Below are 230,686 nucleotides of genomic sequence, written 5' to 3' on the forward strand. Positions count from 1 at the left end.
CAGGCGGCGATGGCAATAGTTACGTGCGCATCGGTGACGATCATTATCAGGTGAGTTACGACAAGCAATGGCAGGGCTGGAAGGCCGTCGATCCTAACCGGCCCAGCGACCTCAGCAAGGGTGTACCGGTCAAGCTGGATGGCAAGGGAAGTGCGCAAGCGTTGCCCAAGCCGGGGCTCAAAGGTGGCATGGATGATGGTCAGCGTCCGGGGCCATCACAGTCGTCGAAGGGGGGCGGCCTTGATTCGGTCGTTGCCAAGCTTAGAGCACAGGGTGAAATCAAGCTGCGGGATGCGGCCAGACAATCAAAACTGAGATATGAAAAAGCCTCTCAAACGGCTGAGAACGCGAATCTAGAACGTCAGCAATCCTATGATCAGTATAAAAAAACCAAGGATAATTTCAGCAGCGTAGAGAAAGAGCAGGATCAATTAATAGCAATGCGTAATAATGAAAGCGATCCTTCAAAAAAGGCTGAATTCCAAAAGAAGGTAAAAAATATAACAAATAAAAAATCAGTAATTAATAATAAACTTAAAGAATACCATCAAGATTACATATCCAAAGGACGTAAACTTAATTCAGCAGCAAAAGCAATGGACGATGCATATAATGACTATTTCAAAGATAGACAATCTTACCTTGATACGTACCAATCCAATAAGCAGCAAGGCATAGCATCCACTAATCCTGACGAGTTCCCCAGGCCTGAAAAAAATATTATTCTATGGATCTTAGTTTATGAATAAATCACCACTTGCCTCCTCATTGGCGTCGAGTATCAGTCAGGCCATTCACTTTACTTCCGTCGCCAGGATGGCGTGAACGAACGGCTTAAAATCGACACCGTAGGTGATTATCTATTAAAAACATCCTTATATCATTAATCACATCTATCGACTTTATTCCATGTATTAAATAAGGACTTCGATTATGCCAAGTATGCATGGTTTATCCCATTCGTTTGCTCATTCAAGCGAGCACGGCATCCATTATGATGATCCGTCTCATTCATCCGAGACGAAGCCCAGCGGCGGAGGTGAAGGCGGACACATTCCGCTGAAGGTCACGCCGGAGCAAAACCCGTTCACGTCCGCCGCCAGTGGACTTCCCACCGACAGCACGCCGAAGAAGTCCATGCTGCAAAAGGTCACCTCGCCAACGAAACAGGGGGATTACGTCGTCGATACGAAAGCCCCCGCGGATGCGAACGGGAGCCGGCCGGTCTACCGGCGTGAGAACGACGACATCGGTACGCTCAAACCCACCCAGGAACGCGCCATCCCCGATGGGAAGGGCGGCTGGAAGATGGTGAGCGACGCGGATGCCGCCAAGCCAGCGAACGCTCCCGCCCTGCCGCCAGCGGCCAAGATCGATCCCAAGCAACTGGGGCCGCTCAACGACAAGGGGGTTTATCCAGGCGGCGATGGCAATAGTTACGTGCGTGTCGGTGACGATCATTATCGGGTGAGTTACGACCAGTCATTGAAGAGTTGGATGGTTGTCGATCCCAGCCGGCCCCACGACTTCAGCAGGAGCGTGCCGGTCAAGCTGGATGGCAAGGGGGGTGTTGAGAAGGTCTTGCCCAAGGCGGGGCTCAAAGGTGGCATGGATGATGGTCAGCGTCCGGGGTCATCAAAACAATCAAGCAGCCAGGGCTATCGGATGACACCGCACGACGAGCGGGACAAGGAGCATGTTGAGGTTCATGTCAACTGGGGAAGGCATGACCCGAGAGGTCCGGTTCCGGTCAGTGCCCGCGAGGTAAGAATTCCCGACCCCAATTTCGAAAATAAATGGCAAGACAGCACGGGTATCAAGCCGGGGAAGAGCTGGGTTAAATCTGGACAACATGGTCTTGAACCTTACACCCCTAAGCCGGGTGAGCGCCCGAAGTGGGACATCTTGGTGGATACCAAGGATCCACAGGGCAAGGTGACGACGGAATGGAAGTACTACCATGGTTCGCTTGGAAGTGATGACAAAAAAGGCGGCAGCTCTACATGAAACGCCGGCCAGCTGCCGTTTGGCAGGCTCGAGTTGCAAGTAAACACCACGCCATTGGCCCTTGTGGCCAATGGCCGAGGTTCAGCGTTTCAGGGCATGAGCGCTCGCGCTACGACAACTGCAGGATGTTTTCGAGAATGTCGTTGAGGCGGCTGTCATAGACGAGTACCACGCTTGGCGGGGGTTATTTCCCTAGGCTAAGGCCTTTCGCAGGATTATTGATATAAAAATATCTTTGTTATTAACAATATAATTTTTTATTTATCACATCCATCGACTTTATTCCATGTATTAAATAAGGACTTCGATTATGCCAGGTTTCCATTTTTCCTCTCATTCGGCCACTCATCCGATGGGTCATGGCATACATTATGACGAGCCGTCTCATCTATCCGGGGCGAAGTCCGAGCCCCCAGGGGAAGGCGGACACATTCCGCGGGAGGTCAAATCGGAGTCAAACCCGTTCACGGCCGCCACCAGCGGACTTTTCACCGAAAGCACGCCGAGGAAGTCCACGCTGCAAAAGGTCATCTCGCCAACTAAACAGGGAGATTACGTCGTCAATACGAAGGACCCCGCGGATGCGAACGGGACCCGGCCGGTCTACCTGCGTGATGACGACGACATCGCTACGCCCCAACCCACCCAGGAACGCGCCATCGCTGATGGGAAGGGAGGTTGGAAGATGGTGAGCGACGCGGATGCCGCCAAGCCAGCAAGCCATCCCGCCCTGTCGCCGGCGGCCAAGATCGATCCCAAGCGGCTGGGGTCACTCAACGACAAGGGGGTTTATCCAGGCGGAGATGGCAATAGTTATGTGCGCGTTGGTGACGATCATTATCAGGTGAGTTACGACCGCTCATTGAAGAGTTGGATGGTCGTCGATCCCAACCGGCCCCACGACTTCAGCAGGAGCGTGCCGGTCAAGCTGGATGGCAAAGGGAGTGCGGAAGCGTTGCCCAAGGCGGGACTGAAAGGGGGGAGCCTCCCCAAGACAAAAGCAGAGCGAATAGCTGAGGCTCAGGCAGCGGTGAATCAAACACAGGCCAAGAAGCAAACAGCTTATGCCGCCAAGCAAGAGGCCCTTCATAAGCACCAACAGATAGCGTCGGAGCAACTCGATACCAGTAGGCGAGCACAAGAGGCTGCAAGAACACGTGATGATCTGATTAGGCAAAAGAAGCAATGGCAACAATCTCTTCGCCGTGAAGGAGATCCTGTGCAACGTGAGGACCTCCAAGGGCGCCTGGCCCAGGCCCGACTACAGATAGCCTCCGTAAAACAGGAGATTGCAGTTTTCGATGACAAGCTGAGGTCTATCGATGAGCGACTTTCAGACGCCGCTGCGGATCGGTTGATAACTTCCGCCACTTACGCGCAGGCGTGGGAAGATCACTTTCGTGCTGAGCGGAGACTTACCCAGGCTTACCAAGCAGCACCTCGGCTCGGTAACTTAATAAACCTTGGTTAGATTCAGATCATTAAGCAGAAAACATGGGAAAACCTCAGCATCAGCGCTCGCCATATCGACGGGTGGCCACATCCATATCGCGCTGACTAAAACGCCCCATCATCCGGATATATGCATCATGGAATCATCCGCCATATCGTCTTCAAACACGCAATCTTCCCCGGTCACGTCGGAGCATCAGTCTTTCAAGCCCGCTGCGCAGGAAGCAAACCCTGCGATCACTTCAGGCAATCCGTCGTCATCCTTCGCCAAGGCATCCGGCAATACAACGCTATACAAGAACCAACAGTCCCAAGATGCAGCCAAGCCTTCCCCCTCGAATCAGCCCGCGCCTGAAAGCCAGGACGATCTGGTGCCCTTTGCCACGCCGGAGGATGAACGACGTTATCGAGAGCTCGCCACGCGGATCAACAACCATCCCCTTCCCAATGCACGCCAAGTGGCAAAGGAGTTCATCAAGGAAAGGCTGGGCGTCGATGGCGACACGATTTCGCTGGCACACTTTCCCAATGACGAAGCACGCGCGCAGGGCAAACCCGATTCGGTGCAGCTGCTGACCGATGCCGTCATGGATGCCTTCACGGGCCTGCAGGACCACGGCTCGCTCCCTGCGGCGGCGACCGTAGCTGGGGGTGTATTTCCCTCGCCAGGGCGCATCTTTGACGCTCTAATTCATGGCAACTTCTCTGCCACCTCTAAAGAATTTAGCAAATTCGGGAACCCTTTCAATGTGGATCTCGTAGGCAGCAGTATAAACATGTACATCGCCACGCACGGCGCCAAGGAAAACCTCAGGGATGTAGACGAAGCTTACGGCTTGTTTAAAAACAACGGAAAGGGGTATGTCAAGGAAAACAGCTACGAACTAAAACCTTCAGAGGTATACGACAAATTTCGTGCCGTCACCAACACTAGAGAGCTCCCTTATATCAAGGCATTGAACAAAAACATTTCCAACTACTGGAAGGATGAGAGAAAAGACTGGCCCACAGCCGCACGGATGGCTTGTGTTGCGGAGGCGCGCAATATGCTCAATGAGAGAATGCTGAGTCGAGAAGACTACAAGCTGTTCATGGAAGGCATGGCGCCGGGCGTGCCATTAAAAGCGAATGCTCCGGTGACTTTCGAGCAAATCAGCACGCCTATGCCACCGGACCCATCCGTTACCGTCCAGCGTTTGGATATCAACGGCTATCAAGCCACCAATATCTATCGCGTCAAGCGCGCGGACGGAAGCGGAGTGATGTATGCCCCGGGAAGTAAGCCGCCGATCGTGCCATTTCGCCATAAAGACGATGAACTCAACTGGATCAAGACCCAGGCCAACGATCCGGCCATGAAGACCGACAAGGCCAAGAAGGCCAAGAAGGAGGCTTTGCTCGGCTATTTTTCCCGCTATGACCGCATGGATGGCACATTCCACTCCGGTGTGGAAACGGGGCTCGATAAGCTGGTCAATGGCTCATGGGCGCCGGCTTATCTCAATTACAATGACCACACCGGCAAGAACGACGTCAAAAGCGATGTATTCGAAGATATGGCCACGCGAACGGAAAACAGGTTGGCTAAGGATGCATACATGGAAACAAACAATGCTTGGGACGGATGGAAAAAAACGATAAATAATGCCGCTTTAGTGTTTGGTCCGCTTGGCGGCCCCGTGCAAATGGGCCTCGGGATAGACACCGTCTCGCATCCCAAGAATGCTGATGACCTTAAAGAAGGCGTGATTAATATTGTTGATGGCGCCATCTTCACTGCCATGGACCTTGGCGAGCGCGTCGGAGGCGCCAAACCTGGAGGCAGCGGCCACTACGACATCCACAAGGCGGAGAAGTCGAACGCAACGGGCGGCGATGCCCAGGGCTCGGTGGCCAGCGATGCGCCATCGCCCGTCTCGCCCACCAGTTACCAAAGCCGCAAAAGCTAGCACTGCCATGAAACACCGAGCACGGTGCACTTCTATCCATCACGCCCGGTGCAAGCGAACTCGCTTACGTTGACCGCACCACCAAGGTCGTCGCCATCATCTGCGATTGCACTACCTGCCCATGAATCATCGCCAGCACCTTGCGCGCCAACAGCACGCCGCCTTCCTGCCAGTTCTGCCGCATGCTGCTCAGCGGCGGCAGGAAAGTCGCGCCCAATGGGGTGTCGTCGTAACCGATCACGGAAACGTCATTCGGCACTGACTGTCCAAGCTCGACCAGTGCACGGATTGCGCCCATCGCCAGCAAGTCGCTGCAGGCGAAGATCGCATCGAAACGCACCTTGCGCGCCGCCAGCGAACGCACGGCGTCGACGCCCGACTCCAGGGTGAAATCATCTCTGCGCAAGAGCAGTGGCTTGATGCCATGACGGGCCAGTTCATCGACGAAGCCGAACAGGCGCTGTGCCATTTCCGGATGGTCGGGGTTGCCGATGAAAACCGGATGCCGCCGTCCGATGGAAAGGAAACGCTCGGCCGCCATGATGCCGCCCTGGTGATTGTCGCTGCCGACGACAGTATGGTTGTCCCCGCCCTCCCCGGCCGCGCCCCATACCACCATCGGCAGGCCGAGCTTGTCGTAGAGATGCACCGCATCCTGGCGCACGCCCTGACCCAGCAGAATCAAACCATCCGCCGCCTGCACCGCGGCGTGGGAGGCTCCCTGCCGGGTGGTCAGCAGCACGCTGTAGCCGGCCGATGTGAGCTCCTGCGAGATACCGCCGAGCAATGACAGGGGATAGGGATCCCACATGGTGCGCTCGGATGACGGCGTCATCTCCACGATGACCGCCACCGTGTGGCTGCGCCGCAAACGCAGGTTGCGTGCACTTACATTTAACTTGTAGCCATGTTTGCGTGCCAGCGCCTGGACCCGCTCCCGGGTTTCCGGATTGACCAGCGGGCTTTCGCTCAGGGCTCGCGACACGGTGATCTTGGATACCCCTGCCAATTTGGCCAAGTCCGCCATGGTGGGGCTGGGACGTTGCGCAAGAGGTTGTTTTTTCTTGGCCTTCGTCAAGCGGCGACCCTCTTCCTTTCATCGACTGGAGTGCACGCTGGTGCCGTGCACGGCAAGTGTGCCGGAGGGGCGCCCATTCCTCCAAGGTGGCCCTCCCCTGCGACGACGTTTTCGACACGCCGGCAGGCGCATCATGCTGCGACGCAGCGATGATATCGATATCTTGATATCGATATCATTCACTTTGTATGCTCGCGCCCCATGGCCGAGCCCGGCCGCTGACAAGACCAATCAAAAAGAGATGCCAAGGGGAGAATGCGTGCACAGCAACGATGCACAAGCGATAGCCATGGAGCCGGCGCACCAGGCATCTCCTGATCCCTGGCGGGTCGTGCATGCGCGGCGCCCCCTGGCCTACGAGCTGGCCAAGCTGGAAAGCCTGTATGCACTCGCCAACGGCACGCTCGGCGTGCGTGGCGGGTTGGAAGAAGACCGCAGCCCCACCCAAGGCAGCTTTCTGACCGGCGTATGGGAACGCACGCCGATCGAGTACCACGAGCGCTTCCCGGGCTTTGCCCGCAGCACCGATACCCGCATCCCCGTACCCGATGGCACCCGCATCGGCTTGCGCCTGGGCGATGTACCGGTCCATCTGCGCGAAGGCGAATGGCTGGCCTTTGAGCAGGCGCTGGATCTACGCGCCGGCAGCCTGGAACGAAGCCTGCGCTGGCGCTCCCCCAGCGGCTCTACCATCGAGATCCATGCCGAGCGCATCGTCCCCCTGCAGACGCCGAATCTGCTGTGCATCCGCTACCGGGTCACCTCCGTCGACTACACCGGTCCGCTCACGCTGGAGTCGGCGATCGTCGCCAGCATCAACGCCGCCGAACAAGGCGATGACCCGCGTATCGGTACGCGCATCAAAGGCGGCCTGAGCGTCACCGCCTCAGACGCCGACCGCACCCTGGCTTCGATCTGCCAGCGCACGCAGAACAGCCACATCCGCCTGGCCTGCGGCCAGCGGCACCGCGTGACGCAAAGCAACCTGGCCTTCGCCCGCGCCATCATCGAAGACAGCGAAGGCGTGCAGCAGCACTACGTGGCGGACCTGCGCCCCGGCGACAGCGTGGTGCTGGAAAAATTCGTGGCCTACGCGTGCAGCCGCCCCGAAGGCGGCGATACCGAAGCGTCCCTGCTCGACAGCGTCGCCACGGCGCTTGAGCGCGCGCTAACCGTGGACTTCGATACCCATCGCGCAGAACAGGCGCGCGCCTGCGCCGCGTTCTGGCAGGACGCGGACCTGGACATTCACGGCGACTCCGCCGTCGAGCAGGCGCTGCGCTTCAATCTGTTCCACCTGATGCAATCCACGCCGCGTGACGGCAGCGGCAGCGCTGCCGCGAAAGGCCTCACCGGCGAAGGTTACGAAGGGCATTATTTCTGGGATGCGGAAGCCTTCATCTTGCCGGTGCTGGCATTCACCACCCCCGAGCACGCGCGCAGCATGCTCGAGTACCGCATCAACACGCTTGATCGCGCACGCAATCACGCACGCGAAATGAATCACCCGACCGGTGCGCTGTACGCGTGGCGCACCATCAGCGGCGATGAATGTTCCGCCTATTTCCCGTCCGGCTCCGCGCAATACCACATCAATGCCGCGATCGCCTTCGCGATCCGCCTATATGTGGAAGCCACGGGCGATATCGATTTCCTGGTGCGCGGCGGTGCCGAAGTGCTATTCGAAACCGCGCGCCTGTGGCATCACGTGGGCAACTTCAATCCGCGCCGCGGGAATGCTTTCTGCATCTGTCAGGTGACCGGCCCGGACGAATACACCGCGCTGGTCGACAACAACTACTACACCAACCACATGGCGCAGCAACATTTGCGCTATGCCGCCTCGGTGGCGTCACTGCTTGGCCGCGAACGGCCGCAGGATTACACGCGTATCGCCGCACAGCTTGAACTGTCCGATAAGGAAATCGCCGCATGGCTGGCGGCGGCGGACGCGATGTACCTGCCGGTCGATGCAGAGTTGGGCATCTTTCCGCAGGACGACGACTTCCTCAACAAGCCGCGCCTGCCGATCGCACGCCCGACCGAACACGGCCACCGTCCGCTGTTGCTGCAGTTGCATCCGCTGACGATCTATCGCCATCAAGTTTGCAAGCAAGCCGACGTACTGCAAGCCTTCGTACTCGCCGGCAACACCATCAACGTCGAAAGCAAGCGCCGCAATTTCGATTACTACGAAAGCGTCACCGTGCACGACTCCACCCTATCGGCATCCACGTTCAGCATCGTTGCCGCCGAAGTGGGTTATGCGCAGAAGGCATACGGCTATTTTCTCGACACGCTGCGCGTGGATCTGGACAACCTGCACGGCAACACCTCGCACGGCGTGCACATGGCGGCGATGGCGGGTAGCTGGCTGGCATTGACCTGGGGCTTCGGCGGCATGCGCGTCGTCGATGGACGCCCAGCCTTCGCTCCCACCCTGCCCGCAGCGTGGGGCAGCTATCGCTTCGGCGTGCGCTGGCGCGATCACCATATTCGCGTCGCCGTTAAAAAAGATCGCGTGGAATACACGCTTACCCAAGGCGTGCAGCTCGACATTCTCCACCGCGGCAAGACGGTGGTGCTGCACGCCGGCCATACCGTCAATCTTCCCCTGCATGCATCAGCGCGCCCTGAAGTGAAGGGCGTCATCTTCGATCTGGACGGCGTGATTGCCGACACCGCAATCGTTCACCACGCCGCATGGAAACGCCTTGCACTAGAAATCGGCGTCGCCTTCGACGATGCCATCGGCGAGCGTATCAAGGGCGTCGATCGCCGCGGTTCGCTGGACATTCTGCTGGAGCGCGCACCGCACGCGTATTCGGAAGACGAAAAAGAAGCGCTCGCCTCGCGCAAGAACGAATACTACAAGCAGCAGATCGAAACATTCGGCCCTCAAAACTTGTTGCCTGGCGCGCGCCACGCTGTCGAATCGGTGCGCCGCACGGGCCTGAAAACCGCGCTGGCTTCCGCCAGCCGCAACGCACCTCTTTTGCTGGAAAGGCTCGGCATCGCGGAATTGTTCGACTACGTGGTGGATGCCAACCACATCAGTCGCGCCAAACCCGATCCCGAGATTTTCCTGGCCGCCGCGCGCGGCCTCGGCTTGGAGCCGAGCGAATGTATCGGCGTGGAGGACGCCGCGGCAGGGATCGCCAGCATTCACGCTGCGGGAATGAAGGCGGTAGGAGTAGGCCAGGCACAGGCATTGGCCGAGGCGGATCTGCTGTTGGCGGACGTTGCCGCGTTCGACATCAGTCTGTTCACAACATAAGCGGCTAACAGACGCAGTAACGCCGCGCCATCACAAACAAAACAGTTGGGGAGAACGTTCGATGAAGACCAAGCCACTCACACGCGTTGCGTTATCGGCGGCGATCACGGCCACGCTGATGTCCGGCGCGGCCTATGCGCAAGATAACGCTCAAACGCAAGCCACTTCGACAACCCCGTCCACGACGGCCCCTGCGCAAAACAGCAATTCGCAGCGGTCCAACAACGGCAACAACAAGAACGTATCGACACTGCAACAGGTCGTGGTCACCGGCACGGCCACCTTCGGCGGTATCAAGAAGATCGACGCCGCTTACTCGATCACCTCGATGAGCGCACAGCAGATCAAGCAAGCCAACCCTGTCAGCGCGGCCGATCTGCTGAAATCATCCCCTGGCGTGTATCCCGAATCGTCGGGCGGCCAGACCGGCGCGAACATCGAAGTGGCCGGCTTCCCGGGCGGCGGCGACGCACCCTATGCCACCTTCCAGCTCAACGGCAGTCCGCTGTATCCGCAGTCGAATCTGTCGTTCATGGATCAATCCACCATGTTCCGCCTCGATGACACCATCGACCGCGCCGAAATCGTGCAAGGCGGCCCATCGGTGCTGTACGGCAACGGCCAGCCTGGCGTCACGGCCAACTTCCTCTTGAAGGAAGGCACCGACGTTCCCTCCGGTGATATCGGCTTTACCTACGGCACCGATAACACACAGCGTATCGATGGCTTCATCGGCTTCAAGATTGCCGACGGCTGGTACGGCAGCGTGGGTGGCTTCTGGCGTCGCGACAACATCCGCGATCCGCAATTCGCCGCCGACAAAGGTGGCCAGCTAACCGCCACGTTGTCGCGCGACTGGGATAACGGCTCGTTGATGTTCTATGCGCGTGCGCTGAAAGACCACAACCAGTTCGTGACCGACACGCCGATTCTCAATTCGGGCAAGGGTCAGTTTTCCGATTATCCAGGCTTCAGCCCGCTGACCGGCACGTTCGGCAGCAAGGCCGACCAGTACGAATTCATTGGGACTACACCTTGCGGCACGCCCGGGTGCACACCCGGTGGCGAAAACGTCAATCTGGCCAAGGGCCGCGGCGCCGACTTGCGTACGTTTGGCGCGAATTTCGACTGGGATTTCGGCAACGGCTGGTCGCTGTCCGACAAACTGGGCTTCACCGCCGGTGAGTTGAACACCATCTCGTTCTTCAGCACGGGTTCGAACCCCACCTCGTTGGCTTCCTACATCGCCAGCCAGGTGGCCTCGGACGTCACCTCGGGCCAGTTGCCTGCTGGCACGTACACCGCCACAGCCAACTACACCAACGGCCAGGCGGCCGACATGAACCAGAACGTCACCCAGCAAGGCCTGTGGTACGTACGCAAAAACCTCGAATCGTTCAGCAACGAATTCCATGTCAGCGATGAATTGTTCGAAGGCAATACGCTGACGCTGGGCAACTGGACGGCCGTCTATCAGGATCACGACACCTGGTTCCTTGGCAACAACATGTTGCTGCAGGCGATTACCAATCCCAATCCCATCGTGGTGACGCTCAACAACGGTGTGAACACCTACGATCTGACCGACCCGCAAGGTTTTGTCAGTGGCGTTTCCACGGCCGTCAAACAACGCTGGCACGGCTTCAATACCGCGTTTTTTGCGACGGATACCTGGAAGATCGGCGACAACTGGCTGATCGACGGCGGCCTTCGTGTGGAGCGCCAGACGTCCAACGGCGCCATCGCCAACACCGCCTCATACGACCTGGATAACAATCCGCTCACCCTCTACAACAACAGCTCCCAGTACTTCGCGCCTGGGAACAAATACATCAACTACGAGAAGACGGAGAAATCCTGGACGCTGGGCGCCAACTATGAGTTCAATCCCAACATGAGCGCCTATGTACGCGCGAATCTGGGCGTGCACTTCCCCGATTTCGACGACCTGCGCGGCCTGCCCACCACACCGGTGCAGAAGATCAGGAACTACGAAATCGGCTTCAAATACCAGGCCGACTGGATTTACGCCGACCTCTCTGCGTATCGCCGTCTGTTCTATAACGTGCCGTACACCATTACCACGGACACCGGCCAGAACACCTACGTATACGGTGCGCAGAGCAAGGGTGTGAACTTCACCACCACGGTGAAACCCTTCGAGCATGCGTCGATCCTCTTCTCCGGCGACTACATGGACGGCCATTACTACCGTTACATCGGTTGCATCACCTATGCGACGCAGAGCGGTGGCACCGCCTGCACCAGCATCAACGGCATGCAGTTGCAGCGTCAGCCGAAGTTCCAGTTCCGCCTGACACCGTCGTACGACATCCCCACCAGCTTCGGCGATATCAAGGCGTGGATCACCTATGAATACGTCGGCAACCGCTACGGCGATCTGATCCAGCAGCAGCCACTGGGCAATTACTACGACCTCGCCTTCGGCGTGCAAGCGAACGTCGGCCAGCACTGGGTCTATAGCGTGCAGGGCACCAACATCACCAACCAGATCGGCATTACCGAGGGCAATGCTCGCCTGTTCGGCTTCGCCAGTTCCGGCGGCGTGATTCTGGCCCGCTCGATCTGGGGCCGGCAGATCTCGGGGCAGATCAAGTACAACTTCTGATGTGCTTTCCTTCCTCTCCCTCGTTGTTAATCAACGAGGGAGAGGGAGTTTGATGTGTTGTTAGCCGCCCTCCCCTCCTTTGGGCAACCATGGCTGGAACCCGTGTCCGGCCATGGACTTTCCCTCCATAAGTCGTTGTAGAGTCGTGTAGGTTGGGGTGCAAACCCCAACACTGCCATGTCGACCAAGATCGCGATGTTGGGGTTTGCACCCCAGCCTACGATCTGTGAGGGGGTTGTTTCGCCATGCATTTCGTCACCAGGCAGGTCGCCATGAACCGATTCCGCATGATCGCCGCGCTCGCCCTGATCTACATGGTCTTTGCGATTTTGCTCAACAGCGTCGGCACGGTCATCCTGCAATCGATCTATACCTTCGGCGTCGACAAGCCGCAGGCGAGCCTGCTGGAGCTGTTCAAGGACCTGCCGGTCGCGGTCACCTCTTTCCTGGTTGCTTCGTTTCTTCCCCTGCTTGGCTATCGGCGCGCGATGATGATCGCGCTGGGCATCGTTGCCTGCGCCTGCGTGCTGATGCCGTTGTATCCGAGCTTCCACACCACGGAGCTATTGTTCACTTGCGTTGGCGTGTCGTTCGCGCTGACCAAGGTGGCGGTGTATTCCTCGATCGGGCTGCTCACCAATGATCGCAGCGAGCACGGCCGGCTTACCAATACGGTCGAAGGCTTGTTCATGATCGGCGTGCTGATCGCCGGCTGGCTGTTCAGTGCCTTCGTCGATCATGGGAAGCCGGCGAATCCATCCTGGCTGAATGTCTACTGGGTGCTGGCCGTGATCTGCGTGCTGGTCATCGCGCTGCTGGCTACATCGCGCCTGGACGAGTCGGCTGCTCGCACCGAAGAAACCAAATCCATGCACGGCTCGCTGCTGGAGATGCTACATCTGTTCCTGCGCCCGCTGGTCTATGTGTTCCTGGCATCGGCATTTCTGTACGTGCTGATCGAACAGAGCTTCAGCACCTGGCTGCCGACCTTCAACAACGAAATCCTCAAGCTGCCCAATGCCATGAGCATCCAGATGGCGACCATTCTGGCCGGCGCCTCGGCAGTTGGCCGCCTCGTCGCAGGCCAACTCTTGCGGCGCATGCGGTGGTACGCCTTGCTAAACATCTGCGTGCTCGGCATGGGTCTGCTGGTCATGCTGACCTTGCCGTTGGCGCACGGCGTCGTAGCGCGTGCAGATATCGGTTGGTTGAACGCGCCGACGGCGGCTTATCTGATCCCGCTGATTGGCGTGCTGATGGCGCCGATCTATCCGGTGATCAATTCGGTGGCACTCAGCTCGCTGCCCAAGCCAGCCCACGCGGCGATGACGGGCCTGATCGTCATCTTCTCCGCGCTTGGCGGAACCTTGGGCTCGCGCATCACCGCCATCGTCTTTTCACGTTTCGACGGTATCCACGCGTTCTACTTTTCGCTGGTGCCGATGTTGCTGATCCTGGTCACGCTATTCTTCTTCAAGCGTGAAACCGATCGCGCCGGCACCACCACGGTCAGCATCACGCTGGCCGGCAAATAGCGCTTTCTGGAGCGAAGCGCATCACGCACTATCGCTGGAGTTCTCATGAGCTTTCGTTACCTTGGCCTGTCTGGCCTGCTTTTCGCCGCACTTGCTGCAACGTCCGCCTGCTTCGCGGCCACGGATCCAAGCTTCGTGCTCACTGGTACGTCGGATAACTTCGGCAGCTACTTCCCCAGCTATCTCGCCAACGGCTACTTCTCCACCATGACCTCGCCGCGCGGCACCGAGCCTACGCGCGCTTACATGGTCGCGTTCATGGATTACGATAAAAGCGATATCTCGCGTCCCGCCGCCATTCCCGGCTGGAGCGAGGTCGACTACAACCCAGGCGGTGGCTGGATCAATTCAACACGCCTGGACCAGAAGATTTTTGCGAACTACACGCAAACGCTCGACATGTACGACGGCACGCTCACCACGCGCTACCGCTTCGACTACGCCAACAAATCGACCGACGTGAAGGTCACCACCTTCGTCAGCCAGGCCGATACGCATCTTGCGGCCACCCAGTTCACCATCACGCCGCATTTCGATGGCAGCGTGGAGCTAACCTTTCCTATTCGCTTGTGGTCCGAGCATCAACCGCGCTTTCCGATCGGCAGCATGACCGGCGACCAGATGATCGCGGCCGTCATTGCCAGCGGCCAGAATCTGGACAACAAGCCGGTGCCGACGCCTGATCGTGCAGCCGTGTGGTATCCGGGTTATACGGAAGTGCTCAACCATGATGGTGATACCAGGACGTTGACGCTGTGGCTAAACGGCCGCGCCAAGCAAGGGTTGAGCATGGCGGAAGCGGCAGCCATTGAGCTGCCGACATCGCTGGACATCCAGAGCGTGAAACTCGACAAGACGTCCGACCTGTTGTCGCTGCACATCACCGCCAAGGTGAAACAAGGCACCACGTATACCTTCACCAAATACCTTGCTGCCTCCCGCCAGGATTGGGGCGGCGACGCCAAGGCCGATGTGGCGCTTGCCGAAAAGGCCCGCTCCACCGGCTTCGACACCTTGCTCGCCAGGCACCAGGCGGCATGGCATGAACTGTGGAAATCGGACATCGTGGTGGATGGCGATCCGGCCGTGCAGAAAGCCGTGCACTCCGATCTGTATTACTTGCTCGCCAACACCACGGTGGGCACTGCGTGGCCGATGGGCGCTTGCGCGCTGACACCGAACTACGCGGGCCACGCGTTCTGGGACAGCGATTCGTGGGTATTTCCCGCGCTGCTGCTGTTGCATCCGGAGCGCGCCAAACCGATCGTGATGTTCCGCCATCGCACCATGCAGCCGGCGCGCGAGCGCGCCATCCAATACGGCGCGAAAGGCACCATGTATCCGTGGGAAGCCGACCCGCAGACCGGCGTGGACAACACGCCGCATTTTGCCTACGGCGTGTACCGCGAAATCCACGTCAATGCGGACATCGCGATAGCGCAATGGCAGTACTACCTTGCCAGCGACGACAAGGAGTGGCTGAAGCAGGACGGCTGGCCGGTGATCCGCGAGATCGCCCAGTTCTGGGCCAGCCGCGTCACCTACGACAAGGCGACGGATCGCTACGAAATCATGCACGTCACGTCGCCTGACGAAGCCTACGATGACGTACCGAACGACTCCTTCACCAACGCCGCCGCGCGCAAAGCGTTGCGGATTGCGATCGAAGCGGCCAAGACGGTCGGCGAGCCGGCCGATCCGCAGTGGTCGCAGATTGCCGACAAGATGTACATCCCGTTCCTGGACAAGGAACAGCGGCATCTGGATTTCGACCAGTCGGTGCCGCACGACAAGATCACCTGGATGGGTTCCTCGCTCGCGTGGCTGATGTATCCCAACCTCGACCTGCCGATGTCGGAGACCGTGCGCCGCAACGATTTCGACTTCCAGCTGCATGAGCTGAAAGTGCATGGCGACGATCCCAACGAGATGATGATGGTGATGCTCGCCGTGGGCGCCTCCGAACTGGGCGATGCCAAAACCGCCGGCGATTGGATTCAACGCAACCTGGCCGGCTTCCTGAAACCGCCGTTCAACGTGCGCACGGAAACGGTGGCGAACAACGCCGGCTATATTCTCGCGACCTCGTCCGGTTTTTTGCAGAGCATGATCTACGGTCTGACTGGCTTGCGCATCGACGACAAAGGCCTTGATGCGGCCTATGCGCCGGTGCTGCCGCCGAACTGGACGTCGCTGAAGCTTCAGCGCGTCAGTTTCCGCGGCAAGCAGTACGACATAACCATCACACGCAATGCGGAAGGCAAGGCGGAGTTGACCCGCACGGCCCTGTAACAACCATGTCCACGCTATCGCCCTCACTTCGTGAAGCCATGCAACAGGTCGGCAAGCTGTTGCAGGCCGGGGATTTCCGCGCGGCGCATGATCAACTTCAGTCGGTGGTCGAACAGCACCCCGACTATGCGGAAGCTTTGCGCCTGCTCGGCGGCGTGCGACAGGCACTGGGCGATACCGAAGGTGCGGAAGCGCTGTTGCGCAAGGCCATGGCCGCCGATCCTGGCTGGGCGCCTACCTGGTCGTCGCTCGGCGAGCTGTTGTTGAACAGCGGACGCGCAGAGGAGGCGGTGCCGCTGCTGCAACGCGTCGCGTCGCGTCTACCGCACGCGGCCCTGCTGCTTGCACGCTACTACAACGACCAGCAGCGTCCGGCTGATGCGCTGGCCATCGTTGCGCCATTGTGCGGCTCCACCCAGGCACCGGCCGAGCTCATCGCACAGCATGTCGCAGCGCTTGCGGCGCTCGGGCGCCAGGAAGAAGCCGTCAGCTTTTATGGTCGACGAGCAGAAGCGTTGCCTAACGATCCTGCTGCTGCTCACGCCGCAGCCATGGCCTTGGCGGCAGCGTCCAAGTACGCCGAAGCCGAACGAGCCACCAACCACACCCTCGCGCAGGGGCATAGAACGGCTGCCGTTTATTTCACCCATGCAAGCAGCCTGATCGCGCTCGGCAAATTGGAAGCTGCAGAAGCCGCCTTGCGCGACTGTCTGCGGCAGGAGCCGCGCCACATCGAAGCACACGATCATCTTGCGCGGCTGGTGTGGATGCGCACGGGCGACAGCGCACAGACCACCGCGATGCTCGACCAGGCTCTGCAAAGGTTTCAAGACGACGAAGCACTACTCGCCACAAAAGCGGCGATTCTGCAAGGCGCTGGCGATGCGCATGGCGCCTACCAATGTCTGGCGGCATCCGCAGCGCATGCGCAAGCCACACCTTCCCTGCTGGTACGTGCCGGACTCGCTGCCTTGGAATTCGAGCCGGTCGTCGCCTTGGCCTTGGCAGAGCGTGCACTGCAGCGATCACCTTCTGCCAGCGCACCACGAAACCTGCTGGCCGCCGCGTTGTTAGGCACCGGTGATCCGCAAGCTGCACTGCGCCACTGCGAAGCGCTACTCGCCAACGCACGGGACGATCAATACCTGATCGCTTTGCAGACCACCGCATGGCGTCTGCTCGGCGACGAGCGCTACGACGCGTTTTGCGATTACACCGATCTGGTGCGTCCGCAAACCTTGCAGGCACCGGCGCAATGGCCAGATCTTCCCCACTTTCTCGCTGACGTGAAGCGCAGCCTGGAGCGCCTGCACAACCCGCATGGCCATCCGTTGCTGTTCCAATCGCTGCGCCATGGCACGGAAACCACCGGCGACCTGACGCGCCATGCCGATCCTGTCATCCAGGCGCTGTTCCGGGCATTCGAGGCGCCGATCCGCGATTACCTCGCCCATATCGGCAACGGTTCTGATCCATTACGCCGCCGCAACCACGGGACTTACCGCTACAACGGCGGATGGTCGGTACGACTGCGCAGCGCGGGCTATCACACCAGTCACGTGCATCCTCGCGGCTGGATTTCCTCGGCGTTTTATGTGGACCTGCCTGACGGCATGGCGAACGCTTCCACGCCGGATGGATGCCTCGCGTTCGGACAGCCAAGCATCCTGACCACACCTCCCTTGCATGCCCAACATGTCGTACGGCCCGAAGCAGGCAGGCTGGTGTTGTTTCCTTCGTATGTGTGGCATGGCACCGTGCCCTTCCACAGCGAGCAGACCCGGCTTACGGTAGCCTTCGACGTTGCGCCGGGGGAAACGACATGACACGGCGGCGCATGCTGCTCGCCTGCCTCGTGCTGGTGACCAGCAGCGTTGACGCCGCGACCGATCCCAGTTTCCTGCTGACCGCCACGATGCAGGACCTTGGCGCTTATTTTCCGGGCCAGTTGGGTAACGGCTACGTTTCTACCATGACCGCGCCGCGCGGCACGGAAGGCAATCTCGCTTACCTGGTTGCCTTCATGGATCACGCCAAAGATGACGTATCGCGCCCTGCCGCGGTTCCAGGCTGGACGGAAATCAACTATCGCGCCGGTTCATCCTGGCTCAACCAGGTCGACGTGACACCCACGCGGTTTCAGAACTATCGCCAAGTGCTGGATATGTACGACGGCACGCTGACCACCAGCTATCGCTACATCGACGGATCGAAGGCCACCGACATCAAGGTGACCACACTGGTCAGCCAGGCATCGCCGCATCTTGCCGCAACGCAACTTTCGATCACGCCGGATTTCGACGGTAACGTCAAGCTGTCCTTCGCCTTCAACCTGTGGGCACCGCACCAGCCGCGCTTCGCGCTCGCCAAACTCGACGGCGATCAGCTGATGGAAGCGCTTGCCGCCAACAACCTGTCGCTGGAACCGACACCACCAGCCACCGCCGATCGTGCGGCGCTGTGGTACCACGGCGATACGCATGTGCTGTCCAGCGGCAACGACAGCGGAACGCTGACGTTGTGGCTGGATGGCCAGGCGGAACAAGGCGCGAAGATGGCCGAAGCCGCAGCGATCGCCTTGCCGAAAGACGTACAAGCCAGCGAGGTCAAGCTCCATCAGGATGATTACCGGCTCGCCTTCCATGTGCGCGTCACGGTACATAAGGGCCAGACATACATCTTCACCAAATATGTCGCGATCTCGCGCGATGCCTGGGGTGGCGATGCGAAGCAGGATCTGGCACTCGCCACGCATGCACGCACGCAGGGCTTCGATGCATTGCTGCAACATCAAGCCGATGCCTGGCATGCGTTGTGGCAGTCGGACATCGTCATCGACGGCGATGCCAAGGCGCAGCAGATCGTGCATTCCGATCTGTATTACCTGCTATCCAACGCGACACCGGATACCAACTGGCCGGTGGGTGCCTGCGGCATGACACCGGGCTACACCGAACACGTATTCTGGGACAGCGATTCGTGGGTCTTCCCTGCCCTGCTGCTGTTACATCCCGCGCGTGCGAAATCCATGGTGATGTTCCGCGATGCAACACTGGCGGCGGCGGAGCAGCGTGCACACGAACGCGGCCTGCGTGGCGCGATGTATCCCTGGGAGGCCGATCCGGATAACGGCAGCTCGCAGACGCCACATTCGGCGCACGTGCTGGACGACAGCGAAATCCACGTCAATGCCGACATCGCGATGGCGCAATGGCAGTACTACCTGGCCACGCAGGATCGCAGCTGGCTCAAACAACATGGCTGGCCGGTCATTCGCGCTGTTGCCGACTTCTGGGCCAGCCGCGCCAGCTACGTGGCTGACAAGCATCGCTACGAGATCCTGCACGTCACCTCGGTCTCCGAACCACACAACGATATCCCCAACGATACGTTCACCAATGCATCGGCACGCAAGGCGCTTGACATCGCCACCAGCGCAGCAGCCATCGTGGGAGTGGCGCCCGATCCGCATTGGGCGGAAGTCGCAAAAGGTTTGTATCTGCCCTTCGATGCGCAGGAAGGCCACTACCTCAACTTCGATCCCTCCGTGCCGTTCGACGCGCAAAAGGAAGGCGGTCCGTTGCCGTTGTTGTCGTATCCATCGCTGGATATGCCGATGAGCGCACAAGTGCGCCGCAGCGATTACCAGTACGCCACGCAGGCGCTCGAACATGCGCAGCACATGAATAGCATGGGCTTCGAGCCGCTATCCATCGCTGCAGCCACCGCCGGCAACCAAGCCGAGGCCAGCAAATGGTTCGAGGCCAACTTGACGCTCAACGTGATCAAGCCGCCTTTCAACGTGCGCACCGAAACGCCCACCAACAACACCGGGTATTTCATGACCGCCAGCGGCGGGCTATTGCAGAACATCCTCTACGGCTTTACTGGCTTGCGCATCGAGGAACAAGGTTTGATGCAGGCTTATCCGCCGATGCTGCCGCCACACTGGAAACGCCTGACGCTCAAGCACCTCACTTTCCGCGGCCAGCCGATGGACATCACCCTGCAGCGGGATGCTGGTGGAAACGTCACGATCACGCGCCATACTTTTTGATTGACACACGCGATCGGCAGCCCGCATGGCCCCGATCGCACTGGATGGGGAATACGCATGAAAAGCACACATCGCCATAGCTTCACCACGTCACGCGTTCTCACGTTGCTGTTGTCGGCAGCACTGGTCGCTACGGCCTCCGCCGCCCAGCCGGATCCTGCCAAAACGCGCGCTTACATCGACAAGGCCTGGACCACGCTCACGCGCTCGCAGGACGAGTGCAAATCGCTGATCGATCCGAAGATCAAGACGCGCCCAGTGCTCTACGTGCCAGCGCAATTCACCGTGCCGCAAGACCTGGTGCAGGTGGAGAAGCGTTGCAACGTCGACGTGCATACGCTACCCAGGCCGATCGAACAACTTGGCGATGTGGATGCGACGACGTTGCCAGTGCAAGGCCTGCTCTATCTGCCGCATCCCTACGTGGTGCCCGGCGGCTTCTTCAACGAGATGTACGGCTGGGACAGCTATTTCATCATGCTTGGACTGGTGGCCGATCACCGCACCGAGCTGGCGCGTGACATGGTCGACAACGCGCTGTTCGAAGTGAAGTACTACGGTGGCGTGCTGAATGCGAACCGCACTTACTATCTCAGCCGTTCGCAGCCACCCTTTCTGACCCAGATGATGGTGTCCCTGCTCAACGATCCGGCCAGCTTCCGCAGTGCGGACGAGAAGCACGCGTGGCTGGAGAAGGCCTATCCCTTGGCCGTGCGCAATCACGACATCTGGACGCGCCAGGAGCATCTCGCAGGCGACACCGGCCTGGCACGCTACTACGACTTCGGCAGCGGCCCGGTGCTCGAGGCGCAGGACAGCGGGTTCTACAACGGCGTGATCAAATGGTTGATCGCACATCCCAACGACAATCCGGGATATCTGCTGAAGGCTTCGAAGAGCCCGGATGCTGCCGAAACCGAGCGCTTGAAAACCGAAAGTTGCGACGTCACCGCCTCCAAGGTTTGTGCCGGTGACTGGTATGGCGGTTATCGCTTGACGGCCGACTACTACCACGGCGATCGCGCGATGCGTGAATCGGGCTTCGACACCAATTTCCACTACGGTCCGTTCGGCGGCTCCACGCACCACTACGCCGACGTGAGCTTGAACAGCCTGCTCTATCGCTACGAACTGGATCTGCGCGACTTCGCGCGGCAACTTGGCAAGACCGCTGATGCACAGCGCTGGGCGCAAGCCGCCGCCGCACGCAAGGAAGCGATGAACAAGTACCTGTGGCGCCCCGAGTTCGGCATGTACCGCGACTACGACGCTATCGCCGGCAAACCAAGCGATGCGCCGTACCTCACCACGTTCTATCCGCTCTGGGCCGGTGCCGCATCGCCCGAACAGGCGGCCTCGGTGCGCAGCAAGCTGTCCCTTTTCGAATTGCCCGGCGGCCTGGCGATGGACAACCGGCCCAGCGGTACGCAGTGGAATGCGCCGTTCGGCTGGGCGCCCACCAACTGGCTCGCCGTGGACGGTCTCGACGCCTATGGCTTCCATGACGATGCGCGTCGTATTGCCGGCAAATTCAACGCAACCATCGACCGCAGCTTTGCCGCCGACGGCACCATCCGCGAGAAATACAACATGGCCAGCGGCAATGCGGATGTGAAAGTCAGCGCCGGCTACACCACCAATGTGATCGGCTTTGGCTGGACCAATGCCGTGTATTTGAAGATGGAAGAAATCCTGAGCGGTGCAAAGGCGAAGGCTGCTGTCGCGCCATGACGTAGGTTGGGGTGCGAACCCCAACATCACGCTCCATCAGGCATGGCAATGTTGGGGTTCACACCCCAACCTACGATGCGAATCGGAGGAACCATGGGTACGTTACGTCTCTTATGCCTCGCGGCAGCCACGCTGATCAGCGTGGCTGCATTTGCGCAAGACGCCTCTCCCAGCGTCAAACCCGACGGCACGGTCACCTCGCCCGCCCTCAGCATTCCGTATTCGAGCTTCGCCTGGCCGCAGGCGCGCGAGTTCTTCCCCAAGATGCTCGCCGAAGGCAGCAAGGCGCCACCGATCACCGCGCCGATCGAACAGAGCCGCGCTTTCTACGATCGCCTCAATAGCGACCGCGTGACGCGCATGCAGAAGATGTATGCGGTCACGATTCACCGCGAAACGATTGCCGGCGTCGGCGCGGACGTGGTGCTGCCAGCACAGGGCGTGTCGGCGGAGAATCAACATCGCGTGCTGATCAACCTGCATGGCGGCGCGTTCCTGTGGGGCGCACGCAGCGGCGGCCTGGTGGAAGCGATACCGGTGGCCAGCGTCGGTCGCATCAAGGTGATCACCGTGGATTACCGGCAAGGGCCCGAGCACACCTTCCCGGCGGCAAGCGACGATGTCGAAGCGGTCTATCGCGCCTTGCTCAAGCAATACAAGCCACAGGAGATCGGCATCTATGGCTGCTCGGCCGGCGGCATCCTCACCGGTGAATCCGTTGCGCGCCTGATCGCTGACAAGCTTCCCGTACCGGGCGCCATCGGCACCTTCTGCGGGTCCGTGCTGGATGTCGACGGCGATTCCTCCTACGTGGCCCCTGTGCTGAACGGCCAGGGCGTGCCGGCGCATCGCCTCATGTTGGCCGATCTGCCTTACTTTCACGGCGCGAACCCGCGCGATCCACTCGTGCAGCCGGGCCTATCGCCGGGGTTGCTGGCCAAGTTTCCGCCTACCCTGCTGATCACCGGCACGCGCGACATGACGATGAGTTCGGTACTCGCCAGCCAGGAAGCGCTCGATAGAGCGGGCGTGCAGACCGAGCTGCGTGTATGGGATGGCATGTGGCACTCGTTCTTCTCGGATCCGGAGCTGCCCGAATCGCAGGATGCCTATCGCGTGATGGCGAGGTTTTTCCTCAATCATCTCGCTCGTTGACATACTCATCGACTGAGAGCCTGCTGAAGCCTCCACGCAGCCCGCATTGCGCCTGAGCGGCCATCATGCGGCGGCGCGCGGCTTGACCAGACAGCCAGTCTGGCGCTGCGCCACGCACCACCACCTGACGACCGCTCAGGCGCAATGCGAGCTACGTGAAAGCATCAAACAGGCTCTATAGACACGCCGCGCTTTGCCACTTGCGGGTGCGGCGAGTATCCTGAATGGAACCCATCCCTCGCCTCCGGATCATGAGCCAACAGACCGTCCTGGTCATTGATGACGAACGCGATATTCGCGAACTGCTGACGATCACGCTCGGCCGCATGGACCTGAAGGTCGATGCCGTCGGCACGGTTGCTGAAGCGCGCCAGGCGCTTTCCGAGCGCAGTTACGACCTGTGTTTCACCGACATGCGGCTGCCGGACGGCAGCGGTCAGGAGATCATCGAGCTGATCGCGGCCGAATACGACGAAACCCCGGTGGCGATGATCACCGCCTACGGCAACGTTGACGCGGCCGTCACGGCGCTGAAGGCCGGCGCGTTCGACTTCGTGTCCAAGCCCGTGGACATCCAGATGCTGCGCCGGCTGGTGCGCACGGCGCTGAAGCTGGCCGAAGAAAAGCGCACAGGCGGTGGTGTCGGCCATGCCGCGGGCGGTTCCAGCGAACGGCTGATCGGCGACTCGTCCGCGATGCAGCAGGTGCGCAACACCATTACCAAGCTGGCCCGCAACCAGGCACCGGTGTACATCGCCGGCGAGTCGGGCGTGGGCAAGGAACTGGTGGCACGCCTGATTCACGAACAGGGTCCGCGCGCCAGCGGTCCGTTCGTGCCGGTGAACTGCGGCGCGATTCCTTCCGAGCTGATGGAAAGCGAGTTCTTCGGCCACCGCAAGGGCAGCTTCACCGGTGCAGTCGCCGACAAGGAAGGCCTGTTCCAGGCCGCGCATGGCGGCACGCTATTCCTCGATGAAGTAGCCGAACTGCCGCTGCACATGCAGGTGAAGCTGTTGCGTGCCATCCAGGAAAAGGCCGTGCGCCCGATCGGTGCGCGCGAGGAAATTGCCGTGGACGTGCGCATTCTCTCGGCCACGCACAAGAACCTGGCCGCGCTGGTCGATCAGGGCCAGTTCCGCCAGGATCTTTTCTATCGCATCAACGTGATCGAGCTGCGCGTACCGCCCCTGCGCGAGCGCCGCGGCGACGTGCCGCTGCTGGCCGAATTCGTGCTGCGCCAGCTGGCTGCCAAGAGCGGTGGCGGCACGCCGGTACGCTTGCTGCCCGAAGCGCGTCAGGCGCTGGAGGATTACGACTTCCCCGGCAACGTGCGCGAGCTGGAAAACATCCTGGAACGCGCCGTCGCCATGTGCGACGGCGACCGCGTCGACGCCAGCGACCTGATGCTGCCGCAACGCCCGCCGCGCCATGGCGCGGAAGCCGGCACACCCGCGCACGGCGGCGGCCATCACGCGCAGCCCGCCTATCCACCCACGCATGCACCAACCACCACGCCGGTTGCACAGACGCCATCCAGCGAATTGCCGCTGGACGACTACATCAGCAATCTCGAACGCACCGCGATCATGAAGGCGCTGGAAGAGTCGCGCTACAACAAGACCGCGGCGGCGCGGAAGCTGGGCATCACGTTCCGTGCGTTGCGCTACAAGCTGAAGAAGCTTGGCATTGATTGATGCGCTTCCCGTAGGTTGGGGTGCAAACCCCAACATCGCGATCCTGATCGACATGGCCATGTTGGGGTTTGCACCCCAACCTGTGGGCTAATGCCGGGACTTTTCCTTGCCCTCACGCAAGGCTTCGCGCACCGCATGCAGCAGGGCCCGCGTTCCCACCGGCTTGTTCAAGCGGCGCACGCGATTGCCATCAGGCATGGTCAGTTTCGCCGAACCCGATGAAGCATCGGCGCGGCTCAGCACCAGCACGCCGCGACGGTAGCCGTACTGGCTCAACGCAGCCAGCGTGCGCTCGCTGGTGAAGAGGCTCATGTCGCTATCCATCACCACCAGGTCGGGCAGGCCACAGGCTTCGATCCACTGCAACGCGGCGGTGCCGCTCTGGCTGCCATGCACCTCATAGCCCCAGGCATCGAGCGTGTCACTGAGCAGCGTGAGCTGGCCGGCTTCCTCCACCACCAACAGCACGTGCTCGGCATTGCCGTGCAGGCTGGCGTCGTTTTCGACCAGGTCGAAGTCGGCGGTATCGCTGGTCGCACGCACCAACGGTATGTATAGATCGAAACAGCTGCCTTCATCGACGATGCTGTCCATGCGCATCACGCCGCCGTGGCTGTAGACGATGCGGCGGCACGACAGCAGCCCCAAACCCGTACCGCCTTCCTTGGTGGTGAAGAACGGTTCGAACAGCCGCTTGCGTACTTCATCGGTCATGCCGATACCGGTGTCGCTGACCGACAGGCACACGTAGTCGCCGGGTTGCGCGTCTTCCTGCTCCAGGAAAAAGCGCTGATCCAGTTTCGACTTGCTGGTGGTGACGCGCAAAACGCCACCGTTGGGCATGGCCTGGATCGCGTTAAGGCAGAGGTTGAGCAGGCATTGCTGCAGTTCGGTGTGATTGCCTTCGAACGTGAGCTGCGGATCAGCCACGTCGATGTCGAGCGTCACCGTGCGCGGCACGCTACCCTGCAAAAGCAGCGACAGCGCGTCGATCAGCGCCTGCACTTTGACCTGCTCGGCGCGGCGTGCACCGCGCGCGAACGACAGCATGGACTGCACCATTTCCAGCCCACGCCGTCCGCAGTCGCGTACCAGCGAGCCGAGCCGGGCGAGGCGTGGATCATCCTGGTAGTCCTGCAGGCTGTCGCCAGCCAGCAACAAAGGCTGCAACAGATTGCGCAGATCGTGGCTCAGGCCGCCGGCCAGCATGGCCAGGCTTTCGAAGCGCTGGATGCGGATCAGCTCCGCCTCTGCCCGTGCGCGTGCGCGTTGTTCTTCCGCCTCACGCAACGCGCGCCGCACGGCGCTCGCCAGGCGCGCGGGGTTCTGCTTGAGGATGTAATCGGTGGCGCCTTCACGCAGTGCCGCGATGGCCGCTTCTTCGCCCAGCGTGGCCGATACGTAGATGAAGGGAATGTCTTCGCTGTGGTCGCGCAGCAGCTCCAGCGCACGCTGCCCCGAGAAGCCGGGCATGCTGAGATCGGACAGCACGATATTCGGCTTGAAATCCCTCAGCGTCCGCACATAGGCGGGCTCATCGTCGACCAGGCGCACATCGTATTCAATGCCGTCGGCCTGCAGCTCGGTGAGCACCAGCTCGGCATCGAGCGTGCTGTCCTCGACCTGCAGCACCCTTATGCGGGGCAACGAACGTTGTTGGCTGGACTTGTCCGGCATTCGTAGGCTTTCCAAGTGACCCGTTCATCATATTTCAATCGGGAACAGGGGATGAGACATGGCAAAAAGGACATAGCGAGGGCGGCTCCGGCAGACTTGCCGGCGGCCGCTTGTGACTATCTACGCGTCCCCGCGCCTATTCCCTACCTTCGGGCGCCTGGTTCAGCACGGCCCAAAACTGGCCGAGCGTGCGCACCGCCTGGAAGAACTGCCCCACGTCCACGGGTTTTATGACGTAGGCATTCACTCCCAGGTCCCAGCTGCGCGCCAGATCGCTTTCCTCGCGCGAGGAGGACAGGATGACCACTGGCGTGTAGCGAAACTGTTCGTCCGCCCGCATTTGCGTAAGCACGTCCAGCCCGTTCATGCGCGGCATCTTGATATCCAGCAGCACCACGACGGGTTCGTCCTCCGGGCGGCCGGCAAAGGCGCCGCGCGCGTACAGCCAATCCAGGCAATCGACGCCATCCTCCACATGGACCACCGGATTGGCCAGATGCGCCTGGCGCAACGCGTCGAGCGTCATCTCGGCATCGACGGGGCTGTCTTCGACCAGCAGGATGGGGCGTAGTGCGGCATGTTTCATGTGGACGGCGATGGGGGCTCGATGGCTGACAGCGTGAAGTGAAAGCGGGCACCGCGCTCGGGCTCTCCTTCGGCCCAGACGCGGCCTCCGTGGCGCATCACGATGCGCCGCACATTGGCCAGCCCGATACCGTTGCCTGGAAACTCGCTAGCCTTGTGCAGCCGCTGAAATACACCAAAAAGTTTGTCGACGTAGCGCATATCGAAACCGGCGCCGTCGTCGGCGACGGTGAATTCGTAATCGCTGCCGTCGTCTTGCCGCACGGAAACATCAATGTGTGCAATCTCGCGCTGGCCGGTGTATTTCACCGCGTTGCCGATCAGGTTCTGCCACACCGTACGCAGCATGTTCTCGTCGCCCACCACCGTCGGCAGCGGATCGACCCGCCAGACGATGCGCCGGCCCGGCGCCTCCGATTCGGCCAGCGTGCATGTCTCGCTTACCAGTGCCTGCATGTCCACGGCCTGCAAGCGCAACGCACCGCGCCCCAGGCGTGAGAACACCAGCAAGTCTTCGATCAGCTGCGCCATGCGATGCGACGCATCGCGCACCACGCCCAGGTAATGGCGGCTGGTCTGATCGACCTGCTCGCCCAGATGATCTTCCAGTTTCTGCGCGAAGGCCGTGATGTGCCGCAGCGGCGCACGCAGATCGTGAGAGACGGAATAGCTGAACGCCTCCAGCTCGCGGTTGACGTCGGAGATCTGCGCCACCTTGTTTTCGAGCTGGTGGTTGAGCTCCTTCACTTGTTGCTCGACCAAGGCACGCGCGGTGACGTCGCTGACGGTCAGCAGCAACACAGGGCTGTCGCTGTCTTGCTGCTGCAAACGGCGTGCATTGATCACCACGTGCCGCTCGACGCCGTCGACGGTGCGCTGGGTGAGTTCGAAATCCCACAGCTCGCGGTCGCGCAGCAGCACGTCGCGCAGGCGCTGCAGCAGCACTTCATCGGCCCAGGCGCCTTGGCCGATGTCTTCCAGGTATTCGGTGCGGCTTTCTTCGGATACACCGTACAATTCGCTGAAGGCCGCGTTCACCAGCAGACTGCGCAGGTTGTGGTCAAGCAGCGCGATAGGTTCGCGCACGGCCTGCAGGATCATCTGAGAACGCTGCACGGCCTGCCGCTCGCGCACTTCGGCCTGCAGGCGGCGGCCGATCTGCCGTTCGGAAACGATCACCACGATGGTCAACATCAACAGTTGCGCGGCAGCGGTCAGCGCGAGCACCAGGCTGCTGTTGTCGGATTGCTTGCGGGCCGCTTCACGACGCAGCTGCAAGGTCTGCTCGGCGTCGGCAACGATCTTGTCGGCAATGACATCGACATGGAACAACGCATCGGCATCGCGCAGGGCCTGTTCCGCACCGGCACGGTCGTTGTGCTGAAAACGCTGCACAGCCTGATGCAACAACGCCAGGCGACCGTTCTCCACGGCGCCCAACTGCTCAACCAGGTGTTCCTGCCCGGCACTGTCGGCGGTGATGTGGCGCAACTCGTCCAGCAGGCCGGGAATCTCGTTTTCGACGCCCGACGCTACCGCTTCGGCGCGGCTGGAAGGATCGTCCGCCAGCAGATGTTGGATGGCCGATTCGGCGTAATGGGTGCGGTCGGCAATGCGATAGACCAGGGCCTGGACTTCTGCCGAGCGGGTGACCCGTTCACCGGCCTGGAAGGATTCCTTGGAACTGCCGCGCGTAATCATGTACGGCAACGCGACGATCACGAGCACGGCAAGCAGCAGGCCGCCGGTGCGCCAAGGCATCGCTACTTGTCGCACTCCCCCCAGGATCATCGACTGCCCTTGGTCCTTCGCATCGGCATGATGTATGCATTCTGCGCACGTTTTGCGGCCACTGACTAGTACGAACGCACTTCACTTACACGTAGATGAATCGTGCAGGTCTGGACTCGCTTTTCAAAGGGCTAACAGCGTTCTCCATCCCAGCATGACGCGAATCCCCAATCAAAGAACCAGACGGACAAACATCCGCAAACCCCACCCGCTAGTCGTACTTAGCGAGTGAGGAAGCGTATTTCGCACAAATCAGTGGTACGGACTCATCGACGCTGGCCGTGCCGACATGGCTTTGCCCCAATCCTTGTTCGGCTGCGCCTGCATCGTGAAATGCAGTTCGCCGCCGGCCAGGATGTCCGCGTGCTTCAGATACACGCGATCCAGCGGTTTGCCGTTGAGGGTGATCTGGCCGACGTAAGGATGCGCGTCGTCAAACGGCGCGGCGCTGATCGTGAAGGTGCGGCCATTGCTCAAATGAATCGCCGCACGCGGCACGAACGGGCGGCCGATGGCGTATTCGTCACTGGCCGGCGTGACCGGATAGAAGCCCAGCGCGGTGAAGATGTACCAGGCAGACATCTGGCCCAGGTCATCGTTGCCGATCAACCCTGCCGGACCGGGGCCGTATTCGTTGTCCATGATCTGCTTCAACCGCTGCTGCGTCTTCCACGGCTCGCCAGCGTAGTCATACAGGTAGGCAATGTGGTGGCTGGGCTCGTTGCCATGCGCATACCAGCCGATCAAGCCGGTGATGTCTTCCACGTTTTTGAAGATGGAAGGATCGACCTTGGCGTCAAATAGCTCATCCAGCTTGTGCGTGAAAGCCTGATCGCCGCCCATCGCCGTGATCAGCCCGGCCACGTCCTGCGGCACGTACCAGGAATACTGCCAGGCGTTGGCTTCGGTATAGTCGTCGCCATAGCCGGCGCTGGTCGGGTCGAAGGGTTCGCGGAACTTCCCATTGGTGAGGCGTGCGCGCATGAAGCCGGTCTTCGGGTCCCACACGTTGCGCCAGTTGGTGGCGCGTTTTTCGAAGCTGTCGTAGATGTCATGCTTGCCCATGGCCTTGGCCATTTGCGCGATGGCCCAGTCGTCGTAAGCGTATTCCTGGGTCTTGGAGCCGCCTTCCACTTCCTTGTCGATGGGTACGTAGCCGAGCTTCATGTAATCGGCGAGATCACCGTAATCGCCGTAGGTCGCGGTGGAGACCATCGCCTTCATCGCCTTGTCGGCGTCGTAGCCGCGAATACCCTTGATATAGGCATCGGCGATGATCGCCACGGCGTGATAGCCGGTCATGCACCAGGTTTCCAAGCCCTGATATGCCCATACCGGCAACATGTGGAACGGGCTGGCCTGCTGTGCGACAAGCAGTGAACGCACGAAGTCCACGGTGCGATCCGGATGCAGCAGGATCAATAGCGGCTGCTGTGCGCGATACACATCCCACATCGACCAGCTCGAATAGAAATCGAAGCCATCGGCATGATGCACCTGGTAATCAGGCCCGCGGTATTCGCCATTCACATCCATGGCGAGGTTGGGTGCGATCAGTGCGTGATACAGCGCGGTATAGAACTGCGTGCGCAGGGTTTTCGAACCATCCACGTCGATCGGCGCAAGCGCCTTGTTCCAGGCTTCCGACGCATCATGACGATGTGCATCGAAATCCCAGCCCTTGCCATCTTGATCGAGGTTGGCGATGGCGTTGGCTTCGCTTACCGACGACACCGCCACCTTCACCTGCAGCGGTTGCTTGAGTTCACCGAAATCGAATACGCCCTCGAGCGCACGGCCGTTCTGCGCATTCTGGTCTTGCGGCTGATAGCCCGGTCCCTTGAAACCCTTGTAGACCAGGTCGGTTTCGCGGTTATAGAGCTCATGCGAAGCCATCGGCTGGTTGAAGCGCATGGCGAAACACAGCTCGCGTCCCGGCGCCCAGCCGCGCGTGGTGCGGCAACCGGTGATGGTGCCATCTGCGCGCACCTGCAAGTTCGACCACAGCACCTTGCCCGGGTAGTCGTAGATGCTGGGGCGAAGATCGAGCAGCAGGTGCGCCGGCTTGCCGGCCGGGAAGGTGTAGCGATGCCAACCCACGCGGCGGGTGGCGGTGAGTTCGGCACGCACACCGTAATCGGCCAGGGTGACCGCGTAGTAGCCGGGCTGCTCCACTTCGGTGGCATGGTCGAAACGCGAGCGATAACCGCTGCCCGGCACTTTCTCGTCACCTGGATCGAGCTTCACGTCGCCGACGATCGGCATCACCAGCACATCGCCCAGGTCCGAATGGCCGGAACCGGAGAAATGCGTGTGGGAGAAGCCCATGATGGTGGGGTCGTTGTACTGATAACCCGCCGCCCACTTATAGGCGTGCTTGAAGTCCGGCATCGCGGTATCCGGCGACAGCTGGATCATGCCGAACGGCACCGTGGCGCCCGGGAACAGATGGCCATCGCCACCGGTGCCGATGCGGGGATCGACCTCGCCCGCGCGCGGCTCAGCGGCCTGGGCGACGGGTACGGCCGCCAGCGCGGTGAAGATCAACAGGGAAAGTCCAGAACAAAGCAGGCGATGGTTCATTGAAAGGGGGCCTGTTAATGTGTTTGGTTAAGGATGCGCTGATTCATTCAGCGTGGGTGTCACCGGTCCTGTCTGTTCGCAGGCCACAGGGCCGACGGCGAAGGCAGACTGGCTGTCTGTCGAGTCGGCGGACCGAAGGCATGCGGACAGACAGGGGCGGTGATATCTGCGCGGAATGAATCAGAGCATCCTTAGCAGGCTTGGGAGTCTGCAAAACCCCAATCCTGCGGCTTTTGTCCCTATCGGGACAGGGTCAAAGGTGGGGGTTGACGCTTTGGATCGTTCTAAAACGTGGGACGCTAGCATTGGGGCGGAGGCTTGGCATGCTGCATTGCAGGATTACGAATTCGCGGGTTCGGGTACATTTGGATCGTTACAAAGGCGAGGTTCTGGCATAAATGGGGAACACACCGCCGGTCGGCCGTAAGGTCACCCTGAGCGATATTGCCGCGGGCTGCGACGTCTCCCGCGCTACCGTTTCGCTTGTCCTGCGGGGTAGCCCGCTGGTCAATAAACACACGCGCGCCCGCGTCGAGGAAGAACTGCGACGGCAGGGTTACGTGTACAACCGCGCCGCCGCGAATCTGCGACGGCGCACGTCATCGAGCATCGCACTGGTCCTCAACGACCTGGCCAACCCGTTCTTCGCGGAATTCGCCGCGGGCGTGGATGAAGTGCTGGGCGATACCGGCTACGTGACCCTTTTGGGTAGCACTGGCGAGTCCACCGAGCGCGAACTGGCGGTGCTCGGCTCGCTGATGGAACACGGACCGGCCGGCATCATCCTGTCGCCTGCCGAGGGCAGCGATGCGCAACAGATTCTTTCCGCCGTGGGAGGGGTGACGCCGCTGTTGCTGTTCAACCGCGAAGTCAGTGGCGATGTCGCCGCGTGCGATCACTGGGATCGCCTGTTCCTGGACAACCAGCGCGGCGCACGCTTGGCCACCGAACACCTGATCGGACAGGGGCACCAACACATCGCGTTCTACGGCGGCCATCTGGGCTCCAGTTCCTGCCGCCAGCGTCGCGCCGGCTATATGGAAGCGATGAAAGCAGCAGGCCTGACGGTGGAGCCGAGCTGGATGGTGGAATGCATTCCCAATCGCCTGGATGCGGTGGCGCAAAGCGAACAGCTGTTCAAGGGCAAGACCGCACCCACCGCTGCTGTCTGCTACAACGATGCCGTGGCGCTGGGCCTGATGCTGGGACTGCATCAACGTGGCCTGCAGCCGGGCCGCGATTTCGCCCTTACCGGCTTCGACGACATCGCCGAAGCCGCGGTCAGTGCACCGCCGCTGACCACGCTGGCGGTAACGCCACGCGATCGCGGCAGGCAAGCCGCGGAACTGATCCTTCAGCGCGTCAAGGATCCCTCTCCTCCTCCACGTCAAACCATTGCTCCCGTGCAATTGCTGGTACGCGCAAGCAGTTGCCCGCCACAAGAGCCTGCTTAATGTCCCAGCGCAGCCCTCCTAACCGCTGAGTAGCCGTTAGGCGGCCGCGCGCGGCTTGACCAGACAGCCAGTCTGGCACTACGCCACGCACGACCACCTAACGACTACTCAGCAGTTAGGCGAACCACGCCGAGACACCAAACAGGCTCTGATCACACGGATTCCATCATGGCTTTTACTGCAGTAACACCGCCGTCCTCTGGATCGTCGACGGCCTCCAGCGACAACCGCTACACGTACTACCCCATGGCACTCACCGTCATCACGACGGTGTTCTTCATGTGGGGCTTTCTCACCTGCCTCAACGACATTCTGATTCCGCATCTGAAAGCGGTATTCGAATTGAACTATGCGCAGGCGATGCTGGTGCAATTCACCTTCTTCGGCGCGTATTTCCTGATGTCGTTGCCGGCAGGCTGGGTCGTCGGACGGCTTGGCTACAAAAAGAGCATCGTCGCCGGCCTGGTGATCGCCGGCATCGGCGCAGTGGGCTTCTGGCCCGCGGCGGGTTTGCGCTGGTATCCGGCGTTTCTTGGCGCCTTGTTCGTGCTCGCCACGGGTATCACGCTGTTGCAAGTCGCCGCCAATCCGTACGTAGCACTGCTCGGGCCTGAAAAAACCAGTTCCAGCCGGCTTACGCTCGCACAGGCACTGAACTCGTTCGGCACCACCATCGCGCCGGTATTCGGCAGCCTGTTGATTCTTTCCACGCAGGTGAAGAGCTCGGCGGAAATCGCCGGTCTTTCGGCGAGCGAGCAGTTGCTCTACCGCACGCAGGAAGCACAGTCGGTGCAGATGCCTTATCTCGGCCTGGCCATCGTGCTGGTATTGCTGGCGTTGTTCGTCTGGCTATTCCGCCTGCCGGCACTGGAAGAAAGCACGGTCAAGGCCGACACCGGCCACCACACCCTGCTCGATGCACTGCGCTATCCGCACGTGCTGTTCGGTGTGCTGGGCATTTTCTTCTACGTGGGTGCGGAAGTATCGATCGGCAGCTTCCTGGTCAATTACATCTCCGAACCGGACATCGGCCACATGAGCGAGCAGGATGCCGCGCACTATGTCTCGCTCTATTGGGGTGGCGCGATGGTCGGCCGTTTCATCGGCTCCGTCCTGCTGGCCAAGCTGTCGCCGCGCAAGCTGCTGACCGTGTTCGCTGCCATCAATGTGTTGTTGTTGATCGTCACCATGACCACCAGCGGCAGCACCGCGATGTACAGCATCGTGGCGATCGGCCTGTTCAACTCGATCATGTTCCCGACCATCTTCTCGCTCGGCATCGAACGCATGGGACCGCTCACCGGCAAGGCATCAAGCCTGCTGATCATGGCGATCGTCGGTGGTGCGCTGGTGCCGTTCCTGCAAGGCACGCTGGCGGACAGCATCGGCATCCAGCATGCCTTCGTGCTGCCGGCGTTGTGCTACGCATACATCGTGTTCTACGGGTTGAGAGGTTCGGCCATTCGCAGCGCGCCTGTTGCAGCCACTTCCCAATGATGCGCCTCCTCCTCCTCCTCTGCTTGCAGGGGAGGCTTGAGGCGGAATGAATCCTTGGAAACAAGCATTCATTCCCTCTCAGCCCCTGCAAGCAGGAGAGAAAAAAGATTCGGATACAAGCATCCTTTTTCAAACATCGCGCATCCTTACTCATTGCAGATTTGCATTCCACCTTGGGGTCCTTTGATGAAACGTTCCATCCTCTGCTTCGGCGAGGCTTTGATCGATATGCACGGCGAAGGCAGTGATGGCCATGGCTTTGCGCGCCACTTCATTCCCTTCGCCGGCGGCGCTCCCGCCAACGTCGCGGTGGCCGTGGCCAAGCTCGGCGCCCATGCGCGCTTTGCCGGCATGCTGGGCATGGACCGCTTCGGTGATTTCCTGCTGCATAGCCTGCAACAGACCGGCGTGGACACTGCAGACGTCATGCGCACGGGCGAAGCCAACACCGCGCTGGCCTTCGTGACGCTGGACGGCCGTGGCGAGCGCAGCTTCGCGTTCTATCGTCCGCCCTCGGCCGATTTGTTGTTTCGCATCGAGCACTTCCGCCCGCAGACGTTCAACGACACCGCCGTGTTCCATGTCTGCTCCAACAGCATGACCGATCCGGATCTCGCGGACGTCACCCTCACCGGCATGCGGCGCGCACGTCAGGCTGGCGCATTGGTGAGTTTCGATCTCAATCTGCGCCCCGCGCTGTGGGCGCACAACGTCGAACCACGCCCGCATGTGTGGCCCGCGCTGCTGCTGGCCGACGTCGTGAAGCTCAGCGCCGAGGAATTCGACTGGCTGGCAGTCGATGGTGAAGAGGCCATGCTTGATCGCCTGTGGACGGGCAACGCGCGCCTGCTGATCGTTACCGACGGCTCCAATCCGCTGCGCTGGTTCCATCCGGATGCAGAAGGTGAGCTGCCCTGCTACGACGTACCAATGGTCGACAGCACCGGTGCCGGCGACGCCTTTGTCGGCGGCCTGCTGTACCAGTTCGCCGACATGAACCTCTCGGCCGCCAATCTTGATGCCTGGGTGGCGACGCTGCCGCGCCTGCATGCCGCACTGCGCTTCGCCAGCGCCTGCGGCGCCGTGGCAGTGACACGGCATGGTTCCTTCGCCGCCATGCCGCACGCCACCGAGGTCGAACAATTCATGGAGACTTACGCATGACCACGCCGGCACAACCGGATTTCCGTTCCGAAGCCTTCCTGCGCGAACACATCGCGCAAACCATGGCGTTCTATCATCCGCGCGCGATTGATCCGAACGGCGGCTTCTTTCACTACTTCCGCGACGACGGCACCGTCTACGACGCCGGCCATCGTCATCTGGTGAGCAGCACGCGCTTCGTCTTCAACTACGCGATGGCGGCGATCGAATTCGGCAAGCCGGAATACCTCGACGCCGTGCATCATGGCCTGCGCTATCTGCGCGACGTGCATCGCGATGCCAGCACCGGCGGCTACGCCTGGACCATCCGCGACGGCAAGCCCGAAGACCGCACCAACCACTGCTATGGCGTCGCCTTCGTGCTGCTCGCCTACTCCACCGCATTGAAAGCCGGCGTCAAGGAAGTTACCGCGTGGATGGACGAAACCTGGCAGTTGCTGGAAAAGCACTTCTGGGATGCGCAAGCAAACCTCTATCGCGATGAAGCCGATCCCCACTGGCAATTCAGCACTTACCGCGGCCAGAACGCCAACATGCACATGTGCGAAGCGATGCTTGCCGCGTATCAGGCCAGCAAAGAATCGCGTTACCTCGATCGCGCACTCACGCTTGCGCGCACCATGACGCAACGCCAGGCCAGGCTCGCCGACGGCCTTATCTGGGAGCACTACCACCAGGACTGGAGCATTGACTGGGACTACCATCGCGACGATCCCAAGCATCTGTTCCGTCCGTGGGGTTTCCAGCCCGGTCACCAGACCGAATGGGCGAAGCTGCTGATGATCATGGAACCGCTGCTGCAAGAACGCGGCGAAAACGAAGCGTGGCTACTGCCCACCGCACGACACCTGTTCGACACGGCACTCGCACGAGCATGGGATCCGGTGCACGGCGGCATTTGCTACGGTTTCGCACCGGACGGCAGCATTTGCGATGGCGACAAATACTTCTGGGTGCAAGCCGAATCACTGGCCGCCACCGCACTGCTGCACGCACGCACGGGCGACAAGCAATACGACACGTGGTACATGAAGTTGTGGGCGTACTCGTGGGAGCACTTCATCGATCACCAGTACGGTGCGTGGTATCGCATCCTCACGCAGGACAACAAGAAATACAGCGATGAGAAGAGCCCCGCCGGCAAGGTGGATTACCACACGATGGGGGCGTGCTACGAAGTGATGGCATTGATTCGCCATGGCGGTACACCCTAAAGGGTAAAGCCTGTCATGTCCCCTTTCTTGGGGCTGGCGCCAAAAAAGCCCGCGAAAACGCGGGCTTTTTTATTGCGCCAGGAAATGTTGCGGCGCAGCTTGTCCCACCTCATTCAATCTTATTATCTTAAAATACGACAAATGAAATCGGTCCGATGCACGACTTGGTTTTCGGGGATTTGTTTTGCACCAAGCTTGCTTCGCACCGTAACTGGCGAACATCGAAGGGGTGGCTTTAAAGCCATGGTGTTTTCCAGTTTGGGATGAGTGCGACGTCGACATGAAACATGCCGACGTAAGGGAAGCACTGTGTCACGCGACATCGCATTCGTTATTCGTGGTTGGCAACGCAGTTCCAACGGGAGGGGTAATCGATGCAACGCAATCCAATGGCGCTTTCGGTGCGCTTGGCGCTGGCGGCGATGGGTATCGCCGGTCTGGCCGGCTATAACGTACAAGCACATGCGCAAACCAGCGCACCGGCAGCATCCACCGCCGCACCGTCCGGCGTAGGCAGCAGCGATGACGGTAGCAGTACGAAGAAGACCGACGACAAGAAAAAAACCACCAGTCTCACCGCGATCACGGTCACCGGCCAGCTCGCTGCCATCCAGCGCGCCCAGTCGATCAAACAGAACGCCGTCAACGTCGTTGACTCGATTTCCGCAGAAGAGAATGGGAAATTTCCCGACCCGAATGTCGCCGACGCCTTGCAGCGCGTGCCCGGCGTATCGGTCAATCGAAGCGGCGGCGAATCCAGCCAGATCGCCATCCGTGGCTTTGGCCCCGATTTCGTGGCCGTGACGATCAACGGCCGCCAGATGGCAACAGCCTCCGGTTCGCGCGCGTTCGATTTCGACGTGCTTCCGTCCGACATCATCAGCGTCGCCCAGGTCAACAAGACCTCGTCAGCGGATATCCCCGAGGTCGATATCGGCGGTGTCGTGGACGTTCAAACCGCACGCCCGCTGGACTTCCACGGCTTTCATGCGACGGGTTCCGCCGCTGGCGTCAACAGCAACCTCACCGGCACCTGGGCCGGCAAGACCACGCCCAAGGTATCGGGCATGGCGGGCTGGACCAACTCGGACCATACCTTCGGCTTTCTGGCCTCCGTGCAGTACTACAAGCGCGATGACACGCAGATCAACACGCAGGCCAATTCCTGGTACGCCAACCAGAATATTTCCCAGCTTTCTGGGTTGAGCAATCCCAATTACACGCATGTCGCCATCCCTGAAACGCTGGCCAACAACGTGGTCAATGAGGAGCGCACCCGCAAGAGCTTCAGCGGCGCCATCGACTGGATTCCGATCGATCAATTGACCGTCAAGTTCGACACGTTGTACGCGGGCTATCGCATCGATCCGCTGGAACACGAATTCGGCGAATACGGCAACGCCAGCGACATCCAGTCGCTCACCACCGATGCCAACAACACCGTGTTGAGCTACGTGCGAAAGCCCGCCGGCGTGATGTCGAACGACTACGTGGTCGCCTACAACCCAAGCGACGAAATCATGTTGCAGAACGGGTTGAACCTGGCTTTCAACGTCGACCCGTCGAGCACCATCAGCCTGGATGTCTCCAACTCCAAGGCCTGGAACAAGCAAAGCCCCTACGGCTACTTCTCGGTGATCGGCACGCGGAATGTCGGCGTCAATCCGACCTGGACCAACAATGGCGACAACGAGCCGCCGAGCTACACCAACATCCTTTCCACCACCAACCTCAACGACCTGTATGCACACTGCTGCAACGCGGGCGGCCAGTCGAACAACGTCACCGAAGGCATTACGCAGTATCAGCTGAATTTCTCCAAGAGTTTTGACAGCGGCATCCTGTCCAACCTTGAATTCGGCGTGCAGGAAAACCGGGATTACAACAAATCGGTGTCGGTATCCACGCCGAACGGCATCCTGTGCAACGCGTACTGCGGTTATGCCGTGCAGGTACCGGCCAACGCCGTCGGTGCGTACATTTACACCCCCCCGGCGCCGATCAGCGGTGTTTCACAGCCGGGACTGCCGACGCAATGGATTCAGTACAACGTACCCGCGTATTTTCAGTGGCTGACGACGCCCGCGGCCTACAATCAATTGACGGCCGACAAGCGCGCAGCCCTGCTCGCCGCACTCGCCCAGTACCACAGTTTCGGGCCACAGGTGAATCCCGGCAGCTTCAACGAGGTGCGGGAAACCGAGAAGGCGGCGTTCGCCAAAGCCGTGTTCGAAGGCACGATGTGGGAAAAGCCCTGGACGCTGGACGTCGGCGTGCGTTACCTGCATGTGGGCTCGGAGTCCCAGGCGATTTTCCAGGAACCCATCAGCTACTACGTGGATCCGAATGACACCAGCGCGAGCCAGGTGGCGTATGGACCGTTGCAACCGCAGTCCGCGACGGGCAGCTATCACAAATGGCTGCCTGCGGTGAACTTCAAGCTCAATCTGCTCGACAATTTGATCTATCGCTTCTCCGTTTCCAAGACCCTGACGCCGCCCCAGCTGAGCAATCTCTATTACAACCAGAGCTTCGGTACGCGCCCGGAATCGTTGACGATCAGCCAGGGCAATCCCAATCTCCAGCCTTATACGTCGACCAACTTCGACACCGGCCTGGAGTGGTACATCGACGACGCCAGCTATCTGGCCCTCGAGACCTTCTACAAACATGTCAGCAACTTCAGCACCACCGTCAGCACACCGGTGGAGTTCCTGGGCCAGACGTGGTCGCTGAGCGAGCCGATCAACTTGAATTCGGCGCGGATCTACGGCGAAGAACTGACCTTCAACTATCAGTTCACGCATGTGCTGCCGGCACCGTTTGACGGCCTGGGCATGGCCTTCAACTACACCCACGTTCAAAGCAGCGCCAACCTGAGTCCCGGCACGATCGCCGCGTCCGGCAAGTTCGCGGTCCCGGGCATTGGCGATTCGGCCAACCTCAGCGGTTACTACGAAAAGGGACGCTGGCAGGTACGCCTCGCTTATAACTGGCGTGGAAAATACCTGGAAAGCATTTCCTACGGATCAGGTGCGCAACCGGCCACCCGCACGGACTACGGCGAACTGGATCTGAGCGCCAGCTACAAGCTCAGCAATCACGTCTCGCTGTTCGTGTCCGGCACCAACCTGACGCAATCGCATCTCTACGATTACTCCGTGTATCCCAATCGCTTCCTCTACGCGGAAGCGGATGGCACCGTGTATACCGTGGGCGTACGCGGCACTTTCTAAGGCAAGCGCATCGGCTGCGCAACGCAAGGGGTTTCAATGAAGGTATTGAAAAGTGTGTCGATGGGTATCGGGCTTGGTCTGCTTCTGTCCGGCCATGTGTTTGCAGCACCGGTTGATGCCGCACATGGCCTGACCATCCAGCAAGGCCAGTTCATGCTCAACGGCAAGCCGTTCCGCATCATCGCCGGGGACATGCACTACACGCGCGTTCCACGTGAGTATTGGCGCGCGCGCCTGAAAATGGCCAAGGCGATGGGCTTGAACACGATCACCACCTATGTGTTCTGGAACGCCCACGAGACCGTGCCTGGCCACTACGATTTCAGTGGCCAGAACGATGTCGCCGAGTTCATCCGTGAAGCACAACAGGAAGGCCTGTACGTGATCCTGCGGCCCGGCCCCTATGTGTGTTCGGAATGGGATCTCGGTGGACTCCCCGCATGGCTGTTGAAGGATCGCGATACGCGCATCCGCAGCACCGACCCGACGTTCATGCAGCCAGCGCAACGCTGGCTGCATCGGTTGGGCCAGGAATTGGCACCACTGCAATACAACCGCGGCGGCAACATCATTGCGGTACAAGTGGAGAACGAATACGGCAGCTTCGGCAAGGACAACGACGCCTATCTGCAGCAGATCCGCAAGGACATCGTCGACAGTGGCTTTGATGCTTCGCTGCTATACACCTCCGACAGCGCACCACAATACGGATCGCTGCCCGACCTGCCCAAGGTGATCAACTTCGGCGTCGGCCATGCACCGGAAAAGCTCGCCAAACTGCATACCTGGCAACCCGGCGGCCCCTACATGGTCGGCGAATACTGGGTGGGCTGGTTCGATCACTGGGGCGGTCCGCACTATGTGATCGACGCCGCCAAAGTGGCGAACGAATTGAACGGCATGTTGAAACAAGGTTATTCGGTAAGCCTGTACATGTTCCACGGCGGCACCTCGTTCGGCTGGATGAGCGGCGCCAACTGGGACGACGACAGCTATCAGCCGGATGTCACCAGCTACGACTACGACAGCCCGCTGGATGAAAGCGGCCGGCCCACACCGAAGTATTACGCACTGCGCAAGGTGATCGCCGAAGCCACCGGCAACACACCGCCAGCAGTGCCGGCAACGCCTGCGACACAAGCCATCAACAACATCAAACTGGACGAATCGCAATCGCTGTGGGATGCGCTGCCCGCGCCGACGGCATCGCATGAGCTGAAGACCATGGAGGAACTCGGCGAATCCTACGGCGACATTCTCTATCGCAAACGCATCGACGCCGCTGTATCCGGCACGCTGCATATCGACGGCCTGCACGACTATGCATTGGTCTATGTCAACGGCAAGCGGATCGGCACACTCGATCGCCGCCTGAAGCAGGATTCGCTCAGCGTAAAACTCGCCAAAGACGACACCCTTGACCTGCTGGTGCAAAACGACGGCCGCATCAACTTCGGCGAGAAGATGGTCGACGAACGCAAAGGCATTCTCGGCGCGGTGACGCTGCAAGGACAAACGCTGCTCGATTGGCAGATCTATGCCCTGCCCTTTGCCGAAAACGAGAGCGTGAAGGTCACACAGGGCGCATGCCATCACGCGCCGTGCATCTATCACGCAACGTTCAATGCGCCGGCATCCGGCGACGCCAACGCCGATACCTTCCTGGATACCAAGGGCCTGGGCAAAGGAATGGTCTGGCTCAACGGCCATCCACTCGGCCGCTTCTGGAACATCGGGCCGCAGCGTACGCTGTACGTACCCGGTGCATGGCTGAAGGCCAGCGGCAATCAGCTGGTGGTGTTGGATCTCTTGATCGAAGGCCAGCCCACGCTGCATACGTTGAAGCAACCGATGCTGGGCACACCCAAGCAAGCAAAATAAACTCCAAGCGTTTGATCCCGTTTCCCAAGTGGTGGAGAAAAATCGATGATGGCTTCCCCTGCATCCCTGCGGCGCACTGCCGCTTCCCTCGCTTTCGTTATCACCGTCGCCGCCAGTGCGGCACCTGCACCCGATACGCAGGCACAGCCGCCGCAGATGGGTTTCAACAACTGGAATTCCACCCATTGCCGCGATGAATTCAACGAGAAAATGATCCGCGGCATTGCCGACAAGTTCATCAGCCTGGGGCTGCGCGACGCCGGCTATCGCTACGTCAATATCGACGATTGCTGGGCCAACTGGCAGCGCGACAAGAACGGCAATTTGGAACCCAATCCCAAGCGCTTCCCCAGCGGCATCAAAGCGCTAGCTGAGTACATCCACCAGCACGGCCTGAAGTTCGGCCTGTACTCCAGCGCCGGTACCTCCACCTGCGAACCGCTGCAGGAAAACCGCGGCTTTCCGGGCGGCCTTGGCCATGAAAAGCAGGACGCTGCGACCATCGCATCGTGGGGTGTGGATTACCTGAAATACGACAACTGCAACAACCAGAAGGTCGATGCCCTCAAGCGCTACACCGCGATGGCCGAAGCGTTGCGCGCCACCGGCCGGCCGATCTTCTTCAGCGTGTGCGAATGGGGTGAGAACAAGCCCTGGCTGTGGGCCGGCAAGCCGCCGGTCGATGCCGGTTCGTGGCGTACCACCGGCGACATCAGTGACAGCTACGCCTCGATGCTGAAGAACTTCAAGCAGAACGTGGTGCTGGACGGCTATGCCACGCCCGGCCACTACAACGACCCGGACATGCTCGAAGTCGGCAACGGCGGCATGACCGATGTCGAATACCAGAGCCACTTCAGTCTCTGGTCGATCATGGCTGCACCGCTGCTGATCGGCACCGACCTGCGTACGATCAAGCCGGATGCACTGAAGATCCTGCTCAACAAGGAAGTGATCGCGGTGGATCAAGACCCGCTTGGCATACAAGGCAAGCAAGTGCGCGATGCCGACGGCATCCACGTGATCGTCAAGCCGCTCAAGGATGGCAGCCGTGCGGTGGCGGTGTTCAACGAAACTGATACGCCGCACGACGTCACGGTTCCTGCCACGGAGATCGGCCTGAACAGCGGCGCCAGCTACAACGTGCGCGATCTGTGGGCGCACTCGCAGGTGAAAGGCGATGGTTCACTGAAGGTATCGTTGCAGCCACACGCAACCGCCATCTATCGCATAAGCAGTCTCTGACCCTCAGACACCGCCCTCCAAACACCGTGTTCCCCAACCGCATGAGCACGAAAATCCGCATCGGGTTTTTCGTGCTCATGCTTTTTTTATGGCTCCGGTGGCGTGCGAATCGCGCGCGAGAAATCATCGTCCGGACCCGTCGCGCGTGCGCGCGCCGTGATATCGCCTTGGGCAGTCAACTCGCTTAGCGGATAGCGGCGATCCAGTGCCCCTATTTTGTAGAGATAGCTCGGCAGATAAGCCGTCAGCAGCAAGCGATAGTCATAGGGGAGACCAGGGTCGATCTGCTTGGCCATGCCGTAAACGATGGTCACGCAGTTGGACGTCACCGTGTTGTAGAACGCCGGCTTCACTGCCAGTTGATTGGCTTGGTGCACGTACGACAGAAACAAGGCATGCATGGCCGGCTTGCTCATCTGCAAGCGAAACAGATGGTCGGTTTCACCCCGCACATTGGTGCGCACGCGGATCACATCCCGCTCATCGGCTGCGACAATGGTGCGCTCGAAGTACTTGAAGAATCCGCCGATCGACGAAAACGATTGATTGCGCCGACGCCGCACCTCGACCGAAAACACCAGGTGCGAACCATCATCGAAACCGAACGATACCAGCGCATGCACAATGCCAGGCATGCCCCATGACGAAAGAATCACGTCGGCGCCGTCCAGATGATCGAGACCATAACGGCGCGTTTCCCAGCGCACGTCGTAGTCGCCGTCGGAGCGCCAGTTGAAGTTGCGCACGTTGTACAACGTAACGACCTGGCCATCGACGCTGCCGGTCAGTGAACGCGATACGTCATCGGCCCAATCGCGATGGTTGGACGGCATGATCGTGCTCCACCACAGCAGGAGCGCTGCAAATGCCGCCGCGTATAGGGCGAACGCCGGAGCGCTCCGACGCCATCCACCGAAGACAAGCAGCACCAACACGAATACCACCCACGCAGCACTGGCCAACCAGCGGAACGCGGCCCCGGGCACCTGATACCACAATGCCAGTGCGCCCCAGGCGCCGGACAACAGGACCGCCGTCACAAGCAGTCCGCGTAACGCCCACGGTATGGACATCGCCATCTCCTCTTCGACACTGGCCCATGGATAATAGAACGGCAACGACCACTCATCCCGCCTCCACCCCATAGGGGACTCGATGCAAGGCCGCACGCCACGCTGGATTCTGCACATTCTCGTCATGACGGCCCTGCTACTGACCGGCGGCTGTGCCATGGTGGGTGTGCACCATATCGCCCAGAAGGATTACACCGCGCAACGCCGCAGCGATGTGTTGAACACACGCACGCTCAGCGATAGCACGCTGCAGTCGCTCAACGTGGTGGCATTGAGCCGCGACGAATGCGCCGCCAATTTCACCCGCTGCACCAATACCCTGCTTTACTCCGACGGCCTGGACAACGAGCGGCGTCTGTCCGCCTTGGCGGAGTTGTGGCTGGCGCTTGCCATGCAATCCGAGCGAGACAGTCCGGATGGCAGTGTCAGCGACAAGGCTTTGAATGCCTATCTGCAGTCGGCGCGGTACGCCTACGCCTATCTGTTCTACACGGCACGCCACCCTGGCGAACGCGCCTTCGAAACACGCCAGTCGCAGGTGCTGGCTTTCTACAATTACGCCACGCAACGGGCCGTGATGCGTTTTTTCCAAATGCTGCCCACGCTTGGCACGGACTGGAGCCGCGCGCCTATAGCAGGCTGGGATCTGCTGAAACCCGATTCGGATGTCTATCTGGGCTCAGGCGACCGTATTCCGCGCGAACTGATACCCGCCGAAGGTCTGCGCTTCAGCGGTTTGCGCAACATCTATCGCCGCGACGGTTTCGGCTCGGAATTCGTGGCCATTGGCGCCACGCCAGCCTTCAGCGGCCCATGGCGCGAATCCAACTATGTGCCGTTGACCGCGGTACTCGAATTCCCGGGCGACACGCTGCAAAGCGTGCTCGATACGCACGACGTGCGCGTCTACGCCAAGAACCCCTATCTGGACAGCAGCATCCCGCTGGACGGGCAGAGCATTCCGTTGGCGGGCAATTTCACCGCCCCCTACGGCGTTTGGCTGGCGCAATCCGGCTTTGCAGGCGAATCGCTGCGCGCGTTGTTCGGCCGCGGCGGCTTGAGTAAACCGGAAGTATGGCTGATGCAGCCCTACGATCCGAACCGGCTCACCGTGATCATGCTGCATGGCCTGGCCAGTAGTCCGGAAGCATGGATCAACGTCGTCAACGAGGTGATGGGTGACGAACAGCTGCGTCGCACTTACCAGGTATGGGAGGTCTACTATCCCACCAACGTGCCGGTGGCCGTGAACCTGGCGCAGATCCGCCAGGCGCTTGACAACACCTTGCATCACTTCGATCCATCCGGTACAGCGCCCGCATCCCATAACATCGTATTGATCGGTCACAGCATGGGCGGCGTGATTGCACGCCTGCTGGTCTCATCCAGCGACGATAAATTGTGGAGCATCGTTACCGAACGTCCTGGCCTTTCCACGGCCGACAAGCAGAAGCTGCGGCAGCGCCTAGCTCCCTATTTGCAATTTTCACCCATGCCGCAAGTGACTCGCGCCGTCTTCCTCGCCGCGCCACATCGCGGCACGCCTGTCGCGCGCTGGAAACTGGCACGCTGGATTGCCGGCCTGATCCGCCTTCCACTGACGCTGCTTGAGGAAGGCAAGAACATCACCGATGCAATGCAAGGCAAAAACGCTTCCTCGACATCCGTGCGGGTGCCCAACAGCATCGACAACCTCAGCGATAGCGATCCTTTCATCAAGGCCGCCAGCACGCTGCCGATATCACCCACCGTGCATTACCACACCATCGTCGGCGTGTATAAATCGAACGCACCGCTTACTGAGACCGATGATGGCGTAGTGCCTTATGCCAGTGCACATCTGGACGGTGCAGATTCCGAGCTGGCCGTGCCGTCCTGGCACAACGTCCAGGACGCCCCTCAAGCCATCATCGAATTGCGCCGCATTCTCCGCCTGCACGCTGCCGCACTCCATTGCACGCCGCCGGAAAACGGCGAGCCGCTTGCCTGCGCTACGCCGTCGTCAACCTCGCATTGAGCGAAGCGCCTGCAGTTTTTCGCGGCAGGTTTCCGCGGCGCACTATCCGCGCTTGAGCGAGCGCGGCGCCGTGGATCCCCGCACCACCAGATCCGCCGACAACACGCGCTTGCGCGGCGGCACGGCAACATCATTGAGCAATTCGATCAGCATGGTCGTGGCTTCCCGACCCAGTGCATTCTTCGGCTGGGCGATGGTCGTCAACGCCGGCCATGTATAACGCGCGAAACGAATGTCATCGAAGCCGACCACCGACACGTCCTCCGGCACACACAAGCCATGCGAACTCAGGGCGCGCATGGCGCCGATGGCCATTTCATCGTTGGAGCAGAACACCGCACTAAACGGTTGCCCGCGTGAAAGCAGCAACTCGATCGCGCGCTCTCCGGCTTCGATCGAAAAATCGCCTACCGCGGCCAGCGCGGGATCAGCGGCAATACCCGCCCGTTGCAGGGCACGCTGATAACCCAGCTCGCGATCGACACAGATCGGGCTCGACGGCGGACCGGCAATGAAGGCGATATCGCGATGCCCCAGTGTCACCAGATAGTCGACTGCAGTGTCTGCCGCCGCGACGTTGTCGACATAGACACTGGATATCTGGCTGTCCTTGACGTACTCGCATGCGTTGACCACCGGCAGGCGGCCCTGGATCGGAATGGCCGGCACGCGCGGGGACATGGTGATGATGCCGTCGGCTTGGCGCGCTGCCACCATGTCGGCGTAGGCCTGCTCACGCACCAGGCTGCTTTGTGTTTCACCCAGCAATACCGAATAGCCACTCTCGTGCGCCACCTGTTCGATGCCGCGAATGACTTCGGAGAAAAACGGATTGGCGATGTCGGGCAGCAAGGCAACGATCAGTCGCGTGCGCGCCGTGCGCAAGTTGCGCGCTTGTGCATTGGGCGTGTAACCCAGGCGCTTGACGACTTCGTGGATGTGCTGGCGTGTCGTCTCGCTGACAATCTCGGGCCGCTGCAAGGCGCGCGATACGGTCGCCACGGAAACGTTCGCCGCGGCGGCGATCTCCTTCACCGTCTTGCCACGGGCAGGTGTTCCGGCGGCCGGATGATCGCCTTTGCCGCGCTGCCGCTTGCGTTTGGATCCGTCCGCACTCACTCGCTCAACCTCGCTGATCGCCTTTGCATTCAGGACGATACCACCCGTCTTTCGGGCGGCAAGCACCTGAAGAGCGCGCCGTCCAGGTGCTCAGTCTAGCTTATCTTTGTGCAGTGCAATGTAATGGATTACATAAAATCGTTGCATCCGCCTGTGCGTATCTGGTACATGTTTCGTCGATTTTTAGCGTGCCTTTACGCAGTAAGCCGAGCAACTCTTCGTCTTGATCGGAAAATCGCATCCTCATAAATGTAATCGAATACATTTTCACGGGATGCGCGGCACCGGGAGGGGAAATGGCAGGATCTGGATCAACCGGCAGTCCATCAGCACCAAGCACGGCGCCTGCGCTTCGCGTTCCTTTTCCCTTCCGGGAGATGTCTCGATGAAGAAACTCGGCATGGGCCTGGTTGGCCCGGGTTTCATCGCTGCGCATCACCTGGATGCCGTACGTCGGCTGGGCGACGTGGAGATCATCGGCATTGCCGGCTCCAGCCTCGACTCCGCCAAAAAACGTGCGCGCGAGCTGGGCGTTGCGCGCGCTTATGCGAACTATCAGGCCTTGCTGGCCGACCCTGCTGTGCAGGTGGTGCACAACACCACACCCAATCATTTGCACAAAGAGATCTCGCTGGCGGCATTGCATGCCGGTAAACACGTGATCTCGGACAAGCCGCTCGCAAGCAGCGTGCAGGAAAGCCGCGCGCTGTTCGACGCTGCGCGCGACGCCGGCGTGGCCAACGTCGTCACCTTCAACTATCGCGGGCACGCGCTCGTGCAGCAGGCACGCGCGATGATTGCCAAGGGCAAGCTCGGCGCTCCGGTGCTGGTGCATGGCTGTTATCTGCAGGACTGGCTAACCGACGAGCGAACCTATACCTGGCGCCTCGATCCCAAGTTGGGTGGCGTCAGTTCCGCGCTCGGCGACATCGGCTCGCATTGGTGCGATCTTGCCGAACACGTGACTGGCGCGCGAATCACCAAGGTATTGGCTGATTTGCATACAGCCGTCCCCGTACGCCAGGCAGCGGTCACCTCAGCCAAAGCCTTCGCCAACCAAACCAAGTCCGCACCGCGTCGCAACGTCGCGATCACCAGCGAAGACATCGCCAGCGTATTGCTGCGCTTCGACAATGGCGCGCGCGGCAGCCTCATCGTTGGCCAGGTGCTGCCTGGCCACAAGAACGATCTACGTCTGGAAGTGAATGGCCGGCTCGCCTCGCTGGCATGGCAACAGGAAAAGCCCAACGAACTGTGGATGGGCCATCACGCACAAGCCAATACCTTGCTGATGAGAGATCCGGCCCTGCTGGATGCATCGGCACGCCGTTACGCGCACTTGCCTGCAGGCCATCCGGAAGCGTGGGCCGATGCCTTCCGCAATCTGATCGCTGATGCCTATGCGTGGATTCGCCAAGGCGGCAAGCCGGAGACCAAGCCTGCCGCACTGCCGAGCTTCACCGATGGCTATCGCAACAGCCTCGTGATCGACGCCATGCTCCGTAGCCACGCGGCAGGCGGTGTTTGGCAAGACGTCGATGAGCATCGCGAACCACGACAAAAACAGGGGAAACGCGGATGAAATGGCGCCTGCGCTTGATGATGCTGTTCGAGTATGCGATCTGGGGCGCGTGGTACGTCACCGTCGGCACCTGGCTCGGCAAGACGCTGCATTTCAGCGGCGAGCAAATTGGCGCCGTCGCCGGCACGACGGCGATCGGTGCGATGATCTCGCCCTTGTTCGTCGGCCTGCTCGCCGATCGCCTGTTCGATACTCGCCGCGTCTTGGCGGTACTGCATGTCATCGGCACGGTGTTGCTTGTCGCTGCCGCAAGGCAAAGTTCTTTCCCTGCGCTGTACGCCATCCTGCTCGCCTACAGCCTTTGCTACATGCCGACCTTGGCCTTGACCACGTCGCTGGCGATGCGACACATCAATGATCCCGGCGAGGAATTCGGTGCGATCCGCGTGTTCGGCACCATCGGCTGGATCGTCGTGGGCCTGATCGTTGGCGCATGGGGTGTGGAAGCCACGGCATCGCCCTTGTACCTGGCCGCGGTGCTGTCGCTGATGATGGCATGCTACTGCCTCACGCTTCCGGCAACACCGCCACTTGCCCATCATCAGCGTTTCGAACTGCGTCACGCGTTTCCCTTCGAATCGCTCGAGTTGCTGCGTGGCCGCTCGATGGCGATATTCGCACTCGCTTCGTTCCTGATCTGCATTCCACTGCAGTTCTACTACGCGTTCACCAACCTCTTCCTCAACGACATTGGCGTCGTCAACGCCGCCGGCAAGATGACCGGCGGGCAGATGTCGGAACTCTTCTGCATGCTGCTCATCCCCTGGTTCTTCCGGCACCTTGGCGTGAAATACATGCTCGCCGTCGGCATGCTGGCCTGGGTGCTGCGCTACGCCATGTTCGCCTTCGGCGCGCCAGGCGATCTGATGTGGATGCTGTGGATCGGCATCGTATTGCACGGCATTTGCTTCGACTTCTTCTTCGTGGTCGGCCAGATCTATATCGATCGCGAAGCACCACCCGTCCTGCGTGCAGCCACGCAAGGCCTGATCACTTTCCTGACTTACGGCCTGGGCATGTTCGTCGGTTCCTGGGTCTCCGGGTTGGTGGTCGATGCCCATACCACAGGCGCCGCGCGCGATTGGCGCCCCATCTGGCTATTCGCCGGCACCTGCGCTGCGTTCGTGTTGGTGCTGTTCGCGCTGCTGTTCAAGGATCGCAAGAGCAACGTCGGAAGCGCGGCTACGGTTGTCAACTGACGCCCCCTATCGCCCGAGAGAAACCAACATGATGATGACTCGCAGGCAGTTCCTATCTCGATCCGTGCTTTGCGGTACCGCCGCGTGGCTGGCCGGCAGCATGCCCGGCAAACTGCTGGCAGGCACTACGCAAGGCAAGCCGCTTGGCATCCAGCTCTACATGGTGCTTCAGGCGTATCAAAGCGATCCGATGAGCACGCTCAAGACGCTCAAGGCGATCGGCTACGGCGAGATCGAAGCGATCGTGACCAGTACCGCCAGGACCTTGCGCGATCAGTTGAACGACGCCGGCCTCGGTTGCCCCAGCCTGCACTTCGACAGCCTCGGCATCGAACCCGGCATCGAAGCTGCGCACGTGCTCGGCACGCAGTACATCGTCAGCAGCATGCTGCCCGCCTTCATGCAGAAGATGAATGGCAACGACAAAGGGCAACCGACGTATTCCCGCGATGACGCCAAGCGCACCGCCGCGTTCGCCAATCAGATCGGCGAGAAGGCTAAAAAGGCGGGATTGCAGTACGCCTATCACAACCACTATCGCGAATTTACCGACGTCGGCCAGGGCCAGACCTTCTACGACGTGCTGCTCAAGGACACCGATCCGAACCTGGTGAAGTTCGAACTCGATTGCGGCTGGGTGCACGTCGGCGGCAAGAATCCCATCGACCTTTTCAAGGCAAACCCTGGCCGCATTCCGCTTATGCACGCCAAGGATTTCCTTCCCACCCATGCGCCCGACGAACATCCAGGTACCGAACTTGGGCGCGGCACGCTCGACTACAAGCCAATTCTTGCCGCGGCCCATCAAGCCGGCCTGAAGCATTGCTTCGTCGAACAGGAAGGTCCGTATACCCGCATGAGCCAGCTCGACGCCGCACGCGTCGACTACGCCTATCTGCGCCCGCTGCGCTGAACCGCGCGGCCTCGATCGAGAAAGGGAAGCACATGGATAAGAATACGTACGACGCCATCGTCGTCGGCACCGGCGTCAGCGGTGGCTGGGCTGCCAAGGAATTGACCGAGAAAGGTCTTAAAACCCTGGTGCTGGAGCGTGGCCCCATGGTGCAGCACGGCGACTATCCCACCGCCATGAAAGCACCGTGGGAACTGCCTTATGCCGATCAGCCCACGCGCGAGGACATTGCGCGCCATCCGGTTCACACGCGCCCGTCGTTCTACGGCATCAAGCAATCCACCAAGCACTGGTTCGTCGACGACATCGACAATCCCTATGAGGAAACCAAGCCGTTCGACTGGTTTCGCGGCTATCACGTCGGCGGCCGCTCGCTGATGTGGGGACGGCAGAGTTATCGCTTCAGCGAGATGGATTTCGAAGCGAATGGGAAGGAAGGCATTGGTGTCGACTGGCCGATCCGTTACGACGACCTGGCACCGTGGTACGACTATGTCGAGGAGTTCATCGGCGTCAGCGGCTCGATCGAACATCTGCCGCAACTCCCGGATGGGCAATTCCTGCCGCCGATGGAACTCACCTGCGTCGAGAAGGATTTCCGCGACAAGCTGTCCGGCAAGTTCGGCCGCAAGCTCATCATCGGCCGTACGGCCAATCTATCCGCGCCACTCAAGCACGACAAAAGTCCGCAACGCGCACCTTGCCAGTACCGCAACCTGTGCATGCGCGGCTGCCCCTTCGGCGCTTACTTCAGCAGCAATTCCTCCACCCTCCCCGCAGCGGAAAAGACCGGCAACATGACGCTGGTGCCCAATGCGGTCGTGCATGAGCTGATCTACGACAATACCAAGGGCAAGGCGACCGGCGTGCGCGTGCTGGATGCCGAAACCGGCCACCAGACCGATTACTTCGCACGCGTGATTTTCCTGTGCGCATCCACGTTTGGCACTGCGCAAATCCTGCTGAACTCGACGTCCAGCCGCTTCCCTACCGGCTTCGGCAACGACAGCGGCGAAGTGGGCCATAACATCATGGATCACATCTTCGGCAGTGGCGCGCGGGCACTGGCCGACGGTTATGAGGATCGCTACTACAGCGGCCGCCGACCCAACGGCTTCTACATTCCGCGCTACCGCAACATCGGCAAAGACAAGCGCCAATATCTGCGCGGCTTCGGCTACCAAGGCGGCGCCAGCCGCGACGACTGGACACGGCTGGTGGATACGCCAGCGATCGGTGACGAGCTCAAGCATGCCGCCGAAACACCCGGTCCCTGGATGGTGTCGATGATGGGCTTCGGCGAAATGCTGCCCTCGCATCGCAACCACGTCACGCTGGACCGAAACCGCAAGGACAAGTACGGCCTGCCGCTGCTCAACTTCGATGCCGCGCACCAGGAGAACGAGATATTGATGAACAAGGAGATCATCAGCGACGCAATGGAGATGCTCAGCGCCGCCGGTTATCGCGACGTGCATTCGTTCCAGGTCCCCGCCAACGTCGGCGCCGGCATCCATGAAATGGGCACCGCACGTATGGGCCGCGACCCCAAAACATCGGTGCTCAATGCCTGGAACCAGATGCACGCCTGCAACAACGTGTTCATCACCGATGGTTCCTGCATGGCGTCGTCCGCTTGCCAGAATCCGTCGCTCACCTACATGGCACTGACGGCACGCGCGGCCAGCCGTGCCGTGGACGAACTCAAGCGCGGCAATATCTGAGGAGAAGAATCATGAACCGTCGCGAATGGTTGAAATGCATGTCCATGCTGGCCGTCGGCGCCGTGGCTGCACCGTCGCTGCTGGCGGTGTTCGATGCGCATGCTGCTGCGCAAAGCAGCGATGCGGGCATCCCGTTCTTCAGCAAGCAGCAGAGCGACCTGATGTCTGCCGTCGTCGACATCATCATGCCCCGCTCCGATACGCCAGGCGCACTCGACGCGGGCGTGCCGCGCTTCATCGATTCGATGTTCAGGGACGTCTACACCAAGGAGGAACAGCAGAACTACGTGCGTGCGCTTGCAGTCTTTGAAGAAAAGAGCGGCAAGCCGTTTCTGCAATTGGATGCCGCGCAGCGCAAGGCACTGATAACAAAATTCCACCAGGAGGCGCTCGCCAACAACAAAGAACTCGATCCGGTCTCGGCACCTGCATTCGTGCTGACGACCAAGAAGCTGACCATGCTGGGCTTCTTCATGTCACAACCGGGATGCACGCAGGTGCTGCAATATGTCGCTGTGCCGGGCGCGTACCACGCTGACATTCCGCTGTCGCAAGCGGGCAATGGCAGGGCCTGGGCTGTCGAGACGGAATTGACGATATGACGTATGCGTCGAATGGTGCTTGCGTGACTAAGGCGCGCACCTTGATCACGGCGAGGAACCGTACCCTCCCCTACTATCGTAGGGGAGGGAGCGCATTCCCGCTCAAGTAAACGCCATTCATCCATGAGCCCACGACACCTATCGAGTAATCACACATGAAGACACTCAAGGGCCCAGGTATTTTCCTCGCCCAGTACGCCGGCAATGCACCGCCCTTCAACACGCTCCCCGATATCGCCCGCTGGGCTGCATCGCTAGGCTTTGTCGGCGTGCAAATTCCCTCGAACGATCAGCGCCTGTTCGATCTTGCGCAAGCGGCGACGAGCAAGACGTATTGCGACGACATGGCCGGCATGCTGGCGGAACATGGGCTCGCCGTCACCGAGCTGTCCACGCATCTGCAAGGCCAATTGGTGGCCTCGCATCCGGCTTACGATCACCTGTTCGATGGCTTCGCGCCACCGGCACTACGAGGCAATGTGCAGGCACGCCAGACGTGGGCCGTGGAACAGCTCAAGCTGGCGGCCAAGGCAAGCCGGCATTTCGGATTATCTGCGCACGCGACGTTTTCCGGCGCGCTGGCATGGCACTTGTTCTATCCCTGGCCGCAACGCCCCGCCGGTCTGATCGACGAAGCCTTCGCCGAACTGGGCAGGCGCTGGCGGCCGATCCTGGATGCTTTTGACGACGCCGGTGTCGACGTCTGCTACGAACTGCATCCCGGTGAAGACCTGCACGACGGTGTGACGTTCGAGCGCTTCCTCGATGCCGTCGGCCATCATCCGCGCGCAAACATTCTGTACGACCCCAGCCATATGGTGCTGCAACAGCTGGACTATCTCGCGTTCATCGACATCTATCACGAGCGCATTCGCGCCTTCCACGTGAAAGATGCCGAGTTTCGTCCCAACGGACGCGCCGGTGTCTACGGCGGTTACCAGAACTGGATCGATCGTCCCGGACGCTTCCGCTCGCTGGGTGATGGGCAGATCGATTTCCGCGCCGTCTTCAGCAAGTTGGCGCAATACGACTATCCCGGCTGGGCCGTACTCGAATGGGAGTGCTGCCTGAAAGATCCCCAGCAAGGCGCCAAGGAAGGCGCAGCCTTTATCCGGGACCACATCATCAAAGTCACTGGTCGCGCATTCGACGATTTTGCCGCGACCGGCGCCGACCGCACTTTCAATCGCCACGTATTGGGGCTCGAATAAGCATGTCCGCCGATTCGCAAGGCATGACCCGCCGCGAGGCCCTTGGCAAAATCGCCACCGTAGCGGCGTTCGGCGCCACCGCAACGCTGGCATCGGCGCAAAGCGTGTCCGCTGCCCCGTCTGTCGAGAAAACCGTACCCGGGCGCTTGAAGCAATCGCTAAGCCGCTGGACCTCGAAAGCGCCGCTTCCGGAACTGTGCAAGCGTCTCAAGGCCATCGGGTTCGTGGCCGTGGATCTGCTGTATGCGGATGAATGGGCGGTGGTCAACGACAGCGGCTTGAAGGTTTCCATGGGTTATCCCGCTCGCCGCGATAATTTCATCACGATGGGCTTCAACGATCCGGCCAATCACGCGACGTTATGGAAAGAGCTGGAGATGACCATCCCGCTTGCCAAACAAGCAGGTTTGACGAACGTGATTACGATGTTCGGCAATCGGAAGCCGGGCATCGACGATCATCAAGCTATCGACAACTGCGTCGCAGGCCTCTCGAAGATTGCGCCCCTTGCGGCCGAAAACGGCATCACGCTGTGTGTGGAGCTGCTGAACAGCAAGGTCGATCATCACGGCTATCAAGGCGACCACACCGCGTTCGGCGTTGCCGTGATGAAAGGCATCAACTCACCCAACGTGAAACTGCTCTACGACATCTATCACATGCAGATCATGGAAGGTGACGTGATCCGCACGATCCGCGACAACATGCCATGGATCGGCCATTTCCATACCGGCGGCGTGCCGGGCCGCCACGAGATCGATGGTACGCAGGAACTCAACTATCACGCCATTGCCAAGGCGATTGCGGACCTCAATTTCCAGGGCTACATCGCGCACGAATTCATGCCGGCGCAAGCCGATCCGTTCGCCTCGTTCGCCGAGGCATTCAAGCTATGCACGGTTTGATTCTTTCCACGAGGTAGTCATGAAACAGCGAATCGCGGTTATTCCTGCCCTGCTCATGCTCGCAATCATGAGCCCATCGCTAGCCTTCGCGCAGACTGCCACGCAAACGCCCGAAGCCACCGAGCAATGGCAGCCGGTGCCAAAGATCGTCACGCCCGGCAAGCAGGACAGCGCACCACCTTCCGATGCCATCGTCCTGTTCGACGGACACGATCTCAGCCAATGGGAAACATCTAAAGATCACTCACCTGCGCGCTGGAAAGTCCACGATGGCGTGGTCACGGTCGACAAGCCCAGCGGCAACATCCAGACCAAGCAGAAGTTCAAGAACTACCAGTTGCACCTGGAGTGGTACGTGCCCACCAACATCACCGGCGAAGGCCAGAAACGCGGCAACAGCGGCGTGTTCCTGGCATCGACCGGACCCGGCGACGAAGGCTATGAAATCCAGGTCCTGGATTCCTTCAACAACAAAACCTACGTCAACGGACAAGCCGCCAGCATTTATAAGCAGACACCTCCGCTGGTCAATGCGATGCGTCCACCGGGTCAGTGGCAAACCTACGACATCGTCTGGACGGCGCCCGTATTTACGGCCGATGGAACACTCAAGTCACCCGCCTTCGTCACGGTATTCCACAACGGCGTGCTCGTGCAGAACCACACCGAGCTTGCCGGCGAAACGTTCTATATCGGCAAACCGAAATACAAGCCCTACGACACGGCGCCGATCAAGCTGCAGGCACACGGCGATCCCTCACCGCCCATCAGCTTCCGCCATATCTGGGTACGCCCATTGGATTGATTCCCGATAATGTGCCGACGCTCGTGCCTGCGATAGAGGCGACCAAAACGTCCTCGTAGCACATAGGCGAGCATTATGTTTTCTACCAGACGTATTTGTTAAAGCACAAAGTTTGGCCGTCTTTCACTTCTTGCGTGTCTAGCTTTATGCAATCTTCGGCGCGGTCATGTGGCTCAGCGTGAATGAGCCATCGCAAAAGCGCCAGACACGTCAGCGGGAGAGAAAGATGCGGATCGCGCACAGGGTGGATGTTCGGAATAACTCCGGCCGTATGGCGCGTGCGCGGCATAGCAGCATGCGGAGGTTGATGACTTACGCACTTGGCGCGCTACTGCTGGCGGCGTCATTGAGCGGCGTGGCAATAGCGCAGAATGTCCCGCTTGTACTGCAACGGAATGGAAGAACCATTTCACTCGAACCTTATGCCCCGAATATCCTGCGGGTGACGATAAGTATCGACCGCGCGGCTGCCGCGGCTGCGCCCGGATACGGATTCGTGGCGAAGCCATCGGAGCAAGGATGGTCGTACACGCGCGACGCAATGGGCGGCGAGATTTTTCGTTCGGCAAAAATGGTGGTGCGCGTGGCTCCGGGGGAACTCGCGAACGATCAAATTCCGAAGCGTATGCCGCTGGACGCACTAAACAACCAGTTGCGCGAAACGTACTTCGGAGGCCCCCATGAGGAGGGAGGCCCTCACGATGATGCATTGCAGGTCACCACGGCTGACGGCAGGACGCTGCTGCATATGCGCACGTGGACCATGGCGCCGGAGCGGCCGGACGTTGCACAAGCGGACGCGGGCGCAAAGGGTTACCGCGTTGCAGCCACGTTCGACTCGCCCGTAAACGAGCATTACTACGGGCTCGGGCAGCAGCAGAAGGGGTGGATGGATTTACGCGATCACGAGATTCGCTGCTGGCACGATTACGGCGCGCTGGGCGGCGAGAACGTCTGTGTGCCTTTCATGGTATCGAGCCTCGGCTACGGCCTGGTCTGGGACAATCCATCGAAAACGACGATCGACCTCGGTTTCAACGGCCAGAACGTGTGGTCATCGGAGGTCGGCAACCGCATCTCCTATTTCATCATTGCGGGAGATAGCACGGACGAGATTTACCAAGGCTACCGTCTGCTGACGGGCGTGACGCACATGCTGCCCAAGACGGTCTATGGCTATATCCAAAGCAAGGCGATCTATCCGACACAGGCCCAGGTGTTGGCGGTTGCCAACGAGTATCGGCAAAAAAATCTGCCACTGGGCGTGATGGTGGTGGATTTTCTCAACATGACCAAGCAAGGAAATCTGGATCTGGATCCAGCACGCTGGCCGGATCCTGCCGCGATGAATCGCCAACTCCATGCGATGGGTGTGGACACGCTGCTGAGCGTGTGGCCGCACTTCTCGAAAGGAACGCTGTTCTACGACATGCTGGCGAGCAAAGGCTGGCTGGTGCATACGCGGGATGGCCAACCAGACTCAGGGGGCTTCAAGGCGGTCATCGGGCCGAATATCGACACGACCAATCCGGAAGCAGCGAAGTGGTTCTGGGAAAAAATCCGCGACCGCTACATCAAGCCCTACGGCTTCGATTATCTATGGCTGGATGAAACGGAGCCGGATATCGATCCGGCCAAGGATGTGTTCTGGATCGGCTCCGGCATACGCTTCTATAACGTATACCCGCTGTTCCACACCGCTTCGGTATACGAAGGATTTCGGCGCGATTTTGGCGACAGCCGCAGGGTCATGATCCTGGCGCGCGCAGCATATCTTGGAGCCCAACGCAACGGCACCGTGTTCTGGTCGAGCGACGTCGTATCGACCTGGGACATGCTCAAGCGCTCGATTCCTGCCGGCCTCAATTTCACGGCAACAGGGTTGCCGTATTGGGATACCGATATCGCCGGATTCTTTTCGCCAGTTATTCCTCCCGACTACCATGCAGCGCACACGCCCATGGTCGACGGGTCCGACGTACGCGGCACGATCGGCAACTATGAGGATTACCCCGAACTCTTCGTACGGTGGTTTGAATGGGGCGTCTTTCAACCGGTCATGCGCGTGCACGGTGAAAGAAATCACAATGAAATGTGGTCGTACGGCAAGCAGGCCGAACCGATCCTGGCGAAATACCTGAAGCTTCGCTATCAGCTTCTGCCATACACCTACTCAGTGGCCTATCGCAGCTACCAGACCGGGGCGCCGTACATGCGAGCGCTGTTCATGGATTTCCCGGCCGATCCGATGGTGGCGAATATCCCCGACGAATACATGTATGGGCCGGCGTTCCTGGTGGCGCCGGTCACGGAGCAAGGCGCCACCCATCGGAGCGTCTATCTGCCAGCAGGTTGCGACTGGTACAACTACTGGACCCATCAGCGACTGCACGGTGGACAGACGATCGAGGTGAATGCACCCATCGATACTCTGCCGCTGTTTGTCAAAGCAGGAAGCATCGTGCCGTTGGGACCGGACGACGGGAGCGCCGGGCAAATGCAGAAAATCGTCTCCGTAAAGGTGTATCCGGGAGCAGATGGCAACTTTTCTCTCTTCCAGGATGACGGGAAGACCTACGCTTACGAGCAAGGCAAATATTCGCTCACCAAATTGATATGGGATGACGCTGCTCACCGGCTGACGCATGAGGGTGCACCGGCCTGGCATGGGCCTGATGCGTCTGTCGTGACCGTCATCGGCGGCTCTGTGGGCGTTCCATGATTTGTGATGCGTGCTTCTAGCGGGTTCTCGCTATCGGATGACTCACCAGCACGAGTATAAAGCAGGTATTTAATTTCAACGAGCGCCAAAGAAACTGGCAACAAGCAACCTGATCGTTTCGTCTCGCCGATCAAACGAGTGCCTTTACATCAATGCTAAATCCCCACGTTTCAGCGGCTGCCACAGCGTAAATCGCTTGCCGATTTCCCCCAACGCCCACGCAATCTTCGCGCCCACTGAGCTGATGTATAAATTTTCTCGTCGTTCGCACCATCCTTCAAAAGAGGGCTTCGTTCAATGGCAACAACCCAGTATTGAGGTAAACCCAAGTAAATTGAAAAACCGAAAAGGTAGCCTGTGGAGAGCCGGGCTATGCAATATGGCCTAGCTTCTTTTATTTGCACCCTCTACTCGAGCGTTTCGATTTTCCTCAGCCAACCATCAAAATGTGGGCAAGCTGCACGCATCGCGTCCAGACCGATATCGCAAGCGATCAAAGGTCCATGAGCAGTCTTCTGATAGCCAGGCCAAGCTGCAAGGATGCGCTTGGATGGTGCGGTTTGCGGACAGTCATTGATGTCTTCCGGCGCAACTCTCGCCCGTACCTCACGCAAGGGAACCAAGTTGCGATCGTCATCCGTCCATGCTTCGAAGGACTCGATCCGTACGAACAGTAAAGCCTCGAACTCGTGAACGAGAAGATTCGGAATGAAATTGCGCTGCCCAATGTCTTGCGCGAGTGCCATCTCCAAAAACGCGGCTTTGTGCTGTCCGTTGAGCATTCCCTGGTAGGCCGGATCGTCTTTGCCTGGAAAGTTGCCCGGTAGCGCATAAAGATCAAACAGGGTAGTGACATGGGCACCCGGGTCCTGCTTGCACAACCTTTCGATCTGGGGTTTGATCTTGGCATAGCTAACAACACCGCCACGATGATGAGGACTGGTGCTGACGATGATGGGTGTGAAATAGACACCCTGCCGAGCGTAATAAGGCATCACAAGTTCATTGACGAAGGCCTCTTCTGTTTGGCCTTCTACCAGCACGTAAACACGACTCAACGCCCAGGTCTCCCACCCAAAAGATTCTTCTTCCATAGATCGCCGAGGCTGTACTCGGCCAACCATTCGGACAGCGTCTGGGTATCCGGCCGCTTGAACGTCGAGGCACCACCGCGCTTGTCGACGACGATCAGATCTTCCGCATCGAATTCATTGACCAGCTCCACCGACTGCGTGGAGACGATCAATTGATGTTCCTGCGACGCAGACTTCATCAAACCTGCGAGTACGCTGATGGCAAATGGATGCAGGCCAAGTTCCGGCTCATCAATCAGGATGGCCGCCGGCACGAATTCTTCAGGCTGTAGCAGTACGGTTGCCAGACAAATAAAGCGCAGCGTGCCATCGGACAAGGCGCTGGTGGTAAAGGGCTCATCCTGCCCCTGCTCGGTCCATTCGAGTTGAATCTTCTCTTTGTTATCAACCGTGGGACGTAGGTGGAAATCACCGAAGAAAGGCGCCACTAGGCGAATGGTCTTGACGATGCGCTGATAGTTCTCGTCGTGATGATTTTTCAAGCGCAGCAAAAAGGCCGCCAGGTTGCGAGCGTCATCGCGCAAATACTCGTTATCATTGATATTGTGAATTTGTTTGACCAACGCACTCGCACTAGTATCGTGAAAATGATAGAGACGCCAGCTGCGCATGGCGGGAACGACATATTCCCAGATTGACCCGTGCCTACCTTTCTCTTTGTAGGTTGTCTCGAAATGACCTGACGCAGGATGCCACTCACCTTTCATGTTCCACCATAGCGCTTCATGCGCAAGCATCATCCGATTGTCCTGAGTGGGCTTCAGCGTAAAGCGATAGCCGTTATTGCCGAAACGCAGATCAGCAAATAACTCTTCCGTTTTCTTGCGGCCAAAGTGCAACAGCGCATCCGGACCGCCAGCCAACCCGACAGCCGTTTGCAATTGCTGATCCAGGATTCGGTTTATCAACCGGAAGAAACCGATGAAGTTCGACTTGCCCGCGCCATTGGCGCCGATCAATACATTGAGTCGCCCCATCTCCAAATCGCATTCGGCGATGGACTTGTAGCCTCGCAAGATAAGCCGCGAAATTTGGTCGGAATCATCGACATGCTTGATCATGGCCTATGTTTTTCACCCTTTGCTCACCGCTTTTTAAAAATCGACCGCCACAGCGGACTGCGGCAGCCCAGCCTCCCTTAAGGCTATAACACGCTAAAAAGCCCGCGTTGCGCGGGCTTTTTGGGTCAGAACGGGATGTCATCATCATCGAACTGATTGCCCCCGCCCATCTCCGGCGGCGGTGCCGACTGGCGCTGCGGTGCACTGCCGTAGTCGTCGCGGCTCTGCTGACGCTGGCCACCGCCACCGCCTTGCGAGCGTTCGCGATAGCCACCGCCACTACCCATGCCGCCGCCTTCACCGCCGCCCATGCCGCCGAGCATCTGCAGGTCGCTGGCGATGATGTCGGTGGAGTAGCGTTCCACTCCTTGCTTGTCGGTGTATTTGTCGGTGCGCAGAGAGCCTTCGACGTACACCTGTCGACCTTTCTTGAGGTATTCGCCGGCGATCTCGGCGAGGCGGCCGAACAGCTTCACGCGGTGCCATTCGGTGCGTTCCTGCTTCTGGCCGCTCTGCTTGTCGGTCCACTGCTCGGAAGTGGCGATGCTGAGGCTGGCGATGGCCGTGCCGCCAGCGGTGTAGCGGACTTCAGGGTCCGCGCCGAGGTTGCCGACCAGAATGACTTTGTTGATGCCGCGTGCCATGTATGACCTCGAAAAACTGAATCGGGATAAGGGCTTTCCATTTCGCCCGGGGAGCTTAGGACGGATGCTCGATGCGCATCCAGCGCCCGCAGGAGCCATCAAGCATAGGCTCATGGCCCGCCATGATACACGCCCGCCCCTCTTCCCATGTCCGGGATGGGGCCTCCGATCGATCAGAAGCTCCCTAGAACTTGGCCACCGCCCGCAGGCCCCAGACGGTGGCGTCGTGGTTGGCGCTGGTGCCGCCGGGGTGGCGGATGTACTGCACGTTGGGCATCAGCGCCAGGCCGTGCCAGAGCTGGAACTGGTAGTTGAGCTCGGTGATGTATTCGTAGCCTTGCACAGGTACCGGCCCCAGCCCGGCATCGTTAACCAAGCGCTCGGCGTTGGCGGCGCGGCGGCTGACGCGATCGCGGCCGACGGCAAAGCCCAGGCGGTCATCCGGCCGTGATGCGAACGGCCCGTCGTACAACAGGCCGACCGAGATCATCTGGTCGACAAGGTCGGTATACGGATCAGCTTGCACGACGTTGCCGAACACGCTCAGGCCACCGCCCGTGGCGTTGCGAGTGAGTTGCTGCTGACCCATGAAGTAACTGTCGGATACGCTGCTCTGCAACGCAGCGGTATCACTACTCATTAGCGCTTGTGCCCCATCGACACTCAGGGATACGTCCTGGTAGCGCGCCGTATTGCGCCAGCCACCGACACGCCATGTACCTGGCAAGGCATTCTGCCCACCGCCAAGGTTCGTATGCCAATCCAGTTCGGCCAGCATCAGGGTGCCGATGTTTGGTCCGGACGGCGACAGCTTCAAGCCTTGCGACTTGGCGGCATTGTTTGGATTGACCTGGAAACCACCGAACTTGACGGTCCAGGCAGGTGAAGGATGGATGGCGATCACGCCGCCGGTCTGCGCCAGCGGCCACGCATCCAAGCCTTTGGAAATCCAGCCCGGCAAGGCACCGCAGAAGTTGAGGTTCTGGAAATCGCACGCAAACGGAAAGAAATCAACACCGATATCCATGCGGCCGAATTTCAGGTCGACCAGATCATTCCACAGCGATTGCTCCAGATAGAAGCGCGTGATGCGCGTGATATTGCCGCCGCCGTAGATTTCCTGTGATTCCAGCAAGGTGCCGAGCCGCGCTTTCGCGTCGATCTGGCTGCCGTTGCGATCGTTGACGTCGATATGCAGTGAGCCACCCGTCCATCCCCACAGCTTCTGGAAATCGAACGCGGCATGGAGATGTATCTGATCGGCATAGGCATCTGTTTGCCGAATACCGCCACTGCTGTTGTGGGCGAATTCGCCGAGGTAGTCGACACCGAAGTCGATGCCTTGGTCGTAGAGTCGCTGGCGTGCACCATCCCAATCGCCCGTGAGCGTGGTGTCGGCGTAGTCCTGATCGGCGGCAAATGCATGTCCGCCAGCGACCATGGCGCACCCGGCCATCGCCATGAAGCCAATGATTTTTTGTTGCATGCGGATTCTCCTTGAACGTCGGAACAACGAACGACATACGCGCTGACGACAGGCATGAGGGGGCCATGCAGGCACATGCGTGCCCGCCCGTTTACGTTGTCGGGTCAGCGGTAAATGAGGCTTGCTCGAGCGTTGACGCTAGGGAGAGGTTGCCCGAGCTTGCTGCACAACATGAATTCGCGGCGAGGTTGCTTCACCCCACCCCAGCCCGCCCCTACTACATGTAGGAGCGGGAGTTATCTCTGGCGTAACTGAGTACAACGAGTAAATCCAATCCAGATAAGCAATCAGTACTTCAAATCCTGAAACCCATCGTCGCCTCCACGGCCTGTTTCCAGCCCGCGTACAGTGTTTCGCGTTGTGCTTCCGGCATCTGCGGTTCAAAGCGGCGATCAATCGCCCAGTGACGCGCAATGTCTTCGCGATTGGGCCAAAAACCTGTCGCCAGACCGGCGAGATATGCCGCGCCCAGCGCGGTCGTTTCGGCCACTTTTGGCCGCAGCACGGGAACATTGAGCATGTCGCTTTGGAACTGCCCAAGAAATCCATTGGCAATGGCGCCACCATCCGCGCGCAGTTCTTTCAACTTGATGCCGGCGTCACTTTCCATCGCGGCAAGCACGTCGCGTGTTTGATACGCCATCGATTCCACGGCAGCGCGAACGAAATGTTCCTTGCTGGTGCCGCGCGACAAACCAAATACCGCACCACGCACATCGCTGCGCCAATACGGCGCGCCCAAGCCGACGAACGCCGGCACCATGTACACGCCTTCGTTGGTTTTGGCGCGCTCGGCGTATTCCTCCGAATCGCTCGCACGGCCCAGCATGCGCAAACCATCGCGCAACCACTGGATCACCGAACCCGCCACGAAGATGGCGCCTTCCAGCGCGTACTCCACTTTGCCATCCACACCCCAGGCGATGGTGGTGAGCAGGCCGTTGTTGGAAGCAACCGCCTTGTCGCCTGTGTTCATCAGCATGAAGCAGCCGGTGCCATAAGTGTTCTTGGCCATGCCAGGCTCGAAGCAGGCCTGACCAAACAGAGCGGCTTGTTGATCGCCCGCCACGCCGGCAATCGGCACTTCCTGCCCGAAGAAATGCTGGCCGAGCGTTTTGCCGTAAATCTCGCTGCATGAGCGTACTTCCGGCAGCATGGCGCGCGGCACATCGAGCATCGCCAGCAGCTCATCATCCCAGCGCAGCTCATGAATGTTGTACATCAGCGTGCGCGAGGCATTGGTGTAATCAGTGACGTGTGCCTTGCCACCGGTGAGATTCCAGATCAGCCAGGTATCGATGGTGCCGAACAGCAGTTCGCCGCGTTTGGCGCGTTCGCGTGCACCGTCGACGCGATCGAGAATCCACTTCACTTTCGTGCCGGAAAAATAGGCGTCGATCAACAGGCCAGTCTTGGCTCGCACCTTATCGTTGTGGCCCGCGGCAATCAGCTGATCGCAGATCTCGCGCGTCTGGCGCGACTGCCACACGATGGCGTTGTAGATCGGCTGGCCGGTGGCCTTGTCCCACACCACCGCCGTTTCGCGCTGGTTGGTGATGCCGATGCCGATCACCGATCGTGGATCGACCTGCGCGTTGTTCATCACCTCGGTAATGGTGGTGAGCACGCTGGTCATGATCTCGCGCGGGTTGTGTTCCACCCAGCCCGGTTGCGGAAAGATCTGCCCGAATTCGCGCTGCGCCATGCCGACGATACCGCCGGCACGATCGAACAGGATCGCACGCGAACTGGTGGTGCCCTGGTCGATGGCCAGAATGTAAGTCTTGTCCATGGAACGGCTCCTGTTCAACGAGTTGGGTCGGTCACGACGCGATTCGCGCCACTGGCCTCTTGCGGCGATTGCAGCGCGCGCAAGCGCGCCGGCAAGAACGGATACACCAGCCACTGGTACGCAGCACCGCCCATGACGCCACCGATCAGCGGGCCGACGATGGGAATCCACCAATAGTTGTCCGGCGCCGGCAACGCAGAAGAACCCCAGCCGGCGAAATAGGCGAACAGGCGTGGACCGAAGTCACGCGCCGGATTGATCGCCCAGGCCTCGAGGTAGCCCATCGAGGCGCCAATGGTGGCCACCAGCAAGCCGATCATCAGCGCACCGGAATTGGCACCTGGCGCCATCTCGTTGTACTGCTCGGTGATGGCGAAGATGCCGAACAACAGAAAGGCGGTGAGGATGACTTGATCGAGCAGCGCATGCATCGGCGTGATGGCCAGGCCGGGATGCGTAAAGAAAACACCCGCCGCGCCACCCGCCTCACGGGTGAGCTGGTGCGCTTGAAGGTAGTGATCAATCACTGGGGAGAACAACACGTACACGATGGCTGCGCCGAGAAACGCGCCGACCACTTGCGCGATGCTGTACGGAATCACTTTCTTCCACGGGAAACCGCGGAATACCGCAAGCGCCAGCGTTACGGCCGGGTTCGCATGCGTGCCGGACACCGCGCCGGTCACGTAGATCGCGAGCGTCACCGCCAGGCCCCAGGCGATGCATACGCCCCAATAAGCATTCGCATAAGGGCTTGGGTCATACAGCACGTACATGCAGGCGACCGAATCGCCAAGACCGATGATGATGAAGGTGGCGATGGCTTCGGAAATCAGCTCGCCGATGCTTTGGCGGTTCATGACCGCACCTCTGGCGTATATGTAGTGGTGGAAAAGTGGTTAATGCAGTTCGACATGTGTTCCTCCCTTGACGACTCGCTCTACGGTCGTCATTCCCGCGAAAGCGGGAATGACGACCAGGCGAGGTGGCGTTTCATGACAAATGTGCAGAATTTACCTGTAAGAAAATCAAGTGAACGAAGCACTCCGTGGCGGCGCATCAGCGAGATAAGCCGTAAGACGCGCCACCTGTTGCGGATTAAGGCGCAAGCCAAGCTTGCTGCGGCGCCAGAGCACATCGTTCGCATCGGTGGCCCATTCCAGGGCGCGCAGATAATCCACCTCGGCCTGATAAAGATCGGCGCCGAAGTGCTCGCCCAAATCTGCCAGCGCACGCGCTTGACCGAGAATGCGCGTGGTACGCGTGCCGTAGCTATGCACCAGGCGCCACGCCATCGGTGCCGGCAGCCACGGGTGTGCAGCTTGCAGTTCACTCAGCAAGACATTCACGTCGCGTCGCTCACCGCCGGGAAGCGGATGCCCTTGGGACGTCCATGCTTCCGATGCATGTGGAAACAAGGGCGCCAGTCGGTCCATGGCTTCCTCTGCCAGCTTGCGATAGGTGGTCAGCTTGCCGCCGAAGACGTTGAGCAGCGGTGCGCTGTGTTGATCCAGCTCCAGCAGATAATCGCGTGTAACTTCCGACGCGTTGCCGGATTCGTCATCGAGCAACGGGCGTACGCCGCTGTAACTCCACACCACGTCGGCGGGCGTGATGCTGCGTTTGAAGTAGCGGTTTGCCGCATCGCAGAGATAGCGCGTTTCTTCCTCGCTGATGCGAGGAGCAGAAGGGTCGTCGCGATAATCCAAATCAGTGGTACCGATCAAGGTGAAGTCGGCTTCGTAGGGAATGGCAAACACGATACGGCGATCGGGTTGCTGGAAGATGTATGCGTAGGGATGCTCGAACAGGCGTGGCACGACGATGTGGCTGCCCTTGACCAGGCGCAACGCGTGATCATGGCCGACCTTGGCAACGTCATCGAGAAACTGCACCGCCCAAGGACCGGTGGCATTGACCAGTGCTTTCGCGCGAACCGTGAAGGGCTCGCCCTGTGCAGACTGCAATTGGGCACTCCAGCCTTGCTGGTCGCGCTCGGCGCTCACGCAGCGCGTGCGCGTAAAGATCGTGGCGCCGCGTTCCATCGCGTCCATCGCGTTGAGCACTACCAGTCGTGCGTCCTGCACCCAGGCATCGGAGTACACGAAGCCGATATGGAACTCATCGCGCAGTGGCAGTCCCGACTTATGGCGCTGCAGGGATACACGCCGGGATTTCGGCAACGTGCGACGGCCGCGGCCCAGGTTGTCGTATAGGAGCAAGCCCAACCGGATCATCCAGGCCGGTCGCAGATGCGACTGGTGTGGCAGCACGAAGCGCAGTGGCCAGATGATGTGCGGCGCGGCGCGGAGCAGCACTTCGCGCTCGGCCAGGGCCTTGCCGACCAAGGCGAACTCGTACTGCTCCAGGTAACGCAGGCCGCCATGGATCAGTTTGGTGCTGGAGCTGGAGGTGTGCGCCGCCAGGTCGTCGCGCTCGCACAGGCATACCGAGAGTCCGCGCCCAGCCGCATCTCGCGCGATGCCGACGCCGTTGATACCGCCACCTACTACCAGTAGATCGAACTGCTCGGTCATGAGTCGTCCTGTGGACTGCTTTCGAAACCAAAATGTTCGATTTCGATCATATGAAGATCAAAAGCGCGTTAACGAACATCATTCCATAAAAATATGTGCGATATCGCTCACATCATGAGCGTATTCGAACATTTCCGAAGATTGCACGCTGCAATGCAGCGATACCTCAAGCATTCGCAACGTGCACTTGCGTGCCGGCCTCGGCCAGCGCCACCGCCAGTTCCGACGGCGGGGCGCTATCGGTAAACCACGCATTGACCAGGGAAATCGGCCCTAAACGAACCAGCGCATTGCGCCCCACCTTGCTGTGGTCCGCGGCCAGAAACACCTGCCGGGAGTGCTCGATGAGAGCTTGTGCCACGCGCACTTCGTTCAAATCGAAATCAAGCAGCGTGCCGTCGAGGTCGATGCCGGAAATGCCGATCACCCCAAAATCCACCTTGAATTGGCGGACCAGTTCGATGGCCGGCTGACCGGTCACCCCATGGTCGCGCCCGCGCACAATGCCGCCGGCCACGATCACTTCGAAGCTGGGGTTTTCACTGAGCATGATCGCCACGTTGAGGTTGTTGGTGATCACGCGCAGGCCCTTGTGGTTCATCAGCGCGCGCGCCACGTCCTCGTTGGTGGTGCCCAGGTTGATGAACAGCGAGGCATCGTCGGGAATGTGCTGGGCCAGCAAGGCAGCAATGCGGGTCTTTTCTTCATGCAACAGATGTTGCCGCTTGGCATAAGCAAGGTTTTCGACGCTGGATGGCAGGCTGACGCCACCGTGGTAGCGGCGCAAAAGGCCTGCATCGCACAGTGCGACCAGGTCGCGGCGAATGGTCTGCTGGGTGACGTCGAAGTGCCCGGCCAGATCTTCCACGGTGGCAAAGCCCTCCTCGCGCACACGCGCCATGAGCTGCTCCTGCCTGCGGTTGAGTACCAGATCGCCCATCTATCGCTTCCATCGGCACAATGGAGCCATGGTAGCGTGAGCACGTAGCGGCTTGATGCTGCCCAAAACCTCAAGCGTGCCTCATCCCATGGGGAAAGCTGGGAGAACTTTCAGGCCAGATCACACGTAACGAGGCCTCCGCCTCTATAATCGAAGTTCTATGTCCAGCCCCAGCCGCATGAACACCTCCGTTCTCCAGACCATCGACCCCGCTCGTGATTTTGCCGGGGTGCGCGCCCTCGCCGAAGGTGACATGCAGCGCATCGATGCCCTGGTCCGGCAACGACTGGCCTCCGATGTGGTGCTGATCAACCAGATCGCCGACCACATCATCGCCGGCGGCGGCAAGCGCCTGCGCCCGATGCTGCATGCGCTGGCTGCCCGCACGGCTGGCTACAACGGCGACAAGCACATCAAGCTGGCGGCGGTGATCGAGTTCATCCACACCTCCACCCTGCTGCACGACGACGTGGTGGACGAATCGGACCTGCGCCGCGGCCGCAAGACAGCCAATGCGCTGTGGGGCAATGCAGCCAGCGTGCTGGTGGGTGATTTCCTGTATTCCCGCTCGTTCCAGCTGATGGTGGAACTGGATGACATGCGCATCATGCGCATTCTCGCCGATACCACCAACACCATCGCCGAGGGCGAGGTATTGCAGCTGCTCAACATCGGCAATGCCGACGTGGACGAGGCGGCTTACCTGGCCGTGATCGAACGCAAGACCGCAGTGCTGTTTGCTGCTGCCACGCAGCTTGGCGGTCTATTGGGAGGCTTGCCGGAAGCACAGGTTGCCGCGTTGCGCCGCTACGGCATGCAGCTTGGTTATGCCTTCCAGATCGCCGATGACCTGCTCGACTACATCAGCGACACCCGCACGCTTGGCAAGAACATTGGCGATGACCTGGCTGAGGGCAAGCCGACGTTGCCGCTGATCTACGCCTTGCAGCGCGTGGGTGCAGAGCAAGCAAAGGAGATGCGCCATGCGATCGAGCATGGCGGATTGGGCTCGCTGGATCACATCATCACGGCCATTCGCGAATCGGGCGCGCTGGAGCGCACTCGCGAGTGTGCATTGAGGCACGCGCGTGCAGCACGCGAAGCCTTGGCGTTGTTGCCGGCTTCTTCGTATCGGGATGCACTGGCTACGCTGGCGGATTATTCGGTGCAGCGCACGTTCTGAGCGCTATGCGGAGTAACGCCACTACGGCGTTTCGCTTTTTTTCATCGCCAAGAACTAAAGTCCCGCGCATGCGCGGGACTTTAGCGAACCGTCAACCATCACTGGCTTTCGGTATGTTCAGACGATACTCGATGCGCCTCACGATGTGCGTCTTGACGGCTACCAGCAGGTAGTCGTTTTCTTCGCCATGCACCCACTCGTAGCCGTCGACCGGCTTGTCCAAGTGGTAGTGGTGGTAGTTGTGAATGACATTGGCGTCCGCCAGATATTTATCCGAGATGGGACGACCGGTGTGATACAGAAGCTCGCCGCCATGGCGGGCCATTTCCGGGAAAGACTGGGCAGCGCCAACAAAAGAACTCAGGATCAGGCAGCCCAGCAGGGCCTTGGAACACGTCTTCATACATGAATCTCCTTATTTCACGGCATGACGGTTCACGGCACGGCGGAGAGTCCCGTGGAAATGAGCCACAAGTTCATTGAAGACTCGGCCAATCCCCCACTCCCAGGCCGCACACGTGCTGGCCCAAGATTGGGGCCAGCGATCAGGGTACGCCGTTGAAGGCTGCGTGCAACCAGTCATGCATCAGCCGATAGCTGCGCGCCGCGGCCCGTGCGTCGTACTTACAGCCGGGCGAGTTCTCTTCCGTTTCCGTAAAGCAGTGCACGGCATTGCCGAGCACCACGAACTGCCAGTCGGCCGAGCTGCCGCGCATTTCGTCCATGAACTTGTCGGCATCGGGCATGGTGCCCTTGTCGTCCGCACCGTTCATCACCAGTACGCGCGCCTTGATGTTCTTGGCGAGCGCAGGATCGTCCGTGGTAAGGCCGCCATGGAATGACACGATGGCAGCAATATCGGCACCGCTGCGTGCAAGATCCAACACGGCGGTACCGCCGAAGCAGAAGCCGATCGCTGCCAGCTTGCTGGTATCGATGGGTGCGTTAGCCGCCTGTGCCTTCAACTGCGCCAGTGCTTCATCGATGCGTTTGCGCATCAGCGCACGGTCCTTGTACAGCGGCCCGGTGGCGGCCTTTGCCTGATCGGCGTGGCCGGGTTCGGGGCGCACGTTTTCGCCGTACATGTCGGTGAGCAGGATGACGTAATCCTTGCCGGCGATCATTTCCGCTTTCTTGATGGCCGTGTCATTGATGCCGTACCAGTTAGGCACCATCACCAGGCCCGGACGCTTGGCATGGCTGGCGTCGTCGTAGACCAGCACGCTTTTGAAGTGCGTGCCATCCAGCGTCCATTCCACCGGACGCTGCACCATCTTGGCCTGCGCGGCGAAGCTCAAGCTGGCCAGTAACGCGAGACAGACTGCTCGAACGAGACGCATACGTGATTCCTTTGTCAGAGGGAGAGTTCGTAGGTTGGGGTGCAAACCCCAACCTACAGCCCTGCTGCGTGCGATGCCAAGCGTCGCTTCAACGGCAGCAGACGATCGACGAGACGGACGCCCAATCCGCGTGCCGCCACCCACGGCGCGCCTTGCCATGCATAAATGCGCGCGAGCGCATCGAAGCCATAGGCATCGAGCGTGTCTGCGCTGCGGCGGCGACGTGCATAACGGCGCAGTACCTCGGACGAGGCGAAGTCCCGCCCCGCGTCGCGGGCAGCAGCCAACACATCACGCAGTTCAGCAACGTCGCGTAAGCCGAGGTTGACGCCCTGCCCGGCCAACGGGTGCACCACATGTGCCGCATCGCCGAGCAGCACGAAGCGCTCGGCCTGGTAGCGGCGGGCCAATTGCAGCTTCAGCGGAAAAGCGGCGCGCGGCGTTGTACCCATGATGCGTCCGAGGCGGAAATCGCTGGCAACGCCAAGCTCCTTCATGAAAGCCTCGTCATCCAGCGACTGTACGCGTCGTGCTTCGCTTTCCGGCAGCGACCAGACGATAGAACTGCGGCCATCAGCAAGCGGCAGCAAGGCAAGCGGTCCGGTTGGAAGAAAACGCTGCCAACAGGCATGTGCATGCGGGTGTTCGGTAGTCACGTGTGCCACGACCGCGCGCTGGGAATAATCCCGGCCGCGCGTGGCGATGCCAGCCCGTTCGCGCAAAGGCGAGTTGCCGCCATCGGCGGCGACCAGCAGGCGCACTGATACGCTTTCGCCGTCGGCCAGTTCCAGCGCCACACGATCAGCGCGCGTTTCAAAATCTTTGACGGTGGCGGGACACAGACGCTGCACGCCGGCGCTATCCAGCGCCTGCCACAGCTTCCACTGCACCAGGTTGTTCTCGACGATGTAGCCGAGCTGATCACGGCCTTCGTTGGCGGCATCGAAATCGATCGCCGCTCCGTTCTCCGCATCCCAGATGTGCATATGCGCGTAAGGACAAGTACGCGCATCACGTATGGACGTCCAGACGGCCAGCTCGTCCAGCAGCTTGATCGACGACGGCGCCAGGCCGACTACGCGTAAATCCACGTCATCGTGCACATGCCACGCGGCCGGCTCGCGCGCTTCCAGCAAAGCCGTGCTGAAGCCGGCGCGACTCAATGCAAGTGCCGCGGCAGCACCCACCATCCCACCGCCGACCACGGCAATATCCAGCGCGGGCGCACGGCGTTGCGTTGCGGGAATCGTTCTCATGGCACACGCTCCAGCACCGCACGTGGCGGCTGGCCGCGGAAACCCATCCCACGCCTGGCCAGCAGTTGTTGCAGCGGTGGCACGCGGTCATAAGCGAGCAAGGCTAGCGAACGGAACGGTGCCAGCCATGGCTCCGGCATGCACGCGAAACGCACCAGATCGTGGCTCATGGCCATGGTGCCTTCGCGATCGGGCGCGCGGCGCGCGGCATAGCGTTCCAGCAGCTCTTGCGATCCGGGGTCGGCGGCTTCTGCAACCAGCTCGGCCAGAGTTAGCGCATCGCGCAGACCGAGGTTGAACCCTTGCGCTCCGATCGGATGGACGGTTTGCGCGGCGTTGCCCACCAACACGGCGCGTGGTGCGATCAGGTTGCGGGCAGCGACGCGTTTGATGGCATAAGGATGGCGTTTGCCGGGGCGGCTCAACCGTCCCAAACGCCAACCGAAACGGCGCTGAGCCAGCGTGATGAAATCCGCATCGTTCAAAGCCGTCACGCCGGCTGCCACGTCCGCAGAAACGGTAAGCACCAGGCCACAGCGACGCTCCGCCAATGGCAATACGGCGATGGGGCCTTCATCGGAAAAACGCTCCCAGGCGCGATGCGCCGGATCGTGCTCCGGTGTCACCGTGCATACGAACAGGGTCTGCTTGTAATCGTGCACATCGGCGCCGATCCCAAGCTGCGCGCGCACGAACGACTCCGTGCCGTCCGCACCGACCAGCAAGGCGGCGTCGATATGTTGAACGCCATTGGGTGTTTTGATCTCTGCACGCCAACCATCCGCAAACCGGGTCAGGCCGGTAAGGCTCGCCGGCGCCAAACGCACCAGCCGCTGACAGGCATCCAGTCGACGCAACAAGGCAGCGCCGAGTTCACGCGCTGGCAACGTCCAGCCCAGCGCATCAACGCCGTGCTTGGCGGCATCCAGTCGCGCGCTGCCGAATTCACCCGCGCGGCTGACGTGGATGTGACGGATCGGCGTCGCCTGCGCCGCGGCGAGCGGCCATACGCCGATCGCGTCCAGCCCGTTTACGGTGGCGCGGGCCAGTGCAAGATTGCGTTCGTCATAGCTGGGCTGCGCGTCCGCGCGCGGCGCGGCAGCCTCGACCAGGGTGACGCGGCATCCGGCTGCATCCAGTGCGATCGCCAGGCTGGCGCCGACGAGGCCGCCACCGACCACCAGCACATTACCTTCGGGGGCAAAGAGGGGAGAGATAGTCATGCGCGGATGATACGCGCTGCATGACTGGCTTCGCATTGGGCTAAACTCCTACGTCTTCACACCATCCATCTATGGGCCGTCTGCTTTCCTGGGAGTTCTTCATGGCTACGACATCCACCCAGCGCCTTGGCATTTTCGCTGCGCTCGCCTTGGTCATGGCGGCGACCCGCGTACATTTGTCGCTGTTCCATCACGATGTTTGGGACGCGTCGTGGGGCGTGTTCTTCCTGGCCGGCTTCTGGCTACGCGGCACCGGCCGCTGGGCCTTTCCGCTGTTGATGGCCGAGGCCGTGCTGGTCGATTACGTGGTCATCACACGGATGGGCATCAGTTTCTGGGACCACTACTGTGTATCGGCCGGCTATTGGTTCCTGATTCCCGCCTATGGCGCACTGTGGATTGGCGGTAGCTGGCTGGCCAAGCATCAACGTGGCGTTACGCTTTCTACGCTGGGCATGGCTGTGGCTGCGCTGCTGGTAAGCGAAAACGCGTGCTATGTGATCTCCAATGGCAGCTTCTACTGGCTGAGCGCCCACGTGCCGGCACCGAAGAGCTTTGCGGCCTGGTTCGAAAACCTGGGTGATTGGTACTTGCCGTTCCTGCAGACCACCGCGGTATATGTGGCGCTCGGCGCCGTGCTGCACGTACTTGCCGTGCAGCTTGCCCGCGTATCGCAGCACAGTGGCCAGGCGCAGCACTAAACGTGGGCAATCGGCTTTCGAAAATCTATACGCGTACCGGTGACGATGGCAGCACCGGTCTTGGTGACGGCTCACGCGTTCCTAAGGATTCCGCACGCGTCAACGCGTACGGCACGGTGGACGAACTCAACAGCACCATCGGCATGGTGCTGGCCTGCGAAGGCCTCGATGCCGAGGTGCGCGAAACGCTCACCCAGGTGCAGCACGAGCTGTTCGATCTCGGCGGCGAACTCTGCATTCCAGGCATGGCGATGATCGAAGACGTCGACATCGATCGCCTGGAGCAGGTGCTGGACCGCCTCAACGATCCGCTGCCGCCGCTGAAGGATTTCATCCTGCCGGGCGGTGGCATGGCGGCTTCCTGCTGCCATCTGGCACGCACGGTATGCCGTCGCGCCGAGCGCGAAGTGATTGCATTAGGGCGAGTCGAGACCGTACGGCCGCAGGCGCAGCGCTATCTGAACCGGCTGTCCGATCTGTTGTTCGTGCTGTGCCGCGTGCTGGCCCGTGGCAGCGGCCATGGCGAAGTGCTTTGGCAACACGAGCGCCGCCGCAAGCCGGTGGGCTGAATTCCGCATGCTGCAGCTCTTCACCCACACCGTTTGCCTGCAGCACGACCCTGGTCCTGGCCATCCGGAATCCCCGGCCCGCCTCCGCGCGGTGCTGGAGGCGCTGGACCAGGATCGTTTCGCTGCCGTAGACCGTGTCGAAGCGCCGCGAGCTACCCGCGAGCAGTTGCTGCGCGTGCACACCCCGGCCCATGTGGAGCGGATTCTGGCGATCACGCCCGATGCAGACACGGTGCGCCTGGATGAGGACACCCTGATGTCGTCGTCCTCGGCCGAGGCTGGATTGCGCGCGGCCGGCGCGCTGGTGGCCGCCGTGGATGCCGTGATGACGGGAGCCGCCACGCGCGCCTTCTGCGCGGTGCGGCCACCCGGCCATCACGCCACGCCGGATACTGCGATGGGCTTCTGCCTGTTCAACAACGTGGCCGTCGGCGCTGCGCATGCATTGACCGCACATGGCTTGAAGCGCGTGGCGATCGCCGACTTCGACGTGCACCACGGCAACGGCACGCAAGATATTTTCCAGCGCGAACCGCGCGTGCTGTTCATCTCTTCACATCAGCAGCCACTTTATCCCGGTACTGGCAGTCCGGACGAACAAGGCGTGGGCAATATCGTCAATGCGCCTTTGTCATCCGGCGAGGGGACTTACGAATTCCGCGAGCTGTGGAATGACATGCTGATGCCGAAACTCCATGCCTTCAAGCCGCAACTCGTGCTGGTATCGGCAGGCTTCGACGCGCATCAGCGCGATCCGCTGGCAAATCTGCAGTTGCAGACCGAGGACTACGCCTGGATCACCGAGCGACTGGTCGATCTCGCCCGCGCACATGCGGGTGGGCGACTGGTTTCCACGCTGGAGGGTGGATATGACCTGCAGGCGCTGGCAGCCAGTGTGAGTGCACATGTAAGCGCACTACTCGACTAGCTGCGCTGACCCAACTTTCCTAAGGGGAAAGGGAATGGGCATCGGGCTCAAAACCCAGCGCCACCGAGTTGATGCAATAACGCATGCCTGTGGGCTTTGGCCCATCCGGAAAAACATGCCCTAGGTGAGAGTCGCACGACGCGCAGCGTACTTCCGTGCGGTGCATGCCATGGCTCTCGTCCGGCACGAGGTTGACCGAAGCGCGTTTGATCGGCTGGAAGAAGCTCGGCCAGCCGGAACCGGAGTCGTACTTGGCCTCGGAAGCGAACAAGTGCGCATGACATGCCACGCAGGTGTAGGTTCCTGCCTCCTTATGCTTGTACCACTTGCCGCTAAAGGGCGGCTCGGTGGCTGAGCAGCGGCATACCGCGTACTGCTCCGGATTCAGGCTTTTGCGCCATTGTTCGTCCGTCTTGTAAGGCTTGGGCTGATTCATGCGTTCTCCCACTCATGACGTATGCCGTACGAAGGGCCTTTTCTGTTAGCTTAACGCCCCTTCGTCGCCGATTGATCGCCTCCGTGAAGCCCAAGAGCCTGTCGCCCTCGCGTTCTCTGCCTCCACGCCGCCTGCTAGCAATCGCTGCTGCCACTGCCCTGTTCAGCAGTCAGGGCGCGCATGCTTCGCAACAGACCAAACATCCCAAGGCCACGCTTACCGGTACGGAGGTGGTCTGCCCGCTGGGCACCTTCATCTGCCCGCCCCGCCCGGACAATTTCGCATTGTGCCGGCCCAACGGCATGCTGGAGTTCTACGACCCGTTCCTGAGCAAGGATTCGGCGCTACGCGCCACCGCCAACACCAATGTGTGGGCCGACCACGTGGAAAGCCCCGATCAGGTCATCTATCACCTGAGCGGCCATGTAAAGACTATCCGGGCCGACCAGGAACTGCACGCCGACTTCGCCGACTACAACAGCGACACCACGGATTACGACGCGCGTGGCAAGGTGCATTACCAAGAGGCCTCGCAGCTGGTATCGGCCGATCACATCACCGGCAACACCGACAACAGCACGGGTGTGGCCACCGGCAACGTGCGTTATCAGATGTTGGATTCGCACGGCAACGGCACCGCCGTGCGTGGTGAAATGCTGGACGCGGACCGCAACCGCTACACCAAGACCACCTATTCCACCTGCGATATCGGGCGGCACATCTGGGAAATCCGCGCCAAGCAGATCGACACTGACCAGACCACCGGCCGCGGCATCGCGCGCGACGCCACGATGACCATGTACGGGGTGCCGTTTTTCTATTTCCCGTGGATGACCTTCCCGCTCAACAACGATCGCCAGAGCGGCTTCCTGTTTCCGTATTTCGAGCACACCGGTAACGCCGGCTACCAGTTCCGCATCCCGTACTACTTCAACCTGGCGCCCAACTACGATGCCACGCTGACGCCGCGCTACTACAGCCTGCGCGGCGCAATGCTGTCGGGTGAAGTGCGTTACATGTTTCCGAGGACCACCGGTGAGTTTCAGATCGAGTTTCTGCCGCACGACAACTACAACGACCAGAAGCTCACTTCCACCTCGATCGACACGCAAGGTCAGCAGCGCTACCTGTATCGCTTCGTCAACAGCACCAGTCTCTGGCCGGGCTGGTCGCTCAACACCAACATCATGCGCGCGTCCGACCAGAACTATTTGCGCGACTTCGGCAATGACCTATTCACCATTTCCACGGCGCTGCTGTATTCCAGCGTCTACCTCAATGGTGGCGGCAACTGGTGGAATGCCTCGATCGGCGGCGATATGTGGCAGAACGTGGATCCGTCCGAAGCGAACAGCGTGGAGCCCTACAAACGCTTGCCGCGGGCTACGTTCAACATGGATATCCCGTTCGCACGCTGGTACGACTTCGGCCTGAACAGCGAAGCGGTGAAGTTCAGCAAGTTCAATCAGGTGGAAGGCGCGCGTCTGGACATGACGCCGTACGTCGACGCGGATTTCCAGGGCTCCGCCTGGTTCTTCCGCCCCAAGCTGGCTTACCGCTACACGAGTTACTCGCTCGATTCCGGCTATCAGAGGTACAACTATTACGGACAGGTCGGGACAGCCGGCACATCGCCGTTCACCGAAAGCAATCCCAGCCGCTCGCTGCCCATCGTCAGCCTGGATCAAGGCCTGATCTTCGAGCGCAGCACGTCGATGTTCGGCAGCAACTACACGCAAACGCTGGAGCCACGGCTGTATTACCTGTACGTGCCATACCGCAACCAGAACAACCTACCGCTGTTCGACACAGGGCTCATGGCGTTCGATGACTGGATGCTGTTCGCGCCAAACCAGTTCTCCGGCGCAGACCGCCAGATGAACGCGAACAACCTCACCGCGGCCGTCACCACCCGTTTCCTTGACGATGGCGGTGTGGAGCGTGTGTCGGCGACGTTTGGGCAGATCCATTACTTCACGCCGCAAAGGGTGCAGACACCCTGCACCCTCACCAACACCACGACCAGCAACGTCAACGGCTGCGCTGCCGCCACCAACTGGAGCGGCTCCGATTACGTGGCTGAGCTCAACACCCAGCTCAACGATCAGTGGACGGCCAGCACCGAGTATCTGTGGAACCCGAACACGCGCCTGACCGACCTGGGCACGTTCACGCTGCAGCGCCGCCTTGGCTTCGATGGCATCCTCAACTTTTCCTACCGGTTCCGTCGTGGCCTGGTGGAACAATACGACGTCTCGGCGGTCTACCCGCTGTCGGAGCGCTGGCGCCTGATTGGCGAGTGGACTTACTCGGAACTGGACAAGCGCACTGTGGAAGCCCTTGCCGGCGTGCAGTACGAAGGATGTTGCGTAAAGGTGAGCGTGGTGGCCCGCCGCTACGTCACCGGCTACTACGGCGTGGTCACCGCGCTGCCGCCAGGCCAGACTGCACCGGGGAGCGACACGGCCGTCATGTTCCAGTTGGAATTCAAGGGCATGGGGACCTTCAGCGGCCAGACGGAGAGCGTGCTGCGGCGTGATATCCTTGGCTATCAATAAGCGCGCCCAGGCAGGCTCGGGCGCCCTCGAAAAAGCGGCGATACCAAACCGTTTATTGGGCCGTTTTTTGAGCAACACCGTTACCAATCCTTCGCCACCGGCGACAGAAGGCTGTTCACTGATGAAGCAGATTTTTGCGTTCCTCCTGCTGACGATCGTCACAGCGATCCCGTCACTGGCCCAGGCTCAGCTCCTGGCGCCACAGGACTCGAGCAGCGGGCCCGTCGACCGCATCGTCGCCGTTGTCGAAGACGAGGTGATCCTGCAGAGCGAGCTGAACGATGCCGTCGCCGCCATCCAGCAGCAGTACGCCAACCAGCCGGGACAGCTGCCGCCCATCGACGTGCTGCGCCGGCAGGTACTCGACCGCCTGGTCCTGATGAAGCTGCAATTGCAACGCGCCGATGATCAGGGCATTCGCGTGTCGGACTCGGACGTCGACCAGGCCGTGCAGGCCGTAGCCGAGCAAAACAAGATGACGCCTGACCAGTTGCGCGCCGCCGTCGAGCAGACCGGCATGAGCTACGCGGCTTACCGCCAGCAGCTGCATGACCAGCTGGTGGTGCAGAAGCTGCACGAGAACGTCGTACACAGCTCGGTGTCGGTGACCGATAGCGAGATCAACAACCTGCTCAACAGCCCGAACTACAAGGCCGGCGAAGTGCATCTGGCCCACATCCAGGTCAGCATCCCCGGCGGCGCTTCTGCTGCTGACATCCAGACTGCGCAAACCAAGGCCGAGCAGGCGCTCGCCGCAGTCAAGGGCGGCATGCCCTTCAAGGCTGCGGCCATCCGCTTCTCCGACGCGCCCGATGCGCTGGACGGTGGCGACCTCGGCTGGCGCCGTTTGGACGAAGTACCTCCGGCCTTCGTCGACACCATCAACGGCCTCAAGCCGGGCCAGGTCAGCGGGATCCTGCACGGCCCTACCGGCTTCCATATCATTCAGTTGGTGGATCAGCGCTCACAAGCCAAACAGATGGTGACCGAGTTCCACGCACGCCAGATCCTGATCCGCCCCAGCGAGCTGCTGTCGCCGACACAGGCCCAGCAGAAAGCGCAGGATATTTACAACCGCATCGTCAACAAGCACGAGGACTTCGCCAAGCTGGCGAAGGACAACTCCAATGACGACACCACGGCCAACGCCGGTGGCGATATGGGCTGGTTCCAGCAGGGCGATTGGGGCACGCTGATCGGCCAGAAGGTGGCTGACATGAAGGACAGCGAGGTCTCAGAGCCGTTCCAGAGCGAAGCGGGTTGGCACATCCTGCAACGCCTCGGTACGCGCAACAGCGACATGACGAGCGAGATCGCACGCAACCAGGCACGCCAGGCGATCGGCAACCGCAAGGCTGATCAGGCCTATGACGACTTCCTGCGCGATCTGCGCTCCAGCTCGTACGTGAAGATTCTCGTGCCAGAGCTGGAAGAACCCGCAACGGACAACGGCAAGGCGTCGTCGTAATGGCGACACTGCGCGGGTAAGCCGTGAACAGTCTCGCACTGCCGCGGCTCGCCCTTACTGCCGGGGAGCCGGCCGGTGTCGGGCCCGAGTTGCTGATCCGATTGGCCGCCACTCCTCTGGCGGCCAATTTCATTGCCATCACCGATCGCGGCCTGCTTGAGCGCGCTGCCGAACGTTGCGGTGTCGACGTCCGATTACTGGACGACGACGGCGCCGATATCCAGCAACGCCCATCAGGCACGCTACGCGTGAGGCATGTTGCGCTGGACGTGCCCGAGCTGCCTGGCCAACCCGACCCGCGCAACGCCCACCACGTATTGGCCACATTGCGCGAAGCCGCGGATGGATGCCTGAGTGGCCGCTATGCTGCGGTCGTCACGGCGCCACTGCAGAAATCCTCAATCAACGATGCCGGCATTCCTTTCAGTGGACATACCGAATTCTTTGCCGAGCACAGCCATGCCGACGTGGTGATGATGCTGGCTAGCCCGGAACTGCGCGTGGCCTTGGCCACGACGCACTTGCCGTTGCGGGCCGTGTCTGCTGCTATCGATGCGCCGTCACTAGAACGCACGCTACGCATCGTGCATCAAGCATTGCGCTCAAAATTCGGGTTAGCCCAGCCACGCATCGCCCTACTTGGCCTCAATCCGCATGCTGGCGAAAGTGGGCACATCGGACACGAGGAAATCGACACGATCATTCCGGTCATGGACACGCTGCGTCGTGAAGGTATGCAGTTGCTCGGTCCCATGCCGGCCGATACAGCCTTCGTGCCTGCACAGCGCGAACATTACGATGCCGTGCTGGCGATGTATCACGATCAGGCTTTGCCGGTGCTCAAGAGCGAAGCCTTCGATCGCACCGTCAACATCACGCTCGGCCTGCCCTTCATTCGCACGTCCGTCGATCATGGTACCGCGCTCGATCTTGCCGGCACCGGCAAAGCCGATCCCTCCAGCCTGATCGCTGCGGCACGCATGGCGCTGGATCTCGTCGCACGCAGCAAATCATCATGAACGCCCCCGCCCGTCCCAAAAAAAGCTTTGGCCAGCACTTTCTGCACGAGCGCCGGTACATCGAACGCATCGTTGCCGCCATCTCGCCACGTTCGGATGATTTTCTGGTGGAAATCGGCCCCGGCGAAGGCGCACTGACATTTCCGTTACTGACTGTCGCTGGCAAACTCACTGCAATCGAACTGGATACCGACTTGATCCCGCGCCTTCAGCAACAAGCTGCCGGCATCGGAGAACTGTCGATCGTGCATGCCGATGTACTCAAGGTGGATTTCACTGCTTTGGCGCAGCGTGCGGGGGTGACACGGTTGCGTATCGCCGGCAATCTGCCCTATTACATTTCCAGTCCCATCCTGTTCCATTGCATCGATCATGCGGCGGCGATCACCGACATGCATTTCATGCTGCAGAAGGAAGTGGTCGATCGCATGGCCGCGGAGCCTGGCAGCAAGGTGTATGGGCGGCTATCCGTGATGTTGCAGGTCGCCTGCCGGGTCGTGCCTTTGTTTGACGTGCCGCCCGGCGCATTCCGTCCGCCGCCCAAAGTTGACTCATCGGTCGTGCGCCTCGTGCCGATCCCTCCGGAAGAACGCCACGATGCCGACCCGGCGCGTCTGCATGCCATTGTAAAAGCGGCTTTCGCGCAACGCCGCAAGACACTCTCCAACGCATTGCGGCAACTGATGGATGCTGAAGCCATCCGGGCGGCAGGGATCGATCCCAAGGTGCGGGCGGAGATGTTGGCTCCCATGGATTTTGTGGCGCTGGCCAAGGGGCGTGAATCGTAAGAGCAGGGTCAGCGAGCCCCTGGTTGGTTACGATCGAGGATTCCCGCGCCCCTGGGCGAGTCCCGCTACAATGCGCCTCATGAAAGACAAACTCCCCTACACGATCGACGTGCAGGTGCAAACCCGTTTTGTCCCTGACCAGTCCGCCCCCAACGAAAACCGTTACGTCTTTGCCTACACGATCAAGCTGCACAATGCAGGGATCCAGCCGGCACGCCTGCTCACCCGCCACTGGGTGATCACGGATGCCAATGGCAAGGTAGAGGAAGTGTTCGGTGAAGGCGTGGTGGGTGAACAGCCGTGGATGCGTCCGGGTGATGACTACGAATACACCTCCGGTGCAGTGCTGGAAACGGCTGTCGGTACGATGCAGGGCAGCTATCAAATGATGGCCGACGACGGCACGCGTTTCGAGGCACCGATTCCGACCTTCACGCTATCCATTCCCCGCACGTTGCATTGATCGAGGAGCCGTTCATGATACGTGCGTGGCAGACCTCAAAGGCAGTGCGCTGATGGCCATCTACGCAATCGGCGACGTGCAAGGCTGCTATCCGGAACTGCAGCGGCTGCTGGAGAAGCTGCGCTTCGATCCAGCGGTAGACAAGCTGTGGTTTTGTGGCGACCTGGTCAATCGCGGCGGGCAGTCATTGGATACGCTCCGCCTTGTGCACTCGTTGCGTGACAACGTGGTGGTCACGCTCGGCAATCATGATCTCAGCCTGCTCGCCATCGCACAGCGCAAGCAGGATGCACAGGCGCGAGTGAATCCAGAACTGCGCGAAGTGCTGTTCGCCGAGGATGCGCCGATCCTGCTCGACTGGCTACGCGTTCAGAAGCTGCTACATCACGACGAAACCATCGGCTGGACGATGGTGCATGCCGGCCTTGCACCGAGCTGGACATTAAAACAGGCGCAGCGTTGCGCGCTGGAAGTCGAGCGCGAACTGGCCAGTCCTCGCCATCCGCGTCTGCTCAAGAATCTATTCGGCAATCGGCCGGCGGCATGGGTCAGTCGCTTGCAAGGGATCGAGCGCATGCGCGCCTCCATCAACACATTGACCCGCATGCGCTTTTGCGATGTGAATGGCCGTATCGACTTCGAAGGCAAAGGCGCCCCCGGCACGCAAAAGCCGGGCATGTATCCCTGGTTCGAAGTGCCCGGCATGCGTAAGCGTGACGCACGCATCGTGTGTGGGCACTGGTCGGCGCTAGGCCGCTTTGCCGGTATGGGCGTTTATGGCATTGATACCGGCTGCGTGTGGGGCGGCAAGCTCACCGCGTTGCGGCTGGATGGTGAGGAGCCGCAGTACATCACGGTGGATGCCGAGCCGCATCGCAAACGGCTACCTGGCGAAGATTAGCGAACGCCGTATGGATTACCCCGGATCAAGTCCGAGGTAATCATGTCTACAAAGGTCGCTGCTAATTCAACTGCCCGTGGCAGTGCTTGTACTTCTTGCCCGAACCACACGGGCACGGATCGTTGCGACCCACTTTCGGCCCTGTGACCACTGGCTCCAAAGTAGCCGCAGCCTGCTGTGATGCCGGCGCATCCATACCAAGTGCTCCACCCGCTGGCGCACCGCCGCCGGTGGCCTGCATTTGGCGCGCCAAGCGCTCGGCCATGCGCTGTTGCTCAGCTTCCATCGCGGCGACTTCTTCCTCGCTACGTATGCGGATGCGCGCAAGCATCTGGGTCACTTCGGTCTTGATGCGCGCCAGCATCTGCGAGAACAACTGGAAGGATTCGCTCTTGAATGCCTGCTTGGGATCCTGCTGCGCATAGCCTCGCAGGTAGATGCCCTGGCGCATGTAGTCCATGCTGGAAAGGTGTTCCTTCCAGGCGTTGTCCAGCACGCTCAGCATGATGTGCTTTTCGAGCTGGCGCATGGTTTCCGGACCGACCTGCTGTTCCTTGGCCTGGAACATGGCATTGATCAGATCGCGCACATGCTCCAGCACGACGTTGGCGTCGGCTTCCGATTGCTGCTCCAGCCACTGCTTGAGCTGTGCCGAGATGCCGAAGTCGCTTTCCAGTTCGCGCTCAAGGCCAGCGATATCCCATTGCTCGTCGATGCTGTCAGCTGGCACATGACGGCGTACCAGATCGCTGACCACGTCCTCGCGGACGTCGGTGATGGTGGCGGAAACGTCTTCTTCCTCCAGCAACTCGTCGCGCTGGCGATAGATCACCTTGCGCTGGTCGTTGGCGACGTCGTCGTATTCGAGCAGATTCTTGCGGATGTCGAAGTTGTGCTGTTCGACTTTGCGCTGTGCCTTTTCGATCTGCCGGCTGATCATGCGATCTTCCAGCGCCTCATCTTCCTTCATGCCGAAGCGCTTCATCCAGCGGACGAGGCCTTCACCACCGAAGATGCGCAACAGATTGTCCTGCAGTGACAGATAGAAGCGCGAGGAACCCGGATCACCTTGACGACCGGAACGACCACGCAGCTGGTTGTCGATACGGCGGGATTCGTGACGCTCCGTGCCGACGATATGCAGACCGCCGGCATTGATGACTTGTTCGTGGCGCTTCTGCCATTCCGACTTGACGCGCGCACGGTCCATGTCGCTGGCATCCTCGCCCAGCGTGTGCAGTGCCGCTTCCAGGCTGCCGCCTAGGACGATGTCGGTACCGCGGCCGGCCATGTTGGTAGCGATGGTGACCGAGCCAGGCATGCCGGCTTGCGCCACGATATGCGCCTCTCGCTCGTGCTGCTTGGCGTTGAGCACTTCGTGCGGAATCTTTTCCTTGCGCAGCAGATTGGACAATAGCTCCGACACATCGATCGACGCCGTACCGACCAACACCGGCTGGCCGCGCTTGTGGCAATCCCTGATGTCCTCGACCACCGCCTTGTATTTCACGTCCTGGCCGAGGAACACCATGTCAGGATTGTCTTTGCGGATCATCGGCTTGTGGGTGGGAATCACCACCACTTCCAAGCCATAAATCGTCTGGAACTCGTACGCTTCAGTGTCCGCCGTACCGGTCATACCGGCCAGTTTCTTGTACATGCGGAACAGGTTCTGGAACGTGACCGTGGCCAGCGTCTGGTTCTCGCGCTGGATCGGCACACCTTCCTTCGCTTCCACCGCCTGATGCAAACCGTCGGACCAGCGACGGCCCGGCAGCGTACGGCCAGTGAACTCATCGACGATGATCACTTCACCGTCACGCACGATGTAATCGACGTCGCGTTGGTAGATCGCATTGGCACGCAGTGCTGCGTTGAGGTGATGCACAATGGCCAGGTTGCGTGCGTCGTACAGGCTGTTTTCCGGATCGATCACCTTGGCCTGTTGCAGCAGCTCTTCCGCATGCTGCATGCCCTCTTCGGAGAGGTGCACCTGCTTCTGCTTTTCGTCGACCCAGTAATCGCCCGGACCGTCTTCCAATTCCTGGCGGGTCATGCGCGGGACGATCTTGTTCACCGCGATGTAGAGCTGGGGGGAATCCTCGGCCGGGCCGGAGATGATCAGCGGCGTGCGCGCTTCGTCGATCAGGATCGAGTCCACTTCGTCGACGATGGCGTAATGCAGTCCACGCTGCACACGCTGGTCCCTGGACAATGCCATGTTGTCGCGCAGGTAATCGAAACCGTATTCGTTATTGGTTCCGTAAGTGATGTCCGCGGCATAGGCGGAATGCTTGTCGGCCTGATCCATGCCCGGATACACCACGCCAACAGTCATACCGAGGAAGTTGTAGAGCTTGCCCATCTGCGCCGCGTCGCGTTTGGCCAGGTAGTCGTTGACTGTAACGACGTGGGCGCCCTTGCCTTCGAGCGCATTGAGGTAGACCGGCGCGGTGGCCACCAAGGTCTTGCCCTCACCGGTGCGCATCTCGGCGATCTTGCCCATGTGCAACACCATGCCGCCGATCAGCTGTACGTCGTAATGACGCATGCCGAGTACACGCTTGGCTCCCTCGCGTACCACGGCAAAAGCTTCGGGCAGCAACTTGTCGAGTGCCTCGCCTTTAGCCAGCCGCTGCTTGAATTCATCGGTCTTGCCGCGCAGGGCCTCGTCGCTGAGCTTCTCGAGCTCAGGCTCAAGCGCGTTGATGCGCGCGACGGTTTTGGACAGCTGGCGCAGTACTCGTTCGTTACGGCTGCCAAAGAGGCTCGTCAGGGCACGGTTAAGCATCGATCTTCCGGATCTGGAAACGGTGGACGCCCGTCGGAGCCAATCCGAGTGGGCAAAGGTCTGATGATACTAGGGTCCGCCAGGTATCCCAAACGCGGGAAATCGCGGCGAACCACGCACAGGGGTGGCGGTACGGCGGTCTGGTTTCAAGGGCGCCGCCGCAGGGTGCGCCAGGGTTTGCTCAGCGATGGTTTTTGACGTACGCGAGCGGATTGACCACGCGGCCGTTGTACCAGACCTCGAAGTGCACGTGCGAACCGGTAGAGCGGCCAGTGGAACCGGCCTCGGCGATCTCGTCGCCGACGCGTACGTGCTGACCGGGATGCACCAGCAACTTGCTGTTATGGGCATAGCGGGTCATGTATCCGTTGCCGTGGTCGATTTCCACCACGTTGCCATAGCCATTGCGCAGGCCGGCATAGGTCACCATGCCTTCGGCCACGGTGTGCACGGGACTACCGTAAGGCACGGCGATATCCAGACCGGTATGACGGGCGGCAAGACCATCAAAAGGGTCTGTGCGAACGCCAAAGTAGGACGAGATATAGCCCTCCGCAGGCATGCCGGTGGGTTTGAGGTTCGAGTCGATACGCGCATTGAGCAACAGGCTCTGCATCGCGCTCAGTTGCGCCTGCTGTGTTTCGAACTGGGTTGCCAACTGGCCGATGCTGGCATCCAGAGTCTGCGGCAAAGCGTAAGCGCTGCTGCCATCGGTGACTTCCACACCGCCGACCGGCGGGGGCTGGTCAAAGTTGAATTCGTTGCTGTCAAGTTTGCCCACCTGCACCAGACGTTCGCCCAGGGCATTGATTCGCGTGGCCTGCGCCTGCAGCTGACCCAGTTTGATGGCCAACGCATCGAGCTGGCGATGTGCGTCTTCGCGCAACTCACCCAGCTGCTGGTCCTGCGTCTTTACCTGCTGGTGCAGCGAATCGATCTCGGCCAATGCGCGGTCACGAGGACTGGCCACTGCCAACGCGATACCGGCGCCGATACTCGCCAACGCCAACACGACCGCTGCCCCGATTCCACATACGCGCCAGCGCAATCGGGAGTTGGTGAGGTCCAGAGTTTTCGGCACCTTCCCTGCGCGAGAGACGAGTATGATCTGCATGTCATTTCCGGTTCGAAATTTTTTACCACTGATGCAACGCGAGGCACCCGCTTCCCAACGCACCGGCCATGGGCCACAACCCATCACCGAGGTTGGTCCTGTCGCTGCGCTGGCCCGCAAAGCCGGCAAGCTGGAAGCGTTGGACCGCGCATTACGCCAGACGTTACCGTCACCCCTGCGTGAACAGGTCAGATTCGCGAATCTGCGCGACGACCGTCTTGTTTTCCTGGCTTCCTCGCCAGCCTGGGCATCGCGTCTGCGCCTGCAACAGGCGCAAATCCTCGCTGCCGCACGCGCCATCGGCGCCCATGCCAGCTCAGTTACCGTGAAAGTGGCCCCCCTTCCTCCGCCTGACCTACAGCCGGAGCAATCAAAACCGCTTTCCCCCGCTGCGGCGCTTCACCTGAAGGCCGCCGCGGGCTCCATCCACGATCCCGAATTACGGGCAATGTTCCTGGAACTGGCGTCCGTCGCCGAAACCGCTGATTCCACCCCCTCCGCAACGTCCTGAGCTGCGGGCGTCTGGTCCCGGGAAAGGCGAGCAACCGCCTGCCCCGATGCGGAAGGCGGTTTTATACCACGGTCTACCCCACCCAGGTCTCTATGCCTCGTGGTGGTAACGTGAAACGGGTGACGATAAAAGCGTGATGAAAATCACAAAAACGAACAGACCGGGCGCGAAGGCCCGGTCTGAGGGTAGAGATTTGGCGTTGGTCAGATCGCCTGAGCGGGATGGGCGTAGGAGATCGGGGCGGTGGCCGGATCGTCCTGATAGCTGACTTCTTCCCATGCCGTGACATCAGCCATCAGCGCGCGCAGCAGCTTGTTGTTCAACTCGTGACCGGACTTATGCGCGTAGTACGCGCCGATCAGGCTGTGGCCGAGCAGATACAGATCGCCGATCGCATCAAGGATTTTGTGCTTGACGAATTCGTCTTCGTAGCGAAGACCGTCTTCATTGAGCACACGATAGTCATCGAGCACCACGGCGTTGTCCATCGAACCGCCAAGTGCGAGGTTGTGTTCGCGCAGCATCTCGATGTCGCGCATGAAACCGAAGGTACGTGCGCGGCTCACTTCCTTGACGAAGGAAGTGGTGGAGAAGTCAATCTCCGCACGCGAGGTGCGCTTGGAAATGATCGGGTGGTTGAACTCGATCGAGAAACCAACCTTGAAGCCTTCAAACGGCTCAAAACTGGCCCATTTATCGCCTTCCTGCACCTTCACCGGCTTCTTGATCCGGATGAAGCGCTTCGGCGCCGACTGCTCTTCGATACCGGCCGATTGCAGAAGGAAGACGAAGGGACCGGCACTGCCGTCCATGATCGGCACTTCCGGTGCGGACAGATCGACGTACGCATTGTCGATGCCCAGACCCGCCATCGCCGACAACAGGTGTTCCACGGTTGAAACACGTACGTCACCGTTTACCAACGTGGTAGACAAACGTGTGTCACCTACGTGATCGGGACGTGCATGGATTTCAACCGGAGGATTGAGATCGGTACGGCGAAAGATGATGCCGGTATTCGGTGCCGCCGGACGCAATGTCATGTAGACCTTGTCGCCGGTATGCAGACCGACGCCGGTGGCACGAATGATGTTCTTCAACGTACGCTGCTTGATCATTTATTGTGTACCTATAGGGGCAGCAGCCAATTCGAGCTGGGATGCTAACACAGTCTTAACCTGCGGAAAAATAAACCGTACCGTACTGAACGGTCAATCCTTCATTTTCCTTTCATCAAATAATGCGAGTCATTCGCATCCCGATGCTGCAAGCACTATAGGTAGTTCAAGCACTTGCGATTCGACACAAAACCCCGCGCCGGGGACGGGAAGATCCGGCAACGGGATTTTGGACCAGCGGCATGGAATCCCACTCCATACCAGCTAATCGTGCGCCATCCTTAGGATCGCACTGCCTATCGCATTCAACGCACGAACGCGACGCCAGACGACATCAGATGTCCCCCCCTTTTCGCTACCGGCACCCGGCGACGATCAGGCAGCGGACAGGGAGGATACCCTCCTCGCCCGGCACAGAGAACAATGACAAGTTAATGCGTCGTTAGTTCATGCTCTTCACACTTTTTCACACTTTTTGATGCGCTCCTGCCTGATGGGCACGCTTTTAGTCGGCCTGACGGCGCAAAAAGGCGGGGATATCCAGATAGTCGAAGCTCGGATCGGCGCTCTTGGCCGGGCCCTCGCCCCCGCGCGGATTGCTGGCCACTACCTCTGGGTGCGCGTAATCGACCACTTCGTTGCCGGTGCCGGTGCGCAGCACCATCGGGCGCGGACGCTGGCGCATTTCCACCTGCTGGGTGGCCACCGGGCGGACCGGTTGGCGCGAGGTGGCGCGGTTCAGACCCGTGGCGACCACGGTCACACGCACGTCATCCTGCATTTCCGGATCCAACGAGGTACCGATCACCACCGTGGCGTCTTCGCTCGCGAAGTCGTGGATGATGCGGCCGATTTCGTCGAACTCGCGCATGGTGAGGTTCGGGCCGGCGGTGACGTTCACCAGGATGCCGCAAGCGCCATTGAGGTTGACGTCTTCCAGCAGCGGGTTGTTGATCGCCGCTTCCGCCGCCGCCTGGGCGCGATCGTCGCCGCGGGCCGTACCCGAACCCATCATCGACAGGCCCATTTCGCTCATCACCGTGCGCACGTCGGCGAAGTCGACGTTGATCAGGCCAGGTGCCGTGATCAGATCGGCGATGCCTTGTACCGCGCCCTGCAGCACGTCGTTGGCAGCCTTGAAAGCATTGAGCAGCGTCACCTCGCGCCCCAGCACCGAAAGCAGCTTTTCGTTCGGCACCGTAATGAGCGAATCAACATGCTGCGAGAGGTCTTCGATACCTTTCAGCGCAACCTGCATGCGGCGACGGCCTTCAAACGGAAACGGCTTCGTAACCACAGCAACCGTCAGAATGCCCTTCTCTTTCGCCAGCTGCGCCACTACCGGGGCTGCACCCGTACCAGTGCCACCACCCATGCCGGCGGTGATGAACACCATGTCTGCGCCTTCGAGCATTTCTTCGATGCGCTCGCGGTCTTCCAGTGCAGCCTGACGGCCCACTTCCGGATTGGCGCCTGCGCCCAGGCCCTTGGTGACGTTGGCGCCGAGCTGCAGGTGCATGCGCCCGCCACAACCCTTCATGGCCTGTGCATCCGTATTGCACACCACGAAATCGACGCCTTCGATGTTGGAGTTGAGCATGTGCGCAACCGCGTTGCCGCCGCCGCCGCCCACGCCAATGACTTTGATCACCGCATTCGGTGCCAGTTTTTCGACCAGTTCAAACATTTCCCGTCCTCCGTAGAGCTTCGTTGTCGTTGTAACCGCGGGTCGACTCCTGTCTTCCCGTGGTGGTGAGCGAACCTCCATTCGCCCCGGCTGCGCCTCCTGCACCGCCTAACCCTTTCGTTTCTAGAAATTCTTGGTAATCCAGTTGCGCAACTTGTCGACCAGGCCGCCGACACTGCCACCAGCCGGACCGCTCGCACGCATGCCGCCGTTACGCGCGCCGTGCAACAGCAAGCCCACGCCGGTGGAATGCAGGGGATTGGCGATCACTTCGCCCAGACCCACCACATGCTGTGGCACACCAATGCGCACCATCTTGTGGAAGATCTCCTCGGCCAGCTCCAGCGCACCTTCCATGCGCGACGCACCACCGGTGAGCACCACGCCTGCGGCAACCAAGCTGTCGTAACCGGAACGGCGCAATTCGTCCTGCACCATTTCGAAAATTTCTTCGTAGCGCGCCTGCACGCTCTGCGCGAGCGACTGGCGTGCAAGGCGGCGCGGCGGACGATCGCCCACGCTCGGCACCTGGATGGTTTCTTCTGCATGCGCGAGCTGAGCCAGCGCGCAGGCGTACTTGATCTTGATTTCCTCGGCATGCGCGGTCGGCGTGTGCACGCCGTAGGCAATGTCGTTGGTGACCTGATCACCGCCCACCGGCAACGACTTGGTATAACGAATCGCACCTTGCGTATAGATCGCGATGTCGGTGGTACCCGCACCGATGTCGACCAGGCACACACCCAGTTCGCGCTCATCATCGGTAAGCACGGACTTTGCGCTCGCCACGGCAGACGGCACCAGCTCGTCGACAGAGAGACCGCAGCGCTGAATGCACTTGCTGATGTTCTGCACCGCTGCGGCGGCTCCTGTCACCAGGTGCACCGAAGCTTCCAGGCGCACGCCACTCATGCCCACCGGCGAACGGATGCCGTCCTGGCCGTCGATGCGGTATTCCTGCGACTCCTTATATAAGACCTTGCGATCAGCCGGTATCGCCACCGCGCTCGCCGCTTCCAGCACTTGGTCAAGATCGCCCGGTGCGACTTCCCGATCGCGGATCGCCGCCGTGCCGTGCGAGTTGCGCGTTTCCAGATGGCTGCCGGAAATCGATGCGTAGACAGAACGGATATCGCAGCCTGCCATCAGCTCGGCTTCTTCCACCGCGCGCTGGATTGAATGCACGGTCGATTCGATGTCCACCACCGAACCGCGCTTCATGCCGCGCGAGACGTGCGAACCGATGCCGATCACTTCGATCGGTTCGCCCGGCTCGTACTCGCCCACGATCGCCACCACCTTGGAGGTGCCGATGTCGAGGCCGACTACCAATTGCTTTTCATTTTTGCCTTTCATGTGCGTGGCGTGCCTCCGGCAGTCGGAGCGGTCGGGGCGGCCGTCACTTGCGGCCATTTCACGGCAAAGCCGTTGGTATAACGAAGGTCGGCATACTCGAAACTCTGCGGGTGACCCGCAGCCACCTGCGGATACACATCAAGGAAGCGACGCAAACGACCGCCAGCCTGGTTGCGATCGCCGATCACGATCTGCGCACCGGTGTCGGTACTCACGCTCCAACTGCCTCGCTGAGTCAGCGTGACGCCGGTGATCTTCAGATGCGTACCGGTGAACGCCTTCTGCACGTCGGCAAAGAAACTCACCACTTCGGCGAGGTGATCGTCGGGACCGCGCAGATCGGGAAGCTGGTTGTAATCGGCCGCGTCCGGCACGGTGAATACCTTGCCTTCGCGACTGATCAATTGATGGGTGTTCCAGCGCGCAAACGGTTGCCGTTCGTACACGCGCAATAGCAAGGTGTCTGGCCAGCGCTTGCTTGCCTCCACCGATTCCACCCACGGCAGCGCGGCAACCGCCTTCTGCACGCCATCGAGGTTCAACGCAAAGAAGCCTTTGCCCAGGCGTGGCTGCACGGCGGCGCGGATCTGCTCCGCGCTCACGTGCTTGAACTCGGCCTGCACCATCAGCTGGGTGACCGGCCAGCGGTCGGCGGCAAACCAGCCGCTCAACACGCCAACGATCGGTGTGACCACCAGGGCGATGGCCAGCAACCAGGCGACGAGGCGAATGCTTCCCCTCATTGCTCCTCCCTGAAACTGGTTTCCAGCACGCGCCAGCACAGTTCCTGATAATCGATGCCGGACACCGCCGCCGCCTTCGGTACGAGCGAATGCGATGTCATGCCTGGCGCGGTGTTTACTTCCAGCAGCCAGTTACGGCCTTGACGGTCGCGCATCACGTCGACACGGCCCCAGCCGTAGCAACCCAGCGCATCGAAAGCCTCCAGCGAAAGCGCACGCAACGTTGCTTCCGTTTCACCCTCCAGGCCGGGACAGATATAGCGCGTGTCCTCCGCAACGTACTTGGCGTTGTAATCGTAGAACGCACCCTTCGGCACGATATGGATGCTCGGCAGCACCTGGCGACCGAGAATGCCGACCGTCAGCTCATCGCCCTCGATCAGTGTTTCCATCAATAGATCGCCCGGATACTTCGCAGCCAGCGCGACGGCGGCATCCAAGTCCTTTTCTTCAAATACGCGTGTCACGCCCACACTGGAGCCTTCGCAAGCGGGCTTCACGATCAGCGGAAAGCCAATTTCCTTCGCGGCAGCATGCACGTCGGCACCACGCGGCAACGCCACGAACTTCGGCGTAGGCAAGCCCAGCGATTGCCACACGCGCTTGGAACGCGTCTTGTCCATCGACAACGCGGAGCCCAGCACACCCGAACCGGTGTACGGCACATGCAGCGACTCCAGCGCGCCTTGCAGCACGCCATCCTCTCCACCGCCGTGCTGACCGTGCAGGATGTTGAACACGCGCGCAAAGTGGCCGGCGCGCAATGCATCCAATAGCGCGGGAATGCCATCGATCGCCTGCGCATCCACGCCGCGCGCCTTCAGCGCCGCCAGCACATTGCGACCGGAGTCGAGCGATACCTCGCGCTCGGCCGAGCTGCCGCCCATCACCACGGCGACGCGGCCAAATTGTGCGGGATCGTTGATCTTTCTCATGTCTCGCTCGTCCTCACATGGCCCGCCTGCGCCAGTTCCACGGCCGCATAACCGATATCGCCGGCACCCAGCAGCAACAGCAGATCGCCATCGCGCAGCAGTGCAGGCAAGGTATCTTTCAATTCGCGCGGATGACTGATCAGCACCGGATCAACCTTGCCGCGCGCGCGTACAGCGCGTGCCAAAGCACGGCCATCCGCGCCCGCAATCGGTGCCTCACCAGCGGGATAAACCTCGGTGAGCACCAACACATCCGCTTCCGCCAGTACGTTGGCAAAATCATCCAGCAGATCGCGCGTACGGCTGTAGCGATGCGGCTGGAAGCCCACCACCAGGCGGCGATCGGGCCAACCACCGCGTGCTGCTGCAAACACAGCAGCGAGTTCGCGCGGATGATGGCCATAGTCATCGACCAGCATCACCTTGCCTTGATCGATCGCGATCTCGCCACGACGATGGAAGCGACGACCCACGCCCTGAAAATGTTTCAATGCATGCGCGATGGCATCGGCTTCCACGCCGAGCTGCCAACCGATCGACGCAGCAGCCAGCGCATTGAGTACGTTGTGCCTCCCCGGCAGATTCAGCGTGACCGGGATCGGATCATTCACACCCGGCAGCAGTAGGTCGAAATGCATCTCGAAACCTTGCTGCTGCACGTTGGTGGCGCGCACATCCGCATGCGCCGCATCGATGCCATAGGTCATCACACGACGTGCGGTGATCTTGGCCAGCTCGGCCACTTCCGGATCATCCACGCACAGCACGGCCAGCCCATAGAACGGCAAGCGATGCAGGAAATCCGAGAACGCCTTGCGCACCAGCGCGAAGTCGCCCTGGTAGTTCTCCAGGTGATCGGCGTCGATATTGGTGACCACCGCAATCACCGGCGACAGCAGCAGGAACGAGCCATCCGATTCGTCTGCTTCCGCCACCAGGTACTGGCCGGTACCCAACCGCGCATTCGCACCAGCCGCGTTGAGCTGGCCGCCGATCACGAAGGTGGGATCGTAGTTGGCTTCCGCCAGCACGCTGGCGACGAGACTGGTCGTGGTGGTCTTGCCGTGCGTGCCAGCAATGGCGATGCCGCGCCGGAAACGCATCAATTCGCCCAGCATTTCCGCGCGCGGTATCACCGGAATGCGTGCTTCGCGCGCAGCAACCAGTTCCGGGTTGTCAGGCTTGATCGCACTGGACGTCACCACGACATCGGCGTCGCCGATATGCGCTGCGGCATGGCCGATGCGCACATCAATGCCAAGCTCACGCAAGCGCTGTGCGGTCGACGACTCGCTGCGATCCGAACCGGACACGGCATAACCGAGGTTGTGCAGCACTTCGGCAATGCCGCTCATGCCCACACCACCGATACCGATGAAGTGCACGCGGCGGAAAGTGCTCATCAAATCTTCATGTGCAAGCAGGCGACGCGGCGTCATACAGCCACCTCCACGCAAGCGCGCGCGATATCCGCAGCAGCATCCGGCTTTGCCAGCGTGCGCGCCGCTTCCGCCATTGCCAACAGCTTGGCGCGATCGCCCAACAGCACACTCAAACGCTGTGCCAAGTCATTTGTCTTCAAATCACGTTCCTGGATCAATTCAGCGGCACCGGTAGCGACCAGCGCTTCGGCGTTGCGGGTCTGGTGGTCGTCCACCGCGTGCGGGAACGGCACCAGCACGGCACCCAATCCACACGCGGTGAGTTCGGCCAGCGTCAGCGCACCCGCGCGGCACACAGCGAGGTCCGCCCATGCATAGGTGCCCGCCATATCTTCGATAAACGGCACGATGCGCGCTTCCACGCCCACATCGGCATAAGCTTTGCGCGCTTCGTCGATACCGCGGTTACCGCACTGGTGCAGCACTTCCGGCCGCTGATCGACTGCGATGTGCGCCAACGCCTGCGGCACGGACGTGTTCAAGGCACGCGCACCAAGACTGCCGCCCAACACCAGTAGGCGCGGCTTGCCGCTACGCTCGGCCATGCGCTGTGCTGGCGACGACAGCGACGCAATCGCGCCGCGCACCGGATTGCCCACCCACTCCGCATTCGGCAACGCATCGGCAAAACCAGCCATCACGCGACGCGCATGCTGCGCCAGTTTGCGATTGGTGAAGCCCGCCACGCGATTCTGTTCGTGCACCAGCAACGGACGATGCAGCATGCGTGCCGCTACACCACCTGGACCAGCGACGTAGCCGCCCATCGACAGCACGCTGCGCGGCTTCAAGCGATACAGCACGGCCAGCGACGACAACAGTGCACGTAGCAACATCCACGGCGCCAGCAATCGCGTCTTCAAACCTTTGCCGCGCAGACCACCCACCGCAATCGTGTGTAGCTCGATACCGTGCGCCGGCACCACCTTGGTCTCCATACCGCCTTCCGCACCCAGCCACACCACCGGCACGCCTTGCGCACGCAGCGTTTCGGCCACGGCCAAACCGGGGAAAATGTGGCCGCCGGTACCGCCGGCCATGATCAGCACGGGAGCCTGCGCGCTCATGCCGCCACCGCCTCGCGCTCGCGCGCGGTGTTCGGATTGGCATCGGGCACGGCCGCCGCGGGTGTACGCGTAGCCATCTGACGCGCATCGAGCGCACGGTAGATTTCAAAGGTGGCTCTCAGCAGCACGCCGGCCATCGCGCAAGTCAGCACGATCGACGAACCGCCGTAACTGATCAGCGGCAAGGTAAGGCCCTTGGTCGGCAACGCACCAAGATTCACGCCCACCGACACCATGGTCTGCAGACCGAGCATCAGCGAGATGCCAAAGGCGATATAGCCGGCAAAGCGCTGGCCGATTTCCACGCCCTTCAAGCCGACATGCAATCCACGCCACACGACCAGCGCGAACAGACTCATCACACCGATGACGCCGACCAGGCCAAGCTCTTCACCGATCACCGCAAAGATAAAGTCGGTGTGTGCCTCAGGCAGGTATGACAGCTTCAGCACGCTCGAACCCAGGCCCACGCCGGTCCACTCCCCGCGGCCGATGGCCATCAGCGACTGCGTAAGCTGGAAACCGTCATCGAACGGATGCGCCCAGGGATTCATGAACGACGTCAGGCGCTTCATGCGATAGCTTTCGCTGGTCGCCGCAATCGCCAGCAGCGGCATCAGCGGCAGCCCCATCAGGAACAGGAAGATGGGCCGCGCACCACCCAGCCACACCATCGCAATGGTCACGGCGATGATCAAGGTGGCCGAACCGAAGTCCGGCTGCGCCAGCAACAGCAGCACCATCACGCCGGACACAGCGAGCGGCTTGATCAAGCCCATGAAGCGCGTCTCGATGCTTTCGCGATGACGCACTAGGTAACTAGCCAGATACACCACCAGGATCAGCTTCACCGCCTCGACTGGTTGGAACGAGGTCACGATCAAGTTGAGCCAGCGCCTTGCGCCGTTGAGTTTCATGCCCAAGTGCGGCACGAACACCGCCAGCAGCATGATGAAGGCCACCAGCATCAAGAAGAAAGCGTGCTTTTCCAGTTCCTTCAGCTCCATGCGCATGGCAACGCCCGCCGCCACGGCACCGAGTGAGAGAAACAGCAGGTGTTTCTTCAAATAGTAGAACTCGCCCATATGCGAGCTGTCGGCCACGGCAATTGAGCTGGACGTCACCATCACGACACCCACGCAGGCAAGCGCGACCAGGGCCACCAGCAGCGGCAAGTCGAACTTGCCGCGCGGGCCCTGCCGGCGCTTTGCTTGGGTTGTGTCGAAACCGAACATGTCTCAACGCACCTTCAACGTTGCCAAACCGATCAACACCAGCACCACGCTGATGATCCAGAACCGCACGATCACCCGTGGCTCGGGCCAGCCTTTCAACTCGAAGTGATGATGGATCGGCGCCATGCGGAAGATGCGCTTGCCGGTCATCTTGAAGCTGGCGACCTGCATCATCACCGACACCGTTTCCATCACGAACACGCCGCCCATGATCAACAGCACGATTTCCTGCCGCACGATCACTGCGATGGCAGCCAGCGCCGCACCGATAGCGAGCGCACCGACGTCACCCATGAACACCTGCGCGGGATACGTGTTGAACCAGAGGAATCCCAAACCCGAACCGGCCAGCGCACCGCAGAAGATCGCCAATTCGCCCGCGCCGGGAATCGAGGGAATCCCCAGGTATTCGGAGAACACGCGATTGCCAGCGAGGTAAGCAAAAATACCCAGCGCCCCCGACACCAGCACCGTCGGCATGATCGCCAGACCATCGAGACCATCGGTGAGATTCACCGCATTGGAGAAGCCCACGATCATGAAGTAGGCGATCACGATGAAGAACGCGCCCAGCGGCACCGCCACATGCTTGAACACCGGCACGTACAGCGCCGTCTCCGCCGGAATATTGGCCGTGTGAAACAAGAACCACGCCGCGCCGATGCCGAACACCGACTGCCAGAAATACTTCCAGCGCGAAGCGAGACCGCGGCTGTCTTTCAACACCAGCTTGCGGTAGTCGTCGTAGAAGCCGATCGCGCCGTAGCAGAGCAGCACCAGTAGCACCAGCCACACGTAGCGATTGCTCAGATCCACCCACAGCAAGGTAGCAACAGCCACCGAGAGCAGGATCATCACACCACCCATGGTCGGTGTGCCGGCCTTGGACAAATGCGTCTGCGGGCCCTCCTTGCGCACCACCTGTCCAGCCTTGAGCGCGGCAAGCTTGCGGATCAGCGCGGGACCAAACAGCAGCGACATCGCCATGGCGGTGAGCGCCGCCATGATCGTGCGGAAGGTGATGTACTGAAACAGGTGCGGCGTGGCGAAATGCCGTGCGAACCATTCGGCCAGTTCAAGCAGCATTGTGCACGCCCCCCTTTGAGTCGCCGCTCTTGAGGGCAGCTACGACCTGTTCCATGCCCGACGAATGCGAGCCCTTCACCAGGCAGGTGACGCCGGCATGCAGTTCAGCGTGCAGCGCATCGATGAGTGTCGCCTTGTCGGCAAAATGTCTGCCACCTGCACCGAACGCCTCGACGGCGGCCGCACTCAACGGCCCGACGGCAAACAACCGATCGATGCCGCGCTCGTGTGCATGACGACCAACGCCGGCATGCAGTGCACGCGCTTCCGCCCCCAGCTCAGCCATATCGCCCAGCACCAGCCAACGCTCGCCTGCAGCCAGTACCAGCGTATCGATAGCCGCGTGCATGGAGCTCGGATTGGCGTTGTAGCTGTCGTCGATCAGCGTCCAACCTTGCGGCATGTCGATGCGCTTCAGGCGACCTTCGACAGCACTGGCTTGCTCCAATCCAGCAACGATGGTGTCGAGCGGCACATCCAGCGCCAGCGCTATCGCACTGGCGGCCAAGGCATTGGCGATGTTGTGGCGACCGGGCAGCGGCAACTGCACGTCAGCATCGCCATGCGGAGTGCTCAGCACGAAATGCGAACCGTCGACGCGCTGCTCCAGAATCTCAGCACCTACGTCGGCCTTGTGATCCAGGCCAAAGCGCAGAATGTGGCGTCCACCAGCCAGACCCATAAAGAAGCTGGCGAAGGCATCGTCGGCATTGATCACCGCCACGCCGTCTGCCGGCAATGCGCGATATACCGCGCCCTTGGTTTCCGCCACCATCTCGATCGTACCCATCCGCTCAAGATGCGCGGGCGCGATGATGTTCACGAGGCCGATATCAGGCCGCGCGATGGCAGCAAGATAATCAATATCGCCGGGCTTGCCTGCGCCCATTTCAAGCACGGCATATTCGGTGTCCTCCGGCATCCACAACAACGTCAGCGGCAGGCCGATTTCATTGTTGTAGCTACCGGTGTTGACATGCGTGCGACCGTGCCGCGACAGGATCGAGGCGATGAGCGTCTTCACCGTGGTCTTGCCATTGGAGCCGGTGATGCCGATCACCCGCGCATTGCGTTGCGCGCGCACTGCGCTGGCTAGGTCGCCCAGCGCCAGCTCGGCGCTTTTTACTTCGACCTGTGGAAGATCGCTCTCTACACGGTGCTCCACCAAAGCAGCTACGGCGCCGCGTGCTTTCGCATCGGCGAGGTAATTGTGACCATCTACGCGCTCGCCTTTGAAGGCAACGAACAGGTCGCCCTGCTTCACCTTGCGTGAATCGATGGCAATGCCGGTCACGTCGGCGTCGGCGCCGTGCATATGCCCGTGCGTCCACATGGCGATGGCGCTCAAGCGCATCATGCGTGTGTCTCCAGCGCGACGCGCGCTACCGCCATATCGTCAAACGCACGCTTGCCGCTTGCGCCCTCTTGGTAGGCTTCATGGCCTTTGCCGGCAATCAACACCACATCTCCGGTACGCGCCATCGTCAGCGCTGCACGAATCGCGGCTTCGCGATCGCGCAACACCGTGGCTTCCTGCGGCCGTGCCATGCCGGCCAGAATCTGCGCGACGATCGCGTCGCCATCTTCGCCGCGCGGGTTGTCATCGGTGACGATGGCGACGTCAGCCAGCCGCTCGGCGATCTCACCCATCTGCGGGCGCTTGCCCGCATCGCGTTCACCGCCACAACCGAAGACGCAGATCAGCCGCGCTTGGCAATGCGCACGCAGCGCATTGAGCGCCTGCTCCAGCGCATCCGGCGTGTGGGCGTAATCGACCACAACCAGCGGCAGGCCTTGCAGGCCGCCGATGCGATTCATGCGACCGTTCACCGGTTCCAACGCTTCGACAGCATCAACGATGCGCTCGAAGGATTCGCCCAGTGCCGCGAGGCAGCCAATCACCGCCAGCAGATTCGACACATTGAAACGGCCGAGCAGACGGCTGCGAATCTGCTTTTCACCCCATGGCGTGCGCAGCATAAAGGCGACGCCTTCCGCAGAAGTAACGATATCGCTCGCTGCAATATCAGCCTGTTTGTCGCCCGCATTGCTCAGTCGCCACGCACGCACACTGGGCGGTAACTTGCGAACCAGCTCACGACCGAAAGCGTCATCGATATTGATGGCTGCCGCTTTGAGCCCTGGCCAAACGAACAGCTTGGCCTTCGCAGCGCCATAGGCTTCCATGCTGCCGTGGTAGTCAAGATGATCGCGCGTAAGGTTGGTGAACGCTGCAACGTCGAATGCCGTCGCCGCAACACGCCCCTGTTCGAGCGCATGCGAGGACACTTCCATCGCCACGTGGGAAGCACCGTCGCGACGGAACTTGGCGAACAGTTGCTGCACAGCAATCGCATCAGGCGTTGTGCGCTCACCTTCACGCAGCTGACCATGCAGACCGGCGCCCAGCGTACCGATGGTGGCCGCACGATGGCCAAGATGCTCCAGCGCCTGCGCCAGCAATTGCACCGTGGAGGTTTTGCCGTTGGTACCAGTGACGCCGATCACGCGCATGGCTTCGGACGGGCGGCCAAAGAAGCGCGCGGCGATCTCGCCCACGAAGGCATGCAAGCCATCGATCCACAGCACCGGCACGTCCAGATTCTGTAGCTCGGGTGGCGCGGGCGATTCGGCCAGCACCACACTGGCACCGCGCTGCACGGCAGCTTGCACGAATTCGATGCCGTGTCCGCGCGTACCGCGCAAGGCGAAGAATGCATTGCCGCGCTGCACTTTGCGCGAATCAAGCGCAAGCCCGGAAACGACGATAGGCCCGACGGCCTTCGTTTCAGCGATGCCTTGCAGCAGATGGTCGAGGCGCTGGCCGCTCATGGCTCGACGGCCTCCACTGCGGATTGATCATCCTGCGGGTTCTGGGGCGGCGCGGTACCAGCCAATCCTCCACCCGCCTGCAGCGGACCGCCGACATACCAGCGCCCGATGTTGTCAGGCGGCACGTCCAGCAGGCGCAGCGCACCCGTCATCACGCTCTGATAGACGGGCGCCGAAACAACGCCGCCGTAGTAGGCATTTTTCTTGGGGTTGTTGATCACCACCACGCCGACCAGGCGCGGATCCGTGGCAGGCACGATGCCGGCGAACAGCGAGTTATAACTGTTCTTGGCATAGCCGCCACCCGACGCCAGATGCGCCGTGCCGGTCTTGCCGGCCACGATGTAGTTGGCGATCTGCGCACGCGTGGCCGAACCGCCCGGCGCGGTTACCGTCTCCAGCATGTCCACCAGTTCTCGCGCGATGTTTGGCGAAATGATCTGCTTGCCCGCATCGCTACCGCTCTTGATGAACGTGGGCGTGTGCATGACGCCGCCATCCGCCAGCGTGGCGTATGCAACGGCCAGTTGCAGCGGCGTGACGTTGAGGCCGTAGCCATAGGCCATGGTGGCTTTTTCGATGGGGCGCCAACTGCGGCCGGGCCGCAGAAGACCGGCCGATTCGCCTGGGAAACCGCTGCCTGTGCTTTCGCCGAAGCCGAACGCGCGATAGGTGTCGTATAGAAACTTGGTATCCAGCGACAGCCCGATCTTGGCCGCACCAATGTTGCTGGATTTGGTGAGCACGCCGGTGGGCGTGAGCACACCGTTACCGCCGGACTCCACGTCGCGGATGTCCTTACCCATGAAATACCAATGGCCATTGCCGGTATCGACCGTGGGCGCGGTGGGCGTGTACTTGCCACTGGAAAGCGCCGCCGCCATGGTGAACGTCTTCATCGTCGAGCCGGGCTCTACGACGTCGGTCACGGTGCGGTTGCGGCGCGCGGCAGCCGAACTGCCGGTGACGACATTGGGGTTGTAAGTAGGCAGGCTCACCATGGCGAGAATCTCGCCGGTGCGTATATCCAGGATCACCATTTCGCCGGAATCGGCGTCCAGGTCATCCAACTGCTTTTTCAGTTCGCTATACGCAAGGAACTGGATGCGGCGATCGATACTGAGCGTAAGGTTCTGCCCAGGCTGCGGCGCATGCACCTGTTCCACATCTTCGACGATGCGGCCCATGCGATCGCGGATCACGCGCTTGGCACCCGGCTTGCCGGCCAGCCAGTTGTCGAAGGCGAGCTCCAGGCCTTCCTGGCCGTGGTCGTCGATATTGGTGAAGCCAAGCACGTGCGCGGTCACTTCGCCAGACGGGTAGTAGCGCTTGTATTCGCGCTGTCCGTTCACGCCGGGAACGCTTAGCGCGAGTACGGCCTGTGCAGCTTCCGGACTCATCTGACGACGCAGATAGGCGAAATCGCGATCGGCGCGTTGCTCCAGGTACGACTTCAAATCATCCGCGGTGGTGCCCAACGCCTGCGCCAGTGCTGGAATGCGATCAGCGTTGTCGAGCACTTCCGATGGCACACAGGTGATCGACACCATCGGCGTGGATACGGCTAGCGGCTCACCATTGCGATCGAAGATCGTGCCGCGCGACACGGCGATCGGCACCACGCGCAGGAAGCGTGCGTCGCCCTGATCCTGATAGAACTGTTTGCGTACCACCTGCAGATCGAAGGCGCGCGCCACCAGCCCTGCCGAAGCAACGCCAAGTATGCCGATGACCAGCAGCATGCGCTTGCGTGCACTGGGGCCTGCGCCCTTGCGGCGAGAGGTGGATTTGGACGCGATATGCGGCAGCCGGTTCATTGCCGCACCAGCTGTACGTCCTGCGGACGCGGCGCAAACATGCCCAGCTTGGTGCGTGCTTCGGAATCGATACGGCGCGGCTCCGCCCAGGTCGCCTGCTCCAGTTCGAGCCGGCCGTATTCGATATTCAATTCATCGCGCTGGCTTTGCAGCTGCGAGAGCTGCACGAACAGTATGCGGTTCTGGTGACGCGTCCACACCACGGCGATGGCGCTCACCATCACCGATGCCAGCAGGATAAAGAGGCTGAAGATGCCCACGGCCCTCATGCGCCGCTCTCCGACGATACCTTCTCCGCCACGCGCAGCACGGCCGAACGCGCGCGCGGATTCGCGGCTTGTTCGGCATCGGAAGGAAACTGCGCTTTGCCGACCGCCGCCAGCTTCGCAGGCGCCGCGGCAACCGGCGGACCACGGCGACTGCCTTGCACACGGCCGGAATGATCGCGGATGAATTGCTTCACCATGCGATCTTCCAGCGAGTGGAAGCTGATCACCGACAGACGGCCACCCGGCTTGAGCCGCTCCAGTGCCGCCTCGAGCCCCTGCTCCACCGCTTCCAGCTCGCGGTTTACGCGAATACGCAGCGCCTGGAACGTACGCGTGGCCGGATGCTTGCCCGGCTCACGGCGGCCGATCACGCGCTCTACCAAAGCAGCGAGTTCGCCGGTGCGCGTGATGGGCGACGCTTTGCCGTACTCGACGATGGCGCGAGCGATCTTGCGGCTGAAACGTTCTTCGCCGTAGATCCACAACACGTCGGCGATTTCGCGTTCATCAGCGTGTGCAAGAAAATCCGCTGCGCTTTCACCTTGTGTAGGGTCCATGCGCATGTCGAGCGGTCCATCAGCCATGAAGCTGAAGCCGCGGGAGGCTTCATCCAGCTGCGGCGAGGACACGCCCAGATCGAGCAGCACGCCATCGAGACCTTCGGCAGTTTCGTCCCAGTCGGCGAGCGTGGAGAAATTCGCATGGTGAATCGATACGCGCGGATCGGCGGCAAATTCGTGTTGCGCAGTGGCGATCGCCTGCGGATCGCGATCCATCAGCAGCAGGCGCCCCTCAGGCCCCAGGCGCGACAGCACCGCGCGGGCGTGACCGCCGCGTCCAAACGTGCCATCGAGATAACGCCCGCCTGCCCGCACGGCGAGTCCCTCCACTGCTTCATTCAGCATCACCGGGATGTGCTGACGCTCAGCCATGCCGCCGCACTCCCGCTCTTGTTTGTGTCTGCCTGCGTCTGACCGACATGGTCAGAGCCGCAGGTCCGCCATGTCGTCGCTGATTTCGTCTTCGCCGATGGTCTGGCGGATCTTGGCCAGGTGGGCCTGTTCGCTCCACAGCTCGAACTTGTTGCCCATGCCCAGCAGAACCGCTTTTTTCTCGATACCCGCCGCCGTGCGCTGACTGCCTGGCAGCAGGATGCGCATCGCGCCATCCGGCTCCACCATGGCCGCCGCGCCGACCAGCTTCATCTGCAGGGCGCGGTGCACGGCCTTCACGTTCGGCAGGGCATTGACCTGGTCGCGCACCCGCTCCCATTCGGCGTGCGGGAACAGCCAGAGGCAGCCCGACTCGAACGGGTTGTAGGTGATCACCAGCCGATTGGCGCAGGCGTCCGTGACCAGCTCCCGATATGCGGTCGGGATAGCCAGCCGGCCCTTGTCATCAACGGTGATGGCAGTTTCGCCCTGGAACACGACCCTCAGGACCTCCCACGAAATCCCACGATTTCACACAGGGTCCCACGATAGTCTCGCCCCTTGAGACTGTCAAGAAATTTTTGCTTGTGAATCAAGGAGAAAGGCAACAGTGTGGCCAAATTTCCAGCAATTTCGAGGAAACTTTCCGAGATCCTTGATCGTATTGATTTTTTGCCAAAGACAGCCGTTTTCGACCGGGCGTTTTTCCAGTCCTGCCAAGGGATTCGCATGAACCGCCTGTTCATGCCAGTGAAGTCCACGCAGGCACCCCGCCCTGACAACAGCGGGCGGCGGCGCCTACGGTGGGAAGAGGTGGAGTCGGCCTGTAAGCCGGGTTCTGTTCGCCTTGCGGCGCGACAGTCATTCCTCTCGGCCAGGCGTCGCCGCCTGGCTCCAGCAACCTACCCGGGAACAACGCGGGCCGCGTTATCGTTCCCCTATTTGGTCTTGCTCCGAGTGGGGTTTACCGTGCCACGCGGCGTTAGCCCCGCGCGCGGTGCGCTCTTACCGCACCATTTCACCCTTACCTGTGCCCTTTTGGGGCCATCGGCGGTTTGCTTTCTGTTGCACTGGCCGTCAGCTCACGCCGCCCAGGAGTTACCTGGCACTCTGCCCTGTGGAGCCCGGACTTTCCTCGACGCGCGCATGGCGCGACGCGACTGCCCGGCCGACTCCGTTGCACATTGTAACGGGATGAGCCCGTGGGTTGGGGTGCAAACCCCAACATCACCATCCATATCGACGTGGCAATGTTTGGGTTTGCAGCCCAACCCAGTCACTCCTGATAAAGCTGCTTTCGGGAAGCACCGGTAATCGCCGCGGCCAGCTTCGCCGCTCTCGATGGTGGCAATTCCTCGCGCAGGATCGCGAATACGCGCTGACCTTCGGCGAGTTTCGCATCCGTATCCTCGCCACGACCGGCAACGAGAATCACACATTCGCCGCGCTGCTGATTGGGATCGTTTGCCACACGCTCCGCCAGTTGGCGCAGTGGTTCACCGATCACGGTCTCGAACATTTTGGTGAGCTCGCGCGCCAGCACCGCCTCGCGTTCCGCACCAAACACGTCCCGCATATCCACGAGGCTTTCGGCAATGCGATGCGAGGATTCGTAAAAAATCAGCGTGCGCGGATCACCCGCAAGTTCTTCCAGCCGGCTACGGCGCGCGGCCGACTTGGGCGGAAGAAAGCCCTCGAAGACGAAGCGATCACTTGGCAACCCCGCTACGGAAAGCGCCGCGATGGCAGCGCACGCACCGGGCACTGGTATGCAACGGATGCCCGCTTCGCGCGCCGCGCGCACGAGCCGAAAGCCTGGATCGCTGATCAGTGGCGTGCCGGCATCCGAAATCAATGCCACGGATTCGCCCTGCTCCAGGCGGCGCACGATGGTGGCCACCGCTTCGCGTTCGTTATGTTCGTGCAAGGCCACCAGCGGCGTGCCGATATTGTGTTGAAGCAGCATGGGGCGGCTATGCCGGGTGTCCTCGGCGGCAATCACGGCGACGCTGCGCAGGGTCTCGATGGCGCGTGCGGAGATGTCATCGCGGTGACCAATTGGTGTCGCCACCACCCACAGGCAGCCCATCTGATTGCTAGACATTTCCCGAAACCCTTCGCGGCGAGCCCATGATGCGATCGGCTATGATCGCGCAATTGCCAGTGAAGCGCCCTAGGAACCCCATGCGCCCGAGTCGTCTTGTCGCGTCAGGACTGCTGCTTTCGTTGCTGCTGAGCGCCTGTGTGCCGTCCGTGGTACCGCGCTCGCCCGCTGAGGTCGCCGCCGCGCAAAGCGCCGCCAATCTTGCCAATCAGGGGCAGTTCGACCAGGCCGCACAAGCCTATCTGACGCTGGCCGCACAAGCGTCGGACCGCGCAGACCATTACAAGCTGCTGGCAGCCGAAGCGTATCGCGAAGAGAACGCGCTCGATCGCGCAACGCCGATCGTCGTGGGCATCCGCCGCGACAAACTCAGCGATGACGAACCCGTGCGCCTGGATCTGCTGCGTGCGGAAATGGCACTGCATCAGCACGATCCCGCTGCGGCACTGAACCTCACCACGCAACCGGACATGAGCGTTCCAGCGAATCTGCGTCCGCGCTTGTTGATCCTGCGCGCCGATGCACTCGCTGGCACAGGCGATCTGTGGGGCGCGGCCGTCAACCGCATTCAACTGGACAGCACGCTGCAAGGCGCCGATCGCGCGCAGAACCGCGACCAGGCACTTGGCTTGCTGACCAAGCTTGGCGTCGGACCGCTCAAACAGCGGGCTGCCGCCATGCAGCCGAGCGACCGCATGCTCCCTTGGGTGAATGAAGCACTCGGCCGCCTCGGCGTAACCGTGGCACAGGCACAGCCGAATCTGCAGCAGGCCGTCGGCACGCTGGTGGCCGGCAACGGCGCCAGCGTGCGTGAGGGTTACAAGATGCCGGCGCATGTCGCCCTTCTCCTGCCCAACAACGATGGTTTGGCGCCGATCAGCGCGGCAATCCGCGAAGGTTTTTTTGCAGCGTATTTCCAGTCGTCTGACACGCATGCACCGCGCGCCGCCGTGCGTGTGTACGACAGCGGCGGCAATGCTGCCGCGGCCATCAAGGCGTACAACCAGGCCGTGAGCGATGGTGCGCAAATGGTGGTAGGGCCGCTACTGCGCACGGAAGTGACGGGCGTGCTCGGCCAGCCGTCGCTGTCCGTGCCGGTGCTCGCACTCAACCGTGCTGAAAACGACAAACTTTCCACCGGCACCGCGAGCGAATTTGCGCTGATGCCGGAAGACGAAGGCGCGCAAGCGGCCGATCACATGATCGAGCGCGGCCTGCACAACGCCTATGTACTCATCTCCGGCGACGATTTTGCCAAGCGCGCCGCGACAGCATTCAAGGTAGAACTGGAAGCCAAGGGCGGTCAGATTGCCGGCAACGCGCAACTGCCATCGAGCGGCGTCAACTATGGCGATGCCATCAACGCCTTGAATGCCGGCAGCGCCGGCACCGATGCGGGCATATTCATCAGCATGCGTCCGGAGCAGGCACGCTTGCTACTGCCGCAGCTGCGCGTGCAGCGCATGAATCTGCCAGTGTTCGCCACCTCGCACATCTATGGAGGCAGTGACAATCCCACCGCTGATCGCGATCTGGAAGGCGTGGAATTTTGCGGCGCACCGTGGTTGTTCGACGCGCAAACAGGCTTGCCCAACTACCACGACATTGCCGGGCAATTGCCGGCCGCTCGAACCGGCACGGCCCAGTTGTTTGCCTTCGGCATGGACGCATGGAATCTGGTGCCCTACCTCGATTGGCTACGCAGCCACCCGGACAGCTATCTACCGGGTGCCACAGGCCAACTCGCGGTCGATACGTTCGGCCACGTGAAGCGCGTACTGACCTGGTTGAAGTTTCAGGATGGTGTCGCGCGTCCGAGCAACGGCAGCCTGGACATGGACAACACACCTGGTGGCCCTGCACCGGTAAGCAGCGCTCCCGCACCAGCCAGCAGCGTGCCGATGCCAGCCACACAACCGAACGGTGGCTGATGCGCGCTGCAGGAAGCGCGTTCGAGCAACGCGCATGCAAGGAGCTTGAGCGGGCGGGATTAAAGCTGCTCGCCCGCAACTACACCACGCGTTACGGTGAACTGGACCTGGTGATGCGTGACGGCGACACCGTCGTGTTTGTCGAGGTACGCCATCGGATTCGCGCCGGCTTCGGCAATGCAGCCATGTCCATCACCGCAACCAAACAGGCCAAGCTGGTGCAGACCGCGCAGCTGTGGCTCGCTGCGAATCCCAAGCACGCACAGCAGGCTTGCCGGTTTGATGTGGTGGCATATGACGGGCCAAGTGAAAGCGCAGCGATGACGTGGTTGCGCAATGCGTTTGAGGCGGAGTAGAAGCACCTCATGCCCGTTCCTGCCTCTCTGCTCGATACCTTGCATGCCGCTTTCGGCGACAGCGCCTGCTCCACCCGTGACGCCGAACGCATCGCCTACGCCTACGACAACTCACGCCGCAACGCACTGCCCGATGCCGTGGTGTTCGCGCAGGACCATGCACAAATCGAAGCGCTGATCCATGCCTGCCGCGAGCATCGAGTGCCGGTGATCGCACGCGGGCGCGGCACCAATACCACCGGCGCCACGGTACCAGTGGAAGGCGGTGTGGTAGTGAGTTTCGAGCGGATGAATCGCATCCTGAGCATCGATCCCGACAATCGCTTCGCTGTCGTGGAACCCGGCGTCTTGAACGGCGATCTGCAACGCGCACTCGCACCGCACGGATTTTTCTGGCCGCCAGATCCGACCTCATCCCCCTGGTGCAGCATTGGCGGCAATCTTGCCTGCAACTCGGCCGGACCGCGCACCGTTAAATACGGCAGCCCACGCGAAAACACGCTGGGCCTGCGTGCGGTCGCCGGCACCGGCGAAAGCTTTCGCTGCGGCACGTACACCAGCAAGGGCGCCACCGGCTATGACCTCACGCGCTTGCTGATCGGCTCGGAAGGCACGCTGGCACTGATCACCGAAGCAACGCTCAAGCTCACGCCGAAACCTTCAAGCTTGCGCACACTGCGCGCGACCTATCGCGACGTGAGCAGCGCTGCGCATGCCGTGGCGCGCATCATGGCGCAACCGGTGACACCTTGCGCGCTGGAATTCATCGATGATGTTGCCTTGAAACTTGCGCACGATCACGGCGGCGGCGATGTGCCTCTTGCTGGCGCGATGCTAATGATCGAAGTGGATGGCGAACCTGAAACCTTGCCTTCCGCCGTCGATGCCGTGTCGCTTGCGGCACACGGCGAAGGTTTGGAAGAGCTGCGTGTTGCGCAAACGGCGGAGGAAACGCAGGCATTGTGGTCGGCGCGCAAAGCGCTGTCACCTGCACAACGCACCATCTCGCCAAACAAGATCAACGAAGACGTGGTGGTGCCAGTCAGCCATCTGCCCGAGCTGGTGAATGGCATTCGCGAACTTTCCCGCAAGCATGACGTGCTGATCGTCACCTTCGGCCACGCCGGCAACGGTAATCTGCACGTCAACCTGCTGCCGCGTGACGATGCGGAACGCGAACGTGCACATGCCTGCCTGGCCGAGGTGTTTGCGCTGGTGATTTCCCTGCAAGGCACGCTCTCCGGCGAACACGGCATTGGACTGGTGAAGCGCGAATTCATGCCGCTGGCACTGGAACCTGCCACACTCAATCTAATGCGTGATGTAAAAGCCGCCTTCGATCCGGACGGCATTTTGAATCCGGGCAAGTTGCTGCCATGACAAAACGCTCCGAATCACTCAATGCGTTGCTGACCGAGATTCGCGCATGCCAATTGTGTGCGGCGCAACTCCAAGATGGTCCTCGGCCCGTGTTGCAAGCCAGTGCGTCATCGCGCTTGCTGATCGTGAGTCAGGCGCCTGGTCGCAAGGTCCACATCACCGGCATTCCCTTCAACGACGTCAGCGGCGACCGCCTGCGCCACTGGCTGGGCGTGGATCGCGAGACGTTCTATGACGCCGAGCGCATTGCCATCGTGCCGATGGGTTTCTGTTTCCCCGGCAGCGGACGCAACGGTGACCTGCCGCCCCGGCCCGAGTGCGCACCAACATGGCATCCGCGCTTGCTGCCGCTGCTGACACACGTGCAATTGACACTGGCCATCGGCCAATACGCGCAAGCCGGCGTGCTCGGCGAGCAACGCGGCGGTTCGCTTACCGAGACGATGCAGTCATGGCGCGAACATCTCGCGCGTGGCGTGTTGCCGCTGCCGCATCCCAGTCCGCGCAATCAGGCTTGGCCGAAGCGTAATCCGTGGTTTGAAGCGGAGCTGTTGCCGGTGCTTCGCGAAAGGGTCAAACAGGTCTTGTAGGTTGGGTTAGCGCAGCGTAACCCAACACGTTCGAAGCGATATCGCTGGGTTACGCTGCGCTAACCCAACCTACGCACCTGGCTCAGGCAGCTCGGCGCGAAAAGATCAGGTGCAGACCAAACAGCATGAATACCGCACCCGCACAGCCATCAATCCAGCGACTGATACGCAGATAACCCCGCCGCATCACCGGCAGTGCGAAGCATCCAGCCACGAAGGAAAACCACAGAAAGGTCTCGGCGACCACCATCGCCCACAAACCCCAGCGTGCCGTTGACGACACACCCTCGCCCACGAACGCCGAGAAAATACTGCCGAAATAGATCACCACTTTCGGATTGGCGAGATTGGTAAGCAGGCCATTGCGCAGCGAGCGCCAGGCGCCGGCAAACACTTGCACGGGTTCCGCCTGCGTTTGGACGGGCTTGGCTAGCGCCCCTCGCAGCATCTTGAAGCCCATCCAGCACAGATATAAGCCGCCGCCAATGGAAATCAGGCGTTCCAGCCAGATCAACTTGTGCAGCAGCAATTGCAGGCCGAGCAGCGCCAACGCCGCCCACATCGCCACGCCAAGCGTGATGCCAGCCACGCCGGCCATCGCCTCATGCCGCGAGCGGCTGACCGCCGTCTGCGAGACAAAGAAAAAATCCGGCCCCGGGCTCATCAGGGCGATGATGTGGACGATCGCGATAGTGATGAACAGGCTCATGGGGTCGCTCCGGATAACTGCACGAAGTGTAAGCGGTACGGCGTACCGCGGCGAACCTTGCCGGTCGAGCAGGGCTTCCTCTACGCTGCCGCCCATCCAGGCGGGGCAACCAAAGCCCGTCATTTCGGCCAAGGCCGGAATGACGACAAGGCGGCAGGCGCTATCGAAACACATAAGTACGCGTTATCCAGGGGAAAACAAAACCATGCAGGAAACCAGCCCATGAGCCTGAAGTTGCGACTCATCGCGATGAATTTCCTGCAGTACTTCATCTGGGGAGCCTGGCTGATCACCATCGGCGCGTACTGGTTTCAGAACCGGCATTGGTCAGGCACGCAGTTCGGCGCAATCTTCTCAACGATGGGCATCGCCTCGCTGTTCATGCCTTCGATCCTGGGTGTGGTGGCCGACAAGTGGATCCGCGCCGAGCGCCTGTACGGCTGCATGCACATCGCTGGGGCGGCCGTGTTGTGCATCGTGCCGGAGATCAATCATCCCGGCACGCTGTTCTGGGTGATGCTGGTGAACATGATGTGCTACATGCCCACCATTTCGTTGGCGATTACCGTGGCCTACAACGCGCTCAAGCGCGACGGCGCGGACGTGGTGCGCGTCTACCCGCCGATCCGCGTGTGGGGCACGGTGGGTTTCATCGCCGCCATGTGGATGGTAAGCCTGCTGCATCTGGAAACCACCACCGGGCAGTTCTATGTGGCCGCAGCGGCCTCGCTGCTGCTTGGCATCTATGCGTTCACGCTGCCACCCTGCCCGCCGCGCCTGCGTGGTGAAGACCATCGTTCCTGGCTGGATGCATTGGGCCTTACCTCGTTCGCACTGTTCAAGCAGGCGAAGATGGCGATCTTCTTCATCTTCGCCATGCTGCTCGGCGCGGCGCTGCAGCTGACCAATGCCTACGGCGATACGTTCCTGCACGACTTCGAACACGTCGACGCGTATAGAAATCTGATCGCCGTACGCTACCCAGCGATCATCATGTCGATTTCGCAGGTGTCGGAAACGCTGTTCATCCTGGCGATTCCGTTCTTCCTCAAGCGCTTCGGCATCAAAACGGTGATGCTGATCAGCATGCTGGCGTGGACGCTGCGCTTCGGCCTGTTTGCGTTCGGCGATCCGGGTAATGGGCTGTGGATGATCGTGTTGTCGTGCATCGTCTACGGCATGGCCTTCGACTTCTTCAACATCTCCGGCTCCTTGTTCGTCGAAGGCCAGAGCGATCCGGCCATTCGCGCCAGCGCGCAAGGCTTGTTCATGCTGATGACCAACGGCATCGGTGCGGTGCTGGGTAGCTCGATCAGCGGCTTGGTGATCGATGCGTATTTCACCCGCCCCGATCATTCGCTGGACTGGCACGGCATCTGGCTCACTTTCGCCGCCTATTCGCTGGTGGTAGCGGTGCTGTTCGTGTTTCTGTTCAAGCACAAGCACGCACCAGAAGCTCTGCAGGGCGTTCCCGCGCACTGACATAGGTTGGGGTGCAAACCCCGACATTGGTATTCCCCATACATCCCGATGTTGGGGTTTGCACCCCAACCTACACCGGGCGCATTGCTACTTCGGCGCTACAATGGCCCGCATGCAAATCGGCCCCTACCGCATCGACCCGCCGGTGGTGCTCGCGCCCATGGCCGGCGTCACCGACAAGCCTTTCCGCCTGCTGTGCAAACGGCTGGGTGCAGGGCTTGCCGTGTCTGAGATGACGGCCTCCGATCCCCGCCTGTGGCAGACGCGCAAATCGCTCAAGCGCATGGACCATGATGGCGAGCCCGAACCCGTCAGCGTGCAGATCGCCGGCTATGATCCGGGCATGCTGGCCGAAGCCGCGCGCTTCAACGTCGCCAACGGCGCGCAGATCATCGACATCAACATGGGCTGTCCGGCCAAAAAGGTGTGCAACGTCTGGTCCGGCTCAGCGCTGCTGCAGGATGAGCCGCTGGTCGCACGCATCGTCAAGGCGGTCGTTGACGCAGTGGACGTGCCGGTCACACTGAAAATCCGCACTGGCTGGGATCGCCAGCACAAGAACGCACTCACCATCGCGCGTATTGCCGAAGACAACGGCATTGCCGCGCTCGCCGTGCACGGCCGCACGCGCGCCGACAAATACGAAGGCGAAGCCGAATACGAAACCATCGCCGCGGTGAAAGCGGCAGTGCGGATTCCGGTGCTCGCCAACGGCGACGTCACCACGCCGCAACAAGCTAAACATGTCCTGGATGCAACCCGCGCCGATGCCGTGATGATCGGCCGCGGCGCGCAAGGGCGTCCGTGGATTTTTCGCGAGATCGCCCATTACCTCGCTACCGGCGAGCTACTGCCCGAACCTTCACCGCGCGACGTATCCAATATCCTGCTCGGCCATCTCGAACATCTGCATCTCTTCTACGGCGAACAAGCCGGCGTGCGCATCGCGCGCAAGCACCTGGGCTGGTATGCGAAGGATCGATCGGAAAACGCAAGCTTCCGCGAGGTGGTCAACCGGGCCGAGACGGCGCAGGAGCAGTCGCGGCTGACCCGCGCGTATTTCGAGACGTTGCAGGATAGCTGGCGCATCGCTGCCTAGTGGAAGACTGGAGTAACGTTAGGCAACGCGCACCGTTACTCAATCTTTCCAGCGGACGCTCGCCATGAACAGCATCGCTACCGGTGACTTCCCCTACATCCACGGTTTTTCCAACGAAGAACAATCGCGTTTGGTGCGCCAGGCGCGCATGTTCGAAAGCACGCTGTTCAGCCATATCGATTACAGCGGTGCGGGTCGCCTGCTGGAGGTCGGCTGCGGCGTCGGTGCGCAGACAGAAATCCTGTTGCGGCGTTTTCCCGACTTGCACGTCACCGGGATCGATCGCTCACCAACCCAACTCGCCGCTGCCGAGCACAATCTCTCCGCCAAAGCCTGGTGCGAATCGCGTTTCGCCTTGAAGCAGGCCGATGCCGCCGACTTGCCCTTTGCCGATCGCAGTTTCGACGCCGCCTACCTGTGCTGGGTGCTGGAACACATGCCAAGTCCAGCGCGCGTGCTCAGCGAAGTGCGCCGCGTGCTGGCACCTGGCGCCGTGATCTACGTGACCGAGGTACTGAATTCCTCGTTCTTCCTCGACCCTTATTCGCCCAACCTGCTGCGTTATTGGATGGCGTTCAACGATCACCAATATGACAGCGGCGGTGATCCCTTCATCGGCGCCAAACTGGGCAATCTGCTGCTGGCCGGCGGCTACCGCGATGTGCAGACCGAGGTGAAGAGCGTGCATCTGGACAATCGCCAACCAGGGCGACGCAAGCAGATGATCGAGTTCTGGGAAGAAGTACTGCTTTCCGCCGCCGAACAGCTCATCGTCGCAGGCAAGTCGGATGTGCCTACCGTGGAAGGCATGCGCAGCGAATTGCAGGCGGTGCGCAACGATCCGAATGCGGTGTTCTTTTTTGCCTTCGTGCAGGCACGGGCGATCGTGTACTAGATGCGCCTTTGCAATCGCTCATTCCGTCCTCGTGATTGGCCAGATTGACCCTAGCCAGCCATCCGGCTATTGTCCTCCCGCCGAGGTTTTCATCTCTTTATCCGAATAGAGAGATGAAATTAATAGGGAAGCCGGTGGGAATCCGGCGCTGCCCCGCAGCGGTGTGTGGAAACGACCTTCGCCATGAGCACTGGGTTCAAACCCGGGAAGCGGCGAACAGTAGGCGGCGATTGCCACGTCCACGAGCCCGAAGACCTGCCTTGGCCGAAGCGCGCCGTTTGTAACGGCGCGCCCGTACGACCTGGGAGCTCCGCGGGGAGACCCGGCATCGCGCCCTTTCCTGTGCGACGCCTACCCGTGGGTTTCCCAGCTCGCCCGCGGGGGCGAAGGTCGACAGTGCGTCACGGACTTAGGGTCCGCGGCGACGCCTGCCTTCGTTCCTCTTTGCCATGCATCGCAACGAGGAATACACATGACACACACAACTTATCTCGGCTTTCCACGCATTGGCCGACGCCGCGAGCTGAAGCGTGCGCTGGAAAAATACTGGCACGACGGCGACGCCGCATCACTGCTCGACACCGCCAGGACGCTGCGGCAACGCCATTGGCAACTCGCCAAGGCAGCGGGTATCGGCAGCATTCCCGTCAACGACTTCTCGCTCTACGACCATGTGCTCGACACCGCCGTGCTGTTCGATGCCGTGCCCGATCGCTATCGCTCACTGCTGCGCAACGATCCGCTCGCCGGTTATTTCGCGATGGCGCGCGGCAATCGTGACCTGCATGCGCTGGAAATGACCAAGTGGTTCGATACCAACTACCACTACATCGTGCCGGAGTTGCATGCCGGCCAGCGTTTCCGGCTGACTGCCAACAAGCCGCTGGCCGAATGGCTGGAAGCGCGGGGGCTCGGCGTGGATGCGCGCCCTGTCCTGCTCGGTCCGGTTTCGTTCCTGCGGTTGTCCAAAACGGTGGACGACAGCGATGCGCTGAATTTGCTCGACGCGCTGATCCCGGCGTATATCGAGCTGCTGGAACAACTCGCACAAGCAGGTGTTACGTGGGTTCAACTGGACGAGCCCTGCCTGGTCCAGGATCTGGATGAGGTCACGAAACACGCCTACACCACCGCATATAGCACGCTGGCGATTGGCCCCACGCCGAAACGTCTCCTCGCCACCTATTTCGGTGGACTCGGCGATAACCTGGCACTTGCCACCAGTCTCCCTGTCGACGGATTGCATATCGACCTGGTTCGCGCGCCGGAACAACTGGATGCTGTTCTCGCTGAACTACCCAAGCACTGCGTATTGAGCGCAGGCGTCATCGATGGACGCAACATCTGGCGCAGCCATCCCTCGCACGTCACGCCACTGCTCGAAAAAATCGTCGCCTCGCGCAGCCATGAGCTGGCATGGATTGCGCCATCCTGTTCGCTTTTGCACGTGCCCATCGACGCCGCTCAGGAAACCTCATTGCCAGCGGATCTTTTAAGCTGGTTGTCATTCGCCCAGCAGAAGCTCGAGGAAATCCGCTACTACGCGGATGCTTTAAACGGTGACGAAAAAGCCAACGCCTTCCTCGTCAAACAGACGGCACTGCTATCCGCACGAACGCAAGCGCACGGCATACACCGCAACGATGTACGCGCACGCGTCAACGCGCTGAGCCCGCAAGCTACCCAACGGCGTTCCAACTTGGCGCATCGCCGGCGCGTACAAGCCGACGCGTTGTCCTTGCCGCCACTTCCCACCACCACCATCGGCTCATTCCCACAAACCGATACCTTGCGCCATGCACGCGCCGAGCATCGCGCCGAACGCATCGACAACCAAACGTACGAGACGGTGTTGCGCGAGGAAATCGAACGCGCCATCCGCTTCCAGGAACGCATCGGCCTCGACGTGCTGGTGCACGGCGAGCCCGAGCGCAACGACATGGTGGAATACTTTGGCGAACAACTCGAAGGCTTCGCCTTTACGCGCCAAGGCTGGGTGCAGAGCTACGGTTCGCGTTGTGTGAAACCCCCGATCATCTGGGGCGACGTTTCGCGGCCCAAGCCGATGACCGTGCAATGGTCGCGCTACGCGCAGTCACTTACCGACAAGCCGGTCAAAGGCATGCTGACGGGACCGGTGACGGTGCTGCAGTGGTCGTTCGTACGCGACGATCTGCCACGCGATCAGGTTTGCCTGCAGCTGGCGCTTGCTTTGCGCGACGAAGTGCACGACCTGGAAAAGGCTGACATCCATGTTATCCAGATCGATGAACCCGCCCTGCGCGAGGGACTGCCGATCCGCCATGCCGACCATGCGGCCTATCTCGACTGGGCCGTACGCTGCTTCCGCATCACCGCCGGCGGCACCCGTGACGCCACCCAGATTCACACACACATGTGCTACAGCGAATTCAATGACATCATTGAAGCCGTTGCCGCACTCGACGCTGACGTGATTTCGATTGAGAGCAGCCGTTCGCGCATGGAATTGCTGCAAGCATTCGAGGATTTCCACTATCCAGGCAGCATCGGCCCGGGCGTGTACGACATTCACTCGCCGCGCGTTCCGTCAAAGGAGGAAATGGTTGATCTGCTTGAGCGCGCGTTGACAGTGCTCGAACCAGGCCAGTTGTGGGTCAATCCTGATTGCGGCCTAAAAACCCGGGGCTGGAAGGAAACCGAGCCGGCGCTGACCGCAATGGTAAATGCGGCCCAGTCGTTGCGCGCGGCGCTGGCGGGAACGGAGGCTTAAACCCGAAGGGAGAGCGTAGGCTGGGGTGCAAACCCCAGCATCGTGCTGCATGCAAACACCGATGTTGGGGTTTGCACCCCAACCTACGGGCTTTGTCGTAGACCGCTAATTCCAGCTCGCAAACCTTTGCGGCCTTGAAGCAGGCATCATCGGCAGATCGCTTCTCTTCGCAACGCCATGATGCACCCACCTTTCGCGCGTTTCCTTCGCAGCTTGTGCCGACTACTTTTGTTGCTGAGCATCGCGTTACTGCTCGGCGGCTGTGAAGCCACCTTATTCGCCGGCTTGAACGCCACCGACCGCCGCGCCGGCGTCGAAACGCAACGTAACCTGGTATTCGATGCAACGCATGGCTTGAAGCTGGACGTGTATCGGCCTGCCGGCATCACACATGCGCCGCTCGTGGTGTTCTTCTACGGCGGCAGCTGGGTGCGCGGCGAACGCGCCTGGTATCGCTTTGTGGGCACGGCGCTGGCATCGCACGGCGTGGTGACGGTGATTCCGGATTACCGCAAATATCCGCAGGTAAAGATGGACGGCTTCATGCAGGATGCGGCGCGCGCGGTAGCTTGGGCGCATAGCCATGCCGAAGAACTGGGTGGCACACCGGACGACATCTTCGTGATGGGCCATTCGGCCGGTGGACAAATCGGCGCCTTGCTGGTCACCGATCCTGCGTGGCTGGCGCCTTACGGCTTGCGCCCGGACGAACTGGCCGGCTTTATCGGCCTGGCCGGCTGCTACGACTTCATGCCGATTCCCGCCAATGAGAAGGACATGCTCGGCATGTTCGGCCGCGATACGTCATCACAAGCCCGCGCACAACCCGTGCGCTTCGTGCAGGGCCACGAACCGCCCATGCTGCTGTTACAGGGCCTGGCCGACCATGAGGTAGAACCTTCGAACGCGATGTCGCTCGCCCATGTGCTGCAGGCGCACCACGAGGAAGTAGACCTGCGCCTGTATCCGGGCGTAAGCCACAACGCGCTGGTCTTTGCCCTGTCGCGGCCGTTCCACACAGACGCACCCACGCTCGATGATGTGCTCCGCTTCATTCATGCCCATCCGCTGGCCGCCGTCCGCTGATCGCCCGCCGCACCCCGTTTGGACGTCCATTTGCCTCACCCTGCCTGAACCCGTCACATGGGTATGCCAGACTGGGCGGTGAAACCCCGGGGCAGTGCGTGTATCATGCGCAATTCCCCTTTCCATCTCTTTATCCGTAAAGAAGGATATAAGCCGCGATGAGCAACTACCTCTTCACCTCCGAGTCGGTCTCCGAAGGCCATCCGGACAAGGTCGCCGACCAGATCTCCGATGCCGTGCTGGACGCGATCCTGGCCCAAGACCAGCGCGCCCGCGTGGCCTGCGAAACCCTGGTGAAGACCGGCGTGGCCATCGTCGCCGGCGAAGTCACTACCAGCGCCTGGATCGACCTGGAAGCGCTGACCCGCAAGGTGATCGTGGACATCGGCTACAACTCCAGCGACGTCGGCTTCGACGGCGAAACCTGCGGCGTGCTGAACCTGATCGGCAAGCAGTCGCCCGACATCAACCAGGGCGTGGACCGCAAGAAGCCCGAGGAACAGGGTGCCGGCGACCAGGGTCTGATGTTCGGCTACGCCACCAACGAAACCAAGGATTTCATGCCGGCGGCGATCTACTACTCGCACCGCCTGGTAGAGCAGCAGGCCAAGGTCCGCAAGAAGAAGAACTCCCCGCTGCCGTGGCTGCGCCCGGACGCGAAGAGCCAGGTCACCCTGCGCTATGAAGACGGCGTGGCCACCGCGATCGACGCAGTGGTGCTGTCCACCCAGCACGACCCGAACGTGAAGCAGAAAGACCTGGTCGAGGCCGTGCGCGAGCACATCTTGAAGCCCGTGCTGCCGGCCAAGCTGCTGCACAAGAACACCAAGTTCCACATCAACCCGACCGGCAAGTTCGTGATTGGTGGCCCCGTGGGCGACTGCGGCCTGACCGGCCGCAAGATCATCGTCGACACCTACGGCGGCTGGGCCCGTCACGGCGGTGGTGCGTTCTCCGGCAAGGATCCCTCAAAGGTCGACCGTTCGGCCGCCTACGCTGCCCGCTACGTGGCCAAGAACATCGTGGCCGCCGGCCTCGCCGACCGCTGCGAAGTGCAGGTGAGCTACGCCATCGGCGTGGCCGAGCCGACCTCGATCTCGGTCACCACGTTCGGCACCGGCAAGCTCCCCGACGACAAGATCGAGAAGCTGATTCGCAAGCACTTCGACCTGCGCCCGTACGGCATCATCAAGATGCTGGACCTGATCCACCCGATGTATCAGGCCACCGCCAGCTACGGCCACTTCGGCCGCACGCCGTACGAAGTGAAGGATGCCAACGGCAACACCTTCACCGCCTTCTCCTGGGAGAAGACGGACAAGGCTGACGAGCTGCGTGCAGACGCCAAGCTCAAGTAAGCCCGGTTAGCTATCCGGCAAAACAAAAAACCCCGCGGCATGCCGCGGGGTTTTTGTTTGTGTATCGGAACCGATAGTGTCAGTCCAATCGGCTTTGCCAGCACCTTCAGTCGTGATCGTCGCCCTGCGAAGCCAGCACCACCTTCTTGCTCTTGTGGCGATGGGCAAGACGCGTGGAGGACTTGTGCGACTTGGCCACCCGCGGGCAACTCCTGCCACGGTGCGGCGTGCAGCCACGCGAGGCGCGGCGATGTGCTGGCGCCGTCTCGTCCGCTTCCGCCGTTTCGATCGGCGACAGGGCCGCCAGCACGCGATGGGTACGGCTGGACACACCGGCCTGGGCAACCAGCGCTTCGGGTGTCGGCTGATTGTCGAATGCATCGTCCAGCAGGCGAGCCATCAAGTTGTCGCGGGCTGAGGCACTACGCCCGCCCAGCACCACGGCAAACAGGCGGCGGCCATCATGCACGGCGGTGGAAGCCAGGTTGAAACCGGAAGCATCGGTGAAACCGGTCTTCAGGCCATCCATGCCGGGATAGCGGTCCATCAGGTTGTTGTGGCCACGGATCAGTTGACCTTGGAATACGAATTCCTTGGTCGAGAAGTAATGCGTGTATTGCGGGAAATCGCGATACAGCGCCATGGCGAGCTTGGCCATGTCGCGCGCTGTGGAAACGTTGTTCGGGTCCGGCAAGCCGCTGGCGTTGGCGAAATGCGTGGACGTCATGCCAAGCAATGCGGCCTGCGCCGTCATCATCTCGGCGAAATGGCCCTCGTTGCCGCCCAGGCTCTCGGCAATCACACTCGCTGCATCGTTGGCCGACTTGGTCACCATGCCGAGAATGCAGTCGTTGACGGAAACGGTCCGGCCGGTATGCAAGCCGAGCTTGGTCGGCGCGCGCGATGCAGCCCAGGAGGAAATCGACAGTTCCTGGTCCACCTTCAGCTTGCCGCTCTGCAGCGCCTGGAAGGTGAGATACAGGGTCATCATCTTGGTGAGCGAGGCCGGGTAGTTCTGATCGTCCGCGTTCACGGCGCTCAGCACCTCACCCGTGGCTGGGTCGATCACGATGGCCGCGTAACCCGCATGCGCTGCGCCGGCATAACCGGCAAGGCCCAACAACAGCATCGCCGCGAACAGGCCCCACAGCCGGTTCAACCACTGCATGGGCTGGATGGATTGGATGTTCGCCACGGCCTCTCACTCCCGAACCGCGGTACTGCCCCCGCGTCGCGCAACCTTAATGCATGACGATCGCAAATTCCAGAGGAAACGCTTTAATCTGCCATGCTAAGTGCATGTTTTCTTGAATTTTAACCGACTCCAAGGGCGTAAAATTTTGTTATGCCCCGGTGACGGCCGGTCGAAATTTATATCGACAGTTGGCGCCAGTTTCTTGAAGCGAACCTTTCGCCGACTGCCAGTAGGGGGAATGCAAAGAGCGAGCCAGTAGAATGGCGGGATGTCCCTTATCCAACTCCAGCGCGTCGACTTCAGCGTCGGCGGCCCTCTTCTGCTCGAACACGTCGACCTGGTTGTCGATGCCAACGAGCGCGTGTGCATTGTCGGTCGTAACGGCGAAGGCAAATCCACCCTCATGAAACTGATCGCCGGTGAATTGCAACCGGACGACGGTGAAGTGCGCGTGCAAAGCGGCGTGGTCGTCGCACGCATGGCACAGGAAGTACCGCAGAACACCACAGGCAGTGTCTTCGACGTCGTGGCTGAAGGCCTTGGCGATCTCGGCCGCTTGCTCGCGCGCTATCACCATCTTCTTGCCGAAGGCGATCTCGATGCGCTGGGCGAGGTGCAAAACCAGATCGAAGCGCAACACGGCTGGGATCTGGATCGCCGCGTCACCGATGTGCTGACCAAACTCGAACTCCCCGCCGAGATCGATTTTGCCGCGCTTTCCGGTGGCATGAAGCGTCGCGTGCTGCTGGCGCAAGCATTGGTTCGCAAGCCAAATGTATTGCTGCTGGATGAGCCGACCAACCATCTCGATATCGAAGCGATCGGCTGGCTGGAAGGCTTTCTCAAACAGTTCGAAGGCAGCATCGTGTTCATCACGCACGATCGCAGTTTTCTTCGCGCGCTCGCGACGCGCATCGTCGAAATCGATCGCGGCCAGCTCACCAGTTGGCCAGGCGATTACGACAATTATCTGCGCCGCCGCGAAGAACGCCTGCACGCCGAAGCACAGGCCAATGCCCTGTTCGACAAAAAGCTCGCACAGGAAGAAGTGTGGATTCGCCAGGGCATCAAGGCGCGCCGTACCCGTAACGAAGGCCGCGTGCGCGCGTTGAAAGCGCTGCGCCGCGAACGTGCCGAGCGCCGCGAACTCGGCGGCAATGCAAAGATGGCGCTGGCCAATGCGCAAGCCTCCGGCAAGAAGGTCATCGAACTGGATCGTGTGCACCAGGCCTATGGCGAGCGCGTGCTGATCGATGACCTGAATACCACGCTCATGCGTGGCGATCGCGTTGGCATCGTCGGGCCCAATGGCGCAGGCAAGAGTACTTTGCTGAAAATCATGCTTGGCGAACTGAAACCGCAACGCGGTGACGTCAACCTAGGCACGGGACTGCAGATCGCCTATTTCGATCAGCATCGCTCGCAGCTCAATGACCGCTTGAATGCGCTGGACAACGTTGCCGAAGGTCGCGAATACATCGAGCTCAACGGCCAACGCAAGCACATCATCGGCTACCTGCAGGATTTCCTGTTCTCCCCCGAACGCGCCCGCGCACCGATCACCCGTTTGTCGGGTGGTGAACGCAATCGTCTGTTACTCGCCAAGCTGTTCGCGCAGCCGTCCAATCTTCTGGTCATGGACGAACCTACCAACGACCTCGACGTCGAAACGCTGGAACTGCTGGAAGAACTGCTCACCGAATACAAAGGTACGCTGCTGCTGGTGTCACACGACCGCGAATTCCTCGACAACGTCGTGTCGAGCACGCTGGTACTGGAAGGCGAAGGCAAGGTGGGCGAATACGTGGGCGGCTACAGCGATTGGCTGCGGCAGAAACCGGCGGATCGGTCTTCCACTGAAATACCTGCACCCGCAGCAAAGCCCGCCAAGGCCGATGCACCAGCTGTTGCAACGAGCAGCGAAAAACCCAAACGCAAGCTTAGTTACAAGGATGCACGCGAATTGGAGCAATTGCCCGCACGCATCGAGCAGTTGGAAGCCGAGGTCGCACAACGCGCCGAAGCGATGAATGACCCTTCGTTCTATCAACAGGACAATGCGGCGATTCAGAAAGCGAACGACGCTTTGGCGAAAGCACAGGCGGAATTGGATCTGGCGTATGCGCGTTGGACAGAGCTGGAAGGCTAGGACGTAGGTCCGAAGCGTCGTTCGCCGCAAAAATTACTCTTGCCTGGACGTCATTCCGGCGAAGGCCGGAATCCATCGCAAATACGAAGCATGGATTCCGGCCTTCGCCGGAATGACGACTCGCTCTGAAACAGTATTAGCGCGAGCTTCAATTCTTGCCGGAAGAGCGGAAAAACGTGGGATATCTCAGAGCTTGCACTCCGACCTACGATTAATGTGCTTCGGAAGCTAGCGGCAGCCACAAGCGCGCACGCGCACCGATACCGGTTTCACGTGCCACCAGCATCACTCCTCCGTCGTGTGCTTCGGCAATTTGCCGAACCAGCGCCAGCCCAATCCCGGAACCGCCTGGCTTGGTCGTGAAAAACGGTACGAACAGATTGTCGCTGGGCGGCAAGCCAACCCCTTCGTCTTCCACGTCGATCACCGCATGTTCGCCATCGCGCGTCCAACGGATCGTGACGGTGCCTGCGCCGGGCAACATGGCCTCGACCGCATTGCGCAGCAGGTTGATCAATGCCTGCTCCAATTGATCCGTATCGGCATGCACATGCAAGTCCTCTCCCGACTCGATGCGCACCGGCAAGCGCTGTTCAAGCCGCGCTGTTTTCTCGATCAGACCTGCCAGTTCCACATCACGTCGCTGCGGTGGCGGCAGACGCGCCAGTTTGCTGTAGCTGGATAGAAAGCGGGTCAATGCCGCGGCACGATGCGCGATGACGTCCAAACCGCCGCGGAAATCCTCACGCCAGTCCGCCGGCAAGGCATCACGTGCCATCAAGCTCGCCAGCGTGCCCGCCATCGACTGGATCGGTGCCAATGAGTTGTTGACCTCATGCCCCAGCACGCGCAGCAAGCGTTGCCAAGCCTGTCGTTCTTCCTCGCGCAACACGCGGCCCACATCGTTGATCACCAGCAAGGTGCCGCCACGGCCGTTGCTGCGCAGTGCAGCGTGACGTACATCGAAACGGCCTTGCTGACCAGGAAACGCATGCGTCAGCAAGACCGATGATGGTCCTTGCAGCAAGGTGGCCAGTCCCAACTCCTCGGCGCTGCGTCCAAATAACTGGCTGCGCGCCGCATCGAGCAGGCGCTGGCCGGCAGGATTCAACAGACGCAAACGCGATGCATCGTCGAAGACAAATACCGCGCTATCCAGCGCAGCCAAGGTCTTGCCCAGCAGATGCGAAGATTCTTCAAATTCCAGCCGCTCTTTCTGCAGGCGATCAGCCAGGGCGTTGATGTCATACACCACATCACCCAGCGCACCACCCTGCACGCCACGCAGGCTGTAATCACCCTCGCGCAACGCTTCCAACAGTCCTGCCAGCGTGTACAACGGAAACATGATGCGCCGGAACTGCCAGCGCGCCAGCAAGGCAGTGCCGATCACGACCAACACCACCAGCCCCCAGATCTGCAGCGTGCCTGGCGTACCGAACAATGCCATCAGCACCAAAACCATCACACCGGGAAGCGCGCACAACAGGCTCCCCAGCAGCACGCGCTGCTCGAAGCGCGGCATGGAGGCCGGCTTAAGCGCCACCGGCCTCGCCTGCATCGTCGCGCAAGGCGTGTTTGTCCAACCGGCGATACAGCGCTTGCCGCGTGATACCCAGGGCGTCTGCAGCGTGCTGCAAATTGCCGTTATGGCGTTCCAGCGCGCGTTGGATCAACCAGGCTTCGGCCTGCTCAAGCGTCAACCCTTCGATATCCTGCGCCCCATCAGGCGGGGCGCCGAAAGATAGCGCTGCGGCACTAACCTGATCGTGCTCGGCCAACAGCGCGGCACGCTCCATCAGATGCTGCAATTCACGCACGTTGCCGGGCCAGCGCCACGTTTCCAGCGCACGCTCGGCAGATGGCGCCAAGCGCAAACCGTCGCGGTCGTAGCGCCTTGCACTGCGCGTCAAGAATCGGCTCGCCAGCGGCAAGATATCGGCGACTCGCTCGCGCAAAGGTGGCAGGCGAATTTCCAGCGTGTTGAGGCGGTAGAGCAAATCTTTGCGGAAGCGGCCTTCCGCGACCTCCGTATTTAAATCGGCATTGGTCGCAGAGATCAGTCGCACATCGGTGTTTTGCGTGCGCGAAGAACCCAGGCGTTCGAACTCGCCGTCTTCCAGCACGCGCAACAACTTGGGTTGCTGCGAAGCGGGAATATTGCCGACCTCGTCCAGAAACAGCGTGCCGCCATCTGCCAGTTCGAAACGTCCCATGCGCTCGCTCTTGGCGTCGGTATAGGCACCACGCACATGGCCAAACATTTCCGACTCGAATACAGTCTCGGAGATGCCGCCCATGTTCACTTTGACGAAAGGCCGCGAAGCACGTGTCGACATGGCATGCAGACGTCGCGCAATCACGCCCTTGCCGGTACCGTTTTCGCCCAGCACCAGTACGTTGGCATCGCTGGGCGCTACTCTGGCAACGAGCGACAATACGCGCTGCATCGCCGGCGATTCGCCGATGAAGTCGTCTTCGGCATCATCGCGCAACAAAGCGTTTTCAGCCTCCAGCCGGTGCTCGCGCCGCACGGCTTCGCCCAAGGCGATCTGGGTACGCAGCACATTGAGGAGACGGGTGTTGTCCCAAGGCTTTTCGATGAAGTCCGCGGCACCGCGACGCATCGCTTCCACTGTCAGTGGCACATTGCCCCAGGCCGTCATGGCGACCACCGGTACATCAGGCGCGTGCTGCCGCAGCTGTTCCAGCAGCGCCAGGCCTTCTTCGCCGGACGTGGTGTCGCGGCTGTAGTTGCAGTCGATCAGGATGCAAGCGAATGCATGCCGGCGCACCGCTTCGATCGCCTGCGCGGGATCAGCCACACCAGTGCTGCCAATACCTTCGGATTTCAGCAGCAGGCGCAGGGCCTCGCGCACGTCGGGCTGATCGTCGGCCAGAAGAACTTGTGGCATGGATGGTTTCATGAGGGCAGTGTAGCGAGATGATTTGCATGGGTAGGTTCGGGTGCAAACCCCGACATCACGATGCATCGGTATATCCATGTTGGGGTTCACACCTCAACCTACGCTTATTCATGACGTAACGCGATCACAGGCTCCACAGCAAGCGCACGCCATAGCGGCACCAGCGACGCGATGGCCGCCACCAGCACAATCAAGACCAGCACCGGCAGAAAGACCTGCATCTCGTAACCCTGCGTGCGCAACTGTGCATCCGCCAGCAGCGCAGACCAAGGCAAAGCCACACCGACACCGATCACCAATCCAAATCCAAGCTGAAAAACCAGTTGCCGCCCCACGTGACCGGCGATCGCCAGACTGCCGGCACCAATGGCGCGCCGTATACCCAACTCACGCGTACGCTGGGCAACCGCAAAGGACAACACGCCGTACAAGCCGGCAGCAGCCAAGATCAAAGCGATCAAGCCCACCGCGCTGAACATCTGGATAAGAATGGTGAGCTTGATGCGTGCCATCGCAATGGCTTGCGACTGCGTGCGCAATGCATACAGCGGCACGTCGGGATCCAGTTCGCGGGCGATGCGCGTCAGCGACGGCGCGTACGCCATCGCCTTCTCATGCGTATGCACGGCCACATAAGCACCGCCAACCGGCTGCTGCCATAGCGGCCGCATGAAGCTGGGCAGCGGCGCTTGCAATGCGCCATCAAGCTGCAGTGGCGCCACCACACCGATCACTCGCAGCGTCTCCGGTTGCGGATCTTCCGGGTGCAGCACCAACTGCTGCCCGACGGCTGAGCGCCCCGGCCAAAGCGCCTGCGCCAGGCGTTGATCGATCACCGTCAACCCTTCACTGCCGCGCCGATCTTGCGCGTCAAAGAACCGTCCCGCGATCAGCTTGAGGCCGTAAGTATCGGCGAAATGCTCGTCGACCGCGCCCATCTGCGCACGCTGATAACCTCCCGCGCCACGCGCCTGGCCGTAAGCGGCCACAAACTCGTGGCTGCCCAGCTGTGCATCAGGAATGGTGTTGGCCACCGTGGCATCGAGTACGCCCGGGGCCAATCGCAAACGCTCCACCAGACGCTCGAAATAACGCGATCGCGCGTCATCGTCTGCATACTCGGCGGGCAACATGTGCACACGCGCGGTGAGCACGTACGCCGGGTCAGAACCGCCACCGGCAGGCTTGGCCAGTACACGCTCCAGACCATGGATGAAGGTACCCGCGCCGACCAGCAGAATGACGGTGAAGGCGATTTCCACGACCACCAGCGCTTTGGCGGCGCGCGCAAAGACACCACCACTGCCTGCGCGATCGCCATCACGCAGCGCGTCTTGAAGCTGCATCCGCGATACGTGCCAGGCAGGCAACAGGCCGGACAGCACGGTAGTCAGCAACGCCGCAAGCGCGCCGAGCACGAACAGGCTCGGATCGATGCGAAATTGCAGAAAGTAAGGCGGCGCCGTGTCATTGCTGACCAGCATGCGGACAAACCAATCGAAGCCAAAGTGAGTGATCAGCAGAGCCACGCCGTAGGCCGCGATACTCAGCAACAGGCACTCCACCCACTGCGCACGCAGCAAGCGGCCCTGAGTGGCACCGAGCGCGCTGCGCAAGGCCAGTTCCCGCCCGCGATTGAGCGCCTGCACCAATTGCAGGTTGGCCACATTGGCGCAAGCCAGCAACAACACCATGACGCCGGCTGCAAACATCAACCAGCTATAGCTGCGGATGTTCTCGTCCACAAACCGCAGGGCAAGCGGCTTCATCACCAGATGACGACCCGCACGCTGGCCGCGCAGTGCGCTACCCAGATTGGCTGCCACCGCCTGCCATTCGTCGCGCGCCTGAGTCAGGGACACCGATGGCTTGAGCAAGGCCATGGTTTCCATGTCCTCGTCACTGCCCGGTTGCAAGCGCGCCGGCAGCCATACTTCGCTGACGAAGGGAAAACCGAACGTTTTCGGCAACACGCCGATCACCGTAGCCCACTCGCCATTGATGCGCAGTTTTCGGCCCACGATGCCGCGATCCGCATGGAGGTCGTGGCGCCACACCGTTTCGCCGAGCACCACCACCAGCGGTGCGCCAGGGCTATCGTCCTGCGCGGTAATCAGCCGCCCCAGCAAAGGCTGCACACCCAGCATCGGCAGAATGGAGGCGGAGAGCTTTGTCCCGATATGCGATACCGCGCCCATGCCACCATCCACATCCACCATGAACTGGGTATAGGCACCGGATGCTTCGAAACCATGCATGCCGCCACGTAGCGCCAGAAATTCATCGGCACTCATGTCGTTCAAGCCGGCCGCATCCTGGTTGGCGTATCCCATCGCCACCAGGCGCTGCGAATGCGGGAATGGCAGCGACCTGAGCACCATGCTGTCGACCAGACCAAACAGGAACAACACCACCCCGAGCCCGATGCCCAGCACCCCTACCGACAACGCGGTATAGCCAGGCTTACGCCACAAACGCCGCCACGCATCTTTCAGATCGCGCATGATCATCGACATGGGATGTCAATCTCCCCGCAAGGCTTGCATCGGTTGCACACGGCCCGCACGCCATGCCGGTTGCAGGCACGCCAGCAAACCGGCCATCAACAATACCGCGCAGGTCGTGGCCAGCACCGGTGGGTCGAACAGCGCATGGTGAATCTGCACAACAACCGCACGCATCACGCCGGCAAGCAAAAACGCCAAACCCACGCCTATGGCGAAACCCACCACCATCTGCCACAGGCCATCACGCAGCACGCTATACATCAGATGAGTGGGTGCGGCGCCCAGTGCCATTCGCACGCCAAATTCATGCACGCGCATGGCTACCGCCACCGACATCACGGCGTACAGGCCAGCCGCCGCCAGGAGCAACGCCAAGGCAGCGAACAAGCCGATCAGCAGCAGATTCAAGCGCGTCGCGGCGGTGGTCTCGTACACCACATGCTGCATGCTGCGCATGTTGGCAATCGGCTGGTCGGGCGCCACGTCCGCCACCGCGGCAGTCACTGCTTTGCTGTAGCTGCCAGGATTGCCATGCACGCGCAGCACGAAGCGCAAAGGGTGAACAGTGCGGTACAAAGCCAGCAATGCATCCGGCATTTGCTGCATGGGCAGATAGAACAAACCCTCCTTCGTACCCAGGGGACCAAAGGGACTGATGTTGTCGAGCACGCCGACAATGCGTGCGGAGACCTGCGGGAGACCAACGTCATCGGCGTCGATGATCAAGGTTTTGCCCAGTGCATCACCGCCATACAGGCTATCGGCAAGCGCTTGATTGATGATCGCCACCTGCTCCCCGCCTTTTCTGTCCATGCTTTGAAACACCCGCCCCTGGCGTGCCGTCATGCTGAAGGCGGCAAAGAAATCGGGGCTGACGGCACGAAGTTGTGGCGTATTCGCAATCGGCTCTGCACCCGGCGCGTGCACGCCGCCGATGTAGAACGCTTGCTCACTGTCACCTGCAGGCAAAGCCGTGGTCGCGGCAACCTGCTCGACACCCGGCAAGCCACGCAGACGTTCCTCCAAACGTTGTATCAAAGTTTGCACGGATGCTGCGTCGGGATATTTCCCTTCCACCGGCGCCAACTCGAAGGTAAGTACGTGATCGCTGGAAAAACCCAAAGGCGTGCGCGCTGCATCGTACAGCGCATGCAGAAATAGGCCCGCCCCACTGAGCAAGGTTCCAGCAAGCGCAACCTGCACCACGACCAAGACGCGTCCCAACCAACCGCCGTGCCGGCCTACGCCGGTACGCCCACCTTCGCGCAAAGCGTCCATGGAGACCAAGCGCATGCTGCGAAAAACGCCCAGCGCCGTGGCAAGCAAGGCAGCAGCCACGCCGCAGATCATCGTGATGACCACGGTCGAAGCCTCGATTGACAAACGGCTACCCACCAGCCAATCGGCAGGAATCAAGCCTTGCAATCCATGCAAGCCAAATATGGCCAGCACGATGCCCGCCGCGCTGCCCACCAGACCGATCAGCGATCCTTCCGCCAGCAGCGGCAGCACTCGTCGTCCCCACGTCGCACCGAGGGCAGTGCGCACGGCCATATCGTGATAGCGAGACAGTCCACGCAACAACAGCAGATTGGCGAGATTGCCCCACGCAATCAGCAGGACCAGTGCGGCACTGGCGAGAAACATCATCAACACTGGCTTGGCGTGCACGCGCATGGCGACTTGCAGATCCGACGCCACGAAGCGCTTTGTCTTCATGTAATCGGCCACCCAACCACCTTCCGCGGCATACAGCGCGTGCATGCGCTCATCGAGCTGAGCACTTACCGCTGCAACTTTCACGCCGGGTGCCAATCGGGCGATTGCACGGTAATTGGTGCCGTCATCCGAGACATCTTCTGGCAGGGCAAAGGGCAACAATATGTCGCCTTGCTGCAAACTGCCATCCGTTGGCAACACACCAATGATGGTATGCGTGACACCCTCGATCGACAGGTTGTGACCGACGATATCCATTCGGCCGCCGTACCGACGCATCCAGAAACCGTGACTCAATAGCACTACCTTGGGACCGTTGGGACGATCTTCCTCTATTGAAAAATTCCGTCCCAGCACGGGATTTACACCCAACGTTGGCAACAGGCCGTGGTCGATATGCAGCATCGGCACCAACTCCGGCACGCCATCACCGGCAATATTGGCCGAACGCGTAAAACCATCGATCAGTCCCAACGACACCACGCCCTGCATGCCAGACATATGCTGATATTGCTGCGGCGATGCCCACCACGCAGCACCGTCCTTCTGTCTGCCCAGAGCTACCAGGTACGAGGCTTGCGGATAAGGCAAGGGCCGCAACAACACGCTGTCGATCAGCACGTAGACCGCAACACTTGCACCCATACCCAGTGCAAGCACGCCACTCGCCAACAACAAAAAAACAGGGCGACGCAGGCTTGCACGCCAGGCACGCCAGAGTTCAGCGAACCAAACGTTCATGCGCCAACCTCGACGCGCGGCCCGATCAGCGCATCCAGCCGCTGTTCGTCTTCGCGGCGCAGGCGTTCAAAAGTTTCCTCATCGACCACGCGCCCGTCGAACAGGCGCACCTTGCGCTGGGCGAAGTCGGCATAGCGTGCATCGTGCGTGACCATGCACAGGGTGGCGCCGCCTTGATGCAACTCGTTGAGCAATTGCATCACCGCTTCGCCGTTGCGTGAATCGAGGTTGCCGGTGGGTTCGTCGGCGAGCAGGATGGCCGGCTTGCCCACCAGTGCACGCGCGACCGCAACACGCTGTTGCTGGCCACCGGAAAGCTGCGCCGGATAGTGCCGTGCGCGGTGCGCCATGCTGACGCGTTCCAGCGCCTCTTGCACACGCGCACGTCGTTCGTGCGCGTCGATGCCGCCGCGATAGGTGAGCGGCAATTCCACGTTTTCCTGCACGGTGAGATCGCCGATCAGGTTGAAGGCCTGGAAGATGAAGCCGATTTCCGCATTGCGAATGCGTGCGCGCTGCGCGGCGTTGAGCGCACTGACATCATGGCCATTCAAGACATAGATGCCGGTACTGGCGGTATCGAGCAAACCCAGGATCGACAGCAAGGTGGTCTTGCCGCAGCCGGAAGGGCCGGAGATGGAAACGAATTCGCCGCGGCGTATGTTCAGGTGCACGTCGCTAAGGGCATGCGTTTCCACTTCATCGGCCTGGAAGACTTTGCGGATGCCCGTGAGCGTAATGACGGCGTTCGGCTGGGTCATGGTTTTACCCTAGGAGTTGGTTTCATTCGCATCACTCACTTCACCCTGATGCGCTCATATTTATCCCACTGACTGGTGTCGGACAGAATCACCTGATCGCCTGCCTGCAAACCATGCATGATCTGCACACGATCGACCGATGCCGCGCCGATCCGCACCGGCACACGCGTGGCGACATGGCTGGCCGGGTCGAGCCGGAACAGGCCGAGGTCGCTATCGGCACGCGCCAGGGCTGGGCGTCCGACCGATAACACGTTGTCCAGCTTCGCGATCAGGATGCGCCCGTCGACCGACAGATCCGGCCGTGCGCCGGGCGGCAAAGGACCGGTCACGTTCACATCCACCTGCACGCTGCCGTTGCGCACCGCCGGATCGATGCGCTCGACCTTGCCGCTGGCGATGCCGTTATGCGTATCCACATCGACCGACATACCCAGGTTCACATCCTTGACCTCCACTTCCGGAACCTGCAAGCGCGCCATCAGCACATCGGGGCGCGCCACGCGAGCGAGATTGGTGCCGGCCGCCACCTGGGCGCCTTCCTGCACGGCAACCTCCTGCAATACGCCGACAATACCGGCCTTGAGGTTCAGGGCGTCAGCCTGGTGCTGGCGCAAGGCCAAGTTGCTCCGTTGCTGCAGCAGGCTGGCACGTACGGCATCCATCTGCGCCTTCATGCCGGCGGTGAAGCCGTCGACGCGTTGCCGCTCCACTTCGACCTGTGATTGCAATTGCGCTACCGCAATCTTTTGCTGCTCGTAATCCACTTCTGGAATTGCGTGCACCTCAATCGCCTGCGCATAGGCTTCGCTCTTCACCTTCGCCGACGCGCAATCGGACTTGGCGCGCGACAAAGCTGCGCGCGCATCCAGGAGTTGCGAGTTGAGTTCCGCCTGCTTGGCAGCAACGTCGGCCTCCGCCGCAGCGACTTGCGCTTGAGCGTTATGCAAGGCGTCCTCCACGCCAGGGTCGGACAGGCGCATCAGCACGGTATCGGGCTGAACCTGCGCGCCAGGTAGCACCAGGATTTGCTCCACCTGTGCCGACGTTGCCGCCGCCAGCCAGCGGCTTTCACGCGGCACCAGGGTGCCGCTGGCGTTGACCTCGCGCAGCATCGGCCCACGTTGCACGGTGTCGATCCAGAGGCTCGCGCGGTCGACGTCGGGCAAGGCGGGGTCCAGGCGCAGCACGAACAGCGTCAGGCCCAGCACAACGATGGCGATGGCTGCTCCGATCAGGTGAGTCTTGCGTCGCTTGCGTAATTTCAGGGCGGGGTTGGCAATATCCATGCGGAGCTTATGGCAATCGCCGTGCCAAGCGCCGGAGGGTTGAAAATCAAGGACTTTGCGAACTCATGCGTGGGAGGCTGTCCGTTTTCGGATGGTTCCATGGCGGAACCGGACGTTGCATAGATTGGGTTTGCAGCGCATGGCGCGTACTTAAGCACTCATCTCGATCACCGCGAAAGATTATTCCCTCCCCTGCTAGCGCAGGGGAGGGAGCGCATCATGGCAAGTGTCGCGATCAATGCTCCTCGGTCACCTTCGCGAGGTGCGCGTGCATGATTCGATCGGTCCAGGCTATCCCGATCGCGGAAAGAATGAAAACCACATGGATGATGGTCTGCCACATCACGCCGATGGGCGTCAGCGTGGCGCACTTGAGCATGCTGCCGCCTTCATTCGCCTGTGCGATGCTGATCAGCATCTCGGGCGAACAAAATGGCAGGCCGGTCAAGGTGCCGGCGGCGATGAACGTTTTGAGCAGGTGAATGGATGAAATGCCGATGATCGCCATCGCCAGTTTCACCTTCAGCACGGATGCGTTGACATGTGACAACCATTCCGGCTGATCCGGGTGGCCTTCCAGGCCCAGCCGCGATACGAAGGTTTCGTAGCCGCCGACGATTACCATGATCAGCAGGTTGGAAATCATCACCACGTCGATCAGGCCGAGCACGATCAACATGATTTCCTGCTCGCCCAGGCTGGGCGCCTCATGGATCAGGTGCCACAGCTCTTTGCCGAACAAATACACGTACACGCACTGCGCCACGATCAGGCCGACATAGAGCGGCAGTTGCAGCCAGCGTGAGCTGAAGATCAGCAGCGGCAGTGGGCCGAGGCGGGGTCGAGGATGGAGAGGTTGATCCATAAAAGCTTTCTCGTCTGAGAAGAATTCCTAATTATGTTGTCGCCATTGTTGCGGGAACGCGTAGGTTGGGGTGCAAACCCCAACATTGCCATCTTCCGAGCACCACGATGTTGGGGTTTGCACCCCAACCTACGCTCATCCCGTGTTTTGCAGCCCTTGCGCCACTCCGTTGACGCACGCCACCAGCGCACGCAGCAGATGATCGTCACTGCGATCACTTGTGCGCCAGCGCTGCAGCAAATCCACCTGCAGCAAGCTCATCGGATCGACGTAAGGATTGCGCAGGCGGATCGACAGCGACAAACGCGGATCGTCGCGCAGCAACTCATTGCTGTTCTTGAGCTTGAGCAGCCAGTGGCGAGTGCGTTCGAATTCCTCGCGAATCAATCCGAAGAACGGGTCATGCAATGACCCTGCAAGCTTGGAGAATGCTTCGGCAATATCCAGGTCGCACTTGGCCAGCACCATCTCCACGTCATCCAACGCGTTGGCAAAGAACGGCCAATCGCGGGCCATTTCCATCAGGACGGCTTCGCCATGCTCGGCAACCGCTGCCTCAAGCGCCGTGCCCAGGCCATACCAGCCGGTGATGATGGAACGGCATTGCGTCCAGGCGAATACCCACGGAATGGCACGCAGGTCTTCCACACCGCGCATGCTGCGCCGACGCGAAGGACGCGAGCCGAGCGCCATCTGTTCGATGACATCGATCGGCGTGGCGGCACGGAAGTAGTCGACGAAACCCTCACGGTCGACGAAGGCACGATAGGCGCGCCGGCTTTCCGCTGCCGTGGCGGTCATGATGTCGCGCCAATGGGCTTCGCGCGGGTCTTCGTCGCGCGGGCGCACGCTGGCGCGCAACACGGCGCCGACGGTCTGTTCCAGATTACGCAGCGCGAGTGCGCGAATACCGTATTTGCGATGGATCACTTCACCTTGTTCGGTCACGCGCAGGATGCCGTTGACTGAACCACGCGGCGAGGACATCAACGCTGGCGTGATGCGCGCACCACCACGGCTGGCCGAACCGCCGCGGCCGTGGAAGAACGCAAGGCGAATACCGGCTTGTTGCGCCACGTCCAGCAATTCCACTTGCGCGCGCTGCAAACCCCAGCGCGACGCCAGCGTGCCGCCGTCCTTGCCGCTGTCGGAATAACCCAGCATCACCCACTGGCAATCGTCGCGCGCGCGCAGATGGTCGCGATAGACAGGATCGTCGAGCAACGCGCGCAGGGTGTTGGGTGCGTTTTTCAGATCGTCGACGGTTTCGAAGAGCGGTGCGATGTCGAGCGGAACGTGTGTTGCATTGGCGAGACCGCCATATCTGGCCAATGCCAGCACGGCCAGCACGTCGGCAGCCGAACGAGCCATGCTGATGATGTACAGACCGGTCGCGTCCACACCATAACGCTGACGTGACTCGTGCAAGGTGGCGAACACCGCGCGCAGGGATTCCGCTTGTGCTTCGTCGGTTTTTTCAAGCGCGCATTCGCCACCTGCATACGGGCGCAACGTGGCGACGCGTTCTGCTGGTGAACGCTGCGTCCACGTTTCGTCGCGCAGCAAGGCAGCCAGCGCATCATCATGCACGCGCGAATCCTGCCGCACGTCCAGGCGCGCCATGTGAAAACCGAAGGTGCGCACGCGCCAGATCAAGCGGCGCACGGCATACGCACCCGCGTTGAGGCCGCGATGATCGATCAGGCCATGCACGATCAGCAGCAAGTCATCGATCAATTCATCGGCGGACTGATAACCCTCTGCATGCCCATCTTCGAGCGTGGCTTCGAGCCGTGCCCGAATCAACGTGAGCAGGCAGCGATACGGCATGTCTGCATGGCGCGGACGAATGGTGGCGGCGGCACGGGGGAACTGTTCGCGATAATCTGCCAGCCGCTTCAGCAGCGAAGGTTCGAACGCCACGCGGTCATCGGTCTGGCTGAGCAGACGCGCCAGCACATCGACGTCCGCGATGTAATGCTCCAGCACGTGCGCGCGCTGCGTGGCCAGGCTGTTGGCAATGGTGTCGGCACCGACGTTCGGGTTGCCATCCATGTCGCCACCTACCCAGGTGGCAAAGCTCAACAAGCGTGGCAACGGCACGGCCACACCATAGACATCCTGCAAACCGTCGGCGAGCAGTTCGTAGAACGCGGGCACGATGCGGTAGATCGGATTGGCGAGGTAGAAGCCAACGTGATGGTGCTCGTCCTGCACGCTGGGCCGGATCGGCGAAGCCTCAGCCGTCTGCCAGCCGGCCGACAGCGCCATGAAGATGCGGTCGTCGTCTTCCTTGCGTTCTTGCGGCGTACGGGTGGGATCGAAGTTGTCGACCAGCGCGCGCACGACTGCCTGCTCTTTTTCGAGCAAGGAGCGGCGGATGGCTTCGGTGGGATGCGCCGTGAATACCGGCTCCACCTTCAGCTTGTACAGCCATTGCAGCAGCTCATCGGCACCTACGCCTTGCTCCTTCAAGCGTTGCAACACGTCGAACAGCGATTCGGGCTGCGCCGTGCCGCTTTCGCGCTGGTAGTCGCGGCGACGGCGGATGCGGTGCACGCGCTCGGCGGTGTTCACCGCCTGGAAGTAGGTGGCGAACCCCCGGGCCAGCGCCTCGGCGGCTTCGGGGTCCAGCCCGGCCAGCGATTCGGCCAGGTCATCCACGGCGCGGCCTTCACGGCGGCGGCGGATGGACGCGGTGCGCACCTGCTCCACGCGCTGGAAGAAGCCCTCGCCGCCCTGCTCGGCCAGCATGCGTCCCACCATCGCGCCGAGCCGGTGCACGTCTTCGCGCAGCGGGCCGTCGTGGGGCAGGAATTCAGGGTCGCGAGTGGCTTCCATTGAGGCCTCCGATGGTCAGTCCCCTAGCCTACCTAATTTATGCGGCAGTGCGGCAATCCATTCGTCATAAGCCGTGTTCTATGGCTAGAATGGACGTCTTCGCCGAGGGGCGCTGCGACCGTAGGGAACTGCTACGGCCAGGCTCGGTGGATGCCTCGAATGCAACGGCGCTCATGACGCGATTCCGCGTCGGCCTGGCCTCCCGGGCCGGGTTTTCCCCATGAGAATCGGAGACATCCCTCCATGAATGCTGTCACCAACGAATCCGCCACCCACGACTACAAGGTCCGCGACATCTCGCTGGCCGACCTCGGCCGTCGCCGCATCCGCATGGCCGAAGAAGAAATGCCCGGCCTGATGTCCATTCGCGCCCGCCATTCGGCCGACAAGCCGCTGAAGGGTGTGCGTCTGTCCGGCTCGCTGCACATGACCAAGGAAACCGCGGTGCTGATCGAGACGCTCAGCGCCCTCGGTGCCTCGGTACGCTGGGCTTCCTGCAACATCTTCTCCACCCAGGACGACTGCGCCGCCGCCGTGGCTGCGGCCGGTATCCCCGTGTTCGCCTGGAAGGGCGAGACGCTGGAGGAATACTGGGACTGCACGCTCGACATGCTCACCCATCCTGGCATGAAGGGTCCTGAGCTGATCGTCGACGATGGCGGCGACGCCACGCTGCTGATCCACAAGGGCGTGGACATGGAGAACGGCGACAATTGGGTGAACACCCCCAGCGGCAATCACGAAGAACAGGTCATCAAGGATCTGCTCAAGCGCACCGCCAAGGAGCGTCCCGGTTTCTGGAAGAAAGTCGCCGCTGACTGGAAGGGCGTCTCCGAAGAAACCACCACCGGCGTGCATCGCCTCTATCAGATGATGGAAGCCGGCAAGCTGCTGGTACCGGCAATCAACGTCAACGACTCGGTCACCAAGAGCAAGTTCGACAATCTGTACGGCTGCCGCGAATCGCTGGCCGACGGCATCAAGCGCGCCACCGATCTGATGGTGGCCGGCAAGGTGGCCGTGGTGTGCGGCTACGGTGACGTGGGCAAGGGTTGCGCACATTCGCTGAAGGGCTTCGGCGCACGCGTGATCGTGACCGAGATCGACCCGATCAACGCCCTGCAAGCAGCGATGGAAGGCTTCCAGGTCACTACCGTGGAAGAGACGCTCGGCATCGCCGACATCTACGTCACCACCACCGGCAACAAGGACATCATCACGCTGGAACACATGGCGGCGATGAAGAACAACGCCCTGGTGTGCAACATCGGCCACTTCGACAACGAAATCCAGATGGATCGCTTGAACGCGGCCAAGGACGTGACGCGCGAGAACATCAAGCCGCAGGTGGATCGCTATACCTTCGGTAAGACCAACCACAGCATCTACATGCTGGCGGAAGGCCGCCTGGTGAACCTGGGTTGCGCGCACGGCCATCCGAGCTTCGTGATGTCCAACAGCTTCAGCAACCAGACGCTGGCGCAGATCGACCTGTGGGCGAACAAAGACAAGTATGAGAAGACGGTCTATCGCCTACCGAAGAAGCTGGACGAGGAAGTGGCTCGTCTGCATCTGGAGCAGATTGGTGTGAAGCTGACCAAGTTGACGCCGGAGCAGGCGGCTTACATCGGCGTGCCGATGGAAGGGCCGTACAAGCCGGATCATTATCGTTATTGATTGCTCCACGCTCCCTCTCCCCTTTGGGGGAGAGGGTTGGGGTGAAGAGCAACCTCGCCTCAATGCATAACTACACCTCACCGTCATTCCGGCGAAAGCCGGAATCCAGTTTAAATATGCGTCCGAAGGACCCAACATTTTTTATGTTGAGTGCTACGCACAACGTATTTGCACTGGATTCCGGCTTTCGCCGGAATGACGGTGAGGTATATCTAAGCATTTCGTACAAACAAGCAACGCGCCTCAATGGCGCAAACTCAGATTCGTTTTCCGCACAGCATCAATGAATCCATTAAACGGAATATCGGTAATCCCCACCAACCCGGTATGACTGTTCTCCCCATCAAGCAACCGCCCCGTAACCGGTTCATCGACGTACTCGAACCAGTGCGTTCCAACGATTGCCGGATCGCTCGCCGCCGCCTGCACATAGCGCGCATAAGCCGCACCGCGCTGATCTTCGGTCCACACTGATACGACACCTTTGCCGAACGGACCACGATCACCCGAGCCAAAATGAAACTCGGTGATCATCATCGGCTTGTCGAGCTTATGTATGGCATCGAGATCGACACCGTGCTGCGGCAGATCCGCATAGATGTTGAAGCTAATCACATCGCAATACTTCGCGCACGATGCCACCGCTTCCGGCGTATTCACCGCAAAGCGTCCACCCAGGAAAAGATGATGCGGGTCGTGGCGGTGGATCGCTGCCGCGACGAGGCCGAAATATTGATCGGCATAGCGTCGCAACCAGGCGCTGTAATCGTCAGCAATGGCTGGATAAGCTGCATTCGGTTCCGGCGCGGGGAAATTCGCTACATCCAGCGCTGACCAATCACCGAGCGCAATGCCCCATGCGGCGGCCAACTTCGATGCCGCGCCATATTTCTTCTTCAGCATGGCGATGAACGCCTGCTTGGCCGCACTTTGCGCTTTACCGTGCAACGTGCCCATCGCCAAGCCCCAACGCCCCTGCGGTCCCTGCCCTGCCCACGCCAGTTCGTTGTCGGCGTAGTAACCGAGCAACCAGGGATCATCACCCGATGCGGCAGTGTCTTGTGCCACCGATTGTTCGACCGCTTGCGCAAAGCGCGGATCGAAGGGGTCGGGCATACGCCCCCAATAATCATAGCCACTGGAAACGTTGCCGAACGGGCCATGGATGGAGATCGACAAGGTGTAAGCCAGGCGATGTTGCTCGGTCAGCGCCTTATCGCTCCAATTGCCGATGGTGTTGAAACCCCACGCTTGCAAACGATCTAGCGTGCGCTTACGCCACGCGGCCAGCCAATCGGCACCATCCACGCGATAGAGATTCGCCTCGTAGAAATCGAACCAGCGTCCGTGATTGGCACCGAGACCCGCACTCGCAGCGCGTTCGGCATCACGCGTGTCGCTGCTCCCATAGAACGCGCTCCATAGTGATTGATCCGGCGGCAGATTCACGAACATCGATTCGCGCCCTTGCACATAAGTGCGCGTGTCATGGGATGTCACCGTGTTGAGGCCCAGCGAGAAGAACGCATGTCCGTCAGGCGTAACGAGCCACCAGCGGCCATTCGCTTTTTGCGTATGAAACCAGCCGGTGCGTGTCAGCGGAATGTCCTCGCGGCCACCGTACGCATCCAAACCCTGACGTTCGGTCAACTGGGTTTGCAAGCGCTTCTGCTCTTCAGCGTGTGCGCTGCGCAAAGCAGCATCGCTGTCGATCTTTTCCGGCCAATGGCCGCGCGTGTATTGGCCCCATTGATCGACGATGCCGCGATAAGCGTCCTGCACGGCTGAATCACCCCTACTTGTTTCCAGCTTGCCCAGCAGCAACTCCTGCACCGCCTGCGGTGCCGGCATGCCAAGGCGAATGTCGTGCACCTGTGCGAGATCGATCGCTCCCTCCACGATCCCGGCAACGAAAACGGTATGCCCATGATCATCGAACGGCATCGGTGGCCCTACCTGCATGCCGAATGCGCGCGACGACGTGGCATGCAAAGGAATGATCAGCGTTTGTGCCGGTCCGGCGGGCAGACCGATCTGAGCATGCAAGCGCTGACCCGCGGTGCCATCGATCGTCACATCCAGCGTCACCGCCCACGGCATCGCGTTCTGCACCTGGATTTGCAGCGTGCCCTGCCCGTTCCAATTCGACACGCCAGCTGCAGGTGTGATGACGATCTGCGGCTGACCGACCGGTTGAAACGCGTAACGCTGTAAAGGCGTGCCATGCGCATCGCGTTCGACCTGGCTGGTGCGTTGCACTTGTTGCAATTGGATATTTGCCGGCATGGATGACGCCGCCAGATCTGCAACATCTGCAGCAGTGCTACGGAACGACAACAGTCCCAGCACCAGTCCAGCGCATGGCACGATGAATTTCATTCGTCATTCCTGGTACGTCCGCGATGAGGCTAGGATGATAATCGTAGGTTGGGGTGCAAACCCCAACATTGCCGTATCTTTAGCACCCGATGTTGGGGTTTGCACCCCAACCTACGCATTCGCGCGCTGCCGGCTCCACCAGCGCCACAACGCATACACCGGCACACCCAGCACGATGATCACCAAACTCATGCCGGCATCACGCGGTGTGCTGATCACCGTCGCAGCGATCACACCCAGCACCGTCGCCACGAACACGAATGGCAACACGGGATAAAGCGGCACGCGATAAGGCGAACTCTGTGCACCGAACTGTCGGCGGTACCAGAACAAGGTGGCGATGCCGAAGGCATGGCCCAGCCATTCGCCGACGGTGGTGTAGTTGACCAATGAATCGAAGGTACCCGTGACGATCAGCACGATGGCCCAGAGGCCCAGCACGCCCAACGCAACTTGCGGTGCACGCCAACGTGCGTCGATTTGCCCCACCGAGCGGAAGAACATGCCATCCGCACCCATGGTCTGCAGCACGCGCGCGCCACCAGCAATGGCGATGCTGCAATAGCCGAAGGTGGAGCACGCGATGCCAATGGCCATGATGGTGGCGCCGCGCGGCCCGAAGATGCTGCTCATCAGATCCGCCGCCGGCGCCTTGCTGGCGGCCAAGCCTGCATGGCCCAGGCCCACGAGGTAGGCGATGTTCGCCAGCACGTAGCAAACCACCACACCGACCAGACCCAGGGTGAGTGCGCGCGGCAAGGTACGCTGCGGATCGCGCACCTCGCCCGCCATGTCGTTCAAATAGTGGAAACCGCCGTAAGTAAACAGCACCGGCAATACCGCGCCGATCCATGCGCCTGCGGATACGTGCACCGTCGTATCCACGGCCAGTACGCCGCCAAAGTGCCCATGCGCCAGTACCAGGCCAACCACCAGCAGCATGCTGATCGCCGCCAGTTTCAGCAGCGTAAACACGTTCACCAGCCAAGCACCGGCGCGAACGCCGAACAGATTGACCCCGACGATGAAAAAGATCGCACCCGCCGCAACCGGCTTCACCCATGGGGCAGGCAAGCTTGTGGCGCGGCAGAAGTAATCGGCAAACGTCACAGCCACGGCTGCGACGCTACCGGGATAGTTGATCAGCGCCATGGTCCAGCCGAACAGAAACGCCGGTAGTGCACCGAAAGCTTCGCGCAAATAGAGATAGATGCCGCCGGCCTGCGGACGCCGCGCACCCAATTCGGCGTAGCACAGCACACCGGCCAGCGTGAGCAGGCCGCCCAATACCCATAGCGCGAGTAATGGCAAGCCGGATCCGGTGCGCTCGGCAACGGTCGCTGGCGTGCGGAAGATGCCGCTGCCGATCACGCCACCGACCACGATGGCGGCGCCGCTCCACATACCGAGGCGACGCAGATAGGAAGAGGATGAGGAGGTTTCGTCGGTCATAGATGCCGACATTAACCTGAGATGGCACCGGATGTCCGGTGACCTTTGCCCTATGCGACCGACCGGCAGCCGATCCCGGACGATGCAATGACCTAAGTCACGTTGACACTTCAAAAGAAGGTCCCGGATACTCGCCACGTCACGCGCCATGACCCGCTACGCTGGCGCATCGGCCCCGAGGGGTGCTGCGACGGACGCCAGTCCGCCACGCTCGGGCCGCCGACCCAACCCTGTTCAAGGGCGCCCACCTCAATGATGTCGAGGTGTCCTCATGTCTTCTCCGCAATATCGACTTGCCATTGCTTCGTCCCGGGAGTTTTCATCCATCCATATGGATGACGTCTACCTCGTCGCCGTGCTCGAGCTACTTGGCATAGAACCCACCGTTTGCGTCTGGAACGATCCTGATGTGGATTGGACGGCTTTTGATGCCGTATTGATACGCACCATCTGGGATTACTTCGAGCACTACGCCGCATTCCTTGCTTGGACACATACGCTGGATCGGCTTGGCGTCACGGTCATCAACGACACGAAGATGCTGCGCTGGAATGGCGACAAGCGTTATCTGCTGGATCTCGAACGACAAGGTGTTCCGATCATTCCAACCCGTGTGGCGCATGGCGACGCGTTGCACGCAGTGCTGACGTCCATGGCCGATCAGGATGTGGTGACCAAGCCTACGGTGAGCGGTGGCGCGTGGCATACCGTGCGCGGCAAAGTTGGCACGGTGGATTTTGAACAGGCACTCGCGCGATTGCCGAAACAACTGGACTATCTCGTGCAGCCATTCGTGCCCGAGGTCGCGAGTCATGGCGAATGGTCGCTATTGTATTTCGGCGGCGCCTATAGCCATGCCGTGCTAAAACGCCCAACCTCCGGTGACTATCGCGTGCAGGAACAGCACGGCGGCATCATCAAGCCGGCGACACCGGATGACGCCATGGTTGCCGCCGGAAGCAGAACCTTGGCGGCGGTTGCCGCACTAGGCCATCAGGCGCCGATCTATGCGCGCGTGGATGGCGTGGCGGTGGATGGCCAGTTCCTGATGATGGAACTGGAAGTGATCGAACCATCGCTGTTTCTGGCGGAGAGGCCGGATGCTGCGGAGCGGTTTGCGCGGTTGCTGTTGGAACGATTGCAAACACTTACGTGCTGAGGCTTGTCGTTTGCCATGATCAGCTCTCTCCCCTGCAAGCAGGGGAGGGTGCGCATCACGGCAAGTATCGAGAGCATCACTCTGTCTTCAGTGCAGAGACCAGGAAGCCGCACGTACTAGAATCCCTCTGACCCCACAACCCGCGCACATCGTGCCCAACGCGTCACGCAAGATCATTCACGTCGACATGGATGCTTTCTACGCATCCGTGGAGCAGCGTGACGATCCCTCACTGCGCGGCAAACCAGTGGTGGTGGCCTGGCGCGGCGCGCGTTCGGTGGTGTGCGCGGCAAGTTACGAAGCACGCAAGTTCGGCGTGCGTTCGGCCATGCCGGCGGTGCGGGCCGAGCGGCTTTGTCCGCAGGCGATCTTTGTGCCGCCGGATTTCGTGCGCTACAAAGCCGTCTCACGCCAGGTGCGGGAGATCTTTGCGCGCCATACCGACCTGATCGAACCGCTGTCGCTAGACGAAGCCTACCTCGACGTCACCGCCACCAAGACTGGCCTGCCCTCCGCCACGGCGACGGCTGAGGCAATTCGCGCCGCGATCCGCGAAGAGACTCATCTCACCGCCTCGGCTGGCGTCGCGCCGAACAAATTCCTGGCAAAAATCGCCTCGGACTGGAACAAGCCAGATGGCCTGTTCGTGATTCGCCCGCATCAGGTCATGGGCTTTCTTGCGCCGCTACCCGTGAATCGCCTGCCCGGTGTGGGCAAGGTGATGGAAGCGAAGCTCACGGCACTAGGCATCGCCACAGTCAGTGAATTGCGGGCGCTACAAGCCGAGGAGCTCGAACAGCGCTTTGGCCGCTGGGGCCGGCGATTGCATGAGCTTTCATTAGGCATCGACGACCACCCGGTGCAACCGAATCAGCTCACCATGCAAGTGTCGTCGGAGGATACCTTCGAGCACGACCTTACCCTCGACGAACTCGAACCGCATATCCGCCAGCTTGCAGAAAAGACCTGGGCTGGGCACATGCGTGAAGTGCAACGCGGACGCATCGCGCGCACCATCGTGCTAAAGCTCAAAACATCCGACTTTCATACCCTCACCCGCAGCCTTACACCCTCTGTGCGGCCGCGCTCAGCCACCGAGCTTGCCGACCTGGCTTGTGCTTTGCGCGAGCGGGTCGAACGCTCCGCCGACAGTCGCTATCGACTGGTAGGCGTAGGCTTGTCCGGCTTCGTGGATCAGGACAATGTCATGGCGCAAACCGATCTGTTCGAGGACATTCCATGAGGTCACGCATGCGTGCATGGGCGATAGTCACCTTGATGCTGGCGATGATCTCGTGCGCATCGCCGTCACGTGCCGAAGATGGCTACGAACTATGGTTGCGCTATCACCCGCTGCCACCCGCGCAGGTGACCCTCTACAACCATCAAGCTACCGAGTTGATTGCCGGTGCTGCCACGTCTACGCAGGACGTGACCCGCAGCGAATTGCAGCGTGGGCTCAGTGGGTTGCTCGGGCACACCGTGTCGTTGTCTGATCACATCACTCACGATGGCGCAATCGTCGTCGGTACACCCGGCTCATCGGCATTGATCGGTAGCCTGCACCTGAATACCCAAAATCTTGGTAGTGATGGCTACTTGATTCGCAGCGTCATGGTGAACGGGCATGCTGCAACAGCCATCGTCGCCCAAACGGATGTCGGTGCGCTGTACGGGGCCTTCCACTTTCTGCGCCTGCTGCAAACCGCACAGCCCATCGAACATCTCGATCTGCGCGAAACCCCGCGCTTGAAGCTGCGCGTACTCGATCACTGGGATTACCTGAACGGTCAGGTCGAGCGCGGCTATGCGGGTGCGTCGATCTGGGATTGGTGGAAGCTGCCGGACTGGCGCGCACCGCGCTATACCGATTATGCGCGCGCCAATGCTTCGATCGGCATCAACGGCACGGTGCTCAACAACGTCAACGCGGGCGCCATCATCCTTACCCCGGCATATCTTCAAAAGGTGGCTGCGCTGGCGGATGTATTTCGACCCTATGGCATCCGGGTTTATCTGAGCATCCGCTTCAGCGCGCCCATCGAGATTGGTGGATTGAAGACTGCTGATCCACTCGATCCGCAGGTGCAAGCGTGGTGGCATGCCAAAGCAGATGAGATCTACAAGCTCATTCCGGATTTCGGCGGCTTTCTGGTGAAGGCCAATTCCGAAGGCCAGCCCGGTCCTGAGGATTACCATCGCACGCATGCCGATGGTGCCAATATGCTTGCCGACGCACTCGCACCGCATGGTGGCGTGGTGATGTGGCGCGCATTCGTTTATTCGCAGAAAAATCCGGAAGATCGTGCCAAGCAGGCGTATGACGAATTCAAGCCGCTCGATGGCCGCTTTCACGCCAACGTGTTGGTACAGGTGAAGAACGGCCCCATCGATTTCCAGCCGCGGGAACCCTTTCATCCGCTGTTCGGTGCCATGCCGAAAACGCCGCTGATGATGGAATTCGAAATCACCAAGGAATACCTCGGCTTCGCCACGCATCTGGTCTATCTCGGGCCGTTGTTCGAAGAAGTACTGTCGGCCGATACGATGGCGCGCGGCAACGGCTCCACCGTGGCGAAGGTGATCGACGGTTCGCTCGAAGGCCATCCGCTGACGGGGATGGCTGGTGACGCGAATATCGGCACCGACCGCAACTGGTGCGGTTCGGATTTCAATCAGGCCAATTGGTACGTGTTCGGCCGACTCGCCTGGAACCCCATGCAATCGTCACGCTCCATCGCCGAAGACTGGGTGCGCATGACCTTCACCAACGACCAGGCCTTCGTCAAACCCGTCGTCGACATGATGATGGGTTCGCGCGAAGCCACGGTGGATTACATGACGCCGCTTGGCCTGGTGCATCTGATGGGACCTGGCCATCATTACGGCCCCGCACCGTGGGATGCCAGCGAGTCAGAAGCGGATTGGCGGCCGGTCTATTATCACCGCGCGGATCACCAAGGCATCGGCTTCGATCGCACCAGTACGGGTAGCGATGCCGTGGCGCAATACGCGCCAGCGCTTGCGGCGCAGTTCAACGATGTGAAGCAAACACCAGAGCAATACCTGCTGTATTTCCATCACGTACCCTGGGATTACCGCATGCGTTCCGGCCAGACGCTGTGGCATGAACTGGTGGCGCATTACACGCAGGGTGTGGAAGACGTGAAGCAAATGCAAGAAACATGGCAGCATTTGGATGGCCATATCGATGCGGAACGCTATCGCCAAGTAGCTGCTTTTCTTGCTGTCCAGGAAAAGGAAGCGCAATGGTGGCGGGATGCCTGCATTGCCTACTTTCAGAGCATTTCCGGCCTGCCATTACCACCGGGTTACGCGCCGCCGCAACGATCGCTCACCTACTATGAGTCGCTGAAGTTTCAGTATGTACCGGGATTTTCGTCATGGTGAACAGCGCGTAGGTTGGGGTGCCAACCCCAACGTCGTCATTCCCACACATCGCGATGTTGGGGTTTGCACCCTGAGATATCCCCGCGTTTTTTGCCCGTTATGCCTGAGAAGTCCTGGGTTTACATGAAGTTTGTTTCGAAGCCAGTCGTCATTCCGGCGAAGGCCGGAATCCATCGCCAGTGCGAAGCATGGATTCCGGCCTTCGCCGGAATGACGGTTCGCTCTGAAACAACAGTGACCTGAACTCCAACTTTTCCGCTTGGACAACGCAAAAAACGTGGGGATATCTCAGGGTTTGCACCCCAACCTACATACTTTTGGCGCTTTCCGCGTAGCATCCAGACTGGTTACGCTTGGATATCCTTCAATCCTAGGGTTGCCTGCCATGCACCTTGAGTTGCCCCACGTACCGTTGAAGTCGCTAAAGGACTTCCTGAAGCATTATTTGATGATCGTGCTCAGCATTCTCACTGCACTGGGGCTGGAGGCGTGGATTGAACGCACGCATCACATTCACGCAGCCGAGTTTGGCAGCCGCCAGATCGAGGCTGAGGTCCACTCCAATCTGTTGGCGGTGGAATCCGACCTGCAGAACGACACCAAGCAACTGGAGCGGCTCGACAAGATCCGCGCGAGCGTGGCGCAGGATTTCAAATCGCACCTGCCGGATGAGGTCATCAAGCAGCACATACTTGCCCAGGTCAATGACAAATTCGATTTGAACATGACCTTCCCGGCCTTGCGTCACGAAGCATGGGATGTCGCAGTGGCCAACCAATCAGCCAGTTGGATCGACCCGGAGCGCATGCAACGATATTCCGCTGCCTATGCCAGTCAGCGTGATGCCCTTGCCACCATGGCTGAAAACGCAACGCTGTTGACAAGCAGCACCAATCTGAGCGACGTGATCGCCGATCTGCGAACAGGTGATGTACAGCCGCGCGAATTTTTGCACACCGTCAGCCAGATGACGGCTCTGCAACAGCAAACGGTGAACAGTCTCAAGATACTCGAAAAGCAGCTCAACGATGCGTTGACCGCCAAGCCAGGCGCCGTTTGAGCCGAACATCCGCAAACAAAAAGGCCCGGAGAATCCGGGCCTTTTGCTACTCCATGATCAATATGCCTTACTTCTTCTTCGGCATGTACAAATCGGTAATGGTGCCTTCGTAAACCTCGGCCGCCATACCCACTGATTCGCTCAACGTCGGATGCGGATGGATGGTCAAACCGATATCCGCGGCTTCAGCACCCATCTCGATGGCCAGTGCGATTTCCGAAATGAGATCACCGGCGTGCGGACCGATGATGGCGCCACCGACCACACGATGGGTTTCCTCATCGAACAGCAGCTTGGTGAAACCTTCGGTGCGATCGATACCGATGGCACGGCCGCTGGCCACCCATGGGAATTTGCCGACACCGATCTTCAAGCCCTTTTCCTTCGCTTCGCGCTCGGTGACGCCGACCCATGCGATTTCCGGATCGGTGTAGGCCACCGACGGAATGACGCGTGCATCGAAATGGCTCTTCTGGCCAGCAACGACTTCCGCCGCAACCTTCGCCTCGTGCGTGGCCTTGTGCGCGAGCATCGGCTGGCCGACCAGGTCGCCGATGGCGAAGATGTGCGGCACGTTGGTGCGCATCTGCGTGTCGACGTTGATAAAGCCGCGCTCGGTCACGGCCACGCCGGCCTTGTCCGCACCAATCTTGTTGCCGTTCGCCGAGCGGCCCACCGCCACCAGCACGCGGTCGAACACGGTGGTTTCCGGAATGCTCTCGCCTTCGTAGCTGACCTCGATCCCCTTCTTGGTGGCTTTCGCTTCCACCACCTTGGTCTTGAGGTGCACGCCCTTGAGCTTGCCGTTCAAGCGCTTGGCGAGCGGCTTGATCAGGTCGGTATCCGAACCGGGGATGATCTGATCCATGAATTCAACCACGGTCACTTCGCTGCCGAGCGCGGCATACACCGTGGCCATTTCCAGGCCGATGATGCCGCCGCCGACCACGAGCAACTTGCCGGGAACATCCTTCAGTTCCAACGCGCCGGTGGAATCCATGATGCGATCGTCGTCCCACGGGAACGCGGGCAGACGCACCGCTTGCGAGCCGGCGGCGATGATGGCGTATTCGAAGCGCAGCAGTTTCTTGCCTTCGGCCGTGTCGATTTCCATTTCATTCGGCGATACGAAGGTGCCGACGCCCTGCACGGTGCGTACCTTGCGCTGCTTGGCCATGCCGGCGAGGCCACCGGTGAGTTGGCCGACCACCTTGTCCTTGAAGCTGCGCAGCTTGTCGAGGTCGAGCTTGGGCTTGCCAAAGGTCACGCCGTGCGCAGCCATGGCTTCCGCTTCGTCGATCACGGCTGCGGCATGCAGCAATGCCTTGGAAGGAATGCAACCAACATTGAGGCAAACGCCGCCGAGCTTGGCATAACGTTCCACCAGCACGGTATCGACGCCCAGGTCTGCGGCGCGGAACGCGGCGGTGTAGCCGCCGGGGCCGGAGCCGAGGACGACGAGTTTGCATTCGATGTCCGCCTTGCGACCGGTAGCGCCAGCAGCTTGCGGCGCTGGTGCGGCCGCGGGCTTGGCCGGTGCGGGAGCAGCAGGCGCAGGAGCCGGCGCAGCGGCGGGAGCGGGAGCTGGCGCGGCAGCCTTCGGCGCTTCCGCTTCGGCACTCGCCACCTCGAGGATGGCAATGACAGTGCCTTCGGACACCTCATCACCCAGCTTCAGCTTCATCTCCTTGATGACGCCGGAAGCACTGGATGGAATCTCCATCGTCGCCTTGTCCGACTCCAACGTGATGAGGCTTTGCTCCTTCGTCACGCTGTCGCCGGCTTTCACCATCACCTCGATCACCGGCACGCCTTCGTGACCGCCGATGTCGGGGACTTTCAATTCAATCGTATTGGCCATGATCAGTGTTCTCCTCGCGTCAGAGCAGCAAGCGGCGGATGTCGCCGAGCTGGGTGGCGAGGAAAGACGCGAAGCGCGCGGCCACGGCGCCGTCGATCACGCGATGGTCGTAGCTGAGCGACAGCGGCAGGATCAGGCGCGGCGCAAATTCCTTGCCGTTCCACACCGGCTTGGTTTGCGCTTTGGATACACCCAGGATCGCCACTTCCGGCGCGTTGACGATCGGCGTGAACGCCGTGCCGCCGATGCCGCCGAGCGAGGAGATCGAGAAACAGCCGCCGGACATGTCGTTCGGGCCGAGCTTCTTGTCGCGCGCCTTCTTGGATATCTCGCCAAGTTCGGTCGCCAGATCCAGCAGGCCCTTCTTGTCGCAATCGCGGATCACCGGCACCACCAGGCCATCGGGCGTGTCCACCGCGATGCCGATGTGGAAGTACTTCTTGAGGATGAGTTTCTCGCCGCTCGCATCCAGCGAGGCGTTGAGTTGCGGGAATTTCTTCAGCGCCGCGACCACCGCCTTGATCTGGAACACCAGCGGGGTGATCTTCAGATCCTTGTTTTCTTCGCCGAGTTTCTTGCGGAACGCTTCCAGTTCGGTGATGTCGGCGTCTTCGTGCTGGGTGACGTGCGGGATCATCGCCCAGTTGCGGGCGAGGTTCTGGCCCGAAATCTTCTGGATGCGGGTGAGCGGCTTCTCTTCCACTTCACCGAACTTGGCAAAGTCGACCTTCGGCCAAGGCAGAAGGTTGAGCCCACCACCGGCGGCCACCGTGCCACCCTCCACTGGGCGTGCACCGGAAGCCAGCGCGTGCTTGACGTAAGAGGCGATGTCTTCGCGCACGATACGGCCGCTACGGCCGCTGCCCTTCACCTGGCGGATGTCCACGCCCAGCTCACGCGCGAAGGCGCGGATGGCCGGCGTGGCGTACGGGGCGTCGCCTGGCATGACCAGCTTGGCATCGAACGGCGGACGGGCCTGCGGTGCCACGTCGCCCTCCGGCGCATTGCCGGGCAGCACGCTGCGACCGCCGAGCGGTGCGGGTTCTTCTTTCACTTGAGGGGCAGCAGGTGCCGGAGCGGGTGCTGGGGCCGGCGCCGGTGCCTTGGCGGCCGGCTCGTCTGCCTTGGCGGGAGCCGGCGACGCGGCGCCACTGGCTTCGATGATGGCGATCAGGGCGCCTTCGGACACCTCGTCACCCACCTTCAGTTTCACTTCCTTGACCACGCCGGCGAAGGGTGCGGGCACTTCCATCGTGGCCTTGTCCGACTCCAGGGTGATGAGGCTTTGATCTTTCTCTACCGTGTCGCCGGGCTTGATCATCACCTCGATCACGGGCACATCGCTGTGACCGCCGATATCCGGGACGCGGGCTTCTTTAAGGTCGGCCATGATTTCTCCTGCGGGAACGAAGCAGCCACGCGGGGGAAGGCGGAGGTGGCCGCAAGACGTTCATCATAGCAACCGGCACCCCATTCAGGACATGCCGAATGCGCCTAAACCACCCATGCGCATACGTATGCGGCGCATTTATCCTATTTAATAGGCAGCTGGCCGCTGATGATATGAATCTCCCGCTGCGGAAAGGGAATGCTGATGTTTTCGGCCTCAAAGCCTTCCTTCACGGCGCGTAATAAATCGGTTTGGGCAGGCCAGAAATCATCGGTGCTGGTGTGGGCGCGCAACAGCAGATGCACGGCACTGTCCGCCAGGCTTTCGGTCCAGGCGGTAGGGGCGGGACTTTTGAGGATGCGAGGATCGGCCGCGAACAAACGCTGCACGATCGCCAACGCCTTGCCGATGTCCTCGTGATAGCCGATACCCACACGCAGCTCGAAGCGGCGTGTGCCACGCCGGCTGAAGTTGATGATGGCGTCAGCGCCGATCTTGGCGTTGGGTACGACGGCCTCGCGGTTGTCCGCCAGCACCAGCTGGGTATGCATCAGGTTGATGCCTTCGACCGTACCCTCGGCACCACCGGCCTGGATGTAGTCGCCGACCCGGAACGGACGGAACACGATCAGCAGTACGCCCCAGGCCAGATTGCTCAGCGACCCTTGCAAGGCCAGGCCGATCGCCAGGCCACCGGCGCCCAATGCCGCCAGCAGCGGAGCACTGGGTACGCCTGCCGTCTGCAGGGCGATCACGATCAAGACGGCGATCAGCACGCCATACAGCAGGTTGCGCATGAAGCCGCTGAGCGTGGGGTCGATCGCCGCGCGATTCATTGCCCGCTGCAGGAAATTTGCCAGCCGTCTGGCGAACCAGTTGCCAATCAGCAACACCAGCATCGCGCCGAGCAGCGCTGGGCCGTGCCGGGTGAAGAACGCAAGCAGATCGTCGCGTGAAACGCTTAGAAGGTGCTCAAACATGGGGCAATCCTTGGCAGATCGCTGCAAAGCCTAGCAGTCGCCTCCGGCTTGTGCATGGCAGCTCGTTGATGGATACGCACTGCAATAGGTAAAAAAAAGCCCGGTGGGGAACCGGGCGTGTGACTGTCCCGTGCAGGGAAGCACGGCTGGGGGATGGTTCACTAGCCGGAGGATGGCTAGCGTTGGGCGTAACTCGCCTTGTCGGTACGGTCCATGTTCGAATCGATCAGTTGCAGGCGCTCGCCGCTCGGCAGGCGGAACTGAAACTGCTGCTGCAATTGCTGTAAATGGCCCAGCTTGGGGCACAGGGCTTCGGCGCGTTGGCCGAGTTTTTCGGCGGGTCCATTGACCGCTTTATCGATCGTGGCATCCAGGGCGTCGGTGCGCGCCTCGAGCGAAGCAAGCCGGTTCGGGTCGCCGCTAAGCGCATCCTTCACGACGTCGCCGGTGACGTTGCCCACCAGATGAGTGACCGTCCTTTGGAGGTCATCTCCAAAAAATGCTTCCTCGTCGCCGGCATGCCACCTGCCCTGCCCGAGCGTTCCATCGATATGGCGCATGGCTTCATCATGCCGATCGCGCAAGTCGTGCAGCAGTCGCGTACGCTCATCGCCGTTATCGGCAAGCGTGGCAACCACGGTGGTCAGCGCGGAATAGCCAATATCCACGCCATCGCGGGCAATGGCTGCAACCGCCGGCAGCAGGTCGCGCACTTCGTGTTCGTATTCGCGCAGGCGTGCAGCATCCGCGTCGGACACCGCCATGGTTTGGCCGTCCACGCGCAACGTGCCCTCGTGTATGAAGACCTCAACGGGATGACCGCTGCTGCGCGTAAAGTCGATGCCGCGCGTTGTGACTTGCATGTCGTAGTCGCTGGTGTAAGAACATGACAAGTGATGCGTATGGCTGTCCGTCGCCTGCGCACCGCCAGGCGTGGCGAACGTCAGCAATGTGATGAACGAAAGCAAGTGACGGCGCATGAGAATCCCTCCCAGGATGCCAACCGACGCGGCTGTTGCACGCTTGGATGCGTCCCTATGCGTATAGGGTTTAACGCCAGGTGGATGCGCAGCATGGGCCGTACGTCATTCCATGCCATCGGTCATGCGCCTCGACCATGACGATTGGCGCAGCGCACATAGGCAAACGCGCAAGCGCACGATAAGTTGGGGCCTTGGATGGTGGTCAGGGGCCTGTCTATGCAATCCACCGATGTCATCATCGTCGGAGCCGGTCTCTCCGGACTGGTCGCGGCGACGGAGCTGACCGATGCCGGCCGGCGCGTGGTGGTCATCGAGCAGGAACCTGAGCAGAGCCTGGGCGGACAGGCGTTCTGGTCGTTCGGTGGGCTGTTCTTCGTGGATTCGCCGGAACAGCGACGGATGGGCGTGCGCGATTCGCACGCGCTGGCGTTGGCGGACTGGATGGGCACTGCTGCCTTCGATCGCCCAGAAGATCACTGGCCGCGCAAGTGGGCCGAGGCGTATGTCGATTTTGCCGCGGGCGAAAAACGCACGTGGCTGCACGGCATGGGCATGCGCTGGTTTCCCGTGGTGGGTTGGGCCGAACGCGGTGGCTATGGCGCGATCGGTCATGGCAATTCAGTGCCGCGCTTCCATGTCACCTGGGGCACCGGACCGGGTGTGGTGGAACCGTTCGTGCGGCGTGCGCGCGAAGCACAGGCAAAAGGTTTGCTGAGCTTTGCCTTTCGTCACCGCGTCGATGAGCTGATCGTAGAAAACGGCAACGTGGTGGGTGTGCACGGCGCACGACTGGCGGATGACAGCATCGCGCGCGGCAAGCCGAGTTCGCGTGAAGTCATTGGCGATTTCGAGTTCCGCGCGCAAGCCGTGATCGTCGCCTCCGGCGGTATCGGCGGTAATCACGAACTGGTGCGCAAGAACTGGCCGGAACGATTGGGACCGCCGCCACGGCACATGTTGTGCGGCGTACCCGCACATGTCGATGGACGCATGCTGGGCATTAGCGAAACGGCTGGTGCGCGGCTCATCAACCGCGACCGCATGTGGCATTACGTGGAAGGCATCGAGAACTGGAATCCGATCTGGCCGATGCACGCAATACGTATCCTGCCCGGCCCGTCCTCGCTGTGGTTCGACGCACGCGGCAATCGACTGCCAGCTCCGTTGTGGCCAGGTTTCGACACCATGGGCACACTCGAACATCTGCGTCGCACCGGCTTCGACTACAGCTGGTTCATTCTCGACCAGCAGATCATCCGCCGCGAATTCGCGCTATCCGGTTCCGAACAGAATCCCGATCTCACCGGCAAAAGCTGGCGGCAAGTTGCCAAGCGCGCCGTCGGCAAGCAGGCGCCCGCGCCAGTGGAAGCGTTCAAACGACACGGCCGTGATTTCATCGTGCGCGACAAGCTGGATGATCTGGTCATCGGCATGAATGAACTTGCCGGCAGCCAGTTGCTGGACGTGGCACAACTGCGCGAACAGATCGAAGCACGCGATCGGCAGTTCGACAATCCGTTCGCGAAAGACAGCCAGATCATGGCCATCCATAACGCACGCCGCTATCGCGGCGATCGCCTGGTACGCGTAGCAAAACCGCATCGCATGCTCGATCCGGCCAACGGCCCGCTGATTGCAGTGCGCTTGCACCTGCTTACACGCAAGACCTTGGGTGGCCTGGAAACCGATCTGGACGCTCGCGTGCTAGGACACGATGGCCAGCCGCTGCGCGGCCTTTATGCGGCCGGCGAAGCCGCCGGCTTCGGCGGCGGTGGCCTGCATGGGTATCGCGCACTGGAAGGCAGCTTTCTCGGCGGCTGTCTATTCTCGGGACGCGTAGCCGGACGCGCTGTCGCGGCTGCCGTTGCATGACAGCGACGCCGCGCATTGCCATCTACGGTGCCGGCATGATCGGCAACTATTTGGGTGGTCGGTTGCATGCACGTGCACATGTGCGCTTGATCGCACGCCCTCATGTCGCAGCCAGCTTGAATCAACATGGGCTGACGACCAGCGATTTGAATGGTTATCGTCGCCACGTACCTGTTGCGGCGCTCAACGTTGCCACGCAACCGGATGCTGCGCGGGATGCCGATGTGGTGCTGGTCACCGTGAAGTCGGCGGCGACCATGGAGGCGGCACACGAATTGGCCGATGTGCTGACGCCGGGCACTTTGGTGATCAGCTTTCAGAATGGCGTGCACAATACGGCAGACTTGCGCGCGGCATTGCCTGACTGCCGTGTACTCACGGGCATGGTCCCGTTCAACGTCACGCAGCCGCAACCCGCGCACTTCCATCAAGGATCGTCCGGCACCTTGATGGTGGAACGTTCGTCGGCGCTGCCGCCATCACTGCTTGCCGCTTTTGGCGCGAGCGGTCTCACGTTGCAACAGCGCGACGACATGCAGGCGGTGCTGTGGGCGAAACTGCTGATCAATCTCAACAATCCCTTGAATGCACTGAGCGGCTTGCCATTGCGCGAAGAGCTTGCTCAGCATGCATGGCGGCAATGCTTGGCATTACTGCAGCGCGAGGGTTTGCAAGTGGTGAAAGCCGCAGGCATTCGTCCCGCCCAACTCACCGCCCTGCCCGCCCGCTGGTTGCCACGGGTATTGTCATTGCCGAACGCAGTATTCCATCGCCTTGCTTCGCGCATGCTGGCGATCGATCCGCTGGCACGCTCTTCGATGTGGGACGATTTGCAGGCAGGTCGCCGTACAGAGGTGGATTACATCAATGGCGAGATCGTCGTGCTCGCGAAATCAAAGGGCATGCGTGCGCCGATGAATGCGCGCATCGTGGCGCTGATACGGGAAGCGGAGCAGTCGTACGTACGCTGGGAAGCCACGGCGTTGTTGAAGACATTGCGCGATTCGTAGGTTGGGGTGCAAACCCCAACGTCGTCATTCCCACACATCGCGATGTTGGGGTCCGCACCCCAACCTACGACTGTCCTAGCGCGCCACATCCTCGATATGCGCGATCTTTCCGCCAACGATGGTAAACGTGGTGATGCGCCCTTCGCGCTGGTATTGCCACTTCTCGCCCTTATCCTTGACGCTGGCCGACTTGCCTTCGCTATGGCCAGATGATTTCGCCTTGGTTTTGCCCTTCTTGCTCTTGCCTGGGTTGGATGCTTTCGAGTGCACGGAAGGTTCTCCCAGCAACCCCTTGACGCGCGCAGCGCTATCACCCACCACCAATACCTGGCTGCCAACTCGAATGCTTTGCAATGCGTGCGCGCTGAAGCTGGTGATCAGCAAGGCAAGAAAAAGATAACAGCGCATGACCTGCTCCCTGTCGTGTGGTCGCCACTCCGTGGCGGTAACTCGTCATTAAAATCCGGCGCCGGGCTTAGCCAGATAAGCCTGCTCTTCCGGCGTACTCACACGGCCAAGCCATGCGTTGCGATGCGGGAAACGGCCGAAGCGTGCAATGACCGCGGCGTGCCGGCGAGCATAATCGAGAAAACCGGTGTAATGCTCACGCTGCTCCGCAGGCAGACTCTGGCATAGCGCTTCGAAGAGAGTGACGCAACGCTGCTGAAGCGTGATGTCTTCGGCATGTTCGAGCGGCATGTAGGCAAAGACGCGCTGGATAGGCGGCAACTGGCGGTCGAAACCTTCCTCGATACCCCACAGCGCCAGCCGCTGTGCATGAAGATCCTGCGCGCACGCGCGAGCGTCGTGGCGATGAAGATTACGGGGAAATTGATCCAGCACGATCAGCAGCGCCAGCCAACCCTGTGGTGTACCTGCCCAATGCTTGAGTTCGTCGTGCATTGCTCGCTGCACCGTACCGGCAAAACGGGTGCGGATGGCCGTGTCGAATACCCGATTGGATTTAAACCATGCGTCGTGATGCGCCGCATCGAACCAGAAGGCGAGTACCGCCAACGCCTCGCTCGGCGGGGTCGGCATAGGGTTCAGTGGCCAAGGCCTACAGCCTTGGCCAGGCTGTGCATATCCAGATCGATGGAATGCAGGCGTGGCAATTGGCGATGAAGTTCCGCTTTCATGTCTTTGTCGACCACCTCAGCGCGCGCGATTACCCGTTCGAACGAACGCAGCAGGCTTTGCTCATGGCGCGCGAGCAGGCGGATCCAGGCATCATCGCTGCGCGGCATCAAAGCGTCGAAGCGGTGGCGCACGGCACCGAACATGCGCCGACGGGTGGCGGGGATGCCTTCATGGCTGCGGATTTGTTCCTGCAGTTCAGCGATTACCAGACTCAGTGACTGCGCTTCTTCATCCAGTACGGTGCGCAGCCCAGGCTCGCTCACCTGTGTCGCAGCATGGCGATACAGCGCACGCAGCTCAATACTGCGGCGGATCAGGCCATTGCACAGATGTTGAATCGCTAGCGACACCGGGTCGCCTCCTGTCTGAACGTGAATCTGGAACCGTCGCCATGTTGCAGGACAAGCACTTAGCGGCGGATAAATCCGTCTGTCATATCAGGCCTTCACTCAGCTGGCGTTTCACTGCTCGATTTGCAGCAAATTAAGCGGACGTCCATGGCTTGCGCGAATGCCCTGCTGCAATGCCGCCAGGCGCTGAATATCGGGGCAGAGCGCCTGGATGTCGGGGCGCAACACCTGCAGTCGCTGCTGCAGGCGAGCCTGGAATCCGGTAGTGAGATCGGAGGCCTGATCCCGCAAGGCCGCAGCCTGCTGCAGGTCGCCGCTCATTGCCGCGCTGAGGGCCTGCTGTCCCATCGCGGATGCGATCAAAGGCGCGATGTCACCGGCGATCTGGTTGGCGTATTGGTTGGCAGCATCGCCATGCCAGTCATGCGTACTCTGGCTGGCAGCCACGCGTTGATGCAGATTGGCAGCATCGGTAGCCAGGCGGCGTTGCAGTTCGGCCTGCGTTCCAGCGTCTAGATTGAGGCTGTCCGCTTCCTGCTGCACCGTTTGCACCGCCACGTCCACGCCGCGATGGATGACGACTTTTACCCGCGGTACCAAGGCAAGCAATTCGCGCTGAAATAGGGCAAGGCGATCCTGATCCTCGGCGTTGAGCGGCACGTTTTGTCCGTCCGTCTGCAGCGTGCCCGAGCCAACCACCACGCGTGTCGGCGCCGGCTGGGCGCGATCGAAGATCAACTGCCCCTGCTGCAAGGTAAGGTCGTAGCTGCTGGTGGCGTGGCATACCTGGGACAGGTCCTGCGCATGCAGACTGCCGGCAGTGAGCACGAGCATCCCGACGACGAGCAGGCGGTTGAAACACATGGCAAGGATCTCCATCGGGCAAGGCCCGACAGCGATAAAGCGCAACGGGATAACTGCGGCTGAATCAGCCAGGACGCGACCGGAACTGCAGGCGCACGGCTGGTTGCCCGAGCTGCCACGCCAGCCACAGCAGTGCCGGCACCGAGACGGCCTGCAACCCTAGCGCAATCAGCAGCGGACGTTTGAATCCCTCCAACTGCTGTTGGACGACGCTATCACGCACTTGCTCCAGCGCGCTCCATTGATGCCACAGCAATACCCCGCGATAGGCAAGCCATACGCACAGCACCAACGCCACGACACGCAACACTGACCGCGCCCATCCCTGGCGCAGGATGCATCCTGCGGTGGCGATGACCACCACGAACACAGCAGCGAGATAACCCAGGTCCCAGGTCAACATGTCATGCAATTTCGCCGCATTTTCTGCCTCGCCTGCGGGCAGGCCCTGCAGTGCTGCCCATACCTGCTGGGCGTGGCGAACGTATTGCGAGCCGAGAAAGCCAGCTACCAGCAACATGATCCAGGTCAGCATGCGCCACCACGCAAAACCGAACTTCTTTTTGCGCAGGTCCGTATCGAAGCGGGAGATCAACATCAGGCCGTGGCCTTCTTCAGTGTGGCGAGATCGCTCAGCACTTGCCCAGCGTTTTCCTTTGGATCGACATCGCGGTAGATCCTGGTGATCTTGCCGTTGGGGTCGATCAGGAACGTCGTGCGCTTGGCAAAATGCAAACCGACTGCCGACGTGAGTACACCATATTGAATGGCGACCTGTCGGTTGGCGTCGGACAGCAGCGGAAACGGTACGTGGTATTTCGTGGCAAATTCGGCGTGCGATTTTACGTTGTCCAGGCTCACGCCGACCACGTCCGCACCAGCTTGGCGCAGCTTGAGGATCTCGTCGCGAAAGGTGCACACCTCGGTCGTGCAGCCGGGCGTGAAATCCTTCGGGTAGAAGTACACCACCAGCCAATGCCCATGGTAATCGGCGGGGCTACGCCAATGGCCGTTCTGATCCTGCAAGCGGAACGCTGGTGCCACCTGCCCGACTTGCGGATTGCCTTGTGGACCGGTGCCGGCAAGCGCTGGCATTGCAGGCAGGCCCAGCAGGCCGATCATCGCAAGCAAGGTCAACCAACGACGCATAGACGCAGTCCCCACAACAACGGTAGGGACGGAGTATACGCGCCGCGTACCTAAGCGAAAGGCGCCTTGCGGCGCCTTTCGTGTGTCGATCAAAGTTACCGTTTAGCGATGCAGCGGTTCGATGTCGAACTTGTCGACGGCCAAACCGAGATTGACACCCTCGCCCGTACCCGACAGCGCGATCGAGGTCGTGCCCTTGGTCAGCACCTGGGCCGTACCGCTGCGCACCACACCCGCGGAAGCGCCGGCTTGCGCATAACTGCCATAGACATCCTTGATGCCGTAGACGTTGCTGATATCGCCATGACCGCTGACGTGGAATTTGCCTGCCGTCAATCCGCCACCGTGCATGTTGATGCTGACCGCAGCGCTCTGGCCGTTATCGCATCGGATGTCGCCACGTCCCTCGGCATGCTGATAGATCGCCGACCACCCGGAGAGGCTGTAGGTCAAATGGCATTTCACCGGCGCTTCGCCCGCCTGGGCCGACGTGACGGGAAGGCCCGTCAGGGCGCCGGCACACAGCAACACAGCGGCAGTCAAACCAAAGGTACGCTTGCTCATAAAAGTCTCCTTGACACTGGCATGGATCAGCCATGCGGCGGCAAAAGTGTGGAATCAAATAACTGAACAAATCGGCAAGAGCAGTCGGTGGCGTTCAGTGTCGGCAAGTTCCCGTGAGGCGGGCGTACAGAACGGTGCTGTTGTTTCCCTTCGCTTGATGCTTAACTAACAAGGTGCCGCGCACACTGGAACCGTGCGCTTTTCAACAGGGAGCACACATGCCCAAGTATTCGCTGGTCGGTTACGACAGTTCGGAAACCTCGCAACGCGCTTTCCGTTTCGCCATGGAACTGGCACGCGCCTGCAGCGGGCGGGTACGGGTGGTATCGGTGCTACAGGTGACCCAGGGCGGGGCCGATGCCTGCGCCTTGATGATGACCGACTCGGCCACCGAGCGAACCCGGGAAACCCTGCAGGAACTGCGCACCCTCGACCCGGATACCGACATGCTGGTGGACCTGGAAATCACCCATGGCAGTCCCGGTGATGCGTTGCTCAACCAGGTCAGGCAGCACCCTGTCGACCACATCGTGATCGGCCATACCGAACGCGGCGCTCTCGCCCGCTGGCTGCTGGGTTCGGTGTCGGAGGACGTGCTGGCCGGCGCCCACGTACCCGTCACCGTCATTCGATAAAAGCCGCCCAGGCAGGGGTGGGCTGGCATTAATCCGTCCCAGCGTTCACCATTTATCCTGTTGTCCCTGATCTGTCATAGATCAGATGGCCTTTTTTGCACAGGAACCGCTACGTGGACTACAGCACTGTCCTTCCTTGGACTCTGGAAAGTCTGAATTTTGCCGAGATCGACATGGCGCGCGTGCGCCACAACGAAAACCTGTTTCTACTGCTGTGCAGTGCATCGTTCGTGGAAAGCGGCTCGGATCTTTACACCAGCAACCTGATCGAGCATTTCGATGGTGACCTGGAACTGCAAGGCTGGCTGCGCGAGCACTGGGAGCATGAAGAGATGCAGCACGGTCGCGCCCTTGCCGCCTACGTGCGCCACGTGTGGCCGGAATTCGACTGGGATGCCGGTTTCCAGGCTTTCTGGAAAGACTACGGTGCACTTTGTACCAACGAACAGCTGGAAACCTCCCGCGGCCTGGAGTTGGCTGCCCGCTGCGTGGTGGAAACGGGTACGGCCAGCCTGTACCGCGCCTTGAACGACATCGTCGAGGAGCCTGTGCTCAAGCAGCTCACCAACCACATCAAGAGCGACGAAGTACGCCATTACAAGCACTTCTACCAGGCCTTCCAGCGTTACCGCGAACAGGAAAAGCTGGGGCGCTACAAGGTATTTCGCGCCATTCTTCGCCGCGTCAACGAGATCCGCAATGAAGACAGCGATATTGCGCTGCGCCATGTCTTCAATCAGTGCTATCCGCAGTACAAGGACGATCAAGTGCAGTTCCAGAAAGTAACCGGGCCTGCACAGGCACTGCTGCGGCGGCACATTCCTACGGACATGACGGTGAAGATGCTACTGAAGCCACTGGGTCTTCCGCCGCGGTTGCAACAGGTGGTGGAAAAGCCGCTTGCGCGTATTAGCGAGCGACTGTTCTTGCAGCAGTAGGTTGGGGTGCAAACCCCAACGTTGAGATGTATGCATGCATGGGGATGTTGGGGTTTTCACCCCAACCTACGACCGCCCCCGTGTCGGACGTTGCCACGCACAGTAACCGGCGATTAGCGATTCCAGCCCCGCCACATAACGTTCCACGCCTAGTTGCTGGTCCACGTCCAAACGCATCGCTGCATAGAGTGGCGATAACCGCGCACGCCGCAGGCACCAGCGTTCCGTCAGATGGACATGCAGGTGAAGCACTTCACGAATGGCTTGCTCGCTTGAGCAATCACGTATCTGCTGCAGCCAAAACACACTGTTGGCACCTGTATGGCACACATCACCGGCTTGCGCAGCGCTGATATCGCTCAGCCATTGATTCAAGTCGGCGTACATGTCGAGCAATGTCTGGATAGCTGCCGCTTCGCGCATGCCAAGCGGCAGTTCGAATTTCAAACTTCCTTCGATCAAGTCGCTCAACACGAACCAATCCATCGCTTGATGGCCAGGCAGATAAGGTCCCGGCAAAGCTTCACTACCATGGTCGTCGCTGACCAGGCACAACAGCCACCGGCGCCAATTCGCCACAGCATGCTCTTGCCAGTATGGGCTCATGCCTGCCGCCTCACGTTTCCAGAGGTCCATGAACGCCCAGGCCAGCGGCGACGCATCACGTTCGGGTTTCGCGCCCGCGTACTGCAAAGTGAGCTCAACGACTTGCCAGATCAGCGCTTCTGCCGTGTACCGGTCGCGGTTACGCAAGCTCACGCAGTGCTCGCTCCAGGCGATCGACCAGGCCAGCGCATCCACGACGATATCCAGCTGTGCGCCTTTGTTCAGGGGAAACAACGCCCTGGCAAGGCTGGCTAGGAGCATGGCTAGCCGCTGCTGCTCGACATAGCCGCCTTTCTGCAAGCCATAGCGATGCAAATAAACCAGATGGCGTTGAACGGCTTTCTGCAGATCATCCGTATTCGAACGCTCCAGGCACACCGTATCCAACGTGGCAAACGAAGGCGCCATCACGCCCGACTCCTGTGCGGAGCCAATCTTGGCGGATGCTGTCGATAGGGACTCGACGCTCACGTGCTTCTCCTTAAGCTGCTATCCATCACGACACTGCGTGCAGCATGAAAGCCAGGAAAACGCCTAACGGACGTCACCCAACCAAGCGTTCTACACAAGTCCCATCGTTTACAGACGCAGTGAGTACTGCGTCAATTTCATCAGGCTGATTTCAAAAACGTGATCAGCTTGGCACTTCAGCCCGAACGAGCGACGCTTCCGCGAGCGTCGCTCGATCCAACAGCGCTACTTACTGGCTGCTGCTGGCAGGCGCTGGTGCATTGCCGCTGTCATTGCGCGGCATGCTCTCGATGTGGCGCTGGCTTTCCTTTTCCAGTTTGAACCGGGCCAGATCGATCGGGCGAATCTGCTTGATCATGCACGGAATGTACGGGCGTCCGGTCAGCACCTTGTCGAAGCCGGTCTGCACTTGGCTGGCGAAGCTGGTCAGCCCGATGAAGTTGGTAAATGTGAGGTTGTTGCATGGCCACACATCAAGCAAATAGGCCTTGCTCGGCAGCGTATAGATCACCAGCTGCGTATCGCTGAGCGGTTCCCACGAGTAGATCTGCTCACCCATCACCAGGCGGAAGCTGCGTACCGGCGCGCCGGCGGCGGCACTATAAGCCTGCTGGCGTTGCTGCAAGCGCTGCGCGTACGGCACGGATTCGCAGGACGCCAGCAGCACGCCAAGAAGTAAGAGAGCCAGCAGCATGCGTAATTTCGTCATGACAACTTCCTCCTCGATCCGGATAACCGCTGGAACGCGCGAGCGCGCAGCCGGTGCACGGGCTTACTTTTTACTGCCGAGCGGCTGCCACTTGGATGAGTCGAAGCCACCCACTTCAAAGAGCACTTCCTGTTTATCGCCATCCCGCGTGATGACGGTCATGGTGATGCGCTTGGTCTTTTCCATGGCGGCAATAAAGGGTTTGTCATCGCGTATGAATATCGCCGGCTCATTGCCCGTAGTCGGCAGGAAGGCGCGCAGCGGATGCGGCTTGTCGTCGAACTGGGCCGTAATGGTGCAATTACCCTTGCAGGCAAAGCCGTGTCCGATACCGAACAGGAACACACTCTCGCCCCACTGGGTATGGCGGCGCAGCACCAGCCGTATCGAACGGTCGCCACTGGGACGCGTGCTGTAAAGACTGGCAGTGGATTGCGTGCCGCCCTCCATCGGGCCGACCTGGTAGCTCCATAGCGCGGCCAGTCGGCGTTTGTCAGCGGATGCCTTGGCGCGCTGCTCCACCTCGGGCAACGTCTGCTGCACTTGCTTGGCCGCGTCGCTGGCCGGGAATTGCTGGACAATCGCCTCGCCAATCTGCGCGGCCAATTCGTCGTTCTTCTGCTGCAAAGCTTGCTGATAGGTTTGCAGTTGCCGGTTCGCCTCCTGGGCCATCTGCTGTGCCTGGGCCTTGGCCGCATCCTGCTGCGACGGGGTGTTTTGATCCTGCTGCGAGCAGGCGGCAAGCAACAACCAACCACAAGCGGCGGTCGCGGCGAGAGCGTGGCGGAACGGCAAACGGGGCATCGTGGCGATCCCAGCGAAACGAGGTCCCTAGCTTGAAACGAGCGCCCAGCCGGATGCAACCGTTCAAGCCGGGATCAAGACCAGCATCACCACACTGCTGTCTCCTAAAAGAAAACGTGATCGTTGCTTTGCGAGATCGTCGCAGCTCCGGATAATGCCGCTTCCAGACAAGGATTCCGCATGTCATCCAAGTCCGCGCCAGGTTCGGCCGACTCGCTGCTCAACCACCGCGCCTATCTCGCCTTCTGGTGCGCCCGCACTGCCTCCAGCTTTGGTTTCCAGATGCTCTCCGTAGCAGTGGGCTGGCAGATCTATGCGATCACCGGCCGCGCGTTCGATCTGGGGCTGATCGGCCTGGTGCAATTCTTTCCATCGGTATTGCTGGCATTGCCGGCGGGCCACCTGGCCGATCAGTTCGATCGTAGGCGCATCGTGCTGATGGGCCAGATCGTGGAGTGGATCGCCATCGTGCTGTTGGCGACGCTGACCTTGCTGCATGCCATCAACGAAGTGGGCATTCTGCTGCTGATCTTTATCATCAGCACGGCCAAGGCTTTCGAATCGCCATCGATGCAATCGATGGTACCGGCGCTGGTGCCCCCTGCCCTGCTACCGCGTGCGATGGCGGTGAACGGTTCGGCCATGCAGGCGGCGATGATCATGGGGCCGGCCTTGGGTGGCTTGCTTTATGTCGCCGGTCCCGGCGTGGTGTATGCGGTGGCGGCGGTTTTGTACTTGGTTTCCACTGTCATGGTGTCGCAGCTGCGTTACGAACAAGCACCACCGAAACGCGAACCGGCCACATTGAAAACCCTGTTTGCCGGTGTGCATTTCATTCGCGAACGCAAGGACATCCTTGGCGTGATTTCGCTGGACCTGTTCGCCGTGCTGCTGGGTGGTGCGACGGCACTGCTACCGATTTTCGCCAAGGACATATTGCATACTGGTCCATGGGGTTTGGGCCTGCTACGTGCAGCGCCTGCCGTCGGCGCCCTGCTGATGTCGTTCTGGCTGGCACGCCACAGCATGGAACGCAACGTGGGCAAGATCATGTTCGTGTCAGTGGCCGGCTTCGGCGTGGCCACACTCGTGTTCGCTTTATCCAAGCTGCTTTGGCTGTCGCTGCTCGCCTTGTTTGCGCTGGGCGCATTCGACATGGTGAGCATGGTGATCCGCGGTTCGCTGGTGCAGTTGGATACGCCCGATGCGATGCGCGGGCGCGTGAGCGCGGTGAATGCGATCTTCATCAATACCTCCAACCAACTCGGCGAATTCGAATCCGGCATGCTCGCCGCCTGGCTCGGCGCGGTCGGCTCGGCCGTGGTGGGCGGCATCGGCACCCTGGTGGTGGTCGGGCTGTGGATGATGCTGTTTCCTACCCTGCGCCGGCGGCAACGGCTGCATATGGAACCTGCGTCGACATAGTCGCGGGGGGAACGTGGCGTCACTCTTATCCCGCATAGCAACACTGCAAGCCTGATTTCAATCGTCTATGCAGGTGATGTAAATCCATGTCTAGACGTCTACTATCGATTAATACTATTGGTTAACGTCCCGCTCACGTGGGCGCTGGCAAGTTGAATAACCCGTAATACAGACAAAAGGAAGAACGCCATGAGCAGGCAAGCCGACATCGAACGCCGACTCGACCACCTTGGCAACCGTGTGCGCGAGTATGCAGACGGTGCCGCCGATACCGCCGATAACTTGCTGTCTCGCGGCTGTCGTGCCGTAAGCAAGCTCAGCAGCGGTGATGCCCGCCGTCGCATGGCGCGCCGCGCCGAAGATTTCGCCGACGAAGCCAACTACCAGTACCGCCGCCTGCGTCGTCATGCGGGCCGGCACCCGGTCGCTACGGCGGCGATCGTCGCCGGTACGGTGGGGGCGTTGTTCTTGCTTTATCGCACACTGCGGCGCGACGAAGACTGACCCAGACAACCCTCATGACTGTCATTCCCGTTCAAGCGGGAATGACAGCAGGGGAAAACATTGCTTCTTACACCGTCAGCGGATTGGGTTTTTCCGGATCGAGCTTGTACTCGCGGATCGCACGCGACACGTCCTTCGCGTTGACCTTGCCTTCCTTCGCCAGTGCGGCGAGTGCGGCATGGGCAATCCAATAGCGGTCCACTTCGAAGAAGCCACGCAGGTGCTCGCGCGTATCCGAGCGGCCGAAGCCGTCGGTGCCGAGCACGGTGTAATGCGTACCGTCCGGCATGAAGGCGCGGATCTGGTCGGCATACTCGCGCACGTAGTCGGTCGCGGCGATGGCCGGACCCTGACGGCCCTGCAACAGGCCGGTGACGTACGGCACGCGCTGCTCAGCTTCTGGATGCAGGCGATTCCAGCGCTCGGCATCGAAGCCGTCACGGCGCAGCTCGATGAAGCTCGGCACGGACCAGATATCGGCGCTGACGCCGAAATCCTTTTCCAGCAGTTCCGCGGCTGCAATCACTTCGCGCAGGATCGTGCCCGAACCAAGCAGTTGCACGCGCGGCTCGCCCTTCTTCGGCTTGCCGGCATCCTTGAACAGGTACATACCCTTGACGATGCCTTCCTCGACGCCTTGCGGCAGATCGGGGTGGGCGTAGTTCTCGTTCATCACGGTGATGTAGTAGTACACGTCTTCCTGCTCGTCGAGCATGCGACGCGTGCCGTCCTGCATGATCACCGCGACTTCGTAGGAGAAGGTCGGGTCGTACGCACGCACGTTCGGAATCGCTCCCGCCAGCAAGTGCGAATGGCCATCTTCGTGCTGCAGGCCTTCGCCGTTGAGCGTGGTGCGCCCGGAGGTGCCACCGATCAGGAAGCCGCGCGAACGCATGTCGCCGGCCGCCCAGGCCAAGTCGCCGATGCGCTGGAAGCCGAACATCGAGTAGTAGATGAAGAACGGCAGCATCGGCTGGTTGCTGATGCTGTAGCTGGTCGCCGCCGCCATCCACGCAGCCATGCCGCCGGCTTCGGAGATGCCTTCCTGCAGCACCTGGCCCTTCTGGTCTTCGCGGTAGTAGAGCAGCTGGTCGGCGTCCTGCGGACGGTATTTCTGACCGAACGGCGCATAGATGCCGATCTGGCGAAACATGCCTTCCATACCAAAGGTACGCGCTTCGTCAGCCACAATCGGCACCACGCGCGGGCCAATGGCCTTGTCACGCAGCAGGAGGTTCATGCCGCGCACCAGCGCCATGGTGGTGGAGATTTCGCGATCGCCCGTGCCCTTGGTGATCTGCTCGAACGCGGCCAGTTCCGGCGCCTTGAGCTTCACGTCGGAATGGCGGCGGCGCTGCGGCAACGAGCCGCCAAGAGCCTTACGGCGCTCGAGCATGTACTGCACTTCCGGCGAATCCTTGCCAGGGTGGTAGTACGGTACTTCCTTGAGCTTCTCGTCCGACACCGGAATGTTGAAGCGGTCGCGGAAGTGGCGCACAGCCTCATCATCCAGCTTCTTCTGCTGGTGCGTGGGGTTCTGCGACTCACCGGCCGCGCCCATGCCGTAGCCCTTCACGGTCTTGGCGAGGATGACGGTGGGCATGCCCTTGGTGTTCGTCGCTGCGTGATAGGCCGCGTACACCTTGTGCGGATCGTGGCCGCCGCGATTCAAGCGCCAGATGTCGTCGTCGCTGAGGTTGGCGACCATCTCGCGCGTTTCCGGATACTTGCCGAAGAAATGCTCGCGTGTGTACGCGCCACCGAAGGCTTTGCACGCCTGGTATTCGCCATCGATGGTTTCCATCATCAGCTTGCGCAGCACGCCGTTCTTGTCGCGCGCCAGGAGCGGATCCCAGTAGCTGCCCCACACCACCTTGATGGCATTCCAGCCCGCGCCGCGGAACACACCTTCCAGTTCCTGGATGATCTTGCCGTTGCCGCGCACCGGACCGTCCAGGCGCTGCAGGTTGCAGTTGATGACGAAGATCAGGTTGTCCAGGCCTTCGCGGCCGGCCAGAGAGATCGCGCCCAGCGACTCGGGTTCATCGCACTCGCCGTCACCCATGAAGCACCAGATCTTGCGGTCAGTCTTCGGCATCAGGCCGCGGTGCTCGAGGTACTTCCAGAACTGCGCCTGGTAGATCGCCTGGATCGGGCCCAAACCCATCGACACCGTCGGCACCTGCCAGTAATCGGGCATCAGCCAAGGGTGGGGATAGGAGGAAAGCCCGCGGCCATGGCCGAGCACCTCCATGCGGAACAGGTCGAGCTGCTCCTCGGCGATGCGGCCTTCGAGGAAGGAGCGCGCATAGATGCCGGGGCTGGAGTGACCCTGGTGGAACACAAGGTCGCCCGGGTGATCAGCGCTCGGTGCACGCCAGAAATGGTTGAAGCCGACGTCATAAAGCGTGGCGGACGAGGCAAAGCTGGCGATATGGCCACCCAGTTCACCCGGCTTGCGGTTGGCACGCACCACCATCGCCATCGCGTTCCAGCGGATCAGGGTGCGGATGCGCCATTCCATCGCGGCATCACCGGACATCTTGGCTTCCAGATGCGGCGGAATGGTGTTGACGTATTCAGTGGTGGGGTCGAACGGCAGGTAGCCGCCGGAACGACGCGTGGAGTCGACCAGCCGCTCCAGCAGGAAGTGTGCACGTTCGGTGCCTTCGCGATCGATGACGGCGCTGAGCGATTCGACCCATTCCTGGGTTTCGGTGGGGTCGAGATCCTGGTGGAGAATGTCGTCGAGCTGATCCATGAAACGTCTCCGCGGCGCCATGCGCCGCCTTGCGGTGGGTGTGCGTCGCGGGGAGGCGACGGAGCCGAGGCAGGCATCAATCCGGCGGCCAGGCCGGCACGGAACAGGGAGGGACCGCGTGGCGTGTTCGCCGCAGGACGAGCTAACCCTTCGATTCTAGCCTTGCCGCACCGGTCCCGCCAATTGTCGGACCATACATACGTATGCGAAGGGTTTGTGGCGGTGCATCATAGGGTGCTGTGGAACACAAAACCGTCCGCGCGGGTTCGTGTTGCCGTCATTCCCGCGCAAGCGGGAATCCATCTTCGGCTTTTTGCATCAGAGCAAAGTGGATTCCCGCTTGCGCGGGAAGGACGGCCTCAGGGTTATTGGGTGTTTTCTCGCGAGGTTTACCCCTCACCCCAACCCTCTCCCCTCCGGGGAGAGGGAGAAATACTTCAGCTCCGCTCAACTTGAGCCGCGCGAATCTGCGCATCCGCCACGACAATCGCCGTCATGTTCACCACGCGCCGTACCGTGGAGGTAGGGGTGAGGATGTGCGCAGGCTTGTCCACGCCCATCAGGATCGGGCCGACCGCTACGCCATCGGTCATCACCCGCACCATGTTATAGGCGATGTTGGCGGCATCGAGGTTGGGCATCACGAACAAGTTGGCGCGTCCGCTCAGGGTGGTGTTGGGAAACATGCGGCGGCGGATCTCCTCGTCCCACGCCGTATCGCCCTGCATTTCACCGTCCATTTCCAGGTTCGGCGCGCGTTCGCACAGGATTTTCCGTACTTCGCGCATCTTCACCGCGCTGGCGTTCTCATGGCTGCCGTAGTTGGAGTGCGACAGCAACGCGACCTTCGGCTCGATGCCGAACAGCCTCAGCCGATAGCTCGCCTGCAGCGTGGCTTCGGCGATCTGCTCGGCGGATGGGTCGCACTGCACGTGCGTATCAAGGAAGAACCAGGTGCCCTTGTCGTTGATCACCGCCGTCATCGCCGACGTACACGATACACCCGGATCAAGACCGAATACGCTGCGGATATAGCCGAGCTTCTTGTGATAACGCCCGACCAGGCCGCAGATCAGCGCATCCGCCTCACCGCGCTTGACCATCATCGAAGCGATCAGCGTGGGACGCGACCGCATCAGATTTTTCGCCGCTGCCGGCGTGACGCCACGGCGTTCGGTCAGCGCGTGATATTGCTGCCAGTACTCGTTGAAACGAGGATCGTCGTTGATGTTGGTGAGTTCGAAATCCACACCGGCACGCATACGCAGGCCCAAGCGCTCGATACGCGTCTCGATCACGTCCGGACGACCAATGAGGATTGGGTACGCCAGCTTCTCATCGATCACCGTCTGCACCGCGCGCAACACGGTTTCTTCTTCACCCTCGGCATACACCACGCGCTTGCGATCGGCGCGCGCGCGCTCATACACCGGCTTCATGATCAGACCGGTGCGATAGATAAACTGACTGAGCTTCTCGAGATAAGCCTCCATATCCTCGATCGGCCGCGTGGCCACGCCGGAATCCATCGCGGCTTGCGCCACGGCAGGCGCCAACATCACCAGCAGGCGCGGATCGAAGGGGCGCGGAATCAAATACTCGGCACCAAACGTAGGCGCTTCACCGCCATAAGCACCGGCAAGATCACCCGCTTCCATCTGCGCCAATGCGGCGATCGCACGCACGCAAGCGAGCTTCATGGCTTCGTTGATGCCGGTAGCGCCCACATCCAGCGCGCCACGGAAGATGTACGGGAAGCACAGTGCGTTGTTGACCTGGTTCGGGTAATCCGAACGGCCGGTGGCAATGATGCAATCCGGGCGTACTCGCTTGGCATCCTCCGGCAGGATCTCCGGATTCGGATTGGCCAGCGCCAGGATGATCGGCTGCTTGGCCATGGTCGCCACCATCTCCGGCTTCAAGATGCCGCCGGCTGAAAGGCCAAGGAAGATGTCCGCACCGTCCACGATCTCCGCCAGCGTGCGCGCCTTGGTATCGCGCGCATAACGCTGTTTGTCCGGGTCCATATGATCGCGCCCCACATAGAGCACACCCTCGCGGTCGAACGCCGTGATGTGTTCCCGCTTTGCACCCAACGCCACCAGCATGTCCAGGCAGGCAATGCCTGCTGCGCCGGCACCGGTGGTGGCGATTTTTACGTCCTCGATGTTCTTGCCGACGATCTTCAGCGCATTGATCACCGCGGCACCGACAATGATCGCAGTGCCGTGCTGGTCGTCGTGGAACACCGGAATCTTCATCCGTTCGCGCAGCTTGCGCTCGACGATGAAGCACTCCGGCGCCTTGATGTCTTCCAGGTTGATGCCGCCGAAGGTCGGTTCCATCGCGGCGATGATGTCCACCAGCTTGTCCGGGTCGCGCTCATTGAGCTCGATGTCAAACACATCGATACCGGCAAACTTCTGGAACAACACGCCCTTACCTTCCATCACCGGTTTGCCGGCCAGCGGCCCGATGTCGCCCAGGCCCAGCACGGCGGTGCCGTTGGTGATCACGGCCACCAGGTTGGAACGCGCGGTGTACTGGCTGGCGTTCTGCGGATTCTCGACGATGGCTTCACAGGCATAAGCCACACCCGGTGAATATGCCAACGAGAGATCGCGCTGCGTAACCAGCGGCGTAGTCGGTGTGACCTTGATCTTGCCGGGACGCGGCAGGCGATGATACTCGAGGGCGGCTTGGCGGAAGTCGTCGGATTGAGCCATTAGATGGTTGCAACGAAAAGGGATGGGAGAAGGAGCCGCGTGGCGGCATGTCGTAGATGGTAGCACCCAGCAGTAGCAGTCACCGGGGATTGCGGGTAGTCAATAGGTAGTAAATAGCCCAATCTTTACGCCTCCTTATGGCGGCCGATTTTTGATGCAGCGCGGCAGAATATGTGGCCGCCACCGGCGCCTCTATGAATACTTGCTGCCATGCCGCGACAAAGCTACAGACCTTATGAATTTGCGGCGTTCTTTGAACATGCCGACAAACAGCTGCATCACACCAATCTACTACCGAGCCATCTCTCCAACTAGGCGCTAGGCTGCGCGCAGGCGCCGCACCACCTGGAAATCGGGCTTACAAACAGAGGTCACCGACAGCCGAATGGAAAGTGCACTCCAGATCGGGTTTTTCTGGTTTTTTTTTATAGAACTGGCAACCCGCACAGGCATTGCCAGCGTTGCGCTCGGCATTTGAACTGTCTCTGACGTCTTCAAAACAGCCCCGCGCATTGGCAACGGGATCGGCTTCAGAAACCTTTGACAGATCATCTGCACGCGCCACTCGCGGCAACCCCTCGGCCAGCACCGTCGCTGCAGCAATGCTGGCGGCAAACTTTAGGAAACGACGGCGCGAATCGATATCTCTTGGTTTCACAAACACTCTCTTAGAAGGAACTCAGATCCGCTTATCAAACGAGCGATTGAAGAACTTGGAAGCGTTCTCGCCGAGAATGCGCGTCTTCTGATGATGATCAAGGTGTTTGGCATGACGGATAAGTGAACCCATCTGCTGCTCCCCGAGGGGATAGGGGTAGTCCGTGCCAAGCATGATGCGATCGTCACCCATGACGGAGACGAGATAATCGAGCGCGCGCTCGTCAAATACCGCCGAGTCGATCCAGAACCGTTTCACATAGCTAGATGGCGGAAGGGGAGAGTTTTCGCGCACGATGTCACGATACTTCCAGGCGTTGTCGGCGCGCCCCAATGTAAAGGCAAAATTGCCACCACCATGGGCGAAGCAGATCCGCAGGCTTTCCGGAATACGCTCCATCGCTCCAGACAGGATGAGCGACAGCATCGTCAAATGCGTTTCCGCCGGCATCGCTACCAGCCACTGCAACATGTAGCGACTCATCCTGCCGCCACCCATCATGTCCCATGGATGCACCAGAATCGGACAACCGATATGGGCGCAATGTTGCAAGAAAGTGATGATGCCTTCGTCATCGAAGTCTTTGTTTCCAACGTGGTTGCCGAGTTCCACGCCGATATGTCCATTCGCCATGGCTCGCTCCGCCTCACGGCACGAAGCGTCCACGTCCTGCAGAGGAACTTGAGCTATGGCATGGATGCGCTCGCCGGAGCGTGCGCACATCTCCAGCGCCATATCGTTGAACATGCGTGCGCAATCCAGGGCATGTTCTGGTTTGCGAAGATAGGCAAAGAGCACCGGAGTAACACTCATGACCTGATGGTCGATGCCGTCACGGTCCATTTCTTCCAGTCGCTTGTGGACGTCCCACGTCGCGGAATAAACGGGACGGAATTCCTGATCTCCGACCATCAACATCGCTTTGCCGCAACCGAGATGCTTCATCCACGGCCAATTGGGTTCACCAAATCGCTCGGCGAGGTTTTCCCAGGACTCCGGGAGAAAGTGGTTATGAATATCGACAGCGACTGACATATTTTTTCCGATGATTTTCCAAAGAGGGTTACTCAGCCCCCCGTGATGCACCATCGGAGTAAACCCCGTTGACATGCAGGCGTTGACTCATATCTTTTGAGATCACCCATGCCCCCTATGTAGTCATGGGAATCAAAGCGGGTATTGCTCCCGATAGACACACCTGCAGATACTCGCTGCCACATCCATGCCACGACGAAAGCCATGACCACCCGCCTCGCCAAGATCCTGCTGTCACTCGCGCTAGCTGCATTCGCTTTCATCGTGACGTTCGACAACATCGTCGATTACGGCTCCAACTTCCTGTTCGTGCAGCATGTGTTGTCGATGGATACAACCTTCCCCGGCAATGCGCTGATGGGCCGTGCCATGACCAGTCCCGCGATATGGCACGCAAGCTACTGGCTGATCATCGCTGCGGAAGGCTCCACCTACCTGTTGTTGCTCAGCGGAACTGTCGCCATGTGGCGGGCTCGCCACAAAGACGGCGCAAACTTCAACGCCGCAAAGAAATGGGTCACGGCCGGATGCGTGATGGGCTTCCTGGTGTGGTTCTTCGGCTTCATGGTGGTCGGCGGGGAGTGGTTCGCCATGTGGCAGTCGAAGACGTGGAACGGACAGGAAGGTGCCTTCCGGTTCTACATGGCGATCCTGGGTGTGCTGATCTTCGTCAATCAGCCCGATGCCGACCTGGCACCCTCACAAACCGGTTGACAAGGTTTCGGCCTCTACCTTTGACATCCGCACGCGATTGATAAACAGCGAGAAGGCGAGCTTGCCGGCCAGTCCATGCACATGTTGCATCCATGGTGGCAACCAGCGCGGCGCAGTGAGTGCGCCGGATTGGAAATACGGCTCCAGGCTCATTACATCACCCAGCGTCAGCTTGCCGGCGAAAAGATAGCGCAGCAGATCCATACGCCGTTCCTTCAACGCCCAGCGGAAGAACGTATGCACATCGATCAGGCCAGAGAGATACACGTTGTCTTTGGCAAACGCCGAGCCGCCGCACAAGGGCACACCGCGGAACACACGCTGCGCGGAATGGAAGCTGTCTCCCACGCTTTGGCCGCAACGGTTGAAGTAGCGATACACCTCGACGAAATCCGCGCCGTTGAGCGCCATGTCGAGCGCAAGGATACGCAGGCTGATGCGCTTGAGCCGTGCGATGTCGATCGCACCCGACATCAACTCGGCGAACACGGCAAGACCTTCCTGTGTGGCCGTGACGCGCGGCGAGGTACGCGCAAGTGACGCCAGCACCGGCTGCTCGCGGCCATTCAGCGCCGTGAGCGAGTGCACGTAGGCTTCGTGATTGAGCAGTTGATGACGGTCGTACTGGCTGAAACGCGTACCGCCGCGAAGTCGGATGCGGGTGGCACCGGCCGCCGCCTTGGCGGTGAGATCGTTGTCCACCTCCACCGCAATCACGCCGTGACCAAAGAAATCATCCAGCGCGGTAGACAGATCCTTGCGCAACAACTCGGAGGAGATGTTGGTGACGATGTCGTCGTCAGCCATATCCGCGCCAAGTTCGTCGGACAGCTCCACGAAGTAGCGCGCCGCGTCGAGATTGCTGTAATGGCTGCCTGGAATGGCGTCGCCTGGGCGTCCATAAAGCTGGATGGATGGCGCAGTAACGCCTTCGGTGCCTACGGCTTCGAGCATTTCAGCGGCGACACGCCAGGATTCGGCCGTGCGGCGCAGATACTCGCGAATGGGATCGCCGTCGCCCGCCTCTTTTTCGATAGCCTCAAGTTCCTTGCGCACCTCGGAGAGATCGGGCTTGTGATAACCCACTTCCGGCAGAGCGTACTGACCTTTGCCGTAGGCTTCGATCATGCGGTCTTCCAGCGATGCCGGCCAGCTCACGGTCGACAGGATGTTGATCCCCTTCACCGCCAGCAGCAGGCGCTTGTCGAGTGCGGCATACGCTTCAAGACCGGCCGGAATAACTTTTTCTGCGATGGTACTCACCATCCCTCCCGGTCACGCGAACCGCGTGGACCATGTGGCTTGACCGTTGGGCGTCCGCCGCGCTGGCGGCGCAAGCGCGATTCGAGCAAGTTAGCCTGTTCTTCGCGTTCGTCGCGCAATTTCAGGTAATTGCGCCAGCGCTCGGGCGTGAGTTCGCCATCGTGCAAGGCTTCTTGAATGGCGCAGCCGGGCTCACTGCCATGGCCGCAATCAGCAAAGCGGCAGTTTTCGGCCAGGGCGTCGATGTCGGCGAACAGGTCGAGATTTTCTTCGCCCGTGAGCTTGAGCTCGCGCATCCCCGGTGTGTCGATCAGGCAACCGCCACTAGGTAACTGCAACAAGGCTCGATAAGTCGTGGTGTGACGTCCGCGGCTGTCGTGGCCGCGCACGTCGCCGATGGCCATGTGCTGGCTGCCGAGCAACGTATTGGTGAGGGTGGATTTGCCGGCGCCGGACGAACCCACCAGCACCGCGCTGTCGCCCGGCTTCAAGTAAACAGCGAGCACCGATGCGCTGGCCGGGTCCTTGCCGTTGATCGCGTGGATCGGCGTGCCTTCAGGCAGGCGCATTTTCAGTTCCGCGATACGGTTTTCCACACCCTCATTGAGATCGGGCTTGCTGAGCACCACCACCGGCTGCGCGCCCGAGCCCTCCACCAGCGACAGGTAGCGCTCGATGCGGGCGGGATTGAAATCCCCATCCAGGCCGGTCAGCACCAGCACGTAATCAATATTGGTGGCGATCACCTGCCGCTCGTAGCGTTCCCCGGCCGCGGCACGCGACAGCACGGTGCGTCGCGGCTGCACGATCTGGATGTGCGGCGGCTTGCCCGGTTCGATTTCCACGAAATCGCCCACCGCCGGGCGTTCGGCCGGGTCCAGCCCGCGCTTGAGGAAATGGCCGGCCGGCTGGGCGCTGAAAACCTGCCCGCCGTCATGCAGCTCGTAGCCGGCACGGTGTTGCGCCACCACGCGCGCCAGCCGCCGGCCCTCGCCCGGCAGGTCCTGGTCCCGCCAGCCGATGTGGCGAAGCCGTTGGATGGTCTGCGCGTCGGTCATGAAGTGGGATTATGCCCATCTTCGAACGGACTCGGGACCCGGTACGATCCAATGGGCATATGCCACCTGGTGCAAAGGCTCTTCCGCTTTTTGCCACATTCCAGCCCCACGGCGCCCGAACACGCTGTTAGGATCGTTAAGCCGGCAGCAAACCGGCTTTCCCGTTTCGTTAAAGGACTTTAGACCGTTGTCCCCGATCAAGCCCAGCGCGCACCTGGCCGAAGTGCGCTATGAAATCCGCGGCGCACTGACTCGTCGCGCGCGTGAACTGGAAGCGGCGGGAACGCCGATCATCAAGCTCAACATCGGCAATCCGGCCCGTTATGGCTTTTCGGTACCGGCCCACCTGCGTGAGGCCATCGCCGCGCATCTGCATGAAAGCGAAGCTTATGGTCACGAACAGGGCCTGGAAGAGGCACGCGAAGCCATCGCCGTGCAGCAGCGCGCACGCGGCGCACGCCATGCGCAGGTGGAACGCATCTTCATCGGCAATGGCGTCAGCGAACTGATCGATCTGAGCCTGCGCGCCCTGTTGCAGCCAGGTGATGAAGTGCTGTTGCCGAGCCCGGACTACCCGCTGTGGAGCGCTGCCACCATTCTCAATGGCGGTGTGCCGCGCTACTACCGCTGCCTCGCCGAGAACCGGCACATGCCGGATCCGGAAGAAATGGAAGCCCTGATCACCCCGCGTACGCGTGCGCTGGTGCTGGTCAATCCGAACAATCCGACCGGCGCCGTGTATCCGCGCGCCTTGCTGGAACAGATCGTAGAGATCGCCGCGCGGCATCGCCTGTTGCTGTTGTGCGACGAGATCTACGACGAAATCCTCTACGACGGCACGCCGTTCCAGCCACTGGCCGACGTAGCCGGCAACCACCCATGCCTCAGCTTCGGTGGCCTGAGCAAGGTGCACCGCGCCTGCGGTTACCGCGTGGGCTGGCTGAGTCTTTCCGGCGATCCGGCGCGCACGCATGAATACCGCGATGCGCTGCAACTGTTGGCTGCCTTGCGTCTCTGTGCCAACGTCACCGCACAGTGGGCGGTGATTCCGGCCTTGCAGGACGCACCCACCATCAACGCACTCACGTCGCCCGGCGGACGTCTTCATGAAGCGCGGCAGGCGATCCTCGACGGCGTCGCATCCAGCCGCTATCTGGATGTCGTATCACCAGGCGGTGCGCTCTACGCGTTCCCGCGCGTGCGCAGCGATCGTATCGCCGACTTCAACGATAACGAATTCGCGTTGCGCCTGTTGGAAGAGGAATCTGTGCTGATCGTGCCAGGCACCAGCTTCAACGTGCCAAACAGCCGGCACATGCGCCTCACCCTGCTGCCGCAGCCGGCGCAATTGCGCGAAGTGTTCGTGCGCATGGAGCGCGTACTGGAACGCTTAGCTGCAGAAGAAGCTCCCCGCGCCGCCGTGGCTGCCGTCTGATCCATGCCGCTGCGCTATCTGGCCCTGGGTGACTCGTACACCATCGGCGAAGACGTGCCTGCCCAGGCACGTTGGCCGATGCAATTGGTGGAAAAGCTGCGCAAGCAGGCTATTGCCATCGATGATCCACAGATCATCGCCGTGACCGGCTGGACGACGGATGAGCTGTCTGCCGGCATGGACCAGGCCGTACTCGCGGCTGAGTACGATCTGGTCACTCTGCTGATCGGCGTGAACAACCAATACCGCGGCCGCCCGGCGGAAGAGTATCGGGAGCAGTTCCATACACTGCTATTACGTGCCGTGACACTATCCGGCCGACGCGCCAGACGTGTGGTGGTGGTTTCCATTCCCGACTGGGGCGTCACGCCATTCGGTTATGCAAGCGGACGCGACCGCGCGCAAATCGCCCGCGAATTGGATACCTTCAATGCGATTGCACGCGAGGAAGCCAGCAAGGCCGGCGCGCCGTTTGTAAACATCACCGGTATCTCGCGCGAGCACGCGAATCTGGTTGCGTCGGATGGCTTGCACCCTGCTGGCGCGCAATATGCATTGTGGACGGACGCCATCGAACCGATGGTCACCGCAGCATTGCACGCTGATTGAGTCGTCGTCTTCCGGCCGACACGCGCATCTATCTTGCGCAAAATTGCACAATCTAACCAACGAGATTCACTTTCCAGCTTTTCCAGCGCCTCAAATGGCACCGCAAGTATTTACTCCACGTCAATTTCCTGAAACAGTTGCCATCAGGGGACGTTGGGGCAACTTGCAGTTTATGAGGACTGATTAGGCGTTCGCACGTCTAGCTGTTGCAAGGGAAAACAGCTCACAGCCCTCGTTGCACCGATGCTCCTCTGCGGCCATTTATTCGGGGAGACATCATGCAAGCTCATTACAATCGCTTGTCCATGGCGGTACGTCTGGCATTGTCCGTCGGCATCGCTTCATCAGCTGTCGTAGCCCATGCACAGGACGCCGGGGCACAGCAGAACAACTCGGCGCAACAGAACACACAGAGTAGCGATCAATCGCAGCCGTCCAAGACCAAGACGCTTCAAGCAGTCACGGTGACCGGCTCACTGATTCGCCGCGTCGACACCGAAACCGCAAGCCCCGTGGTGACGTTGGATCGCAGTGCCATCACCGCCAATGGCGCGCCTACGCTGGGCAACGTGCTGCAGCAGTTGCCCAGCGTTTCCGGCTACGCCACCAACCCGGCCAACAACAGCAACGGCGGCGGCGGCGCCAGCCCCACGCTGGAAGGCGGCGACGGCGCCTCGCGCGTGTCGCTACGTGGATTGGGGACCAACCGCACCCTGGTGCTGGTGGATGGCCAGCGCATGGCCAACGCGGACCTCAACATGATTCCGCAGAACATGATCCAGAGTGTGGATGTGTTGGCGGAAGGCGCATCCACCGCGTATGGCTCGGATGCGGTCGGCGGCGTGGTGAACTTCCATCTGCGCAAGGATTTCAAGGGCGCGGAGGTGAGCATCAATGACGGCATTTCCAGCCATGGCGACAGTCAGCGGCGCGGTTTCAACTTCACCACCGGCGCCAGCGGCGCAGACGGCAACATCGTGGCCGGCATCGACTGGAACAAATACAGCCCAACGCTGGCCCTGCGTCGCGGTTTCTCGCAGCGCGCGCTGTATCTGTCCAGCGGCGTCCCCACACCGCAAGGCTCAGGCACGATTCCTACTGGACGCATCCTGGTTCCGGCAGCACTCACGCCAGGCGGTTGTAATGTGAACGCCGCGGGCAACGCTTACGTGACCCTGGCCCGCGGCAGCGGCAACAGCCTTAGCGACTACCGCTGCTATGGCGGCTCCAACGACACCTTCAACTACAACGCCTACAACTACATCCAGACCGAGCAGAAGCGCGTGAACTTCTTCGTGCTCGGCAATTACAACATCACGCCGAACCTCACCGCGTTCGCGAACGTGTTCTATAACCGCACCAATTCCTCCGGCCAGGACGCCCCGGCACCCACCAGCACCAGCGATGGCTGGTATGTAGCGGCGAATAATCCGATCAATCCGTTCGGCGTCACCTTCGGCACACCGCCCGGCTACACGGGCACCAGCTACGTGATCAGCGAGCGCCTCACCGGACTGGGCACGCGCCTGCATACCTTCAACACCGATAACTTCCAGCTCAACACCGGACTGCGTGGCCACTTCGGCCAGAGCAGCTGGCTGTGGGATGCAAGCCTTAACTACGGCTACTCCAATCGCCAACAGACCAACTACAACGAAGTGAACATTGCCGACTTCCAGGCGGTGATCAACGGAGGCGGCAACATCTTCAATCAGGCCGATCCGGCAGTGACGGCACTATTGCAGAAGGGCGTGGATTCGCCGGTCTATACCCTCACCAATACGATGAAGCAGATGCAGTTCAATGCATCCGGCGAACTATGGGATCTGCCCGCCGGCGCCATGGAACTCTCCACCGGCGCGCTATACCGCTGGAACTCGATGAACTACACGGTGACGCCGGATGCCATTCTCAATCCCGGCACCGCCACCTGCGCCGTGCTGGCCGAAGCATGCGGCTCGCCCGGTCGCGGCAGTATCAGCGTGAGGGAGCTTTACGCCGAAACACTGATCCCGCTGCTATCGGAAAAGCCGGGTGCTTATGCACTGAATCTGGATGTGGGCATCCGCGCCTCCGACTACAGCACCTCCGGCACCACCACCAACAAGAAGCTCGCACTGGAATACCGGCCGGTGGCCGATCTGCTGATACGTGGCACGGTGACGCAGGTGTTCCGCGCCCCCAACCTCAACGAACTGGACGACGGTCTCACCATTGGCGGGCCCACCGTCAATGATCCTTGCATTGGCCTGAGCGCCGCGACGCTGGCTGCGCACCCCGCAGCCTGCCAATACGTGCCACCGCAATGGGCGGGCAACCCCATCCCACAGGTCACTGCCTACACCTCCGGCGGCAAGCCAGCGGGCGTCAGCCTGAAGCCCGAACATGGCACGTCCTTCGACCTCGGCCTGGTGTATTCGCCGAGCTGGCTGGAGGGTTTCTCCTCCACCGTGGACGTGTGGCGCATCAACCTGCATGACATGCTGACGCCGCTGGCGGCACAGACCGTGCTCGACGCCTGCTTTAACAACAACAGCAGCCCGTACTGCAACTTCATCCATCGCTACCCCAGCAGCAACGCACTGGCCGGCGCGATCTACTACATGAGCACGCCAGTGGTGAACCTGGGCAACCTCAGCACCAGCGGCGTGGATTTCAGCACCAGCTATACGATCCCGCACTTCGATGTCGGCGGGTTCAACCCCGGCAACTTCAAGGTGGGCCTCAATACCACCTACACCGGCTCGTTCTACAACGACGCCACACCGGGTCAGCCCGGCGCGCATACGGTCAACTACGCAGGAACCTACACGCAACAATTCGGCAGCATCGCCCGCTGGCGCGGCACGCTCACGCTCAACTGGTCGCTGGGCAACTGGAGTGCGCAATGGCAAACGCGCTACATCAATCACATGACCGACCTCAATGCCGACATCCTGACGGGTGCAAGCGCGCCGATGGCCTCGATCCTGTATCACTCGGCACAAATTGCCTACAACGTGCCGGCGATCAAGACGCGCTTCGAGTTCGGCGTGGACAACATCACCGACAAGGCACCACCGCTGATCTACCAGAACGGCCCGAACTACAACGTCGATACGGCAACCTATGACGTACTTGGTCGTTACTACTGGGCGCGGGCTACGGTGAAGTTCTAAACCGCAAACAAGTGCTTCGTGCCATCATCAACTCCCTCCCCTGCACATCGGGGAGGGAGCGACGCATCGAATAGAGGCACGAAACGTGGATGCATTGAAGAGCCAGCACTTGCTCAGCGCCTTCAACCAAGGCGATATGGCCCGCGTGCTGGCGCTGAGCGAAGCTCCGGCTGATGACGAAACCACCCTGCTGCTGCGCGCGTTGGCACTCCGCGCTACCAATCGCTTGCACGAAGCCTTGCCGCTCTTCACGCGGCTGACACAACTGCAACCGCATACCTTCGAATACTGGAACAACCTAGGGCTCGCAGCGCGTGAAGCAGGCGATGCATCCAGTGCCAAGCACGCATTGCAACGAGCGCTCGTGCTTGCTCCGCAACAGGCCGACGTGCACTACAACCTCGGCCTGCTTCATCTGCAGCAAAAGCATTGGGGCGCTGCGCGCGAATCGCTGTTAGAAGCCGTGCAGCTTGCGCCTGGCTTTATCGAAGCACGCCTGCAAGCGGCGCACGCCTGTCATGTGTGCGGCGACAATACCGGCGAAGAAGCGATGCTGGAAAACGCCGCCCACTGGCCGCCGCAACCCGCCGAGCAAGCGCTGACGCTGGCAAGCATGCTGTCCACACTTGGCCAGCAGGACGCAGCCATTCGCACGCTGCAAGAAGCCGTGCTGCCCGATGACGATACGGCTTGCGTGATGCGCCAGCGCATCACGGCCTTGCGCGCGGCGCTGTATGAGCGCACCAATCGTCTCGATCTGGCCGAAGCCGAATTGGCGAACCTGCCGCTGGACGACTTGCCCACCGATCACCGGCAACTCTCCTGCGCCGTCTGGCTGGCGCACGCCGCTGTCGCAGCACGACGGGCCGATACGTCACGTGCAGCGGAATTCTATGAGCGCATCATGGCGACGAGCGATGATGTCGACGTACTGGTGCAGGCCGCTTTCGGCCTCGCCACCGCTCGCGACAAGCAGGCACGTCATCACGATGCCTGGCAGGCGTTGCAACACGCACACGAAGTGCAACTTGGCATCGCACGCACCATCGTTCCCGAGCTGATGGCCAACGACAGCCCGCCGCTTGCGATGGCCGATTTATCCGTCAGCCGCCCTGAACATGACCGCTGGACAGCGCTGAAGCCGCCGCGCAGCGAACAAAGCCCTGTCTTCATCGTCGGCTTTCCACGCTCGGGAACGACGTTGCTGGAGCAAATGCTGGATGCGCATCCCGATTTCTGCGCGATGGACGAGCGAGCCTTCATGTATGAGCTGACCGAGCGCATGAGCCTGGCCGGGCAGCCCTATCCATCCGCCCTCGCCGACCTTACTGAAACGGAAGCCGATCAACTGCGCGCCGTTTATGCCGGCATGGTGAACAAGGTCGTGCCCGACCTGGGCGCGCGGCGGCTGGTCGACAAGAATCCGCTCAACATGCTGTGCCTGCCGATGATCATGCGACTGTTCCCGGAAGCACGCATCATTCTGTGTCTACGCCATCCTTGCGATGTGTTGCTGAGCTGCTATATGCAGTCCTTCCGCTCACCCGCCTTCATGGTGTTGTGCAGCTCGCTGCAGCGGCTTGCACACGGTTATGTCCGCGCATTCGAACATTGGTTCAACCAGACCGAAGTGTTTGCCCCGCGAGTGCTGGAATGGCGCTACGAGTCGGTGGTGAATCGCTTCGATGAACACGTGCTCAAGCTGGGGCACTTTCTTGAGCTTGACGATCCTATCCCACTAACCCACTTTGCCGAGCACGCGCGTAGCAAGCATTACATCAGCACACCCAGTTATGCGCAGGTGACACAGGGCATCCACAACCGTGCGGTGCATCGCTGGCATGCCTATCGGGAAATGTTCGAACCGGTGTTGCCGATATTGCGACCGGTCATGGAGCGGCTGGGCTACACAGCATCATCGTCTTCGTAGGTTGGGCTGAAATTCGCGCATCGAGAAGCACCAGAGCGTCGGGATGTCATCCCGGCCTACGTACTGATAAACATCATCGCCCCGCTACCGATGCCAAGCGCAGACACGCCTCTTCAACGTGGTTTGATCGGCACGTACTCGCCGTGGTTGCCGTAATGCGCACCCTTGGCATCCACGTTGGCGCACAGCCGGCCGTCACACTCCACCACATCCGCGGCGTTGTACATTTTCAGCGTCTCGGCAGAAAGCTGTTTGTCGTGAATCACGCCGGTATAGTGGATCAACAGCCACATGCCCCCCACCAGCAACAGCGCCAGACATGCGGCCGTTACGCCCACCACCTTCCACACCAGCATGCGGTGCAGGCCTTCGAGGCGGGCCATTTCCCGGCCGAGTTGCGCGACACCCTGGCCGACCTCACGGCCCACCGCATGCAGTTGCTGCTCATGATGGTCGATGGCCTGCTGCAAGCCACCTTTGACCTTGTCCGGCACGGTGCGCAGCGCGCTATCCGCCGTGTGCCTGACCACCTCGGGGAGTTGCCGACTGAGGTACTGCAAATCGTGAGCCAGTACCTGGAGCTGTTGCTCCACCGCCTGGCAACGCTGCTCGAACCGCATCATCAGCATCGAGGTCTTGCTGGTCAATTCGTCCAAATCCGTTGCTTCCATACTGCCCTCCTCCTTACGTTGTCAGCGGCACATGCCGCGGCTGTGGCTGACCGACTGTTGCTGGACGACTTGCTGTTGCAACTGCTGCAGCGCCTCCTGCTGAGCGATCAACTTGTCCTCCATCGTGGCCATCTGCACCGTGTGCGACCACATCTCCCGGCCAGGCCTCAGGCTCGCCATGGCCTGCGTATCCCGGTCGAACTGCTGCCAATCACCCATGTCGGCGGCGGCCAGCATGCGGTCCAGCCGTTGCGAAAAGCCCAGTTCCTTCGTGGTGTGCGCCTGGCTTGGCGAACCCGGCTCGTGCGAGCGCACCGCTGGCTGTTGCAAGGTTTGTGTGGCTCCGTATTCCATCTTCTGGACGTAGGCGTCCATGCTGGGCAACACGGTAGGTTGCATCAGATGGCGGTCAACCGCTTCCGCGCCCGCCTGTTTGCCGTCCGTCATGGCGTCGGCCAGCTGCGCCGCCCGAGCGGCATGCAAGGGCCGGAAATGCTCCCAGGCCAGCACACCGGCACCGGCCATCGCACCCAGCGCCGGCATCTGTTCGGACGCCCGTACCGTCATCGCACTCGCAGTATGCAGTTGTTGCGCTGCCCAATGGCCCGGCGCGGCGATGGCTGCATGGCTCAACTCGCTCATCTGCGTGGCAACCGCTTGCGTGGCGTGCTGCGCGGAGCGCGCGATCTCGCCATAGTCGGCCGATGTACGCCGGCCTTCGTCGAGCGCTCGCTCTGCCTGGGCAAACCCATCACGGCGCGCCTGCTCGCCGGCACGCTCCAGTTGGTCGGCCTGCCGTTGCATCCACGGCTGTGCATCCTCGGGCAACACATGGCCGATGCCGCGCAGCACGTTGGCATCCAGCGCAGCACCCGCCGCCCGCGCTTGGCCGATGCCGCGGTCCAACTGCGCTTCGAGCTTCGCCTCGGCTTCACGGGCGTAGATCAGGCTGGCCCCTGCCGCATGTTGAATCGCCTGCACGGCGGTGCCGGCCACTTGGATCGTCGCATCCACTTGATGTGCACCGCGTTCACTTAGCCTCTCCGCCATCGCGGCTTGTGTTTCCAGATGCGACACCGTCAACGTGTGTGCGCTTTGCGCCAGGGTGCCTGCACGCGCACCGAGGTCGGCGGCGCTTGCAAGATCACGCGCCATGGCGAGCACGGGTTCGTGCCGCGCAATCACTTCCGATAGACCCGGTACATACTCGCGCGTCACCGGCTGCTCGTCACGCCAAGCCATGGCCGCCAGTGGCACCACCTGCCCGGCCGCCAGCGGCACATCGCGCAGCAAACGATCGGCATCACTCCCTGCAAGCGCATCGACAAACGCGTGGACCGCAGGTTGCGATACCGGCGGCACGCCTTGCTGCAACTGCTGCGCCAGCCATGCACGGCCTTGCGGCACCTCGTTCACCACCCGACTCAGATGCTCAAGGGTTTGTGCCAGCTCGCCACGCTGTCTGGCATCCATGTCGCGAACCGTGCGCTGCAAGCCGTCATTGAGCAATTCACCTTGCACTTGGTAAGCGGTGATGCGCTGGCTGACGTCGTATACCGGCAAGCCGTGCTGCCCGGCATAACGCGCGGCGGTATTCGGGTGCAGCCCGGCTGCATTGAACGTGGTGGCGGGCATGCCGGTGACGGCTGAAGCGGCTGAAGCGAGGCCGCCGCCCAGGCTGTGGCCGGCGAGTTCGAAATCCACATGCGCAATTTTCAACTCCGCCGCTAAATTCATAGCGCGGACGTAATAGTCCGTTTCTAGCCCTATCGCCTGCGGACCATTGTTGGCGAGGAAATCCTCCGTGGTCGTATCGCGCAGGCCATTGGAGGTCAGCACCTGGCCAGACGAACCTTTGAAGACCGCGGTGGGCTTGTAACCGGGACCGAGCACCCTCGGGTCCGGTATGTAGATTTCGGCGCGGAAGCCGGACTCTTCCGGTTTGAGTAGATTGAGCATCTTCTCGCTGCTCAGACCCAGCTGCGATGCATACTTATACAGTACGTCTGGACGTTCGCTGGCGCGTATCCATCCTTCCGGCGGATGGCCTTCACCCTTAGCGGTCTCGTAAACGTCTTTGCTGAGCGCCGCCATTTCACGGTCGTGATACGCCTTTTGCAACAGCTCCGCCTGCCGCTGAGATACAGGGTCATGACTCGCGCGAAGTTCTCGCAGAAGATGCTGCTCTTTTTGATGGTCGATGGAACCGCTCATGTCGCTCCTTGATCGTCGGCATTACAACAACGGGATGTCTTTTTCTTCGTAGGGAAAGCCAAGGTTCTTGCGCATTTCACGCATGTGGTCTGGCATGGGCGGCCGTTCATAGCCGTGTTGCAATAACCATTGCTGGCACATGCGTTGCCAGGTTGGGTTACTCGGATTCCCGGGATGCCAGAAGATTGATTCAATCACTGGATTAATGGGTGGCGCCGGTGGCGGTGGCTGTTTTACCAAGTGCTGCAAGGTTGGATCAGCGCCATGTTGCAGCAGCCAGTAAGTCTGCTGAAACCCGCCCAAGGCTGCATAATTGAGAATTATCGGCACTCCTTGGCTCAAGGCATTGATATCCGCCCCTCGCTCCACCAGCAACTGCACGTTCTGCCACTGGTTGTGCCAGATAAACGCCTGGAACAACAGCGTCTCATCATTCGCGTTGCGCGTATCCGGATCACCACCGTGATCAAGCAGCAGTTTTAGGTAGACCGGATCGTCCTGCTTGGCCGCCCATACCATCGCGTTGCCGTGATAACGCATACCACGATCCCGCGTCTGGTACGAAAGTTTCACGTTCGGATTGGCCCCATTCTCCAGCATCGCCTGCAAGCCCTCCGGATTTTGCGTAAAGATCGGCCATGCCAGCAGAGGCATGCCGCTGTCGTAGGCATCCTCACTGAAGATCACGTCCGGATTGACATGCTCCTGCTTCATCAGCCGCTGCACGACGGCCGCGTTGCCATGCTCGGCGGCGATCGCCAAAGCTTGCGCCTTCGGATCCTTGAAGAACGCGACCACGTTGTAGTTCGATTGCGGCGCCGGCATGTCGCAGGCTGTCAACAGCAACATCATCGCTAGCATGAGCCACGCCATGCCAGCGCGTGCACCCATTGAAAAGATCGTCATCGTCCTTGGCATCGGCCATTGGAATGAAAAAAGTTGCATCGACCCTACCCATGCGCTGCGCGGGTGTCTGTAGGCGTTTGCAGTCGCGCGCTGCACGACGACATCGACGAAGCACCGTGCTGCCAGCCATGGCATGCAAACGCGTTCAAGTGTCAGCGGCGCGCACGAAACCAGCCATCTGCCCGCTGCTTACGCAGCGCTATCCTGATTGAAATCGCCGATCGCCCCGATCAACGCCGTCACAGCCACACGTTCGGCCTCGGTGAGATCAGGGTTCCAACTATCAAGAATCAGCACCACGCGCGTTTCACTACTGCGATTCCACGCCTCGTGCTCGAACGTATCATCGAATGTCACGCAGCGCCCTTCTTGCCAGACATGCGTTTCGCCACCGACGCGCAAAGCGCAATCGGGCGGCACGATCAACGGCAGGTGCGTTACCAGTCGTACATTGGTCACACCTGTGTGCGGCAAGATGTGCGTACCTGGACTCAGCACAGAGAACAGTGTTTCCGGTGCATGGTCGCGGATGCGGGTCAGCGGCAAGCTATCCAGCAAAGCCGCCGTGCGTGGGCAAGCTGCGGCGTTTGTGTCATACCGCTCGCCATGCCGGTAGAAGAAATACGCGTCCCAGGCAGCGGGCTGCGATCCGGATGATTGCAGCATCGCTTGCTGTGATTGCCCCGGCGGCGGCGCGCCGAGAAAAGCTTCCAGGCTTTGTTCGCGTGCAAGCACGCTGCGCAGTTCCTCACGCATCCAGTCCGTGGCGGCCTCCAAGGCGTCGTGCCACGGGAAGCGTTCGCGGGGGTAATAGGGCTGGCTGGGAATGTCGGGGAAATAGAGAAATTTCGGCCGCTGGCGTGGATCGGGCATCGACACGGCGTGCTCACCGAGATAGGCGTCCAGGCAACGCTCGACTCGTCGCATCTCGTCAACGCCATAACGCTGCTGCAAAGGCTCCAGCATGCGACGAAACCATGCCAGCCGCCCCATATCGACGTAGCGCATGGCATGCCTCACCGCGTCACGCAGACCGGGGGCGGTGGTTTCATTACTAAGCCATCGCCCTTGGTTTTGCGCTGTACGCAAGGCGCCGAAATAGGCCGTCAACGCGTCGTGTGGCTGGCCCAGGTGCTCCAGCGCCATGCCCAGCCGCAATCGCTCCACGAACAGCTCCGGCGCCTGGTGCACGGCTTGCCGCAATGCCTGGACTGCCGCAGAGAAATTCCCGGCCGCCAGTTGTGCCGCACCGAGCACCTGCAGGGCTTCCAGATCACCCGGAACCTCGTCCAACACCTGTTGGAACAACTGCCCGGCCTGCTGCAGGTCGCCACGCTCCAGGTAGGCATGCGCTGCCGCGCGCCATTGTGCGCGTTGCGTTTCGGCAGATGTGTTCATGGCCGCCTCCCCTTCCCTGCCAGCGTTTATCGCACACTGCCATTCCAGGAAAAAGGAGCCACGGCAACCTCTTTGCAACCTTTTCGCCATCGCACGGTGACGTTCCAGCGGCAGACTGTGATCCCGGCAACCAACCGGGGAGTCGTGCCATGGCCATCCTTCGCTGCCGAAGCGCCTTCATTTCCGACGTTCATCTGGGTACACCGGACTGCAAAGCAGCCTACCTGCTGGATTTCCTGCGCAATCTGCAGTGCCAGCAGCTGTATCTGGTGGGCGACATCATCGACCTGGAATCCCTGAGCCGCCGCCGCTGGTGGCATCCGGACCACGGCACCGTGATCGCCGAAGTGCTGGATATGGCGCGTCGCGGGATCGAGGTTATCTATATTCCCGGCAATCACGACTGCGCACTGCGCGGCCTGGTGGGACAATCCATCTGCGGCGTGCGCATTGAGTTGAACGCGATCCACGTCGGTGCCGATGGCCGCCGCTATCGTGTAAGCCACGGCGATGAATACGATCCCGAGCAGATCGGCCGCAGCTGGATGCTGCATCTGGGCGAAGCGATGCATCGCTTCGTATGCTGGGGCAACCGCCGCATCAACGCCTGGCGCCGCCGCATGGCGATGCCGTATCTGCCACTGTCGATCATCGTGAAATCGCACATCGGCAAGGCGTTGGCGTATATCCGCGCCTATGAAGAACGCGTCGCCGCCGGTGCACGCGAACACGGTGTGGACGGCCACATCTGCGGCCACATCCACTTCGGCCAGGTGCGCACCATCGACGGTGTGGTTTACCTCAATGACGGCGACTGGGTGGAACATTGCACCGCGCTGATCGAGGACGAACAGGGCGCGATGGAACTGATCCACTGGAGCGAGCAGCCGACCGCCCTGGGGCACGCCAGCCTTGAGCAGGTACAGCCCTCGCCGATGGCGGCGCTGGCGCTGGCACCACTGGCCCGGCGCAAGAAGCACGAAGAACTGGAAGAACTGAAGCCGGCGGCCTGAAACCGCCCCGCAGATTGGGGTGCAAACCCCAACATCACGAAGCGAAGCCGTTAGCACGGCAGTGTTGGGGTTTGCACCCCAATCTACAGAACCGGCCTTGATCCCTGCCGCGCCGCCAGCATATCGAAGGGCTACAATTGGCCCCTTCTCTGCTGGAGTCCCCGCTCTCATGTCGCTTGAATCCGCCACCCGCGATCGCATCGAAACCCTGTTGAAAGACCACCGCGTGGTGCTGTTCATGAAGGGCACCCGCTACCAGCCGATGTGCGGCTTTTCCGCCGCCGCCACCAACACGCTCAACGAGTTGCTGCCGGATTACCACACCGTCAACGTGCTGGAAGATCAGGAAATCCGTGAAGGCATCAAGGCGTTCGGCAATTGGCCGACCATTCCGCAGCTCTACGTGGACGGCGAACTGGTCGGTGGCGCCGACATCATTCGGCAGATGTACGGCAGCGGCGAACTGCATCAGCTGTTCGGGGTCTCGGCGCCAGATCGCACGCCGCCGGAAATCACCATCACCGACAAGGCCGCCGACGCCATCCGCAGCGGCACGGCCAATGCGCAGGGCTTGGCGCTGCATCTGGAAATCGGCCCGGACCATAGCGCCGGCTTCCAGCTTGCGCCCGCCAGCGAGCACGACATCGTGGTCACCGCCAACGGCATCGAAGTGCACTTCGATCCGGCCAGCGCGCAGCGCGCCAAGGGCATCGTGATCGACTGGGTTTCCACCATGCAGGGCGAAGGCCTGAGCCTGAAGTTTCCCGGTGCTGCTGGCGGCGTGCAGTCGATGAGCGTGCAGGAACTCAAGAACCGCCTCGCCGCCGGCAATATCACCTTGGTGGACACACGTCCTGCACAAGGCCGCGCCATCGCCGCACCGCTGCCGCAAGCGCGCATCCTGGAAGAAGAAGGCCACGCCGCACTCGCCAACCTGCCCAAGGACACGCCGATCGCCTTCATGTGCCACCACGGCATCTCCAGCCGCGGTGTTGCCGAGCAGTTCGCCGCGCATGGCTTCACGCAGGTGTACAGCGTGGATGGCGGCATTGATGCGTGGGCAGCCGAAATCGATGCGAGCGTGCCGCGTTACTGATACCGGCACGTCGCTGCATCGCTGCACATACGGGGCTTCGGCCCCGTATTTTTTTGCCTGCGTTAGTCTAGTGCGCATGCTGAACCCGCCGAGACGATGTCGCGCATGCGCTGCCTGCTGATCGAAGACGACGTGCAAACCGCTCGCTTCATCCGCGACGGCCTGCTGCGTTCAGGGCACGAAGTCACACTGTGCAGCGACGGTGCCAACGGATTGCAGCAGGCCGGCAACGGCGCCTGGGACGTCATCGTGCTGGATCGCATGCTACCGGGCGGCATCGACGGCCTAGCCGTGCTTGCCACATTGCGCGCGCAGGACAATCACGCACCCGTGTTGGTACTGAGCGCGCTGGCTGGCCTGGATGAACGCGTGCGCGGCCTGCGCGAAGGCTGTGACGACTACCTCACCAAGCCCTTCGCCTTCGAGGAACTGCTGGCGCGCATCGAGGCACTCGGCCGGCGCGCTTCCGTCGCCGCGAACCCAAGCGTGCTGAATGTGGCCGATTTGTCAGTCGACACACGTACGCGCCGCGCCTATCGCGACGGCAAGCCGATTGCTTTGCAACCGCGCGAATACCAGTTGCTGGAATACCTGGTGCGTTACCAGGGCGAGGTGATTACTCGCAAGCGGCTGCTGGCGGCCGTGTGGGGCTATCACTTCGATCCTGAAACCAACGTCATCGACGTACAGATGAGCCGTCTGCGCAACAAGGTGGATCGCGATTTTCCCATCGCGCTGATTCATACCGTGCGCGGTGTCGGCTACACGGTCCAGCCGCTGGACGAAACGTCGCATGACTAGCCTGCGCCACTCCATCGTCTTTCGTCTCGCGCTGGGCTATGGCCTGTTGTTCCTGCTCTCGATCGGCATCATCTCCTCCGTGTTCTACATCGGCACCGCCGGCCTGCTGGAACGCAATATCGACCAGCAGATCGTCGCCATCGCCCATCAGCTGGAGCAAGTGCACGAACGCAACGGCACAGCGGCGCTGCTGCAGGCTATCCACACGCTGTTGACCGATGACAAGGACGTGGAAACCGAAGAGTACCTGTTGCTCGATCCGCAAGGCAGCAAGCTGATCGGCAATCTCACTGCGTGGTCATATCTGCCTGAATCTGCCGATAAGCTCACCAAAACGAAAGTGGAACGCCTCGGGCGCAACTCCAACAGCCGCTTGCTGGTGCATCGCTTCGACGACGGTAGCCTGCTGGTCGTCGGGCGCGACTTGCAGGAACAGCGTCAGCTCGAGCAGATGATCCTGAGCGCGCTTGCCATCGGCGGCCTGCTGGGCTTATTACTGGCCATGCTGGGCGCGCTGCTGTTCCGCACACAGCTGCAAGCACGCCTGACGGCGATCCAAACCACCACGCAAGACGTCTCGGCCGGCAACCTCAATCGACGTATTGCCGCAGGCGAAGCCAAGGACGAATTGGCCGGCATCGCACGCGACATCAACCGCATGCTCGACGATATCGAACGGCTGATGGAGACCGCCCGCAACGTCTCAAACACCATCGCCCATGATTTGCGCACGCCGTTGGGAAGAATTCGCAGCGCGTTGGAAGAAACCCTGCAGCCACCCGCCGAAGCGCAACGCTGGCAGCGCACCGCGCACTATGCAATCGACGAAATCGATACCTTGATCGGGGTGTTCGAAAAGCTGCTGCAAATCGCCGAGGCCGAATCCGGCGTGCGTAGACAGCAGTTCGAAATACTGCAGCTACGCGCAGTGCTGGACGATCTCATGGAGCTTTATCAGCCAGTCGCCGAAACACAGGGCATGCAGCTAAGCGTGCACGTCGAAGGTACGTCCGCCGTACTGGCCGATCGCGACCTCATCGCCAATGTGCTGGCCAATCTCTTGGACAACGCGTTCAAATACGCCGGCCAGGGCGCATCCATCCATGTTTCCGCCCGACAGGACGAACAGCATGTCCACGTCGTGGTACAGGACAACGGACCAGGCATGCCACCGGATGCCATGAACCGCGCCACCGAACGCTTCTTTCGTGTTGACGACAGCCGCAGCCAGCGTGGCAATGGACTGGGACTTTCCATCGTGGCGGCGGTGGTGTCGCTGCATCACGGCGAGTTGAAGCTGGAAAATGCGCGGCCTGGGTTGAAGGTAAGCATGGTATTGCCAAAAGCCTGATCTTCACGGTCCTTGCACCGACAAGCAACCTTTCCAAACGGTAACTATGTCCCGCGCACATCCGCCGCTATGGTCAAGCAGGCGCAAGCCTGCCCCCATCCCCCGCAGCGAATCAAGACCGCTTCATGCCTTCCCAGCACGCACGCCTTCTTGTCCTTGCCATCGCCGTCGCCGCCGTCAGCGGCCTCGGCTATATCTGGCTGGCTCATCGCACACCACCGGCACCGGCCGCCAACACTGGCGCCGACACGCACAGTGTCACGCTTACCGACACACAAGCCAAACAGGTGTCAGTGATCGACGTAGGCACCCACACGTTCGATACCTGGCGTCCAGCAGTCGGCTACATCGACTATGACCAGGGCCGCATCGCGCAGGTCTCCAGCCCATATGCCGGACGCGTGGCCAGCGTCGCTGCGGAAGAAGGCGATACCGTACGCAAAGGACAACTGCTGTTCACCATCGACAGCCCTGATCTTCTGCAAGCCGAATCCGCCCTGCTCGCTGCGGATGGCGTGCTGACCCTGAGCCGCAAAACGCTCGAGCGCACGCAAAAGATGCTGCCCATCCAGGCCAGCGCAAAAAAAGATGTAGAACAGGCGATCTCCGACGAGCAAACCGCCGAAGCAAGCTACCGCGCGGCACGCAAGACCGTGTTGCTGTTCGGCAAGAGCGAGGCGGATATCGACCGCTTGCTCGCCACGCGCAAGGTGGAGGGCGAGCTGCGCATGCTGAGTCCGTTCGACGGCATCGTCGCCAATCGTTCACTGACAGTAGGTGATCTGGTGCAACCCGGCGGTTCACCCACGCCTTTCACCGTGGCTGATCTTTCCAGCGTGTGGGCAGTAGCGAACATGCCCGAGGACGATGCCGCTGCATTGAAGTTGCATCAACCGCTTGCCATCACGCTCCCGGCCTTGCCGGGTCGCACGCTGCGCGGCGAAGTGAGCTACATCGCCAGCGCCGTCGATCCAAATACGCACACTGTCCTTGTGCGGGCCGACATTCCCAATCCGGATCGCATGCTGCGTCCGCAGATGCTGGCTAACGTCGCCGTGCAGACGGCCATGGCGGAACACTCGCCTGCCGTACCCGAAGACGGGGTGGTGCGCGAAGGTGACGGCACCACCATGGTGTACGTCACGCAGGACGGTCGCCGTTTCGAGCAGCGCATGGTGAAGGTCGGCAAGCGCCAGCAAGGCATGGACCAGATTCTCGATGGACTGAAAGCCGGCGAACGCGTTGCCGGCGAAGGTGCGCTATTCCTCGACAACATGCTGTCGCAGCAGCCGGACGACGATTGAGTCGCCAGCTTCCGCGCATCGCCCTCACCTTCGAATAAAGGCGTTACCCGTGTTACGAGGCATCATCGCATTTGCGCTGTCCCGACGTTCCGTCGTCATGATGGCCCTGCTGGCGTTTTTCGCCGCGGGCCTGATGGCATACAACAAACTCAACATCGAGGCTTACCCCAATCCAGCGCCGGTGATTCTGGAAATCACCGCGCAGGCACCGGGCTTGTCCGCCGAAGAAATGGAGCGACTCTACACGCGCCCGATGGAACTAGGTGTCGCGACCACGCCCGGCGTGGACAACATCCGCTCCACCTCGTTCTATGGCTTGTCGTTCGTGCGTGTGACCTTCAAGTACGGCGTGGATTACAACTTCGCTTACACGCGCACCGCGATCAATCTGCAGCAGAACGTCAGCCTGCCCAACAACGTGCAACCGCAAATCCAGGCGTCAAGCCTGGTTGGCGAGATTTTTCGCTATCAACTGGTGGGGCCGCCGCATTTCGGCCTCACTAACCTGCGCACGCTGCAGGATTGGGTGGTATCGCATCGCCTGCTGTCGGTGCCCGGCGTGGGCCAGGTGGTGACCTGGGGCGGCACCACCAAGGAATACCACGTCGACGTGGATATGCCGAAGCTGGAAGGCTACAAGCTCACGCTGCCGCAGGTCGTCAATGCGCTGGGTAATGCGAATGAAAACGTCGGCGGACGCACCATCGACCTCGGCCAGCAATCGGTAAATGTGCGTGGCGTCGGCCTGATCGCCGATACCAACGACATCAAGAACGTGGTGCTATCTCAAAACAATGGCACGCCCATCTTGGTAAAAAACATTGCCAATGTTTCGGTGGGCAGTGCGCCGCGTCTGGGGAAAGCCGGACGCGACGATCAAAGCGACGTCGTCACCGGCATTGTCGTGATGAACCCCACCGAACGCACCAACGAGGTGATCGCACGCGTCAAAGCGGAAGTGGATCGGCTCAACCATGACGGCACACTGCCGCCAGGCGTGAAAGTCGTACCGTTCTACGACCGCTCGAGCCTGGTGGGGGTAACCACACATACGGTGCTGCACAACCTGCTCTTCGGTTGCCTGTTGGTATTCCTGATCCAATGGGTTTTCCTGGGCGATCTGCGCAGCGCCTTGATCGTAAGCGCGAACATTCCGGTGGCGCTGTTCTTCAGCATCATTATCTTGGTGGCATGCGGCGATTCGGCCAACTTGCTCTCGGTGGGCGCGGTCGACTTCGGCATCATCGTCGACTCGGCGGTGATCATGATCGAAAACATCTTCCGCAACTTGCAAACCGGCAAGGAAGAGCAGCAGGAACTCTTGCACTACTACGCCGAAAGCCGCGGCGGCGCCGGCCCCACGGGTCCGGGAAGCCATGGCTGGACCGACCACATCCGCATGCTCTACGTGAGTGCGATGCAGGTGGATCGCGCGGTACTGTTCTCTTCCGCGATCACGGTGGCAGCGTTTATCCCGCTGTTTACCATGCAGGGCGTGGAAGGGCAGATCTTCAACCCGATGGCGCGCACCTACGCGTACGCCTTGTCGGGTGCACTGATCGCCACCTTCACCGTTACGCCTGTGCTCGCTTCGCTATTGCTGCCCAAGCACGTGAAAGAGGTTGAAACGATCTTCGTGCGCGGTATTCGCAGCGTCTATTCGCCGGTGCTGCGCTGGGCCTTGCGCCGGCGCAAGCTCACCGTGGGCTTGGGTTTGTGCTTTCTGCTACTGGCCGCCTTGCTGCTGCCGCGCATCGGCACGGAGTTCCTGCCCTCGCTGGAGGAAGGCAACCTGTGGATCCGCGCCAGTATGCCGCCAACCATTTCGCTGGACGCCGGCATGAAGATGGTCGATCGCATGCGGCACATCATCAAATCGCATCCGGAAGTGATCACCGTCGTGTCGCAGCACGGCCGCCCCGACGACGGCAGCGATGCGGCAGGCTTCTACAACGTGGAACTGTTCGTGCCGCTGAAGCCGGAAGGCGACTGGCCAAACGGCGACAGCAAGGCCAAGCTGATCGCCAGTTTGCAGCAGCAATTCAACGCAGCATTTCCCGGCGTGGGCTTCAACTTCTCGCAATACATTCAGGACAACGTGGAAGAAGCGCTGTCCGGCGTGAAAGGCGCCAACGCGGTGAAGATTCTCGGCCCTGATCTGGGTGAACTGGAAAAGCTCGCCGATGACGTGATGCACCAGATGCAGCAAGTACGCGGCGTACAGGATCTGGGTGTATTCCACGTACTGGGCCAGCCCAACCTCAATATCACCGTCGACCGCGCCAAGGCAGCGCGTTATGGCCTCAACACCGGTGACGTCAATACGGTGATTCAAGCCGCACTGGCTGGTGCGCAAGCAACCACGGTGCAGGAAGGCGAAAAACAATTTGCGCTAGTCGTGCGACTGGCCTCGCAAGACCGATCGAGCATTGACGCCATCGGCAACATCATGGTGGGTTATACGAACTCCGCCGGGAATACGGCGTATGTGCCGCTGCGAGAGGTCGCGAACATCTCGCTCGATACCGGCGCCTCCTACATCTATCACGAACGCAACGAGCGCTACATCCCGGTGAAATTCAGCGTGCGTGACCGCGATCTGGGCAGCACGGTGGAAGAAGCGCAGCGACGCATCGCGCAGAACGTGAAACTACCCAGCGGCTATCACCTGAGTTGGGCGGGTGAGTTTTCCGATATGCAGGCAGCAAAGCAACGGTTGGCGGTAGTACTGCCGATCGCCATCGGCTTGATTCTCGCGCTGCTCTTTACGCTGTTCAATTCGTTGCGCGACAGCCTGCTTACCTTGGCGGCGATTCCATTCTCGATTGCCGGCGGTATCATCGCGCTTTATCTGTCCGGCTTGAACCTAAGTGTGTCGGCGGCGATCGGTTTCGTCTCGCTGTTCGGCGTGTCGGTGATGAACGGCATTTTGGTCATCACCTATTTCAATCATCTGGTGTTCGAAGGCAAACCTCCGCTGGAAGCGATGTACCTGGCCGCGGAACAACGCATGCGCCCGATGCTGATGACCGCCTTCTCCGCTTGCATCGGCCTATTCCCCGCCGCCATTTCGCAAGGCATCGGCAGCCAGGTGCAGCGTCCGCTCGCCACCGTGGTAGTGGGCGGCATGCTGCTGGGTCCGATCATGCTGCTGATCGTGGCGCCTGCGCTGCAGGTGATGGTGGTGGAATGGTCGCAGGCACGCCGTGCAAGACGGCAACGCCTTGCCGGCCAGGAAGAGGGGGCGTGAGCATGAACATACCTGCTTGCTCATGCAGAGTGGGGATCCTTGCGCTGATCACGCTCAGTGCGGGTTGCGCCGTCGGCCCTGACTACCATCGCTCCAATGTGCCATTGCCGGATAGTTTTACGCGTGCGACCACACCCAAAACGATCGGCGATGCTTCGACGCATGACGCACAGCGCCTGATGCAAGGCGAAGCGGTGCAACGCGATTGGTGGCGTGCCTTCGATTCGCCGGCCTTGAACGATCTGGTGCAACGCGCCCTGGCGCACAATCCCACCATCGACGCAGCGCAAGCGGCACTGCGGCAGGCGCAAGAAAACGTTGCTGCGCAACGCGCCAGTTATTTTCCCGCGATACAAGCCAGCTATTCGCCCTCGCGCAACCGCAACGCCGTGGGCACGATTTCGCCAACGCTTAGCTCGGGACAAACCTATTACAGCTTGCACACCGCGCAGTTGACCGTGGGCTATGTGGCCGATGTGTTCGGTGCGAATCGCCGTGAGGTGGAATCGCTAAGCGCGCAGGCAGACATGCAGCGCTACGAGCTTGACGCAACGTATGTGACGCTTGCCGCCAACGTCGTGAACGCGGCCGTGCAGGCGGCAAGCCTGCGTGAACAGATCCAGGCGACACAGGCGATGATCGACGCCGATGCCCACGCGCTATCCATTCTGCAGCAGCAAGCCGCCATGGGTGGAGCCACCGGCCTGGACGTCGCAGCCCAAGCCACTGCGCTTGCGCAGGCCAGGCAAAATCTGCCCGTACTGGAGAAACAGCTCGAACAAACACGAGATTTGCTGGCAGTATTGCTTGGAGAACCGCCATCGCAAGCCGGCGACACCGATCTCGAACTGGCAACACTGCGCTTGCCCGCGTCATTGCCATTGAGCCTGCCGGCACAAATCATTCGCCAACGTCCGGATGTATTGGCCGCCGAAGCCCAGGTGCATGCAGCCAGCGCAGAAGTCGGCGTAGCGGTCGCGAACCGGCTGCCGCAATTTTCCATCTCGGCACAATACGGCGGCAGTGCGACCCAGTTCAGCCGCATGTTCACCGACGACAACGTGTTCTGGAGTTTGACCGGCACCGTGTCGCAGACGCTGTTCGATTTTGGCGCGCTGAAACATCATCAACGCGCCGCCGAAGCAGCGCTGGATCAAGCTAAGGCGCAATACCGCAACGTCGCGCTGACCGCCTTCCAGAATGTCGCCGATACGCTATACGCACTGGATGAAGACAGCAAAGCGCTCACCGCCGCGACGCAAGCCGAAGCTGCCACCCGCAAGACACGCGATCTCACTCAACAGCAACTGCAATTCGGTGCCACCAACGGCCTGGCTTTGCTCGCCGCGGAGCAGGCGTATCAGCAGGCCGTGGTAACCAGGATCCAGGCTGTCGCAGCGCGCTACGCCGACACGGTAGCTCTTTACCAAACGCTGGGCGGCGGATGGAAAGACCCTTCTGGAACGCCATAGTGTCCAGTGATTCTTGTGTGTTTGCGCGACAAAAAAGCCGCTGGATATCCAGCGGCTTTTTTGTTTAGTCCGAAGTGGCCGGCATCGGCCACTTCGAGTGGTATTGCTTACCAGTCGTAAGTGATGCCGATCTGGATGGTACGCGGCGCTTCGATCGCAGCTACCGGATAACCATAGGTCTGATAGATGAAGGGCGACTTGTACGTCGGGATTGACGAACCTGTAGTGCCGTATTGCGAACTGACCTGAGTGAGCTTCTGCTCGTTCGTGACGTTGCGAACCTGAAGCTGGAAAGCCAGCTTCTTGTCGGCCCATTCCGGACGATACATGACCGCCAGATCCAGGGTATGGATCCAGGGCGTGAAGCCCGTGCTGCCCGGAGGTGCCGGGTTGCCGCCGCACCAGTGGGTGAAACTGCCGTAACCCAGACCCGGGTTGCTCTGGTTGGGACCGTAGAAGCCAAGGCAGTCCGTCGGCGTGCCCGAAGCCAGCGTCAACACACCGCTGACCGACCATTCCGGCAGGAACTGGTACGTGCCATAGCCCTTCAGCACATGCTTGCGCGAGTTGGCCTGGACGCCGTTGGCGTACGACATGATCTGGCCGTAGTCCCACTGCGTCGTGGCCGACACCGAGGTGCTGCCCTGACCAATGTTCGCCTGCACCGGGCCGTCGGTGGTGCCATAGCTCTTCGAATAAACGTAGTCGAGCTTGGCCGTCCACTTACCGTCCCACGGATGCTCCAGGAACATCTCCAGCGAGTAGTAATTGCGGTAGGCACGCGGGAAGCCCAGCTGAGCTGGACCCGCCCAGCCATAAGCGTAACCACCATTGAGGTTCTGCACCTTGTAGAGGTTGCTCGAGCCCGGGTTGATCAGAATGCTGGGGTTGACATACAGGCTGTTGCCGCAGTTGGCATTCAGATTGATCGGCTGGCTGGCCAGACCCGGGTTCTGCGCCAGGATGGCCTGACAGACCGCCAAAGCGCCTTCACCCGTATCGTCAACGATGCGACCCAGCTTGGTCCACGTCGCCGTTACGCCATAATCCCAGGACGGATTGATCTGCTGCTGGAAGCCCAGCACATAGGAATCCTGGTATTCCGGCCGCACATTCTGCGCAGCCACCGTGCCCGGATCGAGCTTCTGGCCATACTCGTTGTTGAGCGAAACCGGCACACCCAGACCCGCAGTCTGGCCAACCGAGTAGATCGGCGTCAGGCCGGTAGGCAAGCCATTGGCATCGATTCCCGTGTAGGTGTAGTACTGGCCGGTATACGTGGACGGCGAGGCCTCGCGCAGCGCAACGCCCGACGGCAGCGCCAGGAAGTAGCGACCGACGTTACCGAACAGCTTCATGCTGGAATCACCCAGGATGTCCCAGCTGAAGCCCAGACGCGGCGCCCACTGCGGCCGGGTCATGCGCACATATGCCTGGCCATACGGGTTGTAGTTCTGGAACTCGTCGTTACGAAGACCCAGGTTCAGCAACAGGTTCGGAGTGACCTGCCAGGTGTCCTTGATGTACTGCGCACGCTGTGTCACCTGTACGGTGGTGCCGGTCTGGAAGATGTACTTCTGCACGTAGTACGGCGAGTTAATCGCACTTACGTAAGGACCGACTGCTGGAATCGGACCAGCGTTGCCGACGAGCGGCACACCAGGCGTACCCGTAAGGTACTGCCATGCATAACCCGGCCCGGTCATGATCGAACCATCGTCGATATCGCGCGTGGTCTGGTTATCGATACCAGCTGCCAGCGTGTGATCGCCGAGCTTGTAGCTCAGGTCGAAACGGAAGTTGATGTTCTCCGACTTGTGACTCGGATTGTTGATGTTGGTGTTGATGTTGGAATTGGTGCAAGCCAGGCTTGGGCAATAAGCCGGGTTCTGGTTGGTGGCACCAATAATGGAAGGCAGGCTGTTGTTGGAGCCTGGCTGCACCGTGTAATACGAGCCGTCCATCTTGCCGAGCAGCACGTTCAAAGTCAGGTCATCGGTGATGTACGACGTGAATTTGCCGATGTAGATGTTGAACGTATGCTTGAACGACTGGTTATATCCGGCGAAGCCACCTTCCGTACGCGTGGCGTAATCGAAATTGTCGTAACTGGCGTTGTAGCTCTCCGACGACCGGATGTCCGTGAACGACAGCGTATTCGAATCGGTGATGTTCCAATCCAGCTTTGCGTAGTACTTCGGATCGCTAAACCGGTTGTTATAGACATACGGCGTAGCGGTCGAGCCCGTGTCCGTCTGGTTTTGTTTGTCGGCTTCTGCAGCCAGGAAGAAGAACAACTTGTCCTTGATCAGCGGGCCACCCACGTAGGCGTCGTAGATCTGTTCCCAGGTCTGGTCTTTATTGCGGTAATCGAGGATGCTGCCCACGCCTTGGGGGCCGCTGCCGGCGGGATAGGCCGGGTTCTCGTAATACACATTGGCCGGCGTACCCTGGATCCCCTTCGGCGTCCAGAACACGGCGCCACCGAAGTGCCAGGTATTGGTACCGCTCGCGCCCACCTGGCTGATCACGCCGCCGGTGGAACGACCGTACTCCGGGCCATAACCGTTGGTGAGCGTTTCCTGCTGGGCGATCGCGCCATAGGGCAGCGTGATACCGCCAGCGTTGCCAAGCGGGTCAGACGTATTGAAGCCGTTGATGTAGTAAGCGTTCTCGGCCACGGACGAACCACCGAAGGACACCATCGGTTCGCCAGTCGGACCGCTACCCAATGCGTTGGAGCCCTGCACCGTACCGGGAGCAAGCAAGGCAATGGCAGCACCCGTGCGAGCCAGCGGAAGATTCTTCAGCTGCTCGGAAGTGATGACGGTGCTTTCCTGCGTGGAAGTCACGTCAATCGGCGGGATGGCATTGGCCGTCACCATCACGGAAGACAGATTCTTCGCGGTCTCTGTGCCGCCACCGGCGGTCACGAAATCGACGGCGACAGACTTCGCGGCCAGCGCCGTGACGTTCTGCTTGGTCTGAACAGTCTGGCCATTCTGGACCAGGGTCACGGTGTATGTGCCTACCGGCAACGTGACGCTATAACGGCCGTCCTGACCCACCGCAACGGTGCGGTTGAAACCCGAACCACCGACGATCTGCACGGTTTCGCCAGCGGCGACCGGTGCCTGACCAAAAATCGTACCGGTGGTGGCCTGCGCCAGCACCTGTCCCGAAAAACCAAAACCCATCGCAACTGCAACAGCCAACGCAGTATGACGCGCCGGCATCCGGTTGGATGCGGGCACAAACTTTTTAACGCTCATTTAAGGTGCTCCCCAGCAGCAAGAAAAACAAAGAGGCAGAACCGTCAGCGAACATCCCTACCCAGCGCGGGTCCCACCCCGGCCAGATCACGGACAGACGACTTCCTTCCCATCCCCTACAAATTGCGTGGCCCAGAACTTAACAGGCCTTTAGCACTTTGCTGACGTGGAAATTAAGCGCTGGAGTAACAAAAAGTCAATGGTAAATAATTACGTCAATCGGCAATATTTTACGATTAACCGTCTTTTTTATGCGGCTTGCCATGCAATTTGTCGGACTAGTTTAAAAATTCATACGTACACTGTCAGTTTATCGCAAGCCTCACAGTCAAACGGCGCAAGAAAAGTCGGAAATTGTTCCCAGTTCGCCCTCGAGTTCCAGATGCTTATCCGTCCGTTCCGACGCATTCGACTCCGCAATGGGAATGTCGGCAGCACCAGCTCCTCGGGCAACCGATAATCATTATTGATGTCTTCGTCACAGATGACGGCGATCAGCAAATCAAATCACCGCTGATTTTTCTCTTTATCGATCGCCGCATTTACCAAAAAATAGTCTGCCGGCACGGATGGCGCCCAACAGTCCGGACGGGTTGAGTTACGCTGCGCGAACACAATTTACGATGGTCATCCCAGCCTCTGCGACTCGCGAGCCTTATGGATGCGAGGATTTCGGCACCGCATTCGTTTGCATTCCAGCAAGCGCTCGGCTTGCGGGAGCAGCTTGTTTGACTACGATCCACTACAGACGAGAAACACCATGGCGGCAGATCGGCCTCACCCTCCCCTCGACCGCACGGCGGGTCTATCCGCCGCTGCGCGCCGGCTGCTGGATGAAGCAGGCAAAGCATTGAGCCGGTCCGATCCCGATGCTGCGGAGCGTTCGTTGACTGGCGTATTGGCGATGGCACCGAGCGCCGCCGAAGCCTATCGGCTGCTGGGTGTGGCCAACCAAATGCGCGGCGATCACGCCACGGCGGTAACGCATCTACGGCGCTCGCTGGCACTGGGTTCCCATGATGCGATCACCATGATGGGCCTTGGTATTTCCCTGCACGAAAGCGGTGATGCCGACGAGGCCATTGCCAGCCTCCGCCAGGCCTGCACATTGGCGCCCGACATGGCCTCAGCCTGGTACAACCTGGGCAAGGCGCTGAAAGTGCAGCTTCGCCGCGAGGAAGCATGCGAGGCTTTGCAGCAAGCATTAGCGGTGGATGGCGCGCATACGTTGGCGCGAATAAGCCTGGCCGATGCCATGGTCGGTCTCGGCCGCATCGCAGATGCCGTGACGGAATACCGCGAAGTAGTTCGACGCCATCCTGAGCATGCCGATGCATGGTATGCACTGGCCAACCTGAAGACCGAGCCGCTCAGTAGTGATGACACCATCCGCCTGCAGCGCGCTTTTCGCAAACCGAATGTGCCTGCGGATGCACGCGTTTCGCTGGGGTTCGCCTTGGCCAAGGCCTTGGAAGATCAGGCGCAATACGCCGAAGCCTTCGACGTCTTGCGCGAGGCTAACGCATTGAAGCGTCGGCAAGTGCATTGGAACGCAGCGGTTGAACGTGCGTATGTGGACGCGATCATGGCGGCATTCGATCGTCCTCTACCCACGCCGATGGATCCTGAGCTGGGCAATGAGGTCATCTTCATCGCCAGCCTGCCGCGTTCCGGTTCGACACTGATCGAACAGATCCTTGCCTCGCACCCAAAAGTTGAGGGGGCTGATGAGATCGTTGATCTCCCACAGGTGCTCGAAGCCGAATCGAAGCGTCGCAAACAGCCTTTTCCGAACTGGGTGGCAAATGCTACGGCCGACGACTGGGCACGGCTCGGCCGCGAATACCTGGCGCGCACAGCACGCTGGCGGGAGCAACGTCCGCTGTTCACCGACAAAAACATGCTCAATTGGGAACACGTTGGTGCTCTGTTGGCGATGCTGCCAGGCGCGCGCATCGTGAACTGCCATCGTGATGCGGTGGAAACTTGCTTTGCCTGCTATCGCCAGCTTTTCAGCAACGGCTCGCACTTCAGTTATGACCTGGACGACATGGCGAGCTACTACAAAGATTTCGCTCGACTCAGCCGCTATTGGCAGCAGCACTATCCAGGACAGATTCTCGATTTCTCGTACGAGGCCTTGCTCGCCGATCCGGAAACCCAAACGCGACGACTGCTGGATTTCTGCAACCTGCCCTTCGATCCGGCTTGCCTCAACTTCCACAAGACGTCGCGCGTGGTGCTGAGCACCGCCAGCGCTGCACAAGTGCGCCAGCCACTACGCAAGGACACCGCACGTAGCGCACACTACGCAAAGCAGTTGGAACCGCTTCGCACACATCTAACGAAAGACCGACCGTAACGCCTATAAACGCGGGATTAAAACAAAAAGCCGCCGATGACTCGGCGGCTTTTTGTTTGATTCAAAAGTAACTGCCGAAGCAATTGGCAACCCAACTGCTTCGGCGCGATGCCTGACTTACCAGTCGTACGTGACACCGAGCTGGACGGTACGCGGCTGCTCCACAGCTTCATAACCCATGTAGGTAGCTGCGCCATTGTTAATCGCAGAGTTAACCGCAACGGCCGACTTGTACAAGGCGTTCGGCGAACCCGTGCTGCCGTAGTTCGACACCATCTGGGTGACTTTCTGCTCGTTGGCGATGTTGCGAACCTGCAGCTGGAAGGCCAGCTTCTTGTCCGCCCATTCCGGACGATATTGCAGTGCCAGATCCAGCGTGTGAATCCACGGCGTGAAGCCGGTCGTACCGGTCGGCGTCGGGTTGCCTCCGCACCAGTGGTAGTTACCCGGACCGTAGGCGAGACCCGGGTTGCTCTGGTTCGGGCCGTACAGACCCAAGCAGGACACCGGCGTGCCAGACGCCAACTGCAACACGGCGCTGACCGACCACTCTGGGAGGAACTGGTAGGTGCCATAGGCCTTCAACACGTGCTTGCGGTTGTTAGCCTGCAAGCCGTTGGCATTCGACATGATCGCCGTGTAGTCCCACTGCTCCGTCGCCGACTGCGAGGTACCACCCTGGCCAATGTTCGACTGCACCGGACCCTCGGACGTGCCGTAGCTCTTCGAGTACACGTAGTCGAGCTTGGCGTACCACTTACCGTCCCATACGTGCTCGAGGTACATCTCCAGCGAGTAGAAGTTACGGAAAGCCGGCGGGAAGCCCAACGTATCCGGGCTAACCGTCGCGTAGGAATAGCCACCGTTGAGGTTCTTGATCTTGTATTGCTGGGTGCTGCCCGGGTTGATCAGGATACTGGCGTTGACATACATGCTCGGGCCGCAGGTGGCACCCGATGCGGCCGGCTGATTGAGCAGGCCGGGGTTCTGTTGAAGCAAAGCGGTACAGATGGCGAGCGGGCCTTCACCCGTATCGTCGATGATGTGGTTCAACTTGGTCCACGTTGCGGTCACACCGTAATCCCAGCTCGGTGCAAACTGGTGCTGGAAGCCAAGTACGAACGAATCCTGGTACGACGCCTTCAGGTTCTGCGAAGCCACCGTCGAGGGGTCAAGCGCCGCGCCGTATTCGTTGTTCAACGACACCGGCACGCCATTGCCGCAGGTCTGGCCGCACGAATAAATCGGGGTCAGGCCCGTCGGGGTACCGTCCGTGTTGACGCCCGTATAGGTGTAGTACTGCGAGGTGAACGTGGAGGCCGACGCTTCACGCAAGGCCACACCGGTCGGCAGCGCCAAGTAGTAACGGCCCGCATTGCCGAACAACTTCATGCTGGAATCGCCCAGGATGTCCCAGCTGAAACCCAGACGCGGCGCCCACTGCGGCTTGGTCAGTCGCACATATGCCTGACCATTCGGGTTGTAGTTGGTGAACTGGTCGTTACGCAGGCCGAGGTTCAGTAACAGGTTGGGGGTAACCTGCCAGGTGTCCTTGATGTACTGCGCGTACTGCTTCACCTGCACCGTGGTAGCAGTCTGGAATACCGTCTTCTGTACGTAGTTGGCACCATTGATAGGTGCCACATACGGAGCGAAACCCGGCGTGGTGCCCGCAATCGGCGTACCCGCGATGGCGGTGTTCTGATACACCCATTGGTAACCCGTACCAGGCCCGGTCGGCAGCACACCGTCATTGATATCGCGTGTGGTCTGGTTGTCGAGACCCGCAGCAATCGTGTGGTTGCCCAGTTTGTAACTAAGATCGAAACGGAAGTTCGTTTCTGTCGACTTATGCGCCGGATTGGGGAAAGTCGGATTGACCTGGGTGTTGGAGTATCCAGCACCATTGTTGGGCGTTACACCATTGACCGATTGAAATTGCGGGTTGGTGACGTTGGGAACATCCGGAAGTCCGCCCGGCTGCTGTGTGAAGTACGTGCCGTTCATCTTGCCGAACAAAACATTCAAGGTCAGGTCGTCCGTGATGTACGACGTGAACTTGAAGATGTTCATGGTGAAGGTGTCTTTAAACGACGGTTCGAAGCCGGCGAAATCACCTTGTGTCTTGGTGTTGTAGTCGTAGTTGTAGAACGCGCCGTTGTACTGCTCCGAATTCCTGGCCGTGGTCCACGACAGGGTGTTCGAATCGGTGATGTTCCAGTCCAGCTTGCCGTAGTACTTCGGATTGGAATAGCTGTTCTGATACACGAACGGCGTACCGACGTTCTGACCGACATTGTCGTTGTTGTGATGGTCGGCTTCGGCTGCCAAGAAGAAGAACAACTTGTCTTTGATCAGCGGGCCTCCGACGTAAGCGTCGTACACCTGCTCCCACTGCGTGTTCTTGTTGCGATAGTCAAGCAAGCTGCCCGGCGACGTATTGCCTGAAGTAATCGCAGGGTTGTTGTAGTACACATTGCCCTGGTTACCCTGCAAGCCCTCCGGCGTAAAGAACACGGCGCCACCGAAATGCCACGTGTTGGTGCCGCTGGCGCCGACCTGACTGATCACGCCGCCGGTGGAGCGGCCGTATTCGGGGCCATAACCATTGGTCAGCGTTTCCTGCTGGGCGATCGCGCCGTATGGCAGCGTGATACCGCCTGAACCAGCAACCGGATCGGTGGTGTTGAAACCGTTGATGTAGTAGGCGTTCTCAACGACCGAACTGCCACCGAACGAAACCAGTGGCTCACCGGTCGGGCCGTTGCCGAGTGCGCTGGCGCCTTGCACGGTGCCCGGCGCCAGCAGCGCAATCGCCGCACCTGTGCGTGCCAGCGGCAGATTCTTCAGCTGCTGTGAGGTGATAACGGTGCTTTCCTGCGTCGACGTCACGTCGATCGGCGGAATGGCGTTGGCAGTCACCATCACTGACGACAGGCTCTTTGTCGCGCCGGTTGCGGACGTCGTCACGAAATCAACCGCGACGGACTTCGCGGCCAGCGCCGTAATGCCCTGCTTGGTCTGAAGCGTCTGGCCGTTCTGCATCAACATCACATCATACGTGCCGACCGGCAGCGTGATGCTGTAACGACCGTCCTGGCCAACCGCAACGCTGCGATTGAAACCCGAACCACCAACGATCTGCACGGTTTCGCCAGCGGCGACCGGTGCCTGACCGAAAATCGTACCGGTGGTGGCCTGCGCCAGCACCTGTCCGGAAAAACCGAAACCCATCGCCACTGCAACAGCCAGTGCGGTGTGACGAACCGGCATCCTGGTGGATGCGGGCACAAACTTTTTAATGTCCATTAGGGGGTCCCCAGCAGTAAGAGAAAAGAGATGGGACCGTCAGGGAACGTCATGTCTGGCGCAGGTCCCTCCCCCGCCAAATCACAAACGGACGGTTTTTTTCCCATCACCACCAAATTGCCTGGTCCAAAATAACTTGCTTAACGGACCTTTAGCACTTTGTTGTCCCGAAAATTAAGCGCTCGAATAACACAAAGTCAACAATAAATAATTACGGATGAAAGCATTTTCTTACGATTGATCATGTCTCGCGTGAGCTACAACCGGTCATTCGCAAAATTTACGCGCAGATCGTCAGCTTATCGCAAGCTTTTGGGTCAAATTGCGCAAGGAAACGCGGGGGATCATTCCCCCGGCTCGTCCTCAAATCGCAGATGCTTAACACTCCGTCCATTCCGGCGCACCAGCTTTAGTGCCTCAATGCCGATCCGGATGTGCGCCTCCACGTACTGCGCCGTGACGCTGCGATCACTCAGCTCGGTCTTCACCCCTTCCGGAATCATGGGTTGATCGGAAACCAGCAAGAGCGCACCACAAGGAATATGGTTGGCGAAGCCGGCGGCGAAGATGGTGGCCGTTTCCATATCCACAGCCATGCAGCGTGTGCGGCGCAAATACTCCTTGAATGTCTCGTCGTGTTCCCATACGCGCCGATTGGTGGTGTAGACCGTACCGGTCCAATAGTCGTGGCCAAGGTCGCGGATCATGGTGGAGACACCGCGCTGCAATTGGAATGCAGGCAACGCTGGCACCTCGGGTGGCAAATAATCATTGCTGGTGCCTTCGCCACGAATGGCAGCGATCGGCAAAATCAAATCGCCAAGCTGATTCTTCTTTTTCACGCCGCCGCATTTGCCAAGAAACAACACCGCGCTGGGTTGGATCGCACTCAGCAGATCCATCACCGTGGCGGCATTGGGGCTGCCCATGCCGAAGTTGATAAGCGTGATGTCATCGGCCGTCGCACTGGGCATGGGCCGATCGCGCCCTTGCACTTCCACGCCATGCCATTGCGCGAAGAGGTCGACGTAATGACCAAAATTGGTAAGCAGGATGTGGCTGCCGAATTGTTCGAGCGACATGCCGGTATAGCGCGGCAGCCAGTTGGTGACGATCTCGTATTTGGTCTTCATGCAAAGCTCTTGTTCCGGCGTGACGCACCTGCGCCACGCGTTACCGGCGACGCCACGCCGGCAGGGTGCCAAGTCTCAACACCCACCATCTTAGAGCCTGATCCAACACTGGTGTCCATATCCCATCCACCAGCCCCAAAAAAATTTCGATGACGATTCGTAGGTTGGGTTAGCGCAGCGTAACCCAGCGCCACTGCCTCGAATATGTCGGGTTACGCTGCGCTAACCCAACCTACAAACCACGCAAAAAAACACGCCTCGGCATAACCGAGGCGTGTGCGAAGTAAATAAGTCCCTCTGGTAAAAGAGAGACTCGTTGCAACTTAGTAGTCGTAAGACACCGAGAAACGCACGTAACGCGGCTGGGTGTAGTACATGCCAAGTCCATAGCTGTTGAGCACCGTGCCGGGCGATGCGGACTCGCTGGTGGCACTCCACTGAGTCGGCACCTGGCGATTCAGCACGTTGAATACATCCACGCCGAAGGCCAACTTCTGTTGCGCGAACATCGGGCGATACATCACACCCAGGTCCAGACGCGTGTTCCAGGGCATGCGGCCCGCTGCACCCGGAGCCGACGGCTGGGCGAAACAGTAATGGTAGGCCGCACCGTATCCCGACGGATCGGTGTCCGGCGCGGGGTAATAGCCAAGGCAGCTCTTCGGCGCACCCGAGGTTGCCAGGATGCGGCCCGAGACCATCCATTCCGGCGTAATCGCGTAAACACCATAGGCCTTGATCTGGTGTGTGCGGTCATTGAACAGCACGCCGTTGGCGTTCGCCATGAGCGCAGCGAAGTCCCAGTCCTCGGTCTTGCTGACGTCGGTCTGGCCGATATCCGAACGCACCTGGCCTTCGGTGTTGCCGTAGCTGCGCGAGAAGGTGTAATCCAGGCGCGCCTGCCACTTACCGTCGAACGGATGCTCCAAGTACATGTTCATCGCGTAGTACTTGCGCTTCGCGCCGTCGGTGAAGCCCCAGTCCTTGGTGGTCATCGTCACCTTGGTGTAGCCGCTGCCGTCCGCGCGCGCGACCAGGAAGTCGTTGCTGTGACCCGGGTTGAACAGTCGGCAGCCTGGCTGGTCGGTGACGTACTGACTTGCATCCAGCCCCATGGACGTCAGCTTGTCGGCAATCCTGCCTGTATCGCAAACGTCATCGATCGCGCTTTCCAGCTTGCGCAAGGTGAACTTCGCGCCCGTCGTCCAACTGGAACCCAACGTCTTGTCGAAGCCCAGGATCAACTCGTCCTGAAATTCCGAACGCAGGTTGGTGGCCGTGAACGTCTTCGGATCGGGCGTGACACCGTATTCGTTATCCGCCGAGTGCGCCGGCCCCAGTGCGGTCACGCCGGTCGGAGCACCATTCGCAGCGATACCGGTATAGGTGAAGTACTGATCGGTATAGGTGGATGCCGAAGCACCACGGATCGCTACGCTGCTCGGCAAGGCGAGGTAGTAACGGCCGAGGTTGGCGTACACCTTCATACTGGAATCACCGAACACATCCCAACTTGCACCCAAGCGCGGAGCCCACTGGTTGCCGCTGCGCACATAGGGCTGCTCGGAGTTGTTGAGGTTGGTGAACCTGTCGTTGCGTAGACCAACATCGAGCATCCAGCGGTCGGTCACCTGCCACTTGTCCTCCAGGTAGTACGCTTTTTGCGCGACGGACATGCTGGTGGCATCGTGGAAAATGCGCTGACGCACGTAATAAGGCGTACCCGGTGCCGCCGAATAGCTGTTGATCGGATCGTTCGGCGTGCTGGTGACGAAGTAGTACCACGCATAACCAGGACCGCTGGTGATCTGCCCCTGATCGGCAGCGTGGTAATACATGTTGTCCATACCCACGGACAGATCATGGCTACCCAGGTGGTAATCGACATCCAAACGCAGACCATGCGTACGGGTCTTGGCATCAGGCGAGTTGATCAGGCGAACCGTGTTGTTGTTCGTGATCGTGCCACCGCCCGTGTAGGCCGGATTCTGGTTGATCGGGTTGGCGATAAACGGATCGGTTGCATTCTGGCCCGGAATCTCGGTGAAGTTGGTCACCTTGTTCTTGCCGAAGGTGGCGCTTACCGTCAGGTCCTGCGTGATGTAGCCGGTGTACTTGATGATGTCGAGCGTGGTCGAATTCTTCGACCAGATCGGGTACAGCCCGAGCGCACCACCCGTTTTACCCGTGCTGTAGTTGTAACCGTAGTATTCACCCGAGCTCACCTCCGGTGAAATCGCGGGATTGCCGGTGGGATCGATGTTGCCAGCGTCACCCGGCTGCTTGTTCACGATGTGCGTGAGTTCCAGCAGGTTGTTGTCGGTGATGTTCCAGTTGATCTTGCCGTAGAACTTCTGCAGCTTGTTGGTGTACTTGAGGTACGCAGCCTGCGAAGCATCCGAGGTATTGGTGCTGGTGCCTTCCACCTTCTCCGATTCCGCCGCCAGGAAGAAGAACAGCTTGTCCTTGATCAACGGACCACCCACGTAGGCGTCATACACTGTGCGCCACTGCTTGTCGTTCTGGCGAGCCTGGTAAATCGTGCCTGCCAGCGGCTTAGCCAGCTTGGGATAACTGTAGCCAGCCGGCAGCGCCATGTTCGGGTAATAGCGGTTCACCGGATCGGACTCGGCAAAGCGCGGCTCCCAGATCATCTGGCCGCCGAAGTGCCACTCGTTGGTGCCTTGCTTGCCGATCTGGTTGATCACGCCGCCATCGGAACGGCCATACTTCGCGCTGTAGCCGCCAATGTAGGTTTCCTGCTGATCGATCGAACCGTAGGGCAAGCCCACGCCGCCCAGGTTGGACAGCGGATCGGAGCTGCTGAAGCCGTTGATGTAGTAAGCGTTCTCGCTCGGGCTGCCGCCACCGAAGGAGAGCGAGTTATTGAAGAAGCCACTGCCCTGCACCACGCCCGGTGCCAGCAATGCGATCGCTTCAGCGGTACGGCCGAGCGGTAGGCGCTCGAGGTCCTTGGAAGTAATCACCGAACGCGAGTCGACCGAGGTCACGTCGATCTGTGGAATCGAGTTGGCGCTCACCGTCACGGTATTGAGGGTCTTGGCCGCGAAGCTGACTTCCGTGCCCACACCCACGTTGAGGGTCACGTCGTTGCGGGTATCCACAACGGCGCCATCTTTTTTCAGTTGAACCGTATAGACGCCAACCGGCAAGTTGGCGATGCGATAGCGACCGGTGCCATCCACCGTCACGTCGCGGTTGATGCCCGTCTGGCTGGTCACCGTTACCGAATCGCCGACCGGCGCCTGGCCGAAGAACGAACCGGTCGTGGACTGCGCCATGGCCACGCCAGTGAAACCGAAACTGATTGCAAGAGCCGCAGCAAGAGCGTGACGGCGAGGCTTACCCGCGCCGATCAAGTGGTGCTTAGTCATTATTTGAAATCTCCCCAGGAAGCCCGTTGGGCCAAAAAACACGGCCTGCACGAACTGCTCGTGCAAGCCCCGAACAAGCAGGGCACCACGCCGTCTTTGCCAAGAAACCCTTACGCATCACCTGGCAAATCCCCCTGTGGTTACGCGATCCGCATCGATTGCAATCCATGCAAGCCGCTGCCCTTTTGGCAAGAACTTACGTTACCGCTTGGATGGGTGTCAACAATTTCTTAGCAATATTTCATAACTTCTTACGCCACCAACCTGAAGAGTGGCGCGTGGTATTTTTATATTAACTGTATGTTTTTAAACAATTATTAGAAAAGATAAACACATCAGTTACTGACGTATATCTGACGATAAACGCATGATTTAGCAAGACAAACGAAGCCACGGCCGCCAGCAGCGGCATCAATCGCAAGAATTAGTCACAAGAAATCGCTCTCTGGCACAGGTTATGCGTGCCAAGGCTGTTGATCACGGCCTGCCATTCGCACGGCGCGCGTTTCGTCATCCGCACACAGCCGCATGCATCCAGGCATCGCACGTGCATGACGTGTGCAAAGAAGACCGTGACATATTGCTTGGCGCACCGCGGCAATGCGCTTTTGAAACTGCGTGCTATGTTCGTGCCGCACGTTGAATAACACGTTGAACAAAGGGGTACTGGCACATGCGCATGGGGTTGGCTATCGATGCATCCTGCGATCTGCCGCGGGAGTTTTTGCAACAGCACGACATTGCCGTCATGCCCATCGCGGTACGCATCGACGAAGCCGTCTTCAAGGACAACCGCGATCCCGCTGAAATCGAGCGTTTCTTCAACCTCAAACTGGGCAGCCGCAGCCACTCGGCGGAGACCGAGCCGTGTTCTGTGGAAGATGTGCAGAAGCTGTTTCTCGACAAGCTGGTGCTGGAAAAGGATTGCGTGTTCTGCCTCACCATCACGCCCACGCGCAGCCCCATCTACGACAACGTGGTGAAGGCCAGCTTTGCGGTGCTGAAGAACTACCGCAAAGTGCGCGAACCGGCCGGCGTCACTGGTCCTTTTTTGATGCGTGTGCTGGATACGCGCAGCCTGTTCGCCGGTTCCGCACCATGCATCGTCGAAGCGGTACGCCTGATGCAGGCCAATGAAACGCCGGCCGCGATCCGCGAGCGGCTGGCGTATATCGCCGAGAATTCCTACGGCTACATGCTGCCACGCGACCTGTATTACCTGCGCGCCCGCGCCAAAAAGAAAGGCGATCGCAGCGTGGGCCTGTTGAGTGCCGTGCTCGGCTCCACCCTGGACATCAAGCCGCTGATTCGCGGCTACCGTGGCGATACGACGCCGGTCGGCAAAGTGCGTGGCTGGGAACATGGCTGCGAAACGCTGTTTGCGTATGCTGCTGACCGTGTGCGTGCCGGCTTGCTGGTGCCGGTCATGTGCACCGGTTACGGCGGCGATCTCAGCGAACTGCCGAAGCTGCCGGGTTACGACAAGCTGGCGCAAGCCTGCGAAGAGTGCGGCGTCACCCTGATGCAGGCACCGATGAGCATCACCGGCATGGTCAACGTGGGCGAAGGCGCGGTGACGATCGGCTTTGCGGCAGAAGAGCACCAGGTCGAATTCTGATGCTGCAAAACCTACGTCCGCGCCAAACACAGCTACTGCTGAGCAAAATTTGCACAATGTCGTGCAAGCCTATGTCGCGTAAGCCTCGTGAAGACTTGTCCACAGGGTTGCCACCAAGGTTTCCCCAATCGCTGTGGAAAAGTACTCAGAACCCGTAATGGAGAAATCCGCCATCCACCGCCAGCACTTGGCCGGTGATGTAACTGGCCGCCGGCAAGCATAGGAACGCAATGGCCGCCGCCACTTCCTCCGGTTCGCCGATGCGCCGCAGCGGCGTGTGATCCAGCACTTCATCGAGATAATCGGAATCCGCTAACGCAGGCTCCGAACGTTGGGTGCGGATGTACCAGGGCGCCACTGCATTGACGCGGATGCCATCTACCGCCCATTCCGCCGCCAGATTGCGCGTGAGTTGGTGCAGCGCCGCCTTGCTCATGCCATAGGGCGAGCCGGTGCGCACATGCGTGATGCCGGACACCGATCCCACATTGACAATCGCCGCGTGCGCATGCTGGATGAGATGCGGATGGGCGAGGCGGCACATCTCATACGCCGAAAACAGATTCTGTTCGAAGATCGCGCGGTAGTCGGCCTCGCTGTAATCGAGCGTGGCCTTGGGGCTATTCCCGCCGGCATTGTTGACGAGCAGCGACAGCGGCGTTTCCAAATCCGCCACCCAGTCGAACACGGCCAGGCGGTCCTCCGTCACACTCACGTCAGCGGCGAATGCCAACACCTCGATACCGGGAAAATCGTCCGTCAGCTCCACGCGCACCTGTTCCAGGTAGTCATCGTCGCGCGCTACCAGCAACAGGTCAGCACCCAATCCGGCCAGCTCACGCGCGGTGGCGTAGCCGATGCCCTTGCTGGCGCCGGTGATGAGTACGGTGTGATCTTGCAGTTGCCAAGCATCAATACGGCTGTTCATGAGGCGCAGCTTACATGAACGGCATGGCTTGTCCGAAGCGTCCACTGGCAGGACACTGTATCCATGTTGATCGGGGCCATCTCATGAAAAACGCTATCGCACTGCTTTGCCTACTGGCCCTGGGAGCCTGCAGCGGCAAACCACCCGCGCCGCAATCCGACCCCAAGTCCAGCGCCGCGCAACCGAGCGCTCCCTGGGATGCCATGAAACAGGACGAACAGCGCGCGAAGGACGTGCAGAAGGTCGTCAACCAGCACGCCGCCGACCAGGACAAGCAGATCGAACAGCAGACGCAATAAGCTGCTTCGTACGTTCAGCCATCTGGACGTCTGTACGTCCACGCTTGCCATCGTTACACGTTGCAGGCAAGGTTCGGGCATGAGTCCCGATACCACCCACTCCGAATCCATTCCCCTGCTGGACATCCATGAAGCCAGCGTGCTGCGCGGCGAACGCCTGATCCTGGACCGGTTCAGCCTGCGACTCGCCGCCGGCCAGCACACTGCCATCCTCGGCGCCAACGGCTCCGGCAAATCCACCTTGATCCGACTGATCGCGCGGCAGATCTATCCGCTGGCGCGCGAAGACGATAGGCCAGCGATCAAGGTATTCGGGCGCGACCGCTGGAGCGTCACCGAGCTGCGCAGCCTGATCGGCATTGTTTCGCCCGCCGTGCAAGGCGACTACACCAACGAGGATGCACCGCTGGAGGTGTTCGATGCGGTCGTCTCCAGCTTCTTCGCCGCACGCGGGCTGTGGGTGAATCACGAAGTCACCGACACCATGCGACAGCATGCACTGGATGCACTGGCGCAAGTACAAGCCTCGCAACTCATCGGCCGCGAGATGGCCAGCCTTTCTACCGGCGAAGCACGCCGTGTGCTGATCGCGCGGGCGCTGGTGCATAAACCGCGCGCGCTGCTGCTGGACGAACCTTGCACCGGACTCGATCCGGCCAGCCGCCGACGCTTTCTCGAAAGCCTGCGACAGCTCGCCCAGCATGGCGTGACCCTGCTGCTGGTGACACATCATGTGGAAGAGATTCTGCCGGAGATCGACCACGTGGTGGTGCTGCGCGAAGGCCAACTATTGCGCAACGGCAGCAAGGGCCGCGTACTGACCAGCGAAGCATTGACGGAGGCATTCGGCATGCCGATGCGCGTAGAAAAGCAAGGCGACTACTACCACGCCAGTGTTGGCTGAGCCGTTGGGCCATTGAGGTTATGCGCATGCCTTACTTTCGCGCACAAGGCCTAGTGTCCATTTCAAATTGACGCCCAGCGTGCCAAGCAGGATCAGCGCCAACCCCATCATCTGCACAGCGGCCAGCCGATGGCCGTACAACACATAATCAAGCAACAGCGTCACCAGCGGATACACGAACGCCATCACTGCAATCGTCACGACGGGCAAGCGTGGGTATGACGAATAGAACAGCACGTACACGATGCCGCTGTGGATCACACCCAATCCCACCAGCCACAACCAGTGCATACCCCAATGCAGCACAGAGGCACTGGAAAACCATCCCAGCATGAGTACGCCTACCCAGCACTGGATCATGACCAGCGCAAACGGACGCTGCTTGCCCACCTTGCGCGACATCAGCAGCGATGCACCGCATAATAGGGCAGCCAGGAACGTCAGCGCGATACCCACCAGATAGGACGCATCGACGTTGCGCCATATCCGCACTGGATCAGCGGCACAGGCTACGCCGATAAAGCCAAGCAAGGTCCACATCAGGTCCATCGGTCGCGTGCGCTCGCCTTGCACCAGCGCCGCAAGAATCAGCATCACAAACGGAAAGAAGTGATACACCATCGTCGCCACGCCGATCGACGAACGCGCCATGCCCGCAAACAGGCATACCCAGTTCAACACCAGCAAGATACCGCTGAGGATGGCACCGCGAATCAGCACGCGATCCTGCAGCACGCCATGCAGATGGCCACGCGCCACACCCCACACCAGCAGAAACAGGCCGCCGAACAGACAGCGGTAGAACACCGCCGTGACCGCATCCTGGCCGCTTTCGTGGACGAAGACGCCCACGGAGCCGATCAGGCATTCGGCGATGAGAAGTTGGATAAGGGCGCGATGGTTGTTCTGTTCGAGCATAGTTCCGCCATGACACGTAGGTTGGGGTGCAAACCCCAACGTCGTCACGCTCATACATCCGGATGCTGGGGTTTGCACCCCAACCTACGCCCCTACGCCCAACCGATACAGATTCAGTTAGTATCGATATCGACCAGTACAGTTGAAACCAGCCATGCTGCTTTATGAGCGCCTCGCCAACCAACTGCGCACACAGATCGCCCAAGGCAGCCTGCGCGCGGGCGAACGCCTGCCCTCGATCCGCCAGCTGGCGCACAGTCACGGCGTCAGCATCGCCACGGCGGTACAAGCTTGCCTGGAACTGGAGCGCGAAGGATTGGCGCAGGCACGACCACGGTCCGGCTATTTCGTACGCGCAGCGACGCCGCCATTACCTGCCACGCGCCCCACGCGTCGACGCACGCCCGGCACCGTCAGCAACCCCATGCTGCAGGACGTGCTGGATATGCTTGCGCGCAGCGATTTATTGCCCCTGCACAGCGCCACGCCATCATCTGCCTTGCTGCCGCAAGCAGCACTCACGGCATCGCTTTCACGCTGTCTGCGTCACACGCCAGGCGCCGCACTGGATTACGCACCACCGCAAGGCCATCTCACACTACGTAGATTGATCGCGCAACGTTACGCGCAAGTGGGCGTAACTGTTTCGCCGGAAGAGATCGTGATCACGGCCGGCGCGATGGAAGCGATCAGCCTGGCCTTGCGCACCCTCACCCAGGCCGGTGACGTCGTGCTGGTGGAATCACCCACCTATCACGGCATTCTGCAGGCCGTTGCTGCGTTGAAGCTCAAGGTGCTGGAAGTACCCAATCTGCCTGACCGCGGCATCGACGTGGCACGACTGGAGCAGCTTCTGCAGCAGAACACGGTTCGCGCAGCGGTGCTGGTCCCCAACTTCAACAACCCGCTCGGCAGCTTAACCAGCGACCACGACAAGCAAGCCCTATTAAAGAGTTGTGCACGCCACAAAACCGTTGTCATCGAAGACGATATCTACGGCGAACTGGCATGGTCCGGACAACGGCCGTCACCGCTACGACGCTGGGACCGGCATGGCAATGTGATCACCTGCGGCTCGTACTCCAAGATCCTCGCACCTGGCCTGCGTGTCGGCTGGCTGGTAGGTAGTGATTGGACCGACGCGCTGTTGCGCACCAAGTATTTTTCCACCGTGGGCAGCGCCAGCCTGCCGCAACTGGCATTAGCCGATTATCTGCAGCGCCACGACCTGCAGCGTCACTTGCGTCAACTTTGCCGTGCGCTGGCTGATAACGCGCAGCGCATGCATCAGGCCGTGGCACATGATTGGCCCGCGTCAACACGTGCATGCACGCCGCGTGGCGGCCTTTCGCTGTGGCTGCAACTGCCCGGCATGAATGCGCAGGCTCTGTTTGATGCCGCATTGCGCGAGGGCATCGGCACCGCGCCGGGTACGCTGTTTTCCAGCCGTGGCGAGTACACCGATTGCCTGCGCTTGAGTTGCGGATTACCGTGGAGCAAAGCGTTGGATCACGCGTTGCGGCGGTTGGGTCAGCTAGCGGCCAAACACGTTGCGTGAGCCTCGCATGCTCCCTCACCCACTGGAGGAACCACCATGCAGAAAGCGGCCTTGCTTGCATTGCTACTCACGACACCGGCCTTCGCATATGCGCAGGATACGATCCGCTACAAATTGCCCAACAGCAACTTCCCCATTTCCGCCGCCGTGGAAGTACCTGCCGGTAAATCGATCGTTTTCCTTAGTGGCACGGTGCCGCCAGTGGTCGATGCCAAGGCACCGAAAGATTCCGTAGCCGCCTATGGCGACACCAAGACCCAGACCATCGGCGTGCTCACCGCCATCCAGAAGCAATTGCAGAGCATGCATATGGACATGGGCGACATCGTAAAAATGCATGCGTTCCTGGTCGGCGACGAAGCGCATGGCGGCCGTATGGATTTCGCAGGTTTCATGGCCGGCTATACGCAGTTCTTCGGCACCAAGGAGCAACCCAAGCTGCCGGCACGTTCGGCGATTCAGGTGGCGGGGCTGGCGAATCCGGGATTCCGGGTGGAGATCGAAGTGACGGCGGTGCGGCCGTAAGTCAGACCCCAACCCTCTCCCCTCTGGGGAGAGGGTTGGGATGAGGAGACAATCTTGCGAGAAAACGTGAGTCCTCTTATGGCCGTTCGTCGCAAGTCACGCGCGTACTTACGCATTACAGTAGACACACGTTTGCGCACCGAGAAAAACGCATCATGGGGCTCTATCCATTATTCGCCGACCTGACCGGCTTGCCCGTACTCGTCGTGGGCGGCGGTCACGTCGCGGAACGCAAAACTGCCGCGCTGCTTTCGGCTGGTGCAAAGGTTCGCGTCGGCGCACCGTCACTTACGCCTGCCCTGATGCAACAGGTCGAAGAAAACAAAATCGAACATCTCCCCGGCGCATTTCAACCGGCCTGGCTGGACGATGTATGGCTGGTCATTGCTGCCACGGACGATCACGCATTGAACGCCGACGTTGCCGCGAACGCGGAAGCACGGCGCATTTTGGCGAACGTCGTAGATGCGCCCGCCCTGTCACGCTTCCAAGTCCCGGCCATGGTAGATCGCACACCCCTGACGGTAGCCATTTCTACCGGTGGTGCGGCCCCCGTGATTGCCCGGCGCGTGCGCGAAACCTTGGAAACCGAACTCGATCATGCGCTGGGCCCGCTCACTGCTCTGGCGCAGCGGTACCGCACACGCATCACGCAGCGATGGCCGGACCTGGCGGAACGCCGCGCGTTCTACGACTGGCTGCACGATGGCCCAGTGATGAACCTGTTACGTAACGCGCGCCCCGATGAAGCCGAACGCGTTTTGCTGGAAGCACTCGATGCAAAAGAACCCGCCTCGCGCAAAGGTTCGGTGCTGCTGGTCGGCGCCGGCCCCGGCGATCCCGGCTTGCTCACACTACGTGCACTGCGTGCACTCAACCAGGCTGATGTGATCCTGCACGACTCGCTGGTCAGCGAACCCGTGCTCGCGCTGGCGCGCCGTGATGCCGAGCGGATCGACGTCGGCAAGCGTTGTGGTGGGCGTCATACGCAGCAGGAACAGATTCACCAGCTGTTGCTCGAACAGGCACAGGCAGGCCGCCTTGTGGTGAGGTTGAAAGGCGGCGATCCCTTCGTGTTCGGGCGCGGCGGCGAGGAGATGGAATTCCTGCACCAGCACGGCATTGCGTTTGAAATCGTTCCAGGGGTCACTGCCGCCGTGGCGTGCGCAGCGTATGCGGGCGTTCCGCTGACGCATCGCGGGCACGCACGCTCCGTACATTTGCTTACGGGGCACGGCAAAGAGTCGCTGGATGCGATGGATTGGCCGGCGCTGGCGCAGGACCACCAGACTTTAGCCGTCTATATGGGTGTGGCCAGGCTCGACGAATTCACCCAGCGCCTGCTGGAACACGGCCGGCGGCCGGATACGCCGTTCGTCATCATTGAGAACGGTACGCTGCCGCAACAGCGGGTCGTGCGCGGTGTCTTGCAGGAATTACCTGCGCACGCCAAGGAGCATGCCATTCATCCGCCGGCGTTGCTGATCGTTGGGGAAGTCGCTGCGATGGCGAATGAACATGCATGGTTCGGTAGGTTGGGTTAGCGCAGCGTAACCCAACGATGTCACCTCGAATATGTTGGGTTACGCTGCGCTAACCCAACCTACGCGGATTCCTCGCATGACTGACTTTGACTCGGAACGTCCCCTGCAAAACCGCCGCATCGCCATTCCCGAGTCGCGCGAGCTGGATATGTTCGCGTCACTACTGGAACGCCGTGGCGCTTCCGTTCTGCGCTGCCCGCTCGTCGATATTCGCGACACACCGAACCCAGGACCTATACTCGACTGGCTACACGTGTTCTGTGCTGGCGGTTGCGACGATCTACTGCTGTTCACGGGCGAAGGCGTGCGGCGCCTGCTGAGCCTGATCGACCATCACGCGCCGGAACTGCGCGGCAGCTTCATCGCACGGCTCGGCACCGTGCGCACCATCGCACGCGGCCCCAAACCGGGACGCGTGTTGCGGGAACTTGGCTTGAAGCCCACGCTGGTTGCCGATCCTGCTACGACACCAGGGATGATCGTCCTGCTGCAAACGCTGGACCTAAAGGGACGCCGCGTCGGTGTGCAGCTTTATGGCACGGAGCCGAATGCACCGCTGATGGATTTCCTCGCTGCTGCCGGTGCCAAGGTGCTGCCGGTATGGCCATATGTGTATGCCGATGCCGCGGCAGACGCCGAAGTGATGGCACTGATTGAAGCAATGCAGCAAGGCCAGGTCGATGCGATCGCCTTTACCAGCTTGCAGCAAGTGGAGCGGTTGTTTCGGCTGGTGGAAGCCGGTCGACTGAAGCAGGCGTTGGCACGAACGCTGGTAGCTGCCATCGGTCCTGTAGTGGCTGATTCGCTGCGCGCGCACGGCGTTGAGCCGCAGGTAGTGCCGGAAGAAAGTTATTACCTGAAACCATTGACGCAGGCATTGATCGAACGGCTATCTTCAAACTTGCCGTAAGCAATGTAGGTTGGGGTGCAAACCCCAACATCAGAACCTCTCACCACGCCGCACTGCGACATCCGGCTCACAAGCCCAATCTGCAGCGAGCATCCCCTGCCTGATATATCTATGTATGGACGAATACGGCCAATCACTGGCACGCGTTACGTATCCATGTTTGACCGGATTAATGTGAACGTAATCCAAGTGACATGCTAAGTCATGCTCGTCTCTGATGAGATGTTCCCAGAATCGGCGCTGCCAGATGCCCCGTTCGCTTTTGTTCCGTCGCGAAGTGCTGATCGTTTCTCTCTGCTCGATTGCCCATGAGAAGCGCTGCTTAATCAACATCCAGCGTCTTGAAAAGTCGGCATCATGGTCAGGCATACTCCAGATGGTGTGCATATGCTCTGGAAGAACCACCCAGGCTAAAATACCAAACGGATGGCGCTGTTTAACTGTTCTTACAGCCTCACGCAAGAGATCAACACGCTCTACGAGTAGGGCGCTAGCACGATCGGCAAGATTGACCGTGAAGAAATACGTCCCGCCAGTCATGATCGCTCGTCGGTAACGCATGGAATACCACTGGTGGCTCGCTTTGCTTATCCCAACGTACGCCGCCGCGTGGACGGCGGTAAGCAGAAGCGGCCTTCCGTATCTGTCAGCGTTCAACGCTCTCGCGGACCTGATGGTGTTGGGGTTTGCACCCCAACCTACTTGAACTTCACTCAGGATTACGCATTTGCTTCCGCTCGCACCTCTGCGATCAACTGCCGCAACTCCGGCACGCACGAACCGCAATTACCCCCTGCGCGCAAGCGCAACGTAATCTGCGTCGGCGTCTCCAACCCGTGGGTGCGGATCGCATCACAAATCGTATTGCGCCCGACACCAAAGCATGAACACACCGTTGGCCCCGTCGACGCGCCAGGATCAGCCGGCTCACCGATCAACAGCGCCACGCGATCCGCTTCGTCCAACGTCTCGCGCAAGAACAAGCCGGCAAGCCAATGCCGCGACGGCAGATCGGGACGTGAGGAAAGAAACACGCAGGACTCGATACGATCGTCGATCAAGTGTGCGGCGCGATACACGCCTGTGCTGCGATCTTCGTATTCGAGCCAATCCGCATCCGGATCACTTACACCCAGCCACGCACGCGCCCAGGCGCTGCATTCGGATGGCCGTTCACGATGCGCGATCTCGTAACGGCGGAAGCGATCGCCCTGGATGGACGTCCAATAGCTCAAACCATCCGGCGCCAGCAGCTGACGGCTGAGCGCAAAACCATGCCAACGCACGGGGAAAGGTTCCACGTTCACCGGCGTGTGCTTGAACTCCGGCTCACCGGAAACCGGATCGACCACCGGATTGACCAGGCTGCCCACGCGCGCGTCGGAAGCGAATTGATCGTTCCAATGAATCGGCACGAACACATTGCCGGCAAGAATGCCGCCACTGTGCTTCACGCGCGCCACCATGCCACCCCAACGCGATTGCACGCGCGCCAGCTCACCCTCGCGCACACCGCAACGAAGCGCGTCGTGTGGATGCATGTCGACGAACGGCTCGGGAATGTGCCCGGTCAGACGCGGCGCTTTGCCGGTGCGCGTCATGGTGTGCCATTGATCGCGCACGCGGCCGGTGTTGAGCACCAGTGGATACTCGCGATCGGTGGCATTCACCGGCAGGCGTGCCGGAGTCGCGACAAAGCGCGCGCGGCCGTTTTCATGCGAAAAACCGCCGTTTGCAAACAAACGCATGCTGCTTTCCCCGCTCATCGCAACCGGCCACTGTATCGGCTTTAACGCGTCGTAAGCGCGGCGATCCAGCGTTGCCAATCCTTCGAGATTGAGCACACGCCGCACAGCAGGTGCATCACCCTCTTGTGCTTCGTGATTGCGATAGGCCGTAAGCCGGGCATGCTCGTCAAACACCGCATGCACGTCGTCAAACTGAAATCCTGCTGCAAAACCGAGGCGCTGCGCCACATCGCACACAATGCGCCAGTCCGCGCGTGCATCCTCCGGTGCAGGCATAAATACCCGCTGGCGTGAAATACGCCGCTCGGAGTTGGTAACAGTGCCGTCCTTCTCGCCCCAGCCCAGCGCGGGCAACAATGCATGCGCGTACGCGTTAGTGTCGGTCTGCGCGACGATGTCGGAACTCACCACCCATTCGCACTTCGACAGCGCCCGTTTCACGCGATCTGCATCAGGCAGGCTCACCACCGGATTGGTGGCCATGATCCACAACGCCTTCACCTTGCCATCGCCGATGGCATCGAACAGGTCTACCGCTTTCAGCCCCGGACGCTCGGCGATGCGGGGCGATTGCCAGAACGATTGCACGATCTGGCGGTGCACGGGGTTTTCCAATTCCATGTGCGCCGCCAGCATGTTCGCCAGCCCACCCACTTCACGGCCACCCATCGCATTGGGCTGACCGGTGAGCGAGAACGGCCCCATGCCCGGCTTGCCGATGCGCCCCGTGAGCAAATGACAGTTGATGATGCTGTTGACCTTGTCGGTACCGCTGGAGGATTGGTTCACGCCTTGCGAGAACAGCGTGATGGTGCGCTCGCAACGCGCGAACCAGCGGTAGAAGTTCAGCAGATCCGCAAGTTGCACGCCGCAGATGCGCGCCACCTCTGCCGGATCACCGGCATCTGCCTGCGCTGCAGCCAGCGCCTGCGTAAAACCCTCGGTGTGCGCCTCCACGAAACGCGCGTCCATGGCGCCATGCTGAAACAGAAACGCCAGCAAGCCATTGAACAGCCAAACGTCCGTACCTGGCTTCACCGGCAGATGCAAATCGGCCGATTCGCAGGTTGCCGTGTGCCGTGGATCGATCACCACGATGCGTGGCGGTGCACTGCTTTCCTTTGCCTTGGCGATGCGCTGGTACACGATGGGATGGCACCACGCGGTGTTGGAACCCACCAGCACGATCAGCTCGGCCTGCTCCAGGTCTTCATAACAGCCCGGTACCACGTCTTCACCGAATGCGCGCTTGTGGCCGGCCACGGCGGACGACATGCACAGCCGCGAGTTGGTATCGATATTGGCAGTGCCGATATAGCCTTTGGCCAGCTTGTTGACGACGTAGTAGTCCTCGGTGAGCAACTGGCCTGACACATAGAACGCCACGGCGTCAGGGCCATGCTGATCGATCACGCGACGGAAGCCTTCGGCTACGCGGTCCAGCGCGTCGTTCCAGTTTGCGCGCCGAAGTGTGCCATCCGGTCCGCGCAGCATGGGGTGCAATAACCGGCCCCGCAGGTCGACCGTTTCGCCCAAGGCTGAACCCTTTACGCACAAACGGCCATGGTTAGCGTGGTGTTGCGTGTCGCCTTCCACGTGTACGGAGCCGTCGATGTTGGTGTGGGCCAACACGCCGCAACCTACGCCGCAATAGGGGCAGGTGGTGGCGACTGTCATGCGTTCATTCCCTTGAAGAAGCAGCCGAGTGAAAGAAGCTGTGTAGGTTGGGGTGCAAACCCCAACATCGTCGTCTGCCATGCCTCGCGATGTTGGGGTTTGCACCCCAACCTACGTGACGGGTTCATGCCGCCACCTCCGCCTGTTGGCAATAGTGCTTGCCAAACAAAAGGCGATCACGAATCGGCGTGATGTCAGTCCCGTTCTGGATCAAGTCGAAATACCACCCCCCATCCTTCACGTCGCCGTACAGCACGGCGCCAATAACCTGGTTGTCCTTCAACACCAATCGTTTGTAGATGCCGCGGCGCGGATCGCGCAGCACGAGATCCTCAGTGCCTTCGCCGCCAATGAAATCGCCGGCCGAATAAAGATCGATGCCCGTCACCTTGAGCTTGGTCGCCGTGCGGGTGAAGCGATAACGGCGATGCCCCATGCGCGCCAGGTGCGACGCGCACACACGCGCCTGCTCCCATACCGGCGCCACCAGGCCGAAGGTAAGACGGCGATGCTGCACGCATTCGCCCACAGCATAGATGTGTGGATCGTAGGTCTGCAGCGTGTCGTCGACCACGATGCCGCGATCGCAGTGCAGCCCGCATGACTTGGCCAAGGCGATATCGGGACGCACACCCACCGCCATCACTACCAGATCGGCATCGATGCGTGTACCGTCGGCAAATTCGATGCCCTGGACGCGCCCATCACCGTACAGCGCCTTCGTCTGTGCATTCAGCAGCACATTCAGCCCGCGCCCCTTGAGATTGTGCGACAGCAAGCGCGACGCATCGGCATTGAGCTGCTGTTCCATCAACACTTCAATGCGATGAAGCAGGGCCACCTGCATGCCACGACGCAGGAGACCATTGGCGGCCTCGATGCCAAGCAGGCCACCGCCGATCACCGCGGCATGTTTGTAAGTGCTGGCTGCCTGCAGCATCTTCTCGACATCATCGATGCCTCGAAAACCAATCACGCCCGGCAGATCAGCGCCTGGCAGCGGCAGCATGAACGGCTGCGATCCGGTCGCGATCAACAGGCGGTCGTAAGCAACCTCCACACCTTTGCGCGAACGCACACGCCGATGATGCCGATCGATGGCGACCACCGGATCGCCGGCGTGCAGCGTGATGCCGTTTTCCGCATACCACTGCCGCGTGTTGAGCATGATGTCGTCGGTGTTCTTTTCCCCGCTCAACAGCATCGAGAGCAAGATGCGGTTGTAATTGCCATAGGGCTCGGCGCCGAACACCGTGATGTCGTACAAGCCGGGCACGAGCTGCAGAAGTTCTTCCACCGTGCGCATGCCGGCCATGCCGTTGCCGATGACGACCAGCCTGGGCCGCGATGCACTCATCGTAGCGGCTGTCCCAGCAGCACATGATCACCCTGCAACGTCACCTGCCAGGCGCGCACGGAATGTTCCGGTGCTTCCAGGCACTCGCCGGTGCGCAGATCGAAGTGCTGCTTATAGATCGGCGAAGCGACGACCACACGCTCGCCAAGGCTGCCGATCAAACCACGCGACAGCACGTATGCATTCGCATTCGGATCGAAATTGTCGATCGCATAAAGCGCATTCTCGCCGACGCGGAACACAGCCACTTGTTCGTCATCCACGAGTGCGCACACACCCGTATTGGATACGATGTCATCCAGGTCGCACACCAGGGTCCAGCCTTTCGCCGTCACCACATCTTCCATCGCTTTACTCCGTCATGACGCTGGCGGGAATGCGCCGGCTGCGTTTTTCTTCCAGGGTGGCCGGGCGGATCTGGCCGCGCTCCGGCACGAACACCACGTTGTTGTCGGCTTCACGGCTGTTGACGAAGTGCTGGAAGCGCTTGCGCGTCTGCGGATCGGTGACCGCTTTTTTCCACTCGCATTCGTAGGTATCGATGACAAGCTGCATCTCTGCCTCGAGTTCGGCGGCAATGCCCAGCTTGTCGTGCACGATGACCTCCTTGAGGTAGTCCAGGCCGCCTTCCAGGTTGTCGCGCCATACGCTGGTGCGCTGCAGGCGATCGGCGGTGCGGATGTAGAACATGAGGAAGCGGTCGATGTACTTGATGAGCGTGGGCGTATCGAGATCACCCGCAAGCAACTCGGCATGGCGCGGCTTCATGCCGCCGTTGCCGCAGACATACAAATTCCAACCCTTTTCGGTGGCGATCACGCCTACGTCCTTGCCCTGCGCTTCGGCGCATTCGCGCGTGCAGCCGGACACGGCCATCTTCAATTTATGCGGTGAACGCAGGCCTTTGTAGCGGTTTTCCAGATCAATCGCCGTGCCCACCGAATCCTGCACGCCGTAGCGGCACCAGGTGGAACCCACGCAAGACTTCACCGTGCGCAGCGATTTGCCATACGCATGGCCGGATTCGAAGCCGGCAGTGATCAGCTCCTCCCAGATCACCGGCAGCTGTTCCAGACGTGCACCGAACATGTCGACGCGCTGGCCGCCGGTGATCTTGGTGTAGAGACCGTATTTCTTCGCAATCGCACCCACGGCGATCAGGCCATCCGGTGTCACCTCACCGCCCGGCATGCGCGGCACCACCGAATACGTGCCGTCCTTCTGGATATTGGCGAGGAAGTAATCGTTGGAGTCCTGCAGCGAAGCGTGCTCTTTCTGCAGCACGAACGCGTTCCAGCAGGAAGCAAGAATACTGGCCGCCACCGGCTTGCAGATATCGCAGCCAAGGCCTTTGCCATGGCGCGCGAGCAGTTCGTCGAAGTGCTTGATACGCTCGACGCGAACCAGGTGGTAGAGCTCCTGCCGCGAATAAGCGAAGTGCTCGCACAGGTGGTTGTTCACCGCCAAGCCCTGGCGCTTCATTTCCGCCTTCATGATCTGCGTGACCAACGGTACGCAGCCGCCGCAGGTCGTGCCGGCCTTGGTGATGGTTTTCAAATCGCCGATGGACGTCGCGCCCGCGCACACCGCGTCGCAAAGTTGTCCTTTGGAAACGTTGTTGCATGAGCAGATTTGCGCAGAAGCCGGCAGCGTATCCACGCCCAGGCCCGGCTTGGCGTTGCCATCCGGCGTAGGCAGGATCAGGAATTCCGGCGACGCCGGCAGTTCGATGCCGTTGAGCATCATCTGCAACAGCGTGCCGTATTCGCTGGCATCGCCCACCAGCACGCCGCCAAGCAGCTGTTTGCCGTCGCCGGATACCACCAGCTTCTTATAAACCTGCCGGCGCTCGTCGCTGAACTGATAGCTGCGGCTGCCGGGCGTGGTGCCATGCGCATCGCCCAGGCTGGCCACGTCCACACCCATCAGCTTCAACTTGGTGGACATGTCGGCGCCGACAAACTCCGGAAGCTGCAATACATGCTTGCGTTCCAGCAGTGCGCATAAATGCGCAGCCACCACGCGGGCCATGTCGTAGCCCGGCGCCACCAGGCCAAACGTCTTGCCACCCCAATACGCGCATTCGCCGATGGCGTAGACGTCCCAATCGCGCGTGCGGCAATAGTTGTCGACGTGAATGCCGCCGCGTTCACCGACGCCCAATTCGCACTGGCGCGCCAGCTCATCACGCGGGCGAATACCGGCGGAGAACACGATCATGTCGGTATCGAGATAGCTGCCGTCGGCGAACTTCATGCGATGGTGCGTGTCGTCGCCATCGACGATTTCCAGCGTGCTCTTGCCGGTATGCACGGTAACGCCGAGCTCTTCGATCTTCCGCCGCAGTATCTGGCCGCCGATGTCGTCAACCTGTACCGCCATCAGGCGTGGCGCGAATTCGACCACATGTGTTTCCAGCCCCATATCGCGCAAGGCTTTCGCGCATTCCAGGCCGAGCAGGCCGCCACCGATGACCACGCCACGCTTGGCATGCATGCCCCAGGCCTGCATCGCGAGCAGATCGTCGATGGTGCGATACACGAAGCAACCGGCGCGCTCGTTGCCCGGAATCGGCGGGACGAACGGCTTTGAACCGGTGGCGAACACTACTTTGTCGTAAGTAAGCACTTCACCATCGGCAGTGGTGATGCGCTTCTGCTGGCGATCGATGTGCGCGGCACGCGCGGCCAGACGCAGCTGTATGCCTGGCTGATCGAAGAAGCCCGGCTCGACCAGCGAGAGATCCTCCGCGCTTTTGCCGCTGAAGAATTCAGACAGATGCACGCGGTCGTAGGCGGGCCGGCCTTCCTCGCACAACACCGTGATATCCAGGCCGGGCGGCTGACGTTCCATCAACTCTTCCAGCAGCTTGTGCCCGACCATGCCGTTGCCGATTACGAGCAGTTTCATTGTCATAGGCAGCGCCCTCCCCGTTTAAGCCGCGAGCTGCGATGTCGGCTGATCCTGGCCGATCGCTTCCCGGTAAAGCTGTTCTTCGCGCGCCGTGTGCTCGGCGCTAAAACGCACTGCCAGCGCGCACAAGGAGCCGGCGATCACGAAACCGCCAAGCAATGCGAACGTGTGCGGCACCGAACCGGTGCTCTTGAGCAGAAAACCCGCGGCCACCGCGCCGACATTGCCGCCGGCACCGATGATCCCCGCCACGCCACCCAGTGCCTTGCGATCAACAAATGGCACCAACGCGTACGTGGCGCCGCATGCCATATGCGTGAACAAGCCGAAGGCAATCATCGCCACGACAGCAAGATTGGCGGCCTGTGCGCTGGAGAACCAAAGTAAACCCAAGCCTTCGCACAACATCAGCGCGCACAGCAGCAAGCTGCGTGCACCCAAGCCGTGACGAAAGGCCAGGCGATCGGATGCGATACCGCCCACGGCGCGCGCGAACAACGCCAGCAGGCCAAAGCTGCCGGCAGCCAGACCCGCATGCTGCAAATCCATGCCGAAGCGATCGACGTAGTAGCTGGCCGCCACGCCATGCACGAACAGCTCGATGCCGAAGCAACCCGCATAGGTCACGAACAGCATCCATACGCGGTAATTCCTCGCCGCGGCAAGGAACACCTGCCATCCGCCGGCCTTGCCGGATTCCGGCAGCTCACCGTGCGCGCGCAAATCACGGTAGTCGCCCTGCGGGCAATCCTGCGCATAGCGCCAATACAAAGCCGCCACGATCAACATCAACACGCCCGGGACGAACATCGCCGCACGCCAACCCAAGGCGTGCGACACACCCAACGCCATCACGGCACCAAGCAGCCACGGCATCACCGATTGCGCGACACCGCCACCGGCATTACCCCAGCCGGCAGCGGCAGCATTGGCGGTGCCCACCACGTTCGGCGCGAACATCACGGAGGTGTGGTACTGCGTGATGAC

The 230,686-nt window shown here is 60.7% G+C and carries 169 protein-coding genes, 1 other RNA gene and 3 riboswitches (1 of these 173 cut by a window edge); of the genes, 83 read left to right on the top strand and 87 right to left on the bottom strand.

What is annotated here, in order from left to right:
* The 4 genes from IEX75_RS21945 to IEX75_RS21960 all read left to right on the top strand — a co-directional run.
* A partial coding sequence (locus IEX75_RS21945) for a hypothetical protein (RefSeq protein ID WP_188797802.1) occupies positions 1-749 on the top strand: 749 nt, incomplete at its 5' end.
* A 184-nt stretch (positions 750-933) separates the two neighbouring features.
* On the top strand, positions 934-2,007 hold the full coding sequence (locus IEX75_RS21950; protein ID WP_188797804.1) for a hypothetical protein: 1,074 nt from the start codon (positions 934-936) through the stop codon (positions 2,005-2,007).
* Positions 2,008-2,317: 310 nt separating this feature from the next.
* The gene (locus tag IEX75_RS21955) at positions 2,318-3,478 is read left to right on the top strand and encodes a hypothetical protein (protein WP_188797806.1); all 1,161 of its coding nucleotides are present in this window, start codon (positions 2,318-2,320) and stop codon (positions 3,476-3,478) included.
* A gap of 118 nt (positions 3,479-3,596) precedes the next feature.
* On the top strand, positions 3,597-5,408 hold the full coding sequence (locus IEX75_RS21960; protein ID WP_188797808.1) for a dermonecrotic toxin domain-containing protein: 1,812 nt from the start codon (positions 3,597-3,599) through the stop codon (positions 5,406-5,408).
* A 64-nt stretch (positions 5,409-5,472) separates the two neighbouring features.
* On the opposite strand, the gene IEX75_RS21965 is transcribed toward IEX75_RS21960, so the two are convergent.
* Positions 5,473-6,435: a LacI family DNA-binding transcriptional regulator gene (locus IEX75_RS21965; protein ID WP_188798216.1), complete on the bottom strand. Its 963-nt coding sequence runs from the start codon at positions 6,433-6,435 to the stop codon at positions 5,473-5,475.
* A gap of 310 nt (positions 6,436-6,745) precedes the next feature.
* Between IEX75_RS21965 and pgmB the strand changes: the two genes are divergently transcribed.
* The 9 genes from pgmB (at position 6,746) to IEX75_RS22010 (ending at position 24,856) form a co-directional block, all read left to right on the top strand.
* Positions 6,746-9,763, top strand: a complete 3,018-nt coding sequence (gene pgmB, locus IEX75_RS21970; protein ID WP_229721022.1) for a beta-phosphoglucomutase — start codon at positions 6,746-6,748, stop codon at positions 9,761-9,763.
* 61 nt (positions 9,764-9,824) lie between these two features.
* Complete coding sequence (locus tag IEX75_RS21975; RefSeq protein ID WP_188797810.1) at positions 9,825-12,392, top strand: TonB-dependent receptor; 2,568 nt, start codon at positions 9,825-9,827, stop codon at positions 12,390-12,392.
* Between the two features lie 272 nt (positions 12,393-12,664).
* Positions 12,665-13,927: an MFS transporter gene (locus IEX75_RS21980; RefSeq protein WP_229721023.1), complete on the top strand. Its 1,263-nt coding sequence runs from the start codon at positions 12,665-12,667 to the stop codon at positions 13,925-13,927.
* Positions 13,928-13,972: 45 nt separating this feature from the next.
* Positions 13,973-16,219 (top strand): glycosyl hydrolase family 95 catalytic domain-containing protein, encoded by a 2,247-nt coding sequence (locus IEX75_RS21985; RefSeq protein WP_188797812.1) that lies wholly within the window; start codon positions 13,973-13,975, stop codon positions 16,217-16,219.
* Between the two features lie 5 nt (positions 16,220-16,224).
* The gene (locus IEX75_RS21990; protein WP_188797814.1) at positions 16,225-18,045 is read left to right on the top strand and encodes a putative 2OG-Fe(II) oxygenase; all 1,821 of its coding nucleotides are present in this window, start codon (positions 16,225-16,227) and stop codon (positions 18,043-18,045) included.
* Positions 18,042-20,276: a glycoside hydrolase family 65 protein gene (locus IEX75_RS21995; protein WP_188797816.1), complete on the top strand. Its 2,235-nt coding sequence runs from the start codon at positions 18,042-18,044 to the stop codon at positions 20,274-20,276. Before IEX75_RS21990 ends, IEX75_RS21995 begins: the two co-directional genes overlap by 4 nt.
* 57 nt (positions 20,277-20,333) lie before the next feature.
* Positions 20,334-22,007, top strand: a complete 1,674-nt coding sequence (locus tag IEX75_RS22000; protein ID WP_188797818.1) for a trehalase family glycosidase — start codon at positions 20,334-20,336, stop codon at positions 22,005-22,007.
* A 93-nt stretch (positions 22,008-22,100) separates the two neighbouring features.
* On the top strand, positions 22,101-23,162 hold the full coding sequence (locus IEX75_RS22005) for an alpha/beta hydrolase (RefSeq protein ID WP_188797820.1): 1,062 nt from the start codon (positions 22,101-22,103) through the stop codon (positions 23,160-23,162).
* Between the two features lie 251 nt (positions 23,163-23,413).
* A complete protein-coding gene (locus IEX75_RS22010; protein WP_188797821.1) occupies positions 23,414-24,856 on the top strand; it encodes a sigma-54-dependent transcriptional regulator in 1,443 nt (480 codons plus the stop codon).
* Between the two features lie 87 nt (positions 24,857-24,943).
* On the opposite strand, the gene IEX75_RS22015 is transcribed toward IEX75_RS22010, so the two are convergent.
* The 4 genes from IEX75_RS22015 to IEX75_RS22030 form a co-directional block, all read right to left on the bottom strand.
* A complete protein-coding gene (locus tag IEX75_RS22015) occupies positions 24,944-26,533 on the bottom strand; it encodes a response regulator (RefSeq protein ID WP_188798222.1) in 1,590 nt (529 codons plus the stop codon).
* 136 nt (positions 26,534-26,669) lie between these two features.
* Positions 26,670-27,119, bottom strand: coding sequence for a response regulator (locus IEX75_RS22020; protein WP_188797823.1), 450 nt, complete (start codon positions 27,117-27,119; stop codon positions 26,670-26,672).
* The gene (locus IEX75_RS22025; RefSeq protein ID WP_188797825.1) at positions 27,116-28,879 is read right to left on the bottom strand and encodes a sensor histidine kinase; all 1,764 of its coding nucleotides are present in this window, start codon (positions 28,877-28,879) and stop codon (positions 27,116-27,118) included. The genes IEX75_RS22020 and IEX75_RS22025 overlap by 4 nt, the downstream gene beginning before the upstream one ends.
* Before the next feature lie 282 nt (positions 28,880-29,161).
* Entirely contained in the window at positions 29,162-31,492 is a 2,331-nt protein-coding gene (locus IEX75_RS22030) for a GH92 family glycosyl hydrolase (protein ID WP_188797827.1), read from the bottom strand.
* Between the two features lie 398 nt (positions 31,493-31,890).
* Here IEX75_RS22030 and IEX75_RS22035 point away from each other — a divergent pair, with 398 nt between their 5' ends.
* From IEX75_RS22035 to IEX75_RS22065, 7 genes are all read left to right on the top strand, one after another.
* The gene (locus IEX75_RS22035) at positions 31,891-32,946 is read left to right on the top strand and encodes a LacI family DNA-binding transcriptional regulator (RefSeq protein ID WP_188797829.1); all 1,056 of its coding nucleotides are present in this window, start codon (positions 31,891-31,893) and stop codon (positions 32,944-32,946) included.
* Between the two features lie 246 nt (positions 32,947-33,192).
* Positions 33,193-34,443 (top strand): L-fucose:H+ symporter permease, encoded by a 1,251-nt coding sequence (gene fucP, locus IEX75_RS22040; RefSeq protein ID WP_229721044.1) that lies wholly within the window; start codon positions 33,193-33,195, stop codon positions 34,441-34,443.
* Between the two features lie 186 nt (positions 34,444-34,629).
* On the top strand, positions 34,630-35,607 hold the full coding sequence (locus tag IEX75_RS22045) for a carbohydrate kinase family protein (protein WP_188797833.1): 978 nt from the start codon (positions 34,630-34,632) through the stop codon (positions 35,605-35,607).
* The gene (locus IEX75_RS22050) at positions 35,604-36,821 is read left to right on the top strand and encodes an AGE family epimerase/isomerase (protein WP_188797836.1); all 1,218 of its coding nucleotides are present in this window, start codon (positions 35,604-35,606) and stop codon (positions 36,819-36,821) included. Before IEX75_RS22045 ends, IEX75_RS22050 begins: the two co-directional genes overlap by 4 nt.
* Before the next feature lie 374 nt (positions 36,822-37,195).
* A complete protein-coding gene (locus IEX75_RS22055) occupies positions 37,196-40,057 on the top strand; it encodes a TonB-dependent receptor (RefSeq protein WP_188797838.1) in 2,862 nt (953 codons plus the stop codon).
* Positions 40,058-40,093: 36 nt separating this feature from the next.
* Positions 40,094-41,938, top strand: a complete 1,845-nt coding sequence (locus IEX75_RS22060; protein ID WP_229721024.1) for a glycoside hydrolase family 35 protein — start codon at positions 40,094-40,096, stop codon at positions 41,936-41,938.
* Positions 41,939-41,983: 45 nt separating this feature from the next.
* Positions 41,984-43,183: a glycoside hydrolase family 27 protein gene (locus tag IEX75_RS22065; RefSeq protein ID WP_188797840.1), complete on the top strand. Its 1,200-nt coding sequence runs from the start codon at positions 41,984-41,986 to the stop codon at positions 43,181-43,183.
* Between the two features lie 86 nt (positions 43,184-43,269).
* Here the strand turns inward: IEX75_RS22065 and IEX75_RS22070 are convergent, their stop codons facing one another.
* Positions 43,270-44,256 carry an Lnb N-terminal periplasmic domain-containing protein gene (locus IEX75_RS22070; RefSeq protein ID WP_188797842.1) on the bottom strand — a complete coding sequence of 329 codons (987 nt, stop codon included), beginning with the start codon at positions 44,254-44,256 and terminating at the stop codon, positions 43,270-43,272.
* 82 nt (positions 44,257-44,338) lie between these two features.
* Here IEX75_RS22070 and IEX75_RS22075 point away from each other — a divergent pair, with 82 nt between their 5' ends.
* The gene (locus tag IEX75_RS22075) at positions 44,339-46,273 is read left to right on the top strand and encodes an esterase/lipase family protein (protein ID WP_188797844.1); all 1,935 of its coding nucleotides are present in this window, start codon (positions 44,339-44,341) and stop codon (positions 46,271-46,273) included.
* Between the two features lie 42 nt (positions 46,274-46,315).
* On the opposite strand, the gene IEX75_RS22080 is transcribed toward IEX75_RS22075, so the two are convergent.
* Positions 46,316-47,392, bottom strand: a complete 1,077-nt coding sequence (locus IEX75_RS22080; RefSeq protein ID WP_229721025.1) for a LacI family DNA-binding transcriptional regulator — start codon at positions 47,390-47,392, stop codon at positions 46,316-46,318.
* 385 nt (positions 47,393-47,777) lie between these two features.
* On the opposite strand from IEX75_RS22080, the gene IEX75_RS22085 reads away from it, so the two are divergent.
* The 9 genes from IEX75_RS22085 to IEX75_RS22125 all read left to right on the top strand — a co-directional run bounded on the left by IEX75_RS22085 (position 47,778) and on the right by IEX75_RS22125 (position 59,055).
* Positions 47,778-48,974, top strand: a complete 1,197-nt coding sequence (locus IEX75_RS22085; protein WP_188797846.1) for a Gfo/Idh/MocA family protein — start codon at positions 47,778-47,780, stop codon at positions 48,972-48,974.
* On the top strand, positions 48,971-50,173 hold the full coding sequence (locus tag IEX75_RS22090; protein WP_188797848.1) for a nucleoside permease: 1,203 nt from the start codon (positions 48,971-48,973) through the stop codon (positions 50,171-50,173). The genes IEX75_RS22085 and IEX75_RS22090 overlap by 4 nt, the downstream gene beginning before the upstream one ends.
* Before the next feature lie 28 nt (positions 50,174-50,201).
* A complete protein-coding gene (locus IEX75_RS22095) occupies positions 50,202-51,086 on the top strand; it encodes a sugar phosphate isomerase/epimerase family protein (protein ID WP_229721026.1) in 885 nt (294 codons plus the stop codon).
* Positions 51,087-51,118: 32 nt separating this feature from the next.
* Complete coding sequence (locus tag IEX75_RS22100; protein WP_188797850.1) at positions 51,119-52,810, top strand: GMC oxidoreductase; 1,692 nt, start codon at positions 51,119-51,121, stop codon at positions 52,808-52,810.
* An 11-nt stretch (positions 52,811-52,821) separates the two neighbouring features.
* Positions 52,822-53,412 (top strand): gluconate 2-dehydrogenase subunit 3 family protein, encoded by a 591-nt coding sequence (locus tag IEX75_RS22105; RefSeq protein ID WP_188797853.1) that lies wholly within the window; start codon positions 52,822-52,824, stop codon positions 53,410-53,412.
* A gap of 155 nt (positions 53,413-53,567) precedes the next feature.
* Complete coding sequence (locus IEX75_RS22110; RefSeq protein WP_188797855.1) at positions 53,568-54,623, top strand: sugar phosphate isomerase/epimerase family protein; 1,056 nt, start codon at positions 53,568-53,570, stop codon at positions 54,621-54,623.
* Between the two features lie 2 nt (positions 54,624-54,625).
* Positions 54,626-55,528 (top strand): hydroxypyruvate isomerase family protein, encoded by a 903-nt coding sequence (locus IEX75_RS22115; RefSeq protein WP_188797857.1) that lies wholly within the window; start codon positions 54,626-54,628, stop codon positions 55,526-55,528.
* A gap of 19 nt (positions 55,529-55,547) precedes the next feature.
* On the top strand, positions 55,548-56,333 hold the full coding sequence (locus tag IEX75_RS22120; protein ID WP_188797859.1) for a 3-keto-disaccharide hydrolase: 786 nt from the start codon (positions 55,548-55,550) through the stop codon (positions 56,331-56,333).
* 307 nt (positions 56,334-56,640) lie between these two features.
* On the top strand, positions 56,641-59,055 hold the full coding sequence (locus tag IEX75_RS22125; RefSeq protein WP_229721027.1) for a glycoside hydrolase family 31 protein: 2,415 nt from the start codon (positions 56,641-56,643) through the stop codon (positions 59,053-59,055).
* A gap of 407 nt (positions 59,056-59,462) precedes the next feature.
* Here the strand turns inward: IEX75_RS22125 and IEX75_RS22130 are convergent, their stop codons facing one another.
* The 8 genes from IEX75_RS22130 to IEX75_RS22165 all read right to left on the bottom strand — a co-directional run bounded on the left by IEX75_RS22130 (position 59,463) and on the right by IEX75_RS22165 (position 68,609).
* Entirely contained in the window at positions 59,463-60,149 is a 687-nt protein-coding gene (locus IEX75_RS22130; RefSeq protein ID WP_229721028.1) for a DUF4276 family protein, read from the bottom strand.
* Positions 60,110-61,210, bottom strand: a complete 1,101-nt coding sequence (locus tag IEX75_RS22135; RefSeq protein ID WP_188797861.1) for an AAA family ATPase — start codon at positions 61,208-61,210, stop codon at positions 60,110-60,112. Before IEX75_RS22135 ends, IEX75_RS22130 begins: the two co-directional genes overlap by 40 nt.
* Before the next feature lie 125 nt (positions 61,211-61,335).
* Positions 61,336-61,854, bottom strand: coding sequence for a single-stranded DNA-binding protein (ssb, locus tag IEX75_RS22140; protein ID WP_188797863.1), 519 nt, complete (start codon positions 61,852-61,854; stop codon positions 61,336-61,338).
* A gap of 184 nt (positions 61,855-62,038) precedes the next feature.
* Positions 62,039-63,340 (bottom strand): carbohydrate porin, encoded by a 1,302-nt coding sequence (locus IEX75_RS22145; RefSeq protein WP_188797865.1) that lies wholly within the window; start codon positions 63,338-63,340, stop codon positions 62,039-62,041.
* 295 nt (positions 63,341-63,635) lie between these two features.
* A complete protein-coding gene (glpK, locus tag IEX75_RS22150) occupies positions 63,636-65,132 on the bottom strand; it encodes a glycerol kinase GlpK (protein ID WP_188797866.1) in 1,497 nt (498 codons plus the stop codon).
* A gap of 14 nt (positions 65,133-65,146) precedes the next feature.
* Positions 65,147-65,992 carry an MIP/aquaporin family protein gene (locus IEX75_RS22155; protein WP_188797869.1) on the bottom strand — a complete coding sequence of 282 codons (846 nt, stop codon included), beginning with the start codon at positions 65,990-65,992 and terminating at the stop codon, positions 65,147-65,149.
* Between the two features lie 168 nt (positions 65,993-66,160).
* Entirely contained in the window at positions 66,161-67,669 is a 1,509-nt protein-coding gene (gene glpD / locus IEX75_RS22160) for a glycerol-3-phosphate dehydrogenase (RefSeq protein ID WP_188797871.1), read from the bottom strand.
* Between the two features lie 166 nt (positions 67,670-67,835).
* Positions 67,836-68,609 (bottom strand): DeoR/GlpR family DNA-binding transcription regulator, encoded by a 774-nt coding sequence (locus IEX75_RS22165; RefSeq protein WP_188797873.1) that lies wholly within the window; start codon positions 68,607-68,609, stop codon positions 67,836-67,838.
* A 160-nt stretch (positions 68,610-68,769) separates the two neighbouring features.
* On the opposite strand from IEX75_RS22165, the gene IEX75_RS22170 reads away from it, so the two are divergent.
* Positions 68,770-69,792, top strand: coding sequence for a polyprenyl synthetase family protein (locus IEX75_RS22170; protein ID WP_423373045.1), 1,023 nt, complete (start codon positions 68,770-68,772; stop codon positions 69,790-69,792).
* A 91-nt stretch (positions 69,793-69,883) separates the two neighbouring features.
* Here the strand turns inward: IEX75_RS22170 and IEX75_RS22175 are convergent, their stop codons facing one another.
* The 4 genes from IEX75_RS22175 to ubiH all read right to left on the bottom strand — a co-directional run bounded on the left by IEX75_RS22175 (position 69,884) and on the right by ubiH (position 73,611).
* Positions 69,884-70,195 carry an RcnB family protein gene (locus IEX75_RS22175; protein ID WP_188797875.1) on the bottom strand — a complete coding sequence of 104 codons (312 nt, stop codon included), beginning with the start codon at positions 70,193-70,195 and terminating at the stop codon, positions 69,884-69,886.
* A 142-nt stretch (positions 70,196-70,337) separates the two neighbouring features.
* A complete protein-coding gene (locus IEX75_RS22180) occupies positions 70,338-71,132 on the bottom strand; it encodes a dienelactone hydrolase family protein (RefSeq protein WP_188797877.1) in 795 nt (264 codons plus the stop codon).
* Between the two features lie 53 nt (positions 71,133-71,185).
* A complete protein-coding gene (locus tag IEX75_RS22185) occupies positions 71,186-72,388 on the bottom strand; it encodes a UbiH/UbiF/VisC/COQ6 family ubiquinone biosynthesis hydroxylase (RefSeq protein WP_188797879.1) in 1,203 nt (400 codons plus the stop codon).
* Positions 72,385-73,611 carry a 2-octaprenyl-6-methoxyphenyl hydroxylase gene (ubiH, locus tag IEX75_RS22190; RefSeq protein ID WP_188797880.1) on the bottom strand — a complete coding sequence of 409 codons (1,227 nt, stop codon included), beginning with the start codon at positions 73,609-73,611 and terminating at the stop codon, positions 72,385-72,387. The genes IEX75_RS22185 and ubiH overlap by 4 nt, the downstream gene beginning before the upstream one ends.
* A gap of 101 nt (positions 73,612-73,712) precedes the next feature.
* Here ubiH and IEX75_RS22195 point away from each other — a divergent pair, with 101 nt between their 5' ends.
* From IEX75_RS22195 to IEX75_RS22205, 3 genes are read left to right on the top strand one after another with little or no spacing between them, the layout of a single operon-like run.
* On the top strand, positions 73,713-74,312 hold the full coding sequence (locus tag IEX75_RS22195) for a hypothetical protein (RefSeq protein WP_188797882.1): 600 nt from the start codon (positions 73,713-73,715) through the stop codon (positions 74,310-74,312).
* A 2-nt stretch (positions 74,313-74,314) separates the two neighbouring features.
* Entirely contained in the window at positions 74,315-74,881 is a 567-nt protein-coding gene (locus IEX75_RS22200; RefSeq protein WP_188797884.1) for a cob(I)yrinic acid a,c-diamide adenosyltransferase, read from the top strand.
* A gap of 7 nt (positions 74,882-74,888) precedes the next feature.
* On the top strand, positions 74,889-75,809 hold the full coding sequence (locus IEX75_RS22205) for a histone deacetylase family protein (protein WP_188797886.1): 921 nt from the start codon (positions 74,889-74,891) through the stop codon (positions 75,807-75,809).
* 19 nt (positions 75,810-75,828) lie between these two features.
* On the opposite strand, the gene msrB is transcribed toward IEX75_RS22205, so the two are convergent.
* On the bottom strand, positions 75,829-76,245 hold the full coding sequence (msrB, locus tag IEX75_RS22210; RefSeq protein WP_188797888.1) for a peptide-methionine (R)-S-oxide reductase MsrB: 417 nt from the start codon (positions 76,243-76,245) through the stop codon (positions 75,829-75,831).
* A gap of 83 nt (positions 76,246-76,328) precedes the next feature.
* Between msrB and IEX75_RS22215 the strand changes: the two genes are divergently transcribed.
* The 6 genes from IEX75_RS22215 (at position 76,329) to IEX75_RS22240 (ending at position 83,442) form a co-directional block, all read left to right on the top strand.
* On the top strand, positions 76,329-78,803 hold the full coding sequence (locus tag IEX75_RS22215) for an LPS-assembly protein LptD (RefSeq protein WP_229721029.1): 2,475 nt from the start codon (positions 76,329-76,331) through the stop codon (positions 78,801-78,803).
* Positions 78,804-78,924: 121 nt separating this feature from the next.
* A complete protein-coding gene (locus IEX75_RS22220; RefSeq protein ID WP_188797890.1) occupies positions 78,925-80,271 on the top strand; it encodes a peptidylprolyl isomerase in 1,347 nt (448 codons plus the stop codon).
* A gap of 23 nt (positions 80,272-80,294) precedes the next feature.
* Positions 80,295-81,290, top strand: a complete 996-nt coding sequence (gene pdxA / locus IEX75_RS22225) for a 4-hydroxythreonine-4-phosphate dehydrogenase PdxA (protein WP_188797892.1) — start codon at positions 80,295-80,297, stop codon at positions 81,288-81,290.
* On the top strand, positions 81,287-82,078 hold the full coding sequence (gene rsmA, locus IEX75_RS22230) for a 16S rRNA (adenine(1518)-N(6)/adenine(1519)-N(6))-dimethyltransferase RsmA (protein WP_188797894.1): 792 nt from the start codon (positions 81,287-81,289) through the stop codon (positions 82,076-82,078). The genes pdxA and rsmA overlap by 4 nt, the downstream gene beginning before the upstream one ends.
* A gap of 79 nt (positions 82,079-82,157) precedes the next feature.
* Entirely contained in the window at positions 82,158-82,541 is a 384-nt protein-coding gene (gene apaG / locus IEX75_RS22235) for a Co2+/Mg2+ efflux protein ApaG (protein ID WP_188797896.1), read from the top strand.
* A 52-nt stretch (positions 82,542-82,593) separates the two neighbouring features.
* Positions 82,594-83,442, top strand: a complete 849-nt coding sequence (locus IEX75_RS22240) for a symmetrical bis(5'-nucleosyl)-tetraphosphatase (RefSeq protein ID WP_188798239.1) — start codon at positions 82,594-82,596, stop codon at positions 83,440-83,442.
* Between the two features lie 61 nt (positions 83,443-83,503).
* Here the strand turns inward: IEX75_RS22240 and secA are convergent, their stop codons facing one another.
* Both secA and IEX75_RS22250 read right to left on the bottom strand, forming a co-directional pair.
* Positions 83,504-86,233 carry a preprotein translocase subunit SecA gene (gene secA / locus IEX75_RS22245; RefSeq protein WP_188797898.1) on the bottom strand — a complete coding sequence of 910 codons (2,730 nt, stop codon included), beginning with the start codon at positions 86,231-86,233 and terminating at the stop codon, positions 83,504-83,506.
* 181 nt (positions 86,234-86,414) lie between these two features.
* Positions 86,415-87,347, bottom strand: a complete 933-nt coding sequence (locus IEX75_RS22250; RefSeq protein ID WP_188797901.1) for a M23 family metallopeptidase — start codon at positions 87,345-87,347, stop codon at positions 86,415-86,417.
* 31 nt (positions 87,348-87,378) lie between these two features.
* On the opposite strand from IEX75_RS22250, the gene IEX75_RS22255 reads away from it, so the two are divergent.
* Complete coding sequence (locus tag IEX75_RS22255; RefSeq protein ID WP_188798240.1) at positions 87,379-87,858, top strand: DciA family protein; 480 nt, start codon at positions 87,379-87,381, stop codon at positions 87,856-87,858.
* 203 nt (positions 87,859-88,061) lie between these two features.
* Here IEX75_RS22255 and lpxC read toward each other — a convergent pair whose 3' ends face one another.
* From lpxC to rsmI, 17 genes are all read right to left on the bottom strand, one after another.
* Positions 88,062-88,976 carry a UDP-3-O-acyl-N-acetylglucosamine deacetylase gene (gene lpxC / locus IEX75_RS22260; RefSeq protein WP_188797902.1) on the bottom strand — a complete coding sequence of 305 codons (915 nt, stop codon included), beginning with the start codon at positions 88,974-88,976 and terminating at the stop codon, positions 88,062-88,064.
* Between the two features lie 505 nt (positions 88,977-89,481).
* Positions 89,482-90,663, bottom strand: coding sequence for a cell division protein FtsZ (ftsZ, locus tag IEX75_RS22265; RefSeq protein WP_188797904.1), 1,182 nt, complete (start codon positions 90,661-90,663; stop codon positions 89,482-89,484).
* 123 nt (positions 90,664-90,786) lie between these two features.
* Positions 90,787-92,019: a cell division protein FtsA gene (ftsA, locus tag IEX75_RS22270; RefSeq protein ID WP_188797906.1), complete on the bottom strand. Its 1,233-nt coding sequence runs from the start codon at positions 92,017-92,019 to the stop codon at positions 90,787-90,789.
* Positions 92,016-92,762, bottom strand: coding sequence for a cell division protein FtsQ/DivIB (locus tag IEX75_RS22275; RefSeq protein ID WP_188797909.1), 747 nt, complete (start codon positions 92,760-92,762; stop codon positions 92,016-92,018). Before IEX75_RS22275 ends, ftsA begins: the two co-directional genes overlap by 4 nt.
* The gene (locus tag IEX75_RS22280) at positions 92,759-93,697 is read right to left on the bottom strand and encodes a D-alanine--D-alanine ligase (RefSeq protein WP_188797911.1); all 939 of its coding nucleotides are present in this window, start codon (positions 93,695-93,697) and stop codon (positions 92,759-92,761) included. Before IEX75_RS22280 ends, IEX75_RS22275 begins: the two co-directional genes overlap by 4 nt.
* Positions 93,694-95,136 carry a UDP-N-acetylmuramate--L-alanine ligase gene (gene murC, locus IEX75_RS22285; RefSeq protein WP_188797913.1) on the bottom strand — a complete coding sequence of 481 codons (1,443 nt, stop codon included), beginning with the start codon at positions 95,134-95,136 and terminating at the stop codon, positions 93,694-93,696. Before murC ends, IEX75_RS22280 begins: the two co-directional genes overlap by 4 nt.
* Positions 95,133-96,206 carry an undecaprenyldiphospho-muramoylpentapeptide beta-N-acetylglucosaminyltransferase gene (murG, locus tag IEX75_RS22290; protein ID WP_188797915.1) on the bottom strand — a complete coding sequence of 358 codons (1,074 nt, stop codon included), beginning with the start codon at positions 96,204-96,206 and terminating at the stop codon, positions 95,133-95,135. Before murG ends, murC begins: the two co-directional genes overlap by 4 nt.
* A complete protein-coding gene (gene ftsW, locus IEX75_RS22295; RefSeq protein ID WP_188797917.1) occupies positions 96,203-97,441 on the bottom strand; it encodes a putative lipid II flippase FtsW in 1,239 nt (412 codons plus the stop codon). The genes murG and ftsW overlap by 4 nt, the downstream gene beginning before the upstream one ends.
* A 3-nt stretch (positions 97,442-97,444) precedes the next feature.
* Complete coding sequence (gene mraY / locus IEX75_RS22300; protein ID WP_188797919.1) at positions 97,445-98,527, bottom strand: phospho-N-acetylmuramoyl-pentapeptide-transferase; 1,083 nt, start codon at positions 98,525-98,527, stop codon at positions 97,445-97,447.
* The gene (locus IEX75_RS22305; protein ID WP_188797921.1) at positions 98,517-99,884 is read right to left on the bottom strand and encodes a UDP-N-acetylmuramoyl-tripeptide--D-alanyl-D-alanine ligase; all 1,368 of its coding nucleotides are present in this window, start codon (positions 99,882-99,884) and stop codon (positions 98,517-98,519) included. The genes mraY and IEX75_RS22305 overlap by 11 nt, the downstream gene beginning before the upstream one ends.
* The gene (locus IEX75_RS22310) at positions 99,881-101,359 is read right to left on the bottom strand and encodes a UDP-N-acetylmuramoyl-L-alanyl-D-glutamate--2,6-diaminopimelate ligase (protein WP_188797923.1); all 1,479 of its coding nucleotides are present in this window, start codon (positions 101,357-101,359) and stop codon (positions 99,881-99,883) included. Before IEX75_RS22310 ends, IEX75_RS22305 begins: the two co-directional genes overlap by 4 nt.
* A complete protein-coding gene (locus tag IEX75_RS22315; RefSeq protein ID WP_229721030.1) occupies positions 101,356-103,176 on the bottom strand; it encodes a peptidoglycan D,D-transpeptidase FtsI family protein in 1,821 nt (606 codons plus the stop codon). Before IEX75_RS22315 ends, IEX75_RS22310 begins: the two co-directional genes overlap by 4 nt.
* Positions 103,173-103,445, bottom strand: coding sequence for a cell division protein FtsL (ftsL, locus tag IEX75_RS22320; protein WP_188797925.1), 273 nt, complete (start codon positions 103,443-103,445; stop codon positions 103,173-103,175). Before ftsL ends, IEX75_RS22315 begins: the two co-directional genes overlap by 4 nt.
* The gene (rsmH, locus tag IEX75_RS22325) at positions 103,442-104,377 is read right to left on the bottom strand and encodes a 16S rRNA (cytosine(1402)-N(4))-methyltransferase RsmH (RefSeq protein ID WP_188797927.1); all 936 of its coding nucleotides are present in this window, start codon (positions 104,375-104,377) and stop codon (positions 103,442-103,444) included. The genes ftsL and rsmH overlap by 4 nt, the downstream gene beginning before the upstream one ends.
* A 51-nt stretch (positions 104,378-104,428) precedes the next feature.
* A complete protein-coding gene (mraZ, locus tag IEX75_RS22330; RefSeq protein ID WP_188797929.1) occupies positions 104,429-104,875 on the bottom strand; it encodes a division/cell wall cluster transcriptional repressor MraZ in 447 nt (148 codons plus the stop codon).
* A gap of 313 nt (positions 104,876-105,188) precedes the next feature.
* An RNA gene (gene rnpB / locus IEX75_RS22335) (RNase P RNA component class A) lies at positions 105,189-105,553 on the bottom strand.
* A gap of 100 nt (positions 105,554-105,653) precedes the next feature.
* A complete protein-coding gene (rsmI, locus tag IEX75_RS22340; RefSeq protein ID WP_188797932.1) occupies positions 105,654-106,481 on the bottom strand; it encodes a 16S rRNA (cytidine(1402)-2'-O)-methyltransferase in 828 nt (275 codons plus the stop codon).
* 80 nt (positions 106,482-106,561) lie between these two features.
* On the opposite strand from rsmI, the gene IEX75_RS22345 reads away from it, so the two are divergent.
* The 4 genes from IEX75_RS22345 to IEX75_RS22360 are packed head-to-tail and all read left to right on the top strand — an operon-like array spanning position 106,562 to position 110,738.
* A complete protein-coding gene (locus IEX75_RS22345) occupies positions 106,562-108,412 on the top strand; it encodes a penicillin-binding protein activator (RefSeq protein WP_188797933.1) in 1,851 nt (616 codons plus the stop codon).
* Positions 108,412-108,768 carry a YraN family protein gene (locus tag IEX75_RS22350; RefSeq protein ID WP_188797935.1) on the top strand — a complete coding sequence of 119 codons (357 nt, stop codon included), beginning with the start codon at positions 108,412-108,414 and terminating at the stop codon, positions 108,766-108,768. Before IEX75_RS22345 ends, IEX75_RS22350 begins: the two co-directional genes overlap by 1 nt.
* Positions 108,769-108,777: 9 nt before the next feature.
* On the top strand, positions 108,778-110,148 hold the full coding sequence (locus IEX75_RS22355; RefSeq protein ID WP_188797937.1) for an FAD-binding oxidoreductase: 1,371 nt from the start codon (positions 108,778-108,780) through the stop codon (positions 110,146-110,148).
* Positions 110,145-110,738, top strand: a complete 594-nt coding sequence (locus IEX75_RS22360) for a uracil-DNA glycosylase family protein (protein ID WP_188797939.1) — start codon at positions 110,145-110,147, stop codon at positions 110,736-110,738. The genes IEX75_RS22355 and IEX75_RS22360 overlap by 4 nt, the downstream gene beginning before the upstream one ends.
* An 82-nt stretch (positions 110,739-110,820) precedes the next feature.
* Here IEX75_RS22360 and rhtC read toward each other — a convergent pair whose 3' ends face one another.
* Positions 110,821-111,447 (bottom strand): threonine export protein RhtC, encoded by a 627-nt coding sequence (gene rhtC / locus IEX75_RS22365; protein ID WP_188797942.1) that lies wholly within the window; start codon positions 111,445-111,447, stop codon positions 110,821-110,823.
* 222 nt (positions 111,448-111,669) lie between these two features.
* On the opposite strand from rhtC, the gene IEX75_RS22370 reads away from it, so the two are divergent.
* From IEX75_RS22370 to metK, 6 genes are all read left to right on the top strand, one after another.
* A complete protein-coding gene (locus IEX75_RS22370; protein ID WP_188797944.1) occupies positions 111,670-112,929 on the top strand; it encodes a nucleoside permease in 1,260 nt (419 codons plus the stop codon).
* A gap of 112 nt (positions 112,930-113,041) precedes the next feature.
* The gene (gene dusB / locus IEX75_RS22375; protein WP_188798245.1) at positions 113,042-114,028 is read left to right on the top strand and encodes a tRNA dihydrouridine synthase DusB; all 987 of its coding nucleotides are present in this window, start codon (positions 113,042-113,044) and stop codon (positions 114,026-114,028) included.
* 64 nt (positions 114,029-114,092) lie between these two features.
* The gene (locus IEX75_RS22380; RefSeq protein WP_188797946.1) at positions 114,093-114,923 is read left to right on the top strand and encodes a class I SAM-dependent methyltransferase; all 831 of its coding nucleotides are present in this window, start codon (positions 114,093-114,095) and stop codon (positions 114,921-114,923) included.
* Between the two features lie 66 nt (positions 114,924-114,989).
* Positions 114,990-115,200, top strand: a riboswitch (cobalamin riboswitch).
* A gap of 195 nt (positions 115,201-115,395) precedes the next feature.
* Positions 115,396-117,675, top strand: a complete 2,280-nt coding sequence (gene metE / locus IEX75_RS22385; protein WP_188797948.1) for a 5-methyltetrahydropteroyltriglutamate--homocysteine S-methyltransferase — start codon at positions 115,396-115,398, stop codon at positions 117,673-117,675.
* A gap of 228 nt (positions 117,676-117,903) precedes the next feature.
* On the top strand, positions 117,904-118,761 hold the full coding sequence (locus IEX75_RS22390; RefSeq protein ID WP_229721031.1) for an alpha/beta hydrolase: 858 nt from the start codon (positions 117,904-117,906) through the stop codon (positions 118,759-118,761).
* A 158-nt stretch (positions 118,762-118,919) separates the two neighbouring features.
* Positions 118,920-120,119, top strand: coding sequence for a methionine adenosyltransferase (metK, locus tag IEX75_RS22395; protein ID WP_188797952.1), 1,200 nt, complete (start codon positions 118,920-118,922; stop codon positions 120,117-120,119).
* Between the two features lie 106 nt (positions 120,120-120,225).
* On the opposite strand, the gene IEX75_RS22400 is transcribed toward metK, so the two are convergent.
* Complete coding sequence (locus tag IEX75_RS22400; protein WP_229721032.1) at positions 120,226-121,314, bottom strand: D-alanyl-D-alanine carboxypeptidase family protein; 1,089 nt, start codon at positions 121,312-121,314, stop codon at positions 120,226-120,228.
* Between the two features lie 268 nt (positions 121,315-121,582).
* On the opposite strand from IEX75_RS22400, the gene IEX75_RS22405 reads away from it, so the two are divergent.
* Complete coding sequence (locus IEX75_RS22405) at positions 121,583-123,463, top strand: ATP-binding cassette domain-containing protein (protein WP_188797954.1); 1,881 nt, start codon at positions 121,583-121,585, stop codon at positions 123,461-123,463.
* A gap of 211 nt (positions 123,464-123,674) precedes the next feature.
* Here IEX75_RS22405 and IEX75_RS22410 read toward each other — a convergent pair whose 3' ends face one another.
* The 8 genes from IEX75_RS22410 to ppc form a co-directional block, all read right to left on the bottom strand.
* Positions 123,675-125,009, bottom strand: coding sequence for a sensor histidine kinase (locus tag IEX75_RS22410; RefSeq protein ID WP_229721033.1), 1,335 nt, complete (start codon positions 125,007-125,009; stop codon positions 123,675-123,677).
* Complete coding sequence (locus tag IEX75_RS22415; RefSeq protein ID WP_229721034.1) at positions 124,999-126,378, bottom strand: sigma-54-dependent transcriptional regulator; 1,380 nt, start codon at positions 126,376-126,378, stop codon at positions 124,999-125,001. Before IEX75_RS22415 ends, IEX75_RS22410 begins: the two co-directional genes overlap by 11 nt.
* Positions 126,379-126,494: 116 nt before the next feature.
* The gene (locus IEX75_RS22420) at positions 126,495-128,906 is read right to left on the bottom strand and encodes an ADOP family duplicated permease (protein WP_188797958.1); all 2,412 of its coding nucleotides are present in this window, start codon (positions 128,904-128,906) and stop codon (positions 126,495-126,497) included.
* Positions 128,907-128,912: 6 nt separating this feature from the next.
* Positions 128,913-131,357 carry an ADOP family duplicated permease gene (locus IEX75_RS22425; RefSeq protein ID WP_188797960.1) on the bottom strand — a complete coding sequence of 815 codons (2,445 nt, stop codon included), beginning with the start codon at positions 131,355-131,357 and terminating at the stop codon, positions 128,913-128,915.
* Positions 131,354-132,118 carry an ABC transporter ATP-binding protein gene (locus IEX75_RS22430; protein WP_188797962.1) on the bottom strand — a complete coding sequence of 255 codons (765 nt, stop codon included), beginning with the start codon at positions 132,116-132,118 and terminating at the stop codon, positions 131,354-131,356. Before IEX75_RS22430 ends, IEX75_RS22425 begins: the two co-directional genes overlap by 4 nt.
* Positions 132,119-132,153: 35 nt before the next feature.
* A complete protein-coding gene (locus tag IEX75_RS22435) occupies positions 132,154-133,407 on the bottom strand; it encodes an efflux RND transporter periplasmic adaptor subunit (protein ID WP_188797964.1) in 1,254 nt (417 codons plus the stop codon).
* Between the two features lie 235 nt (positions 133,408-133,642).
* Entirely contained in the window at positions 133,643-134,272 is a 630-nt protein-coding gene (locus IEX75_RS22440; protein ID WP_188797966.1) for a TIGR00645 family protein, read from the bottom strand.
* A 135-nt stretch (positions 134,273-134,407) separates the two neighbouring features.
* On the bottom strand, positions 134,408-137,113 hold the full coding sequence (gene ppc / locus IEX75_RS22445) for a phosphoenolpyruvate carboxylase (protein ID WP_188797968.1): 2,706 nt from the start codon (positions 137,111-137,113) through the stop codon (positions 134,408-134,410).
* 98 nt (positions 137,114-137,211) lie between these two features.
* A riboswitch (S-adenosyl-L-homocysteine riboswitch) is annotated at positions 137,212-137,293 on the top strand.
* Positions 137,294-137,356: 63 nt separating this feature from the next.
* Between ppc and ahcY the strand changes: the two genes are divergently transcribed.
* The gene (ahcY, locus tag IEX75_RS22450) at positions 137,357-138,790 is read left to right on the top strand and encodes an adenosylhomocysteinase (protein ID WP_188797969.1); all 1,434 of its coding nucleotides are present in this window, start codon (positions 137,357-137,359) and stop codon (positions 138,788-138,790) included.
* A gap of 243 nt (positions 138,791-139,033) precedes the next feature.
* Here the strand turns inward: ahcY and IEX75_RS22455 are convergent, their stop codons facing one another.
* The gene (locus tag IEX75_RS22455) at positions 139,034-141,169 is read right to left on the bottom strand and encodes a beta-agarase (RefSeq protein ID WP_188797971.1); all 2,136 of its coding nucleotides are present in this window, start codon (positions 141,167-141,169) and stop codon (positions 139,034-139,036) included.
* A 111-nt stretch (positions 141,170-141,280) separates the two neighbouring features.
* Positions 141,281-142,621 carry an amino acid permease gene (locus IEX75_RS22460; protein WP_188797973.1) on the bottom strand — a complete coding sequence of 447 codons (1,341 nt, stop codon included), beginning with the start codon at positions 142,619-142,621 and terminating at the stop codon, positions 141,281-141,283.
* Between the two features lie 171 nt (positions 142,622-142,792).
* Positions 142,793-142,874: riboswitch (S-adenosyl-L-homocysteine riboswitch) on the top strand.
* An 18-nt stretch (positions 142,875-142,892) separates the two neighbouring features.
* Here IEX75_RS22460 and IEX75_RS22465 point away from each other — a divergent pair.
* From IEX75_RS22465 to IEX75_RS22480, 4 genes are all read left to right on the top strand, one after another.
* A complete protein-coding gene (locus IEX75_RS22465; protein ID WP_188797975.1) occupies positions 142,893-143,780 on the top strand; it encodes an ATP-grasp domain-containing protein in 888 nt (295 codons plus the stop codon).
* A 151-nt stretch (positions 143,781-143,931) separates the two neighbouring features.
* Complete coding sequence (gene dinB, locus IEX75_RS22470; protein WP_188797977.1) at positions 143,932-145,023, top strand: DNA polymerase IV; 1,092 nt, start codon at positions 143,932-143,934, stop codon at positions 145,021-145,023.
* Positions 145,020-147,191: an alpha-glucuronidase family glycosyl hydrolase gene (locus IEX75_RS22475; RefSeq protein ID WP_229721035.1), complete on the top strand. Its 2,172-nt coding sequence runs from the start codon at positions 145,020-145,022 to the stop codon at positions 147,189-147,191. The genes dinB and IEX75_RS22475 overlap by 4 nt, the downstream gene beginning before the upstream one ends.
* A gap of 385 nt (positions 147,192-147,576) precedes the next feature.
* Positions 147,577-148,251, top strand: a complete 675-nt coding sequence (locus IEX75_RS22480) for a hypothetical protein (protein WP_188797979.1) — start codon at positions 147,577-147,579, stop codon at positions 148,249-148,251.
* A 67-nt stretch (positions 148,252-148,318) separates the two neighbouring features.
* On the opposite strand, the gene lpdA is transcribed toward IEX75_RS22480, so the two are convergent.
* The 4 genes from lpdA to IEX75_RS22500 all read right to left on the bottom strand — a co-directional run bounded on the left by lpdA (position 148,319) and on the right by IEX75_RS22500 (position 153,462).
* Positions 148,319-150,112 (bottom strand): dihydrolipoyl dehydrogenase, encoded by a 1,794-nt coding sequence (gene lpdA, locus IEX75_RS22485; RefSeq protein ID WP_188797981.1) that lies wholly within the window; start codon positions 150,110-150,112, stop codon positions 148,319-148,321.
* Positions 150,113-150,131: 19 nt separating this feature from the next.
* On the bottom strand, positions 150,132-151,502 hold the full coding sequence (gene aceF, locus IEX75_RS22490) for a dihydrolipoyllysine-residue acetyltransferase (protein WP_188797983.1): 1,371 nt from the start codon (positions 151,500-151,502) through the stop codon (positions 150,132-150,134).
* A gap of 143 nt (positions 151,503-151,645) precedes the next feature.
* A complete protein-coding gene (locus tag IEX75_RS22495; RefSeq protein WP_188797985.1) occupies positions 151,646-152,482 on the bottom strand; it encodes a mechanosensitive ion channel family protein in 837 nt (278 codons plus the stop codon).
* A gap of 176 nt (positions 152,483-152,658) precedes the next feature.
* Positions 152,659-153,462 (bottom strand): DUF2884 family protein, encoded by an 804-nt coding sequence (locus IEX75_RS22500; RefSeq protein ID WP_188797988.1) that lies wholly within the window; start codon positions 153,460-153,462, stop codon positions 152,659-152,661.
* Positions 153,463-153,681: 219 nt separating this feature from the next.
* On the opposite strand from IEX75_RS22500, the gene IEX75_RS22505 reads away from it, so the two are divergent.
* Positions 153,682-155,337: an FAD-binding dehydrogenase gene (locus tag IEX75_RS22505; protein WP_188797990.1), complete on the top strand. Its 1,656-nt coding sequence runs from the start codon at positions 153,682-153,684 to the stop codon at positions 155,335-155,337.
* A complete protein-coding gene (locus IEX75_RS22510) occupies positions 155,334-156,347 on the top strand; it encodes a 2-dehydropantoate 2-reductase (RefSeq protein WP_188797992.1) in 1,014 nt (337 codons plus the stop codon). The genes IEX75_RS22505 and IEX75_RS22510 overlap by 4 nt, the downstream gene beginning before the upstream one ends.
* 75 nt (positions 156,348-156,422) lie before the next feature.
* On the opposite strand, the gene IEX75_RS22515 is transcribed toward IEX75_RS22510, so the two are convergent.
* The 7 genes from IEX75_RS22515 to IEX75_RS22545 all read right to left on the bottom strand — a co-directional run bounded on the left by IEX75_RS22515 (position 156,423) and on the right by IEX75_RS22545 (position 160,414).
* A complete protein-coding gene (locus tag IEX75_RS22515) occupies positions 156,423-156,755 on the bottom strand; it encodes a hypothetical protein (protein ID WP_188797994.1) in 333 nt (110 codons plus the stop codon).
* 48 nt (positions 156,756-156,803) lie between these two features.
* Positions 156,804-157,388, bottom strand: a complete 585-nt coding sequence (locus tag IEX75_RS22520; RefSeq protein ID WP_188797996.1) for a DUF924 family protein — start codon at positions 157,386-157,388, stop codon at positions 156,804-156,806.
* 5 nt (positions 157,389-157,393) lie between these two features.
* A complete protein-coding gene (locus tag IEX75_RS22525; protein ID WP_188797998.1) occupies positions 157,394-157,837 on the bottom strand; it encodes a DUF2383 domain-containing protein in 444 nt (147 codons plus the stop codon).
* Between the two features lie 111 nt (positions 157,838-157,948).
* Positions 157,949-158,701: a DUF2884 family protein gene (locus IEX75_RS22530; RefSeq protein WP_188798000.1), complete on the bottom strand. Its 753-nt coding sequence runs from the start codon at positions 158,699-158,701 to the stop codon at positions 157,949-157,951.
* A gap of 64 nt (positions 158,702-158,765) precedes the next feature.
* A complete protein-coding gene (locus IEX75_RS22535; RefSeq protein WP_188798002.1) occupies positions 158,766-159,299 on the bottom strand; it encodes a hypothetical protein in 534 nt (177 codons plus the stop codon).
* Entirely contained in the window at positions 159,299-159,850 is a 552-nt protein-coding gene (locus IEX75_RS22540) for a peroxiredoxin (protein ID WP_188798004.1), read from the bottom strand. Before IEX75_RS22540 ends, IEX75_RS22535 begins: the two co-directional genes overlap by 1 nt.
* Before the next feature lie 102 nt (positions 159,851-159,952).
* Positions 159,953-160,414 carry a hypothetical protein gene (locus tag IEX75_RS22545; RefSeq protein ID WP_188798006.1) on the bottom strand — a complete coding sequence of 154 codons (462 nt, stop codon included), beginning with the start codon at positions 160,412-160,414 and terminating at the stop codon, positions 159,953-159,955.
* Positions 160,415-160,632: 218 nt separating this feature from the next.
* On the opposite strand from IEX75_RS22545, the gene IEX75_RS22550 reads away from it, so the two are divergent.
* The gene (locus IEX75_RS22550; RefSeq protein ID WP_188798008.1) at positions 160,633-161,049 is read left to right on the top strand and encodes a universal stress protein; all 417 of its coding nucleotides are present in this window, start codon (positions 160,633-160,635) and stop codon (positions 161,047-161,049) included.
* A 113-nt stretch (positions 161,050-161,162) separates the two neighbouring features.
* The gene (locus IEX75_RS22555; protein ID WP_188798010.1) at positions 161,163-161,987 is read left to right on the top strand and encodes a ferritin-like domain-containing protein; all 825 of its coding nucleotides are present in this window, start codon (positions 161,163-161,165) and stop codon (positions 161,985-161,987) included.
* A gap of 66 nt (positions 161,988-162,053) precedes the next feature.
* Here the strand turns inward: IEX75_RS22555 and IEX75_RS22560 are convergent, their stop codons facing one another.
* From IEX75_RS22560 to IEX75_RS22570, 3 genes are all read right to left on the bottom strand, one after another.
* The gene (locus IEX75_RS22560; protein ID WP_188798012.1) at positions 162,054-163,064 is read right to left on the bottom strand and encodes an isoprenoid biosynthesis enzyme family protein; all 1,011 of its coding nucleotides are present in this window, start codon (positions 163,062-163,064) and stop codon (positions 162,054-162,056) included.
* Between the two features lie 229 nt (positions 163,065-163,293).
* Entirely contained in the window at positions 163,294-163,773 is a 480-nt protein-coding gene (locus tag IEX75_RS22565; protein WP_188798014.1) for a DUF6491 family protein, read from the bottom strand.
* 63 nt (positions 163,774-163,836) lie between these two features.
* Complete coding sequence (locus IEX75_RS22570) at positions 163,837-164,577, bottom strand: outer membrane protein assembly factor BamD (RefSeq protein WP_188798015.1); 741 nt, start codon at positions 164,575-164,577, stop codon at positions 163,837-163,839.
* A gap of 180 nt (positions 164,578-164,757) precedes the next feature.
* Here IEX75_RS22570 and IEX75_RS22575 point away from each other — a divergent pair, with 180 nt between their 5' ends.
* Positions 164,758-166,002, top strand: coding sequence for an MFS transporter (locus IEX75_RS22575; RefSeq protein ID WP_188798016.1), 1,245 nt, complete (start codon positions 164,758-164,760; stop codon positions 166,000-166,002).
* 189 nt (positions 166,003-166,191) lie between these two features.
* Positions 166,192-166,506: a hypothetical protein gene (locus IEX75_RS22580; RefSeq protein WP_188798017.1), complete on the top strand. Its 315-nt coding sequence runs from the start codon at positions 166,192-166,194 to the stop codon at positions 166,504-166,506.
* Between the two features lie 67 nt (positions 166,507-166,573).
* Here the strand turns inward: IEX75_RS22580 and aceE are convergent, their stop codons facing one another.
* The 4 genes from aceE to IEX75_RS22600 all read right to left on the bottom strand — a co-directional run bounded on the left by aceE (position 166,574) and on the right by IEX75_RS22600 (position 173,686).
* Positions 166,574-169,267: a pyruvate dehydrogenase (acetyl-transferring), homodimeric type gene (gene aceE, locus IEX75_RS22585; RefSeq protein WP_188798018.1), complete on the bottom strand. Its 2,694-nt coding sequence runs from the start codon at positions 169,265-169,267 to the stop codon at positions 166,574-166,576.
* A gap of 437 nt (positions 169,268-169,704) precedes the next feature.
* Complete coding sequence (locus IEX75_RS22590) at positions 169,705-171,993, bottom strand: NADP-dependent malic enzyme (protein WP_188798019.1); 2,289 nt, start codon at positions 171,991-171,993, stop codon at positions 169,705-169,707.
* Between the two features lie 358 nt (positions 171,994-172,351).
* The gene (locus tag IEX75_RS22595) at positions 172,352-172,651 is read right to left on the bottom strand and encodes a twin-arginine translocation signal domain-containing protein (protein WP_188798020.1); all 300 of its coding nucleotides are present in this window, start codon (positions 172,649-172,651) and stop codon (positions 172,352-172,354) included.
* A gap of 21 nt (positions 172,652-172,672) precedes the next feature.
* Entirely contained in the window at positions 172,673-173,686 is a 1,014-nt protein-coding gene (locus IEX75_RS22600) for an amidohydrolase family protein (protein ID WP_188798021.1), read from the bottom strand.
* 204 nt (positions 173,687-173,890) lie between these two features.
* Between IEX75_RS22600 and IEX75_RS22605 the strand changes: the two genes are divergently transcribed.
* Positions 173,891-174,400 (top strand): DUF2165 family protein, encoded by a 510-nt coding sequence (locus IEX75_RS22605; protein ID WP_188798022.1) that lies wholly within the window; start codon positions 173,891-173,893, stop codon positions 174,398-174,400.
* Here the strand turns inward: IEX75_RS22605 and IEX75_RS22610 are convergent.
* Complete coding sequence (locus IEX75_RS22610) at positions 174,386-175,654, bottom strand: peptidase MATCAP family protein (RefSeq protein ID WP_229721046.1); 1,269 nt, start codon at positions 175,652-175,654, stop codon at positions 174,386-174,388. The two genes, IEX75_RS22605 and IEX75_RS22610, sit on opposite strands and share 15 nt — an antisense overlap.
* A gap of 5 nt (positions 175,655-175,659) precedes the next feature.
* Complete coding sequence (gene rsgA / locus IEX75_RS22615; RefSeq protein ID WP_188798026.1) at positions 175,660-176,721, bottom strand: ribosome small subunit-dependent GTPase A; 1,062 nt, start codon at positions 176,719-176,721, stop codon at positions 175,660-175,662.
* A 187-nt stretch (positions 176,722-176,908) separates the two neighbouring features.
* On the opposite strand from rsgA, the gene IEX75_RS22620 reads away from it, so the two are divergent.
* The 4 genes from IEX75_RS22620 (at position 176,909) to IEX75_RS22635 (ending at position 183,853) form a co-directional block, all read left to right on the top strand.
* On the top strand, positions 176,909-178,156 hold the full coding sequence (locus IEX75_RS22620; protein ID WP_188798028.1) for an aminotransferase class I/II-fold pyridoxal phosphate-dependent enzyme: 1,248 nt from the start codon (positions 176,909-176,911) through the stop codon (positions 178,154-178,156).
* A 3-nt stretch (positions 178,157-178,159) separates the two neighbouring features.
* Positions 178,160-178,765: an SGNH/GDSL hydrolase family protein gene (locus tag IEX75_RS22625; protein WP_188798030.1), complete on the top strand. Its 606-nt coding sequence runs from the start codon at positions 178,160-178,162 to the stop codon at positions 178,763-178,765.
* A gap of 278 nt (positions 178,766-179,043) precedes the next feature.
* Complete coding sequence (locus IEX75_RS22630) at positions 179,044-181,923, top strand: TonB-dependent receptor plug domain-containing protein (RefSeq protein ID WP_188798032.1); 2,880 nt, start codon at positions 179,044-179,046, stop codon at positions 181,921-181,923.
* 85 nt (positions 181,924-182,008) lie between these two features.
* The gene (locus IEX75_RS22635) at positions 182,009-183,853 is read left to right on the top strand and encodes a tetratricopeptide repeat-containing sulfotransferase family protein (RefSeq protein WP_229721036.1); all 1,845 of its coding nucleotides are present in this window, start codon (positions 182,009-182,011) and stop codon (positions 183,851-183,853) included.
* A gap of 113 nt (positions 183,854-183,966) precedes the next feature.
* On the opposite strand, the gene IEX75_RS22640 is transcribed toward IEX75_RS22635, so the two are convergent.
* From IEX75_RS22640 to IEX75_RS22655, 4 genes are all read right to left on the bottom strand, one after another.
* Positions 183,967-184,524 carry a relaxation protein gene (locus IEX75_RS22640; protein WP_188798057.1) on the bottom strand — a complete coding sequence of 186 codons (558 nt, stop codon included), beginning with the start codon at positions 184,522-184,524 and terminating at the stop codon, positions 183,967-183,969.
* 21 nt (positions 184,525-184,545) lie between these two features.
* Positions 184,546-186,738, bottom strand: a complete 2,193-nt coding sequence (locus tag IEX75_RS22645) for a Tle-like phospholipase domain-containing protein (RefSeq protein WP_188798060.1) — start codon at positions 186,736-186,738, stop codon at positions 184,546-184,548.
* A gap of 21 nt (positions 186,739-186,759) precedes the next feature.
* The gene (locus IEX75_RS22650; RefSeq protein ID WP_229721037.1) at positions 186,760-187,629 is read right to left on the bottom strand and encodes an ankyrin repeat domain-containing protein; all 870 of its coding nucleotides are present in this window, start codon (positions 187,627-187,629) and stop codon (positions 186,760-186,762) included.
* 204 nt (positions 187,630-187,833) lie between these two features.
* A complete protein-coding gene (locus IEX75_RS22655) occupies positions 187,834-189,042 on the bottom strand; it encodes an aspartyl/asparaginyl beta-hydroxylase domain-containing protein (protein ID WP_188798062.1) in 1,209 nt (402 codons plus the stop codon).
* 149 nt (positions 189,043-189,191) lie between these two features.
* Between IEX75_RS22655 and IEX75_RS22660 the strand changes: the two genes are divergently transcribed.
* The 7 genes from IEX75_RS22660 (at position 189,192) to IEX75_RS22690 (ending at position 199,329) form a co-directional block, all read left to right on the top strand.
* On the top strand, positions 189,192-190,055 hold the full coding sequence (locus IEX75_RS22660) for a UDP-2,3-diacylglucosamine diphosphatase (protein ID WP_188798064.1): 864 nt from the start codon (positions 189,192-189,194) through the stop codon (positions 190,053-190,055).
* 169 nt (positions 190,056-190,224) lie between these two features.
* Positions 190,225-191,151, top strand: coding sequence for a Grx4 family monothiol glutaredoxin (grxD, locus tag IEX75_RS22665; RefSeq protein WP_188798066.1), 927 nt, complete (start codon positions 190,225-190,227; stop codon positions 191,149-191,151).
* Positions 191,152-191,256: 105 nt separating this feature from the next.
* Entirely contained in the window at positions 191,257-191,952 is a 696-nt protein-coding gene (locus IEX75_RS22670; RefSeq protein ID WP_188798068.1) for a winged helix-turn-helix domain-containing protein, read from the top strand.
* A complete protein-coding gene (locus tag IEX75_RS22675; protein ID WP_188798070.1) occupies positions 191,945-193,303 on the top strand; it encodes a HAMP domain-containing sensor histidine kinase in 1,359 nt (452 codons plus the stop codon). Before IEX75_RS22670 ends, IEX75_RS22675 begins: the two co-directional genes overlap by 8 nt.
* Positions 193,304-193,428: 125 nt before the next feature.
* Positions 193,429-194,607, top strand: a complete 1,179-nt coding sequence (locus tag IEX75_RS22680; RefSeq protein WP_188798072.1) for an efflux RND transporter periplasmic adaptor subunit — start codon at positions 193,429-193,431, stop codon at positions 194,605-194,607.
* Positions 194,608-194,656: 49 nt separating this feature from the next.
* Positions 194,657-197,857 carry an efflux RND transporter permease subunit gene (locus tag IEX75_RS22685; RefSeq protein ID WP_188798075.1) on the top strand — a complete coding sequence of 1,067 codons (3,201 nt, stop codon included), beginning with the start codon at positions 194,657-194,659 and terminating at the stop codon, positions 197,855-197,857.
* Positions 197,858-197,859: 2 nt separating this feature from the next.
* Complete coding sequence (locus tag IEX75_RS22690) at positions 197,860-199,329, top strand: efflux transporter outer membrane subunit (RefSeq protein ID WP_229721038.1); 1,470 nt, start codon at positions 197,860-197,862, stop codon at positions 199,327-199,329.
* Positions 199,330-199,436: 107 nt separating this feature from the next.
* Here IEX75_RS22690 and IEX75_RS22695 read toward each other — a convergent pair whose 3' ends face one another.
* The gene (locus IEX75_RS22695) at positions 199,437-202,601 is read right to left on the bottom strand and encodes a TonB-dependent receptor (protein WP_229721039.1); all 3,165 of its coding nucleotides are present in this window, start codon (positions 202,599-202,601) and stop codon (positions 199,437-199,439) included.
* Positions 202,602-203,361: 760 nt separating this feature from the next.
* Here IEX75_RS22695 and IEX75_RS22700 point away from each other — a divergent pair.
* The gene (locus tag IEX75_RS22700) at positions 203,362-204,963 is read left to right on the top strand and encodes a tetratricopeptide repeat-containing sulfotransferase family protein (protein WP_188798080.1); all 1,602 of its coding nucleotides are present in this window, start codon (positions 203,362-203,364) and stop codon (positions 204,961-204,963) included.
* A gap of 117 nt (positions 204,964-205,080) precedes the next feature.
* On the opposite strand, the gene IEX75_RS22705 is transcribed toward IEX75_RS22700, so the two are convergent.
* The 3 genes from IEX75_RS22705 to IEX75_RS22715 all read right to left on the bottom strand — a co-directional run bounded on the left by IEX75_RS22705 (position 205,081) and on the right by IEX75_RS22715 (position 212,800).
* Positions 205,081-208,272: a TonB-dependent receptor gene (locus tag IEX75_RS22705; RefSeq protein ID WP_188798082.1), complete on the bottom strand. Its 3,192-nt coding sequence runs from the start codon at positions 208,270-208,272 to the stop codon at positions 205,081-205,083.
* A gap of 344 nt (positions 208,273-208,616) precedes the next feature.
* A complete protein-coding gene (locus IEX75_RS22710; protein ID WP_188798083.1) occupies positions 208,617-209,405 on the bottom strand; it encodes an AMP nucleosidase in 789 nt (262 codons plus the stop codon).
* A 323-nt stretch (positions 209,406-209,728) separates the two neighbouring features.
* On the bottom strand, positions 209,729-212,800 hold the full coding sequence (locus IEX75_RS22715) for a TonB-dependent receptor (RefSeq protein ID WP_188798085.1): 3,072 nt from the start codon (positions 212,798-212,800) through the stop codon (positions 209,729-209,731).
* A 673-nt stretch (positions 212,801-213,473) separates the two neighbouring features.
* Here IEX75_RS22715 and IEX75_RS22720 point away from each other — a divergent pair.
* On the top strand, positions 213,474-214,418 hold the full coding sequence (locus IEX75_RS22720; RefSeq protein ID WP_188798087.1) for a DegV family protein: 945 nt from the start codon (positions 213,474-213,476) through the stop codon (positions 214,416-214,418).
* Positions 214,419-214,563: 145 nt separating this feature from the next.
* Here the strand turns inward: IEX75_RS22720 and IEX75_RS22725 are convergent, their stop codons facing one another.
* Positions 214,564-215,346: an SDR family oxidoreductase gene (locus tag IEX75_RS22725; protein ID WP_188798089.1), complete on the bottom strand. Its 783-nt coding sequence runs from the start codon at positions 215,344-215,346 to the stop codon at positions 214,564-214,566.
* A gap of 83 nt (positions 215,347-215,429) precedes the next feature.
* On the opposite strand from IEX75_RS22725, the gene IEX75_RS22730 reads away from it, so the two are divergent.
* Positions 215,430-215,645: a hypothetical protein gene (locus tag IEX75_RS22730; RefSeq protein ID WP_188798093.1), complete on the top strand. Its 216-nt coding sequence runs from the start codon at positions 215,430-215,432 to the stop codon at positions 215,643-215,645.
* Positions 215,646-215,724: 79 nt separating this feature from the next.
* Complete coding sequence (locus IEX75_RS22735; protein ID WP_188798095.1) at positions 215,725-216,549, top strand: ABC transporter ATP-binding protein; 825 nt, start codon at positions 215,725-215,727, stop codon at positions 216,547-216,549.
* 18 nt (positions 216,550-216,567) lie between these two features.
* Here IEX75_RS22735 and IEX75_RS22740 read toward each other — a convergent pair whose 3' ends face one another.
* Positions 216,568-217,467, bottom strand: coding sequence for a DMT family transporter (locus tag IEX75_RS22740; RefSeq protein WP_188798097.1), 900 nt, complete (start codon positions 217,465-217,467; stop codon positions 216,568-216,570).
* A gap of 154 nt (positions 217,468-217,621) precedes the next feature.
* Here IEX75_RS22740 and IEX75_RS22745 point away from each other — a divergent pair, with 154 nt between their 5' ends.
* The 4 genes from IEX75_RS22745 (at position 217,622) to IEX75_RS22760 (ending at position 222,004) form a co-directional block, all read left to right on the top strand.
* The gene (locus tag IEX75_RS22745; protein WP_188798099.1) at positions 217,622-219,025 is read left to right on the top strand and encodes an aminotransferase-like domain-containing protein; all 1,404 of its coding nucleotides are present in this window, start codon (positions 217,622-217,624) and stop codon (positions 219,023-219,025) included.
* A gap of 36 nt (positions 219,026-219,061) precedes the next feature.
* Entirely contained in the window at positions 219,062-219,550 is a 489-nt protein-coding gene (locus IEX75_RS22750) for a RidA family protein (protein ID WP_188798101.1), read from the top strand.
* 155 nt (positions 219,551-219,705) lie between these two features.
* Positions 219,706-221,094 carry a siroheme synthase CysG gene (cysG, locus tag IEX75_RS22755; RefSeq protein WP_188798103.1) on the top strand — a complete coding sequence of 463 codons (1,389 nt, stop codon included), beginning with the start codon at positions 219,706-219,708 and terminating at the stop codon, positions 221,092-221,094.
* Between the two features lie 76 nt (positions 221,095-221,170).
* On the top strand, positions 221,171-222,004 hold the full coding sequence (locus tag IEX75_RS22760) for a uroporphyrinogen-III synthase (protein ID WP_188798105.1): 834 nt from the start codon (positions 221,171-221,173) through the stop codon (positions 222,002-222,004).
* Positions 222,005-222,034: 30 nt separating this feature from the next.
* On the opposite strand, the gene IEX75_RS22765 is transcribed toward IEX75_RS22760, so the two are convergent.
* From IEX75_RS22765 to IEX75_RS22790, 6 genes are all read right to left on the bottom strand, one after another.
* The gene (locus IEX75_RS22765; RefSeq protein WP_188798107.1) at positions 222,035-222,565 is read right to left on the bottom strand and encodes an REP-associated tyrosine transposase; all 531 of its coding nucleotides are present in this window, start codon (positions 222,563-222,565) and stop codon (positions 222,035-222,037) included.
* Positions 222,566-222,723: 158 nt separating this feature from the next.
* Entirely contained in the window at positions 222,724-225,429 is a 2,706-nt protein-coding gene (locus tag IEX75_RS22770) for a nitrate reductase (protein ID WP_188798109.1), read from the bottom strand.
* A 124-nt stretch (positions 225,430-225,553) separates the two neighbouring features.
* Positions 225,554-226,786, bottom strand: a complete 1,233-nt coding sequence (locus IEX75_RS22775) for an NAD(P)/FAD-dependent oxidoreductase (RefSeq protein WP_188798111.1) — start codon at positions 226,784-226,786, stop codon at positions 225,554-225,556.
* Complete coding sequence (nirD, locus tag IEX75_RS22780; RefSeq protein WP_188798113.1) at positions 226,783-227,133, bottom strand: nitrite reductase small subunit NirD; 351 nt, start codon at positions 227,131-227,133, stop codon at positions 226,783-226,785. Before nirD ends, IEX75_RS22775 begins: the two co-directional genes overlap by 4 nt.
* Positions 227,134-227,137: 4 nt before the next feature.
* Positions 227,138-229,696: a nitrite reductase large subunit NirB gene (nirB, locus tag IEX75_RS22785; protein WP_188798115.1), complete on the bottom strand. Its 2,559-nt coding sequence runs from the start codon at positions 229,694-229,696 to the stop codon at positions 227,138-227,140.
* 24 nt (positions 229,697-229,720) lie between these two features.
* A protein-coding gene (locus IEX75_RS22790; RefSeq protein ID WP_188798116.1) for an MFS transporter crosses the window boundary here: on the bottom strand, positions 229,721-230,686 show its 3' portion. 372 nt of this gene lie beyond the right edge of the window; the window shows 966 of its 1,338 coding nt (coding positions 373-1,338); its start codon lies beyond the right edge, outside the window — the gene reads right to left on this strand; its stop codon occupies positions 229,721-229,723.

The sequence above is a fragment of the Dyella nitratireducens genome (genome assembly GCF_014642835.1).
GTDB lineage: Bacteria > Pseudomonadota > Gammaproteobacteria > Xanthomonadales > Rhodanobacteraceae > Dyella_B > Dyella_B nitratireducens.

Excerpts from the sequence above, each read along its gene's own strand:
- IEX75_RS22355 (WP_188797937.1), top strand. The coding sequence starts at position 108,778 with ATGCCCGTTCCTGCCTCTCTGCTCGATACCTTGCATGCCGCTTTCGGC.
- IEX75_RS21975 (WP_188797810.1), top strand. The coding sequence starts at position 9,825 with ATGAAGACCAAGCCACTCACACGCGTTGCGTTATCGGCGGCGATCACG.
- aceE (WP_188798018.1), bottom strand. The coding sequence starts at position 169,267 with ATGGATCAGCTCGACGACATTCTCCACCAGGATCTCGACCCCACCGAA.
- IEX75_RS22085 (WP_188797846.1), top strand. The coding sequence starts at position 47,778 with ATGAAGAAACTCGGCATGGGCCTGGTTGGCCCGGGTTTCATCGCTGCG.
- glpD (WP_188797871.1), bottom strand. The coding sequence starts at position 67,669 with ATGACCGAGCAGTTCGATCTACTGGTAGTAGGTGGCGGTATCAACGGC.
- grxD (WP_188798066.1), top strand. The coding sequence starts at position 190,225 with ATGTCGCTTGAATCCGCCACCCGCGATCGCATCGAAACCCTGTTGAAA.
- IEX75_RS22055 (WP_188797838.1), top strand. The coding sequence starts at position 37,196 with ATGCAACGCAATCCAATGGCGCTTTCGGTGCGCTTGGCGCTGGCGGCG.
- rsmH (WP_188797927.1), bottom strand. The coding sequence starts at position 104,377 with ATGGCTGAGCGTCAGCACATCCCGGTGATGCTGAATGAAGCAGTGGAG.
- fucP (WP_229721044.1), top strand. The coding sequence starts at position 33,193 with ATGGCACTCACCGTCATCACGACGGTGTTCTTCATGTGGGGCTTTCTC.
- IEX75_RS22740 (WP_188798097.1), bottom strand. The coding sequence starts at position 217,467 with ATGCTCGAACAGAACAACCATCGCGCCCTTATCCAACTTCTCATCGCC.
- IEX75_RS22380 (WP_188797946.1), top strand. The coding sequence starts at position 114,093 with ATGAACAGCATCGCTACCGGTGACTTCCCCTACATCCACGGTTTTTCC.
- IEX75_RS22070 (WP_188797842.1), bottom strand. The coding sequence starts at position 44,256 with ATGTCCATACCGTGGGCGTTACGCGGACTGCTTGTGACGGCGGTCCTG.
- IEX75_RS22505 (WP_188797990.1), top strand. The coding sequence starts at position 153,682 with ATGCAATCCACCGATGTCATCATCGTCGGAGCCGGTCTCTCCGGACTG.
- IEX75_RS22090 (WP_188797848.1), top strand. The coding sequence starts at position 48,971 with ATGAAATGGCGCCTGCGCTTGATGATGCTGTTCGAGTATGCGATCTGG.
- murC (WP_188797913.1), bottom strand. The coding sequence starts at position 95,136 with ATGACGCCGCGTCGCCTGCTTGCACATGAAGATTTGATGAGCACTTTC.
- apaG (WP_188797896.1), top strand. The coding sequence starts at position 82,158 with ATGAAAGACAAACTCCCCTACACGATCGACGTGCAGGTGCAAACCCGT.
- IEX75_RS22220 (WP_188797890.1), top strand. The coding sequence starts at position 78,925 with ATGAAGCAGATTTTTGCGTTCCTCCTGCTGACGATCGTCACAGCGATC.
- rsmA (WP_188797894.1), top strand. The coding sequence starts at position 81,287 with ATGAACGCCCCCGCCCGTCCCAAAAAAAGCTTTGGCCAGCACTTTCTG.
- IEX75_RS22120 (WP_188797859.1), top strand. The coding sequence starts at position 55,548 with ATGAAACAGCGAATCGCGGTTATTCCTGCCCTGCTCATGCTCGCAATC.
- IEX75_RS22640 (WP_188798057.1), bottom strand. The coding sequence starts at position 184,524 with ATGGAAGCAACGGATTTGGACGAATTGACCAGCAAGACCTCGATGCTG.
- IEX75_RS22240 (WP_188798239.1), top strand. The coding sequence starts at position 82,594 with ATGGCCATCTACGCAATCGGCGACGTGCAAGGCTGCTATCCGGAACTG.
- IEX75_RS22030 (WP_188797827.1), bottom strand. The coding sequence starts at position 31,492 with ATGAACCATCGCCTGCTTTGTTCTGGACTTTCCCTGTTGATCTTCACC.
- ubiH (WP_188797880.1), bottom strand. The coding sequence starts at position 73,611 with ATGACTATCTCTCCCCTCTTTGCCCCCGAAGGTAATGTGCTGGTGGTC.
- IEX75_RS21950 (WP_188797804.1), top strand. The coding sequence starts at position 934 with ATGCCAAGTATGCATGGTTTATCCCATTCGTTTGCTCATTCAAGCGAG.
- secA (WP_188797898.1), bottom strand. The coding sequence starts at position 86,233 with ATGCTTAACCGTGCCCTGACGAGCCTCTTTGGCAGCCGTAACGAACGA.
- IEX75_RS22520 (WP_188797996.1), bottom strand. The coding sequence starts at position 157,388 with ATGCCGACCCCGCCGAGCGAGGCGTTGGCGGTACTCGCCTTCTGGTTC.
- IEX75_RS22600 (WP_188798021.1), bottom strand. The coding sequence starts at position 173,686 with ATGTCAGTCGCTGTCGATATTCATAACCACTTTCTCCCGGAGTCCTGG.
- IEX75_RS22745 (WP_188798099.1), top strand. The coding sequence starts at position 217,622 with ATGCTGCTTTATGAGCGCCTCGCCAACCAACTGCGCACACAGATCGCC.
- IEX75_RS22645 (WP_188798060.1), bottom strand. The coding sequence starts at position 186,738 with ATGAGCGGTTCCATCGACCATCAAAAAGAGCAGCATCTTCTGCGAGAA.
- IEX75_RS22580 (WP_188798017.1), top strand. The coding sequence starts at position 166,192 with ATGAGCAGGCAAGCCGACATCGAACGCCGACTCGACCACCTTGGCAAC.
- IEX75_RS22305 (WP_188797921.1), bottom strand. The coding sequence starts at position 99,884 with ATGATGCGCTTGAGCGCCATCGCCATGTGGACGCACGGGCATATGCAC.
- IEX75_RS22460 (WP_188797973.1), bottom strand. The coding sequence starts at position 142,621 with ATGACCGACGAAACCTCCTCATCCTCTTCCTATCTGCGTCGCCTCGGT.
- IEX75_RS22455 (WP_188797971.1), bottom strand. The coding sequence starts at position 141,169 with ATGAAATTCATCGTGCCATGCGCTGGACTGGTGCTGGGACTGTTGTCG.
- IEX75_RS22695 (WP_229721039.1), bottom strand. The coding sequence starts at position 202,601 with ATGAGCGTTAAAAAGTTTGTGCCCGCATCCAACCGGATGCCGGCGCGT.
- IEX75_RS22530 (WP_188798000.1), bottom strand. The coding sequence starts at position 158,701 with ATGTGTTTCAACCGCCTGCTCGTCGTCGGGATGCTCGTGCTCACTGCC.
- IEX75_RS22575 (WP_188798016.1), top strand. The coding sequence starts at position 164,758 with ATGTCATCCAAGTCCGCGCCAGGTTCGGCCGACTCGCTGCTCAACCAC.
- IEX75_RS22195 (WP_188797882.1), top strand. The coding sequence starts at position 73,713 with ATGGCTACGACATCCACCCAGCGCCTTGGCATTTTCGCTGCGCTCGCC.
- IEX75_RS22420 (WP_188797958.1), bottom strand. The coding sequence starts at position 128,906 with ATGTCGATGATCATGCGCGATCTGAAAGATGCGTGGCGGCGTTTGTGG.
- cysG (WP_188798103.1), top strand. The coding sequence starts at position 219,706 with ATGGGGCTCTATCCATTATTCGCCGACCTGACCGGCTTGCCCGTACTC.
- lpdA (WP_188797981.1), bottom strand. The coding sequence starts at position 150,112 with ATGGCCAATACGATTGAATTGAAAGTCCCCGACATCGGCGGTCACGAA.
- IEX75_RS22025 (WP_188797825.1), bottom strand. The coding sequence starts at position 28,879 with ATGCCTTGGCGCACCGGCGGCCTGCTGCTTGCCGTGCTCGTGATCGTC.
- msrB (WP_188797888.1), bottom strand. The coding sequence starts at position 76,245 with ATGAATCAGCCCAAGCCTTACAAGACGGACGAACAATGGCGCAAAAGC.
- ftsL (WP_188797925.1), bottom strand. The coding sequence starts at position 103,445 with ATGAGGGCCGTGGGCATCTTCAGCCTCTTTATCCTGCTGGCATCGGTG.
- IEX75_RS22770 (WP_188798109.1), bottom strand. The coding sequence starts at position 225,429 with ATGACAGTCGCCACCACCTGCCCCTATTGCGGCGTAGGTTGCGGCGTG.
- IEX75_RS22065 (WP_188797840.1), top strand. The coding sequence starts at position 41,984 with ATGATGGCTTCCCCTGCATCCCTGCGGCGCACTGCCGCTTCCCTCGCT.
- IEX75_RS22185 (WP_188797879.1), bottom strand. The coding sequence starts at position 72,388 with ATGAGAACGATTCCCGCAACGCAACGCCGTGCGCCCGCGCTGGATATT.
- IEX75_RS22500 (WP_188797988.1), bottom strand. The coding sequence starts at position 153,462 with ATGCGCCGTCACTTGCTTTCGTTCATCACATTGCTGACGTTCGCCACG.
- IEX75_RS22630 (WP_188798032.1), top strand. The coding sequence starts at position 179,044 with ATGCAAGCTCATTACAATCGCTTGTCCATGGCGGTACGTCTGGCATTG.
- IEX75_RS22005 (WP_188797820.1), top strand. The coding sequence starts at position 22,101 with ATGGGTACGTTACGTCTCTTATGCCTCGCGGCAGCCACGCTGATCAGC.
- IEX75_RS22360 (WP_188797939.1), top strand. The coding sequence starts at position 110,145 with ATGACAAAACGCTCCGAATCACTCAATGCGTTGCTGACCGAGATTCGC.
- IEX75_RS22465 (WP_188797975.1), top strand. The coding sequence starts at position 142,893 with ATGTCTTCTCCGCAATATCGACTTGCCATTGCTTCGTCCCGGGAGTTT.
- metE (WP_188797948.1), top strand. The coding sequence starts at position 115,396 with ATGACACACACAACTTATCTCGGCTTTCCACGCATTGGCCGACGCCGC.
- IEX75_RS22550 (WP_188798008.1), top strand. The coding sequence starts at position 160,633 with ATGCCCAAGTATTCGCTGGTCGGTTACGACAGTTCGGAAACCTCGCAA.
- IEX75_RS22155 (WP_188797869.1), bottom strand. The coding sequence starts at position 65,992 with ATGAACCGCCAAAGCATCGGCGAGCTGATTTCCGAAGCCATCGCCACC.
- IEX75_RS22650 (WP_229721037.1), bottom strand. The coding sequence starts at position 187,629 with ATGGGTGCACGCGCTGGCATGGCGTGGCTCATGCTAGCGATGATGTTG.
- IEX75_RS22435 (WP_188797964.1), bottom strand. The coding sequence starts at position 133,407 with ATGGATATTGCCAACCCCGCCCTGAAATTACGCAAGCGACGCAAGACT.
- IEX75_RS22020 (WP_188797823.1), bottom strand. The coding sequence starts at position 27,119 with ATGAAACATGCCGCACTACGCCCCATCCTGCTGGTCGAAGACAGCCCC.
- IEX75_RS22205 (WP_188797886.1), top strand. The coding sequence starts at position 74,889 with ATGCTGCAGCTCTTCACCCACACCGTTTGCCTGCAGCACGACCCTGGT.
- IEX75_RS22660 (WP_188798064.1), top strand. The coding sequence starts at position 189,192 with ATGGCCATCCTTCGCTGCCGAAGCGCCTTCATTTCCGACGTTCATCTG.
- IEX75_RS22175 (WP_188797875.1), bottom strand. The coding sequence starts at position 70,195 with ATGAAGACGTGTTCCAAGGCCCTGCTGGGCTGCCTGATCCTGAGTTCT.
- IEX75_RS21980 (WP_229721023.1), top strand. The coding sequence starts at position 12,665 with ATGAACCGATTCCGCATGATCGCCGCGCTCGCCCTGATCTACATGGTC.
- IEX75_RS22145 (WP_188797865.1), bottom strand. The coding sequence starts at position 63,340 with ATGCAACAAAAAATCATTGGCTTCATGGCGATGGCCGGGTGCGCCATG.
- IEX75_RS22035 (WP_188797829.1), top strand. The coding sequence starts at position 31,891 with ATGGGGAACACACCGCCGGTCGGCCGTAAGGTCACCCTGAGCGATATT.
- IEX75_RS22570 (WP_188798015.1), bottom strand. The coding sequence starts at position 164,577 with ATGCCCCGTTTGCCGTTCCGCCACGCTCTCGCCGCGACCGCCGCTTGT.
- metK (WP_188797952.1), top strand. The coding sequence starts at position 118,920 with ATGAGCAACTACCTCTTCACCTCCGAGTCGGTCTCCGAAGGCCATCCG.
- IEX75_RS22045 (WP_188797833.1), top strand. The coding sequence starts at position 34,630 with ATGAAACGTTCCATCCTCTGCTTCGGCGAGGCTTTGATCGATATGCAC.
- IEX75_RS22310 (WP_188797923.1), bottom strand. The coding sequence starts at position 101,359 with ATGAGCGGCCAGCGCCTCGACCATCTGCTGCAAGGCATCGCTGAAACG.
- IEX75_RS22605 (WP_188798022.1), top strand. The coding sequence starts at position 173,891 with ATGACCACCCGCCTCGCCAAGATCCTGCTGTCACTCGCGCTAGCTGCA.
- IEX75_RS22370 (WP_188797944.1), top strand. The coding sequence starts at position 111,670 with ATGAGCCTGAAGTTGCGACTCATCGCGATGAATTTCCTGCAGTACTTC.
- IEX75_RS22075 (WP_188797844.1), top strand. The coding sequence starts at position 44,339 with ATGCAAGGCCGCACGCCACGCTGGATTCTGCACATTCTCGTCATGACG.
- IEX75_RS22250 (WP_188797901.1), bottom strand. The coding sequence starts at position 87,347 with ATGCAGATCATACTCGTCTCTCGCGCAGGGAAGGTGCCGAAAACTCTG.
- IEX75_RS22115 (WP_188797857.1), top strand. The coding sequence starts at position 54,626 with ATGTCCGCCGATTCGCAAGGCATGACCCGCCGCGAGGCCCTTGGCAAA.
- IEX75_RS22515 (WP_188797994.1), bottom strand. The coding sequence starts at position 156,755 with ATGCGCTGTTATCTTTTTCTTGCCTTGCTGATCACCAGCTTCAGCGCG.
- rhtC (WP_188797942.1), bottom strand. The coding sequence starts at position 111,447 with ATGAGCCTGTTCATCACTATCGCGATCGTCCACATCATCGCCCTGATG.
- IEX75_RS22000 (WP_188797818.1), top strand. The coding sequence starts at position 20,334 with ATGAAAAGCACACATCGCCATAGCTTCACCACGTCACGCGTTCTCACG.
- IEX75_RS22100 (WP_188797850.1), top strand. The coding sequence starts at position 51,119 with ATGGATAAGAATACGTACGACGCCATCGTCGTCGGCACCGGCGTCAGC.
- IEX75_RS22165 (WP_188797873.1), bottom strand. The coding sequence starts at position 68,609 with ATGGGCGATCTGGTACTCAACCGCAGGCAGGAGCAGCTCATGGCGCGT.
- dusB (WP_188798245.1), top strand. The coding sequence starts at position 113,042 with ATGCAAATCGGCCCCTACCGCATCGACCCGCCGGTGGTGCTCGCGCCC.
- IEX75_RS22750 (WP_188798101.1), top strand. The coding sequence starts at position 219,062 with ATGCAGAAAGCGGCCTTGCTTGCATTGCTACTCACGACACCGGCCTTC.
- IEX75_RS22275 (WP_188797909.1), bottom strand. The coding sequence starts at position 92,762 with ATGAGGGGAAGCATTCGCCTCGTCGCCTGGTTGCTGGCCATCGCCCTG.
- IEX75_RS22775 (WP_188798111.1), bottom strand. The coding sequence starts at position 226,786 with ATGAGTGCATCGCGGCCCAGGCTGGTCGTCATCGGCAACGGCATGGCC.
- IEX75_RS22280 (WP_188797911.1), bottom strand. The coding sequence starts at position 93,697 with ATGAGAAAGATCAACGATCCCGCACAATTTGGCCGCGTCGCCGTGGTG.
- IEX75_RS22690 (WP_229721038.1), top strand. The coding sequence starts at position 197,860 with ATGAACATACCTGCTTGCTCATGCAGAGTGGGGATCCTTGCGCTGATC.
- IEX75_RS22705 (WP_188798082.1), bottom strand. The coding sequence starts at position 208,272 with ATGGACATTAAAAAGTTTGTGCCCGCATCCACCAGGATGCCGGTTCGT.
- IEX75_RS22480 (WP_188797979.1), top strand. The coding sequence starts at position 147,577 with ATGCACCTTGAGTTGCCCCACGTACCGTTGAAGTCGCTAAAGGACTTC.
- IEX75_RS22130 (WP_229721028.1), bottom strand. The coding sequence starts at position 60,149 with ATGGAAGAAGAATCTTTTGGGTGGGAGACCTGGGCGTTGAGTCGTGTT.
- IEX75_RS22405 (WP_188797954.1), top strand. The coding sequence starts at position 121,583 with ATGTCCCTTATCCAACTCCAGCGCGTCGACTTCAGCGTCGGCGGCCCT.
- IEX75_RS22050 (WP_188797836.1), top strand. The coding sequence starts at position 35,604 with ATGACCACGCCGGCACAACCGGATTTCCGTTCCGAAGCCTTCCTGCGC.
- IEX75_RS22700 (WP_188798080.1), top strand. The coding sequence starts at position 203,362 with ATGGCGGCAGATCGGCCTCACCCTCCCCTCGACCGCACGGCGGGTCTA.
- IEX75_RS22590 (WP_188798019.1), bottom strand. The coding sequence starts at position 171,993 with ATGGCTCAATCCGACGACTTCCGCCAAGCCGCCCTCGAGTATCATCGC.
- IEX75_RS22725 (WP_188798089.1), bottom strand. The coding sequence starts at position 215,346 with ATGAACAGCCGTATTGATGCTTGGCAACTGCAAGATCACACCGTACTC.
- IEX75_RS22720 (WP_188798087.1), top strand. The coding sequence starts at position 213,474 with ATGCGCATGGGGTTGGCTATCGATGCATCCTGCGATCTGCCGCGGGAG.
- IEX75_RS22125 (WP_229721027.1), top strand. The coding sequence starts at position 56,641 with ATGACTTACGCACTTGGCGCGCTACTGCTGGCGGCGTCATTGAGCGGC.
- IEX75_RS22765 (WP_188798107.1), bottom strand. The coding sequence starts at position 222,565 with ATGCGTTACCGACGAGCGATCATGACTGGCGGGACGTATTTCTTCACG.
- IEX75_RS22425 (WP_188797960.1), bottom strand. The coding sequence starts at position 131,357 with ATGAACGTTTGGTTCGCTGAACTCTGGCGTGCCTGGCGTGCAAGCCTG.
- IEX75_RS22415 (WP_229721034.1), bottom strand. The coding sequence starts at position 126,378 with ATGCCACAAGTTCTTCTGGCCGACGATCAGCCCGACGTGCGCGAGGCC.
- IEX75_RS22350 (WP_188797935.1), top strand. The coding sequence starts at position 108,412 with ATGCGCGCTGCAGGAAGCGCGTTCGAGCAACGCGCATGCAAGGAGCTT.
- IEX75_RS21995 (WP_188797816.1), top strand. The coding sequence starts at position 18,042 with ATGACACGGCGGCGCATGCTGCTCGCCTGCCTCGTGCTGGTGACCAGC.
- IEX75_RS21965 (WP_188798216.1), bottom strand. The coding sequence starts at position 6,435 with ATGGCGGACTTGGCCAAATTGGCAGGGGTATCCAAGATCACCGTGTCG.
- IEX75_RS22760 (WP_188798105.1), top strand. The coding sequence starts at position 221,171 with ATGACTGACTTTGACTCGGAACGTCCCCTGCAAAACCGCCGCATCGCC.
- IEX75_RS22735 (WP_188798095.1), top strand. The coding sequence starts at position 215,725 with ATGAGTCCCGATACCACCCACTCCGAATCCATTCCCCTGCTGGACATC.
- IEX75_RS21985 (WP_188797812.1), top strand. The coding sequence starts at position 13,973 with ATGAGCTTTCGTTACCTTGGCCTGTCTGGCCTGCTTTTCGCCGCACTT.
- IEX75_RS22625 (WP_188798030.1), top strand. The coding sequence starts at position 178,160 with ATGCCGCTGCGCTATCTGGCCCTGGGTGACTCGTACACCATCGGCGAA.
- ftsW (WP_188797917.1), bottom strand. The coding sequence starts at position 97,441 with ATGTTCGGTTTCGACACAACCCAAGCAAAGCGCCGGCAGGGCCCGCGC.
- IEX75_RS22170 (WP_423373045.1), top strand. The coding sequence starts at position 68,770 with ATGTCCAGCCCCAGCCGCATGAACACCTCCGTTCTCCAGACCATCGAC.
- aceF (WP_188797983.1), bottom strand. The coding sequence starts at position 151,502 with ATGGCCGACCTTAAAGAAGCCCGCGTCCCGGATATCGGCGGTCACAGC.
- nirD (WP_188798113.1), bottom strand. The coding sequence starts at position 227,133 with ATGGAAGATGTGGTGACGGCGAAAGGCTGGACCCTGGTGTGCGACCTG.
- IEX75_RS22315 (WP_229721030.1), bottom strand. The coding sequence starts at position 103,176 with ATGAACCGGCTGCCGCATATCGCGTCCAAATCCACCTCTCGCCGCAAG.
- IEX75_RS22135 (WP_188797861.1), bottom strand. The coding sequence starts at position 61,210 with ATGATCAAGCATGTCGATGATTCCGACCAAATTTCGCGGCTTATCTTG.
- IEX75_RS22110 (WP_188797855.1), top strand. The coding sequence starts at position 53,568 with ATGAAGACACTCAAGGGCCCAGGTATTTTCCTCGCCCAGTACGCCGGC.
- IEX75_RS22510 (WP_188797992.1), top strand. The coding sequence starts at position 155,334 with ATGACAGCGACGCCGCGCATTGCCATCTACGGTGCCGGCATGATCGGC.
- IEX75_RS22105 (WP_188797853.1), top strand. The coding sequence starts at position 52,822 with ATGAACCGTCGCGAATGGTTGAAATGCATGTCCATGCTGGCCGTCGGC.
- IEX75_RS22345 (WP_188797933.1), top strand. The coding sequence starts at position 106,562 with ATGCGCCCGAGTCGTCTTGTCGCGTCAGGACTGCTGCTTTCGTTGCTG.
- glpK (WP_188797866.1), bottom strand. The coding sequence starts at position 65,132 with ATGGACAAGACTTACATTCTGGCCATCGACCAGGGCACCACCAGTTCG.
- nirB (WP_188798115.1), bottom strand. The coding sequence starts at position 229,696 with ATGAAACTGCTCGTAATCGGCAACGGCATGGTCGGGCACAAGCTGCTG.
- IEX75_RS21990 (WP_188797814.1), top strand. The coding sequence starts at position 16,225 with ATGTCCACGCTATCGCCCTCACTTCGTGAAGCCATGCAACAGGTCGGC.
- IEX75_RS22430 (WP_188797962.1), bottom strand. The coding sequence starts at position 132,118 with ATGACCCAGCCGAACGCCGTCATTACGCTCACGGGCATCCGCAAAGTC.
- ssb (WP_188797863.1), bottom strand. The coding sequence starts at position 61,854 with ATGGCACGCGGCATCAACAAAGTCATTCTGGTCGGCAACCTCGGCGCG.
- mraY (WP_188797919.1), bottom strand. The coding sequence starts at position 98,527 with ATGCTGCTTGAACTGGCCGAATGGTTCGCACGGCATTTCGCCACGCCG.
- rsgA (WP_188798026.1), bottom strand. The coding sequence starts at position 176,721 with ATGACCGACGCGCAGACCATCCAACGGCTTCGCCACATCGGCTGGCGG.
- ftsA (WP_188797906.1), bottom strand. The coding sequence starts at position 92,019 with ATGAAAGGCAAAAATGAAAAGCAATTGGTAGTCGGCCTCGACATCGGC.
- lpxC (WP_188797902.1), bottom strand. The coding sequence starts at position 88,976 with ATGATCAAGCAGCGTACGTTGAAGAACATCATTCGTGCCACCGGCGTC.
- IEX75_RS22710 (WP_188798083.1), bottom strand. The coding sequence starts at position 209,405 with ATGAAGACCAAATACGAGATCGTCACCAACTGGCTGCCGCGCTATACC.
- IEX75_RS21960 (WP_188797808.1), top strand. The coding sequence starts at position 3,597 with ATGGAATCATCCGCCATATCGTCTTCAAACACGCAATCTTCCCCGGTC.
- IEX75_RS22535 (WP_188798002.1), bottom strand. The coding sequence starts at position 159,299 with ATGTTGATCTCCCGCTTCGATACGGACCTGCGCAAAAAGAAGTTCGGT.
- IEX75_RS22545 (WP_188798006.1), bottom strand. The coding sequence starts at position 160,414 with ATGAGCAAGCGTACCTTTGGTTTGACTGCCGCTGTGTTGCTGTGTGCC.
- IEX75_RS22095 (WP_229721026.1), top strand. The coding sequence starts at position 50,202 with ATGATGATGACTCGCAGGCAGTTCCTATCTCGATCCGTGCTTTGCGGT.
- ppc (WP_188797968.1), bottom strand. The coding sequence starts at position 137,113 with ATGGAAGCCACTCGCGACCCTGAATTCCTGCCCCACGACGGCCCGCTG.
- rsmI (WP_188797932.1), bottom strand. The coding sequence starts at position 106,481 with ATGTCTAGCAATCAGATGGGCTGCCTGTGGGTGGTGGCGACACCAATT.
- IEX75_RS22440 (WP_188797966.1), bottom strand. The coding sequence starts at position 134,272 with ATGGATCAACCTCTCCATCCTCGACCCCGCCTCGGCCCACTGCCGCTG.
- IEX75_RS22010 (WP_188797821.1), top strand. The coding sequence starts at position 23,414 with ATGAGCCAACAGACCGTCCTGGTCATTGATGACGAACGCGATATTCGC.
- IEX75_RS22670 (WP_188798068.1), top strand. The coding sequence starts at position 191,257 with ATGCGCTGCCTGCTGATCGAAGACGACGTGCAAACCGCTCGCTTCATC.
- IEX75_RS22675 (WP_188798070.1), top strand. The coding sequence starts at position 191,945 with ATGACTAGCCTGCGCCACTCCATCGTCTTTCGTCTCGCGCTGGGCTAT.
- IEX75_RS22565 (WP_188798014.1), bottom strand. The coding sequence starts at position 163,773 with ATGACGAAATTACGCATGCTGCTGGCTCTCTTACTTCTTGGCGTGCTG.
- IEX75_RS22255 (WP_188798240.1), top strand. The coding sequence starts at position 87,379 with ATGCAACGCGAGGCACCCGCTTCCCAACGCACCGGCCATGGGCCACAA.
- IEX75_RS22715 (WP_188798085.1), bottom strand. The coding sequence starts at position 212,800 with ATGACTAAGCACCACTTGATCGGCGCGGGTAAGCCTCGCCGTCACGCT.
- ahcY (WP_188797969.1), top strand. The coding sequence starts at position 137,357 with ATGAATGCTGTCACCAACGAATCCGCCACCCACGACTACAAGGTCCGC.
- IEX75_RS22015 (WP_188798222.1), bottom strand. The coding sequence starts at position 26,533 with ATGCCGGACAAGTCCAGCCAACAACGTTCGTTGCCCCGCATAAGGGTG.
- IEX75_RS22495 (WP_188797985.1), bottom strand. The coding sequence starts at position 152,482 with ATGTTTGAGCACCTTCTAAGCGTTTCACGCGACGATCTGCTTGCGTTC.
- IEX75_RS22060 (WP_229721024.1), top strand. The coding sequence starts at position 40,094 with ATGAAGGTATTGAAAAGTGTGTCGATGGGTATCGGGCTTGGTCTGCTT.
- IEX75_RS22680 (WP_188798072.1), top strand. The coding sequence starts at position 193,429 with ATGCCTTCCCAGCACGCACGCCTTCTTGTCCTTGCCATCGCCGTCGCC.
- murG (WP_188797915.1), bottom strand. The coding sequence starts at position 96,206 with ATGAGCGCGCAGGCTCCCGTGCTGATCATGGCCGGCGGTACCGGCGGC.
- IEX75_RS21955 (WP_188797806.1), top strand. The coding sequence starts at position 2,318 with ATGCCAGGTTTCCATTTTTCCTCTCATTCGGCCACTCATCCGATGGGT.
- IEX75_RS22655 (WP_188798062.1), bottom strand. The coding sequence starts at position 189,042 with ATGAACACATCTGCCGAAACGCAACGCGCACAATGGCGCGCGGCAGCG.
- IEX75_RS22475 (WP_229721035.1), top strand. The coding sequence starts at position 145,020 with ATGAGGTCACGCATGCGTGCATGGGCGATAGTCACCTTGATGCTGGCG.
- IEX75_RS22180 (WP_188797877.1), bottom strand. The coding sequence starts at position 71,132 with ATGCGTCTCGTTCGAGCAGTCTGTCTCGCGTTACTGGCCAGCTTGAGC.
- IEX75_RS22540 (WP_188798004.1), bottom strand. The coding sequence starts at position 159,850 with ATGCGTCGTTGGTTGACCTTGCTTGCGATGATCGGCCTGCTGGGCCTG.
- IEX75_RS22730 (WP_188798093.1), top strand. The coding sequence starts at position 215,430 with ATGAAAAACGCTATCGCACTGCTTTGCCTACTGGCCCTGGGAGCCTGC.
- ftsZ (WP_188797904.1), bottom strand. The coding sequence starts at position 90,663 with ATGTTTGAACTGGTCGAAAAACTGGCACCGAATGCGGTGATCAAAGTC.